The organism is Dyella humi, assembly GCF_044904605.1.
Taxonomy (GTDB): Bacteria; Pseudomonadota; Gammaproteobacteria; order Xanthomonadales; family Rhodanobacteraceae; genus Dyella_B; species Dyella_B humi.
In genome coordinates this window covers 1,250,952-1,481,637 of sequence record NZ_JADIKI010000023.1, presented here as the reverse complement: position 1 = coordinate 1,481,637, position 230,686 = coordinate 1,250,952, and the positions used below count along the sequence as shown (strand labels likewise).

Sequence of the window (230,686 nt, the reverse complement as noted above, 5' to 3'; positions counted from 1 at the left end):
AGGCGACGCAGGAACAAGGTACCGATGTGTTAGCCGAGCCATTCGCTGCGCTGTACGAAAACGAACGCGGCGACGTAAGCACGAACGTGCCTGCGCTGTTCTTCAATAGCACCACCGTGGGACAGGGTTGGCGCTTCGTGCAGCATCCGTTTCGGCCGTTCGCGCACAGCCCCTGGACGACTGCCTACGACGGCGCGCACTGGCTGGATCCGCGTATTCCCCTCAGCGAGGTGGTGCTCAACAGCGCGCGCTTCACCTACCTGAGCCCTGCAGGTACGTTGCAAACGGCAGCCAATGCTTCGCTTTCGCCGGCGACCTTCCAATTGGCGGATGGCGGTTATTTCGAGAATTCGGCTGCGACCACACTACTTGAATTGATGCAGCACCTGCGTGCGATCGCCGCAGCGCAGGGACAACCGATGCATTTCATCGTGCTGCACATCAGCAACGATCCCAGCCTGCACGATTTCGTCGATGCACACGATCCCGGCCGGCCGTTGCCCTTTTACTCGGTCGCCTGCCCGCGGACGCCCAGTCCCACCGAACAGCACAGTTATGGTGAGGCGACGGCGCCACTGGTCGCGTTGCTGGACACGCGCGATGCACGTGGCGAATACGCCCGATCGCAACTGCTGGCATCGCTGCAGGTCAACACGGCCGATCCCGGCAGTGGCGACGTGCTCTGGCATATGCGTCTTTGTCCCGGCAATTATCCGCTCCCGCTCGGCTGGACCATTTCTCCGCCAGTGTTCGAGGAAATGCATCGTCAGTTGGAACTCAACTATCCCCTGGCTGCCATGGGCGCGTGGTTGACGCAGCAGATCAAAGCGGCGAGACAACGTTAAGTGTCGCACCGGTTGAGATGGCCGCGGCGCATCATGGTGCGATGGCAGATTTTCCTCATGCATTCAAAGGTCGTGGTGCTGCGTCCAATCCGGAAGGGCGCTTCGAAAGCATCCGTCATCATGCCGAAGACGACGGCTGGCAGCATGCCGTGCTGGATGAAGAACGTCCGCGCCCGCGCACCGAGGTGACCGAAGAGCAAGCGCGCAGCGTCATCACGCGCAACGATTCGCCGGATCTGTCTTTCACGCAGGCGATGAATCCGTACCGCGGATGTGAACACGGCTGCATTTATTGCTTTGCGCGGCCCAGCCACAGTTATTTGAATCTATCGCCCGGCCTGGATTTCGAAACCAAGCTGCGCGCCAAGAGCAATCTCGCCGAGGTGCTGCGCGCGGAGCTGGCCAAGCCGAGTTATGTCGTCGACCCGATCAATATCGGCAGCAATACCGACCCTTATCAACCGATCGAGAAAAAGTGGCGCATTACGCGTGCTGCGCTGGAGGTGTTGGCCGAATGCCATCACCCTTGCACCATTGTCACCAAGAACGCGCTGGTGGAACGCGATCTCGATATTCTGGCGCCGATGGCGCGCGAACGGCTGGTGCAGGTGTTCGTCTCGGTGAATTCACTGGACAATCACCTGGCAGCGAAGCTTGAACCGCGTGCGAGTGCACCGCATCGCCGCCTGAAAGCCATTCGCGCGCTGGCCGAAGCCGGCGTGCCGGTGGGCGTATTGGTGGCACCGATTATTCCGGCCCTGAACGATCGCGACATGGAAGCCGTGCTCGAACAGGCCGCCGATGCCGGAGCAAGTTGTGCGGGCTATACCGTGCTTCGATTGCCCTACGAATTGAAAGCGCTGTTTCGCGAATGGCTTGAGCTGCATGCACCACAGCGCGCCGTGCATGTAATGAGCCTTGTGCAACAGCTCAATGGTGGCAGGGATTACGACAGCAACTTCGCCACACGTATGCGCGGCCAAGGTGTGTTTGCGCAACTGCTGCGCCGTCGTTTCGACGTGACCTGCCGTCGCCACAACTTTGGCCGAGCGCGCGAGTTGCAGTTGGATACATCGCGCTTTGTGCCGCCACGCAAACCATCACCGCAGGGTGAGTTGTTCTGACGCCGCTATGGTGCGGTAGGTGGGGTGAGCCCCGGATTTGATCCGGGCCGAACCCCAACCTATTGCGGCAGATATTTCTCGAACCAGTTCAAAGCACGCTGCAACACATCGCGCTGGTTCGCCGGGTTGTTAAAGTGATGTCCTTCGTTCGGATACACCACCAGTGATGTCGGCACGCCAAGCGTACGCAATGCGTGCCAGTATTCGAACGATTGCGGCGCAGGACATTCTGCATCGCGCTCGCCTACCACGATCAGCGTGGGTGTTTTCACCTTCTTGATGACGTTGATCGCCGAGCTCTTCGCATACACCGCGGGATCGTCGTACACGGATGCACCGAAGAACGGAATCATCCACTGGTCGATCAGGTTCTGGCCGTAATAGCTCTGCCAGTTGGCAATACCCGCGCCTGCCACCACTGCGCGGAAGCGCTGCGTCTGCGTGGGCGCGAACATGCTCATGAAGCCGCCATAGCTCCAGCCGGTGAGGCCGAGGCGGTGGTCGTCCACCGGAACTTTCTTTTCTACTGCATCCACACCGGCAAGCGTGTCGCGCAGGTCGCCGTAACCGAAATCCTTACGATTGGCCTGCACGAACGCTTCGCCCTGGCCATAACTGCCGCGCGGATTGGTCATGAATACGAAATAGCCGAGCGCAGAAAACGGCACCGCGCCGTAACCCACCGATGGCCAACGCGGCATCACCGCGGCGGAAGGGCCACCATGCACATTCACCACCATCGGGTAGCGCTTGCTGGGATCGTAGTTGGCCGGGTACACCAGCCATCCCTGCACGTGGAACCCTTCGTTGTTCCACTCGACCGATTCGGCTTTGCCCCAGCTCGGTTTCAGCTCCGCGTTGATGGCCGTAACGGCATGCGGCATGCCATCGCCAACCGGGCCGGCATAAACCTCGGGCGCTACGTCCAGGGAAGATTGCTCAAAGGCCACATAGCGATGATCGGCGGAGAATGAAAGTCCCAGCATGGCGCTGCCGTCGCCTCCATAGCCCGGTTCGGTGAACAGTACTCGCTGCTGTTGCGCGCGATCAGCCTGCACCGAGTACTCCGCCAGCTGCGCGCTGCCGTTGCTAACTTGGTTGACCAGCAGCGATTGCGGCGACGTCCAGGTGAACCACGACGGTGTGACGTGAATACCCGACGTAAGATTGACCGGCGCGCCGCCGGATGCGGACACGCTGTAGATATCGCCACCCGTGGAACCCTGATCGCTCATCAAGCCACCGATGAAAGCAATGCGCGAACCATCCGGTGACCAGCGCGGCAGCGCAATCTGCAAGCCATGCAACGGTCCGCTCACGGTGTTCGGATCTACCGCCGACTTGCGCGACGCATTCGGTTGCGCGCCCTGCACATAGAGCTGCGCGATCCACCAGTTGTTGTCGCCCGGCGTCGGTGCGGCGACATAGGCGACGCGCGCGCTATCCGGCGCCCAGGAAAATTCATAGACATAGCTGCCGCCTGGCGTGATTTGCTGCAAGGCCCCACCCTGTGCCGGCAGCGTGGCGATGCGCTGCACCTCAATGCCTTCCACACCGATTTCGCCGATCGAGGGTTTCGCCGCGGCCAATGCGCTGGCGCGGCGCGTGGCGCCTTCCACGTAAAGGAAGGCCAGCGTCTTGCCATCCGGGGACCAGCTCAGCGCATGCGCGTAGCCATTGAGACGGGACAAGTGGAACGGCTTGGCCTGCGCTTGCGTGTCGAGCATGTAGACATCCGGCTGCTTGCTGCCGCCCATGCCGGCGCGAGTGCTGGCGCAATTGGACAGAAATGCCAAGTGCTGCGAATCCGGTGCCCAGGCCACGCCGTACTCGCTGCATTCGCCAGGCTTGGTAGCCAGACCGACGCTGTGCGCCTGCTTGCCATCTGCATCCGCCAGCATGATGCCCGGTTTGCCCTGGGTCTCCACTACCCAGGCGAGCTGATGCCCATCCGGCGACAGCGCCACTTCATTGATGTCGCGCACTTTGCCCAACTGGGTGAGCAGCGCTTCGATACGCGGATCGGTGGCGTCGCGCGTATCGGCCAGTGCGACCGGGGCGATCAAGGCAGCCATGAGCGGCAACAGCAAACGGGAGGGTTTGAGCATGACGGTACGTTTCGCGGACACGGAAAAGCCCAAACCTAGCAGCTATCCCCCGCGTACCCATGTGCATGAAGGCACCCGTCCGAGGACGGACCGTCCGTACGCGTCAATTTCATCCCGTACAATCCCGCGCATGAAGATCGCCTCATGGAACGTGAACTCGCTGAAGGTGCGCATTCCGCACCTCACCCAGTGGCTGGCCGACGCGCGCCCGGACGTGGTGGCGCTGCAGGAAACCAAGCTGGAAGACACCAAGTTTCCGGTCGATGAACTGGCCGCCGCCGGCTACCAGGCGGTGTACGCCGGTCAGAAAACCTACAACGGCGTGGCGATCCTGGCCCGCAATGACACCGGGCTGGCGTTCGAGGACGTGGTTACCGATATCCCGGGCCTGGACGATCCGCAGCGGCGCATTCTTGCGGCCACCATCGGCGGCGTGCGCGTGGTCGATCTCTACGTAGTCAACGGCAAGGCCGTGGGCGATGAAAAATACGCCTACAAGCTCCACTGGCTGGAACGCGTAAAGGACTTTCTGGCGGAAGAAATCCAGCGCCACCCCAAGCTGGTGGTGTTGGGCGATTTCAACATCGCGCCGGACGACCGCGACGTCTACGACCCGGTGAGCTGGGGCGAGGAAGTGCTGTGTTCCCCGCCCGAGCGGGCGGCCCTCAAAGCCATCAAGGAGCTGGGCCTGCACGATAGCTTCCGGCTGTTTGAACAGGGTGACGGCCATTACAGTTGGTGGGACTACCGGCAGGGCGCGTTCCGGCGCAACATGGGCTTGCGCATCGACTTGATCCTGCTTGGCGATACCCTGAAATCCTCGGCTAGGGGCGCCGCCATCGACCGCGAACCGCGGCGCTGGGAGCGACCCTCCGATCACACTCCGGTCACGGTAGACCTGGACATTGATTGAATGACGATGAGCGATAGCGATACCAAGACCAACTGGCCCAGTTCCCTGGACGACCGCGAGCTCGATGAGCTGGACGCCTACCTACGCACGCACGCCCAGGAGAGCGAAGGCCATCTGCTGCTCGACGGGGTGCACGGCCTGCTCAGCGCGCTGGCCGTCGGGCCCACGCAAGTGCTGCCGGAGGAATGGCTGCCCGAAGTGCTGCACGAACCGTTCGCTGACGAAGCCGAAGGCAATCGTGTGCTCGCCCTGCTGGCCAAGCTCAACGATTCGATCAGTGCCGAGCTCGACGTGGACGCCTACGAACCGATCCTCGGCGAAGTGGATACCGAAGCCGGCCCGGTACTTTCCGCCGCCGGCTGGTGCGAAGGTTTCAGCCGCGGCATCGACCTGCGCGCGCTGCTGTGGGAAAAGCGCCTGGCCGACGATCCGTCGCTGATGGAATTGCTCGGCCCGGTGATGGCGCTGGCCGTGGACGAAGGCATCCTCAGCGCCGAGGCCGAGTTCGAGAAACTCACCGACGACGAATACGACGATTGCCTGGCGCAGCTGCCCGCCGTGCTGGCAACCGTGAACCATTACTGGTTCGAGCACCCGGCCACCGAAGCGGAACTCGATGCGCTCAGCCGCGCCGACCAGACCAAGAGTGAACCTCATGCGCCGCCGCGCCATCGCAGCGGGCATTGGGTGCATTGATGAAAGCTGGGAACGGGGAATAGGAAACGGGGAACATCAGCTTTGCGGTTTCGTGTCAAAGAGCCGAACGCTCAACTTGCATCGCACTACACGTTCCCTGTTCCTCGTTCCCTGTTCCTCGCCTGGAACAGTCCGTTCGCACCGCCCCACTTGGGCTGATGCTCCGGCGCAACCATCATGTGCGCCAGATCCTTCTCATCGGAGCAAGCCATGACCGAACGCAGCATTCTTCGCCGCATCCGCGGCACCGACACCTCCGACGGAGCGGGGGTGAAGCTCAAGCGCATCATCGGCCAGCCGGGGCTGGACATGCTCGATCCGTTCCTGCTGCTGGACGAATTCCGTTCCGATGAGGCGGGCGACTATATCGCCGGCTTTCCCGAGCATCCCCATCGCGGCTTCGAAACCGTCACGTACATGCTCGCGGGACACATGCAGCACGGCGACAACCACGGCAATCGCGGCGATCTCAAGCCCGGCAGCGTGCAATGGATGACCGCTGGCCGAGGCATCCTGCATTCGGAAATGCCGCAGCAGGAAAACGGTCTGATGTGGGGCTTCCAGCTATGGGTGAACCTGCCGGCCAAGGACAAGATGACCGCCCCGCGCTACCAGGACATCGATCCGGAGCGGATTCCGGTGGTACATCCGGCCGAAGGGGTGACGGTGAAGGTCATCGCGGGCCACCTGGGTGACGCTACGGGTCCAGTGTCAGGAATTGTCACCTCGCCTGTATACCTGGACATCGCGGTCGAGGCAGGTGCTGGCATCGAGATTCCGCTGCCGGAAGACCATCACGCATTCGCCTATGTCTTTGATGGCAGCGATGCGCAGGTGGCCGGCGACAAGCTTTCGCGCAGCGAGTTGGCGGTACTGTCCAAGGGCACCAGCGTGCGCATCGCCGGCCGCGAAACCCCAGCGCGTGTGCTGTTGGTGGCGGGTCAACCACTACAGGAGCCGGTAGCGCGCTACGGCCCGTTCGTGATGAACACGCCCGAACAGATCCACCAGGCCATTGCCGATTTCCGCGACGGCAAGTTCTAAACCGCAACAAGCACTTCAGCCACCCCGTCGCCCTGCCGATAGAGATATCGGCGGGGCGATGTGCGTTGGGTCACGGTACGAATCGAGGGGCGATTTTTCGTTGGCTCGCGGCATAGACGATGCATCTTCCCAGTGCCAGCAACCGTTAAGGATTTGCTGACGAAAGGGGTTGCGGAACTGAAATTCGTGTCGTTAAATTGACATTAATCCTGGCACCTTCATGTGCCTGTAGAATGATGCTCCGTAAAGTTTTTAGAAATCGTAGCTAACCACTTGTTTTAACAGACCATGACCGTCCTGACCCTCACCTTGATCGTCGTTTTCTCCCTCGCCGCAGTGGCGGTGAAGCGCGTGCCGGCGGGTCAGGTCTACAGTCTCTATCGCTACGGCAAGCAAGTGCGTCTGTTGCAGCCGGGTACCCACGTGGTGCTGCCGCTGCTGGATCGCGTAGGGCATCGCATCGACCTCGGCGGCCGTGTGCTGCGCTTCGACGCTTCCCTCGCCGAAACCGCACCGGTGCAAGGCACCGTTTACTGGCAGGTGCTGGAGCCCGAGCGCGCCGACGCGGTCATCGAGCAGGCCGACCAATTGATTCGCCACAGCGCGCTCGACGCGCTGCAAGCGGAGACGGAAGCCGATCAGCAAGAACGTCTCCAAATGGCTGCCCGCCTCAAGTCCAGCCTCAATCAGCAGCTGCGCGAGCGCGGCGTGATGGTCACTCGCGTGGAACTGGACGCCGCCGCCTAAACAAGAAGATCTGGCCAGGTCGCCCAAGAAGCACCGGCTCAGGGGAATCTGAGAAGTTCGACCCGCTGCGGCGGGTCTTCTTTTATCTGCAGCGCGTGGAGATACTGCGCGGCTGCGCTCCCAAGGAATCATGATGACCGACCGCTCTGCCCTGCAAATCCAGCTCGAACAGGGCATCGCCAAGCTCGGTCTGACCTTGCCGGCAAACGCCGTGCCGCGTCTGCTCGATTATCTCGCCTTGCTGGAGCGTTGGAACGCGGCCTACAACCTCACCGCCATTCGCGATCCGGCGGAAATGGTGACACGGCACTTGCTCGATTCGCTGGCGATCCTCCCCTACGTGCAGGGCCAGACGCTGGCGGACCTCGGCACCGGCCCGGGCCTACCGGGTATTCCACTGGCCATCGCCGCGCCGGGCCGGCAGGTGCTGCTGGTGGATTCCAACGGCAAGAAGGTCCGCTTCCTGCGCGAGGCGATTCGCGCGCTGAAGCTGGAAGGCGTGCGCGCCCTGCAAGCGCGCGTGGAAGAGGTGGAAGGCCAGTTCGATTGCATCACCGCGCGCGCCTTCGCCAGCTTGGCGGACATGTTCGCCTGGGGCGGCCACTTGCTGGCGCCGGGCGGCGTGTGGCTGGCGATGAAGGGCAAGCCGCCAGAGGATGAGCTGGCTGGCGTGCCGCAGGCATTCATCGTGCGCGGCATCCACACGCTGGCGGTGCCGGGGCTGGGGTCGGCGGAGCGGCATCTGGTGGTGCTTGAGCACGCAAGCCCTTGAATACAGCAGGCCGTTTCGCCCCCTTCCTGCTAATCTAGCCGCCTTTCGAACACACGCACGGTACCGGACGAGACATGGCCCGTATCATCGCTGTCGCCAACCAGAAAGGTGGCGTCGGCAAAACCACTACCGCTGTCAATCTCGCCGCCGCACTCGCTGCGGCGAAGCGCAAAGTGCTGCTGATCGATCTCGATCCGCAGGGCAACGCGACGATGGCATCCGGCGTGAACAAACACGAAGCCTCGCCGAGCGGTTGCGAAGTGCTACTCGCCGAGGCGCCGATCGAGCAAGCCATCGTCAGCACCGAAGCGCATTACGATCTCTTGCCTGGCAATGGCGATCTCACCGCTGCCGAACTCAAGCTGATGGACGCGCTCGCGCGCGAGAACCGGCTCAAGGAACAGCTCGCGAAAGTTGCCGGCAACTACGACATCATCCTGGTCGACTGCCCGCCCACGCTGCATCTGCTCACCGTGAACGCGCTCACTGCAGCGACTAGCCTATTGATTCCCGTGCAATGCGAATACTTCGCGCTGGAAGGTCTTTCCAGTCTGCTCGATACGGTGAAAGCCGTGCGCCAGCACTTGAATCCACAGTTGGAAATCGAAGGTCTGCTGCGCACCATGTACGACGTGCGCAACAACCTCGGCAATGAAGTGTCGGCGCAGCTTACCCAGCATTTCGGTGACAAAGTGTTGCGCTCGATCATTCCGCGCAACGTGCGCCTGGCCGAAGCACCCAGCCATGGCCAGCCGATTCATCTGTACGACCGCAGCTCGCGCGGCGCCATCGCCTACATCGGGCTCGCCGGTGAAATCATCCGCCGCGAACGCGGTTCGCAAGCGGCCATCGCGGCGTTGCATGCCATGCACGGCGACGCCCCCGAGGAGTCCTCGGTCGAAGCGTCGGCACATCTGGATCAGGAGTAAGCACTCAGCATGTCTGCCGCGAAGAAACGTGGATTGGGACGCGGGCTCGATGCCCTGCTCGGCGGCGGCGACACCGGCGCACCGTCGGTGATCGAACAGGAAGGCGAACTGCGCTCGCTGCCCATCCAATACATCCAGCCTGGCAAATACCAGCCGCGCCGCCATTGGAACGATGAAGCGCTGGACGAACTGGCCGCCTCGATTCGCGCCCAAGGTTTGATCCAGCCGGTGGTGGTGCGCGCCATCGGCAAGAACAGCTATGAGCTGATCGCTGGTGAACGACGCTGGCGCGCGGCGCAACGCGCGCAGCTCAGCGAGATTCCCGCGCTGGTGAAGGACGTGCCTGAAATGGCCGTGCCGGCAATGGCGCTGATCGAAAACATTCAGCGCCAGGATCTCACCCCGCTGGAAGAAGCCGACGCCATCAAGCGGCTGATCGACGATTTCGACCTCACGCACCAGCAGGCCGCCGACGCGGTAGGCCGCTCGCGTGCCGCGGTATCCAACATGCTGCGCCTGATCGATCTGCCCGCTTCCATCAAGCGGCTGCTCGACGACGGCAAACTGGAAATGGGTCACGCCCGCTGCCTGCTCACGCTGCCCGAATACCAGGCCGAAGCGCTGGCGTTGGAAGCGGCGCGCAACAGCTGGAGCGTACGCGAACTCGAAGATGCCGCGCGCAAAGCGCAGACCGCACCGAAGGGCAAGGCCAAGAGTGCGCCTGCGCGCGACCCGAACATCGATGCGCTGGAACGCGAACTGGCTGATCGCTTCGCCACCAAGGTGGAAGTCGCGCATGGCCGCGGTGGTCGCGGCAAGCTGGTGATCCATTACCACAGCAATGATGAGCTGGATGGGATTCTGGGCAAGCTGCGCTAATTAAAGTGCGCAGCGCAATTAACTCCCTCCCCTGCTTGCAGGGGAGGGTTGGGGTGGGGTCAGGCACTTGCCGCAAACTTTCCCGCAAGTGTTCACCCCCTCCCAACCTCCCCCTGCAAGCAGGGGGAGGGGCCTGATGGCTGCGGTTACTGGGCCATGGCGTAAAACAATTCAAAATTCGCATCAAAGGCTATCTCCATGCCGCAACTCTCCGTCGTCGTGCCCGTCTTCAACGAACGCGACAACATCCCGCCGCTGCTCGCCGAAATCGCCGCCACACTGCGCGGCAAGCTGGACTTCGAGATCGTCTACGTCGACGACGATTCCAGCGACGACAGCCGCGCGGTGCTGCAGGCCCAGAAGGCAAGCTATCCGGAACTGCGCGTGCTACACCACGTTACGCGCAGCGGACAGAGCACAGCAGTATGGAACGGCGTGCACGCAGCGCGCGCGCCATGGATCGCCACGCTGGACGGCGACGGCCAGAACAATCCGGCTGACATCCCCAACCTGCTCGCCGCGCGCGATGCGGCCAGTGCGGACGTAAAACTGCTCGCCGGCTGGCGCACCACGCGCCGCGACAGCTTCAACAAGCGCATCTCTTCCAAGATCGCCAACGCGGTGCGCTCGCGCATGTTGCGTGACGCCACGCCGGACACCGGTTGCGGCCTCAAGCTGTTCGAGCGCCAGGTTTTCTTGCGTCTGCCCTACTTCGATCACATGCACCGCTACTTGCCGGCGCTGGTGAAGCGCGCCGGATTCCACAGCCAGAGCGTGCCGGTGGGACATCGCCCGCGCACGGCCGGCACATCCAAGTACGGCATGCTCGATCGCCTGTGGGTGGGTATTGCCGACTTGCGTGGCGTAGCCTGGCTGATGCGTCGGGCTAAGGTAACTCGCGTCGAAGAACTTTAGAAAGCGATCACATCGCCTGGATGACGCAGGCGTATGCTTGACGACTGCTGCTCCTTTCCAGGAGGACGTCCGTGAGCATCGCCGTCAAACGCGTCTACGAACCGGTCGCCAAAGTAGATGGCTATCGCGTACTGGTGGATCGGGTCTGGCCACGTGGCTTGAAAAAGGAAGACGTGGCGCTCGATATATGGGCCAAGGAACTGGCCCCCAGCACTGCCTTGCGCAAATGGTTCGGCCACGATCCTGCGCGTTGGGAAGCCTTCCGTCATCGTTATGCGAGCGAACTGGACGCGCAAAAATCGTTCTGGCAACCGCTGATAACACGCGCCGAGCGTCATCGCGTAACCCTACTGTTTGGTGCGAAAGACGAAGAGCACAACCAGGCTGTTGCGTTGAAGATGTATCTGGATAATTGGATGAAGGCGAACGGCATGCGCTGATGCGCAGACGTCCCATCTCGGCACGTTACCGCGCCGACGGGCGCCACGATTCCAGCGCCGTCCGCGTCTTCTCGCGCCCTAATTCGATCAACTCGCGCGCGCGGTAAAACTCATACGCACTCGATACGTTGCGCGCCAGCTGCACCAGCAGATCCGGCTGATACGCGGCCAAACGCAGGCGCGAAAGATTGGCCTGCATCAGATCCATCGATTGTCCCAACAATTCCAATGCGCCGGGTTCGTGCGGTTTGCTGGCTTCTGCCGCGCGCATCTCGTTGCCCGGCAGAAACCGCCCCAATAGGCGGCCGATGCTGCCCTTGGATTTCGTGTCGCCCGCGGATATTTCGACTGGTAGATTGATTTCGGCCGGTCCATCGATGCTCACGGCGATGACGTAGTCGGCCTGTTCGCGAATCAACGGCGTTACTGGCACCGGATTGAGCAGGGCACCATCCACCAGCAGGCGTCCGTCGATGGCATGCGGACGGAACAGCGTGGGGATCGCGATCGACGCGCGGATCGCATCGAACAGCGAACCGCGCGTGAGCCACACTTCGCGTTCGCGTTCGATATCCGTGGCGACGGCGGTGAAGACAATCGGTAGATCTTCGATGTGCACGTCGCCGATCATTTCGAGCATGGTGCCGATGATTTTCTCGCCTTTGATCAGACCGCCGCCGGCGAAAGAAAACGACCAGTCCACCAGTTTCAATACGTCGAACTTGTCCAGCGAACAGACCCAGTCGCGGTAGATAGCCAGCTTGCCAGCCGCGTGAACGCCGCCGACCAGCGCGCCCATCGAACAGCCGGCAATGGCGACGATCTCGAAGCCCTGCGCTTCAAGTTCCTCGATGGCGCCGATATGCGCCAGCCCCTTCGCACCACCCGCGCCAAGGGCGAGGGCGACCGTGGGTTTGCGCGGGGTTTGCTCGTTGCGAACGTGCGGCCGAAGATCGGTGGACGGCGTGACCGGCATGGAGTGGGCTATTGATAGCCGGTAAGGGCGAGCTGCAGCATGATTTTCATTTCCTCGCGCAGCGGCAGGGGCGCGACGATCTCCGCATCCGGGCCGTACTTCAGCACGTCCATCAGCAGCTCGCGTGAATTGGAATACGGCAGCTGCAGTTCGTAGCGCCCGTCCGGCAGCCACGTGCCCTTCTGCTGCGAATGCCAGTGTTCGTCGGCCACCCAGCGCGCGGCGTGCGCGGAGAAGCGGATGGTGGCCCAGGCTTTCGGCTTGCCCGCGAAGATGCCGTAACTGGAGGCAAGCAGATCGTTCAATTCGTTTTCCGCCACGTCGATCGCGGCTTCTTCCAGCGCATGCGACTCGGCGATGCGATCCACTGCGAAGCTGCGCAAGGCTTCGCGATCGTGATCCCAGGCGTCGAGATACCAGTTGTCGCGATAATGCGTCAGACGCTGCGGCGATACGGTGCGCTTGCTTTCATTGTTGGTGGTGCGCGCGCGATAGAGAAAACGCAGCTGCTTGCGATCCAGTACCGCACCAGCAGTGATTCGGAATACCTGCTGGTCAAGCTTGCGCTCGCCCCAGGGAATCACGCGGATGCGCTCCACTGGCAAGGCCTTGCCGCTGGCGCGATCAGAAAGCAGATGCTCGATGCGTGCCTTGAACGGTGCCAAGGCGCCAGCCAGCACGCCCGGGCCGCTACGACCGATCAGCTCGTTGAGCGCCAGCAGGGCGGCCAGTTCGTCGGAGGTCAGCCACAAGCCGGGCAGTTCAAAACGCTGGCCCTCGGTGGCTTCGTAGCGGAACGCGGCGTGCTCGCCGCCGGCGCTCTCGATCGGCGCCCCCAGCGCATCGCGCAGGAAGGCGATATCCCGATACAGCGTGGCGCGCGAGCATTCGAGCTCGTCCATCAGCCGGGGCAGCGGCACCGGGTAATGCGCTGATTTCAGCAAGCGGTGCAGGGTGAGAATGCGCTCGTACCGATCCATGTCGACGTTCAGCTTGGGATTTTGTGTAGCATGGCCATGCTGCGTGACGCCCGCAAGCGTGCGACGAGCTTTCTTGGCTCCGATTCGGCGAATATGCCCCCGCGATCCCCGCTGATGGTTGCCCCATGCCCGATTTGTCTCAAACGGGCCATTAAGATCGCTCTAAATATTCACAAAGTATTCAAGCCGGGCCGTTAAAGTGGCCTGTCCCAACAGCTTTTTAACATTGGACGATCCAGCGATGAAAACCCTGCTGATGACCGGCTTGGCGCTTGCCACCCTGGCCACCTTCACCGCCCAGGCCGAGGACACGTCCTCCGGCACCCAGACCAGCTCCGGCAACTGGACGGGCTCGGGCGAACTGGGCTTTGCTTCGACCACCGGCAACTCCCGCTCCCAGAACGTGAACGCGAAGCTCAATCTGGCCCAGGAGACCGATCAGTGGAAGAACAGCTTCTTCGCCGACTGGTTGCGCTCCAAGGGCCAGGTCACGGTGACGAATGCCCAGGGCCAATCGGTCAAACAATTCGACACCACCGCCGACCGCTACGATTTCGGCGCCTCGGCCGGCTACAAGCTCGACCCACGCAGCTACATCGTGGCCGCCGGCCGCTATGACCACGACGACTTCGCCGCCTACCGTTGGCAAGGCACGGTCTCGATCGGCTATGGCTACATGGCGCTGAAGACCGACCGCACCCAGCTCTCCTTTGAACTCGGCCCCGGTTACACCGAATACCAGCCGTCCACCGGCACGCAGACCATCAACGGCGTGGTAGTGCCGCTCAAGGAACCACGCCAGAGCCAGGTCGTGGCGCGCGGACTGGTGAACTACAAATACCGTCTCACCGAGAACACCGCGTTCGACGATACCTTCCTGATGGAATCCGGTACCAAGAACACCTACCTGCAGAACGACATGGGTTTGGCCGTCAGCATGACCAGGAAGCTCTCGCTCAAGGTGGGCTTCCAGGTGCGCCACAACAGCGATGTGCTGTCGGGCATTCGCCATACCGACACGTTGACGACGACCAACATCGTTTACAACCTCTGATCGCGCTTCGCGCGTTTCGTACGCCTTAAACCCCTCCGTGTGCAAACACGGAGGGGTTTTGCTTTTCGCACTCTGGCAGGTGCCTCACACGTCGATGCGCTTCACGCTCGCCGCTGTCGGCGCAGGCGTACACATTTGCATGCCAACGTCCGCTAGTCCTTCAGCACTGCATCGCGAAAACTCGCCACTCGTCATTTTTTTGTAAAGCCGGCCGCACGCTCAACACGGCCGCGCATAAGCATTGGCAATAGGGAGTGGTGCGCAGATGAGATACAAGAACCGGATGGCGTCCGCGATTGCGGCGGCGCTCATGATTTGCGCGTGGAGCGTGGGAGCACAGGACGCCAACCAAGGCGCAAACGCTGATAAAGCCAAGCAACTCGATGTCATCACCGTGACTGGTTCGCACATCCGCAGCGTAGATGTGGAAACGTCACAGCCGGTGTTCACCATGGATCGCCAAGCCATCAAGTCGACGGGTCTGACCAACGTCAACGACATTCTGGCGCGCATGCCTTCCATCGGCACGCCGGATATCACGCCACAGGACACCTTGTCATCCGGCATGGACGTCGGCGGTCGCTATGTAAACATTCGCAACCTAGGCTCACAGCGCACGCTGGTGCTGGTCAATGGCCGTCGTTGGAGCACCAGCCTCAGTGGTCTGACGGATCTTTCAACTATTCCGGTTTCCCTCATCGACCGCATCGATATTCTTAAAGATGGCGCTTCCTCCGTGTATGGTTCCGACGCCATCGGTGGCGTGGTCAACATCATTACGCGCGAAAAGTTCGATGGCGCGGAATTCAACGCCTATTACGGCCAGAACGGAAAGGGCGATGGTCAGCAGAAGAATGCAGACTTCACCTGGGGTCACACGACGCAGAAATCGTCCTTCATCCTGAGCGCCTCCTATCAGGACGAGCAGCCGATATGGGATCGCAGCCGTGACATAACGGCTTATGCACAAGGTCCGCGTCATCCGGATGCCGGATTGGGAACGGGTTCCTATGGCCGCGTCTTTGATCCTAATACGGGGGTTGCGTATGTCATTAATCACGGCAGCACAAATAGCGCCGATTTAGCTAACTATCACCTCTACGATTCCTCCAGCACAGCGGACAAATACAACGCCAACCAGGACATGACCTTCCGCGCAGGTACCTCGCTGAAGAACCTGTTCTTGCAAGAACGCTACAAGGTGACCGACAGCATCACGCTGCGCGGCTCGGCCAGCTACAGCAGCCGCAACAGTTCCAGCCAGCTCGCGGGTTATCCGTTTTCGTGGACCCTCAATCCCGACGCGTATTACAACCCGTTCCCAGGCTATGAAACGGATTTCGTGCGTCGTACCTCCGAAATGCCGCGCATCACATGGACCAATTCGCGCCTGACGCATGTAGACGCAGGCATCGAAGGCTACTTCGACTTCCTCGGTCACGATTGGAACTGGGATGCTGGCTACACTTTCGCGCAAACGCGCATCCGCCAAATTTCCACGGGTAACTTATATTTACCCAATGCCGATAACGCGCTGAACGCGATTGCAGGGCCCGACGGTCAGCCCGTCTGTGCGAACCCGATGGGTGGGTGCGTTCCCTGGAATATCCTTGCCGGTCCTGGCAACACACCGAAGAGCGTATGGGACTACGTGAATTACGTCGGCACCGCGCGTCAAATGAGCCAGACCGACGATGTCACGGCAAATGTGAGCGGCGGTTTGTTCGACATTCCTCACGGCGGCACGTTCAGCGTGGCTGCTGGCATCGAGCATCGTCGCGAAAAAGGCTACTTCACGCCCGATCCTAACGATTCCGCCGGCCTCACCACCAATCTGGCCAGCGAGCCGACCAACGGTCGCTACAATGTCAATGAGGCTTACATCGAACTGGACGCACCATTGCTACGCGATCTACCGGGTGCGCAGGAGTTCGGCATCAACGTCGCCAGCCGCTACTCGCATTACAGCAGTTTCGGCAGCACGACGAACAACAAGTACAGCGTGCGTTGGCGGCCGATCCAGGATGTATTGGTACGTGGCACGTACGCACAAGGCTTCCGCGCGCCAACGCTTAGCGATCTCTACAGCGGCACGGGCCAGAGCTTCGAAACTTTCCTGGATCCATGCGATAGCGTGTACGGTGCCGCCGCCAGCAATCCTTCGGTTGCGGGGCGGTGTGCAGCAGCCGGCGTACCGGCCAATTACCGCCAGATCGATCAATCCGGTAGTGCGATCACCAGCGCAGCTGGTGGTCAGACACCTACTGCTTTTCTCGCTAGCTCCAATCCGAACCTGAAGCCGGAAAAATCCACGACACGCACCTTCGGTGTGGTCTACAGCCCGCACTATATCGACGGCCTCGATATCTCGCTGGACTACTACGACATCCATCTGAAGAACGCCATTACCAGTGTGGTCGCGGGCGGTATCCTGGATTATTGCTACGTACAAAACATTTCGAGCTTCTGCAACAGTTTCACGCGCGATAGCACGGGAGCCATCAGTAGCCTCACGGAAACCCTGTACAACTTGGGTTCGATAACAACCAACGGCTACGATCTGGGCATTCATTACCGTTTGCCGGAAACGCCGTTCGGGCGCTTCCGCATCTCGTCAGACAGCACCTATCTCGCCAAATATCAGCAAACTAGCGGCCCTGGCGCGGTCCCTCAAGATCTCGCCGGCTTCATGAACGGCGAGCAGGGCTTGTACCGCATTCGCTCCACCTTCCAGACGGATTGGGATTACAAGCAATTTGGCGCAAGTTGGACCATTCGGTATTACTCAGGCCTGAAAGACGCTTGCTATAGCAACAGCTATGGCAGCTCTCCGGGTACGCCGACGATCGAATGTGGCAATCCCATGTATACCAATCCTTGGATTGGCAGTTACGGCATCTCGCGGAAGGGTTCGGTAGCTTTCAATGACGCCCAGGTGCGTTACACCACCCCTTGGAAAGGCGTTGTTTCAGTAGGAGTGAACAACATCTTCAATAAGAAGGGGCCGTTTTACTACAGTGTGGTGCAGGCCGGTTCGGGTAGTCCGCCGTATGATCCGAACTTCGACGTCGATCGTTTCTTCTATCTGCAGTACAACCAGAAGTTCGATCTTTGAACTTTTGTATTGTTACTTTCAAAAAGCGGGCCCTCGGGCCCGCTTTTCTATTCAATGTCCAAGAAACGCCGCCGCCCCTTGCGCAAACAACGCCTGCGCGACTTCATTGCCGAGTTTGGTTGCATCACTACTGCTGCCACTCGCGGCTGCCTGCAGCAGGCGGCCGCTGGAAACATCGCCCACCATGCCACGCAAGTGCAAGCCATGTTCCGTTACCGTGCACCACGCACCTATCGGCACTGTGCAGCTGCCGCCGAGCGCTTGGTTCATCGCGCGCTCGGCGGTGACGGCCAATCGTGTATCGGCATCATCCAGCACGGCGAGGGCTTCGAGCACATTGGCTTGATCAGCGCGCGCTTCGATGGCGATGGCCGCCTGGCCGGGTGCAGGTAACCAGTTTGGGGCACTCATTCGACCGCGGATGCGTTCGTGTAATCCCAGCCGTTCCAGCCCGGCGCAGGCGAGGATGATCGCTTCGTAATGGCCGGCATCCAGTTTCTGGAGGCGCGTGCCGACGTTGCCGCGCAGATCGAGCAATGCCAGGTCGGGCCGCACGGCGCGTAGTTGCGCCTGGCGACGCAGGGACGATGTGCCGACGCGCGCACCATGCGGCAGTGCCGCCACATCGGCGTAGTCGTTGCTGACAAAGGCATCGGCTGCATCCGCGCGCGGCAGGATCGCGGGCAGGGTGAAACCGGGTTCCAGTTCCGCGGGTACGTCCTTGAGCGAATGCACGGCCAGGTCTGCGCGGCCTTCCAGCATCGCCACTTCCAGTTCCTTGAGGAACAATCCCTTGCCGCCGATCGTCGCTAGCGGCTTGTCGATAATCTCATCGCCGCGCGTGGTCAACGGCACCAGCTCCACGCGCAGGCCCGGGTGCGCGGCGCGCAGCAAGCCGGCTACGTGCTCGGCCTGCCACAGGGCGAGCGCGCTCTTGCGGGTGGCGATGCGTAGCAGGGTAGGCGACATGATGGCTCCGGAAACGACGGCAGCCACCATTGTCGCGCACTTAAGGATGCTCTGAACCATTCTGCGTAGGCGGCATGATGTCCAGAAGGCCCGCAGAGTGTGTTGCGCGGCGCCGGGAAGACTGGCCGTCTGTCAAACCGATGGACCGAAGGCATGCGGACAGACAGGGCCGGTGACGCCTATGCAGAATGGTTCAGAGCCCCTAACCCATGCGCAGCAGCTTGCGCAAAGTAGGCAGATTGCGTCGGCTTACTTCCGGACTGAAATCCGTACCGGCCAACCGTGCCAGCACGCGGCCGTCGGCGAGCGTTTTCAGGCCGATCAGGCGGTCCGCCGGCACCAGGCAGTTGCGATGCAGGCGAATCAGGTGATCCGGATAGGTTTCCTCGAGTTGCCGCAGCGAGTCGTCGAGCAGCAACTGATCACCTGCGCGATGCGCCACCACGTATTTCTCTTCCGCCAGCAAACAGATCACTTCATCCAGGGCGATGCGCACCGGTTCACCGCGCACACGCGCATGCAACCAGCCGACCGGTTCGCGCGGGTGTGATTCCAGCCGCTGCCGCACGCGTCGGAGCGCATCGCGCAGGCGTTCCACGCGCACCGGTTTCAACAGGTAATCGACGGCGCCGAGATCGAAGGCGTGCACGGCATGCGCTTCGTACGCCGTGCAGAACACCACCTGCGGACGCGTGCGGTTAGCCAATCGCGCGGCTAGAGCCTTGCCGTCCAGGCCCGGCATGTTGATGTCCAACAGCAGCAGGTCCGGCTGCTTCTCGGACAGCGCTGCCAGCGCCGCTTCGCCATCGCCCACGCTGCCGACGACGTCCACGTCCGCGCATTCCTTCAACATGGCATCAAGCCTTGCCCGCGCCAGCGGCTCGTCGTCAACGATCAGTACGCGCATGGCGTGTCTCTATCGGCAATTGGAGCTTCACCACAAAACGATTTTCCTGCGGTCCTGCCTCCATGCTTGCCCGCGGCCCGAAATGATAGGTCACGCGCTGGCGCACGTTGTTCAGGCCATGCCCGCTACCGCCGATCGTCGGGCGGTCGGCCAGCGGGTTGTCGATCTCGATCTGCAGCATAGACCCAGTGCGCCGGCCGCGTAGAACGATTTCCCCACCTTCGAGCAGCGGCTGGATGCCATGGCGCACGGCATTTTCCACCAGCGGTTGCAGTAGCAGCACCGGCATCGACGCGTCCATGGGCAGGTCGTCCAGCTCGCGCCGCACGCGCAAGCGCTCGCCCAGCCGCAGCTGCTCGATCGCCAGATAGCGGTCGACCAGTTGCAGTTCCTCGCCCAGCGTGTCGCTGTGCGTATCGTCCTGGCCTAGCGCGGCGCGGAACAGTTCGGAAAGATCTTCCACCGTGCGTTCGGCCGCTTCCGGATCCATCCGCACCAACGCCGCCACCGTGTTCATGCTGTTGAAAAGAAAGTGGGGACGAATGCGCGCCTGCAACGCCTCCACCTTTGCATGCGCCACCGCCGCCAATCGCTCCTGCCATTCGGCCAGCACGTAGAAATAGCGCAGCATCGCTGCGCCGAGCAGAGCGGCGATCAACGCGTTGTTGCGCACGAAGGTATTGGAGCCGATGGGAATCAACTGCATCTGCAGCATGCCGTCCATCCACTGCGCCAGCACGCTGCCCAGCGTCACGATCAACACCATCACCAGCCACACGCCCGCATACGGCAGCAGGCCTGGCAGGCGCAGCAGCCATGGGCGCAGTTTGCACAGCGCCACGCCGATCACCATGGCCACCCATTCCACAAACAACATGCCGACGCTGTAACCGCGCCAGCCGCGTGTGCTCTGCGGCGCCAGCCACGCCAACGTCACGCACAGCGCGCCGACGACCAGCAACGCGGAAATCACCGGCAGGCTGCAGAAATCCGGCAGCGGGCTGCGTGGCTGGGAGGATGGCTTGGTGGTAACCCCTGGCATGCGCGCAGTATGCCCGCACAGCCCGCCGTTTTTCAGCGCAGCCGCTCGCCGATCCAGCGGCGCAGGTCCGCAATTTCATCCGGGCACACCGCATGCGGCATCGGGTAGGTGTGCCATGCCACCTGGTAGCCGAGCGCCTCCAGCGCTGTGCGCGAATCCGCGCCGCGCTGCAGTGCCACCACCGGATCGTACGTGCCGTGTCCCCAGAAAATCGGTACCTGCGCATTGGCGACGCTGCGTTCGGCGGCAAGCGTGTGGGCGATCGGCAAATAGGTGGACAGCGCAATGATGCCCGCCAGCTTCTGCGGATGGCGCAAGCCGGCGGCCAGCGCAATAGCGCCGCCTTGCGAGAAACCCGCCAGCAGAATGCGCTCGCTGGGCACACCCCGTTCCTGTTCGCGGGCGATCAGCGCTTCCACCTGACCGATGGATTCACGCGTACCGGCTTCATCCTGCCGTGACACCAGATCGAAGCCGTAGATGTCGTACCAGGCGCGCATCGCCATGCCGTTGTTGATCGTCACCGGCCGCACTGGTGCATGCGGGAAAACGAAACGAATGGCGGGCCATTCCGGCGACACCAGCTCCGGCACGATCGGCGCGAAGTCGTGTCCGTCGGCGCCCAGGCCGTGCAGCCAGATGACGCTGTAGACGGGGTTGGCGGCGGTTTCGTTTTCGACGGTGGGGAGTAGGGACATGGCTTCAAGCAAGAAGGTGATCGGAGCGGCATGGTAACAGCCACTCCAACAACAGTTCCCTGTTCAATACCACGCCTTCCATGTATCGACGCGAGTTTCGTGGTTACGCGTAATCTTCATGGCCGTCATTCCCGCGGAGAGAGAAATGACGGCCATGTGGGTTACTGTGCCGGCAAGCCCAACTCATGCGCAAAGAACGTCAACATGATCGCTGTGTCCCCAACCCGCTGACTAAACGGCGCACCAATGCCATGACCGGCATTCATGCGCGTAAGCAACAGGATCGGCTGGTCCGATGTCGTGGCGTTCTGCAACGCAGCGGTGAACTTGCGTGATTGCCACGGCGCCACGCGTGGATCGTTCGCGCCGGTGGTCATCAGCACCGCGGGATACGCCGTGTGCGGTTTCACGTTCTGCAGCGGCGAATAGGCTAGCGTCGCCTTGAACTGGGCGGGATCGTTCACCGTGCCGGACTCGCTGACGTTGTACGGGCCGTTGGCGAAATGCGTTTCATGGCGGATCACATCGTAGATGCCGACCATCGACACCACTGCGCGGTAATCACCCGGATGCTGTACCAGCGACGCGCCCATCAACAGGCCGCCGTTGCTGGCGCCGAGAATCCCAAGATGTTCGCGATCAGTCCAATGTGCGTCGAACAGCGCGAGCGCAGCCGCGTAGAAATCGTCGAACACATTCTGCTTGTGCAGCATCTGGCCCTGCGTGTGCCAGTCCTCGCCATATTCGTTGCCGCCGCGGATGTTGGCGAAGGCGAGCACTCCTCCGCGTTCTAACCACGCCAGTTCCGGACCGATGAAATGCGGCGTGATCGGAATGTCGTAACCGCCGTAGCTGTAGAGAACGGTTGGACGCTGGCCGTTGGGCGTGATCCCGCGTAGCGCCAACACGATGACCGGTATCTTGGTGCCGTCCTTGGAAATGCCATCGATGCGGTGCACGTCCACCTTGCCGTAGTCGGCGGCGGCCTTCACGTCGAAAACGGTACGCACGCTGCCGGCTTTCGCGTCGTAGTCGACCCAGCGCGAGGGCAGTGTCCAGCCGCTGTAGGTGATCAGCGCGCGGTCCTGCCCTTGTTCGGAGGCGATGCCCTCGATGCTGATACCGTGCTGCGGCAACGGCAGGCGACGCAAGAAGTTGCCCTGTGCGTCGTACTGCTCCACCCACCAGTCCGGCCCCCAACTGCGCGTGACGAGAAAGCCGTCCGCGATGGGTGCGACATCCTGCAAGGCGCCATCGCGCTGCGGCACCACCGTGGCGACCTCGCCTTGCGCATCGATCGCGAGCAACTTGCCGCGCGGTGCGTCGGCGAAGCTGGTCACGAACAGGCGCTGGCCGACCCAGGCTGCTTCGCGCACATTCGCGTCGTAGCCCAGCACTTTCTTCCAGTTTGCGCCGTCGCGCAGATATACCTCGGCCGGACCGCCATCGCCGATGTTGGCGAGCACGGCCAGCTGCTTCGCGCCCGGCGAGGTGAGCAGGCGATACTCGGCAACTTTCGAATAGTCCTTGCCGAATACGCCTTGATCGGCCGTAGCGGCCTGATCGAGGGTGTGGTGCATCAGCACCGCATCGAACTGCTGCACCTCCGCGCCGGCAGGCGGCAGCGGAAAGCGCACGTAGACGAAGCCTTGTTCGTTTGCGTCCCAGGCCACGCCCTGCGGCGTGGTGCCGCCGCCGGCGTAAGGCAACGCATCGCTCAAGATCTTACCGGTGGTTACATCGAGCACATGCAACGTGGTCAATTCGCTGCCACCTTCCGCCGTGCCATAGGCCAGATAGCGTCCGCTAGGCGACGGCCAGTAGCCGGTAATCGCGGTGTTGCCGCCGACGACGTTGAGATCCACCAGCACGCGCGCCTTGCCCTCAGGCCACGTCTGCGCCATCAACTGCGGCTGCGGTTGTGGTGGTGTTTCCTGCATGTAGAACAGCGTGCCGCCCGCAAGCAGCGGCGAAGAACGCGTGGTGGAGGTGACAGCAAGCTGCTGCACGCGCGCGGTCATCGCCTTGCCGTCTGGCATTGCGGCCAGCACCGCTTCGGTGTGTTCGTTCTGCGCCTTGATCCAAGCTTGCACGGCCGGATCCTGTGGGTTTTCCAGCCAGCGATAAGGATCGTTCACCGTCTCACCATGCAAGGTGCTTGCGGCCGAACGCGTAGGCGAAGCAGGTGGTTTCGATGCATTGCCGGCATAGGCGACCAGCGACGCGGCCATGGCGAATGCGGGCAGACAGCGCAGAAAAGGGGACATGCCATGGTCCTGTGATTTGGCACCGCACGAATCTGCGGCGGACCCATCAGCCTATCGGCTGCATGCTCGCGACGAAACGGGACCCTTGGCGCTTGTCACGCCCGTGCGCTTGGCTATGCTGGCCGATTTTCCACCCACGGAGCGTTTCCCATGCGCCGACTGCTGCTCGCCGGCCTCATCGCCTTTACCGTACTGCCCGCGGCAGCAGAAACTGCGCAGAGCGCGCCAAAGCTCGATCTGGAAACCATCATGGCCAATCCGGATTGGATGGGCCAGGCAGTGGAAACCCCGTATTGGAGCGTGGACGGCCGCACGCTGTATTACCGCCTCAAGCGCGACGGCAGCCCGGTGCGCGATCTGTATCGCGTCGATCCTGCGAGCGGCGGTGGCGCCAAACTGGACGCGACGGCCACGGCGCAGGCGGAAGGCCCTGCCGTGTACGACCGCGCGCATCGCTACGCGGCCTATATCTTCCATGGCGACGTGTTTCTCGTGGACGTGAGCAACGGCCACCGCACGCAGGTGACGCGCAGCCCGCTGCCGGAATCTTCGCCACGATTTTCGGCAGATGGCCGTTCGCTGCAATTTCGCGAAAGCAACAATTGGTACGTCTACGACCTCGCCAGCGGCGTCACTTCGCCCGCCGCGGTGCTGAAATTCACTGACGATCCGCAAGACAAGAAACCCGACGCGCTCGGCCAGCAACAGCTCGATCTATTCAAGTCGCTGCGCGAAGACAAGGCGGACAAAGATGCGCTGCATGCCAACGATCAGCAGTTGGTCGCCGCCGATTCCACGCGCGCACCGCAGCCGTTCTATCTCGGCGACAAAACGCAGCTCGTCGATACCGAGCTTTCGCCGGACGGCCGCTGGATGCTGGTGGTGACGCAGCCGGCGCATCACGACGACGGCAAGGCGCCCGACGTCATCCACTTCGTCACCGATACCGGCTACACCGACACCGAAGCCGCACGCACGTATGTCGGCCGCAACGATCCCGCGCCGCAGTCGGTGTTGCTGCTCGATCTTTCCGCGCACAAATCCTATCCGCTCGGCACCGACAATCTGCCCGGAATCAAGGACGATCCGCTCAAAGCCATCCGCGCCAAGACCGTCGCCGCGCTACAGAAAGCCGGCAAGGACGACGAAGCCAAGGCGCTGAAAGCGCCCGACGTGCGTCCCGTCACGTTGTACAGCATGGATAGCGGCAGCGCCGGCATCGTGTGGAGTGACGACGGCCGCAATGCGGCGGTGGAATTCCTCGCCATCGACAACAAGGATCGCTGGATCGCCACGGTCGATTTTGCCCATCACGCGCTGGTGCCGCAGCATCGCTTGCACAACGATGCGTGGATCAACTGGATCTTCAACGACGTCGGCTGGCTGAAAGACAACTGCACGCTGTGGTTCCTAAGCGAGGAAAGCGGCTATTCGCAGCTCTACGTAAAGCCCGTGGACGGCGCGGCAAAAGCGCTGACGTCCGGCAAGTTCGAAGTAAGCCAGCCGCAATTGTCCAACGACGGTAAGTGGTTCTACGTGCTTGCCAACAAGCTGGCGCCGTACAGCTACGACGTCTATCGCGTGCCGTCGAACGGCGGCGAGCTCGGCCGCATCACGCAATACGGCGGCATGGATCAGTTCACGCTATCGCCGGACGACAAGCAGCTCGCCGTGCTGCATTCGTCCGCTTACGTATTGCCGCAGCTCGCTGTACAAAGCGCGGAAGGTGGCACGCCACGCGAACTCACCCACACCATGAAGCCCGGCTTCACCGCGCACCAGTGGATCGAACCGAAGTTCGTGGAAGTACCGTCCTCGCACGGTGCGGGCGTGATCTATGCGAAGTATTACGGCCCGACGGATGAAACCGATGCGTCGGCTTCGCGCCCAGCCGTGCTGTTCGTGCACGGAGCCGGCTATCTGCAGGATGTGAAGCAAGCCGCAACGTATTACCAGCACGAGCAGCTGTTCAACAACCTGCTGGTGCAGGAAGGTTACGTGGTGCTGGATATGGATTACCGCGCCTCCGAGGGCTACGGCAGCGCATGGCGCACGGCGATCTATCGCCAGATGGGCCATCCCGAGCTGGAAGATTTGCTCGACGGCAAGGCATGGCTGGTGAAGAACCATGGCGTCGATGCCAAACGTGTGGGCATCTACGGCGGCAGCTATGGTGGCTTCATGACCGAGATGGCGCTGTTGCGCGCGCCGGGTGAATTCGCCGCCGGTGCGGCGCAGCGTCCGCCTTCGGATTGGGTCACCTACAACGATTCGTATACCTCCGACATCCTCAACAATCCGCAGATCGATCCGGAGGCGTACAAGATCAGCTCGCCGATCACCTATGCGGACAACCTGCGCGATCCACTGCTGATCAACCACGGTTTGATCGACGACAACGTGCTGGCCAGCGATTCGATCCGGCTGTACCAGCGCTTCGTCGAACTGCATAAGAAGAATTTCTGGATCTCGCTGTATCCGCTGGAGCGCCACGAATTCGAGCATGCGGATGCGTGGTATGACGAGTATCGGCGAATCTATGAGTTGTTCGAGACGTGGGTGAAGCCGGCGACTGCACGCTAGCCGCGAACTAACCTGCCCGTCATTCCGGCCTTCGCCGGAATGACGAATGGCTTCGGATGAGATTTCCGACGCTGATCAATCTTCCTCGTCCTCACTTCCATCCACCTGCCAATACCCGGTCGCGCGAATCCACTCCTTCGGCACGCCGCGCTCTTCCGTCAGATACCGTCGCATCGCCCGCGCCCGGCGTGATTCCGTGGCGATCCAATAGAACGTATCGCCCGCTAGCTCCGGCAATTCGCGCAGGGCGCTTTCCAGCAATTCGCTGCTGGCGGCATCGACGCCATCGCGTTCCAGCCACGTCACTTCGAAGTCTGCCTGCGAGCCCAGCGGCTGTCGATCGGCGTTTTCGGGAATTTCCGCCAGCACCACCACGTGCGAGTCGGCTGGCATTTCATCCAGGCGACGGCCGATTGCGGGCAGAGCGGTTTCATCGCCGACCAGCACGTAATGGTCGAAGTCCGCGGCCACAACAAAGGAGCCGCGCGGTCCGGCTCCGCCGATGCGCTGCCCGGGCCTGGCCTTTTCCGCCCAGGTCGAGGCAGGCCCGTCGCCGTGCAGCACGAAATCGATGATCAATTCGTTACGTGCGCCATCGTGTTCGCGCGGCGTGTAGTCACGCATAGGCGAAGGTTTGGAACCCGGCGGAAATTCAGGACCGTTCGGCCCCGGTGTGGGAAAAATCAATTCGCCGTCCGCGTTGGGAAACAACAGCTTCACGTGATCGTCAGGCGAGGCGCTAACGAAACCGCGCAGCTGCTCACCCTTCAAGGTGATGCGCTGCATGTGCGGAGTCATCCGCTTCGTGCTCAAAACTTCCAGCGTGCGCATCGCGAGCTGATGACGAACCATGCGGTGTTCGTGCTTCGTCATGGCGACATCACTTGTCATCGTTTTTGCGTCCGGCTGCGATTTCAGTCGCGGCGCGCTCGAGAATCGTCGCCACGCGCTGTGCTTCGGCTTTCCAGTCGCCCCCGCGCATCAGTACCGCATGCTTGAGCGCATGCATTGCCTTGCGCACCGACATCGGTACCGACAATTTGGCGAACATGCGTGCGCTTTCACGTGTGCGTTCGATGATCGCTTCGACCGCTGTGCGGTTGGCATCCAGGTACGCACGGCCGTCATCGGTGATGACATACAGCTTGCGACCGCCCTGTTCGTTCTCCACCGAGGCGTAGCCGAGTTCTTCCAGCATGGTCAGCGTGGGATAGATGGCGCCGGGGCTGGGCGAGTACTGCCCGAGGAACATCTCCTCGATGGTGCGGATCAGCTCGTAACCGTGGCGAGGCTGCTGCTCGACCAGCGCCAGCAATAGCAGCTTTAAGTCGCCGTGGCCGAGCAAGCGCCCGCCGCCACGCCGGCCGCCGCCCTGCATATCGCCCCAATCGCCGAATGAGTCGCCGTGGTGCCCAAACTCGCCGTGCCGGCCGCGCCGGCCATGGAAGGCGTAGCCTTCGTCATCGGCGAACCCGCCGCCGGCTTCACGCCAGTCCCCACAGCCGCGGTCATGATGGCGGTGCATGAAGCGATGGAACATGAAATGCCTGTGCATGATGCAACTCCGATATATCTAATTGACGGTCGAAACGATATATCGAAGTTGTATCGGAATGCAAGTGACCCGCTCCCTCTCCTTTCCGGGGAGAGGGCTGAGGTGGGGGTCAGCCTCGCTAAATATCGGTCTCTCCTGAGGAAAAAGGGCAGCGCTCCAATGTCGATTTCCCGGATTGCTGTTCGTCACTCTGATATGAAGCAACCTGTCCGGAGGAGCGCAACCATGACCCAAAACCCCACTCTCGTTCCCGCTGCAGAACTGGTGAAGCGCAACGGCGCCACCCAGCTCAACGAAAGCACCGAATACCGCCGCGCACGCGACGAACTCCTGCGCGAGGAAATCGAATTGCGTCGCCATATCGAACGCGTCGCCGCCCTGCGCCGCAAACTGCCTCCCGGCGGTGAGGTGATCGGTGACTATCGCTTCGAGGGCGAAAGCGGCCCAACTGACTTTGCCGGCCTGTTTGGCGACAAGCAGACCCTGGTCGTCTACAGCTACATGTTCGGTCCACAGCGCGAGCGGCCCTGCTCGATGTGCACGTCCTTGCTGAGCGCATGGGAAGGCGAGGCGCGCGACATGCAGCAACGCATTGCACTGGCGGTGGTGGCGCGCTCGCCGATCGAGCGCTTGCTTGCGTTCAAGCGTGAACGCGGCTGGCGCGATCTGAAGCTCTATTCCGACCTCAACGGCAACTTCAGCCGCGACTATCACGCCATCGCACCGGATAACAGCGACATCCCCGAAATCAACGTGTTTACCCGCCGCGACGGCACCATTCGGCTTTTCTGGAGCGGCGAAATGGGTTCGGAAACCGTCGATCCCGGCCAGGACCCACGCGGCGCGCCCGACCCCATGCCAATCTGGACGGTACTCGACATGACGCCGGAGGGACGCGGCACGGATTGGTATCCGAAGCTCGATTATCCGGCCTGACCCGCGCGTCTATCGGCTCGTTCCTGTTCGCGCAGCCATGCCACGGAAGGCCAACACGGCCGCGATCAGTAACATACCCATCGCGATCCATGCGGAGCGATGCAAGCCGCGTACGACCAGTTCGTTGCTGTCGCCGGCGAGCGATCCGAACAGCGCCACACCCATCGCCCCCGCCGCCTGGCGTGCCGCATTGAGCACGCCGGAAGCGGTGCCTGCAGCGTGTTTTTCCACGGCGGAAAGTACGGTCGTGGTCATCGCCGGCACGCCCAGTCCCATGCCGCACGGCAATAGCGCAAAGGCCGGCAGCATCAGCAGGTACGGGCTGTTTGCGCCCAGCAGCAAAAACAATCCAAAGCCGATGCCGTCGATCAGCGCGCCCAGCACCATCGGCAGACGTGCGCCGATGCGGCCGACCAGCCAGCCACTGAAAACATTCACGCCGAAGAATGTGGCGGTTAACGGCAGATACGCCAGTCCGGTGCGCAACGCGCTGTAGCCGTGCACGCGTTGCAGGTACAGGCTGAGCAGGAACACGATGCCGTAATAGGTGAGATTGACGATGACGCCATACATCACCGCCACGCTGAAACCCGGCGCGCGAAAAAACTTCAGCGGCAGCATCGGCGCTGCACTGCGCGATTCCATCCACACGAACAACGGCGCCGTTACCACCGCCATCGCCGCGCAGCCGATTACCAGCGGATGCGTCCAGCCCAGCGGTTTGGCTTCAATCACCGCCATCGTCAGGCCAGTCAGCGCAAGGATGGCGAGCAGCTGGCCCCAGACGTCGAAACGACCGTCGCGCACCTTGCGTTCCGTTTCGGGCACGCGCAGCGTCAGCCAGGCACCCACCGCGCAGACTGGCACGTTGACGAAGAAAATGCTGCGCCAGCTGGTCACGCTCATCAGCAGGCCGCCGACAATTGGCCCCGCCGCAATCGCAATCGCACCGGCCGCCGTCCACCACCCGACAGCGCGCGCCCGCAAGGCATGTTCGTGGGCTGTGGCATGGCTGAGCAGCGCCAGCGAACAGGGCAGCATCGCCGCGGCACCCACGCCTTGCAGCGTGCGTCCGACGATCAGCATTACCGCGTTGGCCGAACAGCCGCAAAATATCGAAGCGAGCGCGAACAGCAGCATGCCACCGAGATACACCCGCCGCGCGCCCAGGCGATCGCCGAGATAACCCATGCTCAGCAGCAATACCGCGAAGGCGAGCGCGTAGGCATCCACCACCCATTGCAGCCCCGCGACGCCTGCATGCAGATCGTTAGCGATGCGCGGCAATGCCACGTTGACGATGGTGACATCCAACTGCACCAGCGCAAAGCCGAAGCTCGCCGCCGTGGTCACTCGTGCGATAGCGCGATGAAATGCGTGCTGATCCATGCCGGTTACTTGCTTATGAATGCAAGAACCTTATGGCATAGCAGCTATGGATGTTTCGTGGAAGAACGAAGCATCCGCTCTTGCGCAACACCTCATATGCACCATAAGGCCGTCATTCCCGCTTTCGCGAGAATGACGGCCTTGGGTATTTGCTAACGCTTTATCGCCAGATTGGTCCTTACCCCATCCCTCTCCCCGGATGGGGAGAGGGAGAGGCTCACTACATCGCGACGATTACGGCGCGCCTACGAACGACTTCCATGCCTTGAGCAGGTTGTTGGCATTCACCGAACCCAGACCGTTGGCGAAGCTCCAGCCGGGCTGCGCGGCAAAGGCCGCGGTAGTGGCGTTGTACTTCGATGTGCTGGTCGCAGTCAGGCCGACCAGCGTGGGGCCGTAGAACTGCTGGAAGTTCTGGATGGTGCCGTAGAAATAGCAATCCGGTGTGGTCTGCGCAAAGGCCGCCACCTGGATGCATTGCGTGGAATTGCCGCCGGCGGTGATGTTGTAGAACACGCACTTGCCGGTACCGCTGGTGCCGTTGTCGGAATTGCATCCCGCCAGCGTGGGGGGCGTCTTGCCCGTCGGACCGCCGTATTCGCTCCTGGCCAACTCATACAGCGTCGGTGCGGCGTTGCCTTGGTTCTTCGGCAGGCCGGCGTTGTACAGGCCCTGATCGATCAACGCCTGGATACCCGCGAACATCGGCGATGAGAGCGACGTGCCGGCTACCAGCTCCACCGGGGAGGTGAAGTTGGCCGTGCACGGATAAAAACCGGTGCACAGGATCACCCACGAATAACCGCCATACGAACCGCCAAACAACGACACATCCGGCAGATCGCGCGATTGGTCCTTGGCCGCGCCGCGTACGATGCGCTGCCATGAAGGCTTGGCGTCGATCGACGACGGACCGCCGCTGCCGCTCTCGGATGTCACGTAATAGCCGTAGGGATCATAGATCAGTGCGTTCTTGCAGAACTGCAGCGCTGACGTGTGCACCAGCTTGCTGGCCGCCTGCGTATTGCCGCACGACTGATTCCAGGTGATCTCCGGTACGTACGACTTCGCCGAGCCGTACACGGCGTTGAGCGTGCTGTTGAAGTACTTGTTGGTGGTACCGTCAAGCACGTCAGCGGTGTCCGTTCCGCCCACGGCCGTATCGTTGGGTGAGGTGGCAAACGAGTTCGCGTCGATGCCGACACCATTGATGATGCTGCCGTTGAAACTCGGGTTGGAACCCGAATCACCGCTGGATATGAACACCGAAATACCTTCGGCATCTCCCTGTGCCCACATCAGATCAATCGCCGCCTTGCTGGCGGCATCGGTGAAGCCTTCGCCGTAGCCGTAGCTTGCGCTGATCACGTTCGGCCGGCCGGTGGGATCGCTGTTGTTGATCAGGTTATCCGCCGCGGTAAACACGCCGCCGAAGAAGTTGGTGGAATCGGAATCGGCACACGTCGCCACCCAGATATTTGCGCCTGGCGCGATCGCTGTGGAGTATTCCGAATCCAGCACCGTTTCGATGCTTTCGCCACCTGGTGAGTTGCCGCCTGGATCAGTGCAGTTGCCAGTGGACGGTGTCAACTGCGGCTGGAATTGCGTGAACGTTCCGCCGTAGCTGCCGAGGCCGAACTGACTGACGAAATTGGCCCAATCAGGCGTATACATATCCACATCTTCCACCACCGCGATGGTGATGCCGGTACCGGTGACGCCGCTCGTGTACAAGCTAGTAACGTTGTAGATCGTCTGCATGTCATACGGCACGAAGCCGCGCACGCCGCCGGTAAAGTTCACCGCCGAATGGCCCGGTGTTCCCGCGGTCGAGTTGGACGGCTGCTTGATCTTGAAGTTGCTCTTGTTGCGATCGAACTGCGCCACCTGCGGTGCCACGTGCAAAGGTTGCGGCCGGAAGTCGTTGAGACCGGCCACGCCCACCACCACGTCGCGCAGCGCGGAAGGCACGCTGATATCGTTCGCGTTGGCGATATGCGTGACGTGATTGACGACGTAGCGGTTCTCCTGCGTGCGGAACGCCTGACGAACCAAACCGGCCGTGCCGCTGAAGTCGATCTGCAGCTTGTTCGGATATACGCCGTTGACAGTAAAGCCCTGCGAAATAAGCCATGACTTCACTGCAGCAATATCCGCATCGGTCACGCCGAACGTCGTGCCGAATTCCTCGGGCGTCAGCCATTGATGGAATTTGGATGAGCTCGGATCGTGTTGTGCGGTGATCAGCGCTTGCAGCGCCGACTCGCGCGAGGCGCTGCGTTGCAGAATCAGCTGCATATGGTTCATCGGCAGCGCATCATCCACGCGGCCGGCGGGTGTGGCGTTGGCCAGCAAGCTAAGATGAGTATGGCTTAGCGCCGATACCACGTTGTTGTTCACAGCCTGCGTAACGCGCGATGCTTCAGTCGTGTCGATCCCAGCGAGCGCCGGGTTGGAACTAGAAGCCTTGGTGATCGAAGGCAGCGTTGCGAAAGCGGCGGCTATCGACAACGCAATCATCACATGCTCGGTTTTCACGATTCTTTTCTCCTAAGGGTTGGATGAAAAAAACGAGTTCCCCTGTGATGAATCGGCTAAACCATGCATTCGTCGTGATTACCTCCTTGCAAAAGGGTGCGCGAAAAGTCAGCGGACCGCTGTGTGGGCCCGACGCAGCCACGCCGGCTGCGGTCGCGTTGACTACCCTTAAGGATGCTCTGAGTTAATCCAGGGCCGATCAGACCTACGCTGAATTAATCAGATCACCCCGATAGCGATTAACTCCCCAGCGAAATCCCGATAAACATCGGGCTTTTGATCCTGCGCCTGCGTAACGGTGTCGTCCAGTGCCTGGCGAACATTTAGGTGTTACATACGGTTTACACATATGCGGCCGCTTTGAGCGGTTTCACATTGAATATGAATTTTCATCGGGCCTGCACGTTACCGGGCATATGACGATCCTTTTGCATGTCGTCCGTCGGCGTCGGCGCCGCGACCAATTGGTTGCGTCCTTGCGCCTTGGCTTGATACAGCGCGGCGTCCGCGGCATTGAGCAGATCCAGCCAAGTAAGCACGGCGAGGTTGCCTTTCGCCACGCCGAAGCTTGCCGTCACGATCAGCGTCGAGACGCCGGGCGCGGCGATGTTGTCGCTGGAAATGGCGCGACGGATATCCTCGGCAAGCAGGCACAGGTCCTTCATCGACAAACCATTCGTCAGTACCGCGAATTCCTCTCCGCCATAACGGAAGGCCATATGCGGTTCCTTCACGAGTTGCCGGATACGTCCGCCCACCTCGCGCAGCACCAAGTCACCCACGATGTGCCCGTGCTCGTCGTTGATCGGCTTGAAGTAGTCGACGTCGATCAGGATCAAACCACGCCCCTTGGACAGCCGCACGGGTTCCGCCGACAGGTCGCCGGTAATCTCCTCCAACGCATGGCGGTTCAGCAGGCCGGTGAGGGCATCGGTATGCGCCTGCCGGCGCAGCGCCTTGCTTAATTCATCGCGTTCGATCGCCAGTTGCATGCTGCGCAAGTGCTGTTGCCGCAGCGTATCGATGGCATCGTGCAGGGCGCGCGCCTCCTCGCTGTTGCCGGCACGCGGCGCGCGACGCAGATCGCCGTTGGCGAGCGCCACGATCTCGTTCTTCGCCAACAGCAGTGGGCGAATCACCAGGCTTTCCGCCGCGCGCAGCATGGCCAGCAGAAACAGGAAGAATGCCAGCAGGAAGGCGCCGATCAGCAGCATGTGCACGCGCTCATGGCGCTGGGTAGCGGTGACGTGAGCGATAGCACGCTGCACGAACAGGTCTTCCAGCTTTTCCAGCGCCACCAGATCGGGCAGCGCCTGGCTGGTAAATGCTGCGGCACGAATGCCGTAATCCGTGCCTGAACGCGTGGTTAGCGTGTCGACCAGCGCAAGTGTGCGGCCGAAAAAGCCGCGCTCGACCTGCGTGCGCATGCGTTCGATAGCGTCGTCATGCTGATCGTCCGGGCCGGTGCGTGCCAGCATCAGCGCGCGCAGCTCGTCGATGCGACCGCGCAACGTGGCGATGATCACACGACGCGCCGGATCGATCGGCTCAGGCGTCGACAAGGGCACCACCAGCATCGAGCCGAGCCGACCGCCGTACTCGCGCAGGTCGCTAAGGATGCGCGCCATCTGCATGGTGCCGGCCTGATCGGGGGCAAGCTCCACGGCTTCGCGGTAAAAATCGGCAATCAGCGGGTCGAGCTGCTTGCGCGCAACGATCAAGATGTCGATGGCGGTCTGCAGATCCTGCGGCGAACGTTCAGAAGGGGCGTTGCGAGCCAGCGCGTCGTAATCGGCGCGTGCCTTCACCAGCGATTCCCTTGCACGTGCAAGCACGGGGGTTTCCGAGTCCGCCTCCGGGCGTGCACGGATCAGCCGGTCCAGCTGGTCGAGCGCGGCATCGGTGTGCTGGCGCGCATCGGCCACGTCCGCCCGGGTGGATGCGTAGGCCTGCGCGGCGCGCGGATCCAGCGTAAGCAGGATGTTGGATGGCGCGCGTTCGGCCGAGATCGCGTTGCCGGCTTTCAGCACCTGGTCGTAGGAGGTGAGGGCCTGCAGGTTGCGTGCGCCCTGCCGGTAACCTTGCGCGTAGCCTACGAACACATAAGCTGAAATACCCGCTGCCACCGCCAGCAAAAGCGCCGCCCCCACTTTTAGCTGTGCTTGAAGCTGCATCGACTGCCTGTTCCTGCCAACTTCCGACGGACGACCCTATTGGGGGCCACGACACGGCGGCGTCATCGGACAGGCCGTATCGGGATCATGGTCGAAACTTGGCTGAGAGTTTGCTGAATTCGTCCATCGCGTCATGGCGGACGGAGGCTCGGCCGACCCTATCGGCAGCCGCGCCGCAAACTTGAAAATTGCCCTTATACAGGCACCGCCTGGGACGTCTTGTCGCGAGCCATCACTACACTGGTGGTGAAACGCCGGAGGTTGGGATTGTCGAACAGCAGACGGCGGGTAAATGCCTCGAAATCATCCATGTCGCGGGCCGTCACGATCAGGATGAAATCGGCCACCCCGGTGACGTAGTAGCAATGTTGCACGTTGGGGTCGGCACACGCCGCGCGACGGAAGGTGTCGAGCATGTCCGCGCGTTCGCGTTCCATCTCCACGCCGATGATGAAGCTCATGGCTTGTCCGACTGCTTGCGGATCGACGATGGCGACCTCGGCGACGATCACGCCCAGTTGGCGCATGCGCTTGAGCCGGCGCTGCACGGCGGCGGCCGAAAGCCCAATGGCGGCGCCAATGTCCTCGCTGGTCATGCGGGCATCGCGCTGCACGTGGCGGAGAATTTCACGGTCGAAGGCGTCAAGGGCATCGTCGGTCATGCCGCAGAATTAACCCAAAAAAAGCGGGCATGCAACGCAAAAGGGGACAATAACGCGGCTAAGCCGCGCAGCAAGCTGGGAAACTGCTGCGGCCTCTCGAATCCTGCCTCCAATGAAACTCTTCTATCAGACCCATTCCCCCTACGCGCGCAAAGTACTGGTCATGGCTCACGAGGTGGGGCTCGCGCATCGCCTCGACGTCATCCATCACGAAACCAGCCCCACCGTCCGTAATGACACCGTATTCCGGGAAAATCCGCTCGGAAAGGTGCCTGTGCTCATTCTCGATGACGGGTTTGCGTTGTTCGACTCCGGCGCGATCTGCGACCACCTCGATTCGCTGCACGAATGCAAGCGCGTCATTCCAGCGCATGGGCGCGCAAGGCGAGTCAGCCTGCGGCTGCAGGCACTCGCGCAGGGATTGTGCGACGCAGGCATTGCCGTGCGCCATGAAACGGTGCGGCGTCCCGAAGCGCTTCGCTACCCCGCCATGCGCGACGGCCAGGTCGAAAAGCTGACGAGTTCCTACGACTTCCTGGAGCAGGAAGCGGACATGGATCCAAGCCACGCCGAAGCCGAGCACGTCGATATCGGGCGAATCGCGCTCGCTACGGCGCTGGACTGGCTGGCGTTTCGGCATCTGCCTGATTTTGAAATCGGACGGCCGCGATTGTCGGCATGGTATCGCCGGTTTCTGCAAAGGCCGTCCATGCAGGCGACGGTGTTCGCGGGCGAAACCGTCGACTGACATGGATATTTCGCTGAGTTCGCTCTGGTTGGATCTTCTATCTCTGCATGGCCATATCACGGACGGTAGATATGTGCAGTGGCGCTCACATGTACCTGATGCGCCCCGGGCAAACGAAACCCGCGACAAGCTGAGGGAACGTGCAGCAGGCGGCGAGCGTACGTCGCAATACCATCGTCTCTGCCTTGGCATCGGGGACGGCCTGATACGTCGGCAATGACATCGAACGCTTTCAGTCGATGCCGCGCCATCGCGCCACCATGCCGACCGACGCGATCAAAGCGCTGGACAGCAGACGCATGTCCACCGGCATGTGGCGGCGACGTACGTCCAGCAGCAGGGCGGCGCGCGGTTCGTCGCTGTGATTCCACACTTCATGCGGATACGTGTCGTCCCACAGCAAGTGCTCGGCGTTGCCGATGCGATGCTCCTGGTCGTTGAGCGATAGCACCGAGGCTGGGCGCCCTTGCGCGTCCACCGGTACCGACAGCCCCAGCTGATAACGCAGCACACCGCGAAAAGGGCCGCGATGTCGCGGAATGTGCTTATGCGGCGCGAGGAACGACAAGGTGGCCGAAACCACGTCCGGCGAGGCGGCGATGATGCGCGCCAGCGTCGGGCAGGCGGCCATGTTCTTGTCGATGTCCGTGCCGTACACCTTCAGCACGAACACACGCCAGTCCTTGCCGTCATTGGCGGAAATAGACATCTGCTCAGGCATGACCTCGTGGAAGCGCGGGATAGCCTGCGTGCGCGCAGCCACGGCAAGGGCTTCGTCGCGCAAGGTTTGCCACGCATCGACGAACTTCGCGGCACCCGGAAAATAGACCCCGGTGTCTAGCACCGGCGGCGTGTCGATGCGCGCATCGTAAAGTCGGCGCACTGCATTGGCTGACAGGTCGTACAACAAGCTCATGCCTTGTTATGCCTTGTCGCAGTTCAATTCCGTAGGATTCGGCCGCCTTTCGGCAGTGTAGCCCGCCGTCGCGGTCGTCGTATGCTCGGATGTCCGACCGCGGCGCGGCGTGAAGGTTGCCATCGTGAAAGAACGGACGACGGCCGCTGCTGTTGACGTGCCGGCTCGTGCCCGGTGCGCAAGAGCTTGCGTCGGACGATCGATATACAGCCGGCGTGGGCGGAAACGTCCTTGGTGTTATATCTTCGGCCGCTGCCTCGGCTCGCGGTTTCTTCGGTGCATTCCTTGAATCGGGTTACTTCATCCGCCCACGTGCCGGCCGGCCATTCGCGGCCACAGCGCGCCCTGATGGAAGCGATCGCGACACTGCTCGCGGCAATCGCCACGCTGCTTTGCGTGCTGGCGATCAGCCGGGAACCGGGCCCAGGCGTGCTGGCCGTGGTGCTGTGCCTCTCCTTGTCGCGCAGCCAACTCGATCGGGATCGTCGCGGCCGTATCGAAGCTGCCTTCGTCTTGCCCGCGGTGGGCCTTGCTGCAGCGGGCGTGGCGTTCCTGCTGCATCACCTTCCTGTCGTGGGCGCGCTCGTTTTCTCGGGCGGGATGTTCCTATCGATCTGGCTGCGTCGGTTCGGCGCGATGGCGCGCCGGATCGGCTCGCTGATCGCATTGCCGTTCGTCGCGCTGCTGACCATTCCGTACATACCGCCCCAAAGCCACGGCATGCTTCCCACCACGCTGCTGCCAGTGCTCATCGCGCTGTTGGCCTTGTTTTGGGTCAACGTCGTGCATGCGCTGGCGCAAGCACTTCAGCTGCTGCCGCCCGTCAGCGTGCCGGCTTTCGGCACTGCGCCACAGCCGGAAAGCTCGCTGCGACCCGTCGCCTCCACGCGTATGGCCATCCAGATGGCGGTGGCGTTGTTACTGTCGTTCGCTATCGGTCACATCTGCTTCCCGGAGCATTGGAAATGGGTCGTGCTGACGGCCTTTATCGTCAACAGCGGCAACCGCGGGCGGCTGGACGTGGTGCACAAGAGCATGCTGCGAATGTTGGGCGCAGCGGCCGGAACGATCGTTGCGCAGGTGCTTGGCGTTCACCTCGGCATACAGGGCAGCGCGAGCGTAGTACTGATTCTTACTGCGGTGTTTCTTGGCATGTGGCTGCGGCCGTTCGGCTACGGTTGGTGGGCGCTGTTCGTCACCGTGGCGCTTGCGTTGTTACAGGATTTCGCCGGTGTGCCTGCGGCGCGGATGCTGTGGCCACGGCTGGAGGAAATCGCCGTCGGCGCCGTGATCGGCGTGGCGGTCGCATGGTTCGTCTTGCCGGTGCGCTCCACCGCGGTCTTGCGGCGCCGCATTGCGGACGCGTTGGCTGCGCTTGCCTCATCGCTCGACCGGCAGCAGCCGACGCGAACGCCGGAGGCCTTCTTCGCCGCGCTCGATGCCATCGAACAGATTGCACCGGCCTTTCGCGCCACTCGTTACATTGCCCACCGCATTCGGCCGGAGCGGGCCGCCGATTGGATCGATGTTCTCCTCGGCTGTCGGGACCCGGGTCGACGGTTGATCGAACAAGGAGCGGCCCCGGCGAGCGTGCATCAGACGCTCACGCATACACGTCGCGTCATGCGCGAACCGGAAAAGATTCTTCCTGCTTTGCAGCAGTTGCACGCGAGTCTGCACGCAGCGTGCGCCATGCAAAGTCCTGCATCGGAAGCGCAGACGTAACGGCACACCAGGAACGGAGAGAAACCGTGCGGGTCGCAAAGCGACACTGCCGTCCGGCGTGTATTACGCGGCTGAAATCTTCACGCAATTGCGGCCGGCGCGTTTGGCGTCGTAAAGCGCGGCATCGGCGCGGCGCCGCGCGCCCATCATGTCGGGCTCGTCGGCGGTGGCAATGGCTGCGCCGATGGACACGGTGAGCGCATAAGACTGACCGGCGATGTGGAACTGTGTGCGTTCGACCGCGATGCGAATGCGCTCGGCCAGCGCGAGCAGATCCGCTTCTTTCACCGAAGGCGACAGCACGAGAAACTCCTCACCGCCCACCCGTCCCACCAGATCACTGGTGCGCAACATGCGCCGGATGTTGGCGACCAGTTCCAGCAGAACGCGATCGCCGTCATCATGGCCGAAGCGGTCATTGATGCTCTTGAAGTGATCGGCATCGATCAGCAACACACCGATCGACTCCCGTCTGGCGCGCGCTCGCGCAAGCAGGACTTCGGAAGCTTCCAGCAATCCCAAGCGATTGATCACGCCGGTGAGCGGATCGATGCGCGCCAGATCATGCAGATCGCGCTGCAGAATCTCGTTGTACAGCAGCAGAAAGCCCACGCTGGCCAGCAACGGCTGCAACCCCAACAGCAGAACGTAGATAGTGTTCACGGTGGACGGCACGCCAATACCTTGCGGCGGCGCGGAAAGCATCCACAACGAAACGTTGCGCCACACCATCAGCGCAATGGCCAGCACATACGTCCATAGCAATAAGCACTGCGCGCGCGTATCGCGCTTACGGCAGCCGCCCCACAACGCCGTGATATTGAGCAAGGCATTGCAAGTGAGGATGCAGGAACCCCACAGCACGCGCATCAAATAGTCCGGATGCACAATGCTGAAATACGTCACGCCAAGCCAAGCGGCAACACCGAGCACCAGCGCCTCGCGCCAGCGCAAGTTACGGTCCAGCACCATGCGCAGCGCCACGATCGTCAATGCCTGCGCGGAAAGGTTAAGCGTATTGCCCACAAGCAGCACCGCAAGCGGCGAAAGCTTGAAATCGAACGCCAGCACGAAATCAGCACCGGCCTCCAGCAGCAAAGCGGTGGCACGCAGCCGAAGACCTTTGACCGCAAGATTGCTGCCGTCGCGTGTGCCGAACCAAAGCATCAGCGCCAGCACCAGGGCCTGGCCGCCGTTGATCAGCGCTAGTGTTTCGACGTTCAGATGCATGACAGGTTTCCGGCAGCGACTAGCGCCGGCAAAATGAGTTTGCGGATGCGATCGAAGCGCTTGGCGCTATCGCACATGGGTGCTCGTTGCCGTCAACATGCTCTCCCTTCCGACAGGCGTTTGTCCGCGTCATCGGCAAGCGCATGTGCGCGCTGAACTGCAGCGCGTTCTTTGCCGGCCTTCAAGGGAGTGAGGCAAGGAACATGCCAGCGAAAAGTGCGGACATGTCGTTCAGCAATGTCACGAACGTAAGCGCTACGGTTTAGGTTCGTGAAGAACGCTTCAAGGGTTCCGTTCCGAACCGTGCGAATGCGATTAGATCGATATTTGTCGGCCTATATCGACCACTTGGCTGGCCGGAATGCGCAGATAATCCGTAACGCGGGCACCGTTGCGCAAGAACACGGCGAAGCATGCGCGGATCCAGCGCGGCACGCCGCGACCGTCTTCACGCGCAACGATTTTCTCCATGCCGACGAAATAGGTCAGTTCCTGCGGATGAATGGGACAACCATGCGTGGCGATCTGCGCCATCAGGGCGGGCATGTCCGGCCGTTCCATGAAACCGAAGGTGGCAGTGATGGACCAGAAATTGGGCCCGATTTCGGCCAGCGTCAGGCGATTCCTGGGCGCCACCCAAGGCGTGGACGCAATCTCCAGCGTCACTGCCAGCACGCGCTTGTGCAAGGCTTTGCTGTGCTTGACGTACCACTGCATCACCGGCGGCGTGGTGGCTTTCGCGCGGGTCAGGAACACCGCTGTGCCCGGCACCCGTGCGACCCCCGTTTGCGCAAGCTCATCCAGAAAGACGTCAACAGGCATCGGGTCTTCGCTGATGCGAGCGCCGACCGCCACGATACCGCGATGCCAGATGTACATCACCAGATACACCAACGCCGCAAGCAGTAATGGCACATAGCCGCCATCCAGCAGCTTCATCATGTTCGAGGCAAAGAACGAGCTGTCGACAACGAAAAACACACCGGCCACGGCCACGCTTGCCGCCATGCTCCACTTCCAGATTTCCCGCATGGCGATGAACAACAGCGCGGTGGTCATCAGCATGGTGGCCGATACCGCGATGCCGTAAGCGCCAGCGAGGTTGTCGGACTTGCGAAAGCCTAGCGCCAGCCCGATCGTCACCAGCATCAGCAGCCAGTTCACCGCGCCGACGTAGATTTGGCCGTAGCCTTCCTCGGAGGTCTGCGACACCTTCAGTCGCGGCATCCAGCCGAGCTGGATCGCCTGCCGTGTCATCGAAAACGCGCCGGTGATGATCGACTGACTGGCGATGATGGTGGCGATCGTCGACAACACGATCAGCGGCAAGGTCAGCGTGGCGGGACACAGCCGATAGAAAATATTGCCTTCCGTCGGCGCACCGGCCAGCACGATCGCGCCCTGGCCGGCATAGTTCAGCACCAGGCTGGGGAACACCAGCGCGGACCATGCCAGCTTGATCGGGCCGGCACCGAAATGCCCCATGTCGGCATACAGTGCTTCGGCGCCTGTTACGCAGAGAAACACGCCGCCCAGTACCAGGAATCCGCCGCTGCCACTATGCAGTAGATAGTGCAACGCGTAATACGGATTGAGTGCCCAGAGAATGCCCGGATGCTTGATGATGCCCCACACGCCGAGCACCGCCATGGTAAGAAACCACAACACCATGATCGGCCCGAAGGTGCGCCCGATGCGCGCCGTGCCCATCGGCTGCAATGCGAACAACGCCAGCAGGATCACCACCGTCAACGGCAGCACGTAGTGCTGCAAGGAAGGTGCCGCAATGTTTAGGCCTTCCAGCGCCGAAAGCACCGAAATCGCGGGTGTGATCGCGCCATCGCCGTAGATCAGCGCCGCGCCGAACAAACCGGCTGCAACGATCATCGGACGCTTGTGGCGCTTTACCCCGAGCAGCGCCATCAAGGCCAGGATGCCGCCTTCGCCGTCGTTGTCGATGCGCATGGCAAAGCCGGCGTACTTGACCGAGGTAACGATGATCAGCGTCCAGATCAGCAACGAAATGACACCGAGAATGGTCTGCGGTGTATTGCCGCCGGTTATGTCCAACACCGTCTTGAAGGTATACAGCGGGCTGGTGCCGATGTCGCCGAACACCACGCCAAGCGCGCCTACGCCGGCAGCGAGCAAGGCAGGTTTTTGCAATGGGTTGGCGGAAGCTTCCGTCATGGCAGGCATGGGCCTTTTCAAGTTGCCCCGCAGTCTAGCCGTGAAAGGTGACAAGGGCGTCATGAACGGCACCGCCAATGACCCATTTGGGCGGTTGCCTGCGCGGCCTCGCTGGCCTATGGTCACAGACCTGCTGCTACCAGCCGATCTCTCGTTCAACTACCCCCTGCCACGAGGAGAGAAACCGCCATGCCCAAAGCAAACAAGGCCGAAAAGGCCGCCAAGGCCAAGCAATTGCGCAAGGCCCCGCTGACAACCCCCAGTTCGCTCGGCGACAACGCGCGACGCGACATCTCTGCCGAATTGAATACGTTGCTGAGCGATGTGTTCGCGCTCTACCTGAAGACCAAGAACTTCCATTGGCACATGAGCGGCCCCCACTTCCGGGATTACCACCTGCTGCTGGACGAGCAATCCGACGAAATCTACGCCACCACCGATCCGATCGCCGAACGAGTGCGCAAGCTCGGCGGCACCACCCTGCGCTCCATCGGCGACATCGCCAGGCACCAACGCCTGTCCGACAACGATGCAGATTTCGTCACGCCTGCCGACATGCTGGCCGAACTGCGTGAAGACAATGCGCGCGTGGCCGAATACATGCGCAAGACGCATGATCTGTGCGACGAATACAACGACGTCGCTACCGCCAGCCTGCTCGAAAACTGGATCGATGAGGCGGAACGGCGCGTGTGGTTCTTGTTCGAGACGGGGCGCGCGGTCTAGTAAGCGCGTAATTGTGCGTACCTTCAGGGCCGTCATTCCCGCTTGCGCGGGAATGACGGCAGTACGATTACCGTGTCGCCAACTCGGCCACCCGATTCCGCGACCGGCTGAAAGAAAACCAAGGCACATCCCGATAAGACGCCGCGACAATCCACGCTGCTGCGGTAATCACCGTCGAAATCGCCAACCCAGTCCACACAAAGCGCTGCGACGGCGTAGCCATCACCGACGGAATCCACACGAAGACCGTAAAGATGCCCATCATCCACGCCTCCAGCGTGGCCGCCAGCCGCGGCAGCACGTCCAGTGCGATGGCCAAACCTGCTGCGATGTGCGCGATACCCGTCAAACACGCCCAACCCATGTGATAAGGCAGCCAGCCCGGCACCATCTCGGCGGTTTCCTTGGCATAGATGAGGTGCTCCAACCCGATCAACGGCAGCACCACCGCGAATGCGATCCGCGCGGCGCGCATGGCTTGCGGGCCGCTCAACGAAGCGAAATAGGGCTTGTCGTTCGATGTTACGGCGGAGGCGTACAACAGCCAGCTTGCGGCGACCAGCGTAACGATTTCCGCACAGCCACCCCAGGTGATTTCATGCAGCGGTCCCATGATCACGCGCGGCACATGCAGCGTCAGCAGCCACACAAGCGTGTACACCATCAGTGCGAATGAAGCCGGCACCAGCGTGCGCCGCAGCAACAATCCCGCGCCGCCCACCAGCATGACGGCGCCCGAAACCAGTGCAAGGAACGCGCGCGCCGGCACGCCTTCGGGTACCGGTTGCCACACGGAGGCAAAGTCGCGGGAGAAGAGGCTGAGCAGTCCCAAAGCTATGAACGCCAGGGCGAACATCACCCGGCCGGTGTCAGCGACGCGCATGCAAGCCTCCTCGAGTGATGGATAACCCCATTCAATCCGTCGCCGCCCGCGGTTCAAGAGCCAATTGCGCAGTGTGCCGGCAGGCCAATGCGCGGCGGGTCGCTGCCCCAGTTTCGCCTCAACTTTCGCCGTCCGAAGACCCGGCATGCCGCTAGCATCCGTGGCCCGCATGGCCCTTACAGGTAAACATCGCATGGAACGTCGTGATTTGCTCAAAAGCGTTGTGATCGGGGCTGCAGTGCTCGGCCTTCGTCCGTCGCTGCTCCTGGCGGGTGCGGAAGACATCAACGCTCGCCTGGCCGCACTGGAACGGCAATACGGCGGGCGCCTGGGCGTGGCGATACGCGATACCGGCAACGGACGTCGCGCGGGTTATCGTGCGGACGAACGTTTTCTTCTGTGCAGCACGTTCAAGATGCTGCTGGCAGCGGCAGTGTTGTCGCGTGTCGAGAAGGGCAAGGAACAGTTGGACCGTCGCCTCGTGTTCGGCAAGGATGCGCTGCTCGAATACGCGCCGGTGACCAGCCAGCATGTCGGCCCGCCGGGCATGACCATCGCGGAACTCTGCCAGGCCGCCGTCAGCCTGAGCGACAACACCGCCGCGAACGTATTGCTCGCCCATCTGGGCGGCCCATCCGTGGTCACGGATTTCGCGCGGCAACTCGGCGACACGATCACACGCCTTGACCACGTGGAGCCCGAACTCAATCGCCCCAGTCCTGATCACGTGAGCGATACCACCACGCCCAACGCGATGCTGGCCAATCTCGACAAACTGCTGCTCGGCAATGCGCTATCCGATGCTTCGTGCAAGCAGCTCACCACGTGGATGCTCGGCACGACTACCGGCAAAAAACTGGTGCGTGCGGGACTGCCGGCCGATTGGCGGGTCGGCGAGAAAACCGGCAGCGGCAACATGCAGAACAACGACGTCGCCATAATCTGGCCGCCAGCTCGCAAGCCGCTGCTGGTGAGCGTGTATTACGAGAACACGGCAAAGGACAGCGACGGCCGCAGCGTCGTGCTGGCGGCAGTGGGACGCATCGTTGCGACGATGTAACGCTTGCGTGTCTTGCAAACGTTCACCCTATCGAAGGGTTCGTCATTCCGGCCTTCGTCGGAATGACGGTGAGGCACGACCAAGCCATCAAGAACGCTTCGGGTCCTTAACTTGCATCGGCTTGCTCATCCGGTAATACAACCTGCCCATGTAGAACAACGCCAGGCATCGCCAGACGACATGCACCAGCAGCGCCTTGTTCGCCACGCTGCCCAATTCCGCATGGGAAAGCTGCAGCAAGTCATAGGGCAGCGCCAGCAATTGATAGACGGACAGCACGCACAACGCCACCTTGCCTGGCTTCAACCATAGCCACGTCAGTCCGATCAACAGCCAGAGGATGTCGATCATGTTCGCGTTGGCCACTTCGCGGGTCATCGTCATGCCAACCACGAACCACACCAGGTGTCCGCCCTGCACGCAGAACGGCGGGAGGATGAGCTGCTTCGGTTTGCTAAAGAGTTTCTTGCCCAGGAACCAGATAATCGCGGTGGCCAGTAATGGCACCAGCAGATTGAAACCGGCGTACATGCCCAGCGCCCAGCCGCCGATCGCCGCCGCGACGCTCGCCACCTTGGTAGAGGTGCCGATGGCATCGTCGCCTGCGGATGCGGACCGCTTGGTACGCAAGGATTCTTCAGGATTCATCAACGTCCCCTGTGCGCGCCGCGTTATCGGATCGGGCGGAAGAGATCGCGCGCGCCGTCGAAAGCTTAATGCCTTGGGAAGTTAAATAGATGTCTACAGCTTGCGGCGCACCCGAGGCATCCGCCAGCGCCACATAAGTATCCGGACGTATCAGATACAGCGCGTCTCGGGCGAAACCCGCGGCCTTGTGTTCCGGTTGCCAGTCGAAGACGTGCAGCGGCACGCCGTTGCCGGCACACCACTCGCGCAGCGCCGTGCTCGCGTTGCCGTACACGTGCACTTGCCACGCCATGGAAGCCAGGCCGGCAAAGTTATCGCCGCCATCGGTCGCCGCCCAAGGCAAACGATCGCCGCCATGCACCTCGCCGGCCTCGCCTTCGCTCAAGGGGCCGTGGCGATAGTTCAAGGTGATCTGTGACACAGTGCGGAACAGCAATTCGCGCGCGTTTTCGAAGCGCAGAATGGCCGGAAACAGCGCAGGTACCAGCCGTGTGCGCATGATGTCGGCGATGCGGCCTTCGGCGGTGGCGAGGGTGAACACGCGATCGGTGGTGGCAACCAATCGACGCGCGAACACGATGCGCTCGGCTTCGTAACTGTCAAGCAGACGGTCGGGCGCGAACCCGGCTAGCACGGCGGCAAGTTTCCAAGCCAGATTGATCGCATCACCGATGCCGGTGTTCATGCCTTGGCCGCCGGCGGGGCTGTGGATGTGCGCCGCATCGCCCAGCAGAAACGCCCGCCCTTGGCGAAAGCGCTCGGTGACGCGGTGATGCACGCGATAAGTGGAGAACCAGTGCACCTGCTTTACCGTCACATTCAAATGCTCGATAGCGCGGTCGCTCACGTCCTCGAAGTGCAGCGTTTCGGCGTGTTCCGCGCGTTCGTCGCGCACCGTGCCGATCAGGCGTGCGCGGCCTTCGCCGGCCAGTGGAAAAACCGCAAGGAAATCCGCTTCGTCCAGATCGATGTGCAGTTGCCCATCCAACGAGGGGCCGGAAGCGTCCACGTCGGCGACGTAGAACACCTGCTTGTACGTGCCGCCCGGAAAGCCGGTACCGATCGTCTCGCGCACTAGCGAACGCGCGCCATCGCAGCCGGCGAGGTAACGTGTTTCCCACGACTGCTCGCTGCCATCAGGGCCGCGCAGGCGCGCGACCACGCGTTCGCCTTCGTCGACGAAGCTGAGCAATTCGGTCTGCCGCTGCACGGTCACGCCCATGCGTTCGAGCCGTTCGATCAGCAGGCGCTCGTGCTCATCCTGCGGAAAGATGTTCAAGAACGGAAAAGGCGTGAGATCCGAGCCTAGCGATCCGAACGACACCTGCGCCTTTTTTTCACCTTTCACCCACAGGTTCACCGCGGGTACCCGGTGACCTTTCGCCACGACTGTCTCAGCGAGGTCGAGCTGGCGGTAAAGCTCCAGCGTGCGTGCCTGCACGGCGAGTGCACGCGAGGTAGTGCCCGGCGCGGCAGTCTTGTCGATGATGTGGACGCTTACACCCATCTTGGTGAGCCACAGTGCGAGCACCAGACCGGTCGGACCCGCGCCAATGATCAGTACATCACTGCGCATGCTGCACCTCGTGAGGATAGTTAACGCAAATCGCGTCGAATCGTCACTCGATTTCCAGCTTGTAGCCTACTCCATAGATCGACCGGATCGGATCCTGTCCCGGCGCCACCTGTTGCAATTTGCGACGCAGGTTCTTGATATGACTGTCGACGGTGCGATCTGTTACCACGCGATGATCCAGATACAGATTGTCGAGTAGATGATCGCGCGAGAACACACGCCCCGGATTGGCGGCCAGCGTTTTCAGCAGGCGAAATTCCACCGGCGTCAATTCCAGTGGTACGCCATGGAACATCGCACTGTGCGTGGCTTCGTCAATGCGCAGGGCGATGCCGCTGCCTTGCTCGCTGTTGCCGCGTGCACGTCGCAGGATCGCTTTGACGCGTGCCACCACTTCTCGCGGACTGAAGGGCTTGCAGATGTAATCGTCCGCGCCCAGTTCCAATCCGAGCAGGCGGTCGATCTCTTCCACGCGTGCGGTGAGCATGATGACCGGCACATCGCTGAAACTGCGCAATTCGCGGCAGATGTCCAGCCCGTCGCGGCCCGGCAGCATCAGGTCGAGCAGCACCAGATCCGGCTGGCGGCTCTTGATCGCGGGAATCGCCTCGCGGCCGTCCGCCACCCAACTCGAATCGTAGCCACCTGCACGCAGATAATCGCCCACCAGCGCGGCCAGCTTAGGTTCGTCTTCCACGATCAGGATGCGCGCGAGTGCCTGCGATGTGGTCTCCATGTCATGCATTCTCCAATGGCAGGCGCACCGTCAGCCACAGCCCGCCCAGCGGCGAGGGGTGAGCATCGATCGTGCCGTTGTGCGCCTCGACGATGGCGCGTGAGATGGCCAAGCCGAGTCCGGCGCCGCCGCTGGCGCGATTGCGCGAAGCCTCGGTGCGATAGAAGCGCTCGAACAGACGCGGCAGGTTGGCTGTTTCCACACCTGGCGCCGAATCCATCAAGTCGACGATGGCGCTATCGGCCAGAATTCGGCAGCTGACCCGCAGCATGCCGCCGGCATCCGTGTAGCGCGCGCTGTTTTCGAACAGATTCACGAACAGCTGCTGCAGACGGCCTTCGTCGGCAGTCACCAGCACAGGCGTAGCGGGCAGATTCAATTGCAGGTCCACTTCTACCCGGCGGAAACGCTCGCGGAAGGTGTCGGCGATGCCTTCAAGCAGTTTCGGCAGATCCACTTCCACCTTGCGGTAGAGCATCGTGCCCACGTCGGCGAGCGAAAGTTGGTACAGATCGTCGATCAGCTTGCTCAGCAAACCTACTTCGCTTTGCAAGGACGTGATGGCGTCCTTGTCGAAGTGGCGCACGCCGTCTTCCAGCGCTTCGAGTTCGCCGCGCATGATCGCCAGCGGCGTGCGCAGCTCGTGCGAAATGTCGGCCACAAACTGCCGCCGCACGCGCTGGTTTTTTTCCAGCACCACAGCGAGCTGGTTGAAGTCGCGAGCGAGCTGGCCCAGTTCATCGCGCGACGGCGTTTCCACCCGCGTGGCGTAATCGCCCTCGGCCAGCGCATGCGTGGCCTTGGCGATGCGGTGCACGGGCGTCAGCAGCGTGCGCGCCAGCCAGATCGCCAGCAGCGCGGCTAGCAGCAACGCCGTGATGCCGATGATCCAAGTGGCCCGGTATTGTCCAAGCTCGAAGCGCCGATCGCCGGTTTCGGTGACATCGCGGAAAGGCAGCACCGCCAGCGAGCCGACGGTGCTGCCGTTCACCACGATCGCCTGCTTCAGCGAATGCGCGGCGGTCACGGCGGCGGGATTACCGAACAACAATTGGTTCTGCGCATCCAGCAGTGCGAAGCGGAAATCAGTGCCGGTGAGTTCGGAGACGGAACTGAGTCCACCCATGCGACCCAGCATAGGCGGCGGCCCCTGGCGATCGGGCGGTGGACGATCATCCTGGCCGGGCGGTGATTGACCCGGAGGCGGCTGGTCTCCCGGCGCGTCGGGCGGCGGCCGATCGGGCGGTCCCAGGTCGACCAGATTGCGCGGCAGCGGCATGCCGGCGAAATGGCCCTGCCGCATGATGTCCATCCAGGCGTGCGGATTGTTGCGCAGGAAATCCCAACTGCCGTGTTCGCGGTATGACGTGGCGAGCGACGAGGCCACGCTTTGCATCCGCTCCGTTTCCTGTTCGGTGAGATAGCCGAGAAAACCACGATTGAAACTGAGTCGCGCAGCCACGCCCATCGCCACGACGGCGAACACGGCGACGGCGAGCATCGCAAGAAATAGCTTGACGGTGAGCCCAGGGCGCATGGCTTTAGCAAATTATTGTGGGTGTTGTCCTTATCGCCATTAGCGCTGGATGTCCGGACAGTTGCAAGCGCAACGGGTCGATTCCACAGAATCTCCAATTTTCCTGCACAGTCCTGCTCCAAGGTGGCCTTGTGCGGCGCCACAAGGGCGCCAGTGGACAAGCGCTCATGGCTACGGGCAAACGCAAGCTCGCCAACGAATTTCTGCATTTTCTGGCGGACATCTCCGATCCGGTCACCGGCGCCGTGTCCTGCATTCGCCTAGCCGGTTGGCTGGGCATGACCGAAGCCGCTTTGCGCAAACGCTGGATCCGTCGCGGCACGCGTGTGTCGTGGCAGCAATTCGTGGACGAACTGCTCAGCGTGCTGGACGCCGCACAAACGCAGCAACACGACCTGGAGCAGGCCATCGATTGGTACTTCAACACGCCGATCGAACAGTGCGGCCGCAAGACCGCCGACGAACTGGTGATGGCCGGCGAAGCCGACCAGCTCCTGCGCGAACTGGATGCGTACGGCGCATGGATGCATGCAGCGCTCGAACCGGCACGTCCGCGCCTTGCGCATGGACGTCAACGATAAGACTCAAAACACGATGCATTTTGTGGGGTGGCCGTATGCACAAGCTGTACAAAGAAGATGTCCACGTTGAATACGTCGTGGCCCTGTTGCAACTGCTCGAGCAACAAGGACATTCCCGCGAAAAGGCGCTGGCTGGTACCGGTATTCGCGCCGAACAGCTAGAAGATGCCGGCCGCCTGACCTCGCACCAGGACGCGCTGTTGCTCACCAATGCCGTGCGCCTCACCAACGATCCGGGCATCGGCTACCAGATCGGCCTGCACAGCACGCTCACCTGGCACGGCATGCTCGGCTACGGCTTGATGAGTTGCGCCACGCTGCGTGACGCGCTCGAGATGTGGGCGAATTTCCTGGATCTGCGTACCACCACGTTCAACATGCGCTTGACCGAACGTGACGGCTTTGCCGAGCTCATCGTGCACGACATGGCGCCGCGCGCGCCGATGCGTTTCTGCGCCGTCGATCGCCTGATGACCATGACCACGCGTCTATGCGAACAGCTTGCGCAGCGCGTGCTGCCGGGTCTGGAGATCTGGCATCGTGGTCCGGAACCTCTGCACTACGCGCGTTACCGCAAGCGTGTGGTGACGACGCGCTTCGAAACCAATCTGAGCCTGATCCGCTTCCCTGCCGCAGACCTGGATATTCCCCTGGCGAACGCCAACGCTTCCACGCTGCGCTACATCACATCCCAGTGCGAACGCGAGCGTGCGCGCCTGCGCCGTTCGGACGACTTGGTCGTGCGCGTCATGGACATGCTGCAAAGCCACGAACGCAGCGGCTATCCCAGCATCGAGGAAGCCGCCAAGATGCTGTGCATGTCCAGCCGCACGCTCAAGCGCAAACTACAGCGCCTGGGCCTGAACTTCCGCAGCCTGGTCGACGACGCGCGCAAGGATGCCGTGCTGCGCGACGTACTCAACCCAGTGCTGCGCATGGACGAAATCGCGATACGCATGGGCTATGCGGACCCGGCCAACCTCACGCGCGCGTTCCGTCGTTGGACGGGAGAATCTCCGAGCAGGTATCGGGCGCGGTTGCTGGCCACCGGGACTTGAGCCTTCTGCTCCCTCTCCCCTCCGGGGAGAGGGCTGGGGTGAGGGGCCAACCTCGCGCAATACCCCATCCCGTCATTCCGAAAGGCAAACATCTCGAGCAAAAAAAGAAGGCCGCATCCCGCGGCCTTTTTGCCATGAAAGCGTTGCGACTGTCGTAGCTACGGAGAACCTCAATCTCGCCGCCTCTACTCCCTCCCCTGCTTGCAGGGGAGGGTTGGGGTGGGGTGAGTACTTGCCGTGAACTTTCCCGCAAGTGTTCACCCCCTCCCGACCTCCCCCTGCAAGCAGGGGGAGGAGAAAGCAGCTGCTATGTACGGTAGAAAGTAAGCGAATCGCTTAAAAGTCATATTCCGCATTTAACTGCAGATACCGCGGCTCCTGATAACCCGTAGCCGTCAGATACGTCGTTGCGGTGTACAGCGACGCACCGCTGTTGGCATTCTGGTTCTCGTTCACCGTCAGCACCGTGTGCTTGTTGAACACGTTGAACACCGTGGCGCGCAAGGTCAGGCCCTTCATCCAGTGCGGATGGTAGGAACCGCTCAGGTCCAACTGCCACAGCGTTGGCGTGGTGCCAACCGAACCACGTGCCACATAGGTGCCGACGCCGTCGATATAGCAGTACAGATAGGGCGAACCGCCGGTGGAACCATAGCCGCTGATCTGCGAATCGATCGGTGCATCGCCGTAGCAGTTCTTCGGCCGGCCGGTCTGGCCAATCAAGTTGGCGCCGACCTGCCATTGGTCGGTGATGCGCCATGCGCCATAGGCCTTCAGCGTGTGGCGATGATCGTTGGTCTGGTTACCGTTGCTGCCGAGCATCAACTCCGGATAGTCGAACAGCTCAGAAGTGCCCGTATCCGCCTGACCGTTGTTGGAGTCCACCAAACCTTCGGTGTTGCCGTAGGAGCGGGCCAGCGTGTACGACATGTTGAGGTAGAACTTGTTGTTGAAGTTGCGCGCGGCGGTCAGCTCCAACGCGTAGTAGTTGCGCTTGTAGGCCGGCTCGCCGATGTCCGAACCGCTCAGCACTACCTTGTACAACTTGCTCGGGTTGTTCGGATCCAGCGGCAGATACAACGTGGCGCCGCTACCGGGGTTGTTGATGAAGCAGCCGTTGAGGGTGGAGGCCACCGCCGCGCCGCTGTTCAACGCCGGGCTCAGCGAGGTGGTGGAGTAATCGAAGCCATAAACCGAATCGGCGTACTTGGCGATCGGACGGAAATCGCACTCGTCGTCCAGGCCGGTGAGCACGTGGCGCACGATGCCCTTCACGCCCAGCGTCCAGTCATTCCACTGCTGCTGCGCGCCGAGAATGAACTCGCGCTGCTTGAATGGCTTCAAGCCTTGCGGCGCATACGAGGAAGCAGCCGGCGCCTGGCCGCCTTCGGCGTTAGCGTATTGCACCGGGCCGAGCGCGGTCAGGCCCTCCGGCGCGCCGGTGGTGGCATTCACGCTGGTGTAGCTGTAGGACTGATAGCTGTAGATCGAAGCCGCGGCGCCGCGAATGGCCACGCCCGCATCGATCGGCAACGAATAATCACCCGCACTACCGTAGATCTTCAACGACGAATCGCCATGCACGTCCCAGGCGAAGCCCAGGCGCGGCTGCAAGTTGTGATCCTGCCGCACGAACGTCTGGCCGGTCGCGTTCTTGTTGTTGAACTGATCGTTGCGCAGGCCGATGCGCGCCAGGAAGTTGTCGGTGATGTGCCAGTTGTCCTGCAGATATTCCGCGCGCTGCGTCACGCTGACCTTGGCGCCGGTGTTGAACACGACTTTCTCGACGTAGTTCTCGCTCGCGGCAGCGCCCGAGCTCGAGCTGTCCGGCAGGTATTCCCACAAGGCGCCGCCTTCATAGGCCTGGCCGTACGACGAGGTCGTCACGTCACGTGTCCAGCCGCCGGTGATGTCGTGATCGCCCAGCTTCCATTCCAGATCCAGACGGAACGACTTGCGGCTGTCCTGGCTGTTGTACGCCGTCAGCAGACTGCCAGGCACGAAATTGCAATGGCTGTAGGGCGAGGTGGTACCGGCGAGCACTGGGTTGCGATCGTCCACGATGACCGGGCAACCGGATGCTTCGTTGGTGATCGAACCATCGTAGCTTTCCACCGTGCCGTCCGCGGCAACGGCCGTGTTGTAACGCTTGTTCTTGTTTTCGCCGTACTGGGCGGTGAGCGTGAAGCTATCCGTGATGTAGCTGGTGTACTTGAGGATGTTGTTCTGGCCGCCGTACTTGGTGGTCACCTGACCCTGGTAACCGTAATGATACGGCGTGTTGTCGGCAGTGAAGCCCGAGTAGTAGACGTTGGTGCTGTAGTGCCGCGTATCGTTGAAGCCGGTGTATTCGAGAATGTTGCTGTCGTTGATGTTCCAATCCAGTTTCAGCAGCCAGTATGGATCCTTCTCATTCTGCTGCTGGTAGCCGCCGCTGCCCGACTGGGTGATCGGGTTGTAGTAATCCGATTCGGTCTTGGTCTGGCTGACCAGGGCGAAGACGAACAGCTTGTCCTGAATCAGCGGGCCGCCGACCCAGGCATTCCAGCGCGAGGTGAAGTCGATCGGGTTCCAGCTGCCGTTGTTGCCGATTGAGGCATTCTTGTTGCCGCGTGCGGAATACGACATGTTGCCGTTGTTCAAGTAGACGTTCGGCTCGCTGGCCATCGTCTCGGCGGGATTCCACGTGATATCCACACCGCCTTTCCATTCATTGGTACCGCGCTTGGTGGTCACCGACACCACGCCGCCGGTGGCGTTGCCGTATTCCGCGCCGTAGCCGCCGTCCTGCACCGACTCCTGGTCGATTGCTTCGAACGGCACTTGCGAGAAACTCAGCGAATCGAACTGGTTGGTGACGTTGAAGCCGTTCACGTAGTACGCGTTCTCAGCCACCGACGCGCCGCCGAATGACACGAGATTGCCGAACGCCGCATCGCCCTTCACAGCGCCCGGCGTGAGCAGGGCGACCGCCGATACGTTCTTGGCGATCGGTAGTGCCTTCATCTGCTCGGCAGTGAGCACCGTGTTGGTCTGCACTGACGACACATCGATCGACGGCATGGAGCTAGCCGTGACGCTGATTGTGCTGAGGTTCTTAGCCGCTGCCGCAGTAGCAAGATTCACGTTGGCGCCCTGGCCCGCCAGCACCACTACTTCTTGGCTGCTGGACTTGCCGTTCTCGCTCAAGTTGACCTGGTATTTGCCGGGCAGCAGCGAATTGAACTGATAGCGACCGTCACTGCCAACGGTGGTCGCGCGCGTCGATCCGTTGCCTTCGTTGACCACCGATACCTGCGCGCCCGAATCGGCCGTGCCGTAGATCGAACCCGATGTGCTCTGTGCGAGCACCGCGCCGCTTCCCGCGGCGAAGGCGAACGTGATCGCCCAAGCCATCTTCTTATAACGAAGATTTTTATCGTCACGACGATACATGTGTACTTCTCCCCAACAATGAGCAATAAAAGGCCGCGCCGGGCAGAGCCCAGCGGGACGTGCTGAAAAACGTTTCGTCAGTCGAATGTTTTTTTCACATTACCGCGCGTGATGACGCGTGGCGCTTCGCGTAATGCGTTTGGCCTGTGATCACAAATTGTTGGCCTGCGGTGACAATCTGCATTTCATCTCGCTTTGCGGATGCGCTGCGATTGCCCAAAAGAATGAAGCCCCGACAACCGGGGACTGGTTGTCGGGGCTTCAAGGGCCCGAATCCCTTCTTGGAGGGAGTGCAGGAAACAGACCCATGGGTGACATGCTGGGTTCATGTCACCTTGCATCGCCCCACATGCGATGCAAGACCTTAGTGTGGTTAGTTTGCTACGAAGTTCGCGCGGTAAAAGCCCACTGCGCTTCTATGGCCTCAAACATCAAGCAACTGGCCTGCGTCGACAATTTGGATGGCTAAATGCTTCGCAAGAACTACCTTTCTGCTTCGGCATAGCTATCTACATATCTTGAAGCCAAGCCTGGTATCGCCTCACCGTCATTCCGGCGAAGGCCTGAATCCAGTTCAAATATGCGTCCGAAGGACACAACGTCTTATGTTGAGTGCTTTGCACGCCGTATTGAAACTGGATTCAGGCCTTCGCCGGAATGACGTGGTTACGCGCATTCACATTGTGGAGAAAAAAAGAAAAAGCCCGGCACGACCGCGAATCGTACCGGGCTTACGCCACATCAACCTCTACACACACTCAACTCACAGCGCGATCACGTCGCTCGCCGCCTTGCCAAACGCTGGTGGGCGATCCTCCAACTTGGACCCGAACTGCATGTTCGGCGTCTCCGACATATGAAACTCCAACACGCCACCGGCAGCCAATTCCGCGTGGCTGATCCAGCTCTTCGTCCACGGCTTGCCATTCCACGTCACCGATTGGATGTAAGCGCGCTTCGGTCCATTGTTGAAGGTGCGGATCACCAGCTTGCGATCGCCGCCCAATGCAATCTCGGCGTGATCCAGCAACGGACTGCCGAACACATAGTTGGTGCTCACCGGATCAACCGCATACAGGCCCAGCGCGCTCATCACGTACCACGCACTCATCTGGCCGCAATCCTCGTTACCGGCGAGACCGTCGGGTTCCGGCGGATACATCGTCTCCATCAACATGCGCGCGCGCGACTGCGTCTTGTAGTGCGCGCCGGTGTACGCATAGAGATAGGCCATGTGATGGCCGGGTTCGTTGCCGTGCGAATATTGGCCCACCATGCCGGCGATATCCGGTGGAGCATCCGGCGGCAGCTTGGAGCTGGTAGTGAACAACTCATCCAGCTTGCGCTCGAACACGTCGGGGCCTCCAAACAGACCCATATAGGCGTACAGGTCGTGCTGGTTGAGGAAGGTGGCCTCCCAGGAATTGGACTCGGTGAAGTCGCGCCATTCCTTGGAGTGGCCCATGCCGCGCGGATCGAACGGTTCCAGCCATTCACCGTTTTCGCCACGCGGGCGCACGAAGTTCAACTTGGTATCGAACACGTGGCGGTAATTGCGCGAGCGGCGGCGCAGCGTCTCGGCCAGCTCCTTCTCGCCCGCTGCATCCGCCATGTGCGACACCGCCCAGTCGTCATACGAGTATTCCAGCGTCTTGCTGACCGCTTCGGGTTCTTTGTCGCTGGGGATGTAGCCGAGCTTGCGATAGTAGGGTAGGCCGCGGTAATCGTCGTCCATCGCGCGTTTGCGGTAGATCGGCCACGCACGCGCGTAATCGATGCCGGTAAAACCTTTCGCTTGCGCTTCGGCGAGCACCACCGCCGAGTGATAGCCAATCATGCAACCGGTTTCCACGCCTTGCAGCGGCCATACCGCGGGGCCTTGCGGGCTCTCCTCGGCCATGCGGACCAGACAATTGAGGAAATCCGGCACACGCTCGGACTGATACAGCGTATATAGCGGATGCAGCGCACGATAAGTGTCCCACAGCGAATACGTGCTGTAGTTGTTCTGCCCCTGCTGCAGCTGATGGATGGCCAGATCCATGCCGCGATAGCGCCCGTCCACGTCGCTAAACAGCGTAGGCGCCAACATGGTGTGGTACAGCGAGCTGTAGAACACGCGCAGCGTGCGTTCCGAAGACGATTCCACCTGGATGCGGCTCAGCTCGCGTTCCCATGCTTCAGCGGCGGCTTGTTGCGCCTGCTCGAAATCCCAGCCGGGAATTTCCGCATCGAGATTGCGCAGCGCGCCGTCGATATCCACACCCGAAATGCCCACCTTTACCAGCACGGGTTCTTTTGCAATGTCCTCAATGTGCAATGCAGCCTTAAGATGTGTACCGCTGATTTCGCCGGTGCCAGACGGTGCAGCGGCGTCTTCCGAATACAGCGTGGCTTGCGAGAACGGCCGCGACACCTTCATCGCGAAATAGATGTAGCGACCGTCTGCCCACTGGTGCACGCGTCGGGTGCCGACCAGCGTGTCGTTGCCAATCAGCTTGAGCTGCGCATCGGTCACCTTGCATGGAGTTTTGAAGTCGTCGTGGAAGCCATGCGCGAAATCCACCAGCAGATGTCCACTGCCGGCGCCGTGGAAGGTATAGCGGTGCAGGCCTGCGCGCATGGTCGCGGTGAGTTCCGCGCGAATATCATGATCGGTCAGATGCACGCTGTAATAACCGGGACGCGCATGCTCCGCGTTGTAGCGCGAGCGATATCCGTGGCCGGGGTGCGCTTTGCTGTGCTCCGTTAGCTGAGGTCCGGGTCCGGCTGCACCATCGAAGCGCGAGTGGTAATTCACATCAGGCAAACCGCGCTCGCCAGGTTGCAACAGCACCTCGCCTTGCGCCGGCATCACCAGCACATCGAGCATGTCCGCCGCTCCGGTACCGCTCAAATGCGTGTGCGAGAAACCCATGATCGAACCGTCGGCCTGGTGATAACCGGACGATGCATCCCACCCGGCGTCGTTCGTATCGGGGCTCAACTGCACCATCCCGAACGGCATCGACGCGCCTGGATACATATGCCCGTGACCGCCGGTACCGACGAACACGTCTACATAGCGCGACACGCCACCCGCCGCCTTCGTCGCCGCACCGCCAGCTGCCTTTTGGGTCGCACCGGAACCTTCCGCCAATCGCGCGAACGCAGGCAATGGACCACCCAACGCAGCCGCCGCACCCAAGCCCTGCAAGAACCTTCGACGTGACACCATGTCGCTACTCCCCGAACTTTCTAGTTGTCATGTAAACCAGAGGCGTCAGCGACAGGTTCGTAAAAGAGCAATCCAGCCGCGCGCAAGACGCACATCTCACCCAGTGGAGACTAGCGATAAGGCCACCGTCCACTGCACGACTGTAAACGAAAAATTTGTCTCGATCCAAATTTCTTTGGGGCGGCTATAACTTGTTTATTTATAAGCTAATTTCTTCGGGGAATTGAGCTGGACGTATATGTTGTCGTCGGCGTTGCTTAACCAAGTCGCTCGGTATGTAACCCTGTCGCAAGTACTTACCCTTCTCGAAGAGCCATCGAGCCTGGTGTTGCAGTCCAGCGTGTTCGAATGAAGCTAACCTCCGCAGGTCGCTTCGATAACCGGCCGGTATCCTGATTACAAAAACACAGTCGTATACCGGCATCTTTGCGGCAGTAGGCTTCCGAACCAAATCGGACATCGAAGCGAGAAGTTAGTCCCGATATCGATGACGTAAAAAGGAGGGTTTATGCTGCGATAGGTAAATCCACTTTCGACCGAAAGGAGCGAGCAAATGGCAGTTAGGCCGATCTTGGTGCTGTGCTTGGGATTTCTCTTGATGGCCAATCAGGGTGAAACCGCGGCTGCCGCGCCCGCCGGACACGTCACTGGCGTAGGCGGCGTGTTTTTCAAGGCGAAAGATCCGAAGGTGCTTGCGGCCTGGTATCGCGACGTATTGGGACTGCCGGTGGAAGCCTGGGGCGGTGCGGCGCTGCGCTACGACGCGCCAAAACACCCTCCGGTGCTGGCGTGGAATGCATTCCCTGCGTCAACGAGCTACTTCGCGCCATCGACCAGTGCGTTCATGATCAACTACGCAGTCGACGACATGGACGCTTTACTTGCGCGATTGCACGCAAAAGGCGTTGCAGTTCTGAAGCGCGATGACAACGACCCAAACGGCCGCTTCGCGTGGATCCTAGATCCCGAAGGCAACAAGATCGAGCTTTGGGAGCCGAAACGTTAGACGCCTTCGCATTGGCCGGCTGAAACCGGAACCCATAGCGGACGTGAGACAAACAGTAATAGGCACCATACTTCTCAGGGGGAATCATGATCGTCGCGGTACGAATTGTCGCGAATGCATTCGCGATAAGGATGGTGCGTTTGTGCTGTCTTGGTATCAGCGTTTTACTCGCAAGCCACGCTTGGGCTGACAGTTGCCAATTGATACGTTACGGCACCTTTCCGGTGGAAATGGAAAGCGGGCGTGCCACAACTGTGGTGAAGATCAACGGAGCCGATACGCGCTTTGCTCTCGATACAGGGTCTTTTTTCAACATCATGTCGAACGCCACCGCATCGTCGTTGGAACTCAAGTTGCGAGCTATGCCGTTTGGTTTTCACATTAACGGTATCGGAGGCGCTGCGGATGCCCAGTACGCGCGCGTGAAGGAATTTGGCATCCTCGGCACGACGCTCAAAAATATTGATTTCCTCGTCGGCGGTACCGATGCGGGTTATGGCCTGCTAGGCGCCAACCTGCTCGATTTCGCCGATCTGGAAATCGATATGGCACATGGCAAATTGACTCTGTTCAAGGTGGACGGCTGCGATAAGCATGTGCTGGCGTACTGGTCCACGGGCCGTGATTACTTCATGGCCGACCTCGACCCCTCCGATAACCGGCTCGACCGACGTACTTTTATCGACGTGACGATAAACGGCAAGAAAGTGCGGGCGCTGCTCGATTCGGGAGCCTATGCCACCTTGCTAACCCGTCATGCTGCTGAGCAAGTCGGTATCGACCTGAATGCGCCGGATGTGAAGAAGGGCAACACCGTCATGGGCTTTGGCGCCAAGTCAGTCAAGTCATGGATTGTGCGCATCGATTCATTCTCCGTCGGCACGGAAACCATCCAGCATAGCCAGATGCAGGTCTTTGATGGAACCCTTGGCGATGGCACCGACATGTTGCTGGGCCTGGATTACCTTCTTGCCCATCATATGTTTATCGCCAACAGCCAGAAAAAAGCTTATTTCACGTACAACGGCGGCCGTGTGTTTGCGTTGGCCGATGCACCTAGCGACGGCGATAAATCCGACGCCGCCACTGGTGCTGAGAACAACAGCGCAGCACCCAAGACCGCGCCCGATTACGCGCTGCGTGGCGAAGCCTATCTGTCTCGCGGCGAACCAAAGGCTGCCGTAGCCGATCTGAACGAGGCGATTCGCATGGCTCCAGATCAGGCTGATTATTACGTTGCCCGTGCGAGGGCACTTTGGGCGGATAAACAGTCCGATGCGGCGCTCACTGATCTCAACAAGTCCTTGAGCCTGGATCCGAAGAACCTTGAAGCGTTGCTGCTGCGCGCCAGACTCCACTTCATGCACAAAGACCGTACGAGTGCTGCAGCCGATGTGACGGCGGCAAGCGCCTTGGCGCCTGCGGGATCAGCGCAGGCACGTTCGGTTGCCACCATGTACATCCAACTCGATCAACCCGCCGCGGCGCTGCCAATGCTCGACGATTGGATTCGCCTTCATGACAATGACGCCAAGCTCGGGTCCGCGCTCAACGAGCGCTGCTGGGCGCGCGGCCTGAGCAATCAAATGCTCGACGATGCGTTACATGATTGCCGCAAGGCGATCAAACGCGATGGCGAAAACCCGGGCTATCTCGACAGTCTCGGTTTGGTGGAGTTGCGGCTGGGACATTATCCCGAATCGATCAAAGCCTACGAGCAGGCCATCGCGCAAATGCCGCGTTCCGCGTGGTCGCGCTACGGCCTTGGCTTAGCGGAAATCCGCAATGGCCAGACGGACGCGGGCAATGCCAATCTGGTCGCCGCGCGCGCGCTTGATCCAAAGATCGACGCACAGACTGCCAAGTACGGCTTGACCGCGGCACAGCCACCGAAATGAATGGCTTGACAGTAAATGAGTTCGAGTCACGAGAGGATGCTCGACGCTGGCTGATGGAAATTCAGCATAGTGTATTCAGCGGCTGAATCCGCAACCCGAAGTAGACCTTTTATTTTATCTGTTTCAGGTCACCTTCTCATCGCACAGGACGACTTTCTAAGGAGACAATGTGTCAGTAAATCGCAAATGGCGAAACGTGCTTCTGACTATCCCGGTTGCGTTGACGGTCAATGGGTGCGCCACCGTTGCACGTGACCAGCCCAATCTGTTCCATTCGAGTTCAAAACCTTGGTTATGCGAGGGCAAAATAGATGTGAGCCAATTGGGTAGCATGCCCAATACTAGGGAACTCACAGCACGCGCGGTTGTTCATCCTAGTGCAGATATAGAAGACCTTGAAGTGGATTTAACTCCGGTCCCTTCCCAGGCAAAGAAGCCTTGCGCAAATGGTGCCACTTGTAAAGTGGAGAACATTGGAGCCCGCACCCGAATTGTTATCTATCCGGCTAAACCAACTCACCCTTCGCCTCAGCAATCTCCCGGGATGATGGCTTACTCCGAAGGTATCGAGTTTGATCCAACTAAATCTCAACTCGCATTCAGCGGTGGCGGATTTGAATGGGGCTGGATCTTCACGGGTAAATGCATCATCAAGCCTTAACCGGCCACTTTCGATTGCGGACTCAACTGATCGTTGCAACACGCCTCCTGCTCACGCAGTCTATGGGTGTTTCATCGACCGGCTGAAGTCGCAACCCATGCCGCTGATCAGGCCCGCAGTTCGACATATTGAGCGCGCCAAGGAGGAGCGGCGAACGGATCGGCGAAGTATTGGGTTTCGTGCGACACCTTTCCATCCCTGAACTCCATGATGCTCACGGTGTAGGCGGGCTTGCCCTCGTAGGTAATCACATACTCGGTAACCCAGAGATTGCCTTCTCCTACGACACGCCGGACCACAAACCCCGATGGTTTACCTGGATGATGGCTACGAAGCGCTTGCAGGTTACGCCGGCCGTGAATGATCTCGCCTGACTGTGGGTACTCGCACACAGCATCATCGTGATAGATCTCATGCTCGACAACTTGATCACCCGCAGCGGATGCAGCCCAATGTCGATCAATGGCCATTCGGATGTTCTGCATTTCCATCATCGGCCTCCATTTTGAGCCGTGTGCTTACGGCACCAACTTGGTATGTATCTAACGCCTGAATCAAGGGGCATGCGATACGCGCATCCGCTTGGACGACTAGATAGGCTGCGCTTGGCCACGCTGGCATACAAGTGCTCGCGCCAGACCAACCCCAATCTTGAAGTACTCCACTGATTTCCCGTGGTGGGAAGGCCAACGCTAGTAGCACCGCTACAATGTCCGATTTCGACTGCGGACACGTGTAACGAGTAGATACCATCCCACCAAGATGTTCCGCATTTAGTCTTGGACGATGCCGATCGTCCGCAGCCATACCTCGACCAAACGAGGCCAGTCGGTAATAGGAAACTGCGTCCGTCGCAAGCCGAACGCATGCCCACCGTGTGCATACAGATGCATCTCAACCGGTACGTCGGCCTTCTTCAGCGCAGCGTAGTAAACCAGCGATTGGTTCACACCATCCACATTATCGTCTTCTGCCTGCGCTAAAAACGTAGGTGGTGTTTCATGGGAGACCGGAACATTGGGGTTCAACGTATCGTCATCGGTCGCGAGATGTCCGGGATAAATCGCTACGGCAAAATCTGGACGGCTGCTTTCTTTGTCGGCCATGTCTACCGGCGTATACAGGCGACGTTTAAAGCTCGTACTAACCTCCGCCACAAGATACCCGCCCGCTGAAAACCCGATCACTCCAATCTTGTGGGGATCGATGTGCCATTCCGTGGCATGAAAGCGCACCAACCTTAACGTTCTCTGGGCATCCTCCAACGACGGCACCGACGTCGCCAAATTGTGCGGACGGCAATCGCATTGCCAAACATAAGGCACACTCGGAACGCGATACTTCAACAATATGCAAGTAATGCCTCTGGATATCAGCCAATCGCAAACCTCAGTGCCTTCGAGATCGATGGCCAGAATCTGGAAGCCGCCGCCCGGAAACACGATGACCGCGGCACCGGTGTTCTCCCCCTTTGGGGCATAGACCGTCATCGTGGGCTGGGTCACGTTGGTCACCGCCCCCCGCGTTTCGGTTTCCGGCCCCGGAACGGGTTGCTCATCTGGCGCCACGCCTGGCCATATCGGTATCTGCGTGTGTCCGGCTGCGGGCTGCCAAATCATCGTCTTCGCATACACGCTTCCGCACATGGCCAGCAGACACATGGCAATGGTCCACAGCTTCATGACGCTCCTCCGTTTTTGGCGCACGGCCAGAGTTGTGCGATCAAGGCAAGAAATCAGATGGAGCCTTCAACTTTCCAATCCTGCACTCCGCATCGGCCTTGCCGCGGCGGCTTCCGGGGATTTTTTCGGGCAAGCTTGTTGCTAACGCCGTCGGCGCACGCGATCAGCGGCCGGTATCAGACCTGGTCCGAAGTGTTCAAAGTTATTCTGAAACGTGCTTGTTCTTGTGTCTGCTTTCGATCCGAAGCGAACGCTGTGCATACACGTCAATGGAGGCACCTATGTTTAAGCTCTCACTTTATGCTGCACTTTTGATGTTCGCCGCTTCCAGCAGCATCGCTGCGCCGGTTGCGCCGCCCTTGGAGTTACTGGTGCTGGGGTCCGGTGGCCCCGGAGCGACAGGCCGGGCCGGAGCAGGATATGTCGTGTTAGTCGATGGAGAACCTCGCATCGTGGTCGATGCAGGGCCTGGCACATTTGTACGCCTGGGTGAGGCAAAGCTCTCATTGGCGAAGATCGATATCATCCTGTTAACGCACTTGCATATCGATCACACGGGCGAATTGCCCGGGCTATTCAAAGCGCGTGCGATTTCAGGTGATGGCGCAGTCAATTTCAGGGTCTTTGGTCCCACAGGGCGCCGTGGCGAAGGCGAGGAGGCCACCTTCCCATCGACTAGCCACTTTATCGATCTGTTGTTCGGTCCTGATGGCGCATACAGCTATCTGCACGACTTTGCGGCCCCAATGACGATCAATGCGACGAATATCGACGCGTCCACGAATGCTCCCAAGACATCGAGGGTGATTTATTCAGAGCGCGGCCTGCATATCAGCGCGATAGCTGGCCATCATGGCGACGCACCTGCAGTAATCTATCGCATCGACTATCGTGACCAAAGTATCACCTTCAGCGGTGACATCGATGCCAACGGAATCGACAACCTGCGTCGCATTGCACGACATACCAGACTGCTGGTTTTCAATTGCGTCGTGCTTGATCCACCTGGATCTCGGCCCGTGCTCTATACCTTGCATACACCGCCTAAGACGATTGGCGTGGTGGCTGCCGAGAGCGAAACGGAAAAGCTGCTGCTCAGTCATTTGTCGCCCTCGATTGATCAACAGCAGGCCAGCGTCGAGGCATCTATTCGTGAGCACTACAAGGGACCGGTAGTGTTCGCCGAAGACGGTATGCGCTTGCAACCTTAGTTGGCCTCTCGGCATGTCCGCTTCCGATCCCAAGCGAACCTAGCTGGAATTTAGCTCTTGATCAAAACGAGGGAAAGACATCGCCGTCAACGCAAGAACAATAGGCTCAAAAAACGGCCATCAGTTCGTATTGTGGCACGGTCTGTTGGCGATGTTCGGATTGGCGCATTCAGTCAGAAGCGTGAAAACGGTGGCCGCAATAGAGACTGTCCGTTTCAAGGTTTTGCCCACGGCCTTGAATTTCCCGAGTACCCGTCTTGCCATGTGCAGTGCAGCAATAAGTTGAAACCCTGTTCGACATGTCGATTTGCCGGCTTCCCATTCGTCGTTCAGAAGTCACGGGTGACTGTTGGGTCGGACGTACCGTCGCGCCCAACGTTCCGTGTATGCCCGGATACCCGGTACCGAACGGAAATAGAGGAGCAAGGCAATGAATCAGACATTCCGTTGTTTCGGCCACTTGCTTGTGTTTTGCGTGCTTGCCGCGTTAATCGCCAGTGCCGGCGCCTGGGCCCAGCAGCCACGCCAAAGCTATCCGAGCATGGCGCCGCTTTCCCAATATCTGATCACCGACCGCGCCGCGGAAATAGCGTTAGCTCGGAGTGCTGCGCCCGCAGCGATTTCCGATCAAGCGACCGTGTTGGTGCTCCAATCGAAGGGCTACGTGACGGCGTCTGAAGGCAAGAATGGTTTCGTATGCGTGGTCGAGCGGTCATGGATGTCCCCATTCGATGCGCCGCAATTCTGGAATCCAAAATTACGCGGGCCTATCTGCTTCAACCCGGAGGCGGCCAGATCGATTCTGCCCATGACCTATAAGAGGACGGCCTTGGTGCTAGCTGGGCAATCCAGAGAAGAAATCAAAAAGAGCATCAAAGACGCGTTCGCGGCAAAGCAATTGCCATCGCTGGAGCCAGGAGCGATGTCTTACATGATGTCCAAGCAAGGGTATCTCGACGATCAGTATGGCCATTGGATGTCGCATCTGATGTTCTATACCGCTACCAACGTGGATTGGGGTGCCGATCAAGCGGGCTCGCCGGTCATGTTGAATCCACAATTCCACGGCGCACCCGAGCCGATAAACGTATTGATGATAGCGGCCGGCAAATGGTCGGACGGCACCGCCTCGCCGAGCATGTAAGCGTGTGATGTTGTCGATCGAGTCGGAGGTCGGTGAGCCGGTCGCATTCCTTTTGCGGAAAGTGACAAATGCACTGCGGCGAATTCCAACCTACGCGAAAATCAAAGTTCGCCGAGCAGCAGGGAGGGATATCTCTGCTGCACATCAATCATCAGCTCACCAAACAACGTATTTGCCCACGCAAACCAGCTGCGCGTGAAATGCGTCGGATCATCCTGATCGAAGGTTTCATGGATGAAACCGCTGCCCGCATCCGTATCGCGCAACCACTTCAGGCATTGCCGAACCTCGGCAACATCACCACTGGTCTGCGCATACATCATGATCGACATCGGCCAGATCATGCGTAGCCCCTCGTGCGGTCCACCGATGCCATTGGCCGCCTTGCCACGGAAAAAGTAGGGATTGCGCGGGCTCCATGCCAGCTCGCGCGTATGACGATAAAGCGGATCGTTGCGATCGCAGCAGCCCAGGTATGGCAAGCCGAGCAAGCTGGGCACGTTGGCATCGTCCATAAATAGCTGGTTGCCGAAGCCGTCGATCTCGTAAGCCCAGAACTCACGGCCGTCTTCGTCGCGCATACGGCCGTCCTTATGCACAGCCTGTTCCACTTCATTCGCCAGAGCCTCGCATTCGCCGGCGAAATCCGCATCCTTGTGCAAGGCGCGGCTCATCTGTGCGAGTTGGCGCAGGCTCAGCACGGCGAACAGGTTGGGCGGCACGAACAGCGGATACGTGCATGCATCATCGGACGGCCGGAACATGGAATGGATCATTCCGTTCGGCTGCGTGGGATTGCCGTAGCCGCCGAGCATCTGCGTTTCTGTCGGCACCTCGGAGGTGCGTTGGAAGTGATAGGACCCTTTGTCGTGCTTGCGCTGCTGTTCGCGGAAGGTCTTGAGCACCAGGTGCATGGCTTCACGCCAGTCGTCATCGAACGGCTCAGTGTCGCCGGTTGCCTGCCAGTAGCTGTGTGCAAGGCGGATCGGGTAGCACAGCGAATCGATCTCCCACTTGCGTTCGCCGACGCCGGGTTTCATGTCGGTCTGATCATGGCGCGCCCACACCAGCGGCTGCGCGTGCGGATCGGGCATGAAGGCGTTGGCATAGGGATCGATGCGGATGCAGCGCGCCTGGCGGCGGATCAGTCCGCGAAACAGACGTTGCAGCGCCTTGTCGTGCTTCGCCAACGGGACGTACGGCACGACCTGCGCCGAGGAATCGCGCATCCACATCGCATTGATGTCACCGGTGATCACAAAGGTGTCGGGCTTGCCGTCGAGCGTGCCGAGTTCCACAGTGGTGTCGAGCGTGTTGGGATAGCAGTTCTCGAACATCCAGGCGAGTTTTGGATCGGCGATGGATGCTTTGACGCTGGCGAGTTGGCGTTCGACGGCTTCGCTGACGAATTTGCGCTTGGCTAGGGGTGGGCGTTGGCTGGTGTAAGTTGAAGCGCTTTTCGCTAAGCCAGGCAACGTGATGCCAGTCATGCCCACTGCCGTGGCAGTGCCAATCAGTTTGAGAAAATTGCGGCGTGTGGGCATGGTGAGGAATCTCTTTCTTGTGAGGAACGGCTCCCTCCCCTGCTTGCAGGGGAGGGCTGGGGTGGGGTGAGTACTTGCCTCAGACTTTCCCGCAAGTGTTCACCCCCTCCCGACCTCCCCCTGCAAGCAGGGGGAGGAGAAGTACTGCGAGGCTAATGGGCGTTGGCCATCACACCCGCCAAATCCCGCACCTGTACCGCATGCTGCAACTTCTCCAACTCCAGCTTGCTATGCACCGTCAGCGTCACGCTTTGCCCAGGCAGCAGATCGAACGCGTTATCCGACACCTCCGCATCCAGATCGCCGAAGGAAATCCACACATTGCGTGCAAGCTTGTCGCTGCTCAGCGTCAAGGCGTAGCCGTCCGAGCCGGCTGCCAGCGAGGTATGGATTTGCGGCGTAGGCAGCGCAAGCGTCTTGGCCTCGTCGAAGAACACCAGGTTCCGCGATACCACCTTGTTGCCATCCAGCAACTCGAACACCGCGAACGTCGCGTGCGGATCGGCACCGTTGAGCAACTGCGCGTCGGTATACGTAGCCGCCTTGGTGCTGCTCAGCGCAGGCAACTCGGCTGCCTCCTCGTGCTCGCTCAGCACCTTGCCCGAGAAATCCATCGTGCGCATGCGCCAGCGCAGGGAGGTGGGCGAAGTGCTATCGGATACCAGCGAAACAGTAGTGTTTCCATCATTGCGCAACGCAGCGATCAACATCGGCGCATAGAACCGCCGCGCATGGAACTGCAGCGCCTTCCAGCGACCGAAGTAATCGATGCTCGCCCATGAAGCGCCGGGCCACACATCGTTGAGCTGCCAGTACATCGAACCCATCGCCTGCGGCCGTGATGCGCGCAGATGCTCGGCTGCAAGCTGGATGCCTTCGGCCTGCATCACCTGGCTCAGGTAAACGAAGGACGCGAAATCCTTCGGTTCACCGTAGCTGCGCGTGATGTACAGCAGTAAGCGCTTGTTGCCGTTGCCGCTGTCGAATTTCTGGTGCGCGCGCATCACCGGCGATTCGGGCTGCAGATCGCCTTGCTCGGCAAACGCGTGGATGGTGCGCATCTCCGGGAAGGACTGCAGGCCGTACTCGGACTGGAAGCGTGGCGTGATGTTGAGGTACTCGGTCACCGGCTTGGCTTCGCCGGACCACACGTTCCAGTAGTGATAGTCGCCATCATCCAGCACGTTCGCCGGGCCTTCGTAATCCGTGCTTGGCGTGCTGGCCCAGTACGGAACGCTGGGATCGTATTCAGTGACCACGTTGCGCAGCGTATTGCTGAAAAGATTCACCATACCGATTACCAGTTTCTCGCGCTCATCTGGCGAGATCGCTTTCTTCAGCGCCAGGCGATCGCCCCAGGAATCCCAGCCCGTCTGCACCTCGTTATTGCCGCACCACAGAATGATGCTGGGATGATCGCGCAGGCGCTTCACCTGCTCGATGGCTTCCTGCCGCGTGTTCTCGACGAAGGCGGTATCGCTGGGTGGAATCGCACCACCGAACATGAAGTCCTGCCATACCATCAGGCCGAGGCGGTCGGTCATCTCGTAGAACGCATCGGGCATGTAATAGCCGCCGCCCCAGATGCGCACCGCGTTCATGTTGGCGTCGCGCGCGGATTGCAGCACGCGTTCCATCTGCGCATCGCTCACGCGGGTGGGGAAGCTGTCGAACGGAATCATGTCCGCGCCTTTGGCGAACACCGGAATGCCGTTGATCACGAAGGCGAAGCTCTTGCCCCAGGCATCCTTCTCGCGTCGCAGTTCGACGGTGCGCAGGCCAGTGGCGCGCTGCGTGCTGTATACCTCGTTACCGCCGTCGCGCACGCTGGTCTTGAACGTGTACATATCCTGCGCGCCGTAGCCTGCCGGATACCAGCGCCTGGGATGTGCGATACGCAACGCAACGCTGACCGGATTGCTGCCCGGATCGACCGTCACGTCCTGCTCAATGTGTGCTGCTGTCTGCCCATCCGGACCGATCGCATCCACGCTTACCTGCAATGTCTTGCTGGTGTCGGCGATCACGTCGAACTGCGCCGCGACCTGTGCCGCGTTGCTGCTTACATAGTTCTGCCGCACGTGGAAATCATCCACGCGCACGGCATTCCAGCTATCCAGATGCACCGGCTGCCAGATGCCTTCGGTGACGATGCGCGGACCCCAATCCCAGCCGTACTGATAACCGGCCTTGCGCACGTAATTGGCCGTCTGCTTGCCTTTGGGTTCGTCGCCGAACGCCGAATCGAATTCACCCGGCAGCGCATACGGTTGTTTGAGCAGCCACGGCAGCAGGCGCTTGATCGGCGAATACAGCCTCACTTCCAGCGTGTTGCTGCCTTCATGTAGCGCGGTTTTCACCGGCACACGCCAGCGGCGGAACATGTTGTCCGCCGAGGCTAGTTTGTGGCCATTGAGATAGACGTCCGCAAACGTGTCCAGGCCGTCGAGCACTAGCTCCACGTGATCGCGTGCGAGCGTGGCCCTGTCTACGCTGAAGCGGGTCTCGTATTGCCAGTCGGACAGGCCGACCCACTGCACCTTGGCTTCGTTGTCGCGATAGAACGGATCGGGCAACAGCTTCGACGCCATCAGATCGGTTTGCACCGTGCCCGGCACCGTCGCCGTGTGCCAGCGCGTGGCGTCATGGTGGTCTTTTGCATGCGCATCGCCTTCGACCAGGCGGAAGCGCCAGCCGCTGTCCAAAGTTTGCGAGGTGGTCTGCGCCGCCACGCTGCCGGTTGCCAGCGGCAATAGCAGCAGCGAGAGCACGGCGATTTTCGGAAGACGCCGTACTGCGCTCATTCCGGACAAGCGGATTCGTTCAAGCATGCTTTTTATATCGATAGGCAGATGGATGGATGTTCGACCGCGCCGGGCGAGAAAACGCCGTGCGTCCCCGTTTCAATCGATCTATATCAGCTCACCCTATCAGTTGCCTAGGGGCCGTCGCATGGCGCAGCGCAATAGTGTGCTGCCTTACCCCACGTAGACGAGGCCCGTGTCGGGCATCAGATAGGCCACCAGCGGGGCACGGCAACACTCTGCAAGCCGGCGTCCATGCCATCCAGCACCTGCACGTTCGCCATGAAGAAACAAAACGCTTCCAGCGCTCGCTGGCCCGGAATGTCACGATGAAGTGTGTTGCGCATCAACGGCGCTTTCCTTCAATTGGGGCGGAAAGCCGTTTCGATGAATGCGTTGCGAAAGGTGCGGCGATTCGTCCAAGGCCTGTCACAAAAAGGTGTGGCGACTCTTCACATAGCCGCCATGCATAGCAGAGTAGAAAAACGTTGACCAGGAGGGTGCTCCATGAATGAGCGCGCAGGTCTTCAAAGTAACGGGCTGGAAACGCCGTTCCCCTCAACCGCTTCGGTAGACACGGCAACCCTGGCCAAGGGCATCGAGGCCAGCAGCGTCGGCATGATCGTCACCGAAGCCACGGGCGGCCACGCCATTCTTTACGCCAATGATGCGTTCTTGCGCATGACCGGCTATGCGCGCGAGGAAGTGCTCGGGCGCAGCTGTTGCTTTCTGCAGGGGCGCGACACCAACAAAGATGCCCTGCGGGAAATCGCCGAAGCCGTGCGGCAGGGTCGCGAGGTATCCGCCGAGCTGCTCAACTACCGCAAAGACGGCAGCAGCTTCTGGAACTTGCTATACGTCTGCCCGATCCGCGACGAATCGGGCCGCATCACTTATTTCTTCGGCTACCAGCGCGACATCTCGCAGCGTAAGGAAACCGAGGAAGCCTTGCAGCAGGCCTTGCGACTCGAAGCATTAGGCAAGCTCACGGGCGGCGTCGCGCACGACTACAACAACCTGCTGCAGGTAATCCAGACCTCGCTGGAGATGATCGAGTTGAGCGTCGCTGCCAACGAAGATATCGCCCGCCGCACCACGCGCACCATCGAGACTTGCCGCCACGCCATCGATCGTGCAAGCACGCTGACCAAGCAGTTGATGGTGTTTGCCAAACGCCAGTCGTACGCCTCCACGCCCATCGACATCAACGAATTGCTGGAACGGCTGCGCAGTGTCTTGACCAGTGCGTTGGGCGAGGAGATCAAGGTGCACCTGCATCTGGAGCCGCATCTGTGGCGCTGTACCGCCGATCTCGCACAGGCGGAAACGATCCTGGTAAACATCGCCATCAACTCGCGTGACGCGATGAAAGGCTCCGTCGATCAGCGGCTGGACATCAAGACCTTCAATCGCGAACTTTCCGAGCGCGAGGCCACGCTGCGCAGCGTCGAGCCGGGGCGTTACGTGGAGACCGTGATCGCGGACAACGGCCCCGGCATTCCACCCGATATTCTCAACCGCGTGCTCGATCCGTTCTTTACCACCAAGACCGAAGGCAAGGGCGTGGGCCTCGGCTTGTCCGTGGCATACGGCTTCACCCGCCAATCCGGCGGCACGCTGTATATCGAAAGCAAGGAAGGCGTTGGCACCTCGATCCACGTGCTGCTGCCCTATACGGATACGCCGTTGTCGGAGGGGCTCAAACGCGAGCAACTGGCCAACGCCGCGCAGCCACGCATCTTGCTGGTGGAAGATCGCAACGATGTCGCTACCACCACCACCCAAATGCTGGAGCTGCTCGGCTACCAGAGTGCGGTCGCGCACGACGCGGATTCGGCACTGCAACTGCTGGCACAGAACAGCGCCTACGAACTCCTGCTATCGGACGTGATCATGCCCGGCTCGATGGACGGCATTACCTTGGCGCGCACCGCAACCAAGCAATACCCATCTCTCAAGGTGCTGCTCGTCACCGGCTACGCGCAATTGAGTGAAAAAGAAGGCGTGGAATTTCCCGTGCTGTGCAAGCCCTATCGACATGCCGATTTGGCGCGCAAGTTGCGGGAGTTGTTGTATCGAAGGGCGTCGGAAATGTCTTAATGGGCATTCTCTCTACGCTACCGATTCGTAGTACCAGCATACCTTCATTCAACCATCGCGGCGAATACAAACCCCGCGATAACCACGTCGGTTGGGGACGTCGGTTGGGTTGTAAACTCCAACATTTCGCTTCCGAGCAATATATGCACGACCAGAATTCTCTGATGGCAAGTTGTCATTACCTGCTCGTTACTATCGTGTTGACCCGCCTGTGAGGAGAGTAAAATGAGCATTTTCGGCGACATCGTCAACAAGCTGTTTGGCAAGGCAAAACCCAGCGAGCCAGCTCCGGCTGAACCCACGCCCGACCCGGTGGCCACGCAGGCTGCGACCCCTGCCGCTCAACCTGCCCCCGCACCGCTGGCCGATGTGGACATTGCTGCGGTCATGGATCAGCTGGTTAGTGAAAGTGGTCAGACATTGAACTGGCGCACCTCGATCGTCGACACCATGAAGGCTCTGGGCATCGACAGCAGCCTCGCGCACCGCAAGGAGCTTGCGGGGGAGCTCAAGTACACCGGTGACACCAACGACTCAGCCACGATGAACATCTGGTTGCACAAACAACTGATGCAGGCACTGGCGGCGAACGGCGGCAAGCTACCGGCCGACCTAACCCAGTAAGTCGCGAACCGGAAGTTCTACAGTCGACGGAGCGAAGCGGATGGCGGGTGCCGCTTCGCTTTTTTATTCCAAGAATGTCTTGTGGCTGTATGTACGAGTACTTTCCAATTCGGAAATGAGCCTGTTCTTGTTTTTCTAGCCCTTCAATCAACGTCCACAATCGCTTGCAGAAACTCCCGCATATGTCGCCAATGCGAGCCTTCCCAGTACACGCGATGGCACTGATCACAAGTGACGAAGCTATTTTGACGTTCCAACACGGCCGTGGGCACGCGCCGAAGCAAGGATGTTTTGTCGATAGCACGCAGCGGAACGTTGCAGTCCAGGCATAGCGTGAACGGTTGCGCACTGGTACTCAAGTCCAGTCGCGTAATGACTTCCTGCAATTGCTGCGGCGATTTCAGTGCATGAACATAGCATCCATGCGTGACTTCGCGTCGCTTGAGAAGCTCTCTGTCGCGGGTAAGGATGATGCGTTCTTCCTGTAGCGATAGTTCCAGGATGCGGTCGTCTTGGAATTGATTGTCGTACAAGGTGTCGAAGCCGCACATGCGCAGCAAGTGAGCCAGGCCGCCCATGTGAGCATCGGCTACGAAGCGCGTTACGCGTAACGGCTGCTCGCGCACGTGCAGCAGTGGTGTGATGTCCAGCGCTTCGAATTTTGGGTACACCGCTACGCGATCGCCATCGTATAGAAGATGGTTGAAGCCGGTGGATTCGCCGTTGACGAGCACCAGTTCGACTTCGGTGTGCGGCACGCCAAGTGCTTCGATCATGTGCTTGGTGGTGGCTGCGCGCGCGCAGCGTCTTTGGAATTCCCGCCGGCGCAGTGCAGGGGCGAGGAAGTCGTTCAGTTCTTCATAAAAGCGAAAGGTTGCAGTGACCATTGTTCTTGCCGCTGAATAGCGGTCAGGTTCACTTGACTGCGATCATAAGCCGAATTCACCGGCAGTGAACCTGACCTTCTTCTAGCTCCATTCTGCCTTCAGTTCAGCGGCGATCTCTGTCTCACTCGCATCACACATGACGCCGCCTATGCCACGGCACCAGCATGGGAACGCGTTGGCGATATTTCCGATACTCCTCGCCGAAGTAGGTCACCATATCGCGCTCTTCGAATTGCAGCGCTATCAGAATGTAACCCGTCATGCCGGCGGCAAAAATAAGACGGCCAACCGTCATCACAGGCGCTGCCCAGAAGGAAATGATGAAGCCGAGCATAAGCGGATGGCGTACGAGCCTGTAGAAAAAGGGCTCGCGAAATCCAACAGGTGAGTAGTTGCGCTGCTTGAGATTCAAGTACACCTGCCGCAATCCGAACAGATCGAAGTGATCGATCAGGAACGTGCAGGACAACACCACGCCCCACCCCAATGCGAACATCACCCACAGCGCAGAGACGGCTACAGGCATACGGATATGCCACACCTCCTGTGTTATCGGCTTCCATAGCCAGAACATCAGAATCAGCGCCGCACTGGCGAACAGTACATAGCTGCTGCGCTCGATGGACGGAGGTATGAAGCGCTTCCACCATTGTTTGAAGCCAGGTCTGGCCATCACGCTGTGCTGAATGCCAAAAATGCCGATCAGCACCAAGTTAGTCGTTAGTGCTAGCGCGAATGACCCTGGAATTCCTGAGTCGATCGATTTCGGTACGACCAGGTTTCCGATAAAGCCAATCAGGTACAGAAACGTCGCGAGGAAAATCAGATAGCAGAGGACACCGTAGAGAAAGGCGAGCAAGCGAGTCATAGAAGCCTCCCGATGAAGAGCCATGACGCGTGCTAGTTCATCCAGAGCAGGCCGTGTCGTTGGACAACCCGGGCGCTTGGTGACCACCCTCCGGCTGTGCCCGGTGCCATGATTACTCTACACCCGGTGGCTTTTGGGTGGCGGTCTAATCTACGAGTGAAGATCGCGGCGATCGTTAAAAAATTGGGACGAAAACGCATGGATCGGCGGCAATGACGGCGATAAGGGAATGGTGCCTTTCATGGCAACTTTATCCATTCAGCCGGCTCGCCAATCGTAGTGCTCGACGCCTGTCGATTCTGCACTCCGCTGTTCGTCGGGAGATCAGGACACTCCATACGAAAGCCGGAGCGAGTCCTGACCACACCTCTTTCCCACAGATTCTGGAGCGCGTTATGAAACGATTTCTGGCGGTTTACATCGGCACCGAAGCATCGATGAACGAGTCCGGGTGGAACGCATTGAGTGACGCGGAGCGTCAAGAACGCGAGCGGGCAGGCATACATGCCTGGAAGAACTGGGTCGAAGCCAACCAAGCTTCGATTGTTGAAGTGGGCGCGCCGCTGGGCAAGACCTTGCGCACGTCCAAGCATGGCATCGAGAACATCAAGAATGAGCTGACTGGGTTTACCGTCGTACAGGCGGAGTCGCACGAAGACGCGGCGAAACTGTTTGAAGGCCATCCGCACTTCACGCTGTTTCCGGGCGATTCGATCGAAATCATGCCTTGCTTGGCGATGCCTGGATAGTTCTGCGAGCCGTCGGTGCGCTTGACGCGCCGACGGATTCTTTATATCCCGTGTTCTGCGAGCGTGCGCGAACCGTCATATTTCGTCGCTATGGTGCACGCCGGTTCTTATGATCGCACCGGGTGCAATGTATGGCTGAGACTTACGGCATAACGATGGGTGAAAATGCAGGGTCGTCGCCCGCGAACATACCTGCGGCCCAGGCGTTCGATCTGTTCCCTACACGCATCTGGCAGATTCCGCTTAGGCATCTGGCGCCGCATTTTGCCCAGTGGGCGCAAGCGATTCAGGCTATGCGAGCCGCGGCGCCGATGCCGGCGGGACGAACCAATCGTGGCGGTTGGAACAGTGTCGACAATGCGGTGATGCATCAGCCGATCTTCGCGGAGTTGCATCAGACCGTGCGGCATTACTGTGCGCAGGCATTTATGGAGATGGGAGTGGGTACGCCGGCATTCGAAGTGCAGTCATGGGCAAATATCCATGATCGCGGCGGTTTCAATTTCCAGCATATGCATGAAGGTGCGCTGCTAAGCGGCACGTTTTACCTGCAGGTGCCGGAGGGATCGGGGGCCTTGGTGTTCAAGGACCCGCGGCCTGGCGTGTTGAATGCCTATGCCAGAGGCAATGGGGCGAATGCGTACAAAGATATTCAGTTGAGGCCCTCGGCGGGCTTGCTGGTGCTGTTTCCGCATTGGTTGGAGCACTTCGTGGAGCCGCACGAGAACGATGTGCCGCGGATTTGTATTCCGTTCAACGCGTTGCGGCCTTCGACGGAATGATGGATGGACTTCGGCGAGCCATTTCACAAAACAGTCATAACGCATCCATACTCTCTGTCATCTTCTGGGTACCGTAGCCTATTTCGGCGGATGTGCTCGAAGGAGGCTCGATGCGTGAAAAGCATGGCACGTGGTCGGCGCTGTTCGCGGAAAAACGCGAGACGCTGAGCAGCTATTTTCTCCGGCGCGTGGCGCATCGATGGGATGCGCAGGATCTGGTGCAGGAAGTCTATTTGCGCCTGCTGCGCATCGAGCCGGCCGACGCGGCCAATATCCGCAGCCCCGAAGCCTACCTTTTCACGGTCGCCGCGAATCTCGTCAAGGAACACGCCGTGCTGCGCCAGCAGCAGCCGCTGGGTAGCGATGAGCTGGAGCAGGTGGTGGAGCAGCTTGTAGCGCCCATCAATCTGGAAGCGGACATGGACAGCGAATCGCGACAGCGGCGGCTGGGCGCGCTGATCGACCGCCTTTCGCCCAAGTGCAAGGCGGTGCTGATCATGCATTACCGCGATGAGTTGTCGTATCGCGAAATTGCCGAGCGCATGTCGATCTCGACCCATATGGTGAAGAAGTACGTCGTGAAAGGACTGGCAGCTTGCCGGCAGAGGATGGCCGAATATGAGTAACTCCACGCATTTCGACGCGGCACGGCAGGCTCGGCGCATCAGCGAACAGGCCGTGGCCTGGTACATCGAGCAGCAGGAGCCGCTGACCGAACGCCAGCGCGTGGCGTTCCTGGATTGGCTGCACGCTTCGCCCAAACACGTCGCCGAATACTTCGCCGTGGCGCAGATGCATGGCGATTTCAAAGTCGCCGCTTCGCTCAAGCAGCTTTCAGCAGACGAGCTGGTGGAGCAAGCCCGGCGCGAGAACCCGGTGGTGATGTTTCCGCTTATGGGAAGCGCCATGCCGCGGGAACGCGAAGCTCGGCCGAAGCGCGGTGCCCGCGCGAGGCGCCTGCTTGCCGGCATGGCTGGCGTGGCGGCATGTACAGCCATGGTCTTGCTGGGCGTGGCCCATTGGCGTACGCATGATGCGCCGCTCGCGCAGAACGTTGTTCAAAGCTACGCGGGCGATACCGGCGCCGTGCGTTCACTGAAGCTCGTTGACGGTACGCTGGTGCAGCTGGACCGCAACAGCGCCATCGATGTGCGCTTCGACAGCCATTCTCGGCACATCGACGTAATTCGCGGTCACGTGCTGTTCGACGTCGGCAAGGATTTGGCGCGGCCGATGCTGGTCAATGTTGGTGGCCATGTGTTGCAGGATATCGGCACCGTCTTCGACGTCAGGCGTGATGCGAGCGGCGACACCTTGACGGTGATCAGCGGCCGCGTGCGCGTCCTGGACAGCTCCGATGCATCCACGCTCGACAGCCATGCGGTGGCCGATCTGACGGCTGGACAACAGATCGAACTTGATGCGACGAGCACTGGCGTCGTGCACCCTGCGCAGATCGCGCAGACGACAGCATGGCTGCCTGATGAGATCCGCTTCCAACACGAAACCATCGGCGACGTGGCACGGCGTTTCAACGCCTACACCAGCAAGCCGCTGGTGATCGAGAACGACCATATTGCCGACAAGCGCATCAGCGGAGTCTTCCACGCGGACAATCCGCAGGCGTTCGTCGCGTATCTGTCGACCTTGCCGAACGTGCGGATCATTGACGCTGCCGATCGCATCCGCATCGTCGCTTCACATCAAACGGACGCAAAAGCGCGATAGGTTGTGGTGCAAACGCATGTCTGGCCGTCATTCCCGCGAAAGCGGGAATCCATCTTCGCCTTTGCATCAGAGCAAATGGATTCCCGCTTTCGCGGGAATGACGGCTTTTAGGGTTACGGAAGGTTGTAAGAAAAAATTCATGCAATGAGGGGTACCCGGTTTGCACGCTGGAGGACTCTTGAAAGGTATAGGCAGACGAAAAGCGCGCAACGCGATCGCCGTCTGCCTCACGTACATCCTCTCAAGGCTGCTTCCCACATGCGTAATCGATTGGCCCTTCATATCGCCCTGATTCTGGGCACGAGCGTTCCACTGGCGGTGTTCGCACAGGCTTCCACCACGGCGCATACCACCGCCATTGCCCCCATGCCGCTGGCCAAGGCGTTGGAGAATTTCTCCCACGAAGCGGGTTTGCAGGTCGTCTATGGCTCGGAAATCGCAGACAGCATCCGCAGCCCGGGTGCCGAAGCAGGTCTAACGCCGGAGCAGCAACTGCGCCAGCTGCTGGCGGGCACGGGCCTCAACTATCGCTTCGTAACGCCGAACACGGTGACGATCGTCCCGGGAAACGTGGCAACCAATGCGGGCAGTCCGGCCTCCGCTGCGGTAGCGACGGCCGGTAGTGCAGGCTCTGATGCGATCAACGGTGGTGCTGTACAGGCGAATAGCGACAAAAGCACCAAGGACCTGGAGCGCGTGGTGGTGACCGCGCGTTCCGGTGTGGAGACGCGCACTCGCGCGCAAACCAGCTATTCGATCACCACCATCGATGAAGACCGCCTGCGCATGCAAGCGCCCACCAGCGTGACCGAAGCGGTGAAATCCGTGCCGGGTTTCTGGGTGGAATCTTCCGGCGGCGAAGCGAGCGGCAATATTCGCGCGCGCGGCATTCCGGTCGACGGCTATGGTTCGGTGAACCTGCTCGAAGACGGTATTCCCGTGCAGCACGACCCCGCGCTGGGTTATCTCAATGCCGACCAGGCGTTTCGCCTGGACGAAACGATCGAACGCATCGAAGTGGTGCGCGGCGGCCCTTCGTCGATCTTCTATTCGAATGCGCCGGCTGGCGCCATCAACTTTATTCCTCGCCAAGTCGACGATACGGCTGAGGGCCTGGTCAAGTACACGGCCGGCAACTACGGCCTGGGCCGGCTGGATTTCTGGTACGGCACACCGATCGGCGACGGTTGGAAATTAAGCACCGGCGGCTTCTTCCGTATCGATCACAACATCCGCAATCCGGGTTTCAACAGCGACAACGGTGGACAACTGCGCGCCACGCTCTCCAAACAATTCGAGAACGGCAACTTCAGTTTCGACGTGAAGCGCATGGATGACCGGGTCGGCTTCGATCTCGGCATTCCCATGTATCGCAACCCGAGCGGTGACCTGGTCTCCGTGCCGGGCTTCAACGGCAACTACGGCACTGTGGCCGGTTCCGACACCGAGCATGTGATGCTGCAGCAGGGCAACGGAAGCTACTACAACTTCGACAACACGCTCGGTACCGATGTAAAGCGCACCCAGCTCACGGTGAAATTCGACTACAACCTGGGGGACGGCTGGAAGATAGCCGAGAACCTGCGCTACAGCGACACCAACTCGATACGCAACGGCGTGTACCCGAATGCGATCGAGACGCCAGCGGCGCTCTACGCCTCGGCAGCGGCGCGGCTGAAGCAGTACTACCCGAACGCCGCCGGCATGCAGCTGCAATACGTGGACTCGGGCGCGGTGTTCAGCCCCAACCAGAACGGCAACGGCCTGGTGATCCTCGGCGGCCTGCGCGGCATCACCATGCCAATGAACGAGCTGACCAGCGATACGCGCCTGATGCGCAAGTTCGAGTTCGGCGACCAGACGCACGACGTGACGCTTGGCTATTACCACGCGTATTTCAACCAGAGTTTCGACCGCTATTCCTCCACCGTGCTGCTGGATACCTCGGATAACGCCAAACTGCTGAACCTGGTAGCGGTGAACGCGGCCGGCCAGCCGGTTGGCACGCTCACCAGCAACGGCATCTACAACAATGGCTACGAGTGGGCGCATGCGCACGGCACGTCGGATACCGATGCGTTCTACCTGTCCGACGAATGGCAGGTGACCGACAAGCTGCGCATCGATGGCGGTGCGCGCTGGGAACGCGTGAACACGCGGGGCTGGACCGAGCTGTCGACCACGGCGAACCTTGGCACGCCGTGGAGTTCGGCAATCCTCACCGGCAACGGGCAGTACGCCAGCTACAACGATAGCTTCAACAAACTGGGCTGGACGCTGGGTGCGAACTACCAGTTCACCGATCACCAGGGCGTGTTCGCGCGCTATACGTCTACCTTCCGCCTACCTAATCTGAGTTCGTACATCACCACGCCGACCGCCACGCCGATCACGCAGACGATGATCCTGCCCGAGGTGGGCTACAAGTTCGCCAACCGCTGGATCGAAACCTACGAAACGTTCTTTTACACCCGATACAACAACGTCGGTTTCAGCAACTACGTGTTCAATCCGAACACCGGCGCATCCACGGCGCAAACTGGCTACGCGAACACCGAGACCTACGGCCTGGAACTGGAAGGCACGATTTATCCGTCGCAGCTGTTCGATCTGCAATACAGCGCGACGCTGCAAGATCCGCGCTACAAGGGTCTGCGTTACACCGTCATCCAGGCCGGCGCGCCGGTGCTACTCGACTACAATGACGACCAGCTCATTCGCGTGCCGCGCAAGAGCGTGCGGATCGTGCCCGGCCTGAACCTGTTGGACAACAAGCTGCGCCTGCAGTTGACCTACGAGTATGAAGGCAAGCGTTTCTCTGACACGGCCAACTCCGTGGTGCTGCCGCAGTACTACACGCTGGGCTTCAGCGCGCGCTACCAAGCTACGCCGAATCTGTCGCTCTTCTTGTATGCGGACAATCTCAACAACTCGCTGGGTTTGACCGAGGGCAATCCGCGCTCGGGTGAGTTGAAGAGCAGCGATGCGGGTGCGACGGTATTCATTGCGCGGCCGTTGCTGGGGCGGTCGTTCAGGGCATCCGTGATGTACCGGTTTTGATGTACCAGGCACATCACAGAATGCTTGAAATGACCTCATCGTCATTCCGGCGAAGGCAGGAATCCAGTGCAAACATGCTGTGCGAAGCACTCGACAGGAAGAACGTTATGGGTGTTTCGCACGACGTATTCAAACTGGAATCCTCGCCCCTCAAGGCCGAGCATATCCATGTGTTCTCCCTCCGAGCCGGCCTACCCCAGAATGACGATGACGCAAGCGCAAGTCATCTCGAATCAAAGGCGTCCGAATCCTGGGCTCCAGACAGCCAGGAGCTCATCCAAACCATGAAAGCTCTCTACCGACATTCGCTTTTCATGCTCGCCATGATGCTGCTGCTCCTGTGCCTGGCATGCACCGCGCATGCCTATGACAGCAAGCCGGACCTGGTGCTGAAGGGCGACATTCACAGTAGCGACAATCACACTTACCATCCGGTGTCCTTCACCGTGCCGCCTAACGTCAACCGCATCACTGTACAGTTCGACTACACCGGCCGCGACCAGCGCACCACGATCGATCTCGGTTTGCTCGGGCCGGACGGCTTCCACGGTCAGGACGGTTTTCGCGGATGGAGTGGTGGTAGCAAAAAGATCTTCACCCTCAGCGCAACGGACGCCACACCATCGTTCCTGCCCGGTGTGATCCGGCCCGGGCGCTGGACGTTGCTGCTGGGCATTCCCAACATCCGCCCGAACATCACGGCGCAGTACACCGCGAACATCTGGTTCGGGCATCCGGGCGATCCGGCGTGGCTGCCTGAAGTACTGAATCCGCCGCTGCGGCGCGAAGCGGGATGGTACCGCGGCGATCTGCACATGCACGGCGCGCACAGTGACGGCAGCTGTGTTAGCCAAAGCGGCAGCCAGCGTGTGCCGTGTCCGCTCTTTCTCACCATCGACGCGGCCATCCAGCGCGGGCTCGATTTCATTGCGCTCAGCGATCACAACTCAGTGTCGCAAGCGAACGACATGCGCGAACTGCAACCGTATTTCAATCGCCTGCTGCTGATGCCGGCGCGCGAGCTGACTACGTTCTACGGACATGCAAACCTGTTCGGCACGGATGAGCCGGTAGATTTCCGCGTCGGCAGCACTGCCGTGCCGGATTGGAACGCCTTGCTGCGTGAAGTAGCGAAGCTGCACGGGCTGATTTCGATCAACCACCCGATCCGCCCCGACGACGAAACCTGCATGGGCTGCGGCTGGGCACCAGAAAAGCCGGTTGACATGCATCTGGTGCAGGCGATCGAAGCGGTGAACGGCATAGATGCAATGCTCCCCGATACGGGCATCCCGTTCTGGCAACATCTACTCGATCAGGGTTATCGGCTCACGGCCGTGGGCGGCAGCGACAATCACGATGCGAAACTATCGCTCACCCAACCAGGCGGAGCGTTCATCGGCATACCTACGACCGTGGTGCATGCTAGCGAGTTGTCCATGCCGGCGATTCTTGCAGGCATTCGCGCGGGGCATGTGTTTATCGATGTTGCAGGCACGCGCGACCGGATGCTTGAACTCACCGCCAGTGCTGGGCAGCAGAACGCGGAAATGGGCGATGCGCTCATCGTGTCCACCGGAGAAAGTGCGCATTTCACGGTCAAGGTGTCGGCGCCGGATGGTGCCCGCGTGGAAATGCTTGTGGACGGCAAGCCGTGGCAGCCGAACGCCGATCTGGCTGTTCACGGGCCGCTGAACCGGTTGTTCGACTGGCCCAGTGACGGAAAGCGGCACTGGATCCGGGCCAATGTGCGTGGGGCGGCCGGGGAGTTGTTGCTGGTGGGGAATCCCATTTACGTCAATGTGGATGGAGGGCGGGCGAACGGGTAGGGCCTGGAAAAACGTCCCCTCCTCCCTTTGGGCGCTAGGTATCTAAAGTTCTCCAAGTCGCTCGAACTTGCCATGCCGTCATTCCGGCGAAGGCCGGAATCCAGTCTTAATACGTTGTGCGAAGCACTCAAAACTTATTTATGTTGAGTGCTCCGCACAGCATGTTTGTACTGGATTCCGGCCTTCGCCGGAATGACGGCTGGGCGATTTTGAGCCTCAAAATAGCGGTGTAGATACCTAACTTCGGCGAGAAAAAGCGACCATCAGGCAATCCCTTGGCAAGAGTCTTGCATCCATTCCCGCAAGTGGGTTCGCCCGCAACCGCGAAGGACTCAAGCCATCATGCTTGCCAGGCGCGCTCCGTATCAGCTGTGGCTGTTGCTTGCTGCCTTCGCGCTTTACGGCGGCCTTTCGTTCTACGCGCTGGCGCTGGCGAGGGCGAATCAAAGCCCGGTGGCGTTGTGGCTGGCCAACGGGGCGCTGATCGGCTGGCTGGTGCAGAAGCCGCTCGTTCGTACCTGGCCGCTGCTGATTACCGCATTTCTCGGCTCCCTCGTGGCCAGGTCGTGCCTGGGGGATCCGCTTCTGCCCGCCTTGTTGATCGGTCCGTGCAACGCGCTGGAAACGGTGATTGTCAGCGAAGCGATCCGCCGCCGTTTTCCGCAGCTCAGTTCGCGAACGCGTTTCATGAATCTGGCCCGCGTCGGCGTGGTGAGCGCGTTCATCGGCAGCACGCTATGCGCGCTGAGCATGATGAGCATCCTGCACTTGTGGTCGCATCCGGATGTGCTGGTGAGCTTGAACACACTGTTCCGCGCGCACTTCGTGGGCATGGTGATCGCTGGCAGCACCTCGCTGGTGATGGTCACGCCCAGTTTGCGGCGCATCGAGCCGGGCAGAACCTGGATACTGGTGCGCGATCTGCTGTTAATGACAGCCATTACGGTGGGCGTGTTCGGGGAATCGCGCGTGCCGATGGCCTTCCTGATCTATCCACCGTTGCTGCTGTTGGTATTCCGCCATCGCTTCCTCGGCATGGTGATCGGCATGGCGATCCTGGCTTTGGTGATCAGCCTCGCCACCACCTTGAACATCGGCCCGTTCAATCTGTGGCCGGGCGTCACGCCCGCGTTCCGCGTGGTGATGGCGCAGGTGTTCATCGGTGTGTCTTGTTTCGTGGCGCTGCCGATCGCGCTGGCGCTGTCCGATCAGGATCGCCTGCGCAATCGCATTCACGAAAGCGAGCTGCGCTACCGCATGTTGGCCGACCATAGCGGCGACCTAGTGATGCGCATTCGCGCCAACGGCGACCGCATGTATGTATCGCCCTCGGTGAAGGAACTGCTCGGCTGGGAAGTGGAGGATTTCCAGAGGCCGCGGCCGGATTTGATCCATCCGGACGATCGCGAGCGCATCACCGCCGAGGTAATGAAGCTGCGCGCTCTGGGCGGCACCACCACCGTCACCTATCGGCTGCAGCACAAGGATGGTCACTATCTATGGATCGAAGCGTTCGCGCGCCTGGTGCCCAGCCCCGAGAACGCCGGCAGCATGGACATCATCTACACCGGCCGCAACGTGACCGAGCGCGTACGCATCGAACAGGCACTGGTCGAAAGCCAGGCACAATTGCGCACCATCACCGACAACATGCCGGCCGTCATCGCGCGCATCGACTTGTCTTGGCACTACACCTACGTCAATCGTTTCGTCGAGCAGGTTTCCGGTAGAACGCCGGCGCAGATCATCGGCAAAAGCGTGTGCCAGGTGCATGGCAACGCGGTTTACGACCGCCTGAAGCATTACCTGGAACGCGCCTTTGCCGGCGAGTCCTTGCTGTTTGAATACGAAGCCATGCATTGCGACAAGCTGTCGCACTTCCAAGCGCATTACGTGCCGGACCGCGATGCCGAGGGCAAGGTGCGCGGTGTATACGAGCTCACTACCGAGATCACGCACATCAAGAACGTGGAGCGCGAACTGCTGCGTCTGGCACATCAGGATTCGCTAACAGGCTTGGCCAATCGACGCTATTTCAACGAACGCATCACAGGCATTCTCCAGCAGGCGCGGCAGCGCGATGTGCCCGTGCTGCTGGCATTGGTGGACATCGACAACTTCAAGACCATCAACGATACCTACGGCCACGCCACCGGCGACATCGTGCTGGCGGAAGTGGGGTGCTGCCTACAGAGGCTGGTGCGCGAGGGCGAAGTGGTCGCCCGCATCGGTGGCGACGAGTTCGTCGTGCTCAGCGACAACATCGGTAACTCGAAACAGGCCATGGCCTTCACCCAGTCGCTGTGGGAGCGGCTGCACATGACGGTCGACGCAGGCGGCGCGCAGGTGTCGGTGAAAATGAGCGTCGGCGCAGTGCTGTGCAAGGACGAAATCACCGGTGATCCGGTGATGAAGATGGCCGACGAAGCCTTGTACATGGCCAAGGACGCGGGCAGGGATACCTATCGCTTCGTTGTGCATGGCATGGAAGGCGGCCACGACAACAACAGCCAGGAGCGCAAGATCAGGCGCGCGTAATGGACGTCTACACGCCCTCCGCGCTGATCGCCCTCGGGCTGAGTCCGCTCGCTGCGAACGTCACCCACTGCGTCGGCGTTACGATGTGATCTGGGTATCGCTAGAACGTGCACGTCGCGTGAGATGGACAATCGCGGCGAACGGGCTGAACCTTTAGGGCGTACAGCAATATTGCGGTGTTCTTCACTTGATTTGCACCGCACTGTGCTACAGCGATGAGCATGATGTCTCCACTGTAGACAGTCGGAGGAAAGTAATGGACAAGAATCGCCTTGAAGGTACCAAGCACGAAATCAAAGGTGGCATGAAAGAAGCTGCCGGTAAAATGACCGGCAACCACGCGCGTGAGGCGGCCGGCAACCTTGAAAAGAACGCCGGCAAGATCCAGAAAGAAATTGGTAAGGCCAGCGACGAAGCGCGCAAACATCACGATCGGCACGATCGGTAATTGGGTGCTTAGCTGGGCTGCAGGTTTTAAAGGAGCGACGAAACGAAGTTGAAGCGACTTCGCAAGGGAATGAGCCAAAAGAGGGCGCATATGGCGCCCTCTTTATTTGTGTGACGTCCAGTTAATGCCCAATACGCACAGCCGTCATTCCGGCGAAGACCGGAATCCAGTTTGAATACGTTGTGCGAAGCACTCAAAACTATTTATGTTGAGTGCTTCGCACAGCATGTGTGTACTGGATTCCGGCCTTCGCCGGAATGACGGTGAGGCAAGACCACGCTTGGTTCCACGCGCAGCGGGGAAGAAGCCACGTAAAGGCAGTCCTACCCCATAGCCCCTAAGTCCAATTCACTGCATCCGACTTTGGTGCTCTCTTAAGGCAGCAACAACCGCTAGCGTTGCCGATGATCATCCGGCTTCCAGGGTGCCGGATGTGTACGGCTGCGCCATTCGAGCTGCTTACCTGATTTCGGGAGGGCTTCGTCATGTTGAGATTCGTCCGGTTCCTGCCACGCCTTGTACTGGTTGTCGTGGCGCTGCTGCTGTCGCCATGGGCGTGGGGCGCGTCCGCGCTGGGTTCTTACAACATCGCCGCGCATTCGGTGACGGTGGCCGGTATTTCGTCCGGCGGCTATATGGCTGTGCAACTGCAAGTGGCGTATTCAAGAGCGATCTACGGCACCGCGGTGATGGCCGGCGGTGCCTACTACTGTGCGCAGAACAACGAAGCGTACTGGGGAAGCGCGTGCGCTACCGGCTACGGTGTACCCGTGTCGTCACTGGTGAACTACACCAACCAGCAGGCCGCGGCTGGCACGATCGATCCCACCAGCAACATCGCCAGCAAGCCCATCTACATGTTCAGCGGCACGCTGGACACGGTGAACTACCAGGCCACGATGGACGATCTGTACAGCTACTACCAGAGCTTCACTTCCACCGGCAACATTACCTACAACAACGACACCGCGGCGGAGCATTCGTGGATCACGCCGGATTCGGTGGTGCCATGTTCGTACCTGGAAGCGCCGTACATGAACAACTGCGGCATCGATGCGGAAAAGACCTTTCTCACGATGTTCTACGGCACACTCAACGCGCGCAACAACGGTTCGCTCGGCGGCAGCTTCATTCAGTTCAACCAGAACGCGTTCTGCCCGAACAGCAACTGCGCAGCAATCTCCATGGGCAGCACGGGCTGGTTGTTCGTGCCGAAGAACTGCGCACAAAGACAAGCTTGTCGATTGCTGGTGGCGCTGCACGGTTGCTCGCAGAACCAGGAAACCATCGGCACTACCTTCGTGCAGTACGCCGGCATCAACGAGTGGGCGGACAGCAACAACATCATCGTTCTCTATCCGCAGACGATCAACGCGTCGGTGCCGTACAACCCGTACGGATGTTGGGACTGGTGGGGCTATACCAACGGTAATTACGCGCTGAAATCCGGGCCGCAAATGGCGGCGATCACGGCTGAGGTGAACAAGTTGGCGGGTGGAGCGTTGCAGCTTTGATGACAGAAGTATTTTTCTGTCGCTTGTGATGATGACTTGCGTGCAGTTTCCTGAGTGGTTCCTCCCCCTGCTTGTAGGGGGAGGTCAGGAGGGGGTGAATACTTGTGGGAAAGTCTGAGGCAAGTGTTCACCCCACCCCTGCCCTCCCCTGCAAGCAGGGGAGGGAGTCGACGTCTTGCACTTTGAATGTTCATGCGAGTTTGTTAGACAGCAATGGCACAGACCGGAATGACAGATCTGACGTTGCGCTTTACACAACAACCCCCAACACCGACGCCACCACACACCACACCACAATCGCCAACGCAGACCACCGCGCAGCGACCAGCAACACAAACGCGACCAGCGCAATCGCAAAATCCTTCCCATCGCGCACCGCACTCACCCACACCGGGTTGTACAGCGCGGCCGCCAGAATGCCGACCACTGCAGCATTCACGCCGGCCAGCATGCGCGCGGCGCTATCGCGCGCAGCCAAAGCGCGCCAAAACGGCAGGCAACCGGAAACGGCCAGCAAGCCCGGCAGAAAAATCGCCAGCAGACTGACAACGGCGCCTCGCACGCCACCTTGCGCGCCCGGAAGATGTTCGCCAAGGAACGCCGACAGCGTGAACATCGGTCCCGGCAGCGCCTGCGCCGCGCCGTAGCCAGTAAAAAAGGTGTCGTTGTCGATCCAGCCGGGATCGACGATCGCCTGCTTCAAAAGCGGCAGCACCACATGGCCACCACCGAACACCAGCGCGCCGGTGCGATAGAACGCCGCCGCGATCTGCCACAACCCGGCCAAATGCGTCGCGATCGTCAACGCGAACACGAGCAACACCGCATAGGCGCCGATCAACAGCGCACCGCTGCGCCGGCCGTACGGGAGCGAAAACGTTTCGCCCTGCCGCGCGACGACGCGACTGCAAATCCACGGCCCCAGCAACGCGCCGCCGACCACTACGCCAAGCTGCATCGCCGAGCTGGCGCTGATCGCAATCAAACCGGCTGCGGCGGCGGCCATCAAAGCGCGCGGCGCATCCGGCGTCAGGTTGCGCGCCATACCCAACACGCCTTGCGCCACCACGGCGACCGCCACCAGCTTCAAGCCATGCACCACGCCTTGTCCCCATGCACCGGCAAGGTGATGGCTCCATGCGCCGAATGCGAACATCAGCACCGCCGAGGGCAGGGTGAAGGCGACAAATGCAGCCAGCGCGCCAAGCCATCCCGCACGCAGCAAGCCGATGGAAAAACCGAGCTGGCTGCTCGCAGGCCCCGGCAGGAATTGACACAAGGCCAGTAACTGGCCGAAGTGTTCTTCATCCAGCCAGCGCCGGCGATCGACGAATTCGCGGCGGAAATAACCCAGGTGCGCAATCGGCCCGCCGAACGACATCAACCCGAGTTTTAGGAACGCGGCGCCAACTTCGCCGGCATGCCCTTGCGTGCGCGACGACGGCGTCATGCGCACTCGAACAGCGCCATGAAGCCGAAATCCATGTGCAGCTGCGAATGGCAATGGAATAACGAAAGCCCGCGCTGATCGGCGGTGAAGTCCACCTCCATCGTCTGATAGCCGCCCAACATCGCCACGTCCTTGCGCACGCCACCGGTCGGCTGTCCTGCAATGCGTGTGATCTCGAAAGTATGGCGATGCAGGTGGATCGGATGGATATCGTCGCTGGCGTTGTGCATGCGCAGCCGGTAGCGCTTGCCGTAGTGCAGCTGGAACATCGGTTTACGGCTCGCCATGTCGAACGCAATGTCGTTGATGGTCCAGCGGTTGAAGCCGTGGTCGGCCGCGTTTTGCTTGGCGAAGGTCATCTCGATGATCTCGTCCGGCGTGGCCGGCTTGGCATCGGGCAGGGCGAAGCGCCGGTAGTCCCAGGTGGATGGCTTCGGCTTGATCCACTGTGCCTCGCCGCCGTGACCCGCGTATTCCACCACGATGCCCATGCCATGGCCGCGATCATCGTCATCGACATCGCCGAGGATCCACGCACCCGGATGGTTCATTTCGACGATGGCGCTGACGCGCTCTGCCGTGCCGATCCACAGCACCGGCACCTCGGCTGGATGCGGCACCGCGTTGCCATCCAGCGCCACCACTTTGAACGCGTGGCCGGGTAGCGCCAGGCTGCGTATCTCGGTGGCGCTGCCGTTGAGCACGTGAAATAGCACGCGCTCGCCGGTTTTCACGCGGATCGGCTCGCCATGACCGAGCATGCGTCCGTTGATGGCGAACGCCTGGTAACCCACTTCGTAGCCGTGCGGATGCCCTTGTGCCAGCGATGCTTTCATTGTCGACTCACCGCGTTCTTCCAACGCCTGTTCGCGGTCGCGCGGCTGAAGAAAATCCATCGCCATGTCGCCGCCTTGGCTGAAGAACGGATCGAACTCCTTCAGCACCAGGAACACTTCGCGATCGTAATCGCCTGGTTCGTGATGCGGCTCGATGTACACCGGACCGACTTGACCGCTGTACTGCCCGCGCGTGAGATCGCCGCCCGGCACCACGTGCGAGTGATAGAAGCGAAACCCCGCTGGCCCTGGCACGAACGACAGCCGGCGCATGCCGCGCGCCGGAATGTAGGGCGTGCCCTCTTCGGCGGCACCATCGATATCCACCGGCAGGAACTGCCCGTGCCAATGCAGTTGTTCCGGCACGTCGGTGTCGTTGTAGACGTCCACCACCACGCGCTGCCCTTCCTTCAACCGGATCAGCGGACCGGGGAACTGCCCGTTGTACGTGGTAGTGGAGATGATGTGATCGGGCGCCAGTTCCACCAGGCTGCGCGCGATACGTAGCGTGTAATCGGCCTTGCTCGCCAGTAGGGAAGCCGGCGTTGACGCCGCACGCAACCATGTCGGTGCGCTGCTCGCCACAGCTGCCAGCCCACCGAGTTTCAGAAATTCACGGCGATCGATCGGCATGGACGGTTCTCCCGTTTCAGTCGCGTCGGCGCAGGCGCAGATACGTAAACGCCTGCGTGGATCCCCATGGTGTTACGTGCATGTCGCGTCCTGTCGCCACGCGCTCGAATTCGCTTCCAAATAGCGCCCACAGCGTATCGGCGTCGTAACGTGTTACTTGGAGACCGCTGCATCGATCGGGGCCGTCCGCCGCAAACGTGGCCACAATCACGGTACCGCCGGGCGCAAGGCTGCGCCGCACCGTCGCGATATAGTCGCCTCGAGCCGCAGCGTCCGTAAGAAAATGAAACACCGCGCGATCGTGCCACAGTGCATAGCTGCGAGAGGGCGCGAAGCGCGTGACATCTTCCGGTAGCCAATGCACTTGCCGCGCTTTCGAGGCACCGAGACGTGCCTGCGCCTGGAGCAGAGCAGGTGCGGAAATGTCGAGCACGGTGACGTTTGAGTAGCCCAGCTCCAGCAGGTGATCGACCAGCGTGGACGCGCCGCCGCCCACGTCAATGATCGGCGAGTCGAGTGCCAGCGCGCTATCGGCGATGAAGGCCAGCGACGTTGTTGGGTGCGCCTGGTACCAGCTCACCGCGTCAGCGGCCTTGCTTTGGTAGACCTGTTCCCAGTGCTGCCGGGTATCACTCATGGCCCGCGTACTCAGGTGGCGTGTTATCCCATTATCCACTTGCTTGCCGTAAACAGCGGACTGTGGCCGTGCATCAAATCGGTATTTCAAGAATCGCCTTTACCGTCCACTTATCGCTCGCGTCGTTCAAACCGCGCCCGATGCCGAAGTTGAAGGGAATAAGTCCGCGCGTGACATCCAGCGCGGCGAACAATTGCTGGTTCTGCTTACGCGCCGGATCGAAACTGCCGATGCGTCCAAAATCGTTGTAATACTCCAGGCCCAGGGCAGTACCGCTCCACACTGTTCTGGCTACTTTCAACGCCGGCGCGAAATCGGAACTGCTGTTGCCATAGCGCGGATGGAATGTGGCATCGACCACCGGATTGAAGGCGATCAACCACAGCGGACTGCGATAGCCGATGATCGGCCGCAATTCCACCGCGGGTCGTCCTTGTTCCAGGCGCTCGTTGACCGCCGACACTTCCACGTTCAAACCCAGGAATGGCCCCGAGCTGCCCTCCGCCGGCTTGATGGGAATCCATTTGAGGCGCACGCGCGGTCCAGCGAAATAGTTGGTGCCTGCAGCATCGTGCAAGAAAGGCAAATAAAGGCCGGCTTCCAGCGTATCGGTGATGCCGTACGACCACTCCATGGTGGTGCGAAAACCGTGATCGGGCGGAATTTCGCCGGGATAAGCAGGTATGGATCTGCCATCCGGCGTGGTATTCAAGTGCAGTTCCAGGCCCCACTGGCCCTGATGATTGATGCTGTCGTCGTACACCTGGATCTCATCGGTGAGATCGGCATGTGCAAGCGGCGCGATAAGGGATGCGGCTACTAACACGGCAAAAGGCAGAACACGTCGAAGTGGCATACGGGGAACCAGTGCGGGAAAGACGATACGAAGACATGAAGCACCGCAAGCGCCGCATCGTTTTACCCGACGGCGTTCAGGGGCTACCGAGAGAGCATTCATGCCTGACATGACAAGTATGTGATGACCAGGCATGGTTTTATCAGTGCATATCGTCGCGGTGCTTGCGCAGCGCAAATTTCACTCCGCACTAAGCGAAATCAAAGCCAGCGGGCTTAGGGTGATAGGCCGTTGTGAAGGTCCATTGCAAACGCGGATTTGCGTCGTGCGTGCATTGCGTTCCATGGCGGTCTGCTCCGTGGCGTGCTTGATGTCCGGGCACGCGCTCGCAGGTGGCGGTTTTCTCGGTATCGACCACCGAGTGGCTTACGACAATTCGGGCATATGGAATCGCAATATCCAAAGCGGCCTGCTGTACAGCTCGGTGGCTGGTGTGGCGCTCGGTGCGCTGGCATTCGGCGACCAGGACAAGTTCGGTGACACGCTGTGGCGTTCGGTGGATGCGATGGCGTTTACCGGGTTGAGCACGCAAGCGATGAAGTACGCTTTCCAGCGCGAGCGTCCCTCACAGACGTCTAATCCCAACTTGTTTTTCCGGGGCACGAGTGCCCAGAGTTTCCCCAGCGGTGAAGTGGCTGCAATTTCCGCCGCAGTGACACCCTTTATGGCGCGTTACGGTGACGATCACCCGGCGGTGTACGCGCTGGCGTTGTTGCCGGCCTACGACGCGGTGGCGCGCGTGAAGACGCGCGGACATTGGCAGAGCGATGTGTTGGTAGGCGCAGCGGTCGGCGTGGGCTTCGGCATCTACGCGTCGCGTCGCGATTCGCCGTTGATCATCAGCTGGTTGCCGGGTGGGTTCAAAGTTGGGTTTGTGCACTATTTCAAGTAGCTACTCTTCGGTATTTTGCCCAGCCGTCATTCCGGCCTTCGCCGAGGCGCTTTACAACGGCGAAGCTGGTCAATGACGATCAGGCAATTTCTGATTGGGTGCGCAAAGCCAAGTTCACGAGATAACGCTCGCCTGCAAATACCCGTCGCGCAGCGTCAATTCTAACTGCAACGATTGTGCACGTGCCGCCGAAACAGCCAACGCCAGTCCCAGGCCGGTATGCACGCCGGCTTCCTTGCCTTTGCGCCAGAAGCGCTGCTGCATGCGCGCGATATCCTCGTCGGTGAGGTCTGGCGCAGGATTGGTCACGGACCAGTCGCGCGCCATGCAGCGCAGTTCGACAGTGCTGCCGGAAGGCGCGTATGCGAAGGCGTTGTTCAACAAATTGCCGAGCACGACGTCGAGCAACGTGGAATCGGCCATCCATGTGATGCCGGGATCGATCTGCGCCACAAGATCCAATGCGCGTTCCTGTAAGCGGTGCCGATGCCGCTCGACCAAAGCCTGTGTAAGCGCGCTGACATCCACACGCTGCAACGACAATTGTTCGATGCCGGCCTCGATGCGCGTGAGCAGCAGCAGCGCCGTGACGATGTGTTCCATCTTCGCGCCGATCTGGCCGATGTCGGCGAGCAGTTCGTGTGCGTCGCGTCCGCTTGGGTAGCGCATTTCCACTTCGATGGCGGTGCGCAGTTCGGCCAGCGGCGTGCGCAATTCGTGCGCTACGCCGCTGGCGAACTGGCGTTCGCGCAGCAGGCCTTCTTCCATGCGCGACAGCACTTCGTTGAAACGGGCGATGAGCGGTGCCAGCTCGCGAATATTGGTGCTGGCCAGCCGCACGCTCGGCGTGTCGGGGCCGATCTTTTCCATCGCCTTGGCCAATCCGGACAGTGGAAGCAGGCTACGACTGACCAGCAGCGGCGTGAGCACCGCCACCACCAGAAATCCCAGCACCACGCAGCCGAATTCGATGCGATCCATCGATTGCTGGAAGTCCAGCACTTCGCTGCGGTCGACCGCGAGGCCGAGCATGCATTCCGGCGTTGCTGCGGCGTGGTCTTTCACGGGGCCGGGATCGACCGCGATGCTGGCGTCCGGCGAAAAACGCAGAGCGATGGCGCGCAGGTCCGTACCTTGGAGATCGGTCATGTCCGTGAGCGCGGTGGATTGTCCCGGCGCGGGCACCGGCCAGGCGAGCGCAGCAGCGGCATCGGATGACACCACCTGCTGACCGCGGCAGTCGATGCGGAAATACACAGTGCCATCGTCCCCCAGGAACGAGGGAATCCAATAGGAAGGAAAACGTTGCGGAGACGTGCTGATTTGCGTGGTGAAAATGTCCGCCAGCGCCTGCGCGCGCTCCAGCAGGTTGGTATCCGCCCGCTGTGCGACTTCGTTGTCCACGCGGATGTCGATCACGAGTGTGGCGGTGCCAAGGACCACCACGATCGCCGCAATCACCAGCAAGGTGGTGCGAAAACGCAGCGACATGGCCCGTTTCGTGAAAGCGGCTTGTGTCGCCATGCTCATCAGCTTTTGGGAATCAGGTAGCCGAAGCCGCGGCGTGTTTCCACCAGTTCACTCATACCGGCCAGCTGCAGCTTGCGCCGCAGGCCGAACACCAACACTTCCACGCTGCGGTCGGAGGCGTTGGATTCGCAGCCGGCCAGACGCTCGAGAATGTCGCTGCGCGAGAATGCCCGGCCGCGATGCCGCAACAGCAATTCGAGCAGCGAAAACTCGCGCGGTGAAAGTGCCACCGACTCGCCTTGCACGTGCACCATGCGCGCCACCGGATCGAGGCTGAGTCCGCCGACGGTCAGCTGTGGCGTCTGCGCATCTTTGGAGCGGCGCGACAGTGCATGCAGGCGCGCCACCAGTTCGTCGAACGAAAAAGGCTTGACCAGATAATCGTCCGCGCCGCGGTTGAGGGCGTCGATGCGGTCGGAGATCTGATCACGGGCCGACAGCACCAGCACGCGAGGGCGCGAGGTGCGTCCCTGGATATGACGTAGTACGGATAATCCATCCATGCCGGGCAAACCCAGATCCAGCACAACCAGCTCGTATTCGTAGGTATCCAGATGCTGGCAGGCGGCAATGCCGTTCGGCGCGCTGTCGACGGTAAATCCGGAGGCTCCCAGGCCGCGGCCGAGCGAGTCGCGCAAGCGTATGGAATCTTCAACAATAAGAACGTTCAGAGCAGTCTCCTCCGTTCGATGCGGCGACAGGCCAGATGCACGGCGCGCGAATCGCTTCGACAGCGCCTGCCTCGGCAAGTGCCGCGCTGACAGATTGCGGTGAACCTCCTTTCACGACCCTGACGGATTAACGCCCGGACGTTTCCCGCTAGGGTTAATATGTCAGCGGATGGTGCAAAGCAGCGTTCTTGAATGGGTTACAAAGCCGTAACGTATCGATAAGCCTGACCTAAGTCAGCCCCTCCACACTCTTCGTGTACGCCATCATGGGCGTGCTGCTGCGCGAGTTCTTGCGGAACGTTGAGCGCATTGACGATCATGCCGAACACGCTATCGAAGCAGTCAGTTTTTCAGGTATCTCCTTGAGCGCATCCACCATTCATCCTTCCACCCCCGGTATTCCCAGGCAGGGCATTCACCGCATTCTGGTATGTCGGCCGAATCATCGGCTGGGCAATATGCTGCTGATGACGCCGCTGATCGCCGAGCTGGAACGGCTGTACAAGGGCGCGGAAATCGACATCGTGGCGGAAGGTCCGCTCGCTGCCGATGTGTTCGCTACGTGCTTCAGCGTCAAGAACATCTATTGCCTGCCGCGGCGCGGATTCAAGCATCCGGTGGGGTTTCTCTCGCTGATCCAGCGCATCCGCAACGTGCATTACGACCTGGTGATCGATCCTTGCATGGGCTCCGGTTTCGCCCGCACGCTCGCGCGTATTTTTCGCGGACGCTACAAACTCGGTTTCGACGAACCGAACCCATCGCCCGGTCTCACGCACGTGGTGCCGCAGGCGATGGTGCCGCGGCACATGGCCTGGCGGCCCGTGGCGCTGGTGCGCTGGCACGCCTCGCCGGCGCAGGACGAAAGCCTTGCGTTTCCCGCCATGGACATCCGGCTTACCGACGACGAACGGGCCTCCGGCAAGGCTGCACTGCGCCAATTGCTGACAGAGCGGCCGTCGGCTCGCGTTGGCTGCACCATCGGCATTTTCGCTGATGCGACCGGGCAAAAGCGCTATCCACTGGAATGGTGGAACGAATTCATGGCTACGCTGCAGGCGCTTTCATCATCGTGCGATATCGTGGAGATCGTGCCGATGCACGGCCGCTCGATGCTCGGCGACCGCTGGCCCAGTTACTACTCCAGCAGCATCCGGCGCATGGGCGCGGTGATGGCCGCGACAGACCTGATGATCAGCGCCGACTGCGGCGTGATGCACCTGGCCGCGGCCTCGCAGGTGCCGACCATGGGCCTGTTCTGCACGACTGATCCAAAGGTGTACGGACCCTATGGCGCGCGCAACGATTCGCTGTCCACGCGTGACATGTCCGCGCAGGATGCGGCTCGGCATGTGATCGAGACGTTTCCCGATCTGTTCGGCGTACCGGCGGTGCCGTCGAAGGAGACGACAGCTCCGGTATTGGCCGATGCGTTGGCGGCGCGGTAGGGCGGGGCGCAAGCGGTCCTGGTCGTTGCCTGCCTAATCTGTTCGCTAGGGACGTGTTGTAGTACCCGGCTGTTGTTCCGGCTTTCACCCACTGCTGTCCGGGAAAAATCTGCACCGCTCCGCAGAAGTTAAAGCGAGGCATGAAACAAGCTCCTCCCCCTGCTTGCAGGGGGAGGTTGGGAGGGGGTGAACACTTGCGGGAAGGTTCGAGGCAAGTACTCACCCCACCCCAACCCTCCCCTACAAGTAGGGGAGGGAGCCGAACCCCAGCGGTAAAATCCGTCCGCCATCCCCGTCGCTTACAATCCACGCCCTGGGACCCGCGCCGCCTGAGCGCAGGTTGAGATCACCCCGCCGCCTCGCATGCCTGCACGCACCAACGGCAGATGGCGCGCTTTATCTGGATACCCCACATGCCGAACGACCGCATCATGGAGCAACGTCTGCGGCCTAGCGCCACGCACGCTACGCGATGGTCCCTGCTCTTCGTGATCGGCCTAGGGCTGCTGCTCGGCTTTGCCTTCCAGGGCACGCGCGGCCTGCTCAGCCCGGACGAAGGGCGCTACACCGTCGCGGCCTTGCAGATGCTCGACACCGGCAACTACATGGCGCCGGCGTATAGCCCCGACGAGGTCAATTTCTCCAAGCCGCCGACCACCTACTGGGTGATTGCCACGTCGATGAAGGTATTCGGTCGCAACACCTGGGCGGTGCGCGTTCCCTATGCGCTGGCGTTTTTGCTGACGCTGCTGGTGCTGCACGCGATGGGGCGCCTGCTTATTCCTGAAAAGCCCTGGCTGCCGAGCCTGGTGTACGGCTGCGCGCTTGCGCCATTCCTGGCCGGCAACATCGTCAGCACGGATGCCTTTCTCTCGTTGTGCGAAGCCCTGGCTATGCTGGGTTTTCTGCGCGCGGCGTTCGACGAAGAGGAACGCGGGCGCAAGCGTTATGTGATCCTGATGTGGGTGGGCTGGGGGCTGGCGTTCCTCACCAAGGGGCCGCCGGGCTTGATACCGCTGTTGGCGGCGATTCCCTTCATCGTGCGCCGCGACGGCTGGCGCGGGCTTAGGCGATTCTTCCCGCTGAGTGGCGTCGCGCTGTTTCTGTTGATCGGCCTGTCCTGGTACTTGGTGGTGGTGGTGCGCTATGCGGGCCTGCTGCATTACTTCCTGCAGCAGGAGGTCTACAACCGCATGTTCACTGCCGCCCATCGCCGCAATGCCGGCTGGTTCGGCTGGATCAAGGTGTACGTGCCGGTGCTGGCGCTCGGGTTGTTGCCGTGGTGGCCGGCGCTGGGACGCGTGCTGCGTCGCTGGGTGTCTGTCGAACGTTGGGGCAAGAAAAGCAGCCCTTCGGTGGAACAGTTCCTGGTGTTGTGGTTCCTAGTGCCGTTCGTAGTGTTCTGTTTGGTGCAGTCGCGGCTGCCGCTGTACATGCTGCCGTTGTTCGTACCGCTGACGCTGCTGCTGGCGTTGGAGCTACGCGATCGCATTGATTTGCAGCGCACCGGGCAGAAACTCCTGCTGGCGCTATGGGTGGTGATTCTGCTGGCGGTAAAGGGTGGTGCCGCCTACGCCTGGCATTCGGAAAACGACAACCGCCAGGCGGCCAGCGAGCTTGGCGCGATTGCGCCGGCCGAGCGCTACAAGGCGATCGTCTTCGTGGAGAACACCGCCGTGGGCTACACCATCGAGGAGGCCACCCCGTGGGGCCTGCGCCTGTACCTGAGCAGGACGGTGTACGGCATTCCCTGGCTGGCGCCGCAGGGCGGCGAGGCCCTGTGCCATGCCCTGCACAACGAGGGTCGGGTGCTGGTGGTGATCGATCCGGATTTGGGGTCGACGGCCGTCGATTCCGCGCTGGCGCGCTGCTCAACGAAGGTCGCAGACCTGGGCACCTGGCGGAAGAATGCGCTGAAGCTGGTTGACCTTTGAATGACACCCCTTTCTCTGGGGCACAGCAATTTTTAGGGTTCGTTGCCCCGGCAAACGCCGGGGCCCAGCGACTTTGAGGTGAAAAGTTGCAGGTTGGGGTGCAAACCCCAACATCGCCATGCAACCCGGCATCGACATATTGGGTTTTCACCCCAACCCAGGACCCGATCCATTCGGCAAGCTCGCCTCCTCCTCCATAGAGGGAGGCCGCTCGCTTCGTTGTAAGGGTCCGCATACCCCCCATCCATTACAATCTCGCGATTGGGGCGGTTATGCCCGGCGGAATCGATCAGAGCATCCTTACATGTGCGGAATTTGCGGAATCTTGAGTCGGGATGCAGGACATCCGCTGCCACATCTGGAGCACAAAGCGACGACGATGCTCGAGGCCCTGGCTCATCGTGGGCCGCATGGCGATGCGTTCATCTCGCGTCCCGGCCTCGCCATGGCCACCAATCGGCTGGCTATTCGCGGCGTGGATCAGCATCAGCCGCCGCTGCTGGAATACGAAGCCGGCGTGATCGTTGCCTGCAACGGCGAAATCGACAACCACCACGAACTGCGCCGTACGCTGGCCGACGCCGGGCACGACATCACGCTCAGCACCGACGTGGCCGTGCTGGCGCCGCTGTATCTGGAAAAAGGGCTGTCGTTTCTGGAACACGTGCAGGGCGTGTTCGCGCTGGCTTTGTGGGACAGTCGCCACCAGCGGCTGATCCTGGCTCGCGACCGCGCCGGCGAGCGGCATCTCTACTACGCCGTCATTGGTCAGACGGTGTACTTCGCTTCCGAGCTGGCCGCGCTGGTGAAAGCGTGCAAGCCGGACGTGCAGATCGACGCCGCGGGCCTCGCCCACTATCTGCGTTCGGGCTACTGTCCTGCGCCAAGCAGTCCGCTCAAGCACATCCACAAGGTGTGCCCCGGCGAGATGATCGTGATCGAGCCCAGCGGCATCCGCCATCTGCGCTACTGGGATTTTCCGACGGAAAAAGCCACCACCGCGCCTTCGCTGCGCGCCTTCGACCCGATCTTTCGCGAGGCGGTGCGGCGGCAGAGCGACATCGATGTGGACTACGGCGTGCTGCTGAGCGGCGGCATCGATTCCGCGTTGATGACAGCGGTGGCGCGCAGCGTGCGGCCGGAGAAAAACATCTCCGCCTACTGCATCCGCTTCGCGGAAGAATCCTTCGACGAAGGCCAGTACGCCGCGCAGCTCGCGCGCGAACTGGGCTGCAACTTCGTTGAAGTGAACGTTTCCGCGCAGGACGTGCCGCGCACATTGCGCGAACTGATCCGGGCCAACGGCGAACCGCTGGCCGATCCGGCATGGATTCCGCTGTCGCTGGTCACCAAGCGCGCATCGCAGGACGTGCGCCTGTTGCTGGCGGGCGAGGGCGCAGACGAATTGTTCGGCGGCTATCCCACCTACCTTGGCGCGCGCTGGGCCAGCCATTACGCCAACCTGCCGCCGCCGGTGAAGGCGCTGGCGCAGCGCGCAATCGAATCGCTGCCGACCAGCGACAAGAAGGTCACGCTTTCGTTTCTGTTGAAGCGCTTTATTCGCGGACAAGACCTGGACGGTCTGGCGCGGCATCTGCTGTGGACCGCGAACATTCCACCCGTGTGGCAGCAACGCCTCGGCATCGCCCCACCCACCGACGATACGCAGCACGATGCCTCGCGCCTGATCGACACCATACAACGCTACGACTTCAGCCATTCCCTGCCGGACGCTTTGATGGCCAAGGCCGATCGCGGCGCAATGCTGCATGGCGTGGAGATCCGCGCGCCGTTTTTGGATCAGACTGTGATCGAATTCGCTGCCACGCTACCGGTGGAAGCGCGCGTGCGTGGCCTCACCACCAAGGTGTTCCTGAAGAACTACGCGTTGAACTACGTGCCCAAGACGGTGGTGACACGCCGCAAGCGCGGTTTGTCGGTGCCGCTCGCTGCGTGGTTGCGCGGTCCGCTGCGCGAGTGGGCGCAGGCGCATCTGGCCAGCGGCGATCTCGCCGCGGCGGGTATCGATACGCGCGCGGCGCAGGCGTTGTTTGCCGAACATCAGGCGCGTGTCAGCGATCATGCGCGGGCAATCTGGACGCTGGTGGTGTTGAGCGAGTGGCTGCAGTGGCTCAATAGCGAGCGCGCTACGGTTTCGATGGCGCAGAAAAAGGCGCTGGTGCAACAGTCCTAATCAGGGACGGTTCGTACTCGCAAATAAGCTTATCTAGCAGCGCCGCCATTCCGGCCTTCGCCGGAATGACGAGCGCTTCGAATCATCCTTACGGGTTCGTTAGCGCCTGGAAGCTAAGTCCGGGCTGCGAAGCAATCAATGCCCCACCATCTCGCTCACGATCAATCCCGTAGCAACCGCCACGAGCACGAACTGCCCGTCGTCGCCGCGAATCCAGCGCTGGTCTGGCCGCGGTGCGTACAGGTGATAGCGCGCGTAATCGTCGATGTAATACTCACGTCCGCGATAACGCTCCGGTAGGTATTCGCCCCTACCGTAATGTCTGTCCCAGCCTTCGTGGCGGCCGTGGTCGTGACGATCGTCGTACCGGCCATGATCGTCGCGATCATGTCCATGGTCGTGATCATGACCATGATCATCCTGCCAACCGTGATCGTGATCGTGGTCTTGATCCTGCGCGACGGCAGCCGTGGTGGTCATCACCAGCGGCAGGGAAGAAAGCAAAGCTAGTGCGAGCAGATGTCGTTTCATGAGTTGTCTCCCTGTAAGCGCCTGTGGATGACGCGGCTAGTTGGTGTTGCCTGATTGCTTGTTAGCGAGACTAGCGCAATCAGCTGAACGGAATCCTGCTGCTTCCCCGCTGCCAATGCGATCGGTTTCGCAATCTTCAGACAGAAGCCCCGCCACGTTGGCGGGGCTTCATCTAGACAGCGAAGCATGAACGGATCAGAACAGATCGAACGGTGGTGTCAAACCGGTGAAGTCGCCGATCTGCTTGGCGTCATACGGGCCATTGAGCTGATTGAAACCATCGCCCGGCCTATTAAGGTCGCCCTGATCGAACACGATCTTCCCGGCCTTGGTGATTTCGAACACACGATCGTTGAACTGATCGCTGATCAGCGTATCGCCATTGTGCAAACGCACTGCGCGTGTGGGCAGCGGAGTAGGATTGCTGCCCGTCTGCATGTTGGTGAAGTACTGCCACACCACCTGATCGTCGCCGTTCACTTCCACGATGCGGTTGTTGTTGGAATCGGTAATCAAGGTATCGCCGTTCGGAAGGCGGCTTGCGAACGCCGCGCCGCTGACCGTGCCGCCAGCGGTGAACTGCTTGACGATCTGTCCGTTGGGTTTTATCTCGATTACGCGGTTGTTGTTTTCATCGGCGATGAGGATATGCCCGTTCTCCAGCACTTCCGCACTATTCGGATTATTGAGCTGGTTCGGTCCAATGCCGCTCACACCAGTGGTGCCGTATTGCCACTCAATCTGGTGATTGAGATTGACCAGAATGATGCGCTCATTGACCTGATCGGTGATCAGCACGTGCGGACCGTAATGGCGCGGAAAACTGATCAGGAACAACGACTGCACCGGTGTATTCAACTGATTCGGGCCGGACCCACCGACACCGGCCTGGCCGTATTGCCAGATGATGTTGCTGTTCGGATCCACGATAAACACGCGATTGTCCGGGCAACCATTGACCGTATCCGAGCACCCGGGTAAGCCGGGCGGTGTGCCGGTGCCGGAGATCAGGGTGAACGGTCCGAAGCGTTCGGCATCATTGGTGCCCACCACGCTGTGCGAGCCGGGCAGGTCCGAACCGTTGCCGAAATGCCACACCACCTGGTGCGTATGGCGATCGATTTCGATCACACGGTTGTTGAATTGATCCGCGATCAGCACATGATCGTCGTCATCCTGCGCAGCCGCGGCCTTGGAGTAGAGGACACCGGTGGCCACACCGGCCACGACCAGCGTCGCAACGATGGAATGAACGAGCTTTCTGTAGAGCAGAGTGCGTCTCATGTCAGATCCCTCCTTTTGGGATGAAAGATGATTTCGAAGGCAGAGGATGCTCTGATCCATTTTGCGTAGGCGGCATGATGTCCAGAAGGCCCGCAGGGTGTGTTGCGCGACGCAGGGAAGACTGGCCGTCTTTTCAAGTCGCGCGGCGCAGGCTGCGGGCCTTCTGGACATCACCCTTCGGGCCGGTCCTGTCTGTCCGCATACCTTCGGCCCATTGTCTTGACAGACGGCCAGTCTGCCTTCGCCAATGGTCCTGTGGTCTGCGAACAGACAGGAGCGGTGACGCCCACGCAAAATGGATCAGAGCATCCCTAAACCCCCGCTTCCCATAAAGCCCATGGGAAGTGCGTTGCGTGCGCCGTGGTAAATCATTCAGATCAGCGGGATAGCTACGCCCATAGCATCACCACGCGTACGAGATGCTGAGAACCCAGGCGTTGCGGCTCGTACCCGCAGCGGATGGATAACCAAGCACGGCATCGGGAGCGCCGTGCACCGTGGTCCAACTCAACTGGATGTCGCACGGCGCCAGGCTCAAACCGATGCCAGTGCGAAAATCGGAACGAAAACGGGTGACGTGATAATCCGCCACGTTGCCGCCGCGCCGCAGATAACCGGCGTGCGCGAACACATACCATTTCCCCGACAGCACATGGCTGTCGTTGAGTTCGGCATACCACGCCGGATAGCCGGCGTTGAAATAGCTGGGCGCGTAGTAAATGCGGCCAACAAGTTGTCGGTAAGCGAAGCCGGTATAGGCTTCCGCGTAGGCATAGGATTCGTGGCCAGTGAAGCGCGTATACCGTACGCCGGCTTCCCAGCTCAGTTCGGGACGTATGCGATGCACGTAGCCCGCGTAAGCGAGCAACTGCACCGCCTTTCGCGCATCCAACCGCACGTTGGACAGCATGCCACCCGCGTACCAGCCGCTGGCCGGCCAGTCGTAGTCGAGCGCCAGCTGCGCGGCCGGGCGGTCGTCGCTGAGGGATACGCCGCGAAAGCGGTAATCGGAAACGAACGTGGCGGTGCCCGTTACCTGCGCCCGGGCCTGCAGTGCGAACAAGGCGACAAGAACGGCCACGACGATTCGAAACACGAGGCGTACTCATCGGCGCGGCACCTCTACTGAAGCATGCGCCACCGCGCAGTCGCAGGTGCAACGATGACTCACCTGCGCCACGGCCGCGCATGCATCGATCGTCATAGGCCGCATTGAGGCCAAGCCTAGCGCAGTTCGTGCGTGCAAGACGTCATGCAGCTGCGTAAGCGTGATGTCAGGCGACAGCTCCCGGACCAGCGCCACCAATCCGCTGACTTCCGCCGCGGCGAAGGAGGATCCGTTGACCAGGTTCCAGCGCGCGCCGGGCTGAGTCGTGGGAATGTCTTCACCGGGTGCGAGCAATACGCCGTTACGTGTTACCGCGGCATGCTCGCCGGCTGCCGCTACGACGCCGGGATAGGAGGCGGGAAATCCGCCATCGGCCGCGGTGTCATCCACCGCGCCGACCACGGTGACGCGGCTTGCGATAGCTACGTCCAGCAGGCGTCGCAGCAGTCGATCGTCCGGCCCGGTCAGGCTTAGGTTGATGATCTGTGCATGTTTTTCCAGCGCATATTGCAACGCCTTGGCGAGCGTGAAACTGTCGCACGCCGCCGCGGCGCTATCCTGCGAAAGCTGCCAACAGGCACGTAATGCAAGCAGATGCGCTTGCGGCGCAACGCCCACAATACCCACGCCATTGCCTTCGCGCGCGACGATGATGCCGGCCACTTCGGTGCCATGCAGTTCGGCGCGATACGCGCCGTCATCCACGAAATTTCGTTGCTCCGTAATTTGTCCCGCCAGATCGGGGTTGACGTTGTCCACGCCGCTGTCCACTTCCGCAATCGCAATGTTTCGGCCCGTGCTCAGTGCATGCAGCTCGGCCAGATGCCATTGCGCGGCGGTGGGCTGCAGCGAATAGAGCGGATCCGGATCCTTGGACAACGTGTGGAACGCCTGCCTCGGCTGGGCCGATTCCACGCGCGTATCGTGCGAAAGCGCTTGCGTTATCTGGTCGGCAGACATGCCTGGTGCCATTCGCATGACGAAACAATCCAGGGCGAGCGCCGGCATCGGCCAGTTGTCGACCAGCTGCAGGCCATATTGATGGGCCAGTTCGCGCGCGATACGCAACCGTGCCGTTTCATCAGGCGCAGCGGTGTAGCCGAGTGCGTAGCCATCCGCCGCGCGCAGATGCGGCGCGGCGGCGCGAAGCATCACCAACACCTGCGATGGCGGCTGCGCTTGGGCCTGCACGGCAGCGCCAAAGTAGACTGCGCACAGCATCGCGAGCAGGAGCCAGCCACGCTTCATGGATTGCCGCCCGAGCTGAGGTCTTCGACCAGAGTGACTTGCGGCGAGTTGAGCAGCAGCTTCCGTGCGGCGGCTTCGTGCGTATCCGCTACGCGTAATACGTAAGCGCCCTCATCGGTGGGGCCGCCCGCGATGCGAGCTCCGCTGGCGCGCACCAGTTCGCGCAATTGCGACTCGCGCGTATGCGGATCGAACATCACCACCAGTAATGCACCTTTGCTGCCCGGTGCGCTCAGCGTGCGATAGTCGACGTGCTGCTGACGCAGCAGCACGCCGCCCAACGCAAGAATGATGACCGCCTGCAATGCGGCGAGCCAGGCAAGTTGCCGTTCGCGGTGTCTCCAGACGGAGGCTGCGGGCGCCCTTCGGCGACGCGATTCCATGCGGCGATGCAAGCGCCGCATCCTCGGCGATACGTCGTCCTTATCAGCCTGTTCGGCGAACTCCTCCTGCAACGTACGCAACCACGCCACTTCGCGCTGGCACTGCGTGCATTCGACCAGGTGCTGCTCCACCTGCGAGCGTGCGTCGTCCTCCAGCGTTCCATTCACGTACCAGGGCAGCAGCCGATCGGCCTCGGCGTGCAACGAACCTTCGAACTTGATGACTCGACCGTTCATATGGCCTCCCGCTGAGATGCCAGCGATGCCTTGAGCTTGCGCCGCGCATAGAACATGCGCGTTTTCACCGTGTCGACCGGACAACCCATGATCTGGGCGATTTCGCGACAGGCGTAACCGAAGTAATAAGTGAGTTCCATCACGGCGCGCTGCTCGGGCGAAAGCGTGCCGAGCGCATCGTCCAGATGCTTGCGCAGTTCCAGCAGTTGCAGGGCATCATCCGGGCCGGGTACCGAGACATCCGCGCGTTCGCCAGATTCGTCTTGCAGATGACCGAGGCGTTTGAGCGTCTTCAAGGATTGCCGATACGCAATCGCGAAAATCCACGTCGACACCTTCGAGCTGTGATTGAAGGTGTACGCCTTGCGCCACACCACCATCATGGTGTCGTCGAGAATCTCCTCTATCAGCGCCGGCTGCTTGGTCACGCCGCGCACGAACCGCTGCAGGCGAGGGCTGTAAAGCCGATATAGCGCTTCGAAGGCATCTGTTTCCTCCGCCGCCACACGACCCAGCAAGGCAGCCTCCTCGTCCACGGAGACGCCACCCTTTCCCCCTGCCGGATCCGCCCGCTCTCTGCGCATGGCTGCCTCCGAACCACGGTTTACATGCTTGTTCATACCGCGCGGAGGTGTTGCGGTTCAATCCGTCGTGGTTGAGACGAACGAGCATGTTTTTGAGGAAATAAGGCATTAAGCGGCTGACGCTTCCTTCTTACAGTGACGCCGTCCCCACTACGAAGGAATCAACCCATGTCTCGCATCCACACACCTGCACTCGATACGGCCACCGGCGCTACCGCCGAGGTCTATGCACAAATCCGGAAGGGCGCTGGCAGCGTTCCCAATACCTATGCCGCCATCGGCGCGCTCAACCCAGCCGCGCTGAAGGCCATGCTGCAGGCAGACAGCGTGCTCGCCGCCGGCACGCTGAGCAAACAGGATCAGGAAACCATCAGGCTTGCCGTCAGCGCCGCCACCGGCTGTGACTACTGCGAAGCCGCGCACAGCCTGCTCGCCAAGTTGGCCGGCCTCAAGCCTGACGCACTGAAGCAGATCCGCAAGGGCGAAGCCACCGGCGACGCCAAGCGCGACGCGCTGGTCCGCTTCGTGCGCAACTTGGTGAAGACCAGCGGGACGGTCAGCGACGAGGATTTCGCTGCGATCAAGAACGCCGGTTACACCGATACGCAACTCGTGGACATCAGCTTGGCTATTGCCGGGATCACGTTCACCAATATGTTCAATCGCATCAACGATACGACGTTGGATTTTCCGGCGGTTACTTGAGTGCGTCGATGTACGACAGTGCCTCCCGAGTGAGCCCCTCTCCCCTCGGGCGAGAGGTGCCAAGAGGCGGGTGAGGGTTCGGGCGGAGCGCGATGCGACTGACTTGCGCAAGTCGTTGGCCTCGCGCGCTGGCCGAACCTTCACCCAAACCCCTCTCCCGAAGGGAGAGGGGCAGCATCGGGGCTAGTACAAACCCCGCCGCCAATGCGCCGGCGTCACGCCCATATGCAGCTTGAAAGCACGCTGAAAAGCCGCCTCCGACTGATATCCCGCCCGCTCCGCAATCGCTCCCGTCGACGCCGATGATGTGCGTAATTCATTCGCCGCCATCGTCATGCGGATATCCGTCAACAGATCGCTGGCCGAACGCCCAAGCTTCTCCTGAAACAAACGCACGAACGTCGCGCGCGACATATTGCAGAGTTGCGCAAGCGCAGGCAGCGTCCACGGATGGCCGGGATCGTGAAACAGCGCTTCCAAGGCCGGCGCCAGGCGTGGATAACCCGCCAAAGCTAACAAGCCTGCAGGTGCTTCACCGGATTCGCTGGCAAAGCGCAGCGTCAACGCGAACAGCGCCGTCGACAACGCATTAAGCATGGCGCGGCCGCCCAGGCTGTCGCCGCTCGACTCCACGCGCATCAGCGTCAGCAAATTCGACAAGTGCAAGCCGGTTTTCGTCGCGTCACCGGTTTGGACGGCTGAATGCGCAATCAAGCGCGTCGGTAGATAGCCACGTAACAAACGTGCATGTGCGGGACTGAGCACAAACCGCCCACACAACATGTCCAGCTGCGCACCGCTGCCACTGTTCTCGCTGAAGACCAGGTTTGCCACGGCACGCTCGCGCGCTGCTTTCGCGCGCTTGCCGCTGCCGTCGTGCAGGGTATGCGCATCGCCATCGGCAAGCAGCACGATATCGCCCGCTGCCAACTGCCGCGGCGTCTTGCCGATCGGATCTTCCAGCACGGCGGAGCCGCCCAGCACGATGTGATACAGAATTTCGCCGGGCGCTGACGCGCTCTGATCGATGCGCCAAGGCGCGCCATACATGCAGCGCAAATCGAGTTGCCCACGCACCGGCGTGATCTCCAGCAGGCGGCTTAGCCAATCCAGCGGTGGCGACATGCGTGACCTCGGTGAGACGAATGGGCATGTATCTGAGCGATTGGAACATTAACCGGCTCAATACATCGCCGTAAAGTGGCGTCACTGCACGCCAACGAGGGAGTCGGCTTTCGCTCGCGATTCCCGCATCGGCGTGGTGCGCCGCTCATTCACTCACTCAGAGGATTGCATCATGAACTCGCTCATCCGCATCTTGGCCAATTCCGGATTGCTGAAGAAAGACCTCGATTACCACCTGCTTCGCGCTTCCATGGTGATCATCTTTTTGTTCTTCGGTTACCAGAAGTGGTTCGAATACGAAGCGCAGGTATTGATTCCCTTCATCAGCAACGGCCCGCTCATTTCCTGGATGTATCCGGTGTTCGGCATCCGCGGCGCAAGCTGGTTCCTGGGCATTTCCGAATGGACGTTCGGCGCGCTGATCCTGGCCGGTTTCTGGAACAAGCGCTTAGGCATACTCGGCGCGGCCGGCTCCGTCATCACCTTCGTCATGACCGTCACGATCATTCCCTTCATGCCGAACGGATGGGCCGCATCGGCCGGTGGTTTTCCGGCGATGGTCGGCAATGTGCCCTTCCTGATGAAGGACGTCGTGCTGCTCGCGGTGTCGATCTACCTGCTCAAGGAAGATGTCGTGCGAGTACGCGCGCTCCCTGTCAATGCATGAACTGTTACGAGCAGTGGCCGGAGCGTTCAAGAATGCTTCGGCCGCGTGAGTTGTAGGTCGGGGTGGAAATCCCAACACCGTCATGCACATCGTCACGTTGGGGCTCGCACCCGAGCTACGTCACTGCGCCAAAGGTGCGGCGAATGACGTAAGGCAGATCTAAGTGACTGGTTGTATATCCCTGAAGCGAAGGCTCGCACTCGTTCTGGAGATCGGCATGAAACACATCGTCAGTACCTTACTCACGACGCTTGTCATGGGTGTTCCCTGCATCGCTCTTGCAACCTCGGCGGATCTTGCCAAGCAGGCCAAAATCCAATTCCCGGAAGCCCGTGCCATCGCTATCAAGGCATTCCCCGGCACTATCGTCAAGGAAGAGCTGGAACAGGAAAAAGGCGGCAGTGGCCTGCGTTACTCCTTCGACATCTTCAGTGGCAAGCTCACGCATGAAGTAGGCGTGGATGCGAAAACGGGAAAAGTCCTGGAGAACGCTGTGGAAACAGCGGATAACGACTAGCAGGTAGCAAGTGTAGGTTAAGGCGAAAACCCCAACATAGCCGCACATGTTGCCACGTTGGGGTTCCCTCCGTGGCCGTACGTCAGTGATCCGCCGCATCCCGTCTTTTGTAATATCAAGCTCTAAGCTTTGCATCCGGGGTGCGGTATGAACAGCGAAAAACGCGTTACTGTGGCAGCTGTCGCCATAGCCCTTGGACTCGCCTCATCTTTTGGGATGGGAGCCACTGATGCATTAAAGCTCGAGAAGCAACGCCCGCATGACATCGTGGACGTCAGCAAGGCGGTCCCGCAAATGCAATTCGACATGCGGTACTTCTCCAGCCATAACTTCGTCGGGCGCCGAATCCATGGCTACGAACAGGACGCATGCCTGCTCACCGAGCCGGCCGCCGCCGCGCTGAAGAAAGTCGAAGAAAAGCTGCTTCCGATGGGGCTTACGCTCAAGGCCTACGACTGCTACCGCCCGCAAAGCGCTGTTGATGATTTTGTGCACTGGGCTGCCGATGCACACGCCGAGAAGATGAAGGCCGAGTTCTATCCATCCGTGCCGAAGGATCGATTGTTCGAAGAAGGCTATATCGCTGCGCACTCCGGACATAGCCGTGGAAGCACGCTCGACATCACCATCGTGCCGTTAGACAGCATCATCCCACGCGTGACGGAAAAAACGACACTGGCGAATTGCGCCGCACCGCAGTCTGCTCGTATTCCTGACAACAGCCTGGATTTCGGCACTGCATTCGACTGCTTCGGCTTGGTGTCTCATCCTTCCTATCAAGACATTCCGCCGCAGGCGAAAGCCAATCGGTTGCTATTGCAGTCGCTGATGACAGACGCCGGGTTCGTTCCGCTGGATACGGAATGGTGGCATTTCACGCTGAAGAACGAACCCTATCCCGATACGTATTTCGATTTTCCAGTCACGCACTTCTCGCCTTGATCGTCGCCGTCCTTCTGAATAAAAGCAGCGAGTCATTCAAGCAACATAATGAGTGTCATATTTAAAAATTATTCGTAAGCCTCGATACAGCACGTACTTAGCTTCGTGATGGCTGTGTGACCCTACAAAATAATGCGAAACGCGGCACAGAATGCTTCGCATCTCGCAGCCGACACTCGCGCTCGCCATGCCACGCTGCATGGGCGCCATTCCCTTTTACGCTGATTTATGGATTCGCTGCCACCGCGAAGGTGGTTCATGCCTTGCAGGAGGCAGTATGCGTACGCAGTCCGTATGGAAGTGGGCTTTGCTGGTGGTTGCCGTGCTATTCAACGCCACCGTTCATGCGCAAACCTATTATCTCGACTCGCATCAGGATGCCACCCGCACGCACTATCGCACCACGTCCGAAGCGTGCGTCACGGGTGAATTGGAATCGCGCATTCAAGGCTATCGCGCGCAAGAAACCAATCCCAGTGTGCAATATCGTATTGCGGCGTTCAGCATCGCCGGCGACGACGGCTTTGGCGAATTCGAATGCCAAGGCGATATCGAGCGCACCTATGCATCGATATGGGTCACGCTGGAAGTGGTCGACACGTTCGTATACGGGCCGTTTGGCAGCGCACAGAACTGCAACATTTCCGGCTATGCCGATCCCGATACCGGTCAATGCGGGTCGCCGAAATGCACGGTGGGCGGTGCGGCGTGCTGTGACGTGTGTGCCAATGGCACCAATCCCATCAACACCGCAAGCGGAAACAAATATGAAAAGGAAACGGATTACGTAGGCACCGGTCCGTTTCCACTGCGCTTCGAACGCACTTATTCCTACAACACCAGCGCCGCCAACACGCCGACGCCGATGGGCATAGGTTGGTCGCACAGCTATTCAAGCCACCTCGTGGCTTACGCGTCCGTACCGGGCAGCACTCTCGACCGCGTGCGCGCCTATCGCACGGATGGCCGCATGCTCACCTTCTCGCTCAACGGCAGCAGTTGGCAGGCCGATGCCGACGTCACCGAGCGCCTGGCCGTCTCCGGCACGGGCTGGCAACTCACCACGGCCGACGATGCTGTGGAAACCTATGATGACGAAGGCCGCTTGCTCTCCATCACCGCGCGCGGCGGTTATACGCAAACCCTAAGCTATATCGACGCCAGCAACCATCCAGCGAATCAGGTGCAAAAAGTTACCGATCCGCAGGGTCGCAGCCTTTCTTTTGGCTATGACGCCAATAACCGCTTGAGCACGGTAACGGATGCCAACGGTGCGGTTATCACGTACACCTACGACACCAGCAACAACCTGGCTACCGTCGTGTACCCGACCACCGGCGGCGGCAAGATAACGCGCACGTACAGTTACAACGAATCCGGCCAGACGTCCGGCGGCAGCTTGCCGAACGCGCTCACCGGCATCGTGGATGAAGATGCCAATCGCTATGCGAGTTGGGGTTACACCAGCGACGGCCGAGCCAATCTAAGCGTGCATGGTGCCTTTACGGGAGGCACCATCGATCGCACTTCGCTGGCGTTCAATAGTGCGGGCACCACCACCATCACTGATGCACTAGGCCAGGCGCGCACCTTTGGCTTCAGTGTCAGCTTTGGTGTGGCGCGTCAAGCCAGCCTGGATAACCCCTGCAACTATTGCGGCGCACCGGCAAAAACGCAGACCTACGACAGCAATGGCTTTCCCGCCAGTGCGACCGATTTCAATAGCGACATCACCCATTTCACGTACGACGCGCGTGGTCTGGAAGATCAGCGCGTGGAGGCGGTCGGACTCGCGCAACAGCGCACCATGGCTACGACATGGAACAGCGGCTTCCACGTACCCGTGTTAACGACCGTGGCCAATTCGGCCGGCACTGTGATCACAAAGACGGTTTGGGTGGATAACTCACGGGGACAGCCGCTGGTCCGCTGCGACATCGATCCCGCCCAGGCGCCAAGCTATACCTGCGCGGCCACCGGCACACCACCCGTCGGTGTGCGGCGCTGGACCTATACCTATTGCGATACGGTCAATAGCACGCAATGCCCCATCGTTGGTCTGCTGCTGAGCGCGACGGGTCCACGCACCGATCTCACCAGCACCACGCAATACAGCTACTACCTCACCACCGACGCGTCAGGCTGCGGAACAGTCGGCGGCTCGTGTCACCAAGCCGGCGATCTATACAAGATCACCGATGCGCTTGGGCATGTCACCACCGATGTCACCTACGACAAGAACGGCCGCGTCGTGCGTCAGAGCGACACCAATGGTGTGATCACTGACTTTACGTATCATCCGCGCGGCTGGCTGCTGAGCCGTACCGTGCGCGCGAATGCCAATGGCAGCGCCTCGGCGAACGACGCCATCACCCAGATCAGCTACGACGCCGTGGGCAACGTCACCAAGATCACCGATCCCGATGGCGTCTATACCACCTATACCTATGACATCGCCCATCGACTCACCGACATTACTGATACCCTGGGCAACCATATTCACTACACGCTCGATGCCCTCGGCAACCGCACCAAAGAGCAGACCTTCGACACCGGCAACACAGTGCATCGCACGCTGTCGCGCAGCTTCAACACGTTGAATCAACTCACTCAGGTGACCGATGGCTTAAGCCAGGCAGTATTCAACGCCAGCTACAGCGATAGCTACGACGGCAACGGCAACCTCGTGCACTCCGCCGATGCACTGAGCGTGCAGCGCAAGCTAAGCTACGACGGCCTCAACCGTCTCATCACCACGCTCGATAACTACAATGGCACCGACGCCAACACCAAGAACACCAGCACCGGCTTAAGCTACGACAGCCTGGATCGCCTCACGCAAGTGACGGATCCTAGCAATCTCAATACTACGTATGGCTATGACGGCCTCAGCAACGCCACAGGCCAAGTCAGTCCCGATACTGGATCGACCAGCCGCACGTTCGACGCTGCCGGCAATACGCTCACGCGCACAGATGCCAAGAAAATCACGGCAACGAACACCTACGACGCGCTCGACCGCGTGCTCAGCACGAGTTATTCCGACACCACGCAGAACATCACCTACCACTACGACGAAGCCAACAGCGTCACCGGCTGTGCGACTTCGTATCCGATAGGTCGCCTCACGCGTATCGTCGAGAATACGGTTACAACCGTCTACTGCTATGACAATCGCGGTAACGTAATTCAAAAGAAGCAGACCGTTGGCAGCCTGGCGGATACGACGGCATACACTGTGACGCTCGCAGACCGGCTCAGCGGCATCGTGTATCCCAGTGGCACGGTCGCGAGCTACACCCGTGACGGTGACGGACGCATCACGAGCATCAGCGTCACACCGTCCAAAGGGGCTGCCACCACAGCCGTCAGCAGCATCACTTACCAACCCTTCGGCCCTGTCAGCGGCTACAAGCTAGGCAACCAGCAAACCATCGTTCGCGCCTATGACGCGAACTATCGCCTGACCGACCTCACCAGCCCCGCCTTCAACCTGCACGTGGCAAGAGATGCGATGGGCGACATCACCGCCATCGGCAATGCACCCGGCGCCAATCCCGCCACAGAGAAATACGCATACGACCCGCTCTATCGCCTGACAACCATCACCGAAGCGAGCGGCTCCACGTTGGAAAGCGTCACCTACAACCCCACAGGTGACCGCCTCAGCAAGACCGGCAGCGGTCTGGCCACCGGCACCTACAGCTACAACCCGAACACCCATCAACTCGTTGCCACGGGCAATGCGGCGAGGAGTGTAGACGCCAACGGCAATACAACGGCCATCTCCCAAGCGGGCAGCAATTACGGCTTTGGCTATAGCGACCGCAATCGCATGACCGTGGCGCAGCTTGGTGGAAGTACAGTGGGTAGTTATACGTTCAATGCGCTGGAGCAGCGTGTTCAGAAGGTGGCCGGTAACGTCACGGAGCGTTACGACTACAACGAAGCGAGTCAGTTGCTTGGCGAATATGGCGCGAGCAACAGGGACTATGTGTGGCTAGACGGTATTCCCGTCGCCAACGTGGATACCTCGGGTAGTGCAAGCACGGTTGCCTATGTCACGGCGGATGGGCTGGGTACGCCTAGGGCGGTCAGTAACAGCAGCGGTACGGCCGAGTGGCAATGGGCATATCAGGGTAATTCGTGGGGTGAGGTGGCCCCGACATCTAGCGGGTATACCTACAATTCCCGATTCCCTGGGCAATACTATGATGCTGAGACGGGGCTCAACTACAACGTCCATCGTGACTATGACCCCAGCACGGGACGGTATACCGAGAGTGATCCGTTAGGGTTTTTCGGTGGTCAGGCTAGTACCTATGCCTATGTGGGTGGCAATCCGCTGAGCTACGTTGACCCGCTCGGGCTGGCAATGTCGCCATTGCGGGAGTGCGGAGGTAACTTGGCAGGCTGCGGTGACCTGCCGCCGCCACCCGATCCCTGCGACGATTACTGGCCCAGATATTGGGATAGCTATCGCAATTTCGTCTCCCAGTACGCAATAAATGTGGGCCCTGGGATTGCTGCTCTCGGTGTGGGAGTCATGCCAAAGGTGTGGGCTCCGGCAGGTGGTTTTCGTGGCCCGCTGCTTGGTTCAACAAATCCGCTGACGAGCGTTGTGCGAGGCACCACGGGTTATACGTCGCCAGCGGTTGAACTTGCCGCAGAAGGTGTAGCCTTGGCTGGGACATTCGTTGCGGCATATGACGCCACTATTGAGGTGGAGGGCTTTATGTATGCGCCAGGCGGAATGTCGCCTTCGCAACAGACCGATTCTTCATGTGGCTGCGGAAAGCACTAGCTATGTTCGGAATTATCATCTTTGGTGGGCTGATAGCGATGGGAGTCGTGGCTGCGCTTATTGGCCGATACTTGTCAGGCAATAATTTGAAGCAGCGACGACCACTTCTTTTGAGTGAAATTGTCAAAGGACTGCCCCCGGCAGTACCCCAAAAGGAAGCGTTCGAAGTCTTAACGAAAATGGGAGAATCGTTCGGCGTTCAGCCCGAGCTTCTTCGGCTTGACGATTCTATTTCTGCGTTGACTGGAATGGATTCTTGGAGATTGGGTGAAGGGCAGGAGATGTTCGAGACATGGTTGAGAGGTCGGGGCGTAGTTCGCTTACCGAATGACTTAAAAACCATAGGCGATTTGATTGCAGCAGTGGCATTGTCGCAGCGAAAAGGGGCCGGAGATAGTTAAAGCCGCGAAAAGGGGCCCGATACGATAAGGGGCCGGAGGTAGTTAAACACCTTAACTACATCCGGCCCCTTTTTCAGATCAGAGGGTCAGAGTGCACTTTCCAACACACGCTTGGTTTGCGCCGCTTCCGGGGCAACGATCGAAGCATTGTTGGCACGGCGCAAAGGATCACGATCACTTGTGGTTTGTGTTGAGAACCAAGCTGAGAAATTTTCTTGTGGCTACGAGATCTATGTTTTAGCGGCCCAGGTTTCTTAGGTACTTGCAGTGAGTGTGACGAAGCCGGCGGCCCTTTGTTACCGACTGTTATAACGTCACTCGCACTTCCAAAAATTCGGCGTAGAATGCGCGCATCCAAGGTCAAGCGACTGGCCAACATGATCCGCATCTTTCAGTGTCCTGCTTGTTTCGGCGCGCCGCGAAAGACAGCCATGCAACAGCGTCCGGTTTAGCAGGCGCATCTCCCCCGACCACTTCCCCATTCGAAGCGTGAACGACTCAGAGCGTGCGTTCGCTCCTGGTCATCGCCATGTGCATCCTATTTCTCGCGTTTTTCATGACTATCGGCGACCGACGATGTCGCCTGGTAACGGCTCGGCGCGCGTCCGCGTAGCGCAGATTCGATAGCGTAATCACCGAACACTTTCAGCCATTAGCCCAGACGCAAGTCAGGGCTGCGGCCAAGCTCGGCCTGAAACCCGTCATTCATCACGGCCCTGACTACATGTCAGGTTCTCTTCCAACAGGGACAAGCAACAATGATCATGCTTATTGCGTTAGCAGTAGCGGTAGTTGTATTGGTGGCGTTGACCTTCGTGTCCAATGCCATTGTCTACATCCCCAACGATCGCGTCGGCATCGTCGAGCGGCTTTGGGGTGCGCCTTCGCTGACTCGTGGCCTTATCGCCTTGAACGGCGAGGTCGGCTTTCAGCCGCAAGTGTTGCGCGGCGGTCTTCATTATTTCTTTCCGTTCCAGTTTCGCGTGCACAAGGTGGATCTTGTCACGATCCCGCAGGGCGAGATCGGCTACATCTTTGCGCGCGATGGTCGTGAACTGGTGGACGGCCAAACGCTTGGCGGTATCGTGGATGCCGGCATTGAAGATGTCTCGGCGTTTCTCAAGGCGGGCGGACAGAAGGGTCCGCAGCGCGCGATCCTGCGTGAAGGTACGCATGCCATCAACGTGGCGCAGTTTGCGATCATCACGGCGGCACGCGTGCATGGCCTGCTGCTGGCGGACGAAGAAAGGGACACCATCGATCGGATGGGTCGTGTGCTGGGCGAGCGCGGCGGTTTCATGCCCGTCGTGATTGGCGGCACCGCCTCGATGGCGGGCGTGATGGATAAATCTGAGCGCGCCGATGAAGATCCCAGGGACGTGCTCGGGGTGGTCACCATCCACGATGGCCCGGTGCTGCCGCCGGATGAGATCGTGGCGCCGCGCGTGGGCGAGGATCCTGCCAATCTCGCGACCTTCCACAACAACTTCCAGAACATCAACGCCTTCTTGCGCGCGGGCGGCCGCCGCGGTCGCCAGCATCAAGTGCTGGTGGAGGGCACGTATTACCTCAACCGTTTGTTCGCCACGGTCGAGTTCATCCGCAAAACCGTCGTGCCAGTGGGCAGCGTGGGCGTGGTGGTTTCGTATTTCGGTAAGGCAGGTGCAGACCGCTCCGGCGATGGCTACTCGCATGGCGAGTTGGTCGACAACGGCTGCCGCGGCGTGTGGAAGGAACCGCTGCTGCCGGGCAAATACGCCTTCAACACTTACGCGGGCAAGATCCAGTTGGTTCCGACCACCAACTTCATCCTGAAATGGTCGAAGGAAGTCACCAACGCGCACAAGTATGACGAGAACCTTTCCGAGGTCGCGCTGATTACCAAAGATGCGTTCGAGCCGCTGATGCCGCTGTCGGTGGTAGTGCACATCGATTACCGCAAGGCACCGCTGGTGGTGCAACGTTTCGGCGACATCAAGCGCCTGGTCGACCAGACGCTTGATCCGATGGTCTCTGCGTATTTCAAGAATACCGGGCAGACTAAAACGCTACTTGAGCTGCTGCAGGAACGCTCGGAGATTCAGGAGAAAGCGAGCATCGACATGAAGGGACGCTTCGCCGCCTACAACCTCGAATTGCAGGAAGTGCTGATCGGCACGCCGCATGGCAACACTGGCGACGCCTCGGGCCAGCGCATCGACACCATCCTCAACCAGTTGCGCGATCGTCAGGTGGCGAAGGAGCAGATGGACACCTACGACCAGCAGCAGCAAGCCGCGATCAAGGAGCGCACGCTGCGCGAGGCACAGGCTAGAACGCAGATCCAGACGGACCTCACCAAGTCCGAAATCAACGTCAAGATCAAAACCAACGAAGGCGATGCCGCGATTGCCGCAGCCACCAAGGAAGCGCAGGTGATCAACATCAATGCCGACGCCGAGCGCAAACGCCAGATCGCCGTGGGCGAAGGCAAGGCCGCTGCGACGGAATCTGTGGGCAAGGCCGAAGCCAACGCGATCCGGGCTAAGGCCGATGCGCTTACCGGCGAGGGCGCCCGCATGCAACTGATCAATGATCTCGGCAGACAGTTTGCCGATGCCTTGCGCGAAGGCCAGATCGCCATCGTGCCGAAGATTGCGCTGGGCACGGACGGTGGCAATGCGCTTTCCACCTTGGCGCAGTTGGCTAATGCCTTCATGGCGGAAAAACTTGAAGTGAGTAGCGTGGGTAAGGATGGGGGCACCGCAAGCACGCCTGGTGCGTAATCCTATTGATGTGGTCCCTCCCCTGCGCGCGCAGGGGAGGGACCACTTAATCCCACGCCTCTCCATGGCGTTTCGCAAACTCCCGCACCGCCCAATCCATGAAAACGCGCACACGCGGCGACAACTGGCGCGTACGCGGATAAAGCAGCGACACGGGAACGGAAGGTGGCGGCGTGTCTTTGAGAATCTCGATCAGCGTGCCATGGCGCAGATCATCCTCGACATGAAAGCGCGGCACCTGAGCCAGGCCCAGCCCGAGACGAATGCCGGCGAGATAACTTTCTGTGCCGGTAACCGTGAGCATGTTGGGTAACGTGACCGTGCGTAGCTTGTCGCCGCTGCCGAATTCCAGCGGTGTTACCACGCCGGTGGTGATCGAACGCAGGCTTACGGCGCGATGACCATCGAGATCGTCGACGCCGAACGGCGTGCCGAATGTCTCCAGGTACGCCGGTGTGGCGCAGGTGAGCCGTTCCAGCATCGCTACTTGTCGCGCCACCAGTTCGCTATCGCGCAGATGGCCGTAGCGCAGCACGCAATCCACACCTTCCTGCACCAGGTCCACCCAGCGGTCGCTTTCGCTCATCGACAACTCGATGCCGGGATAGCGCTCGAAGAAGGCGGGCAAGCCGGGAAACAGGAAATGCCGCGCTAGCGTGCCTTGTACTTCGACGCGAAGCAGGCCCTTGGCCTCGACGTCGCGAAAGGCACCTTCGGCGTCTTCGATGTCATCCAGGATGCGCAAGCAGCGCTGATAGAACGCTTCGCCGTCGAGTGTGGGCCGCACCACTCGCGTCGTCCGCTGCAGCAGGCGGGCGCCAAGTCGCGCTTCCATTTCCGCGATCACCTTAGTCGCGGTGGAACGGGGAATCTCCATATCGTTGGCGGCCACGGTGAAGCTGCGCCGCTCCACGATACGCACGAACAGCCGCATAGCGTCCACTCGGTCCATCACGACCCCTTCGCGCGATTGTTCGCACCGTAGAAACAGCACTGTGCATTTTAGCCAGATTATCTCCCGGGAACGAAAGACCATAGTTCCTCCGCACCGCAATTCGCGGCTTATCCCAGGAGAAAACCCATGAACACCCAAGCAAAAGTCGCCATCGTGACCGGCGCCTCGCGCGGTATCGGCGCCGCCATCGCCCAGCGTCTGGCCAGCGATGGTTTCACCGTCGTGATCAATTACGCCGGCAAGGCTGCCGAGGCCGAACAACTGGCCGGCGACATCGAAAAGGCCGGCGGCCGCGCCATCACCGCGCAGGCCGACGTGAGCGATCCCGCCGCGGTGGCGCGTCTGTTTGATGCTGCGGAAGCGGCGTACGGCGGCGTCGATGTGCTGGTCAACAACGCCGGCATCATGAAGCTGGCATCGCTGGCCGAAAGCGACGACGCGCTGTTCGACAGCCAGATCGCGGTCAACCTGAAAGGCACGTTCAACACCTTGCGCCAGGCCGCGCGCCGCCTGCGCAATGGCGGCCGCATTGTCAATCTTTCCACCAGCGTGGTCGGCTTGAAGCTGGAGAACTACGGCGTCTATGCCGCCACCAAGGCGGCGGTAGAAACGATGACTGCCATTCTCTCCAAAGAGCTGCGCGGCCGTTCGATCACCGTGAATGCCGTGGCGCCCGGGCCGACCGCGACGGATCTCTTTCTCGATGGCAAATCGCCGGAGCTGATCGAGCGCATGGCGAAGATGAATCCGCTCGAACGCCTCGGCACGCCAGCCGACATCGCCAATGCAGTTGCCTTTCTCGCAGGCCCTGACGGCGGCTGGATCAACGGCCAGGTGCTGCGCGCCAACGGCGGCATGGTTTGAACTTTATTAGCGAAGGAGCATTGTCATGAACAAGACCATCCTCATCACCGGCGCCTCCAGCGGCTTCGGCCGCCTCACCGCCGAAGCGCTGGCCAAGGCCGGCCACACGGTTTACGCCTCAATGCGCAACACGACCAGCCGGAACGCACCGGTGGTCGAACAGATGGCGACCTTCTCGAAAGACCATTGCGTGGACTTGCGCACCATCGAGATGGATGTGCAATCACAGACATCGGTGGATGCTGCCGTGGCGAAGATCATCGCCGACAACGGCCGTGTCGACGTGGTAATGCACAACGCTGGCCACATGATGTTCGGTCCCGCCGAAGCTTTCTCGTCCGAGCAATACGCACAGCTTTATGACGTGAATGTGTTGAGCACGCAGCGCGTAAATCGCGCGGTGCTGCCGCACTTGCGCCGCCAGCAGCAGGGCTTGCTGGTATGGGTATCCAGCAGTAGCGTAGCCGGCGGCACGCCACCCTATCTTGCGCCTTATTTCGGCGCCAAGGCTGCCATGGATGCGATCGCCATCCAGTACGCGCGCGAGCTGTCGCGTTGGGGCATCGAAACCTCGATCATCGTGCCCGGCGCTTTCACCCGCGGCACCAACCATTTCGCTCATGCCGGCCAGCCGGCCGATGAGGCCCGCGTGTCCGAATACGAGGCAGGCCCCTATGCGAATTTCGGCGAACAAGTGCAGAAGGCGTTCGCTGCCATCGTGCCGCCGGATGCCGATGCCAAGCTGGTGGCCGATGCCGTTGTGGATGTGGTGGATGCGCCGTTCGGCAAGCGGCCGTTCCGCGTACACATCGATCCCACCCAGGATGGCGCGGATGTGGGCTTCACGGTAACGGATCGACTGCGTGCCGAAATGTTGCATAGGGTGGGGCTTTCCGATTTGCTGCAGCCACGGATTGCCGAGTAGTCAGTGCGGCTGATCGCAAGCCTCGCAGTAGCGGGGTTTGCGATCGATCGGCATCGCTTCCATCGGTGAATGGGGACTACTCCAACGCATTGGCATAGATCGCCGACAAGTACGCTTCAAGCTGGTCTCCCCATCCTTTATCGAGAAGCTCGCACGGCTTGAGTCCGCCCAGCGCGACCAGCGCCTCGTTGTGCCACCAATCCAGCACGCGATCTTGATCAGGTTCGATAGCGCAGGCCAGCTGCCATATGCGATCGCACTGCCCATCGGAAGCGTTCATGCGTTGTTTGGCTAATGCGCCGAGAGGGGTTCGTAATGCCGCATCTCTTCGATCTGATTCACGTACGGCCTGATCACGGCGAAGAAGCGTTGAAACACATCGCTGTGACGGAATCCTTGCATGTGCCCGTCGATCGAATCCCACTCGATGCGAACGACGTAGCTGCCCGGTTCATCTACGCATCGTGAAAGCTCATAGCTCAGGCAGTGTTCCGACATGCCGAGGATATCTCCGGCAGTTGCGTAATCCTTTTCGAAAGTCTGCGCGTCGGTGGACGGAACTTTGTAGCGGATATACTCGACAACCATCACGGTCTCCCTTATCCAAAGCAAGCAGTCAGGTCGATCACCCGATGCAATCGCGCCGATTCTCGGCACGCTTGCCATGGCCGTCTATGCCAGGCGGCGACGAAACTGTTGTGAGCCATAGGAACAAATGAGCACCGCCAATCATGAGTCCATCGACCTCTTCAAGGTTCTGAGGTTGTTTACCACCGTATACGAGCTCGGCAGTTTTTCCGCCGCAGCGCGTCTGCTCAGTGTCACGCCCGGGGCCGTCAGCAAGCAGATCGGCGTGTTTGAGGATTCGCTCGGTTGCCGGCTCTTTCAGCGAACCACGCGTTCGCTCTCGGTGACCGAAGAAGGTCGGCGCCTGTACACACTTATCCAGCAACCCACGCAGCAGATCGAAGAGGCCGTTGCCAGCTTGGTATCGGAACAAGGACAACCCAGCGGTACTGTAAAGGTGTCGCTGCCGGTCGCGTTCAGCCGCACGATCGTGTTGCCCACCTTGCAACGATTTCGTGAACGCTTTCCTCAGGTCAGTCTCGATCTTCATTTCGAAAATCGCCATGTGGATCTCATTTCAGAGGGTTTCGACTGCGCCATCGGACAACGGCGCGATACCGATTCCAGCATCATTGCCCGGCCGCTGGCGCCGCTGGTGCTTATTCTCTGCGCTTCGCCGGCTTATCTCGATCAACATGGAAAAGGCCTGACGCTTGAAAATCTGGACCAACATCCGCTGATCGCGTTTCGATCGCCCACCAAAGGGAGAATCGAGGCGTGGACATTGCAAGGCGCAGGAAAGGAGATTGTCATCCAGCCGCGTTCCCAACTGATGGTGACGGATACCGAGGCACAGGCCGAGCTTGCGGTGGCCGGTTGCGGCATCACCTTGCTTGGCGCGCATCACGTGTTGCCCCTTATCGAGCAAGGCAAACTAAAGCGCGTGCTGTCTCCTTACTTCGCCAAGCGTGGCGACATCTGCATGTACTACCCCGCCAGAAAGAATCTGCCGCGCCGCGTGTCGAGCTTCGTGGAATTCGTCATCGACGAGGCCAGGCATAGCGGCGTCGTCAAGCAATTAAAAGCAATCGCCAGCAAGAAAATGGTCCACGCGGATTGAATGCAGGTTTTCCATCATTGCCTGATGGGCGATGGTTCACGACGGCATGCGTATGCAATGGGAGATTGGCATGAGAAAGCTTATCGTGCAGATGCAGATGTCGGTCGACGGCTATGTTTCCGCAGCGCGCTCCGGACTGGCGTGGCAGGTTTGGAACTGGGGCGACGATTGGACTTGGGATGAACGGCTCAAGGACGAATTCAACCGTATCCTGGCGTCCGTGGACTGCATCCTGTTAAGCAGGCCCATGATTCAGGAAGGCTATCTGGATCATTGGACGCGAATCGCACAACGCTTTCCAAGCGATCCGCACTACGCCTTCGCGCAGCGCATCGTCGACGTGTCCAAAGTCGTTCTTACCGACAAGTTGCAAAGCTCGCCGTGGGAGCGAACGACCATAGCCGGTGGCGGCATGGTCAGCGAGGTTCAAGCGCTGAAGCAACAGCCCGGCGGAAACATCATCACCTTCGGTGGCGCTGGGTTTGTTTCTGCATTGGTAGCGGCGGGATTGGTCGATGAATTCCAGTTCTTCGTCAATCCCGCCGTGGTGGGTGAAGGCAAGGGTCTATTCCATGACACGCATGGCACAAGACTTCGTCTGATCCGGTCGGACGCCTATGAGTGCGGCATCGTGGTGAACAGATACGCTCCCGTAGCGGGCGCCATAGACGCTTCGCTTCCTCGGCAATGACATCCGGAAACTCCCCCTGGGGTTGAGCCCTTCTCAGGAGGCTGGTCGATCGATAAAGAGTCGTCAGATTGCTTTCGTCAACTGTGTGCGCACCTGGGTTCAGTATTGATGCGCATATGAATACACCTGCCACGAACACCTTGGATAACGGCCTCCCAGCACACATAGAGAACCCGTAGCGACGGCAAGGACGGCCAAGCTCAATTCGCAAAGCCCTTGAGAGATAACGAATGCCACTGTTCGGTCAACATCAATTCGAAGGCCTTCGCCTCGAGCGCATGCGCGCTTCCAAGCAATTCGCGGGCGAGGGCTTCATCAACACCTATCCTGCGAGCACGCTGCGCGAGCTGGGAGAGCGGCCCACGCTGGTCGACTTTATGTTCGGCGGTAAGGAGCGCATGCCGACGCGTCCGCTGCCTTCGACCGATCCGCGCGCCGCTTGGACGCGTCGCGTGCAGTCTGGCTTGCGCGCGACCTGGCTGGGCCATTCCACGGTTCTTTTGGAAATCGATGGTCGGCGCGTGCTGACCGATCCCGTGTGGGGCAACCGCGCATCGCCTTTTCCCTTCATGGGGCCGAAACGCTTCCAGCCCGTGCCGGTCGCGATCGACGCGCTGCCTCCACTCGATGCGATCGTGATATCGCATGATCATTACGATCACCTGGATCGGATAAGCGTACGCGCATTGGCGGCACTAAACGTGCCGTTCGTAACATCGCTCGGCGTGGGCGCGCACCTGGAAGCATGGGGTGTGCCGCCGGAGCGCATCATCGAGCTCGACTGGTGGGAAAGCACGACGCTGGCCAATGGCCTGGTGATCACCGCTGCGCCGTCGCATCACTTTTCCGGGCGCGGATTGCACGATCGCAATACGACGCTGTGGTCATCCTTCGTGATTCGCGGCGAACGAAGCTCAGTGTTCTTCAGCGGTGACACCGGCCTTTCCCCGCACTTCGCAGAAATCGGCCAACGACTCGGACCGTTCGACCTGGTCATGCTGGAAGTCGGCGCATTCCATCCATCATGGGGAAGCATCCACCTCGGCCCTGACAACGCGTTGCGGGCATGGGAACAGATCGGCAGCGGACGCTTCCTGCCGATACATTGGGCCACCTTCAACCTTGCGACGCATCACTGGGCGGAACCGGCGGAAGTGCTGTTTGCAAAAGCGCCTGAAGGTTTGGTGATGCCGTTGCTGGGCGAGCCGATCGAACCTGCATACGTCGAAGCGGTGCAGCCATGGTGGCGCAAGCTTGTTGAGGAGCAGCGGAAGGATTCGCCATTGCAAATGGCAACGAGGCCTTCGCGATAATTATCGAAGGCATAGGTATCTACCTTGTTTTTGAGGCCGAAAATCGCCTCGCCGGAATGACGGTAAGGCAAGACCACGCCTGGCTCCGGGGTACTTAGATAATGCTCATGCCGTAGATCACGACCGGGATCTGACCAAATAACGCTGCCACACATAAATGGGTAATCCGGCCAGCAACAACACGGCGCCCCACAGCAGGGTTTCGGTACCGGTTCCAATCAAGGCCCACAGGCTGAAGGCGAGTGCGCCGAGCGCAACCAGTCGCCGCCATCGGTTGGCGGCGATATCGATTCGCCACCATGCCAGCACCGTGATCAGGTAGGGCAACAACGTCGCCGCCGTGGACAGCAGTATCGTGAAGGTGAAGAGCGCTACCAGCGTGCGGCTGTAGTTGGAGATGATCAAAGCGCTGGCGAGCACGCTGCTGATCAGCAGGCCGAACCACGGTGTGCCACGCTTGTCCATGCGTGCGAAAGCTTTTGGAAACAGACCGTCCAGCGCAGGAGCGAGCGTGGTCTGCGCTTGCAGCAGCACCCACCCGTTGAGCGCACCGAAGCACGAAATGGTAGCAATCACACCAATGCCGATACCCGCAGCATTACCCCATACGCGTCTTGCTGCCTCGGCCATCGGTGCCGCCGATGCGTGCAGTACGTCCGCCGGAAGCATGCCAACCACCACGGTGCAAGCGAGCATGGTGGCGAGCCCCGCGACGGTCATGCCGATCACCGTGGCACGGGGAACGGTGCGCTGCGGATCGCGAACGACGCCGGTCGGCACCGTGGCCGTTTCCAGGCCAAGAAACGCCCACAACGTCAGTGCCGCGACGGACGAGGCCACGCTCACCAACGGAAGGCCGCTGGCGTTGAAAGGGTGAAACGCGCTCGCATGCACCCAGCCCAACCCCAGCAGACCAAAGACGACCAACGGCACCAGCTTGAGCGAAGTCGTTACGATGGCCGTATAGCCTGCTTCACGCACGCCAGACAGACTGATGGATGTGCAGACCCATAACGCGCCTAATGCGCACAAGGCACCGCGTAAGGGCGTGGAAGTTGCCGCCGGCCACACGGAGCCGAGACTACCCGCAAACGCCACGGCGATCGCCGCGTTCGCCGACCACACGCAAACCCAATAGCTCCACGCCGCCACAAAGCCGACTCGATCGCCAAAGGCGCGCCGCGCATAGGCATACGCGCCGCCGTGATTAGGAACGATCTGTGCCAGCCACGCGTACACCAGCGCGAGCATCAATGCACCGCACAGGCTGATTCCCCAACCCAGCAGGCTTGCGGCACCGAACGGCGCCAGCGCCGCTGGCAACACGAATACGCCCGAGCCAATGATGTTGCCAATGACCAGCGCGATCAGCATCCATAAGCCGAGCGACCGACGGCCGCCGCTCATGCGCGGGCGAGCGAGTCGCGATAAGCACGGCGCACCATTTCATGGAAATGGTGCACGGCATTTTCCCGCAACGGATTCAGCCGTCCGGCCTCGTAAGAACCGGAAGCCAGTCCGCGCTGCACATCCTCGCAGATGGTGACATCTTCATCCTGCACTTCGTCGCTGAACTCGATATCTTTCGCACGCCGCGCTTGCGCTTCTGGACTGCTGTCCGGTGCGTAATAAAAATCGAACTCCACGCGGCAGCGATCCACGCCCATTGGCAACACGCGATTGGTCTGCAGACGGCCGGGCAGGATGTTGAGCATCGCATTTGGGTATAGGAAGTAATACAAGGCTTCGCCGCTGCCATAGAGGTCATCACCGCTTTCGAGCGGACTGAATTGGAACGAATACCATTCGGCCGTCTCGGTGATGTAGCTGCGGTAGTCGAGCAGGCTGTTCAAACCCGGATGAATATGCGGCACATGGTAGCCTTCGAGGTAGTTGTCGACGTAGACCTTCCAATTGCAAGCCACGTCGTAGCTGGCACGATGATGAAACTCGTAATCATGCAGCGCGCGATGCGGACCAAGGCGCGCATCGATGCCCGCGACGAATTCATCGAACGGCGGCGCCTCGCCGATGGCGACAAACACCAGACCTTGCCACACATGTACCCGAACCTCGGGAAGACGGATATCGGAAGGATTGAAATCCGGCGTGCGCCCCATTTCAGGTGCACCACGCAACACGCCATCCAATCCATACGTCCAACCGTGATAACGACAGCGCAGACTCTGCGCGCCACGTCCGTCGCAACTGGCGATCGGCCCCGCGCGATGCCTGCACACGTTATGAAAGGCGCGAATGCTGGATGCATCACTACGCACCACCAGCAACGGCAACCCCGCGATCTCCGTCACCACATGATCGCCCACACCCGCGAGTTGCGATTGATGGCACACCAGCTGCCAGCTCCGCGCGAAGATCGCCGAGGCATCCAACACGGGCATGCGTGCGTCGGTATAGAAACGGGCTGGCAGGGTCAGCGCATAATCGAGCTGTTGCGGAGCGAGCGCTTCTGGAGCAAGTAACTCAGCCATGGCAGGTACTTTGCGGCGGTGATGGCTGAGTATTTATCTAACTGCGGTGCAGCATCAACGCATGCTTGATCACAACGCGTATTTGCTGCGTCGGTTATCGGCGATATGGTTCACCACCCGATTTTGGGATGGTCTGAATAAATCGTCGCCGGGACGACGAATCCGGAATTGATCAGAGCATCCCTAGATCAGACTCAAGTGCACTTAATGTGCGCTGATGCCACCGAGTGCCTGACACATGCAGGTGGGTTTTACCGCCGATCTCGCCATCATGGTGTAACATGGCGTCGTAAGCACTTGCCTGTTTCGTGCGTTCCGCGTGGCCGCCCAGCGACTGCCCGCCTCGCTCCCCTTCACGTGTGACCCGCCTCGCAGGCGGGGTGACGCCCCTGGGAGCTCCCACATGCCAGGTTATTCCACCCGTAACGAATTGGTGCCCATTGGCGGGCACGTCTACCGTTTGCGGGTTCTTAGCGACAAGCAGCAGTTTTCCGATCCCGACGGTCATGGCGCGCGGCTTGGCATTTCTTCCGCGCAGTGGAGTCTGTTCGGTCAGGTGTGGCCGTCTGGGCGCTTGCTTGCGCATGCCATGCACCGCTTCGACATCGCCGGCAAACGCGTGCTGGAGTTGGGTTGCGGGATTGGGCTGGCCAGTCTCGTTCTGCAGCGTCGCGGTGCCGACATCGTCGCTTCGGACATGCACCCGCTGGCCGAACCGTTCCTTGCTTACAACGCTGCGCTCAACGCGCTGCCTGCCGTGCACTACCGCCAGTTGCGATGGGATGTTCCACTGCCGGCCCTCGGTCATTTCGATTTGATCATCGCCAGCGACGTGCTTTACGAGATCGATCAGGCGGAACTACTCGCCGGCGTCATCGATCGGCACGCATATCCAGACGCCGAGGTTTTGGTGACCGATCCCGGTCGCCGTCACAGTGGTCAGTTCAGCCGATTGTTGGCAGCTCGGGGTTTCACGGTGACGGAAGAGCGTTGCCTGATGAAAGATGACGATTTGCCGCCGTACCGAGGCCGTCTGCTGCACTACACCCGTATCGGGGAGAACACAGCGACATGAAGCAGCAAAATACTCACACTAGCGGCGCGGCCCACTGTTCTAAATGCGATGCCGTCTGCTGTCGCCTGATGGTTGTTCTGCAACCCGAGGATAAAATCCCGGCGCATCTCACCACGCATTTGTCGAATGGACTCCACGTGATGGCTCGCGATGAGGAGGGCTGGTGTGTGGCGATGGATGGCGCTCACATGAACTGCGGAATCTATGAGAGTCGCCCGGCTATATGCCGCCGATTCGTCATGAATGGCCCATACTGCAAGTCCGTTCGCGCCGAGTACGCCGAAAAACGTGCTTGCGGCGCTCAGCTCACTCCGCCGTAACAAGTCTTGCGTCTGCGATCATTACCCCTTTTCACTACTTGCGAGTAACTTTAATTGGCAAAGACCAACTACACATTCGAAAAGCGTCAGCGCGAAATTGCGAAGAAGAAAGAGCAAGACGAAAAGAAGGCGCGGAAAAAGGCTGTACGCGAAAGCGACAGCAATTCCAGCCCCAGCCCGAGTAGCACTGGCACGGGGCGAGAGCCTTCTTCCGGCTAGTCGTGAGTGCTGGATCGCTCTTGTGCGCAGAAGGCATCGCCGTGCGAGACACGGTGATCAGAGCGCGTGCGGCTCGTTTTGCAATGCGCGCACGTTAGCGACCGGTTTGATCTCTGGGTAGGCGCTGTCGAACGTCGAATAAAAAAAGCCCGGCTCAAGGCCGGGCTTTTTTCAACTGGCGGGAGGTACTCAGACCACCTGCACGTTGTCGGCTTGCAGGCCCTTCTGGCCCTTGCTCACCGTGAAGGTCACTTTTTGACCTTCCTGAAGGCTCTTGAAGCCCGAGGACTGGATCGCGCGGAAATGGACGAACACGTCATCCCCACTCTCGCGAGCGATAAAGCCAAAGCCCTTGGCGTCGTTGAACCACTTCACGGTACCGGTTTCGATCTGGGACATAGTTATTTCTCCTTGGAACGGATGAGGCCGCATGGCGGCGAAGAGCTGGTTGCAAGGAGGAAACGGGTACAACGGTGTAGTGGAACTTCTTCTACAGCATCGGGCCACAATTCACGGTGACCCTTGAAACTCAGCCCGCGCACAGTAAAGGTTGGCGAGCTAAAAAGCAAATAGATAATGAAACGTTTAAGCCTGATCGGGGGAGATAATGACAGGCGCCTCGTTGCACGACGACTTAAAAGCCGGTCGGCGAGATGTCCCTCCTAATGAGCGATCATGAACGCTAAGACGTTGATGCGATGAGTATTGTGGAGTTTTTGGGTCAACGACCTTGCGTTTGGATCAAATAAAATAGCTAGCTGAATCCACATTGAAATCAGCGCGTTTTGATTATCGACGTTGCTTGCATCAAGGGGCGAATGGCCCCTCTGCCATGCGCCTGATTAGCGTCGAATCTCAGCTTGCTGTGCTTTTTGCTCGTCGTCCCGGCGAAAGCTGGGATCCAGTGACTTGGAGTCGCCTGAAAGGCTCCGGACCCCGGCTTTCGCCGCGGCGACGATGAGGTGTAACCGAGATTCGACGCTAATCAGTGCCATGCGGAGGAGGCGCCCGGCTGCTAAATTGGAGTTCAGTTATGACAGGACCCCAAACCCCTCTTTTCATCGTCAGCACGGGCCGTTCCGGCTCGACGATGCTCTCCGAGCTTCTCTCGCTGCACCCGGATGTCCTCAGCCTCTCTGAGCTGTTTAACGCGCTCCACCCGCTTGGCTTTCAGAAGGATCCCGTCGACGGCCCGAACTTTTGGTCCGTATTGAGCGAGCCGCGCCCCCGCCATACGGCCTGGCTTCGACTCATGGAGCGCGGCCTCGCCATCGACGAGTTCCGCTACCCCGTGGCCTCCGCTTTGCGCTTCCGCGAGACAGGCATTCCGCCGCTGTTGGCGATGACGCTCCCGCTGCTCACCGAAGACCCCGACGGGCTCCACGAGGAGCTGCGCGTCTTCGTGCAATCGTTGCCGGAAGACCGGATCCACCAGCAGTACCTCCGGGTCTTTCAGTGGCTGTGTACGCGTCTCGGTCGCCGGTTCTGGTGCGAGCGCTCGGGTGCTTCGCTCGCCCTCGTCCATCCCTTGTCTCACTTCTTTCCGGAGGCGAAATTCATCCACGTCTTTCGTGATGGTCGAGAGTTCGCGGTCTCAGCGCGCCGGTTTCCTCTGATGCGGATGGGAATGATCGGCGCCATGTTCAAGCGGACGTTCGGCTCGGCCCCCTATCTCACGCCGACGTACCAGGTGCCTGAAGACCTGCCAGCGGCGTGGCGTGGACTCGTACCCGAAAGCTTCGACGTCGATGTGTTCCAGCGCTTCGAGCTCCCGATCGAGCCGATCGGCGCGGCTTGGTCGGAGATGATCGCCGTGGGTCTGAAGCTTCTGGAAGCGGTGCCCACCGAGCGGGTCCTTCACGTGCGCTACGAATCGATGCTCGACGAGCCTCAAGCTGAACTTCGGCGCATCGTTCTCTTCATGGACCCCAGCTTGGACAATCCTTCATGGCTCGCGCAGGCGGTTGCGCGTGTGCGGAAGAACCCGCCGAAGTGGGTGACCTTGGCCGCCGACGAGCGGGCACGCCTCGAGTCAGCTTGTGCGCCTGGCATGGAACTGCTTCGCCGCTTCTCGTGAATCATGCTGAAGAACGCAGTATCGCCTCGAACAAGTAGCTAACCATAACCCGCGAGTCGAACAGCTTCACTCGGCTGACGCGACAACGTTAGTTAGTACTGCCTCAATGTTTACTTCCAATTCAAAGCGAGAACTGTTCTACGGCTAGATTGACATGCGTTGGTCGTGACGAATACGTGAAGGCTTAGAAAGGGCTTTTAGCACTGTTTAGCGATGTCTGATCGTGAGACGGTATCGTCTCCATTGATGCAAAGGAGTGCTCGGATGATGGGTAACGCAAGCGAGGACACGCCTCAGGGCTCCTTCACGCACACCAAGGACAACGTCATGCCGTGTATTTCCCGCGCGCGCCATTGGCGCTTTTCGTCATGCCTTGCCGTCGCAGCCTGCGCCCTGACGCTCGGCAGCTTACCCAGCATCGCTGCACAGACCAACGGCCCGCCGACAGCGCGCACGGTCGACGTCGTCGATCACATCTTCGGCACCACTCTGCACGACCCTTATCGCTGGATGGAGGGTGAGCACAATGCAGAATTCCAACAATGGCTCGCCGCACAGGGTGACTACACGCGAGCCAAACTCGATGCGTTACCGACACTGAAGGCTTGGCAGCAAACCCTGCAAAAAGTCAGTAACACCGCCGTGGTCCACCGCGCCCAGCGCTATGTCGATGGGAGGCTGTTCTTCATTCGCGAGGCAGCGGAGGGCAATGGCGTCCTGATGGTGCGCGAGGTGGACGGCTCCGAGCGTGTGTTACTCGATCCGGCAACATTGAAGGGCGATGGCGGTAACGCCTCGATCACCGTGTTCACACCCTCGCCGGACGGTGGCAAGGTGGCGGTGAACATCGATCACGGTGGCAATGAAGTCACCCGCTTGGAAGTGCTCGACGTAAAGAGTGGCAAGCCCATCGGCGACGCGGTTGAACCGGTGTGGGGCGAGTTCGGAGCCCAGTGGCTGCCCGACGGCAGCGGTTTCGACTACACCCAGATGGCGCCGCCCGACCAGCGCACTGGCGGCGATCCGCTGCAGGATATGCGCTTGCGCTTTCACCGGCTTGGCACACCGACGGCACAGGACCCGATATTGCTGCGGGCGGGCACCGGGGAGGGCGCCAATCCTTCATTTGCGATTGCTGCCAATCGCTTTCCGGTCATCGAATTTCCCGCCGACTCGCGCTGGGCATTGGGCGAGGCGCTGGGGGCGCAGGTCGAACAGCGCTACTGTGTGACAGCGCAGTCCGATGCGGTAAAGCCCGGTGCGACCTGGCGCTGCATCGCCGACCTCAGCGATGAGGTACAGGATGCCGCCATTCATGGTGACACGCTCTATTTGGTCTCCAGCCACGGACGCTCCAACGGCGAGTTACTGGCGTTGGACCTGTCGCGACCGAATGCATCGATCAAGGATGCACGCTCCATCCTGCCGCTACAGGACGACGACATAATTGTCGGAGTCAGTGTCAGCGATACGCAGATGGTCGCGCCGGCGCGCGATGCCTTATACGTGAAAGTGTCGAGGAACGGCATCGACGGCATCCGCCGCATCGACTACGGCACCGGCAAGGTCGAAACGGTACCGATGCCGCTGGCAGGCGCAGCCTCGCTGTTTCATGCCAACGACAACCAAGACGGATTTCTGCTGGAACTGCGAGGGTGGACCACGCCGCCGAAGTCCTGGCGCTACGATCCGGCAAGCCGCGCCATGCACAGCCTCGGCCAAGACGAAGCGAGCCCGGCCGATTACAGCATGATCGAGGCGACCGAAACCGAGCTGGTCAGCAAGGATGGTACGCATGTGCCACTTACGATCCTGCACCGCAAAGATGTCGCACTGGATGGCAGTCATCGCGCGATCCTGTTCGCCTATGGTGGCTACGGAATGTCCATCGTGCCGTCGTTCAGGCCCAACCGGCTGGAATGGGTCAAGCACGGCAACATTTTCGCGTATGCGCACGTTCGCGGTGGCGGCGAGAAGGGCGAAGCGTGGCATCAGGCTGGCAGGGGACCGAACAAGCACAAAGGCGTGGAAGATTTTGTCGCCGGCGTGGCGCGACTGAGCGAACTGGGCTACAGCCACCCGGAACGCACCGCGCTGATATCCGGGAGTGCCGGTGGTCTGCTAATTGGCAACGCGGCGGTGGGTTATCCCGACCGTTTCGGTGCCGCCGTGTTTCTGGTCAGCATGCTCAATCCGGTGCGTCGGATGCAGGCTCCCAACGGTGCCAACCAGCTCGGCGAAATGGGCGACCCGCGCAAGGCGTCGGACTTTCCCTGGATCCTGGCGACAGACCCGTACCAACAGATCCGTCCACACACTGCTTACCCGGCGGTGATGTTGAGCGTGGGTCTCAACGACAGCCGCGTCGCTCCTTGGGAGACGGGCAAGTTCGCTGCGCGCTTGCGCGCTGCCGACACTAGCGGACGACCTGTCTGGATTCGTACTGATGCCCATGGGGGTCATGGCATCCAAGTCTCGCTCGGGGCCGAGGCAGCCGAATATGCCGACATCTTCGCTTTCTTGGATGCGCAACTGCCGGTGCGCTGAGTCGCACTCAGTGCTGCAGCCTCGTCTTTGGTCGCCTTCGAAGAGGCGATGCGTGACGTGGAATTCCAGGCGGATCTCGCTCGAGGCCGTCAGATCGAGGCGGCGGCCTTGTCGTTCATGCAGCACTGACAAAGCCGCTTGTCGTCAAGATGCTTCTATCTGTTAAGGACGAAGTGATTTGTCGTCTATCGATAGGCGTCTATGCGCCAACACATCGAAGCAAACGTGAAGATAGAAAAAATCTGCGCAGTGAAAATGCGCTGCATCGTGTGTTCATTCCACGAAATTTTTTTCGAAGCTTCACACGCCTCACCATAGCATCCCGCGTACAGGAAACTATGCCCACAGGGGATCACCGAGGTATTCCAGTATGAAAGGAACGCAGCTAATGCGTCGCTTGGTAGCAACGTCGTCTTTTATCGTCGCGGGTTTAAGCGCGGCCGTGTGCGCATCCGGCAGCCAAGCAGCCGAACAAGCGCCAAGCGGTTCGATTCTGTTCTCGCAAACTCACGTCGATGCTTTCGATAGCCCGGATGGCACCGCGCTGTATCGAGCACCGGCAGTCGGGGGCGCCGTCACAAAACTGGCGCCGTTAACCATTGGCACGCTGGATCTGGGCGCACGCTGGTCTCCGCTCGGCCACGCCGTTGTCTTTGAGCGCGTCGCCACGACGGATTGGTTCACGGAATCGGAGATCTACCGCATGGATCGCAATGCCGGAGAGCTTCGGCAAATCACTGTGGGCAAGAGCCGCCACCAACTTCCGGTGTGGGGGCCTAGCAATTGGATTGCTTACATAGATGGCGGTGTGGATACAAATCAATGCGTGGCCCTGGTCAGACCAAATGGCGATGATCAACACACGCTGTTTTGTCCAGGACCGACCGATGCGGTATTTCAGGCGCCGCAGTGGTCCCTCGATGGCAGCGAGCTATTTGTCGAGGTTCACTATTACGGCGTTGTGGGGGTCAATCCGCCTGCGTATTCGGATGTCTATAAAGTCGACGTCGCTACCGGCAAAGCTGCGCGAATCTCGCATCTGAACATCGGTGACGTCGCGCATCTGTCGATCTCGCCGGACGGCACCCACGGTGTCTATGCGTGGGATGCCACTTCTGCCATGGAAGTCGTCGACTTCACCACCGGCAAGTCGTTGGGTTCGGAGTTTGGCGACCTTTATGGCGCCTCGCCAAGCTGGTCGCGCGACGGCAGGTACATTGCATTCGCTCAGACCGTTAACGTTCCAGGCTCCAGTTATGGCACCTTTGGCGCCGTGTTCGCGATGTCCGCCGACGGCAGCCGCGTTCGCCAGATCACCACACATCCCGTTGCTTTCGACTACTACTACCCGGTGGAATGGTCTCAGGATGATTCACACATTTTGCTCAACCGTACGCGCTATATCATCCAGGGCGAGCATGCGGGCGCCTATTTTTCGGTGCATGTCCTTGATGTAGCGACACAAGCGATCTCCAATGTTACGGATAACGGCACGGCTGATGATGGGGCTTGGGGGCAGCTGTAGCCATGACGATGCTCCATCAAATTGAGCGAGGGAAAATTGTTCTGAGCGGCGATAAGAAAGCCTGAGCCGTCTTCGACAAGTTCGGAACCCAATGAGAGAGGAAACGCTAGCGGTGGAGCGCCGTCCATGGCGCAGCGCAAGCCTACATGCCAGTAGCCGCCAGCTTAGCCGCCGCCAAAGATCGCAAGCGCCTGCTCGTTAAAGCCATTGACGAAGCCATGTTCGTTCGGACCAACATTGGAACGGAACTGCTTGGCGCCTTCGACCAGGATCTCGTCCGAATCCGTGCCAAGAACCGCAATCGTTTCGGCAATAAACTGATCGAGCGGCATGGCTTGTTCAGCCTCTTGGCTGTTCATGAGTTCGGTGCGCACCCACGGTGGCGCGATCTCAAGTACGCGAACTCCCGTATTCCGGAGCATGAAGCGTTGCGAAAGAATGTACGAATGAAGCGCCGCCTTGGTCGACGAATAGATGGCAGTAACGGCCAACGGTACGAAGGCAAGAACGGAACTCGTGTACGCCACGACAGCGTTGTCCTTGCTCTTTAAGTGCTCGACCAGCGCCGACGTCATGCGAATCGGCCCTATCAGGTTCGTTGTAATGGTCGAGGTCAGCAACGCGTCGTCGATCTTTCCAGCAGCGGTATCGGGTTGCATGATGCCGGCGTTGTTGATCAGGACGTTGAGTTCGGGATGATCGACGATCAACTTTGCCGCTACGTTATCGATACTGGCTGGATCGGCGATGTCGAGTTCGACCGCTTCCATACCGGGATTGGCTGCGATCACCGCATTGAGATGACTACGCCGCCGGCCGGCGATGATGATCTTGTTGCCCAGCTTGTGCAGCGCTTCGGCAAGCCCGCGGCCGATACCTGAGCCGCCGCCAGTGATAAAGATAGTGTTGCCAGTGAGTTTCATGAGAGTTCTCCTTGGATGGGATTAAGCAGGAAAGCGGTCGCCGAACATCGGCAATCCACTCTTGGATTCGGCTTGCGTTGCTTCGTCTTGCAATACGTCCCAGTGCTCGGCGAGCTTGCCGTTTTCGATACGGACGACATCTGCGGCGATCCATGCCGCTGGACGGCCATGACCGGAGAAACGGCCGTGCACGATGACGTAATCGCCCTCGGCCAGGATCAGGCCACGCTCGTAACGCAACGCGCTGGGGACACTGCGAATCAGGTTGAACAGACCTTCGCGGCCCGGTTCGATATGCGCGCTATGCTGGATGTACTTGTCGGACCAAAAGCGCTCGGCGGCTTCGTAGTCACGCTTATTGAACAGCGTGTCGAATGCCTCGATGACAAGGGCCTTGTTCTGTTCGGGCGTAGTCGTTGACATGATCATTTCCTCTTCGATGGCTGATGGCTCAAGCGACGATGCGCTCGAGCGCGGGATAGTCGATGTAGCCGTGGGGACTTGATGCGTAGACGGAATCCCAGTCGATCTCCTTCAGTTCGCCCGGCCCCGGCACATCCATCGGCACATCCATCGGCACCTCCTTCAGACAGAGGACTTCCGGGCCACCCACCGCATGGATTCGGACATCACGCATAAACATGTCTCCTCAAGGCCCCAGCGCTGGACGTTTGGCCGCCTTGCGCTAGAATGGAATTACGATGGTGATCACCATCGACATGAGTTAGCATGGCGCCGCTTTCGGCAAATGTCAATGGTGATCATCATTGTGATTTGAGGCGAACCCGCGAATGGGTCGTCAAAGAGGAGTTGGTATATGGGCGTTTCAAAGCAGCAAGCTATTGAAAATAAACGCGCTATCGTCGCTGCTGCGGATAAGCTTTTCCGCGAGCGCGGGGTGGCTGCGGTGGGCTTGGCGGAGCTGACCAAGGCCGCGGGCTTCACTCAAGGCGGTTTCTACAACCACTTCAAGTCGAAGGACGCCTTGGTCGCCGCTGTCATGGACAAGGCTACGGAAGATGGCGCGGCCCAACTCGTCGCTGCCATCGAGGCGTACAAGGCGAAGGCGACCGATCCGATGAAGCGGTATACGGAGTGGTACCTCTCCTCCGGCCACCTGGCCGATATCGCGACGGGTTGTCCGTTGACGGTGTTTGCCGGCGATGTTCGGCGACTCGGCAAAGAAGCGCGGCAATCCTATGCCCGCGGACTGGCGTCGAATTTCGATCAGCTAGCGAGTGTGATCGGCGGCGAGAACCCGCAAGAGAAGAGAAAAAAGGCCATCGCACTTTTCAGTCAAATGGTCGGATCGCTGCAGCTTTCGCGCGCTGTCGTCGAGACGGATCCAGTCCTCGCCGATGAAATACTCGAGTACGGGCGTCAGCAGTTGCTGCAGGCCATCGACGTCTGAACAAAGCTAGTCCGAAGTAACTTTGAGAAGAGGGTGAACTCACGGTTGCTGCCTTGACGGTGAAGTCATGCCGGCTTATCCGAATTGCCGCCTATTGCCGCTCGAACTGCCGCAAATTGGCGCTCTGCGATCAGGTAGAGGAGTTCAACGCGATAGCTTTCCTCAATTCCCTCGAGAGCATCTTTCAATTTCACCCGTAAGCAAGGGCTCGATACGATGCCTGAGATGCTTGCTGCCAGCGAGCCATGATCGGCCAGCCAGGGAACTGCCATGATCGACTATCTCGCCCACTTCGAATCAACGCTGCACGCACTCAAGGACGAACGCCGTTACCGCGTGTTCGCCACGCTGGAACGTCAGGCAGGCCGATTTCCGCGCGCTACCTGGAATAGCCCACACGGTCCACGCGATATCGTGATCTGGTGTTCCAACGATTATTTGGGCATGGGTCAGCATCCCGCCGTGGTGGATGCCATGTGTGAGACAGCGCGCACGACGGGCGCCGGGGCAGGCGGGACCCGCAATATCTCTGGTACGCATCGCGCGATAATTGCGCTGGAAGACGAGCTGGCCGACTTGCACGGCAAAGAAGCGGCGCTGGTATTTACCTCAGGCTATGTCTCCAACCTGGCAGGTATCTCGACGATAGCGAAGCTGCTGCCCAATTGCCTGATCCTGTCTGATGCGCTCAACCACAACTCGATGATCGAAGGCGTGCGCACGGCGGGTCGCGACAAAGTCATTTGGAGGCATAACGACCTGGCGCATCTGGAGGAACTGCTGGCGCGAGCGGGCAGCCGCCCCAAACTAATCGTCTTCGAGAGCGTCTATTCCATGGATGGTGATGTGGCACCCATCGCGGGTATCTGCGATTTGGCCGAGCGCTACAACGCCATGACGTACATCGATGAAGTGCATGCTGTCGGCATGTACGGTCCGCGCGGCGCGGGTATCGCAGAACGCGAAGGTTTGATGGATCGCATCGATGTGATCGAAGGCACGCTCGCAAAGGCCTATGGCACGCTGGGTGGCTATATCGCCGGTAAGCGCATGGTGATCGATGCGGTGCGTTCGCATGCACCGGGCTTCATCTTTACCACGGCATTGCCGCCGGCTATCGCAGCGGCAGCCACCGCGTCGATTGCGCACTTAAAGGTATCGCAGGCCGAGCGCGCGGGTCAGCAAGTAGCGGTATCGGCCACGCGCGAGGCGCTGGTGGCGGCGGGCCTGCAGGTCATGGCCACCGACACGCACATCGTGCCGGTGGTGGTTGGTGACCCAGACCTCTGCAAACAGGCGAGCGATCTGTTGCTAGAACAGTACGGAATCTATATTCAGCCCATCAACTATCCAACCGTGCCCCGTGGCACAGAGCGGTTGCGAATCACGCCAGGTCCCTTTCACGACCAAGCGCTCGTGGATGAACTCGCCCGCGCCATGGTGTCGGTATGGCAGATTCTGGGCCTTCCGCTTGGCGATTCTGCAGACACGAACGCTGTGCCGTACAACTGGCCCATGGCGGGAGGCTAATCGACGCGATCAGACGCGAGATTGCCTTATTTTCTGACTGACTGCGGATAGCTATTTTCAAGGCCCTTTGTGAAAGGCCTTGTTTTTCGTGTCGTCGCGAAACGCCCTTGACCCGCATGCAGCACACATGCGGCGATTGCGTGTGTCCGTCTTCTGACTCTTGGCAAATAGATACATGGTCGTTTGCATTGAAAGAAGCTATGAGCGTGATGCGAACAATCGATTAGACATCCAAACACCTTATCAATGGAAATAGGTACGCCTTTTGGCATTACTTTCATCAAGGAGTCACCATGCCAGCGATAAGAAACTTCAAGGCGCGCTACGCCATGCTCGCCGTGTCGTTCTGTCTTGCACTCTCGGTGCAGGCCCAGGAAGTTCATCTCACCACGGATGCCGGCGCACCTGTCGGCGACAATCAGAACTCTCAAACTGCCGGGCCGAATGGGCCGGAATTGCTGCAGGATTCCCATCTCATCGAGAAGCTGCAGCGCTTCGATCGCGAGCGCATTCCTGAGCGCGTGGTTCATGCTCGTGGCACGGGCGCCTACGGTGTGTTCCAACCCACGGCCGATATCTCCGCGTTGAGCAAGGCCGTGGTCTTCACGCCCGGTAGCACTACGCCGGTATTCGTGCGCTTTTCCACGGTGATGGGCTATCGCGGGTCGCCCGAGCAGGCGCGCGATCCGCGCGGCTTTGCCACCAAGTTTTACACCCAGCAAGGAAACTGGGACATCGTAGGCATCAACTGGCCGATCTTCTTCATTCGCGACGCGATCAAGTTCCCCGACTTCGTTCATGCCAACAAGCCAAGCGCAATCACTGGTGTGCAGGATGCGAATCTTGCGTTTGATTTCTTCGCGCATACGCCCGAAGCGACCAACATGTTGACCCACCTGTACACCGATGAAGGCATGCCAGATTCCTACCGTCACATGGACGGCTTCGGCGTGCATGCGTTCAAACTGGTCAATGCCAAGGGCGACGTGCACTACGTGAAGTTCCACTGGAAGAGCGAGCAGGGCATCCATGGGCTACGTCCGCAGGAGATCGCGGCGTCCATCGGCAAGGACTGGAACCTCAACACCAACGACCTCTATGGCGCGATCAAGGCCGGCAACTATCCCAAGTGGGATCTGTACATCCAGGTGCTGGAACCCAACGATCTGGCCAAATTCGATTTCAATGCGCTGGATGACACCAAAATCTGGACCGGCGTGCCGGAACAGAAGATCGGCACCATGACGCTGAACCGCATTCCGGACAATTACTTCGAAAGCACCGAAGAATCGGCCTTTGCGCCGTCACGCATGGTGCCCGGCATCGAGGCTTCAGAAGATCGCATGCTGCAGGGGCGCCTGTTTGCCTATGCGGACACACAGATGTATCGCCTGGGCGCCAACTACCAAAATATCCCGGTGAACCGTCCGGTGGTGGCGGTGAACTCGGAAGACCAGGATGGTGCTATGAACACCAGCGGCCGTAAAGGTGATATCAACTTCGAGCCGTCGAGCGTGAACGAGATGTCGGAAGATCCGAGCGCCAAGCTGGTTCGCACGGAACTGAGCGGCACGACGCAGCAGCAGGCCATCGACAAGAAGCGTAACTTTCTGCAGGCCGGCGAGTACTACCGTTCACTCTCCGAGCAGGACAAGGCCGATCTGGTAACTGCGTTGAGTGCGGATCTCAATCACGTTAGCAACGATGGCAACAAGTACACGATGCTCTCGTATTTCTACAAAGCTGATGCCGATTACGGCACGCGTTTGGCGAAGGCAACTCATGCCGATCCCGCTCGCGTGAAGACGCTGGCCGATAAGCTCTCTGCGGACTGATTGCTCGCTGCCCTGTGCCTGCCGCGGTAGGCACAGGGCGACTTTCTCTTCCCGACTTAAGCAAGGCTTATTTGGTATGCGCCGTCGTTGGATGTTCATCGCCATAGCTTTCGCATTGATATTGGCTATGGGTGCTTATGTCTGTTTTCCCCAGTTGCGTTTGTGGGCTCACTCCAAGGCTTTGCAGCAAGTCTCTGCGGCGCGCTGGGTGGATGCGCATAGGTATGATCCAGAATGGTTTGATGCAGCAAGGGCTGGCCGGGTGGATATCCTGCAGGCGCTTTACGACGCCCATTACCCGGTCGACACGCAGAATGCCTCCGGCTACACCGCCGTGGTGCTTGCCGCTTACGACGAACAACCCGAGGCCTTGAATTACCTGCTGAGCGTCGGTGCCAACGCCTGCATCGCCGACCACAACGGCAACACCGCCTTGATGGGTGCGATCTACAAAGGCCATACAACGATTGCGCGGCGTCTATTGCAGACAAGCTGTCCCATTGATCAAGCCAACAAAGCCGGTGAAACCGCATTAGCCTTTGCTGTGCTTTTTGGCAGGAAGTCGCTGCTCAGCGAACTGGTTCGTCATGGTGCACGGCTCGATAGCCGCGATGTCAATGGCCAGACACCGATGGCGATTGCAGCAAAGCAGGGTGATAACGATATGGTGCAGATGCTGCGCGGCCTTGGGGGCTATGGATTAACGGGTTGGCCGTTATGAGCGCGCTGTCGATTACTTGCCGTACGCCTTGGCAACTTGACCAACGAGCACGGCCCACGGCATGTCCATAGCACCGTACACCGGACCCGCTTCTGGGCGTGCGTTGTCTTTGAGTATCTCGACCATAAGCGTGCCGTAATCGGAAAGGATCACACCCGCCTGCTGCATACGAAGAAGACCTGCCTGGCGCTTGGTTTCGCTGAACGTTCCGGATGCATCGACCGCCACATACGACTCGTAGCCTTTGCTAATAGCGGTCATCGCGGGAAACGCTGCACAAACTTCCAGCGAAATACCCGCAAAGATCAACTTCTTTCGCCCAGTCGCTTCGATGGCCGCGGCGACGCGATGGTCGTCCCACGCATTGACGGAAGATCGATCGATGATTTGGACGCCGGGCAATGCCTCGACGAGTTCCGGAAAGGTGGGTCCCCACATGCTGTCACGCGCGGTCGTCGTGACGACGATGGGAAGCTTCAAGATACTGGCCGCTTTCGCGAGCGCGACGACGTTGTGTTTCAGCTCGCCAGTAGAGTAGTCACGGACGCCGGTCATGAGGCCAACCTGATGATCGACGAGGACAAGGGCCGCGTTGTCCTGCGTGAGAGGGGTGTAAGGCATGAATGGATTGGACATGGCAGTTCTCGCTTTGGTCTTACGAGGTGATTGACCTACTGCGGCCACAATGGATGGCGCGGCTGCGACAGCAACTGCGGCCGTGCCGACACCGGCCTGCTGAAGAAACGAACGTCGATCCATAGTTGGCTCCATCGAGATAAGTCCCGCAGGCCACTGCGGCCTCGCGAATGGACAGCGACAGAGCGCCTCTCGACATGGTCAAAGCTAAGGCGCGTATCATCGTCTGAGAAGTTGTGAAAACTCGGAAGTATCATCCGGTAAGCCGAACGATGAGGCCACCATGCTGGACTTGAATGACTTCTACTACTTCGTCCAAGTCGTCGATCGCGGGGGCTTCACCTCCGCTGGACGGACACTGCGTGTACCTAAATCAACGCTCAGTGGCCGAATACAGCGGCTTGAGAATGACCTGGGGGTTCGCCTCCTGAATCGAACATCTCGCCGCTTCGGCGTGACCGACGCCGGCGAGGAGTTCTACCGACACGCCGTCGGAATGCTCCAACGTGCCGAGCAAGCTGAAAGTGTCATTCGCCAACGGCTGTCTGAGCCGTCGGGCACGGTCCGCTTCACCGCAGCAGTGATCACTGCACAGTTTGCGATGCGGAAGATGGTCAGCGATTTCATCGCGAAGTACCCAAAGGTCAACCTCGTCGAGCACGCTATCGATCGAAACGTTGACTTAGTTGGCGAGAATTTCGACGTGGCCATTCGCGCGCACTCGGTCCCGTTGCCGGATTCCAGCCTGGTTCAACGCACGCTTGCGCCAGCGCCTTGGTACCTGTTTGCCGGAACGGACTACCTCAGTCGCGTCGGCACTCCGAAGGCACCGCAAGACCTCGCCAAACATCCGTCGCTATTCTTGATGCGAAGCGGAGTCGCACCCGCGTGGCATCTCAGCCGCCCGGTGCGTGACGCGCGGGAAGAGCTGATACTTCCGCTCACTCCTCGCTTGCTCAGCGACGACATCATTTCCCTGAAGCAGGCCGCGCTCGACGGTTTGGGCATTGTTGCGCTGCCCGGATACACCTGCTGCGACGAGATCCGATCGGGCGAAATCACACGCGTACTCCCGGACTGGAAAGCGGGTGACTCAACCATCACTGCCTTGATTCCGGACCGCCATGGCCTTTTGCCAGCTGTCCGTGCCTTTGTAGATCACCTTGTGGCGGAATTTCCCAAGGCGATCACCCTCTAGACGTGAATCGACGCCGATAGAGTTCAGGTGCGAAGCCCTCGTCTTTCCCAAACCTGAGTAACCATCGGCTCATTCATGTAGCAGAAGAGGAATCTACCGATCGTGGACATCTCGATGTGTACGCTCTGCGGGCCGATTTTATAGGTGGGCATTAGATTTGCGCCCGGGAGATAGTGTCTCGACTTCCTCAGAGCTCCGCGCGGATAAGGCAATCGATAATGACGCAGACAAATACAGCAGAGCTTATTTTTAGGAAAAAACACAGCCGGCTGGCATTTTTAAAAGAATGTTTCCGTTGGCTTATGATTCAGCTGCTTCGCAGGCAATCAAGAAAACATATTTCCGAACATCGAAAGCAGCTTGTGGTTTTTTCCTTCGATTTTATTGCGCATAATATAAATCTAAATGGCGTATATGAAAAAGATGACTTGGATACGTTTTTTGAGTGGATCGAGTCAGTCGGTATAGACTTCAAAGAAGCCACGGCACTTGATATCGGGGCTAACATTGGAAATCACAGTCTCTATTTTTCCGATTACTTTAAACGCGTTGTCAGTTTCGAGCCACACCCACGCATATTTAAGGTTCTCTCTCTAAACGCAGAGCTGGTCAACAACGTTTCCTGCCACAATGTCGGCCTATCTGATAAGGATGGAAGCGCGGTTCTGTCCGGTCCTGAGACAAACTTTGGCCGCTCAACCATAAGCGAGTCGAGAGACTCTAAATCAGTAGACATAAAACTGGTAACGCTTGACTCCTTTTCCGAGTTCGAAAACGTCAAGTTATTGAAAATAGATGTGGAGGGCCATGAATGCAAAGCCCTAATGGGAGCCAAAAAAATAATACAAGAACACAGACCAATAATTCTATTTGAGCAGCACATTGATGACTTTGTAAATGGTGAATCACAAGTCTTGTCGTTATTAAAAGAATTTGGATATAAAGATTTTGCTATAGTTAGAAGATATCCCCTTCCGTTGCCGTCGTTTCTTAAGTTCGTACTCACCCCCTTGCTCCGCATATTATTGGGCGAACAAACAAAGATTGTCGTAACAAGCACAATTACGCCGGATTTTTACAGCTTCATCATCGCGCTTCCCAGCTGGGTTCAAAAAGATGCCTGATATTGCCGCTGGATGGCTTAGCCATATTTGACGAGATTGTGAATGGGCAACGGCCCGCCAGGGATTTCCGTCAGGCGTCCACCCACAGCGAGCGAGCCCAGATCGATGCCGAAGAAGCCTAGGGATTCGATGAGCGACGCCACGTCGCGTTTAGCCTGCATATCGTCACCGGAGAAGAAAAGTACCCGGCGTCCGCCTTCCGCTTGAGGATCGTCCGATACCAGCAACGCTGGCAGATGATTGAACGCTTTCACCACGCGCGCGCCGGGAACCAGATCGGCGAAGACCTCGCTCGATGTGCGCCCCTTCAAATTAGCGGGATGGAACGTAGGCGGTTCGATCGGGTTGTTGGCGTCGATGACGATGCGGCTGCGCAGATCGAGCCCCGCCATCGCATCAGGCAATTTCGACCAAGTCACCGCAACAAGGACGATGTCGGCCTTGGCCGCTTCCTCGCGTGTCCCCGCGCGAAGGGATGGGCCAACCTCACTGGCCAACGACTGCAAGGATGCCGGGCCGCGACTGTTGGCAATGACCGCAGGGATGTTGTGGCGGGCAAGTGCCCGAGCGAAAGCGGAGCCGATCTGCCCCGCCCCGATGATGCCGATACTGCGGGAGCCATCGATCACCGAAGTGGTTGAGTCAGCGCGCGACGCGGAAACAGGGTTGTTCATGACGAAATCTCCAAAAAGGCCCGATTGCCTGGACAGCACTATGGAATTTCGTCTCCTCCATCAGTAGTCTCAAATAGTTGGAATCATTTTCAACTGAAATTTGAAGGTGTCCATGGAAACGCTTGCCAACCTGGAATCCTTCGTTCGAAGTGCCGAGCTCGGTGGTTTTTCCGCCGCTGCCCGGCACATTGGCCTGACGCCGGCTGCCATCAGCCGCAACGTCGCGCTCTTGGAGCGAAACCTCGGCGTGCGCCTGTTTCACCGAAATACGCGCAAGCTCACCCTGACCGAAGCAGGTGAACGTTTCCTCCAATCCATTCGCGGCAATCTGGACGCGTTGCAGTCCGCCATTGCCGACACGAGTGCCGACCAAGGTGCACCCGCCGGAACATTGAAGGTCAGCGTCCCCATGTCGCTCGGGACGCGATACCTACTTCCCATGCTGCCCGCCTTTCTACATCGCTATCCCGATGTGCGAATCGACTGGCAGCTCGAAAGCCGCCAGGTCGATCTCGTTACCGAAGGGTTCGACGCTGCCATCGGCGGCGGTTTCGAGCTCTCGCCAGGTGTGGTGGCACGTCCCCTGGCTCCGGCGCATATCGTCGCCGTCGCGTCGCCTTCCTATGTGAAAGGAAGAAAGAAGCTTGTCTCGCCCGAAGACCTCGGCGAATGGGACGGTATCGTCATGCGCTCAAGCAATTCAGGTCGCATCCGTATCTGGACACTGCGCGATGCGCGCGGCAACGAAGCTCCGGCGCCGATCAAAGCGCGCGTAATCCTTAATGATCCGGGCCCGATGACCGAGGCGGCAGTTCAGGGTTTGGGGGTCGCCATGCTCGCGATGCCCGATGTTCTTCCGCACCTAGAAAGCGGTTCGCTCGTACGCCTATTGCCTCATTGGTATGCCGATGCCGGATCGATTTCGCTCTATTACTCCACACGCATGTCGCTACCGGCCAAGACTCGTGTCTTTATCGATTATGTGATCGAGGAGTTTCGGCACCACCGCTACGCCGAGCGCTTCGCTGGAAGCCCGGGTTGAGGCACGTTCGAATAGTATTTGGCGTGTCGGCTTTCGACCCAAAGCGGACGTTTTGAAATACTGCTAAGCGACTATGCAATCGAGGTTGGCATGAAGCTATATGGATACACGGCGGATGCTTACGACGAACACCGGCCAGCAATATTGAAGGAAGTAACCGTAGTGGCTAGTCCGGAAGAACTGCGAGTCATAGCCAAGCTTCTGGCTGACGTCGCGAATGAAATGGAGCGATCCGACTTTGATCATGTGCATCTGAACGATCGCATTTCTACCCTGCGGGATGATCCTCAGTTCATTGTCGCTAAGGCGACTTGAGTACGTCCCCAATCTCTGCCTCCGACCCGAAGCGAACCTAACAAAGATCGGTCTATGACCGCAGTAGATCTAGCCGATCACAGGCGAAATTGGACAGTTTTACTAGCCAAAATTTCCGTCTCATAGAGGCGCACAATGCAATCTTTGGCCTATTTTTCGGTGGCTGCGGTTCTTGCTGTTCGCCCAGATCATCAACTACTTGGCGAAGCGCCCCCTGATGAATCCGTGGCTATGGCTTGGGGCAAGCTACGTCGCGCTCTATGTCGTGGGCTTGATTATTGTTTTGCCCGTAACGTTCCAAACTTTGCATATTTAGCCGGTTACTACTTTCCGCCTAGCTAACGGCCTCCGCCCACATAATAGCGGCCGACGATCCCGTTCAACCTGACTAAGGGGATAGATTGCAATGACGCGACTTCGAATCACCTCCTGCGGCCTCGAATTCATCGCCGAGACCAACCCGGACGCACCGCAGACGGTGAGCGCCTTCTTGAAACTCCTGCCGTATCGCCAGAAGTTGATCCACGTCCGCTGGAGCGGCGAAGGTTGCTGGGTGCCGCTCGACGACTTTAAGCTGGAGAACGACGGCAAGGCAGTGGGCTTCGAAAATCACACAAGCCATCCGTCGGTAGGCGACATCCTGTTTTATCCCGGCGGTTATAGTGAAACGGAAATCATCCTTGCATATGGCTCCTGCTGCTTTGCGAGCAAGATGGGGCAACTGGCCGGCAATCACTTCCTGACTGTCATCGAAGGCAAGGAACGTCTGCGTGAGCTCGGCGTCAAGGTGCTCTGGGAAGGCGCGCAAGACGTGCTGTTCGAACAGATCTAGTCAGTGCGGTGCTACTGCTCTCTATTCGTCTGCCGTTGGTTCGCAGCACTGAAGAGCAGACGGGGAGAGGCCATCCGGGCCGGTGATCGGTGCAGTCGAGCTATGCGAATGGATGCATACCGATGCTATGGCGCGGATGTTCTCCGAGCTTTGTGAAGTCGGTACCCTCCGCGGTGCTTTTTTTTCTGCCTGTGCTCAAGCCACTGGCGCTTGATCAAAGGGAGGTCCCACGTGATCGGCTTACGTGGGACGAATAGTCGATCTTTTGTGGCTGGTCGATCATGTACCGGCTGTAGCAGCCGAGTACCATCAGTGAAGTGATTAATCTCTACTCTGGTTTGCCATCTTCAATACCTGCTCGATGGCTTGGATCACCGCATCCGGATGGTCGAGTTGGATGTAATGGTCCGAACCGGGGATCACAATATTGCGGCCGCGTGTCGAGCGGGAGGCAAGCTCATCGTGTCCACTCTTCCAAAGCTCGCTCATTGCTGAAATCTGTTTCGCGGGGAATCCCGCGTAATGCTTGTCACTGCTGGTCAAGACGATCAATGGAAGATCGCCCCAGTTGCGTCGGGCCGCATCCAATTCAGCGCCGTCGACGTCTCCGCCGGAAGAAAGCGGGTTGGAAGACCCGTCTTCGGATTGCAATGTGATCCAATGAGCCACGCTCATATCCCACTGGTCTTTGACGGCTTTTGCAGTTGCATCGTCGTGCGGGTCACGGTCGAGGCAATCCTGTATCCGCTTGGCATCAGTGGGCAGTTGCCCGGACTTCGCCACCGCAACGCATTCCGCATAATCTGGCGCGAACGCCGCAAACTTTTCCTTGACGCCGGGTATCGCATTGAACTTTACATCTTGATGCGCAAAAGCGGGATCGACGAGCACCATACCAGCCATCTGCTTTAGATACCTGTCGGCAAACAGCACGCCGTTCAATCCAGCCAAAGAATGGCCGACAAACACATAAGGCGGCTTCAAATGGGCCGCTATCAGTAATTGATGAAGGTCGGTCACTAACGCGGACGTATCGCGTGGCAACGGACCTGCCTCCGAAAAACCGTAGCCGGCTCGATCATAGGTGCAGGCGGTTGTCAGACGTCCGATAGCGGTCTGGATGTATTCCCACGCAGTCGGCGGCCCACCCCAGCCATAGTCGAATATGACCACCGGGCTGCCGGTCCCTACGCAATACAGATTAAGCTTACGGCCGGACGCTATTTCGACTAAACGATGAGCGTGGTAATAGGGCGCTGCGGCAGCGTCGAAGGCATGAGCCGGCTTTTCGATAGCCACCCCAAATAGCAAAACGCTGCATAGTGATACCAGCGATCGACGTAGCTGTGTTTTCATGATGGGAGAGACAATCCCTGATCTGTTGACAGATCATCGGAGCGTGCATGAAAGGCGGCAATATGCCAAATGGGGGACATTCCAGAGCGAACATGATCTGTTCAAGGTCAATGCGATGTAACAGGGACGTGGCTTTGGTGAAGGTTTCACTAGCACTTGTTTGGTCTGCTTTAGACCCAAAGCAGAGCTTATTGGGTGAAATGCGACAGGCTGCCGGAAGAGCCGGATGAAGCCATGCATTGATCTATGCGTGCGTCATCCACGTAGTGGCTACAGCAAACTATCGATGGGAAGTTGGCGCAGCAGGGTGACTTCCGTACGTCGCTTGGCGTTTGCACTGGGCTCGGTCTGATAGGTGACCGGTTTGCCATTCTCCTTCGCCTGCCAGACAAGTTGGTGGGTAGCCGGGTCGATCGTCACTTGGTACGCATTTAAAGGTTGCGTCGCGGTGTGGAAGAAATCGCTGATGGCGCGGGCCAACCCAGGCGAATCCACGATCACGCCCATTTCGGTGTTGAGCAGCTTGGAGCGCTGATCCATGTTGAGAGAGCCTATGAAGACCTCGCGATCGTCCACGACAATGGTCTTGGCGTGAAGGCTGATGCCCGACGATTTGCCAATGGATGTGGTTGGCTGACTCTGGCCCGATGTTGGTTTGAGTTCGTAGAGCTGCACGCCACCTTCTACCAGCGCTTTGCGATAGTGCACATACCCCGCATGCGCCGCCGTCTCGTCAGTCGACGCGAGTGAGTTCGTCAGTATCTTGATGGACACGCCACTCTGAGCCCGCGACACGAGACGCTTGGTGCCAGCATCGCCGGGTATGAAGTAGGGCGTCGTCGCAAGTATCTCGTGTTGTGCGCCGTCCAGCATAGTCTTGAGTCGCGGGCCGATGCGCAACGCGGGCACGTCGCCGTCGCTTTCGATTTTCTCCGGCTGATCGGCCACGAACTCGGCATTGCCCCAAAACCATGCCCCGCGCTTGTCGGCGGTTGGCCCATCGGGCAACTCGTCCATCACGGCCTGCGCATAGTCCGATTGCGCGAATTTGCGCACCTCTTTCTGGAGAATCAACCGTGCGGCAGCGAGACGTATGCCGGAATCATCTGTCTTCTTAAGCTGGTCGAGTGGATAAGCGGCATCGCAGTTCCAGTAGGCATCGAATGCATCGGAAGCCTGCTGTACAACCGGACCGATGGCCACCACGTCGAGGTCGCGAAAGTGCGTGTCGCTGCCTGCATCGAAGTAAGGGTCGCCAATGTTACGTCCACCGATGACGGCCACGTTGTTGTCGACGATGAACACCTTGTTATGCATGCGCCGATTGAGGCGTCGCCACTCCAGCATAAACTGGACGGCACGCGACACCAGCGTTGGGTTCCGTGTCCGGAATGGATTGAACAGACGAATTTCGATGTTCGGGTGCGAGTTGAGCGCTTCGAACAGACGATCCTTGTCATCGAAGTTGTCGTCGTCGATGAGCATCCGCACGCGCACGCCACGGTCGGCAGCAGCAAGGAGGTGCTGCATCATCAGGTGCCCGGTCATGTCGTTGGCGAAGATGTAGTACTGCAGGTCGATCGAGTGCGCGGCATGATCGATCAGCGCCACACGACTGAGCAGTGCGTTCGTGCTCAGTGTCAGCAAACGAAAGCCCGACTGGTGCGGATGCTTGTCCACCTCCGTGTGGGCGTATCGCGCCGATGGCGTATCGGCGGCTGCCGGCAGGTGATGCGTCTCCACCTTCGCCGTGCTGGGCGGAAGCGTGGAGCACGCCTGAAGGAAAAGACAAACGATTGTGAAGGCAAACGCGACGACCCAGCGATCTGTTCGCATGCTTACACCCTCAAGTTGGCCAGCCAGCCCGCTGCTCGCGGACCATTCCCGCTCCGGTTGATTGTTCATTTAGCATAACCAGCCGCTATCCCTGCTGACTGCCGGCGTGCGTCGGGCTTTGTTACATCCCGCGTCGCAACGCCCGTCGTACACTGTTCAGCAAAGCGACGATTCACCAACGTGGGTGAAGACCATTGGCAAATGTCCGCTTCTGACCCAACACGAGCAGTCTGATAGGAGAGGATGATGAATGACGAGGAGTTTGAACTGTCTGCTTCCGACCAAGGTGGACATTAAGATCTACGCACGGAATCCATTGGGGTACTCAAATCAGCGCGAGCCTCTGTTTCTCTGCCCCAATACAACTCTATAGTGGCTCTAGGTAGACCAAGCAGGCCGCTTATGACCGCACCTATCACCACCGCCACCCCGCCCTCGGACGAAGACAAAGCCCGCGCTCGGCACTTCCGTGATTTCATCGTGGATATGCTGGACCCTCTTTTGGTCGAGGGGTGCTTGCGTGATGGGATGGCGAACCGTGAGTCGGTCGAGGCGCTAATTGCACTGCATCGTGACGGGACGCTGGCAGGTCATCGCTGGGATGAGCACCATCCGTTTTTGGTTGTCCATCCAGGTCTAAAAATCTGGCAAACCAACAACCTTGCGTGCGCTCGCGCATTTGGCGAGGAGTTTACCGACGTCAATAAATGGTCCCCCGATGCGCACCACTATTTGTTCGTGGGCCGAGACAGACTCGCCTTGGTGGGTTTGGAGGCTCGCTGCAAGGATCTGAGGCAGCGCCTCACCTTGTGACCGCTAACGATAATGTTGTCGTCCAAACAAAGCGGCCGGGCATCGGCGACCGGAGATGTCCGCTTCCGATCCGAAGCAGGCACTACAAAAAAATGACAAAAGGAAGGATCGTGTAAATACATTGACGGACCTTGGTACGAACTCGCCGCGGACCGCCTGTTCATGCCTATGCTCCCCGAAGGCCGTATACAAGACTGCAACCACACTGCTTGCCTAATCCCGTTTTACTCGATCAGCTGCAATGGGAGTCCATGCATGAATAGTTAGGCAGCGCTTGGTCGCTCGCCATGACGTGCTTGCACTTGGTAGCACAGAGCCACCATACCGCTTTTGTAGGCTTTGACCTCAGTTAGATGCAACGGAATATCTCTGTCGAGCTTTTCAAAGAATGCAATGCCGTCGCCAATTAAGATAGGCAGAATTGAATAACGCACTTCGTCGGCTAGCCCGAGGCGGAGACACTCACCGGAAACCGAACCGCCTCCGGCAAACCAGATGGAACGGAATCTCGGGCGCAGGCGTTCATTCACTAGCTGTGCAAGATCACCTGTGTAGAACTCGATGGTATTTCGGGTTCGCGGTAGATCACGCGTGGTGAGGACAAAAGTGGGTTTGTCGCCATATGCCCACCCGAAGCCTTTGGCTTCAAAACCCAACGCAGTTTCATAAGTACGCGCCCCCATGACGTAACAATCGATTGTGCTAAGAAACGTTTTCACGAATTCCGGATCCATAGTGTCACCGCCCGCAAATTCGTCCGAAGTTTCGAGCCAATCAACGCGCCCATCCTTGCGCGCAATGAATCCGTCAAGGCTTGCCGCCATATGAATCGTTACGCGCGAATCGAGCTTTGTCATGGTTGGACCTGACGTATTTGAAGGAAGCCTAGCAAGCCGCCTAACGCTTGAGGTAAACGGTCGCTGTCGCGATGTCCAGCGTATAAATGCAACTTCTCAGCAGCGGTCCGCCTGATTGATCGAATGGATTTCTCCCGATTCGACAGATGGCTTTGAAGAGCCAGTCGGATCACACTGATCCGGACATGGGATCATGAGAGTGAGTCCGCCACGAATGCTACGCCTGACGCAACGAAGATTGCCATGGTGGCGAATGACCTGGCCGGTTCCGCTTTCGACCCTGAGCAGACCTTCCATCGCGCTTAAAATACTGCAGCGATATGACTCGGAGAAAGGCATACCATGAGTTTTCGCGTTTTGGTTGTCGGTGGTACCGGGCAAGTTGGGTCGGCACTGGTACGGGCTTTGCTCGCTGCCAGCTCGTGCACGGAAGTCGTGATGGTCAATCGCCGAACGATTCCTCTTGCGGCCGACGCGCGTCTGCGCCAAGTGATCATGGATACCGATGCGGCAAATTTTGCCAGTGCGATTACCGAACTTGCCCGGACCTGCAGTGCGCAGGGTGAACCGTTATATGCTGCGTCATGTATCGGCATCGGTAAAGGAAGTCAGCAATGGAGCGAAGAGGACATTAGGAAACTGGAAATTGGCTTGGTCGGCGCGTTTGCGCGTGGCTGCCTGGCGGCGGGAATCGAACGATTCGGGCTACTTTCGGCAGCCGGTAGTAGCGCTAAGAGCTGGATTCGTTATGCCCGCATCATGGGCGAAAAAGAAGATGCCGTGCGGAGCCTCGGATTTAAGCGTCTAGCAATTTTTCGTCCCGGCATCATTGCGGGTAATGCGCACACTCCAAGGTATCTTGCTTTGCTGGGGCGTTTCGTTCCGGGATCGTTTGGGACGATTGATCAGGACGATATTGGTCGGGCCTTTGTCGGTGAATTTCTCCACGGGCAAGACGGCACGACAATCTTGGAAAATGCCGCGATGAGGCAACGATCGCGGGCACATTAGAGGCGCTTGTTCGCAACGCGTACGCAAGCGCCCACCATCGCTTGGAAACGGAGTCTTCACGTCCAGCCTACAGCTGACCGCAGGCTCCGGATTGGGCCGAAGTCGCCAACTAAGCCTCCTCCGGAGGCGGCTGCAGCGTCGCAGCCAGTTCCTCAAGCGTGGCGATCTCCTCGTTCAGCGCATCGTGCAACTCGCTTTGGCGCGTCATCAACGTCTCGATCGGTCCGCCTTGCTTGAGCTTCTTCAACTCGCCGTCGAACAGTAGCCACTGCGCCGTCAGGGTTTCGACGTTGTTCTTCGCGTAGTGACGCATCTCTTTGAGTTGCGCAAGGACGTCGTTGACGTGTTCGAGCGGGGTCTTCGTATCCTCGGACATAGCGGCATCTCAAGTCTCATCCGTTTAAAGGATAGGCGCGCAAAGCTGGTTGCCACTGAAACGGGGAAACGCATGGGTGAACACCCTGTTTTTCTTCTCTCGAGTGACGCTGGCGAGGGTCTAAAGTCGACCTAACCTAGGCTGCTGGCGAACCGAAGATCCAATCGCTCGCTTTTGAAGGCGTTGACGACGAAATCGACAAAAACGCGCGTCTTGGCCGAAATGTGCGTTCGTGATGCGTAGTAGAGCGATATGGCGCCGGCATCCGCGTACCAGTTCGGAAGCAGTCGAATTAGATCGCCGCGCTCCAATTCGGGCAGTACATCGAACAGAGCGATCAATGACACACCCAGGCCAAGACGTGCAGCTTCGCGCATCGCGGCAGGATCATTCACGACGATGGTTTCGGTCAGCGTTCCAGCTACCTCGATCCCCTTCGCACTTCGGAACATCCACTGGCGAATTCGTCCCGTGTGCAGCGAGCGCATGACGATGCCGTTGAAGACAGCAAGTTCAGACGGATCGGTCGGTGGCGTACGGCCGGACATGTAGGCCGGTGAGGCCACGACGACGACGTGCACCGGGGCCAGCTTGCGCGACACGAGACCTGGAGTGAGATCGAAGGCACCACCGATGGCAGCATCGTAGTTCTCGGCGATCAGATCCACGGGCCGGTTCTCGAAGTGCCATTCCGGCTTGATTCGTGGGTACTTGGCCAGGAAGGGCGGCAGCAAAGGCAGGATATACGGGAGGCCAATCGATGGACTCATGCTGACTTTCAAGACACCTGCCGGCTCGCTGTTGTGGGCCGCTGCCTCGGCAATCGCAGCCTCCAGGGCGCGTATATGATTTTGGCGGCACGAGCACTGGGACTCGACTGCGGTCCTATGTCGGGCTTCGATAATGATGCCGTGGACAGGGAGTTCTTTGCAGGGACCCGGGTCAAATCCAATTTCATCTGCTCGATCGGTTACGGTTCCGGTGAAGTCATGTTCGCTCGCAATCCGCGCTTGACGTTCGAGGCATCTAGCCGCGAAGCCTAAGGGGCGCGCCAATACTCATGCACCGCGTCGAAACACACATTGAGATCGACATTTCCACCGAGCGAGTTACAACGCAGCGTCAAATGTATGTAAGGCGCAGTGCCTCTAACCACAGTTGGTGTTGCATCCACCTGCTGAATCCGCAACCCCAAGCGGACACCATCAGGCCCAACGCATAACAGACCTTGAAGAAGGTCAAAATCACTTTCTGCCGTGACCCGGTGGTTTCCACCCCATGAGTTTTTCTGCACTCCATTCCGCCGCAGTGAGTTTGGAGATGAAGAAGTCGGCCAGCGCGCTAACTTTCGCGGGTCGCGCGCGGGCAGTGGGTGTTACGAAATACAGACCACCTTCGGGCATGCGCCAATCGGTCAAAACGGGCTCAAGCTGTTTGTCTGGGAAATACTGTGTCGCCACAAACTCAGGAAGTTCGGTGATGGCAAGTCCAGCGAGGACTGTGGGCAGCAACGCTTCCACACTCGTTCCTCGCAACGCTCCGGTGGGTGTGACTGTGCATTCCTCACCATTTTTGTGAGTAAAGCGCCAGACGTCGCGCTTATTCCTGTTGACGTAGGTCAGACACTGGTGGGCGCCAAGATCATGCGGATGCTGGGGACGACCATAGCGAGACAGATAGGTTGGCGATGCCACGACAAACCGACGCACGGGCGCAATGAGACGCGCGACAAGTGACGAGTCTTCCATGATGGCGATGCGGAGAGCGGCATCAAAGCCATCGCCAATCAGATCGGCATGTGCGTCCGTGAGATGAAGATCGACGGAAATATCCGGATAGGTCCGAAAAAACTCGGGCAACAACGGCGCGACCCAGCGAGTGCCAAAGGAGAGTGGCGCCGCGAGCTTTACAAGACCACGCGGGCGGCTTGAAGTCTCGCGTGCGACATCCTCGGCCTCCTCCGCATCGGCATAAATTTTCGCCGCTCGCTCGGCAAGCGAGCGGCCATAGTCCGTGAGTGCAAGTCGCCGGGAGGTGCGGTTGAACAGTCGTCCTCCCAGCCGCTCTTCAAGGCGGGTCACCGCCCGGGAGACCGTGGCGACCGAGACACCCATCGCGGTTGCCGCCGCGGCGAACGAACCTTCTTCGGCGACCTTTCCGAACATCGCCAGCCCTTCGAAATCCGGTAGTTTCGACATAACAATCCTGCAACGGTAGTTTTCATTCATTGCTATTTCGAAAAGTAGCACGCAGCCGTAGATTTGTCTCGTCGCACCACATCACCTCATCCCGGAGACAAATCATGGTTCGCAAACTCGAAGGAAAAATTGCCGTCGTGACCGGCGGTACCACTGGAATCGGCCTCGCCACCGCCAAGCGTTTCGCCACCGAAGGCGCGCAGGTTTTTGTCACCGGCCGCCGCCAAGTAGAGCTCGATGCCGCCGTTACGGCAATCGGCCCGAAGGCCACGGGCGTCAAGGCGGATTCCTCCAATCTCAGCGATCTCAATCGCCTCTACGAGCGTGTGAAGACAGAGGCAGGTCGCATCGATGTGCTGTTCGTCAATGCCGGTGGCGGCTCGATGTTGCCTTTGGGGTCCATCACCGAAGAGCACTATGACGACACGTTCGGCCGCAACGTGAAGGGCGTGCTCTTTACGGTGCAGAAGGCACTGCCGCTGCTGGTCGACGGTGCCTCAGTGATTCTTACCGCTTCCAACGTCAGCATCAAAGGCACGCCCGCGTTCAGTGTCTACAGCGCCTCGAAGGCGGCCGTGCGCAACTTTGCGCGCAGCTGGACGCTTGATCTGAAGTCTCGCGGCATCCGCGTCAATGTCATTAGCCCGGGCCCGATCAAGACGTCTGGCCTCGTCGACCTCGCGGGCCCCGACGCCGCGCAACAACAGGGCCTGCTCGACTACATGGCCTCAACGATCCCGCTGGGGCGTGTGGGTAACCCCGAAGAAGTTGCAGGCGCTGCCGTCTTCCTCGCTTCCTCCGACTCGAGCTTCGTCGCCGGCACCGAACTCTTCGTCGACGGCGGACAAGCGCAGATCTAATGAAAACGCATTCAGTGACCGAACCGGCCACGCAGTTCGACACACCTCAAACGTCGCCATAGGCGATCAACCACCAAGGACATTCCCATGAACAACCAGACTTATGCAGAAACCACGGTCGTTCCCTCGGCCATTCCCAGCGCTGTCACCACGATCGTTCCGGCCGTAGGCCGCGTGCTGATCAGCACTCTTTTCCTTCTTGCCGGGCTTTCGAAACTCGCCGCGCCGGCGATGACGATCGGCTACATCCAGTCCGTCGGACTGCCGTTGCCGTCGGTGGCGTTCGGACTTGCCGCGTTTACCGAGATCGTCGGCGGCATCACGCTGCTGCTCGGCTACCGCACTCGCATCGTCGCGAGCGTGATGTTCGTGTTCACGCTGGCAACCGCCGCGTTCTTCCACAACCACTTCGGCGACCAGAACCAGTTCATCCATTTCTTCAAGAACGTCGCGATAGCGGGCGGTCTGCTGCACGTGATCGCTTTCGGTGGCGGCCGCGTGAGCCTCGATGGCCGTCGGTCCTGACATATCGGCTGGAGCGGCGAAGGTCGCTCCAGCCGTGACAAAAAGCCGTGACAAAAAAAGGAAATGACCATGTTTGAAGTTCTCGCATTCGCCACGCCCAACAGCGTCAAAGTTCCTATCGCGCTGGAAGAGATGGGACTCGATTACAAGCTCGTTCCAGTGAATTTGCGCCAGGGCGAGCAGAAGACCGAGGCGTTCAGGGCGCTGAATTCCAACGCGAAAGTCCCCGTTCTTATCGATCGTTCCTCCAAGCTCGCAGAAGGCGACGTGGTAATCAGCGAATCCGCTGCGATTCTTGTCTACCTTGCAGAGAAGACCGGGCAATTTCTACCGAAGGATGGCGCCCATCGCGGGAAGGTCTTCGAACAACTTTTCTTCCACGCGTCTGGCCTGAGTCCAGCATTTCTACAAGCATTCCTGGTCACGATGCAGTCGTCACCTCAACCCGAAGCCAAGGCACGCGCCTTAGCGGAGGTCGATCGCGTGCTCGGCGTACTCGAGCACGGCCTCAAGCATCACCGGTACGTGGCAGGTGACGCATACAGCATCGCGGACATTGCCCATTTCGGGTGGATGTGGCGCCACCAGGCGATCGGAGCATCCCTCGATAAGTTTCCGTCCGTCGCCCATTGGTATGACGACATCTCGGCACGCCCCGCCGTCGTCACCGCCATCGCCAAGACCCAGGCGCTCGTTCAATAGCACGAGCACCCCATCGACCATTTTCCTGACGCAGCTTCTGCTGGAAATGGACGTGCAAGAAATTTCCACACCATGCGACCGCCATCCGGTCCACAGTCAATGACTAAGGAGAAGTGTTATGAGTGACCGTATCCATGAACTGCTTCATCGCAATCTTCAAGAGGTTTTCGGCGAAGGTAACGCGACACGTCGTCGTGCAGCCATCGAGGAGCTCTATACTGAAGACTGTGCGGTTTACACACCACTGGGAGTACTCGGCGGGTACGACGCTCTCGACAAATTCGCCGGAGACCTTCGCGCGACACACCCGCACTTCGTCTACACACCGCATAGCAAACCGCAGGCTCTTCATAATGCCGGCCGCTTGGCGTGGGGTTCTGGTCCGCGCGGCGAGTCGCCCGACTACACAGGCTGGGATGTGATCATCGTTCGCGACGAGAGGATCGCAGCGCTTTATGTATTCCTCGATTCAAACCCGGCATGACATAACTAGGTGCTTTCGCTGGACTCGATCTGTTCGAATAGTCGATGTCCCTACGCGAATGCGAAATCGAACAAGTGAAAGGAGCGGCGAGCGCCGAGATCAGCGATGAACCTGAAGACGAACGACTTTGCATCGGTGCACCCGCTCGATCCGGACGATGCACCAATCGTGGCCAAGATGCGCATCATGGCGGCCCCCGCCAAGGGCGCCTTGCGCGGAGTTGAAGCCCGGGGACCGTTCGACGCCGTTATGGCGAGTGTCTCGGTGCCGAACAACGTGAGATCAGAAGTGGACACAATCGGCGGCGTGCCAGGAACGTGGGTACACCCCGCGAATGCACGGCCGGGATGTGCGCTTCTGCATCTGCACGGCGGCTGGTTCAACTTCGGATCTGCGGCGGCCTTCATCAACCTCGTTGGACAAATCGCGGCGCGTGTCGGAGTCAGTGCTTTCATTCCGGACTACCGGCTCGCCCCGGAGCATCCCTTTCCAGGTGCGACGGAGGACGTTTGGGCCTGCTACAAGGGGCTCGCGCAAAAGGGTTATCGCCGGCTTGTTCTTACAGGGGACTCTGCTGGCGGCAATCTCGCGCTTGGCCTAGCGGCTCGAACAGTGGACGCAGGTGGCTCGACCGACGCGGAGCTTGTCGGCGTTGCAGTCTTCTCGCCGGTCACCGATTTGACGCTGGCCGGCGAAACCTACGTGACGCGCGCGGACGCCGATCCTCTCTTCACCCGCGCCCAGGTCGTGCAACTCGTACAAGCGTACCTGCGGGATGCTGACCCGAGCAGCGCGTTGGCTTCGCCCCTAGCCGGGCCTGTTGCGGGGTTGCCATCCGTCCGTGTGCACGTGGGCGACGACGAAGTGTTGCTGGATGACTCTCGCCGATACGTTGCAAGAGCAATCGTCGCTGGCGTTGACGCTAAGTTGGACGTCTGGATGGGTATGCCGCATGGGTTCGTCGGACGCGTCGGCACGTTGAAGGCGGCCGATCAAGCGATGGACGCGGTCGGCGACTTCCTTGCTGAGAGGCTCGACGCCGCTCTCTGATGACCTAGCTGTCGCTGGGTCTTGGCAGAGAGGATTGGTTTTCAAGATGCCGTTCGGGGTGGCGATGACCATAGGCATTGCGCATGGAGTGTTCGCTGCTCTGGCACTCGTGAAGCCACTGCTGGTGATCTCCAAGGCCAGATCGCTTAGTTGATCGTGCGGTGTTTGAGGTTGGATGCAGGGCCGCTTTTTCCGGATAACAATCGACTTCTCGTATGTCCGCTTCGCTACCGTTTTTATGGCATCACTAAGCCAGCGTAGCGTGTCCGGAATTTATCGCGGACGCTTTCCATCTTTTGACGATCAAGCCGGCGTGAAATACCGCCGGTCGAACGCTGCGTTTTTGCGCCGCAGCGTGACACCTTGCGTCTTCAGGGTGTTTATTTGCCCTTAGGGGATTTTAGATCGATCCAAATCAACAGTGATTCAGATCATGTCGCGGCTGCGAACGGTCTGAATGGTTTGGCCTGGGGTGGAGAGGGCTATGGACGTGCGCGCTATGCACCGGCCGGCATGTCGCTGCTTCCCGCCAGACCGGTTGAGGGGAATGGGAAGTCGCCACATGAAATCAGAAGCCGTCAGCATTCCCGTCATGGCAGGCCAGCGCGCCGCATGCGTGCTCGCGTTCGCGACTTCGGCCTTATTCATTTGTCCGGCTCTGGCTGTGCCAGGGGAAGCGGCGACGTGCCGCTACGCCAGACCCGGGCCTTCGCTGCAGCGCATCTAGGGCTTTGAAACATCCATCGCTGACGAGCGGAGCGCCCGTTAGTTATCGAAATTTTGGATCGATCCAAATCGAAGGGAGAGGAGGACGCCTATAGCCATAAATCGCGTATCCGCAGCACGTGATCAAACAGGGGGATCACCGCGCCGAGTCCAGAAGGGCGCACCAAGTAAGGGAATCAAGAAAAATGACCTACCTGCCATACGTGTCTACACGCAAGCCGTTGTACGCCGCGCTCGCTTTGGCGACCTTGTCATTTGGCGGCTGTATGGGAGTACCCGCGATTGCCTTTGCCGCGCAGACGTCTCCGCCTTCTGCAAGTCCAACGACAGCACCCTCCACCGCACAACCGTCCGATAGCAAAAAGGCCAAGAAGGCCGATGAGAAAAAAACCGGGGACGCAAACAACCCCACGACCCTGCAGACGATTGTCGTCTCGAGCTTTCGCCAATCGATCGACCAGAACATGCTGGAGAAGCGCGATTCCAATTCCATTGTCGAGGTCATCAACGCGCAGAACATCTCGCAGTTTCCCGCCAAGAACATCGCCGACGCGCTTGCACATGTTCCGGGCGTGGTGATCAGTCGCGACGCCGGCGAGGGAAAAACGGTCAGCATCCGTGGCCTCGCGCCCGAGCTTACGTTGACCGAATTGAACGGCAATTACGTGGCTTCAGCCGATACCTCGGACTCGTTATCGCGCTCGTTCAACTACACGTTGATGCCGGCCAACATGTTCTCGGACATCAAGCTCTACAAAAGTCTTGAAGCGCGCCTGGACGAGGGTGGCATCGGTGGTGTGGTAGATCTGCACACGCGCCGTCCGTTGGAAATGTCCCCCAATGACGGCTTCATCTCCATAAATGGCGCAGGCTCCGACAACAGCAGCAAGGTCAAACCGCAGGTTTCGGCCTTGTGGTCGTGGCGCAACAAGGCTCAGACCTTCGGTGTACTGGTCGCGGGTTCGTATCAAGAACGCCAAGATACCGATTACCTCTCCAATGCTTCGAACTGGCATTGGTGGTCCAACAACTGCACCAGCTTTGCCACCTGCACGCAGCCGCCAGTGAACGTGCATGGCCAACAGTTCGGCAGTTCCGTAGAACCCAACATCAACCTTTGGCCCGGCGGCGGCGTGACCGACCAGGCCGGCAACAGCTATTCGGGCTACTGGATGCCGCAGCAGTTCAGCACCAGCATCAACAACCTGGATCTGAAGACCAAGGGCGCTCAGGTCACTCTGCAATTTAAGCCCACCAAGAATTTCCTGTTGACGGGTAACTACTTCCGCTTCCAGCGGCAGCAAGACCAGATCGAGAACACGGTGGAAATTCCCGAGTGGGGCCTACCCACCGGCAGCTATGCGGATCAGCAAGGCAATCTGCTTGCTCCCAATGGACTGACGTTCGATCCGTCGCACACGATCGTCACGGGCGCCAAATACGTCCTTCCGAACCAAGGCCAGGGGTGCAACTCGCTTACGAACCCCGTTACCGGTGCGCAACGTCAGGCGGTGGACGTCTGCTCTTCGCAGACACCATGGATAACAGGCAACTACTCCATCGAAAAGGCACTCTCGCAGTCCATCAACATCGAAGGTGAGTGGGAAGGCGAGGGCAACCTCAGCGCAACGTTCAACGTCGGCCGTACTTGGGCGACAGGTGGCCCGTCGGTGGAGCTCGGCATGGCGGCCAAGCCGCGCAATTTCGTCAATGGACAGTGGGTGGACGGCAGCCAGCTAAGCCAGTGGACCTTGAGCGGCACGCCCACCCTCACGGCTTCGCCGAATACGTTGCAAAACATGTTGGCCGGCGAGGGTCAGGTAGACCTCGGTTCCACCGGCTCCAACTACATCGATACCCAAACCTCGCAGAACTTCGCGCAGGTCGACTTCACGTATGCATTCGATTCCAGTTGGATGCAATCGCTGCAGTTCGGTTTGAAGTACCGCGACAACCACGCCCAGCAGGAGAACTACGAAATCCGCTGGTACTGTCCAGGTACCACGGAGCAGTTCCAGACCTGTGATCCGTATGCTGGCAATCTGCCAGCGAACTTCCTGGAGCCCTCTCTGCTTAACGGCAACACCAAGGCGTTCAACGACAACATCTTCCCGGCGATCAATTTCCCGGCCTATTACAACTACCTCAACCAGACCTACGACAGGGTGGTCTATCCTCACCCCGAAGATCGATCCGCCATCGGCGAACAGATCTCGGCGGCCTATGTCCAGGCGAACATCGACACGGGCACGATACGCGGCAATGTCGGTCTGCGCTTTGTGAGTACGCTGCAAAACCTCACCGTGGCCGACCTGATCACCACCAATAATGCGGTGTATTACCACTCACCGCAGGGTGCCATCCTGATCTGTCCGACCTCCGGCGTGAACATCGCGGGTGGACCGTGCGCGCCGGGCGATTTCGAATATCTCCCGCAGGAACAAGCGGTCGTGGAGTCCTTTACTAATGCCTCCCTGCGCAAGCGGTACAACAAGGCGCTTCCCAGCTTTAACTTTGCATGGAGCCTTCCCAATAACATCGTGCTGCGTGTTGCCGGCTCGCAAGCGTTGGCTCGCGCCAACTACACCGATCTGGCTCAGCTGGGCAGCCTTACCAATAACACCCAGGCTTATTACAACGACCGCAAGCAGTTCGGCGCGCCCCTGCCGGGCTGGTACGGCAGCGGCGCCAACATAGATCTCAAGCCTTTCACGGCCACACAATTCGACGTGGCTGGCGAGTGGTACTACGCGCCCGAATCGGTCGTCGGTGTGGATCTGTTCCAAAAGAAAGTGAAGAACTTCGTCGTGCCGGTCACCATCAACAACACGATCGTAGACGTCAACGGCACGCCGACGCCGTTCATGTCGTACAGCACCAACGCCAACGGCCGTTCGGGTACTTCCCGGGGCGTGGAGATCTACACGCAGCACACCTTCCCGATCGGCATTGGCTACATCGCCAACTACACGCTCAACAAAACCAACGAAACCGCCGTTACGTTGGGCAATACGCAGGTCGGAAAGTCGGAATTGATCGGCAGCGCCAAATACGCGGCGAACATTTCGTTGTTCTATGAAAAAAACGGACTTCTGCTGCGGGCCACCAGCAACTGGACGGGCCGGACCATGGAAGGGCTTTCGTCGGGTCTCCCCATGTATATGCAGCCTTATAACCAGATCGATCTGAACGGGGATTACGAGTTCACCAAGCACTTTATGGTGACCGCGTCGATCATCAATCTGACGCGCTCCACGTCTCGCGAGTATCTGGGTAGCGATACCGCGGACCGTCTCTACCAGCTCGAATATGCCGGGCGTCAGTATTACCTGGGCGTCACGTACAAGTTCGGAGATGGCGGTTGAAAAAGGACACGCGGGGTCGGGTTGCTTGCCTGACCCCGCGGCGTGCGCTTCTTCTTTTCGTCATTCCGGCCTCCGCCGAGATGACGATTCGCTTCGAAGGAGAAGCACGGCAGTGGACGCGCATTCATTTCCGCATAAGAGGAAACCATGAACTCATTGCTTGCACACCTTCGTCGTCGCGCTTCAACGCTATGCAAGCGGCACGCCGCTATAGCCATCGCGCTGACGATCTTTGCGCTCGGAAATATCTGCGTGGGCCGTGCCCAGAACAGCAACTCGCCATCACCCGCGGTGTCGGCCGTCGATGAAGCCAACCCGCTGGTTGGCACCGCGCCGCTGGACCAGCAGATACTGATCGGCAACGCGCCGCCTCCGGGCGAGCCGTTGTATTCGGGCATGACCTCGCCGGGCGCGAGCCTGCCGCAAAGCTCGACCGAGGCGGCACCGGTCAATGTCAACGCCGATCTCAGCTATCCCACCGGCGTCGCCGCGTCATACAACTATGGACGTCCGACAATGATTGGTTTCACCGGCGGCGGCTCGACCTACGGTGCTCGCGCCGCGCCGATGATCATGCCGGTGGTGGGCGACTGGACCATGCCGCCGGACTACGCGCAGTCGTATTACGACAAGGCGAGTGAGAAGGCGTCGCCCGGCTACTACGCGGTCGATCTCGCCGCGTTCCACACCCGCGTCGAACTGACGGCGACGCAGTGGACCAGCCTGATGCGCTTCACCTTTCCGGCGAGCCACCGCTCGAACGTCGTCGTCAACTTGCGCCGCGCCGGTGGCAACGTGGAGGTGATAGGCGACCGCACCATTCGCGGCGTCGCCGAGGGCGCACGCGCGGAGCGCGACTCGGACGGCTCCTGGTTCGTCGCCGAGTTCTCGCGACCGTTCGCCAGTTTCGGCACATTCCGCGCGAACCACGACGACAAGGGCGGAGGATTCGGCGACGAGGACGTGCAGACCGGACGGCGCACGGTGTCCGGCAGCTACGCGGGCGCTTACGTCACCTTCGACACACAGGCTGGCGAACAGGTGCTGGTGAGGGTCGCCCATGGTCACAGTGCTGACGAGGCCGAACAGCGACTGCGCGCCGAGGGTACTAACTGGGATTTCGAGCGCGTGCACGCGCAGGCGCGCGCAGCCTGGGCGAAGCTGTTCGACCGCGTCGAAGTCAACGGCGGCACACCGAAGCAGCGCATGCTGTTTTACTCGACGCTGTACCACTCCTTCGCCAGTCCACGGCTGGTCGCGCGCAAGGGCGCGCGCTTTGCCGACGCGGACGGCCGCGTCCAAGTTGCCGACTACGACCACTACGGACCGGTGCCTTTCTGGGACACCGGGCGCAACCAGATCACACTGTTGATGCTGCTCGAACCGAACGTGGTGCAGGACATCATGCGTTCCGAGCTGGACCGTGCGCGCGAACGCGGCTACATGTACACCTCGTTCCACGGCGACCACGCTGTGTTCCTCTATGACGGCGCGTGGCAGCGTGGTATCCCGTTCGACTACGCGGCCGTCTATACGTATTTGCGAAAAAATGCGACCGACCCAAGCGGTCCGCGCAACTACCTGGCCGAGTACATGAAGAACGGCTGGATCTCCGACATCGTCCCGCCGGAAAATCCCAGTCCGCCTTACGCTGGCGGCAAAGCGGGCGTCGCCACCACGCTCGAATACGCCTGGGACGATCACGCGCTCGCTGATGTCGCACGTCGACTCGGCAAGACAGAAGATGCCGAGATGTTTCTGCGTCGCGCCGCGAACTATCACAACGTGTTCGATCCGTCGGTGGGCTTCTTCCGCGGCCGCACCATGGACGGCAAGTGGATTTCGCCGTTCGATCCAGGCGAGCCCTACTACAACTTCATGATGAAGGAAGCCTCGGGCTGGTCCACGCTTTGGCTGGTGCCGCACGATGTGCAGGGGTTGATCGAACTGCTCGGCGGGCGCGCCGCGTTCAACGCCAAGCTCGACGCATTCTTCTCCACGCCCTATCTGGCCAAGGGCATCTGCCGCGATTGCACCGGCATGATCGGGGAATATGTACAGGGTAACCAGCCGGATCAGCAGGCGGCCTATCTCTACGCATGGAGTGGCCAGCCCTGGAAGACGCAAGCGCTGACGCGCCGCATCCTCGCCGACCTATACGGCAGCGACGCCAGCGGCTATGGCTTCCCTGGCATGGACGACCAAGGCTCGACCTCGTCCTGGTATGTGCTCAGTGCAATGGGCTTCTACCCGGTCGATCCCTCCAGCCCCGACTACATCCTCGGCAGTCCGATCTTCGATCGGGTCCGCCTGCATTTGGGCAACGGCAAGATCTTCGAGATCGTCGCGCGCAACAACTCGGCCCAGAACATGTACATCCAATCCGCAACGCTCAACGGCAAGCCATGGACCAAGCCTTGGTTCAGCCATGCCGACATCGCGAACGGTGCTACGTTGGTGCTCACGATGGGACCCGAGCCAAATAAGGCTTGGGGCGCCGACCCGAGGGATGCGCCGCCTTCGATGTCGGTGGACCGGCAGTGATTAGCAGGGAGCAGTGATGCGCCTCGCTTCGAAGAGCCTGCAAAGCCCTCTCCAGGGATGGAGCTGGCGCGCCAGTCAACGGCGAACGCGAAGATCGTGCGACCGACGACGGCAAGCATTTCAGAATGCGATGCGAACGACATCAATAGCGTAGTACAACAGAAATATCGTTTGCTGTTCGTCGGTTATCTACGTCCATTCCCTGCTACTCAGTAATGCAAAATGACATCGATCAAAGCAACGACCTGGTAGTTGCGTTTGCCTTTGTCATAGGCGGCTTCGTCATACGAATGGTCGTAGCGCAGCTCCGGGCGGATTTCGAGATCTTGGGATACCCAGTGCGTGAGTCCAAGCGTGTGTTCGCTGTAGCGCGTGGCATAACCTGTGCGCTGTCCCTTCTCATCGTTGTAGAACTCATTGCGGAACGACACCATGTTGCTGGTGTCCAGCTCAAAGTTCATATAGTTGACGACACCAAACTCGCCAGCCTTGCCAGGTAGAGGTGAAGACCCCGCCATCCCCGGCATGCCGCCTGGGCCATAGCCGGGAATGCCGCGGGCATACATCTCATAAGCCTCTGTAAGGGTGTGGAAGCGCTGGTTGAAACGGTGGCCCCATGTCATGGCATACATCTGGAGGTTGTCGTAGTTGTAGTCGCTGCCATTCACGCTGTTGATACACGGGTAGAGCATGTCGTCGTTGCTGGCCGATACCCAACGGACGCACGCTTGAAACGTGGGCCTCGCACTGTGATTCCAGACGGCAGTGTCGTCGCTGCCGTTGATTCCGACCTGCACAGTCCACTGCGCATTGATGCGCGTCGTCGTCAGCACGCCCATTTGCGTGTACGGATCAGCCGTATAGAGAATCGAATGGGTCACCAAGTAGTTGTTCGGCGAGAACTGCGCTTCGATGTCCGGCAGCGACAGCCAGCGGCCGAACCTGACCACCATGCCTTCGGCAACCCATGGCACGTAGATATCCACGTAGAACAGCATGGGATCAATGCCATAGATGTGGCCGGGAAGCTGTGCATTAGGCGGTGAATTGTTCAGCAGCTGATTGCTAAATACCCCTTTCATCGTTGTGAAGTGGTAGTCGTAGCCGTACAGCGTGGATATGTTGAACCCCCAATCAAGATGATCGGTCTGCACGGTGTCTACAATTCGCTGAATGTTCAAGACTGCCTGATCGAATTCGACGCGATTGGGGCGTACCTGATACGAAAGCGGAAAGTTGGTGAAATTCGAAGTGCTGATATTTCCTGATACGTTCACCCAGCCAAACATCTCAATGCGATGTTTCTGCATCCATTGCCCCAGCGCCGTGCAGCCAAGTGCTTTTTCGAGCGGATATTGCGAATTTTCGTCGGGTGCGCCAATGGGAAAGCTGACTCCACCAAGCTGCCACTCGGCCGACGGGAAGGCGGGCGAATCCAAAGGAGCATTCATGCCTCTTCGCGCTGGCACGGGGCTGTTTGGATCGGATGGTTGCGCGTCCTCACGATAGGCGGCGCTGAGGCGCTTGAAAATGTTTTGTGCGCAATCGCTGCTGCGCGCAGACACTGGCGTTGCCTGGCCGGTGTCAGCAGCACCGATCCATGCAGGTATGCCGTCTACCGATCCGGTTGACGCACCGGGCGCCATGCCAAAAGCGCTCGTCATCGCCCCAAGGCCCATCATTGCCACGACCAGCATCGCGCAACGCATCGTCGCTCCCGTCTCAGGTACACATCCCCGACGCTCATCGCGATGATGCCACAGAGGTACGACAAATTCGGGACCGCGCCGCCTTACGCGTTCCCAGTCATCCATCCCGCCTATTCGGTTACCTTCCTAATTCAGAGCCCGAAAGGGTAGTTCTTGGCAGAGAACAGAAAGTTCGCTTTCGACCCGTTGCGGACATCGCTATCAGCACGCATCCTTTCAGGCGTCTGCGGCAACTTATCCAAAGTCTGGCCCGTGCTTCCAAAGCTCGCTTGGCGGCTTACGCGTGCGGCCGCACACAAAGATATCGGGGTGATCCCGGCTTTCCTCATTGATTACGCCCAAAGCGTTGGTCGAATGACCAGCGAGACGGCAATCGATGAAGAGCTCATCGACGCGCTCCTGCGAATTTCCTAGCACGATAAATGTGGTGAGTGGCGTATGCGGATAGCCGCGTAGCCATCCGGAGTTAACGGTGGTGATCGGCACGGGCAGGTGGTACTGCGGGCCGAGAAGGGCGATAGCGCCATACTCGCCATAGTTTCCCACGGCAATGCCCAGGTTGGCTTGCTGTTCGGTAGGCAAGGCATCACGAATGGCAGCCACGTGCGCGACGAGTTCGTTCCAGCCGATTTCTTCTCGGAGGTCCCCATTGTTTCGAAGCGCAAAGTCTCGCAGCGGACCGCTTGATGCGATGGGTACGATGTTAAGCACCGCATAGGTGCCGATGGCGAAGACACCGGTAAACATCAGTGTGGTAATCCCAACACGCCATGCGGGACGCAGGGTGCGCAACCATTGTTCACCCACCACAGATCCCATGGCCAGAAGCATGGGGTAAGCGCCGCAGGTGTAGTAGCCGCGCCCCTGCGCAAACAGGAACAGCAGCAGCGGCACCACATACATCCAGGCAAGCATGCGATAGCGGCGGTCGTTGAAGTAGGCGAACAAACCCGCCAGCCAGACAGGTGCGGCGAACAGGTTGGCATTCAATAGGAACTGATCGCGCAGAAAGCCATCTGCGCGTCCCTGATGTACGTCGCGTGCGTGGATCGCTTGCAGAAAATGGTACGAAACGAAGTCGTGCCTGACGAGCCAAACGAGATTGGGGGCAAACAGTAGTAGCGCGATGGCACCGCCAGCCCAGAACCAGCTATTCGCAACATATCGCCGTGCGTCGGTGAGCAGCACCCCCACCAGCACGCCAGCGAGTTCGAACGCGATCGAATACTTGGTCTGCAGACCAAGCCCGGCGAGTAGGCCAATCGCCACCCACCAGCGTGGCTCATCGTCACGCATCAGACGAATCACACACCAGGCGATAAGCACCCACCACAATAGATCAAATGAGGAATACTGGAATTCCGTCGCTTCGAATATCGGCAATGGCGACAGCGCTACCGCGATGGCCGTAAAGCTCTGCGCCAGCCGTCCGCCCCCCAGATCGCGAGCCATAAGGCCGCCGGCGAGAATCACCAAGACCTGTGCGAGCACCGAAAAGAGTCGCAGGCCCACGAGTGACAGGCCGAACATCTTGAGGCCCAGGTGCTCCAGTGCAGCGGTCAGGGGTGGGTAAGGCACAAAGCCCCAATCCAGATGCTGCGCATCACTCAGGAATTGCCATTCGTCCCGGTGAAAACCGTACTGCCCGTTGGTCAACATGTGGGCTGCGCCGAAGAGCACGGCAATGACGAGCACCGGCATGACACTCCCCCGGTAGCCTCGCATAGCGCTCTGAGCTGGTACACCGATTGCAGTCATGGATGCGTCCTTGAAACAGGTCGACTGTTCGCCCGATGCCTATCCGGCTCCCCGGGCGATGATTCTTGTACTTCCCTAAGATAGCCAATGTCCGCTTCCGACCCAAAGCAATGCGGACCTTTTGATTTCAGGCACCCGAAAACGCGTTTGGATTCATCAAGCAGAGCGTCCAAGCACGCACGTGAACTTCAGGCGCCAATGCTCATCCATCACCGGAGATCGTCTGATCTTGTTGATGCCGGTCGTCGTCGCAAGCAAGGTTGCACGGCGACGACGCCGGGTTTGATATCGAGGCTTGCAACTAGCGCTGATTTAGCGGTTTTCAGACGCCTCGCAATGGTCGTTAGGGCAAGCAAAGTCGATTTCGGCGTTCTGACCAACGAGCAGCGTAACATTGTGCTGTGTATCGACCGTATTTCCGTCTTTTTCCAACGTCACGATGTAATCGCCTGTTGGCAACGGGCCGATCTTGTAGCGGCCCTGTTTATTCACGGTTCCATGGCGATGCAAACCTGTCGCATTACTTGCCGTCACAAGTTCCCCAGCCGGCGCGTGACCGAAGACGCTGGACGTTGTCGACTGCGCACGTGCGGTCGGCGGAGACAGCGAGCTGATGATACCCAGTGCAATTACAACGGTCGCGTTACTCATGGAAAGCGACCACCTGCCTTGATGGTTGCTGTCTTTGAAATGCTCGATCTTGTGCATGGAATCTCCTGTTTTACGAATGACACTTCGGACGCGTTGCGCTAACCACGTGCAGCCTTGATTGGCCGCCATTGGTGCACGCCATGCTTGCTGATAAATCAACGCCGGTTTTTGCTTCCTTGCATCGGCTGTTCGAATTACCGTTCTCCCTGTGCGCTGGGTACGTGTTCCCAGTCGTAATGGACCCACTCACCATAGGGCCATTTGAAAGGCCGTATCATTTACTATGGATAACGCCATCGTCAAATGCAGGGGTTTTGTCTTGATATTGGATAGACCATTCGATAGGTGGGCTAAATCACAGAATGCGATGGAGGAGGGAGTGGAATCGAACCACTGACATGCGGCTTTTCAAGCCAAATCTCGCATTCGGTCTCGCTTTTAAATTCAATTAATTGCGGCGCCTGCCATCGATGGATGTTGTACTTCAGAAGTACTTTGCGTCACCTTGTGAAAGGTCGGTTTTCGAAGCTAAGCAGGCATCTGAATGATGGTGATCTTCTACCGTCGACCGAGTTTGGAAACTCTGGGCCGGATTCACTTGTTAGGCGGCTGAATCGCATTGCCGCGCTGGTCATGGCAGTACACGTGTAACGTGTACTGCCATGACCAGAAACAATCTCGCTTTCTTCCACGCCGACATCGCCGGGCGCCAATATGAGCAACCTAGTCCATTCGGAGCGAGCGCCGACAGGGTGCAGTGAGAAGTACGGGCTAGGCATGGGAAACACACATGCCGCCCATCGATCGCTTCGCCTGTCTTAACGATCCCCTATAGAGTCGGCGTTGCCAGGAACGTGTGAACGTGATTGGCTGTGTCGGCCGCATTCACGTCTGTATCGTAGTAGTTCCCCATCAGCACACCTTTGTTGTTGATGGAGGCCAACGCCGTGGCGTACTCGCCCGGAATCGCGAAAGTGGTATAGACCCCATTCTTCAATATGAATCCCTGCAAGCCCTCACCACCCGTTTGGAGACATTGGTTGGTCGGGCAGTAGCTCCCGACGATCTCGTCGGCATCGTTGATCCCTGTGCTCGCGGTGTAGACCGCACCTGGGAAGTTGATCGACGTATAGGTTTCCCCGCGCCGCAAAAAACCATGGACGTTACCGTTTGCGTCGGCGTAGGAGCCGACAATGTGCCCTTCGCTATTGACTGAAAGATACAGCTGAATCTGGCCCCCGCCGGGATAGTCGAACGAGGTGTACGTATCTCCGATCAGCGTATATCCGTGCGAGTTTCCGGCGCTATCGGTCCATCCGCCGACAATCTCGCCCGTGTTGTTGATGGCTGGGGAGAAGGTGCTGACGGCATTGGCAAACGGCACATTTAGGGGTTTGAATGTATCGCCGTCCAGCTCATAGCTGTGAAAGACGTAAGAGCCTCCGATATCACCCATATAATAATCGCCGACAATCTGGCCGAAATCATTGATGCTATAGGGTTGTTGTACCAGCGAGCCCTGAGGGTCATTCAATAGATCGTAGGTCTCGCGGACGGACTTGGTTCCAAACACTCGAGCAAGAAAGCCCGTCTGGGATGCGCCGTCGGATGAAAACCACGCCCCGACGACTTTAATCTCTGGCCTAGCTGTTACGCTCTGGCCGTACAAGTCGCCATCAAGGGCATCGGGGTTGATACCAACACCCTGTGTGTCGAGAGTGCCGGGATAGCTGAGCAGAGTGTATGTATAGGTCGGTGAATCCGACATCCGTGTGCTCACCTGCGCTTTAGGCAGCGTCTTTCGCACACCTGGAAACCTCACCGCAGGCATAAATCCCTGCGCAAAGCTACTTGAGACGATCAGGGCTGCTCCCAACAGACCCAAGGCTATTCCAGAATTTTTCAAGACGTGATTCTTCACAAGACCTCCTTGATTTTGCCGGACCGGCAGCAGGTATAAATGGCGTTCGCACGTGAATCGAATGACTGTGGCAGGAACTTGTGCGAAGCCTAATGGCGCGCGCGATGACCAGAAGCTCCCGTTCGACGAGACCTGGTAATTTTGCGATGAACCGTGCATTCAGTACGCCCAAAGGGTGCAAGAACAGAGAGGCAGCCCATAGAATGGTGATATGCCTACTCCAGATATGCCGAGGCGTTTCGCATCTTTCTGGCCACTGCAGATCGGTGGCTGGGTGCTATATGCATTGACGACTGCAATCACGTTGGCCCCTTATAGTCACACGGGCGCTGAAGTGTTTGCGGTAATGGCGGAGCTTGGTAGTTCCTTTCTCGCCAGCTTTCTCTTGTATTTTCTTTGCCGGCATCTTTGGCGCAAGGGCGTGCCGCTATTTCGCGCCCTCTCCTGTTGCGTGATTGTCTCCTACGTGCTCGGCGTAGCGTGCACGATCGTTACGCGCCTCATGCAGATGCTCTGGACCAACCAGGTGTTGCCGTTCGACTGGAGTATCGCGTTGACTGAGGCCATCAGCGTCAGTTTGACCCTTGATGGATGGAGTGCGCTCTATTTCGGCGTAAAACACTATCAAACCGTCGAGCAACAAAGAGCAAAGCTGCTTTTGACGGAGGCGACAGCGCGAGATGCGCAGTTGTTGGCTCTGCACTATCAGCTTCAGCCACACTTCTTTTTCAATACACTCAACGCCATTTCCTCGTTAGTGGTCAGTAATCAGCCCCTATTGGCTACGGAAGTGATCGCAAGGCTGGCCGCACTTCTGCGAAATACGCTGAGCTTTCCTGACACGCACACGGTGACACTGCGAGATGAGCTCGCTGTGGTCGACGAATATCTGACTATTGAGCGAATACGCTTCGGTTCGCGACTTAAGGTATCTTTCGATGTAAGCGACGAGGCAAATGACGCGCAGGTGCCGCGCTTTTTGCTGCAGCCGCTCATCGAAAATGCCATCCGGCACGCGATCGCCCTGCGTCCCGCGGGCGGTGAAATCGCCATCAGCGCACGCTTGGCCGAGCAGAGATTGCAGATCGACGTTGCGAACGATACGAGTGAGCTCGAAGCGACGGGCTCCTATCAAAGCCATGGGGTGGGATTGGCGAACACGAGGGCTCGATTGGGACAGCTCTACGGTGCCCACGACGCTACCCTGGTACTGTCGGGGGAGACTGGACGATTTATGGTTTCACTTCGACTCCCGCTGATCACGGAGCCGATTGTGAGCTTGTCGATGGTTGGACGATGACGATCCGAGTCCTCATTGTCGATGACGAGCCGCTCGCGCGACTTGGCGTGATCATGCGCCTACGCGCGTACTCGGACATGATCGTCGTCGGCGAATGTGCCACGGGAGAGGAGGCGCAGCATTTGATTTCTCGTCTGACGCCAGACCTCGTTTTTCTCGATATCGAGATGCCGGGTATCAACGGCATTGAGCTGGTACGACTGCTACCTAAAGGCTACACGTCGCACTTCGTATTCCTGACGGCGCACGACGAGTATGCGTTAAATGCATTCGATATCGAGGCACTCGACTATTTGCTCAAGCCGATTGATAACGAACGGTTTGCCGCATGCATTGATCGCGTTAGGCGAACCGTTGTGCTACATCGGCAAGAGAGCCACTACGGCCTTCTGTATGAACGGTTAATTGCCAAACACGTTGGCACAGGTGACCAGCCGGTTCGTCGCTTTACAGTGCGCTGCGGCAACGATATTACTTTCGTCAAGGTAGACGACGTCGATTGGATAGAGGGCTTGTCGGATTACGCCGGTTTGCACGTACAGCGTAAGACCCACCTCATTCGCGAAACGCTCAGCTCTCTGGAATCGCATCTAGATAGCTCACAGTTCCTGCGCATCCATCGCTCCTCGATCGTCCAGGTAGATCGCATCGTTCGCGTGCAGGCGCTCGCCAATCGCGATGCACTCGTTACATTGCGAGATGGCCAGACGTTGCGAGCGAGCCGCAACTACAGCGCGGGCCTTCACGATCTGCTGCGAAATCGACGTTCCTCGCTTTGAGTAGTGATCGGCATTGGAGTCCGGTGGCTACCGTAGCGGCACTTTGTGCCTTACCCCCTCAAGACGAGATCTCCGCGAGCGCCATCACGGCGACGAAGACACCAAGAGGCACAAGGTGGGAAAATTCGCGGTGGCGTAAAACGGTCAAAACCGCAGCCACAATGATTGCCGCCCCAAGCGCTAGGCCAACAATGCGACTGGCAGGAAACGCAATCAGAACAGCGCTCATCATTTCCAGTCCACCGGTGAAACGGCTCCACCAACGTGGGTAACCCCACCGAGCGAAATCGCTTTGCGTCGCGGGTGTGCCGATCGCGTTAAAGAGGCCTGCGCCGAAGAAACCGGCAACAAGAAGCCAGATCGAAAAGGCATGAACCATCTCAGCGCACTCCCATGATCAAGGGAATGGCCGTCAAGACCATAACCACAGCCGTAACGGCGTGCATGCCGAAGGCGCTTCGGGTGGAGCCTTTCGCTGCAAGAACGAGCAGCATGTCGCCGACAGGGATGAAGGCTTCCGCCAGCAGCACGATGCCGACCCCGCGGGGGGTGCCCCAGGCCATCAACGCCAGTACGGTCAATCCCGACGCAATGTCGCGCACCCCCTTGAGGCGAAGCCACCAAGCGATGTTGGTGCCGTTTTCAGGAAGCGGCAGGCCGAAACTGCGCGTCGCGGCGGTGGGGCTCAAAATATATTGGGTGCCGATCGCGATGATCGCGAGAGCCAGGAGCAGTGCCAGTCCTATCAGAAGCCAATGCATCGCCATGTCCTACGGTCGTTAAGTAGCAACGTAATATAATCTAGCATTGATATATTATCAAGCTTCCGTATCATCACAAGACATGTCGGCCGTCTTGGTCTGGGAGATCGAAGGTTGAGTATCGCCGAGCGAAAAGGCAGGCACCGGGCGGAGCGCGAGTCCCGCATTATCGCGACCGCGCGCGCGATCGCTGAGCGCGAAGGATGGGATGCCGTAACCATCCGCCGCCTGGCCGAAGAGATCGAATATAGCCAGCCAGTCCTCTATTCACATTTCGAGAACAGGGATGCGATTGTTGCCGCGGTTGCAGTGGAGGGTTTCCAGGAGATCACAATAGCTCTCCAGGAAGCAGCGCACGGATCGACCGGACAACGAAACGCCCTAGAGAATGCCGCGATGGCTTATCTCGGCTTCGCATCACGTCAGCCTGCACTCTACGAGGCCATGTTTGTCCTTCCGACGGATCTGCGGTTCGCTGAAGCTGAAACCAGACCGGAACTGCGGGCTGCTTTCGAAGCTCTTGCATCGGTCGTAACGCCGTTCTGCGTCGATGTAGATGTCGCGACCGAGACTTTTTGGGCAGCCCTTCATGGGCTCGCCGAACTCGAGCGCTCAGGGCGAATTAGGCCCAGCGCGCGCGTTGAACGTATCGAATTTGTTGTTCGGGCACTCCTTAGTTTCCAAAAATAGCTCGCCCGACCGCAGCTCATGAGCCAAGAACGACAGCGTGCATGGGCGGCCTTGTTCCGCCTCGCTATCGCGCGCCAACGTCAGGCGTCCAAAGACGAGCCCGGTTTTCCTGGATACCCAAGCGACAAGAGCCAATTTTTTTCTGGGCAGCTTGTCGAATTCCAGTGTCGCCGTTCGTCGCTATAGTCAAAGTGGGCAACTGACCCGGCTGATGACCATATTAGGGGACGACAATGCCGCAATATCTGATCTCTACCTACATCCCCGACAACTTCGACCCGTCCCTCGTAACCGAAGAGACCATCGAAGCCATTCACGCACTCAACAGGGAAATGATGGCTGCTGGTGTCAGGAAGTTTGCGTGTGGCCTGAGCCCGAAGGCAGTGACAATTCGGTCGCAGCCCAACGGTGAGGTGGTCGTCACCGACGGGCCATATATCGAGGCGAAAGAGTACGTGGGCGGTCTTTCGATACTGGAAACCGAGAATCTGGACGAATTGTTGGCGTGGGTGCGCAAAGGTGCCAAGGCGCTCCCGGGTGTGGTTGAGGTGCGAGAGATTTTCTTTATGCCCGCCCCCGCGGAGAACTGAGCAGTACGGCAGCGGCGAACGGGTGCTGCGCAGAAGGGCGGGCGCATAACACGTTTCTGCGTGAAATGACCGGTTGTGAGGAGAGGACTATGCGCAAAAATAAGATTGGCGCAACGACAATCACGAGCTTCGCACTACTTGTTGGGCTCGGCACGATGCACCAGGTGATGGCGCAAGATGCCGCGTCAAACTATCCGAAGATGGCCCCGATCGACCAATACCTCATGGCGGATCGGAAAGCTGAAATCGCCTTAGCTCGAAGTGCAGCTCCCGATTCCATTTCCCGTGATGCGACGATCCTGGTTCTGGGACGCAAGGGCTACGAGACAGCGGTCGAAGGCAAGAACGGGTTTATCTGCGTGGTGGGTAGAAGTTGGTCGGGACCGTTTGACTGGCCCGAATTCTGGAACCCGAAAGTGAGGGCTGCAGATTGTCTGAACCCCCAAGCTGCACGTTCGATAGTGCCCATCTTTTATCTACGCGCCAAGATGGTGATGGCTGGTCGTTCCAAGGCGGAGATGCTGTCGGCACTCAAAGCCGCGTACGAAAATAAACAATTGCCGGACCTCGAAAGCGGCGCGATGGATTACATGATGTCGAAATCGTCGTATCTGACCGACGAAGGGGGCCACAACATGCCTCATCTCATGTTCGATACCCTGGTCAAAGACGGTAAAGATTGGGGTTCTGGCGCCGAGGGCTCACCGGTTATGTCCAGCCCCTATTGGTTCGTCTCTCCGGAAGAACAACCTCAAATAAAAGGGCTGCCGCCGATTCTTGTGTTTTTAGTCCCGGCCCCCAACTGGTCCGACGGAACGCCTGCGGACATGCATCATCACTGATACAAACGCGGTCTAGCGGTGAGAGGATCCTTGCGCGTTAGCAACCTTCTGCAGCCCTCGCGCCGCTATGGCCGCGCAATGCCGTCCCTGCGCCTCGCAAAAGCCTATCCTTCTGCGTGAGGTTGATCGGGGGATATCGATCCTCAGCAGTCTTGAGAGCACGGGAGGTTCGGTAGATGTCAATTTTTACCCGCAGCGGACATATCGCATCAACGCTCGTTCGATGGCAAATAGAGGAGAGCAACGATGAACAAGAATACGATTTGCCTGTGGTACGACCATGACGCTGAAGAGGCCGCGCGCTTTTACGCTCAAACGTTTCCCGATAGCGCGGTCGGCGCAGTGTGCCGGGCGCCATCCGATTTTCCAGATGGTAAAGCGGGCGACGTTTTGACCGTCGAGTTCACGGTGTGCGGCGTGCCGTGCTTTGGCCTCAACGGCGGGGACACGTTCAAACACAACGAGGCGTTCTCCTTTCAGATCGCTACAGACGACCAGGCGGAGACCGACCGTTATTGGAACGCGATCGTCGGCAACGGCGGTACGGAGAGTGCGTGCGGCTGGTGCAAGGACAAATGGGGCGTGTCCTGGCAGATCACACCGCGCGTCCTGACCGAGGCAATGGCGAGCGGTGGCGAGGTAGCGAAGCGCGCGTTCAAAGCGATGATGGAGATGCGGAAGATTGATGTTGCGAAGATCGAGGCGGCTGTGCGTGGTAACGCATGAGCCACCAGTTCTTCACGTAACCATCCGAAACGGACAGCTTATGTTTTAACGAACACAAGGGATGTGGCGGAAAGCATAATCTGGCCGTGCCCGGAAAGCATAATTTGGCCGCGCGATCTAATTACTTGAATTGAACCGATTTTGTCTCAAACAGGCGGCGCTGAGGCGTCAGTCAATGTGACCTATGGCGTATTCCAGACTCATTGGTAGCGCCCGCGTTGGGTCGGAAGCGGACGCCAAAGATTCAAACAATAGCGCTGCGCTCTCGAACTCCAGGCAACCGGAAGATCATTAGAGTTCGGTCGGGTCTTGTGAGAGAAGGACGGCCTCGGGGACTAATTCGGAACATTCGGCATTTAGGGATACCGCTTTATTTCCGTACTGAAAATTAGTCGTCATGCTACCGCCATCCAATGACGGAACTGGTCTCAGTTTCTTCCATCCGGCTCTTTCCAGAGCGCTTTCCATATCGTTAATTGATGGACACTGGATACCGGTCCAGGGTGCTTCCCGAAAGGCAGAAATGCGCAAATCAACTCTTAGTGTGGCATCTGTCACTTTATAAAGACGCTTAGGATGGATGCCCGGCACGAAGCGCGCCGGACCTTTATTTAGTGGATAGAATTCTTCATACACACCAACTCTAACCTTTAGGGTCGAAAGCGGACATCAAGTTTGCCAGACACCAAATCAGAGTGACGATAGCTCTCGCGCACGATCGTTCGTTGAACATTGGCCATGTCAATGGTGATCGTGTGCCCATTTAGGCAGTCCGCATTTCATGCATTTTCGCGAAAACCTATTTATAAGATGGATTTTACTTGTGAAGAAGGTTTTGTTGCATCGCGGACACAGGAAATACGTTATAACCAAATTCACGTAAGCATAGACGACGAACCAACATGGCACGATGTAGTTGATGTTTGCTTTAACGCCAAAGACAGTAAGCAGGACCGCGCCTATCGGGAAAAGAATAAGTAGCCCCCGCGATGCGTACGTCCATGTGCGTAGCTCGCGCCACCTTGCTGCGTACATAATTTCCCCTCGAAATCGCTAAGCTTTGATAGTCAATGACGCTTTCGATCATGCCCGTTATGGGTCGGAAGCGGACGTTTCCGTCAGCTTAAAGCCGTAAGTGCGTCCTGCGCGTAAGGATGCCCTGCTTTGAACTCCACCTGTACTAAATCTTGAAGCGAGAATGCGGTCTTGTCGAGCATTCGAATGGTCACCAACGCGCAATCGATAGGCATACCCAGGCGACGGTAAGGTACTCCGTTCTCGTTGATTGCCGATCCGTCGAGAATTGCTCGCAATAGTGGCAGGGCGGCTTCTCCATAGGATGCGAGTTCATGAGTGGCTTTCGCTCTCTCTCTAGGTGTTAGAAAGGCTTCCGGGAAATGGCGATTGCTAGGATCGACCAGACTCATTTAACGCCTCGATACCCTAAAGAAAATTTACAGCGATGTCCGCTTCGGGTCCAGGCTGTGTGAAAACGTTAGTCGCTCAACAACGGCGTGCCTCCTACGCGAAATCTGATCAACTTACTGATTCTGGTTGGTCAGAATCACCTCCACGCCGTCGATTTTGATCAAAAATTATGCGTCGAAAAATTCCGCTCTTCGTTTTCACACAGTCTCGGCCGGAAGCGGACCGTCAAAGCAGAGTAGTTCACCGCTCAAGTTAAATGAATGATCAGCCCTGAGTCGCCGGACGAATTGAAATTGCGTCAGCCGTAAGCCCCCACCGCACTAACGGCTCACTGCGATCTGAAAAGCTAACCGTGTAACCGCTTGGAACCGGCTTCACGAATGCCTCGGCAATCAGTCCGAATTCGGGACTGGAAAGCTCGGGCCGCTCGATCCATTTGGAGTGCGCGGAATCCCATTCCATGGCCCATTCGTCCCGAAATGACGTGAAGCGTATGACGTAGGGCCCCTCCGCACCGGCAAGCACGACGCACGTCAGAGCCAACTCCAGGCGTTGTGGATCGCGTTGTACGACCTGAAACCTGCTATTCAACGAGCGAATGGCTTCCAGCAAATCGTTGGATTCGTCCATACCCACCCCTGTGGTTGGTCTTACGGCTTAGGTCCGCCATGGGTCGAAAGCGGCCTCCCTGTAACTATGAGTATTCGACCGTCCCTGGCGGAAGCTTAATGCCACAGAGGTGCCGATATGCGACACCGGTTCCATAGGCAAGATGTCGGCCGGTTTCCATAGCGACATGCACAGAAGTCACTATCCTATCGATGGCCCTAGCGCATCCCGAAACTTCTGCAGATTGGACATGCTGTTTGTCAATTGCGTGGTGTCCAACGAACGATTCTGTTCAATGATCCTCAAATGCTGGAGGCACTCTTTGTACGTATCAATGATCCGATAGCAGACTTCGGGTACGTTGGGATCATCCTGGGAAGATGCAATCATAGGTTGCAATGTAAGAAAAAGTATCATCGAAAAACTGCTAATTTTGCGCATATTTCGACCCCCAAATTTTTCCTTTGAAACGGTAAGAAAGCGTGGCATCAAGGATATCTGGTCCGCGTCTGCTTTGCGTTGGAAGCGGACATCCCCTGATATGTCACCGAAAAAGCGCCTCTATCGCCAAGTTGTTCCAGCCATGTCCATCTTTCGACCAGTCCTGGGACGGACTTACCGGAGGGAATGCGCTGCGGCAATAGCCTTTTCGGTTCTCGAAATCGAAAACGGCATGTGGATGATTGTTGATCAGAAGCACGACTTTCCGGCCGTCGCTCGACCACCCGATCTTCACGGTCGAAGCTATCTCTCGGTCTGCGATTTGAGAGACGTTGTAGATGTGCATAGCATCCTGAATAGGGTTGCCGGCCGCGGCCATGTCAAGCGCGTAGAAGTAGCCTGTTTGGCCGTCATCTTCGAAAACGGCTACCAAGTTTCCCTTGGGCGATCCCCCTTCAATAACCACTGAAGACCCGACCATCAGATCATTTGTCGTGACGACTTCTATCGCCATAGTCCTCTTTGTCCTTGGCAAATCTGTCTGTTATGGGGCGGAAGCGAACCAAAAAAGTTTACGCACTAGTTAGTCCATTCGTCTCCGGAGACGATAGAGGGAGGAAGCTCAGCGAGCGCCTCAGCAGGCCCTTCTAGCTGCCAAATATGCACGCAACAGCCACATCCGAAATCCTCCGACACATGGGTTAGCGCTGGTCGCCACTTCGCGAACCACGCATCAACGGCGGCTACTTCGTCTCGATCATCCACAACTACCGTGATACTGGCTCTTGGCATCACCCTCATCCCGAGTCATTGGTTCTAAGGTCTACTTTGGGTCGAAAGCGGACATGCCAGTTAACCCGCTTCCCTCAGCACATCGGTAAGCAGACCGATGGCATCAGGCGCGGTGGACAGCGCCTGGTTGACGATGATCCATTCGCCGATATCGCGGCCCAAAGCGTATCGCTCAAATGCGTTATGGATCGCGTAGTAGGCAAACTCGGCGTCTTTCGGCAATACGACGTCCTCATCTTGCAGTGCGACCAGCGGCTCGCGATAGCGAGAGGCCACACTCGCGGTGTCCGCTCCGGCGTTGGCGGCAGCAAGCGCGTCCCGCGGGAGTTCGAGATCAAGCGTCTGAATCGACCCAGCAACCGTCTCTTGATAGCTCACCGTGCGATCTTCGGGAAAGCTCTTCTCCCACACATGCAGAGCATGCTCACACAGACGCAGGCAAGCCGCTTTCCTTTGGGTGGTCGGTAGTTCCGAAAACCGTTTGGCAGCTTCGTGCATTGCTCTCCCTCAAAGAGATACGTTGTAGCAGCAGTGTCAGCTTCGGGTCGAAAGCAGACTATAAGCTACGACCAATTACCTCACCGCTCTTTTCGCGACAAGCATCAACCGCAGTTTGAACCTTTTCACTGGAAAGGAACCCGACGAGCTGTCTTGACTCGAACTCGGCTGCCTTTCTCCTAACCGAATTGGCCAGCTGATCTATGTATTCACAACCGACTTGCCGGTAGTTCGCGACCTCGTTGCCTGCTAGTTCGAAATCGACGCTGAAGATACCGACTCCGCCACAAATGACGGACATATACAGCTTTCCTGCATCCTCAAAAAGCTGCCAACCCCAGTGCTGCTCGGCGATCACTTCCATCGGCACCACACCCTTTGCAATTGAGATAGTAACGTCCGCCTTGCGCTAGGCTTCGTTCCAGGCGCTACCAGACGCCGTAACCCGCACGGCTCGAAAGTGCGGACTAAGGCACCACTGAACTAGTCTGGAAGCATCCACGCCAGCGTCGTCCCCTTCCGTCATCACGGAAACACGAGGCCGAACTCGGATCATCATCCCAGAAGGCACGGTCCGATCAAGAGTTCGGAGGCCGTCGCCGAGCACCAATATTGGTCCGAGGTGGCGGATCTTGGAGCCGCCCGCGTACGTGCTGACATTTACTCGCACCGCGATATCAAACGCCCGGTCTTCGCTAGAAATACGAAGTACGTCAATCGCAGATTCCGACACGGCAAGCCGGAGCAGGGGCTCAAATTCATTCGTTTGCGGGACCATGGACCACCAAAAGGTCTGTCCTTCGACGCTGAAAGTGTTTGACATACCCCTCCTATGACTTACCGAGTTTATGGTCGTATATGGGTCGGAAGCGACATCAGCCGTCCTAGTCGAAGATCACATCAGGATTCATATCTTTAGGTGAAAACCAAGCAATGCCATAACGCTCAGCTAAGATTTTTTTCTGCATTGCCCAAACAACGTGGCTTCGCTCCCTGCCTTGATGACCCGCTAGGTCGGCCGCTCGGGTTGCCTCGTCTGCGGCCTCACGAACCTTTTCTGCTAGCAGCGAATCCGTCTCGATCGGATCGATCAGTAGCTTTCGGCTGCTCTTCTGCTTGACTGCCAACAGGACACGCTCTCGAAGATCAGGTGGCATTGCAGATAGCAACTCCTGCGCGCGGCCTAACGGGCACCCCGTAGCCGCGTGATAGTCCTGGATGTCACTAGCTGTCATGCAACCTCCTTTTCAAAAGGTTCGCTACGGGTCGGAAGCGGACCTTAGCAGCGTGCCTGCCGCTCGGCGATGCGGCACGTCGGATGCTAGGTCAGTTGCCAAAAAAAAACTGGATGACGCGAAGCGGCCATGGGCGGGCCTTTCTCCTCATTTCCCAATAAACGGGAAATCCACTTTCCATCCGATACTGCCACTCGGCTTCCCCCGCTGCAGCTGGGGATAGCTTGCAGAGAGGCGTGTCGTTGTTGATCCGATGCCCCGCTCCGCTGGCCTCACTGCCATATGGAATCCGAGGGAACAGCACGCCGTCGATGGAATAAGTTGCGATCTTTTGAGCAGCTTCTATCTGCTCTGGCGATCCAGCGACTACCTTGGTGCCGTTGTAATCGACGAGATCTGTGTCCATACATACTTCCATAGGTTGAAATCTAACTACCTAATAGACGGACGTGCAGGTCCGGCTATACATCTGCCCACATTCGCTGAATGCAGCCCCTAAAGCACCGAGCTCTTCAAACTTTACCACCCCACGTCCGGCTAACAATCCATCGCTAAGGCGGACGTCGATTACCGTCGCTGGAGGTCCGCTTCGGGTCAGAAGCAGCCGTTAGGGAGCCAGTTGCTCAGCCCGCTCCAAGAATAAGCTCTGCAAGTCCCCTGCAAGATTTCGCGCATCAAAGGTCAAGCGAAACTCGCCCTCAGCACCTTCTAACGTGCACGTTCCATCGATAACGCCCAGCACATTGGCGGTCGTATCGATCGCGACCTGACGCGTCAGCTCTATAAGCACGTCCCGCTGATCGGAGTTCAGATCACTGAAGACCGTTAGCACGCGCTTCCAATACGGTTCGGACGCCTCGCTGGGGTCGGTGTTCAATAAAAGGGCGCGATAGATGGCGTTGTTCTGCTCCACGACAGTAACGTTGAGTTTCGAAACAAAGCTCTCTGGTGTCATATCGGTTTCCCTCGCCGTATCGAGATCGTTGACCTTACATCTCACTAGTCTGCTTTGGGTCGGAAACGGTCATTCGAATCGGATCGTCACATGGCGAGACTCTGCGGCCAACCATTCCAGATCGATACAAAGTCGGCCACCATCAATAGCCCGCAGTTGATCAAAATTGACCAGTCGGAGCACACATTCCCCCGGCCATCCTGGGCCGCCTCCAAGGATGGCGTCACGGAATGCATCCAGGTTTCGACCAAAGTTTGCGGCACCCTCAGGTTTGGCCGCGTCCAAGTACGCCTGCCAGAACGACGCCTCGCTTGCGAGGCCAGCGCATTTAACAACGATGTCCACGCTCCCCTCACTCCTTCGGGCAGCCGCTTTGGGAAGCGGACATCACCCGGTAAGACGATGCATGCTCATACCACCTTGTAGCAGAGCCGACACTCGCCATCGACTGCCGTCGGGTGAATCATAGAATTCCGCGAACGCTTCGTCAGGCTTCAATTGATCAGAGCCAGCCCTTTTCATGTGCTGGCGAACTAGCCAAATTATCCGGTAGTAGTCAGAAATGACTATTTCATCTGCTGCAGGAGGTATCGCCGCATCGGCCACTCGCTTTTGGCGTTCGGCTAACCATGGTGGAGTTGTGCCAGTTTCAATCATTGAATAAAAGCCCAACCACCCCTCGGGCTCGGGCCAAGTCTGTTTGTATTGCCCGCGTGCGGCGGTACTTAATTCTCTGAACCAAGAAACCCATGCGTGCCAGTAGTCTTCCCCATGACCCATGCGCCACCCAATGCTCCCCCACGGGATAGTCGGGAAGGTAATCCAAACCGGCTTTCGCTCATCACTCATTGATTCCCCTCGTTACCGCACTTCCACCTACGGCATCTTTTCGGTAGATGCCAGTCGCCCTCTATCGGCGTGCTCCAGCCGACGGCGCCAAGCGCGCTTTTCCACGCTCCGAACGTTTGGTTGGCGAATGAGCTCCTCCAGGTACCGCTTGAGATAATGAAGCTCATCGTCCTCCAAGCTCCCTAGGTAAGGCGCCACCGTCACCAGATTCCCATAGCTTCGAGCATACTTCTCGGGGTTGTCATCCACCGCTATGACACGGCGCAAGTCGTAGCCACGACGCTTCACCTTATGCAACGACTTGGTGTGCTTTGTAGAGAGACTTTCAAAGCTAGTGTGTTGATTTCGCACGGGGCCTTTGACTGAGGCCAGCCAAGCTCTACCCGGATTCCAGTGCGACCGCATTATGCTTTCCAGGCAATCATAAGTTGGCCAAAACGGCCAACTTATGCTTTCAGCCACACAAGGTGTTCGTTAAAGCATAAGTTGGCCGCATCTTTAAAGCATAAGTTGGCCGCGACGCATGCCGAGATGGTCTGAGGCCAGAATGGAGAGATTCAGCGTTACTTGCTCCAGTGACCCTGCACCCATTCCCATGTGCGGGTACCGTATCCGTGACCCAGAGGTGCAGTATCCATCGGCAGAAACTTGTCCAACAGTGTCCGCATTGCGATGCCACGCAGACTAATGATTCTAGCCACGCAGAGCTTTATGAATGCTCGCAATGCTTTCAGAGCCTAGCGATATCGAAGGTCGATGGCACGTTTGCCCCGAAACCTGCATTTGGGGAGGCGCAGGCCGAACACCTGATTAAGAATATTGGCAGCCTTGGGAAGACCGCCGTTCTACCGTTGCAGCGCTTTCTGGCAAGCATAGATGCCGACCTAAACAGAGTTTCGGAAGAACTCGGCGACATCTTTCATAATCGAAGCGTACCAGCACGTCCACAGCTGGCGTCGCTTATAGCGATAGCTGTGTACTTTGACATTGATGTCGTGGATCTAATCACTGCGCCGGAAAAAGCTGCTACTCAGGCAGGCTTCTCATTTAAAAAGAATCTTCCACTCAAGCAGGAACGTCCATTTTCACTTAGGCGAAAGGAGCGTTCAAAGTGGTTTGAGAAGCGGCTGCGCGATATTTTGAGCGGGCCAGGTCCATACCCGTCTACCAAAGCCTTTTGCAGGGAATGCGATTTCTCTTTGGATGGTGCGCGTAAAAGTTTCTCTGAGCTGACTAAGCAGCTGTCGGCAAAGCATGTGGAATGGAAGAAGCAGCAAGCAAGTATCCTGCGACGAAGAGCTATCGCCTCTATTCGGCGACTTCATGAACAGCGCCGATACATGACTGATCGAGAGTTCGTCCGAAGGGTGGCGCAGAACTCTGGCGCCCCGATACACGTGGTCAGAAAGCTGGTTCAGATTGGGAGTTCCCTTTACTGATCAACGCTGACAACCAGGTGTGAGACCCGAAATAGTTGCCCTACATTAGCCACCCGGATTGGCTCCAAAGTGGTCAGTTTATGCTTCCGATGAAATCAAAAGATGGCCAGAACGGCCATCTTTTGCTTAAACGAACACAAGGGATGCTGTGAGATGGAGAGTTGGTGGCCCACCATCATTCAAATACCTTTCATAAGTAATTGAATTAAAGCCTTTATGCGAGCGCCTTCTGGCCGCCTTACTCACAATCTTACTCACTTTTCGAGGATTGCCCAGGAAGGTCCGTTATCCAGTCGGAAGCGGATATCTGGCCGAAGCGACCTAACGGTTTAATCGGTGCGTTCGTCTGCGCACGATCTGCCTCTCCCGGCCAGAGCCAGGATGCTCTGCAAGCTTAACGCGGAGCTCTTCTACGGATGGCAACCAATTTTCCTGGCTGAGAATCCACGCTAATCAGGAAGTAAGAAGGCCTCGCGTCGTGATGATGCGAGGCCTTCCTGCTTTGTATGCGTCCCACCAACCAACAGTGATCAATCAAGCCAGTCGTTCACTGCTCAAATCACTTCGCGGACAGATATGGACGGCCTTGGACAACCACTCAAGCAACGATCAAAGGCACGCAACTGCAGTCAGTGACGAACCGCTTTACATCTGACAAGCTGCGATGCAATATCGAATTGAAATCATTCTGGCGGAGAAGAAAACTTTTCAATTATTTGAACTTCAAATCGCGAAGCTCGTGATCTCGCGATGTCCGATATAAGCGGGCACCTGCCTGGCAGCGCAAGCAGGCAGTAAAAGACGGCAGTCCCCGGTGCACGGTCCGGGACTTCTACCACCGAAATTTCTCCAGTCGAGCTCGGAGACTCTCGACACAAGAAATTCATCGCAACGATACTCCAGCCCACTACAACCCGGGCTGTCGAGTTCCCCAAAGCCATCCGTCGCATGGCGAATCCGGCAAGCGCAGCCGTGAGAGATCAATTTCACTCACACCTTACCTGACCAGCCTTTGGTCTAAGGATTTGTATGCGTTCGTCCCATTCTCCTGAAGGCGTTACACGCCTATCTGCCAGGGCTGATGAGTCCTTGGTTACGGTACATGCCGCCGTCCCCGGCGACATCACGCTGAACGATATCCACCATCTCCTCACGGAGCTGCTCGAGAAGATCGCCACTCACAAAGCCAAGAAGGCGATCAGTGTCCGCGACGTCATGAAGATGACTGGCTTCAGCCGTAGTCACCTCTACGCCATGGGCAATCCCAAGTGCGATTCGTTCCAGCCAGCGTTCCCGCGCGCTTTCCGCACGGGCAATGTCACGCGCTATTTCGAGCATGAAATCTCGGCATGGCTAGAAGCGCAAGCGTCCGTCTCTCGCGAAACTCACTGAAGGGGAGCACAGATGAAGCTCGAGGATCATCTGCTCCCGCAGACGGATGCTGGCGAAGGCGAAATTCTGGAAATGGATATCGCCCTCATGCTCAGTGCACTCCCGCCAAGCGAGCGGGCCTTGAAATTGCAGCTTTTCCAGAAATGCTTCGCCGATATCGAAGATGCACTTAAGCGCGAAGTACCAAAGGGCAAGATCCTTGCGGGTCTCGCTGCAATGGGATTGAAACTCTCGCCCAATACGTTCGCCAAGATGCTCAAGGCTGAGCGTAGCCGCCGCACCAATTTGCATCAAACAAACACGACGACTGGCAGCAATATGCCGGAAGCGAGCGACAATAACAGCAAGGAGGCTCGCCATGATTGACTATGTCGTCTCTGGTTCTAGTAACCCTGTCTATATCGACTGGTCGGCAACCCTCCAGTCGCATCTCTCGGACTTCTGGCGCAATGCTCTTCTGGAATCCCCGGCGCAAGCCGGGATTCCCCATGCGTTGTGCTTCGTCTCTCAACTCGGTATCGCTGCTCCCGTGGTCGCGCCACACTCAAGTGTGAAGCACCCGATCAGCGGTGAAGAAACCCCACTGTCACTTTTCATCTGGGGGATTGCCGAGTCGGGTGTCGGCAAGACGCCGGCCTACAACGCCTTCGTGAAGCCCATGCTGGAGGTCTTCGCTCGTGAAGAATCTCAGAGCGGTGCTACGTCCGATCAGTTCAAAAGCAAGTATCGCCTCTGGGAGCTCAAGCGCAAAGGTCTCGACAAGGCGATCGTCAAAGCCGCGCAAGCATGTGAACCTGACGATCACCTCCAGGCAGCCATGCGCAAGCATGAGAACGACATGCCCACGGATGATCGTGTGCTGTATCAGGTGATGTCTTTCTCCGCTTTCGCCAAAGCGTCTCGCACCAAACACAAGCGCATCATTATCGCCAGCGACGAAGCGCACCCCATCTTGAAGTCTGGCGTAATGAGCCACCCCGCTGTCCTTTGTACTGCATGGCAAGGCGGGAATCAGGCCTTCATTCTGGACGGTGCGCACACAGAGTGTTCATTCAACGACATGATCCTCAATTCCGTACTATTCGTGCAGCCAAAATTCTTCGATCAGCTTCTAACGAAGAACGACGAGGCCGCGCGCGAGTCGGGGCTGATGGCACGCTCGCTGATCGTCCGCTGCTGGTCACATCAAGACTACGACCTCCCCAGCAACGAGGTCATGGATCAAGGTCACCTCCGTGCATTCCTTGCGCGGTTGGAACAACTCGTGGTCGAAGCCTTCAAGCACCGCCGTGTGGGGGATTACTCCCGGACCATTCTTACCTTTTCGGCCGATGCCGTTGCCCTCTGGAAGAAAGAGCGTGACGCCATCAACGAGCAAGTGAAGCCCGGCGGCAAGCTGGAGAACATCAGCGACTTCGCGGCCAAATACATGGACAACGCCAGTCGCATCGCCGGTATCTTCCACGTCGTTGATGGGCTCGAAGGCGAGATCAACAGCACGACGCTATCTCGTGCCATCGCCGTCATGCGCATGTTCCTCGCCGAGTTCAAGCGCATGTTCGACCCGACCGACGACACGCCGAAGTCAATCAAGGATGCGTGGCGTGTGGCCCGCTACCTCTACGAGCACAACTGGGTGCCCAACATCTTGCCAGCGTCGTACAACGACGTGCTTCAGGGCCGTGCCGTTCGCGAGGGTGGTTCTGATTACGACGCAGCAGTCAACCATCTCATCAACGTCGGCTACGTGACGATGGAGAAGCCCGAGCACAAGAAGTTCCTCCGCCTTAACCCTACCGCCTTCTGTCAGCTCACCGCGAAGTCGTTCAAGGGACCGATTCCGGAAGCGTTCTACCGTGCTCCGATTCATTGCTACAACGACCCTCGTCGCCAAGGTCCCTTGCCGTTTGCGGGAGGCTTGTACAGCAGTCAGGCCCACCATCAGCATACGGATGGGCGCCGCTAGCCCGCCAGCACGAGTACCATCGAAGTCAGTGGTACTTTTTCTTCAAAAACCGCCAAATCCGCGACTTTCTATCGCAGATTTCCCGGTTTTCAGAAAAAACTTGATCTCATTCATTCGGCCCCGAACTGCGGGGCCGTTTTTTTTGCGTGTGCGCAGACGTGCGTTTGCCAATGACTTCCCGGCCGACTCGCCAGACCGCCCACCATGCATTCGGCCCGCTACCCGGCCACCATGCGCTCGATGGTCGTCTACCCAAGTGATGTTTGCGAGACTCAGCCGTGGTTGGTGTTTGGCGCGAATGCGATTGGCATCGACCACGCATAGCTGATGGTCATCTATATGCCACTCTGTAAATTTTTACGCCCGACTACCCTATGTTATGTCGACGACCTCACCCTCCGTCGGCCGGGTGCCATAAGGCAGGGGGGCTTTTGCTGTTGATTTACGTGGGTGTGTCGAAGACAAACACCCACTAGAGATACAGCGTACGCGATGCTGAAAGCGAGCCGTACGCTTTGATCAGACCGCCGTAGGCAAGGGCTGACAAATAACCCGAGTCGTCAGCCGAAGAGCTGGCGACGACCGGGTTTTATGCTGGCAAGAAAAAGTTTGAGGGGGAGAGATATCTAACAGACGTTCATTCGTTAAAGCGGAGTTTTTCAATAGAACCGACCCAAGGCAGTCGTTAAGCACTGTGTCAGTGCAACTGCTACCAACTAGAAGATGCTCGGGCTCTCGTTTGACGCCGACGGCGTTCCAACTGCAATACCTGTTGCGCTGCTATCAAACCTCCTCCTATTGATGACACATCAAGTAGGCCAATCCAGGTAGGTGGACAGATCGCTGCAGGATCGCTACAGAAAGGGCGGAAAATCTTCATTCTGCAAGTAGTCCATGAAGTTGGCGTCTGCCACCGTGGCGGCATAGAAAATGTGATCCCATACATTCGCACCAGAGAGTGCCGTGCTATCCCTGAAGGAAGTCAACACCACGCGCACGTCCTGATGAGAACGCCTAAGCGCATCGACTTGCCTAAGCAGACGTCGGTGCTGTTCGACAAAGTAGTTGCCGAAGCGTCTGTCGATGTCTAGTTCGCGAACGTGGCATTCAACTAGCGCTCGCTGCGGCGCTGTCAGGCCCGCCCGCGAGCCCAACCTGAAGGTTGGCGTGTCGTAGGGCGCCTGAACAGCGAGCTCGATGACCTGGTTGGCAACGAACACGTCGAAATAGGGGTGAATAAAAAACCGAGGATTAGCTGCGTCGCCGGTCTTGGTGTCCTTCAAATCCTGGCAGGCGTCGCACATTGGGAATAGGTTCAACGGCGTCACGCAGAAGTGTGGATACAACGCCTTCGGTAGGTAGTGATCCAGCGTGTTTGGAGTGCCTGGCTCGCCACACGCCGGGCAGTAGTTCAGTCGATGGCTGCGGCGCATCTCGGCTAGGACGACGCCCTGTGCAGAACCGGCAGTGGGATGGAGGTACAGGTTGAGGAATGACTTTCTTTTCGGCTCGATCGCGGGCCACAGCGGGACGTACTCTGGTGATCCCGAGTGCGCGATGTAGTCTTGGACACGCTGGCGCCACTCCGGGGCAATGCCGGTGAAGTACACAGCATTCTTTCCGTTCTGCCGTTCCGCGACGACGTCAGTCACCAGCTGAAGGCTGCACGCTATCGGAGCCATCAAGCGCATTACCATGCTTGGCGATCCATCGCGCGAATCTGAATAACCAGTTCTTCGTTGACTTGGTCGCCAAGCTGTTCCAGTAGAGCTTCGCCCGAACCCAGCTCTTCGATTCGGTCCTTTATCCACTGCTCGAAGGGCTTGGTGGCAGTGTTGTCGCCGAAGACATACGACGAAATGCGCTGCACGTCGCCGCCGAACGTCTGGAACGGTGGATGTTTGATGATCAACCCATCATTCGTTTTCTCGAACACGTGCACGCAGCGCGCTGGGATCTCGCGAACCGTCACCTCCGAGTGTGTGGCGAGCAAGGCCTTGGAGTTGAATTTGGTCAGGATACGCTTCAGCAGGTCGACAAACTGAATCTCCAGCGTGGGATGCAGAAACAACTCGGGCTCGTCGACGAGGATCAAGCTGTTTCGGCGAATGGCGCCGAGAATGTTGATCACGACATACGCAAACAGGCGCTGGCCGGAACTCAGTCGCACGGGCCTGCCCTGTCGAAAGAAGGTGACACCATCTTCGAGGCGCACCCGTTGACGCAGCTTCTGGTCATCGAGCTCCTCGATCCGATCTGATGCGATCGGGATATAGCGATGCTTGATGTTTCCTTCTTCGATATCGATGCTAGCCGGATCGACTTCGGAGCTATCACTGTAAAGGGATTGGGCACGCCTGGATGGGTCGATCTGGACGGCCGCAAAGTCGAATGCGAACGCCAGGCGCAGCGTTGTCTCAACCGTCTTTACCTTCTTTGCCCAGCCTCGGATCGACCCGTAACGCTTGTCGTCCGTCAGGCACTCGATCAGTGCGGAGGCCGAATTGCGCTTGGGAAAAGTGTGTGACAAACGGATGCGTCCCTTGCTGGACGGAGCCCTGGATTCGGCCCGGCCACGAAATCCGTAATAGCGATAAGCATCCTTGTCCTGCACGTTCCTGCCTTCCATGTCGACGGGAAATTGCTCAAACGGACTGTACGAAACAACCACGACCTGGCTCAGATTGGGCTTCTTAGTAAAACCGCGTCCTCCGTCTTTCGACGGACTAGTCCAGTCCTCGACGATTTGATGGAGGACTCGAGACTTGCCGACGCCATTGGGTCCAATCAAAGCGTTGACATCGTGCGGTAGCAGGCCATCGCCTTGGTATTTCAGATTGAGCGTGGATTGGCCTCCGCAGACGTCATCAAACGCGAAGCCGAGATCCAGTACTGCCGTCGCCTGACTATCGAGAATCTTCCATCCATCAGAGAATGCTTTCTGGCTTCCGCGCTCACGCTGCAGGGAGTCTCGAAATCCCCTGCTGTCGACTAGACCGATTGCGGCGGGGTTAATTGCTGTGTGTACGAGATAGCTTGCATCCCGTAGAAGCTTGGCGACCCGGATCGTCTTGGTCGTCCGCAACACCCCCATCAATTGCTCGTAGAACGCGATCTCAGCTGGTACCGAGACGTAGTTGACTCCAGGAATCGGAAACTCGCCGTTCCACCCACGCTTTCTCAAGTCATTCAGATGAGCGCTGGAGTTGTGCTCGCCGTCGATTAGCAGTCGAAGCAGCCCCAGTTCGACGGACTTCCCCTTGACCCGACAGGTGGTCGGGAAGCTTGTCTTGAATCCGTAGTCATCCCAATCATTGGCGAGCAGTTCCAAAACGTCGCCATCGCCTTCTGGAACCGGATTGGTTCGACGACTAGCACGGCCCGTGTATATGACTTTCACTGCTTCTCCTCCACGCAATGTTCAGAGCCGCACACGAAGAGATCGTGCCAGCAAGTTGATATGTCCGCTACGGGTCGACCTCAGCGCTTCGCAGCTAGCGCGGCCGTCGACAGGAAGGTAAGGGCATCCGTCGGCCACAAGCTGCCGGAAGCCAGTATCGGCTTTACGATAGGCTACAAGTGCAGGATCAGAACGGAGGCGCGTTATGGCGCGACGATTGAACATCGAGGCCCTGAAGGCCACTTCCCAAGCGCCAGCCACCGGTGAAGCGGAGTGCCATTGCCGGCAGTCATGGCGATGACCGAACATGGGCCTGGGGAGTGTGCGATCGGATATTTTCAGTCTGGCCAAGCTGAAGACAATTCCGCGGCGCGCTTACTGGAATAGCAAGATGAGCTGACCCCGACAACAGGACTGAAAATCTCCCAACGTTGCGCCCTCGGAAAACCATTGCTCCAGATCGTCAAAGCTGCACGCGGGATGGACGCACTCACTCGCGTCGTCCGCATAATCATCCTTACGCGGCGTCCCCGATCGATCACGACCTAGGCTGAACCCATCACAGTCTTCGCTTGTACCTCCGCCTCGTCATGGACGTTCTTATACGTTCGTGTTGTCACGCCAACAATGTTGAGCATACCGATTGCGGATTGCATCTCGGTGCGTCCTTGGGGCGTCATTTGGACATAGACGCCTTCACCCCAGCTAACGCTTTCATCGATGTCAATCGGGCCACCATCGCGCCACCAGATGAATTGCGCGACGACGTCGCCAGCGCGGTTTACGTAGGTCCCTAGGAGGTCGGGATGAACCGACCAGTGCAACCTTTTCAACCAGTGTGAACAAATGGCGAGTGGGTAATGCGGCACGTCCCAGGCCCAGCTGTAGGACAAGCGACGCACTACCGTGGAGGAAGCGACGTTCGTCAGATCGGTAACCTTGTCGAGCCAGATAGCTTTTGGCAGGAGCCCAACCGCGTCCTCGAAATTTTCCACATTGTGTAGGTTTAAGGAGGGCGCGCGGACTCGCTTTAAGGTGTATTCGGCCTGGCGAGCTTTGCGTATCCAGAACTGCGAAATTTCGGCTAACACATGTCCGCTCGGAGACTTTAGGGGTCGTAGATCACCTTCGGCATCTCGCAGCCATTGCTCACCTACTTCCTTGTCCATCCAGCCCTTCTTATCGAGAGCGGGCCGCGCCATGAAGGGCGGGCGGCAAACTGGCGTGATCGGAGACGCCGTGAAACCGGGGTAACCCATCAAGTGCCGCAGGAACGGCACGTCCCGCTCCGTCAGGAGACCCGCCGATCGAAGCTCTCCCGCCACATGACGCAGGGCTCTTAGCGCCACCATGACGTGCGGCCGACGATAGGTGATTTTCATCTTCCAACGGCGCAGCGTAGCCTGCAATCGGTCGGTGCCTGCCTGACCATAGGCAGCTAGCCCGCCCCATTGCTGGATGAACATTGCGCAGCGAAGCCGTATCTGTGTTGGCGTGATCGCGCCTCGGGCGAGCGCATCGACCAGAGTTGGAAACATCGCAGTCCATGCCTCGGCGTCCAGGATGCGCATAGCCCCCGACTCGTTGTCGGCCAAGGCGGGTGCTTCGTAGCGATCGTCGTGATCGTCAAGAACGAGTGAATAAAATGCAGGGAGAGGGCTATGTGTCCGCGACGCAGGCGTTCCCCATTGCCTCAACAGTGTTGTCGCCATTTCTGCTACGGCAAAATCCGCGTGATTGACCAGGGCATGCACCTGTTCGCGCAAGAGGTCTGGCACCGCGTTATGTGAGCTGCGTAACAGGATCTGCAGGGCCTCGACGGGCTCATCCTCCTTTCCCTCCAAAAGCAACTGGACCAATCGCGCGACAATGCCCTGCTGCGACGACGTCGATGCCAATCGTGTCGCACCGAGCTGAGCGTGCCGCTGAACTTCAGCAATGGGAGTAGCCGCAGCCAATTGAAACAGGCGCGCGATGACTTCTTCGTCGGTCGCTTGGGTGTCATCGAGCGAAAAGGGCTTTCCCAGGGCATGCTCGCGCGTGGTGGCCAGTTGTTCGGCGAGCAACTCCCACGACGAAACCCAATCGGGCGATGGATCCAACACCGGCAAGATGTCTTCGATTTCCATCAGCACCGCCATAAGAAATTCGCGGCCGGCGGCAAGCGCTCCCACAAAGTGTTCGTAGGCCAGCGTGTGCGCCGCTGGCCCTTCCAATCGAACACGTGCGCGAAAGTAGCGAAGAGCCCCGCCCCCCATCCATGGTGCCCATGTTGCAGACCGATCGTCCTTCACGTTGTAATCGCTAACAATCTTTCGCGCGTAATCAAGATCGCCAGCGTCGATGGCCATATCTACCAGAAGAAATCTCGACCGTGAATCACTTTGCAATACCTTCGCGCGCTCAAACACGTCGCGAGCGACCTCAAAGTTCGTTGATCGAACGAGTCGGGTAAAGGCGCTCGGTGCTTCGAAATTAAGTTGATCGAGGCCCTCTTCTTCGAAGGTAGCTTTGAGCGCGACAAAATCTTCGATTTCGTCGTATTTCCCGGGCGTCCCGGTATAGCGCTCGAACGGTGCTTCCGCCGTCCATCGCTGCATGGCTACGGTCAGATTCGCCGTTACATGTCCTCGCTTAAGCGCGACGCTGTGCAGCTTCTCCATCAGCAGGCCTCGTAGCGTGAACAAGCTATCCGTCTCGATGGCACGTTGAAAAGTCTCCACCAAGGACGGAACGTCGCACGCCGGCGCTAGATTCATGGCTTCGTCCAGAAATTCTCCCGAACGACTTTCGCGATAGTACGGCTCCGCGTAAAAAGGCAGCGATAGCGACATCCACGCAATCGCGCACGGCACCGTGAAGCCAGGGCTGCGCTTGACGATGCCTAGCAGGATCGCATCGACCACATTGGGCCAACCGATCAGTCCATCATCCATCAGCGCCATGGCGACCGTGAGTCCGGCGCCTGCGTCGCGCATTGCGGCTTGGACGATTAATGTATGGGTCATGCGATGTGCGGCCGAACTTCCCTCCGTTTGGGCCATGCCATGAGCCTGTTGCATCAACAGTGCGATCCGCTCGCCCCGGCGCAATGGATCGACGCCGTTAGCGCGTGCAAGCAGCTCAATCCACGTGGCGTATTGGGGGTCTTTCTTGGGCGCCAGGGCATAACCGAGCGTGTGGGCTGGCACCTCCTTGAGCAATTCGTGTGCGCGCTGGCTATTGCCCACGGCGGCAAAAGCAATCGCCAGCTCGGCTACGCCATTCACCTGAGCACTCGGCGTGTCGTCCTGATACGCCAGCAACGGCTCTAGTCGGCGCGAGGCTTCGGTGGTGTTTCCCGTCGCCGCATAAATCGCCAGGGCAACGTGTCGTCGCAGATTAAGGCGTATACCGCTTTGTGGGTCCGCTGCGGCAAAGGCGCGGTCAAATACCCCGAGTACATCCCGAAACTCTTGGTCGCCACGCAGCGCTGCGGCTTCTATGAATGCGCGCCCTAAGACGGGGGCAGCGGCCACAGTGCGGCGCAGGGCAAAAAAATCGTCACCGCTATGGGCGCGGCTCTGCGACAGAAACGCGAGAGCCGTTTGTGTGGCGTGATACACCTCACCCTGGGCGACCCCATGACCTTGCGCGTGCAATCTCCCGAGAAGCTTGCCCGCCACGATGGCATGGACCTGAAGGGCGCGCAGCACCGCGTGTTCAGACAGGGTTGCCTCCTCGATCGGGCGCGCGAGTACGGTGGCCAGTTTGGTGTGTTCGATGATCGCTTGCGTCAGATGCTCAGGCGCGCCTTCATCGGCTTCCTTGTCAAGCATCGCCATGGCGGGCGCTACGAGCCCCGCAAAAATCGTGTGCGCCGTTGTCACCTCGCCCGCACGCACCATGATCCATGCCATTTGGCGGCGCCAGGCATTTGGTAGATCCAGAAATTCCGTGTCGGCAATGACGGAGTGGAGCAACGCGAGCGCGTGTTTCGTGGCCCCTGCACCGTGCGCCGATAAGCCCGCTTGCGCGCGCAGCATGAGCATTCGATCCGCCGGGACCCGTAGCCGCTCAGCCGTCGCGATAATAGCCACCCCGTCGCGAGACTCTAAGATGGCAAGTGCTGCGGCGTAACTGAGATTGTGGGCCAGCTCCAACCCTTCGGTTTCCTGCTCCTCCTGAGACAAAGGGCTGGCGCTAGCGGCGGCGTTGGCCAGCCGCTGGATGGCTTTGTTGATGAACTCCAGATCCCTGAAATGGATGGCTCGTCGGGCCCATCCAAACAATCTGGGCGCATTATCGCGAAGTCTCTGCGCATCCATGCGTCCTGTCAGCAATTGCTGCAACGGTTCCAGTTTTTCGAACAATTCCCTTGCTCGGCTGAAGGCTCCGCGCGCGAGGAATGCATCAACAATCTCGTAGCCGTAGTGGCCGTACTCTTCGGCCAGGGCCTGGGCAGTATCGATGTCGCCAGCGGCCAGGAAGGCTTCTGTGAGATCTGTGGCGCCCTCCAACGTAGTCGCGCGACGGCCGATTTCGTCTTCGGCCAGAAGTAAGCGTACGACGGTTGTGGGGTTGTGCTTCTTCAGTGCTGCGGTATACGCCAGCCGGATATCGCTTTGTATGTCGCTGACCCTACGTCCCTGTGCCAGTTGCTCCCGAAACCGCTTGGCCTGGGCAAGTTGAAGGACGTCGTCGTCATCACCCGCGCGTGCCAAATAACGAAGCTCAAGCCAGCGCTGTGCAGTAGCGGCCGGAGCCGTGCGCGCGAGTGTCGCCAATTGGCGATAAACCTGTATCGAGTACGTAGGGTCGATTTCACCGAGGCGAAGATGCGGCTTTCCCAAGATGAAGAGGCGAAAGCTATTGTGAAAAACGCTCCACCCCTTCGAGCTTTTGATGAGCAAATGCTTGGTCGAGGTAAGTGCACGCTCAATCGCTGCTTCGGAAACGATTGTCGCAAGCAAAGGCAGCGGTACGGCGCCCTCGGCCCTCGCAAGATAGCCCAGCACATTACTCGCCTCCGGATCGCTCTCGATGCCACGCCACGCCGATTCGTAGACAGCTTCAATGTCGCCTTCGAACTTCATGGATCCGGCGAGAATCTCTGTGCGCCCGTTCTCATCGGCGTTGCGAAGTGCTTCGATGATGTATCGCGTCACCAACGGATGACCGTGCGAAAGACTGAACACCTGATCGCGCGCGATGGTGTCATCCAGCTCCAGCTGATCGGCCATCCGATGGACCGCTTCCCGAGTGAGAGGCGCGACGTCGACTTGACGACCGACCGCGCTGGCCTGGCTGCGGACAGCCGGCTTTAAATCCGTGAGGTCGAGGCGCTGCGTACCTAGAACAAACAGCACTCCCTCGGGAACGGCGTCGGGAAGTGGTAGTTCCGCCAACAACGAGCGTTCGGGACGTTCTTCGCGTGGGACATGGTCCAGCCCGTCGACCACAATGAGCGTGCGGAGTTTGTCTTTCTTGTAGCGCTGCCCTGCTTGCTTGAGGAGCATGGCAAAATGCTCTCGTCGCTCCGAAAGCGTTTCATTGTGATAACGCAATCCTAATAAACCGCTGTCCTTAAGCTGGGCGGCGACATCATCGAGAAAATCGTCTGCCTCACCGCGTCCTACGCCTTGCCCGATACCTGGGACGTAGGCTAGGTAACGCACCACCAGCAGTCCGGCTTCGGTGGCGAGAGATGTCTGCAGCAACGTGGATTTGCCAGCACCCGGTGGGCCGACCAACGCCACATAACCGCTCAACACGTCGTGGATAGCTTCGCGCAGCGCGTGCTCAGTGATCGCGTTGCGCTGCACGTGGGCGCCGATGGGAAAGTAATGATGATGCCTAGTCGTGGAGCTGTCGCGCCAATTCAGTGCATCAAGTAGCTCTTCCCGGCTCCAGCGATCTTTGTCTCGCGGATCGGCTACCAATTTAGGGAGCACCTTCGAAATTTCCGACGCAAGCCGCGCGCCTTCAGTCGAAAGCCGGTGCAATTGGACAAAATCCGCACTCGATCCGTAAATCAGCTTAAATCCCCAGAAAAATTCCTCGAACGACTCTTCGTCTAGACCCGAGGCTTGTAACAACTTGTCAATGAATACTTGCCATGGACCGGCGCGCCACTCGCTCAATGTGCGGTCGCGATGCTGATCCCACTCAATGAGAAAAGCAGCACTGTGGCTCCCCGATGACTCAGCGAGTGAGTCGTCGTTGGCGGGAAAGTCATTGGTGACTAAGTGAATGTTGACGACATGCCCGGGGTTGTCCTGTTTCAACGCCGTCCACGCCTCGGCGAGCGGTTGCCAGAGTCCGTTGGTACCTATGAGCAGTGTGCTGACCCTAAATTTATCTGGGTACTTCGATGTTTTGAACTGGTGAGCGACGATCCGATCCGGAAAGCCAAGGACAACATCGTCCGCGATACCCGCCGATCGATCAGCTAGACCCACCCACAGTAGATCGGCCCGATCCAACGCTGCATAGATGGCGGCAGCTGCCGACTCGTACTGGCTCCCATACCCGCGTTGAGCACGACGCTCACCCTCTCCCGGAGCAACCTTATTCGGAGACATGGATAACTTAGCCCTATGGATTTTCCCTGAGATTAAAGCCCAGCTTGCCCTATCCTCGGTAACCGACCCTAATCAACCGACATCCGCCCGCTACTGAAAGCGGGTAGGGGCGTCGGTCCTTTGTCCTCAACATATCGTACAGACATAGTACGGTCTCCAATCCATCCGGAACCCCGACGACCAGGCAACGATCGGCGATCAGGACTGAGATCTGCGAGTCAACAGCATCCTGAAGCTTGCATTAGAGGCGAGGACAAATCCCGCGATGCGATGGCGGCGCGCCGAGGTGCTTGGCAGCGGCTTTGAACCGGCAAAAAAGTTCGCGCTCAGGATCACTGGAGGGGGCTGATGCCCCTCCAGTGTATGCCGCTGAGCTGCCTGCATATCGGAGTCGTTGCCCCGGTCTTATAGAAACCGCACCAGCACGTACAGGGCAATGCCGTACACCACTACGCCACTCACGACTCCGGACATCACCGACACATCCGCTACTAGAGCAGCTTCTTGTATCAGCCAGCCTTACGGCTGCGCTTTGCCTGCTCATCGGTCTCCTCAGGGCCTAAAAGGCCCGACCCATGCACATGCATCAGCGAGGCGTTGGTGAGCGTTCAAGGTGTGTGTGGCTCCGTACGAACTGGCGCGGTAGTAGATGTCCCAACCGCGTTCTTGCAGGCGTTTGGCGTGGACGAGGACTTTCAGCGTGTAATGGACATCGCCTTCGTCCAGAGTGCTGTCGTCCTCAATGATGAAATGCTTGCCGGCGCTCTGCGGATTGTCATCGACCTGATTGAGCTGTTCTTCCAGTTTGGTCAGAACTTCCGAGGAAACAGAGGCAGGTCGGCAGTCGTCATGTCCTTCCTGCACGTTGTTGACGAACCACTGGTGCAGCGGATCAAACTTGCGCCAGTAGCCGACGCGTACCGATACGCCGGTCACTTCCAGCAAGGTTGAATCGTTGTCGGGCTTTTCCGCTGGCGGGACATACCCAATGGCCTTACCGATCGCCGCGCGGATCGACGCCAAGGCTTCGTCGTAGGGAGGCAGATAGAGCCGTGCTTCCAGATACATATCCAGGCCCATAACACCCTCCTTCAGGCGACTAGCTTTATCAGCTCGTTACATGCGCGCCGCTTGATCTGCGCGCCCTGGCCGAACCACGCGGCATCGCGGCGGTGATCCTGGCTGCGCGCGCGCCGGTGGTGGTCCACGAACTCGGTCACGCTGTTGAGAAGCCCCCATGCCGTGCCGCGACTGGAGGCCATCTGCGCGCCTTGACCGCCGCCTTCGTACAAGGCGCGCACCGCGGCGACCGCATGCTCGTTAACCACCGTGACGTTGTTGTGCTGCCCTTGGTAGGTGAGGACTCGGCGCAGAAGGCCTTCCACGGAATCGGGATCGACCGGGTGATCCACCAGCGCCTTCATGCGTACGACAAAGCCGTCCCACGAGGACACGGTGATGCCAAGTTGACGCTTGACCGCATCGGGATCGAACACGCTGCGGTGGGGCACCTTGATCGCTCCATTGGCTTGACCCAACGCAATCTGCAAGGTGTTGTTGCATACCACGCGGACGCTGGTGAATTGCGCAGTAGTCGCCAGCGTGCCATCGCAGGCGGTCGCCAGCAGCAGGTAGCCATCGATCTTATCGCGGCCCTTCAATGTAGTGCTCTGGCCGGTACGCGCCAGCGCCCAAAACTTCCTCCCTTCGCGCAACACGCCCGCCGTTTCTAGTTCAAAGCCGTTGCAGGCGGTCAGGTCACGGTAGAACTCCAGGATCTCGCCTGGTTGGACGACCTGGAAGCGCTTGCTCACCACCGCCAGCGGTGCCTTGGTGTCGGAGCGATACAGCACCTTCTGTTCCGGGAAGGCGTTAATGACGCCCATGTTGTTCTTGCCGCTGATGTAGCGAACTTCGGACTCCTCGATCTGCCAGTCCATGCCGGCGTTGATCTTCCAGACATCAATCGGTTGCCGGGCTTCGAGCTTCTTGCCCAGGCCATGCCACGGCTTCTCGCCGGCATAGGCCATCGTTTCGACCAGGTGCATGTGTGTTTCCTCAAGAGGAGATGGCATAAACGCTAAGCGCCCGGCTGAGGCCGGACGCTTGGTCTATGCATGGGTTGTTGGGATGACGGGCGAACTGCCGCGTCAGGCAGGCTTACTGCCGAAGGTGTGTCCGCAGTCAGCGCAGCGGTACTTGTCGAGCACGTTGTCGTCCACCACTTCACCAAAGGCAGCGCCCGCGGCACATCCGGTCGCGCCGCCGATCAGCATGGCCAACACGCCACCGGTGAGCGCACCCACCGCCGACCCGACCGGTCCCGCCACAACGCCTGCGACGGCCCCTACTTCCGCACCGGACAGCACCAGTGCGATGCCACTGGTAGCACCTGCCACCGCACCGATGGTGCCGCCGACTTTCTTTCCATACCGGCGGGTTTCAATGCGTATCGAACGACAGACGGGGCAAGCAGGAGCCCCGGGAATCAATCCAGACGACGGCGAGGATTCATCCCGCGTGAACGGGATCATTGAGGTTTGATCTTGCATCACCAACGCTCCATGACAAAGGAACACCCGCGCATCGATTTGCGTGGATGAAGCAGCGGAGGTATCCCTGCTCGCATGGGTGATATATGGCTGAGGGCTTTCTCATTGGGCGCGTGCAATCTAGTCGGCCAACTGTCGCGTATGCGTCATCCTAAATACAGATCGCTCGCCATGAAGGCAGCAACGAACATTGGCGTTACACTCGCGACAGGTACTGCACTAACCATTCGAACTCTGGCGCTGCCTTTTCGTCTGCTCTTTCTCGACGAGAAGGCGTAGCGCTTTATGCTGGCGTTCCCAGTAGTCCAAGTGATCGAAGCCGAAATATGCTGCCGCGGCTGTTGAGGCCATCAGCATTTGCTCAATGGCGCATATCAGGAGCCCGGCGCATGCTTTCAGATACGGGTCGTTGGTCAAGGCTGCAATTTCCCCGTTGCCGTCGACGAGGATGTACTCAGTTAGGTCGCGCACTGTGGTGTGCACCGATGCACTGAACATGGCATATACGCCAAGGTACCAATCGTGTAGCCCCGCCGCCTTGGCGATATCCGCTGTCGTGAGATCTCGGGCGTTCGTTTCCGCGATGTCGGCCTCTATCTGTGCCAGCGTGTCTTTCGTGAGGACTCCATCGACATCGGGTATGACGCCCCTCTGTACTAGTTGCTCTGCTTTCCGGAAGTGCTTCTTTCTCTTCACCGCGTCGGTAGCGACGAGTCGCTCGCAAAACTCACCATCAAGGCAGGCGCGAAGACCGAACAGCGATTCCATGGCTGCTCGAAGTACCACTTTCGCTTGTGAGGAAAGGCCACGCTCGATGAGAATGACGGAAGCCTGGATGCTGTTGATGGTGCGCGAAAAAAAGGTGGCAACTACAAGCCCCTGCATGTCTTCCGGCGCGACTACAACTCTTCGCTGGATAGAGAGCGCATGATCGTTGATGCGGATTCCAGTCGGGTTGAACACCGATTCCGGTGGGTATTGAGCAGGCTGCTGGTACTGAACAGGTCACCAACGACTGGTCAGATGGTGGGGCTGCATCAATCTGTCGACGCCGCTGGTCTGAGGTATCGCTCCCGCTGATCCGGGTTCCTTCGCCGGTACTGTGCGCGGTGCTGGTACTTTGGATGATTGCGGTTCTGTCGGAGGAGCTGGAGCTGTCGCGGCTTTTGTAGGGGCTACGGCATTGCGAACGCTGCTGGGCTTCGAATGTGGCCAGGCCTTCAGAGTTACCGCTCTGCGCGAGCGACTCCCTGCCTCTACTTTTTTCAGGAAGGTCGCCGGGGCCGATTTGCCCGAAGCAGACCTTGGCGCCGATCGCGCCTGCAAGCCTGTACCTAATCTATGGTGCGCTTTCTTCTGGCGTTACTACCCGTATCGGCCGCGTCCCAATCCTTGCCCCGGTGACCTCGTCGATAGCCACGGCCTTGATCTCGGTGCCGGATTCCGCGTCGAGGAACCGCGTCAGCTCGCCACCGGCACGATGTTGACGTCCCCATGTCCCGATCATGAAGAGGATCGGTAGGAAATCGCGGCCAGCCGCCGTTAGCCGATATTCCTCGCGCGGCGGGTGATCGGAGTAGCGGTGTTTCTCGAGCATCCCCTCGTCAGTCAGCGTCGCCAACCGCTTGGTCAAGATCGTCGGTGCGATCCCCAGGCTTTTGCGGAACTGGTCGAATCGCGTGAGCCCCGCATGAGCGTCCCGCAGGATGAGAAGGCTCCACGCGTCTCCCGCGACCGCCAGGCTGCGGGCGATCGGACAGGGTTCATTACAGAGAGTTTCGCTGTTCATATCATTTCGATAGTGACTTTCTTCTATGTCGGCAGTATAGTCCATATCGAATCGATAGTAACTATCAGCCACGAACCGCCCTCGTGCCCAGCGGAACTTTGAATCATGAGCAAGCAAGGTAAAGGTGTCGCCCTAGTTACAGGGGCGTCTTCAGGCATCGGCGAAGCTACCGCCGACCGACTCGCCCGCGCGGGGTATACCGTCTTCGGCACCAGCAGACGTCCGGCGTCCACAGGACGACTGTTTGAGATGCTGACCCTGGATGTCACGCGTGACGAATCCGTTGACGCAGTCGTCAAGGACATCATGCGACAGGCCGGCCGTATCGACCTGCTCGTCAATAACGCCGGCTTCGGCGTGGCTCCGGCGGCTGCGGAAGAAAGCTCCATCGAACAGGCTAAAGCGATCTTCGATACCAACTTCATGGGGGTCGTCCGGATGACGCGCGCCGTCGTTCCCCACATGCGACTACAGCGCAGTGGCCGCATCATCAACATCGGCTCCGTACTTGGCTTCCTGCCCATGCCCTACATGGCGTTGTACTCAGCCACCAAGCACGCCGTCGCAGGTTATTCGGAGGCACTCGACCATGAACTGCGCACGTTGGGCATCCATGTCTCCGTGGTCGAGCCTGCCTACATCAACACACCGTTCGAAGCGAATGTGATGAAGCCTGATGCTCCCCTGGACGTCTATCGCGAAGTTCGCGCGGGTGTAGAGCGGCGAGTCAAAGAAGTACTCGTCGGCGCCGATGGGCCTGAGGTTGTCGCCGAGGTCGTACTGAAGGCAGCCGCGGCCAACCATCCGAAGATCCGCTATGCGCCGGGGCTAGCCAGCCGCATGCGATGGCTACGCCGATTTGCGCCCGCCGGTGTGCTGGATGCCGGGGTTCGGAAAGATCTGCGACTGGAAGCCTAAGTGGCTCCTTACCCGATACATTCACGAGAGAAAAGCAAATGAAAGCATTCTTCATTGATCGGTACAGCAAGAAAGAGCCGATGCGACAAGGCGAGGTGCCAACGCCGGAGCTTCGGGACAACGAGGTGCTGATCGAGGTACACGCCGCGGGCGTGAACCTGCTGGATTCCAAAATCAAAAGCGGTGAGTTCAAGCTGATCCTACCCTACCGGCTGCCTCTGGTACTGGGCCATGACGTGGCCGGTGTCGTAACACGCGTCGGATCACAGGTACGGCAAGTCAAGGTCGGCGATGAAGTCTATGCGCGACCGGCCGACCATCGTATTGGCACGTTCGCGCAGTTCGTTGCTGTGAACGAAAACGACGTCGCGCCCAAGCCTTCGAATCTCACCATGGAGGAAGCGGCATCGCTCCCGCTTGTTGGCTTGACAGCATGGCAAGCGCTTGTTGAGCACGCTCATCTCAAAAAGGGCCAGAAGGTCTTTATCCAGGCCGGCTCGGGTGGCGTCGGTTCCTTCGCCATCCAGTTGGCCAAGCACATTGGTGCGACGGTCGCCACCACGACGAGCAACGCCAACATCACCCTGGTGAAGAATCTCGGCGCGGACATCGTCATCGACTACAGGAAAGATGATTTCGAGAGGGTGCTCCAAAACTACGACGTGGTCCTGCATAGCCAGGACGCGGCGGCGCTCACGAAATCCCTGCGCGTGCTGCGTCCGGGGGGCGCACTCATCTCGATTTCAGGGCCGCCGGATCCCACGTTCGCCAAAGGCATCGGTGCACCGTGGTTCGTTCGCCTCATCATCCGTCTGCTAAGCGCGAAGGTCAGGAAGGAAGCGATCCGCCGCGACCTGAAGTACGCGTTCCTGTTCATGCGTGCCAATGGACTGCAGCTGCGCCAACTCACTCGGCTTGTCGAGGACGGTGTGATCCGTCCCGTGATGGATCGTGTCTTCTCCTTTGAGCAGACCAATGAGGCCGTGAGCTATGTCGAAACCGGTCGCGCTAAGGGAAAAGTCGTCGTCAAGATCAAATAAGCCCCTATTTTCTGGATACCACACATGAAGATTGAAAACGCTGTTGTCCTGGTCACGGGTGCCAATCGCGGCATAGGTCTAGCCTTTACGCGCGAGCTGCTCGCGCGTGAGGCTCGCAAGGTCTACGCCGGTGCGCGCGATCCCGCAGCAGTCACGCTAGCGGGCGTCGAGCCCCTGCGCCTCGACGTCACCAGCCCGGACGATGTGACGGCCGCTGTCGAGCGGGCGTCGGATGTGACGCTCGTGATCAACAATGCCGGCATCGCCCAACCCGGCGGTTTCTTTGCGCCGGACAGCGAAGACGTCGCGCGACGCCTTTTCGAAACCAATTTTTTCGCCATGTTGCGTGTGAGCAAGGCCTTCGCACCGATCCTCAAGGCCAACGGTGGTGGCGCGCTGCTCAATGTGTTGTCGGTCGCCTCATGGGTGAACGGTGGCGAATTGGCCGCCTATTCGGCCAGCAAGTCCGCCGCCTGGTCGCTCACCAATGCCTTGCGCAACGAACTGGCGGCGCAGAAGACCCAGGTGCTGGCACTGCACATGGCCTACGTGGACACCGACCTTACACGCGGTTTCGATGTCCCGAAGTCCAGCCCCGAGGATATCGTCAGACGCGCGCTCGACGGACTCGAAGGGGGCCTTCATGAGGTGCTCGCCGATGAGCTCACCCAGCAGGTCAAGCAGGGACTGACGGCGGCCACGCCCAGTTACCTGCCGCCGACCTCCTGACACCCATTCTCCAATACTCCACACGCACTCGAGGACTCTCATGCTTTTCGACCCTCTCGATACCGCTTCGATTCAGCTCGCCAATCGTGCCGTCATGGCACCCATGACGCGCAGCCGTGCCGTCGATGCCAACACCCCCAATGCACTGATGGCTGAGTACTACGGGCAGCGCGCATCGGCAGGCCTGATCGTCACTGAAGGCACCTCGCCATCGCCCAACGGCCTGGGATACCCGCGCATCCCCGGGCTCTTCAATGACGCGCAGGTACGCGGATGGAAAGCTGTCACCGAGGCGGTCCACGCCAAGGGCGGCAAGATCGTGGTGCAACTCATGCACACGGGGCGCGTGACCCAGGCGGCCAACCTGCCGACAGGCGCGGAGGTGCTCGGGCCCACGGCGGATGTGTGCCCGGGTGAGATGTACACGGACGCACAGGGCATGCGGCCGCACAGCGTGCCACGAGCGATGACCGCGGCCGACATCGCCCATACGGTCAATGAATATGCGCAGTCAGCGCGGCTTGCGATGGAAGCAGGGTTTGACGGTGTCGAATTGCATGCCGCAAACGGCTATTTGATCGAGCAGTTCCTCAATGCCAATGTGAATCAGCGCACCGACAGCTATGGCGGCAGCATTGAGGGTCGCAATCGTTTCGCGCTCGACATCGCCCGCGCCACAGCCGACGCCATCGGTGCCCACCGCATCGGAATCCGGCTGTCACCCTACGGTGTATTCAATAGCACGGGGGCCTTCCCTGATGTCGAGAGTCAGTACCTGGCGCTCATACAGCAACTGTCGGAACTGGGTTTGCAGTACGTCCACCTGCTCGATCATTCAGCGATGGGGGCGCCGCCGGTACCGGCGGAGTTGAAATCCCGGCTTCGTGAAGCTTTCAAGGGCGTGTTCATCCTGGCCGGCGGCTTCGATCGGGCCAGCGCCGAGGCAGCCCTCAAGGCGGGCCAGGCCGATCTCATCGCCTTCGCCCGTTCATTCCTCGCCAATCCCGACTTGGTGGAGCGCATGCGGGCCGATGCGGCGTTGAATGCTGTGGACATGGCGACGCTCTACACACCTGGCCCCGAAGGTTACATCGACTATCCGGCGCTTGCGGCCTGACACGCCTCAGCGCTCGCGCTCCTCTGAGTACTGCGAAGGTAGAGCAACATGAACGTATTGCAGACATCCAAAGTCACCTGGAAGGATGTTCCTACGCAGACGATCACTGCGGGTGACGTGAAGTTCGCGTATCGGGAGCTCGGGGTGGACAACCCCGGTACGCCGGTGGTGTTTCTCATCCACCTCGCAGCCGTCCTCGACAATTGGGATCCTCGGGTCATCGACGGATTTTCAGCAACACATCGCGTTATCACTTTCGACAATAGGGGCGTGGGTGCGTCGAGCGGGGCCCCGGCTTCATCCATGGAGGAGATGGCCAAAGACGCCATCTCCTTCATTAAGGCCATGGGTCTTGATCAGGTGGATCTCTTCGGGTTTTCGATGGGTGGCATGATCGCCCAAGAGATCGCGCTGATGGAGCCACGACTCGTCCGCAAGATGATCATTACCGGGACAGGCCCCGCCGGCGGTGAGGGCATTAGCAAGGTCGCTCGCGTGACGTACCTGGACATGATCCGGGGCTGGCTTACCTTCCAGGATCCGAAGCAGTTTCTGTTCTTCACCCGGACACCAGCTGGCATCCGTGCAGGCAAGGAGTTTCTGCAGCGCTTGAAAGAACGCTCGGAGAATCGCGATGACGCCATTACCGTCGCCGCGCTGCAGGCCCAGTTGAAAGCACTGCGCAAGTGGGGTGCGAAGTCACCCGCGGATCTGTCCAGGATTTACCAACCCGTACTTGTCGCGAATGGCGATGGAGATCGCATGGTCCCAAGCTCCAATACTTACGATCTGGCCAAGCGCCTTCCCAACTGCGAACTCGTCATCTATCCCGACTCCGGGCACGGTGCAGTTTTTCAGTTCCATACCGACTTCGTGCCCAAGGCCCTCGAATTTCTCTCACGAGAACCGATGTCCGAACGGAATGCGTGAGCTGTGCCGCCGTTCCCGCGAAGGCCTCCACGCACCGGCCCCTTCATCGAACTCGATCACGGCGTAGTCGCGAGCACAGGTTTCCGGCGAACATCATCAGCCAAGGACCTCACCACATCATTGAATGACTTGATCGCATCAGACAATGGTGCGAGTGCATGCCTGTACTCTTCTCGAAACTGCGGATTGAGGTCCGACACCTTCGGTAGCTCAGTGGAAATTTCTCTAGCTTCGACGCGCTCCAATAGGAGTTAGACTTTTTTCTTGTGGTCTACCAGATCCTTCGAAAAATGCGCACCAAGCAAGGCCAACCTGTCTTGAGTGACCGTGTTTCCGCAAAATTCACATGAACCAGGTTGCGCGTGGAGTTCCAGGCCCGTTTCGATCCATCGCTCTACTGCAGGATTCTCTTCAAGATGCTTCAGAGTGCTCGTAAAAGTAGGCCTCGCTGCGAGCAACGAAGTGGCCTCCTCGTGCAGCGACATGATTGATGAAAGGATCTGAATCTTTTCAACCGTGCTTGGCTTCTTGCTGTCCGGGGTCAGAGCTAGCTCCAAGCTCTCAGATAGAACTTTTTCCGGCAAGAGCTGTGATTGCATCGCCCCAACGCTCTGGACGTCGGCCACCAGGTGTGTGGCCGTATATGGGTCGATCTTGATGAGTTGGCGAATATGCTTGGCAGCGTCCGTTGCGTCATTCACCGGACGAGGCGATCAACTCGAACGGAATCCGCAATCGTTGACGCGGGACAGTTGATCGAACAACTCCTTGTTCTCCTCCCGAACCTGCTCCACAACACACTGAATCTCACTTGAGAGAAATCCACCACTTCACATGGCCCGCTCCGCAAGAATAGCCTCACATGCACCTACTTTATCTCGACGCGAATCAGCGCCGCGCCCCCTGAGCGTGACGGGGCGCCCTGCTTGTTTCAGGGGGAGTAATGCGGGCTGGTTACTGCGCGGCTGCCGGCGCACGCCCGATGACGTTGTCCTTGCCGTCATTGCAGATGTACTGACCACAGGTAATGCCGCCCTGACCAACGTCGGTTGGATTCACTGGGAACATCTCCTTCGCAATATCGGCGACCGTTCCTAACGGCGTACCTATACCGCCGACGCACTGACCATTGGACTCACACTCGACTTGGTATTCGGGATAGCCCGAGGGTGCCATTTCAAGGACGGTCAACTCAGAATGGATCGAGACCAACGCATCCCCGATAGCGTCCAGCGGCGACTTACCCGGATAGAACGAGGCCACCACGTTGCCGTAGGTGCTCGGTGTCACCTTCGAGCTGCCGCCCTGCGTTTGGGCTGCCATGTCTTGCTGGACGGCCTGTTGCATCGCTTGTTGGCTTGGGGTCTGCGCTGGCTGTTGCACCTGAGCAACTTGCGGTGCCGATTCGCTGGCCGCGGTCGACCCGGAGGCATGGGTATCACCGTCCGAATCACCCAGCGCGCCCGAAAGTGTCGATGTGGTGTCGCTACTGGCAGGACTGTTGTCTGGGGCGCTTCCGACGTAGTTATCGAGCGGATGCGAGCGGATATAGAGATAGCCAAGGAACGCCGCGGTGGCGCAGACCACGATGACGATCAGGAGCACCCACGTCCCGTTGCCCATGTAACCTTTCCCCGAAGGGAGAGGTGGCGCTTGGAGAACTGTTGTTTGCGGTGCCTGTGACTGCTCTACGGCGGGAGCGTGGCCCTGGGCCGCCTCCGCTTGAATAATCAGCTGCCTGCTTGCTGCTAGAGGGGATTGTAGCGACGTCGCCTGGGCGATCTGTAGCTTGGCCCGTTTGTACCCAAGAACGAACACGATCAAACGAACGAACACCAGAAAGCCCACGAACATCTGGCCCGCAAAGTTGAACAGCAGCATGATCGCAAACATGATCGCGACTTGAATCCAGTATCGCTGGAGTGGCTTCTGGGTGTTTCGCCATCCTTGGAGCCAACCGACATGTCTTGCTCGCACATTCGGCTGGGGAAACTTGTCGCCGTAGGCCTTCATCACCAACATCGACAGGTTGAAGGCTGTCAGCAGCGTCAAAATCAATGTCACAGCGTCCATCTATTCCTCTATTTGCTGGTTGATTGCAACGACATGCATAAGCCTGGATCGCTCCTTACGGAGCGATCCAGGCTTATGGGTTGGTTTGATATGTTGCTACAGAGCAGCCTGCTTCCCTTGCTGGCAATCATCTTGCCACTCGCTCAGCTGATCGTTGGAGATTGACGCGTCCTCTCCCTGCTCCTTATGGAAGGCATCGATCCATTTATTGACGCACCCGTCACTGCCTGGTGCAGACCGAGGGGCTGTTTGTGGAGCCGCCTGCGACGTAGATTCCGCTCCGCTCTCCGACACCTCTCGACCATCCTGCTGGTGAATAGTCACGATTTGACCCGAACTAGGATCATGAAATAGGACATCGCCTACTAACTGTCCGTTCTCAATTTCAAATTCAACAACTGGACTACCCGACGTGGCGAAGCACTCAACCTTGCCCGCGATATGGCCTTGTGACCAATGTGACTCATACGAATGACAATCCTTAAAGACGCTCTTTGTGTCGCCATTCGTCATTTTGTAAGGGGGAAAGTTATATAAAACTTGCGGCAAGCCACCTTGAAAGCTAGATGTAATGGCGTTCACGATGCCACCTACGTGACCATCCTTCCACACACCAGACCGATTCCCGTTGTCGTATTCACCGGAAGAGATGGATGTGGATGGCGGTGATGTTGAATCATCTTCTGCGTAAAAAATTGCTTTGCCACTCTTCTGGCCGTTGGCGTAACTGATAACCGATTCTACCGTGATGATCTTTACGCCATTTGGTTCGGCTCCTATTTTCCATTTAGCAAAATCCCCGCTTTCTGGATTTCCGTTATCCCACTTGCCATCGGCGATAACGTTACCGGATTCATCCTTTACGACCTCTCGACCGTCCTTGTGTCCATCAGACAAATGAATCTCGTCAATGACGGTGCTCCCGTCATCGCCATATGTTTTCTGATCCCCATCAAGGGTTCCGGATTTCCAATTTAGCTCAGCGTATTTCTTCGTTGCGTCCAGTGGCGAATAGATAACGGCCGATCCATCGAATAAAGACTTCTCATTGACCGAAAAGGACGCCATCTTGTCGCCGCTGTCATCCTTGCATTCGGCATCGCCATTCATGGCTCCCTTCACGTAGTGGAAAGAGCACGTAAAGTTGCGCTGAACATTATTATTTTCCGCAGCGGTGTATCCAGACATTGGAGCATAGCCATACAGCTTTCCAACGATGCCTGGCGTGTCGTGAACAAACGTCACAACACCGGTAAACGGGTCTTGGTGGTTAACCTGAAAAGCCAGCCCATCGTTGAATTCAATGTCTCTCGAGTCGACTGCGTTAGAACCACAACCAGCCAGGCTGATTGCCAAAGGCGTGAGCGCAAGAAGCATCCAAACCTGTGCATTCCTCTTCATACTTCCCCCTTGTTTATCAAAATTTGTTGTGGGTGTTACGGGGCGACAATTTGGCGGTTGAGCTGGTTGTATGGCTTCCGTATGAGGGCGAGCCACGTAAATATTTGCGCGGCGTCGCCTCTGTATCGGTCTCGCTCTCAACTCCTCCGTCAAGCCCCGCCTTTCGCGCTGCGCCCATCCCCAGCCAAGCCTGCAGCGCGCGGCAGGGCTGCCAGGCCGGGGCCCGATGGCCATCTTGCATTTGAAACATGAATAACGAGTGAGCATATGGCTTAAAAAAGCCAATTTTACTGAAATGCACTCGAAAAACGAGTTTTTCGTCGGGAGGCATATTGTTTGGGACCGCGCAAACCAGGGCGGTCCATGGCACCCAGACCCAAAAACAAGTCCATTGATAAGCGGGAGTACGAGGTTGTCCTCACTCTGCTCAGGGCTATTCGTGTGAAGGCCAACTTGACCCAGCAAGCGCTGGGCGAGGCCATGGGGCGCGACCAGGCCTTTGTATCAGCTTGTGAGGTGGGGTCCCGACGATTGGACCCGCTCCAGGTTCACACGTGGTGTGCCGCTTGTGGCACGACCTACCAGGATTTTGGACGGCGCGTGGATGAGGCCCTGGAACTCTTCCCCAAGATGCTGGCTGTCAAGCCCAAGCCCCGGCATAAGAAGTAAAACGCCGCCCGTGTAGGGGCGGCGGTCGGGCGTCGGCTTCCTTGCTGTGAGGGGCCCCTCACGGACGCCAAGGACATCCCGGCGGCCCATTCATTGCATGCCCCGAACGATCGTGCAAGCACACAGGAACTCGTTTTTCAAGTGTTCACGAACAAGACTAGGGTCTCCGCTCGTAGGTCAGGGGGGGATATGACGACCATCAATGCCAAACGCTAATTTCAGGCAGACTGGCGCTCAAGTTGAATCACTTTGGCACCAACGCGAAGGCTGTCCAAAAAGTCCGCCCACGCCTGCATCATTTTTCGGCGCGCGGGCAAGTGCGAAGTTCGGTTATAAGCGCGACCATTGGCGTCTTTGACAGCATGGGCTAGCTGGTGTTCGATGTGATCCACGGGGAAGCCCAGCTCCTCGTCCAGCACCGTCCTGGCCATCGCACGGAAGCCGTGCCCAGTCATCGTGTCGCTGTCGTAGCCCATGTAACGCAGAGCCGCATTAACCGTGTTCTCGCTTATAGGTCGGCGCATGCTACGCACACCGGGGAACACATATTTTCCACCGCCAGTCAGCAAGTGCAGCTCGTGCAAAATTGACACAGCTTGATCGGATAGTGGGACTAGGTGTGGCTGCTTCATTTTCATCTTTTCGGCAGGGATATCCCACACGGCCTTGTCCAAGTTGATTTCAGACCACTCGGCATACCGCAGTTCACCCGGTCGTACGAATACCATTGGCGCCAGCTTGAGCGCCGCTATCGTCACGAGCGAGCCTTGGTAGTTGTAGATGGAACGCAGCAGCTCGCCGATCTTCGATGGAAGGATGATGCTGGCAAAGTGCTTGGTTTTTGGGCGTTCAAGCGCACCAATCAGATCAGCCGCAGGATTGCGTTCGGCACGTCCCGTGGCGATGGCGTAACGGAATACCTGACCAGCCAAGCCGCGTGCACGATGTGCCGATTCCACGATGCCGCGCTTCTCCATCTTGCGAAGAGCCGCCAGCAATATCGTTGCAGACACTTCAGCCACTGGTAGGTTGCAGATACTTGCGAGGTCCTTTTCGATCAGGCGACGGCCACGCTCCACGCTGTCCATCCCCATGCCTTCCTTCTCGCGCTTAGCTAGGAACTCCAGGGCCACCGAGGCAAAGGTGTTGCTTGCACGCTCCATCCGTGCGGCGCGTTCGGCTTTGGCAACGTGCGCAAGATTCAATCCCTCTTTCACTTGTGCCCGTGCTTGGTCGCGCTCGCTGCGTGCTTCGGCAAGCGACATTGTGGGGTATTCACCTAAGGCAGCCATGCTTGGCTTGCCCGCATGTCGATAGCGATAGCGCCACAGCTTCGCGCCGGTGGGGCGTACTTCGATACACAGCCCATTGGCATCGGCTACGCGATACACCTTCTCGCGGGGTTTCAACGTTCGCAACTTGGTATCAGTGAGCATGTGAGTAACGCTTTTGTGAGTAAGGCAAGATTTGAGCCGGCCACTTACTCACAACCTTACTCACTTTTTCATTGGATGCAACAGGACATTTCGGGACTATTCTGGGCATAAGACGACAAAAAACCCCGCTTTTAGCGGGGTTTCTTTAGATTCTTTGGACTTGTTTGGACGTCGCCGGACAGATGTTTGGTGGGCCCACCAGGATTCGAACCTGGAACCAAGGGATTCGCGTGTTCCAAAGGTTTCCCTCTGGCGCGGACTATCTCTTCACCCTCCGACGTTTCCGTGCGGGTGGGGTGCGGGACGCTCGAGCCTGTTATGAAGGACGCTGAAGTCCTCAGGTAGTCTCTGCACCTTCCGGCGGTGTACCGCCGGCTTGGCTCAGGGTTGCCGCCGATCCGCTGACGCGTCGCTGCGGGTTCCCTGAATTCATCCCGTTCCCGTTCGCGCATTACTGCGCGACGGCACCTTTCGATGAGTCCCCTGCTCTAACCGTTGAGCTATAGGCCCTATCTCGTCGGCCATGATACCAGCACGGCAGCGGAAGCGGGTGTCGCTGCATGCCGCAAAAATCTGCTGGGCGCAGCGTCGTCGCGTGCTCGATATCTTAACGTTGCGGGGCTTAGATTATTTGTTCCTATCTTTCGCGGAGGTGGGTTATGAGCACTGCAACGGTTGCCAATCGCCTGGTTACTTTGTGCCGTGAGGGCAAGTACGAAGAGGCGCAGCGGGAGCTTTATGCCAAGGATGCGGTTAGCGTCGAGCCCCAAGAGATGGCGAATGGCCCGATGGGAAATGCGAAGGGATTGAAGGCGATTCTCGAGAAGGGACATCAGTTCCAAGAGGCGGTGGAGAAGATCCACAAGAACGAAGTGAGCGATCCGGTGATTGCGGATGGCTGGTTCAGCGTAGCGATGCATCTGGATGCCACGATGAAGGGACGCGGGCGTGCGGATATGCGCGAGATTTGCGTGTATCACGTGAAGAACGACAAGATCGTGCAGGAGCAGTTTTTCTATGACGTGCATTGAGCCTGGCCGAGGGCTCAATTTATGTTGTGTGCTACGCACGCCATGTTTGGACTGGATGATTCGCTTCGCTCACCCCTACGGGGTCGTCCTTCGGACGTTCTCCGCGCGTCGCGCTCCGTCCGGCCTTCGCCGGGATGACGTTCGCTTCGGTTGAGGTGTACAGCCTGTAGTGTGGTTCTCTTCCTTACTAAGAAGGAAGCAAACAAAAGCCCCGCTTTCGCGGGGCTTTTGTTGTGTAGCTACTGGGCTATTAGCTCAGTCGATATCAAGGAACGAACGCAGCTGTTCCGAACGACTGGGATGACGCAGCTTGCGCAGGGCCTTGGCTTCGATCTGGCGGATGCGTTCACGCGTGACGTCGAACTGCTTGCCGACTTCTTCCAGGGTGTGATCGGTGTTCATGTCGATGCCGAAGCGCATGCGCAGCACCTTCGCTTCGCGCGGGGTGAGGCCGGCGAGCACGTCGCGCACGGTTTCCACCAGGCCGGTTTCGGTGGCCGAGTCGATTGGTGAGCTGGCGTTGGTGTCTTCGATGAAGTCGCCCAAGTGCGAATCTTCGTCGTCGCCGATCGGGGTTTCCATCGAGATCGGTTCTTTGGCGATCTTCAGCACCTTGCGGATCTTGTCCTCGGGCATGTCCATTTCCTTGGACAGCTCTTCCGGCGTCGGCTCGCGACCGAACTGCTGCAGCATCTGACGCGAGATGCGGTTGAGCTTGTTGATCGTTTCGATCATGTGCACCGGAATGCGGATGGTGCGCGCCTGGTCGGCGATCGAACGCGTAATGGCCTGGCGGATCCACCATGTGGCGTAGGTGGAGAACTTGTAGCCGCGGCGGTACTCGAACTTGTCTACCGCCTTCATCAGGCCGATGTTGCCTTCCTGGATGAGGTCGAGGAACTGCAGGCCGCGGTTGGTGTATTTCTTGGCGATGGAGATCACCAGGCGCAGGTTGGCCTCCACCATTTCCTTCTTGGCGCGGCGTGCCTTGGCTTCGCCCACCGACATGCTGCGGTTGATTTCTTTGATGTCGGTCAGCGGCAGGAACAGTTTCTTCTCGATGTCCTGCAGCTTCTGCTGCTCGGCATCGATCTGCTCGCGGTAGTGCTTGATGTTGGGCGACCACTTCTGGCGCTTGCGGCCGAGCTCTTCCGCCCAGGCGAGGTTGCCCTCGTTGCTGGGGAAGGCTTTGAGGAATTCGGCCTTGGGCATTTTCACGTGCTTGACGAAGACGTCCATCAGCATGCGCTCGTGATGGCGAATATTGCCCACCACTTCACGCAGGCGGCGCACGAAGCTGTCGATCAGCGCGGACGGCAGCTTGAGCTTGAGGAACTCCTCGGCCATCTGGTCACGCAGCTTGGTCACCTTCTTGTCGTTGATGTCGGTGGCTTTGGCGGCGGCTTTCTGGAACTTGCCGTAGTAGTCGCGCAGCAGTTCCATGCGGCGCTTTACTTCTTCCGGATCGGGGCCGGTGGGGCCGGCTTCTTCGTCTTCGGTGCCGGCGGCTTCTTCTTCTTCGTCTTCCAGGTCGGCATCGGCTTCGGCCTCGGCCAGCTCGGCTTCGGCCAGGGCGGCGTCGGCGGCCTGTTCCAGGTCGGCGAAGCCAGCCAGGATCTCGCTGAGGCGGCGCTTGCCGTCCAGATGCTGGTCGTATTCTTCCAGCAGCAGTTCGATGGTCAGCGGGAAGCTGGCCAGCGCGGTCTGCACCTGGGTGAGGCCTTCCTCGATGCGCTTGGCGATGGCGATTTCGCCTTCGCGGGTGAGCAGTTCCACCGTGCCCATCTCGCGCATGTACATGCGCACCGGGTCGGTGGTGCGGCCCACCTCGGAATCCACGGCGGAGAGCAACGCGACTGCTTCTTCGGCGGCGGTTTCGTCGTCGGTGGCGGCGCCGGGGGCGTTGTCGGCCAGCGGGTCGGCATCGGGGGCGGCGTCGTGCACGTCGATGCCCACACCCTTGAGCACCGCCATGATGTCTTCGATCTGCTCCGGATCGACGATGTCGTCAGGGAGGTGATCGTTGATCTCGGCGTAAGTCAGATAACCTTGCTCTAGACCCTTGGAAATAAGGGCCTTGATTTCCGACTGCTGCTCGTGGGCTTTGTTATTCATGCTAACCGCCGCGGGATAGGAACCAATCAGTATAGCGATGTGATGCTTTTTTGACCAGTTTTCAAGTGAAAAATTCGCTGTCATCGGCACGCAAAAATCGCGCCAAATCGCGGGTTTCGACGGGAATGACAGCGTTCGTAGGCTTGCTCGTCTGCCTGGGCACCTAACGCACCTCGAGCCAAAAGGTGACAGGGCCATCGTTGACCAGATGTACCTCCATATGGGCGCCAAAGCGTCCAATTTCCACCCTTGGATGCGCCGCGCGTGCCAGTTCCACCAGGCGCTCGAACCAGATTCGGCCATGCTCGGGTGAGGCGGCGCTGGTGAAGCTCGGACGCATGCCCGATCGGGTGTCGGCAGCCAGGGTGAATTGGCTCACCAGCAGCAGGTCGCCGCCGGTATCGGCTAGCGAACGATTCATCTTGCCGGCCTCGTCGCAAAACACGCGGTAGCCGAGCAATCGTTCCAGCATGCGCTTGGCCTGTGCTTCGCCGTCGTCCGGCTGGACGGCTACCAGCGCCAGTAGCCCGGGGCCGATGGCGCCCACGGTTTCGTTGTCAACGTCGACGCGGGCGGAGAGCACGCGCTGGATAAGAGCAATCATGAGCGGTCGAGGTGGTGCAAGGAGAGGCGATAACTCTGCAGGGCGCTGCGGGCTGGGTAAAGGGGCGAAAGGCGAGCAGTCAGGACGTGAGTTCCGTTGCGCACGGAGGGTGGTTGCCGTTGCTGTGATCAACGGCAGATAGCGCGGATGCTTGAGGGTTTCGATCACGGGTATGCATTCAAGTCAGTGCCATTCGTGTCTAGCCCCTATACCCTTACGCGTTCGCCCGCTGCACACGTCAACCTCGATGCGTCCTGATATCTACCTCGTCTACCTGCTGCTGCGCCTTTTGGGGCTGCTGCCGTTGCGCTGGCTGCAGGTAATCGGCGCAGGCTTGGGGCGACTGGCGCAGCGTCGCGGCGGCAAGATGGCGCGCTATACGGCGGTGAACATCGGCATCGTGAAGCCGGAGTTCCATGAGGCGGCACGCACCATGCTGGTGCGCGAAGCGATGATCGAAGGGGGCAAGTCGATTACCGAGATCGTGAAGATCTGGGGCGCGGGCGCAGAGCGCGCGCTGGGCCTGGTGCGAGAAGTGCGTGGCGAGGCGCTGTTCGATGCAGCGCTGGCGTCCGGCAAAGGCGTGATCATTGCGGCGCCGCATCTGGGTTGCTGGGAATTGCTCAATTACTGGCTGTGTCGCAAGACGCCGATGGCGATCCTGTACCGGCCGCCGCGCATTGCCGCGGTGGAGGCGTTGCTGCGCAAAGTGCGCGGCGCGCTGGCGCCGGAGCAGGTGCGTGCGGAAGGCGCTGGGGTGCGTACCTTGTACAAGCGACTGGCGGCTGGCGGCACAGTGGGCATCCTGCCGGATCAGAAGCCGCGCGCGGGTGAGGGTGAGTTCGCACCGTTCTTCGGCCGCGAGGCGATGACGATGGTGCTGTTGCCGCGCCTTGCCGCGCGTACCGGCGCCACCGTGCTGTTTGCCTTTGCGGAGCGCTTGCCACGCGGCGAGGGATATCGCATCCACTTTCTGCCGGCGCCGGAAGGCCTGGACGATGCGGACTTGCCGCGCGCGTGCGCGGCGCTCAACCGTGGCGTGGAGAACTGCGTGAATCTGGCTTTTGCGCAGTATCAGTGGCATTACAAGCGGTATTCGGCGGATAACCGACCGAGTCCGTATTGAGGGACGTTGCGTCCCTTTATTTACTTTTCGACAACGGTTTTAGTGCCTCACCGTCATTCCGGCGAAGGCCGGAATCCAGTCTAAATGTGCGTCCGAAGGACACGACATTTTTTAATGTTGAGTGCTACGCACAACGTATTTGAACTAGATTCCGGCCTTCGCCGGAATGACGACTGGGCAAGGTTCGCCTTTATCGAGAACGTATGCCGGTAGCAGAACGAAAACAGATCATCCCTGCTCAATCCTGCGCAAAAACACCGTCATTTCCTTTTCCGCCTGCTTATCTCCCCGGTGCTGCGCCACGGCAATACCTCGTCGCCACGCGTCCACCGCGCCGGTTTTGTCATCCGCCGCCAAGCAAGCTTTGCCGAGCAGCTTCCATGCAGCGGAATAATCCTGATCAAACGCCACCGCCTGTCGAAACTCCTCGATCGCGGCTACATGATCACCCGCACTGAGCAACGCGTTGCCCAGCGAAAACCGCAGCAGCGCCCCGTCGCGGGGACCGCCACATTGCGCGCGCAGGCTGTCGATCAGGGCGGTGTTCACGACTGCGGCATGGATTGCGAAGGAATGGGAACAGGGAAGACGCGCGGTGGCTGCGCCGGTTCAGGCGGCGTGCGGCCCGCGCGCAGTGCGGCGATCGTTGGCGCCGACCACACCACCACCCACGAAGAACGGAACGGCTGCGCCAGCAGGGCGTAGCGCAGGGCCGAGGCGTCGATGTTGTCGGGGTGGGTGATGATCAGACCGTCGGGATGTTCCTTGGCGAACGCCTGCAAAGCCATCCCGTCGCGTAGCTCATTGATCGACTCAGTCAATCGGCCGGCGAAATGGAACTGGCCTTCGTAATTGCCCTCATAGGCGACCGAGTGACCATCGGCCTGCGCGGAGGAAATCAACGTGGTGGTCGGGCTCAGGTCGTACTTGTGCCATAGCGTCAGCGTGAACAGCGCATTGAGCGCGAGCGCACCGAACAGGCCAGCCACGGCCAGGCGGCGCATTTCGCCGCGCCCGCGCAGCAGCAACAGGCCGCCGAGCAGCAGGAATGCCACGCTGAAGCTACGACTGTACGGCGCCGCGCCTTCGATCCAGTCATTGTGAAACGCGTGACTCATCGCCAGGTACGGCAGTGCGAACAGCACACCGGCGAACAGGATGCCGCCCACGCCAAGCACCCAACTGCCCAGCCAGTAGTTCTCGGCCAGTGCCGTGTGCCGCTCACGCAGTACGGCGATGGCTCCGGCGAGCAGCAGCATCCAGCCGCCGAACTCCGGTAACAGGTAGTACCACTGCTTGCCGCTGATCACCGAGAACAGCACGAACGACGGAACGAGCCAGCACAGCGCAAAGCGCAGCCCGCCTTCGAGTGGCTTGCGCAACGTACCCAGGGCCACCCACGCGCGCGGCCAGGCGGTGAACGGGAACAGCAGCATCGGCAGCCAAACTAAATACCAACCGAACCAGTGCGGATGGCTTTGCAGCGATTGCGCTTGCTGCGTACCGTTCACCACGCGCCCGGCCGTCTGGGTGAAGAACAGCCGCTGCCGATAGGCGTCGCCACCGGAAAAGCCGGCTGGAATGGCCCACGCTATCAACATCGCAAAGCCGAGCAGCAGGGCCAGCACGCCGCGTCCGTACCAACGTGCGCGATGCACGCGCGCCCAATCGTTCCATAGCGGTCCAAGCAGCCACGGAAACACGATGTGCAGCAACATCACCGGCCCCTTGCTGAGCAAGCCGGCGCCGATCAGGAGGCCGAACAGCAGCCAGCGCGGCTCGGCGCGGCGCAACGTGGGCGTCAGGCACAGCAGCGCGCCAAGCACGCAGTCGGCCAGCAGCACTTCGTACATGATCTGCAGGCCGAACAGGAACGCGTACGACAAAGCCAGCAGCATCCACGGCGCGGCCTTCGCCACCCACGGACGATCAGGGAACAGGCGGCGCGCCAGGATCGACAACTGCACCAGCTGCACGCAACCGAAGATCACTTCCAGCACGCGCGGCCATAGATCATTGACGCCGAACACGAACCAGCCGGCGTGGATCAGCCAGAACAGCAGCGGCACTTTCTCACTGTAGGGTTCACCATTGATGTGCGGCACCAGCCAGTGATGCTCACGCCACATCTCCCACGCTACCGCGAGGGTGCGAGTGGAGAACAGCGGCATCGGACCGTGTGAGAAGATCGCCACCAGCGCCACCACGGTCCATAACGGCAGCCAGGGCCACAGGCTGCGAAGGACTTCGGAGCGGCGATAGGTGTTGGTGGTCGGCACGGGCAGCGGCTTTGTGTGGGAGTGGGCGGGATTCTAGCCGGTGCGGCGCATATCACCGTTATTGTTTGAATCTTGCGCGAACAAGTCCCTCTCCTTATCGGGAGGGGTGGGGGTGAGGGTGCGATCAACGCGCGATGAAAGAGACTTGCGCAAGAAGCCGGCATTGCGCTCCGCTCGAACCCTCACCCGCCTATCGGCACCCTCTCCCGGAGGGAGAGGGGAAAAGCTGCATTACGCCGGTCCCCAATAGCCAATGCGCTTGCGCAACTTCAACTTGCGCCACCAGTTACCTGGCTTCCGCTTGCGATTGCGCCCGCCCGCGGCGATGAAGGCGTCGATGGCATCCAGCACGCGTTCGCTAGAGTGTCCATCGGGATACGGGTGGATCGCCTCGCCGAAATCCTTGATCGCCTGCATCAGCTCCGGCGGACGTGACAGCGCGCGTTCGATCGCCGGTTCAAATTGCGCGGCATCATCGATATCGATCAGCTGCGGACCCGGCGCGCGGTTCTTGAATGTCACCACTGGCTTGCCGGTCAGCAGGAATTCGCTGAGAGCGGAAGACGTATCCGAGCACATCATGTCGACCTGCGGGAACAGCTCCAGGATGTTGTCGTTCTCGGCAAACGTCAGGTACTCGTTCTGCAGCGCTTTGTACTTTGCCACCGTGTCCGGACTCATCTTGGGATGGAAGGACACGATCCAGTGCCAGCGACCGTCGCGCGAAAGACGCTTCACTTCGTCGTACAAAGTTTCCGCCGCGCTCCACGAGGGCGAAAAGGTGGAGTGATACAGGATCACTGGCGGCGTGCGCACCGGCGGCAGCGGGCCGGCGATTTCCTTCATGAAGGGATCGAGCTTGGGCCAGCCGGTTTCGGTCACGGTGAAATGCCCGAGCTTCTGCGCCAGCGCACCGAATTGCGTGGTATCGCGCGGGCCGGTGGTGCAGTACAGATCGAAAAAGCCGCGGATATACACATGCCTGGGCTTGCCGGCGTTGAAGCCGTGAAACACTTCCACTTTCACGCCGGGGAAAAAATGTGGCAGGTGATTGCCTGGTGTAATCACCGCAATCGGCTTCCACTTGCGCACTTCTTGCACCGTGAACAATCGCTCACCTTCAACCAGATCTTCCGCGCCAGGGCCGTCGAAGAACCAGGCAGCTTCATCACCACGCGCGCGGATCGCTTCCTGCAGCGGGCGCAGGATAGCCAAGGCATAGCGTTCCGATCCGTAGAGCAGGTAGTGCTTGGGCATTTCAGTGATCCAGACCGCTGCGGGTCAACGCAGCCGCGGCGGTGTCGCGGGAAGCGGGATTCAGGCGCATCTCGTAATAGCGCATGCGTTTGTAGGCCGCGTAGCTAGCGGCCGTCTGCGCGATCGCGTAGCCGCGCCAACCGTCGAGAAAGCCCAGGCGCAGCACGTAATCCTTGAAAAAGGCCAGCGCAAACACGAACGGCATTTGCCACATGCGTGCGGGCTTGTTCTTGTCCAGCCAATCGCGGCACTTGAGCTCCGAATACAAGAGCACCTTGAGCTGCTTCTCCACCAGGCTAGGGTTGTTGTCGTGCAGGAACGGCGCCTTGAACGTGACGGCTGCGCCCTTGTACTGCAGCGACTCGTGCACGCGCACATCGTTCCAGCGGGCGCGAGCGCGATGGTAGAAGCGCGCCATCTTCTCGCCCACCGCTGGGCGGTACCAGTGCATGGGACTGCCCATGTAGATGAGATGCCGGCGCAGGATCGCCGCCGCCGTGTCGCCGGCCATCAGCGCGGGCAGCTGGCGTTGCAGTTCCTCGGCAAGTTCTGGCGTGAGGTGTTCATCTGCATCCAGCGCAAGAATCCACGGATGGCTGCACTGCGTCGCGGCGAAGTTACGCTGCGGGCCGAAGCCAAGCCAATCCTGATGCACCACGCGTGCGCCGTGGGCACGGGCAATGGCCACCGTGTCGTCGGTGCTGCCGCTGTCCACCACCAGTTTTTCGGCGGCGAACGGCACGCTGTCCAGGCAGCGCGCGATTTTTTGCGCCTCGTTGCGGGTGATCACAACGAGCGTGAACGGAAGAAGGGACGCCATGCGTGCATTCTAGCGGGCATCCACGTGGCCCTGGGCAGGGATGTGCACCGTGTCGCGGCTACCGCGTTCACATATTCCGGACACATTCCGTTCCGGTGCGGCAGGGTACGTTAAGATGCGCGCCACCCGAGCGGCGGGCCGAACTTGGCCCGTCGTGCGCTCGAAACCTGCCGGGCCGCATGGCGAAATGATGCATCGGCGTTCGTGATTCTTACTGGAAACTGTAGATCGTCATGCCCAAGTCAGCCGTGGCCAGCGTTACCGTCATGGTCTCCACCTATAACTGGAAGGAGGCCCTGGCACTCTCGCTGCGCAGCTTGTCCGGGCAAAGCCGTTTGCCGGATGAAGTGATCGTGGCCGACGACGGCTCGCGCGAAGATACCGCCGAGCTGCTGCGCGACATCGCCAGAACTTTCCCCGTGCCGCTCAAGCACGTATGGCAGCCGGACGAGGGTTTTCGCAAGGCGCGCATCCTCAACCGAGCTATCGCTGCCACGCGGAGCGAGTACATCATCCAGTTCGACGGCGACATGCTCGCGCATCCGCGCTTCGTGGAGGATCACCTGAGCCTGGCTCAGGCAGGGAGGTTCCTGCAGGGCACGCGCATCCGCACCACGGTGGCCGAGACAGCGCGCCTGCTTGCCGACGGCACGCCGCGCTTCGGCTGGTTCGTGGACGCTTATTTCCGTGACGAAAACGACCGCGGCACCTGGCACTTCGGTCGTCGGCACCACACTTTGCGCTTGCCGTGGCTGGCGAAGATCAAGTCGCGCTCCACCGGGCATCCGATGGGCTGCAACGTCAGCTTCTGGCGCGAAGATCTGCTGCGTGTCAACGGCTATGACGAGCGCATGCACGGCTACGGCAGCGAGGACCTGGAAATCGACATCCGCCTGCGCAACGGGGGCCTGCGCCGTTCGCAGATCAAGTTTGCGGCGCTGGCGCTGCATCTTGAGCACAAGTCGGTGTCCTCGCAGGACCCGGCCGATCCCGAACTACCCAATAACAAGCTTTTGTTCGCCAGCAAGGAACAGCATCTCGTGCGCAGTGAATTCGGTCTGGATGCCCATCTTGCGGACTTCGTGCAGTCGCCTGCCGTCGATCTTCGGAGCCAGCGCGCATGACCGTGTCCGCACGCAATCCGGTATGGCTGGAAGCGTGGTCCGAGCAGCAGGACACCACCGTGACGAGCTGGATTCGGCGCTTGCTGGTCGTGGGCATGGCCTGGCTGATCATCGGCATGGCAGTGATGCCGGCCGGCGCCTCCTACAACCCCAGCAAGGCGTACCAAGCCGTGCTGGCGCTGACGATGTGGCTACCGGTGATAGTGCTTATCGTCATGCGCCCGCAGCGCTTGGCCGAATTCTGCAAGCTGCCGCTGATGCCTTGGGTGATCATCTTGCTGGTCTGGGGCTGGGTATCGCTGGCATGGAGTCACGCGCCGCATCGCGGCGATGAAGCGGCGCGCAATCTCAGCGTGCTGTTGTTTCTCATCACTAGCCAATGGGTCTTCGGCAGCAGTGAGCAGCGCACGCGTTGGCTGCTGATCGGTTGCGGTTTGGTACTGGCCGCGGTGGCCGTGATCGACATGGTGGACTTCGCGCTGCATCCGCCTGCCGACGGACGCCTGACCGGCATCGGCGTGATGGCCAACGCCAATCTCGCCGCCGCGGGCATGGGCGCCGCACTGATCTGGCTGTGGCCGTGGCGCTTCGAGCATTGGGGCTGGATCGTCGTCAAGTGGATGGCGATCAGTGTGCTGGCTCTGTTCGTGCTGCTTACCTTTACACGCAGCGCGTGGGCGGCCTTGTTCGTGGCGCTGATGGCGATGGTGCTGTGCCGCGGCGGCCGGCGCGCCTGGCTCTTTGCCGGGGTGATCTGCCTGCTGGGCGCGCTCGGCGTTGCGCTGGGTTTCGAAATGCTGATGGAACGCGGCTGGTCATTGCGGCCACAGATCTTCGCCAAGTCGCTGGAACTGTTCCTGCAACATCCCTTGCTGGGATTGGGACAAGGCACCGCGTTCACCATCCAGGCCGGTGACGAAACGCTCGATCACGCGCACAACATGTTCGCGCAGCTCTCGATCGAACTGGGTTTGCCGGCGGTGCTGTTGTGGGCCGGCATCTGGCTTGCGCTGGGCTGGCGCGCGTGGCGACACAGGCATGAAGCGGCGGGGCTGCTGGTGTTCGGCTTGTGGGTGTTTGGTACCGTCGCCGTGCAGTTCGATCTGCCGCACCTGCTCGATAGCCCGCGTCCCGGCTGGTTGATCACCTGGCTGCCGCTGGCGTTGAGTACTACGTTCGGCCGGCGAGCCGCGCGTAACGCATGAAAGTTTCGCTGATCATCATCACCTACAACTGGCCGACGGCCCTTGCGCGCGTGCTGGAAAGCGTGGCCGCGCAAACGCGTCTGCCGGACGAGGTGCTGATTGCCGATGACGGCTCCGGGCCCGAAACCGCGGCAGTCATCGCCAAGGCGCGCGAGCATTTTCCGGTGCTCTTAAAGCACATCTGGCAGGAAGACTTAGGATTCCGCGCAGCCCGTGCGCGCAACCGCGGCATTGCGGCGAGCAAGGGCGATTACATTGTGCTGCTCGACGGCGACATGCTGATCCATCCTGATTACATCGCCGATCATTTGATGCTGGCCAAGCAGGGTTATTTCCTGCAGGGCGGGCGCCTGAAGGCGAACTACGCGGAAAGCCAGCGCCTGCTTGCAGGAGGCAAGCCGGTCTACGCGCCGTGGGTGAAAGCCAATTTCCACGAGTTCGACGGTACCAAGCGGCTCTATGCCTTTCGCGCTCCGCTGCTGGCGCGCTGGAAGGCACGCTCGCGCAGCGGCGGCCGCGTCATGAGCTGCAATATGAGCTTCTGGCGCGAAGATCTGCTGCGCGTCAACGGCTTCGACGAGCGTATGGAAGGTTATGGCGCGGAAGATCGCGAACTGGTCGTGCGGCTGGAGAATGCTGGGTTACGGCGCCGTGCATTGAAGTGGTGCGCGTTGGCGATGCATCTGGAACACAGCTCGCGAGCGCAGGATGACGTGAACAATCCGAGCTTGCCGAACAATCAGTTGTTGCAGGAGAGCATCGAGAAGCATCGGGTGCGGTGCGAGCTGGGTATTGATCGGCATCTGGCGGAATTTGCTGGGTGCTGACGCGCATGAGGTTCTTATCCCTCAAGGCCGTCATTCCCGCGAAAGCGGGAATCCATCTTGCTGTTGGATCAAAGGCCAAAGTGGATTCCCGCTTTCGCGGGAATGACGGCCTTGGGGATATACATGGCTTACGAGGCGCGTAGCGCCTCCAATAAACGCTGTGGAAATCCTGCATGATTGCGTTCGTGCCAAGTCCGCGCAGCCTCACCCATACGCTCGGTCGTCGGAAGATCCATGCTCAAGCAACGCTCAATCCCCTCTTCCATCGCCGCTTCCGTAAAGCCGTAACACGTCGCCAAATCCTGCATGCCGATCGCCTGCGCCGGTACCAGCACGCCACGTTCAGCAGTCACCAGCTCATTCATCGGCTCGGCATCGAGCGTCACCACCACGGCGCGGCAACTCATCGCTTCGACGAGGTAATGGCCAAAACCTTCTGTTTGCGACGGACAGATGTGGAAGCGATGCTCATTCTGCAAACGACGATAGTCGGCATCGCTCAGATGATCACGGATCAGCGTAACGTTCGCCGGCAGCGCTTCGATCTCCACGCGCTTGCGGCGCCACGCAACCGTGAGCATTGGCCATTCCGGATGTTTGCGCCACAACGCCAGCAAAGCCTGCGTACCTTTGTTGCCGCTGCGTCCGGGGCCGTGGAAAAAGGCTTGTTTGCGCAGAATACTTGCATCAAATCGATCTGCGCTGGTGAAGCCGATATAGCGCGTGTTGGCGCCAAGCGCCTGGAATAGCCGTTCGGCGTGCCACGTCTTCACCCACACGGCGTCCATCATCGGCAGCGCGATTTTGTCTTGTGACCGAAAATATTCCGGATTGGGAATCAGCACGCTACGCTGCGCCGCGCGCAGAAACTCAGGACGGATGCGCTCCAGCATCACGTTTACATCGAAGGTCGGCCGTTTGCGCGCTAGCGAGAGGCGCGTCAGCCATTCGGTGAAGCGGCCGCGGTGCGGCAAGCCGGTGATCTGCGTCGAGCATCCGGCGCGCTGCAACGCATCGGCCAGAAGCGGCAGGTCGCGGCTGAGGCCCGCGCCGTTGTCGCGTGCGATGAGCTGGCAGCGATCAGGATGCGGCATCGTCTGGCTCCGGTGCTTCGTCGCTGTTCTTCGGCATGCAGCCGGGAATCACCGCATCGGCCTTGAACAGCCACCAATCGCGGCGATTCGCATGGCCCACGTCGATGGCCTTGCTGCGATCTACACAATGACCCATGGCAGGTTCCTGCGCGAACAGCCAGCGCGCGGCTGGCGCAGCGGCCTGCCATTGCGCGCCGCGCACGAACTGCTGCGAGGTTGGTGCGCTGAAGCCGAAATCCATGGCGTGGCGATCGAGCATCAGCATGTTCTGTTCCTTCCAATCGATCAGACCGATTTCGTTCTGCGGGCCGAGATGCGTGCTGACGCGATGCATCAGGCCGACCGAGGAACTGCTGTCGTTAAGCAGGGGATACGCCCACAAGCCCCATACCATCCACAGCGCCAGCATGCCGCCAGCCACGGCGTAGTGCGCGCGGTGCAAGCGGAAGATCGCCAATGCCAGCCATTGCGCGGCGCCGATGACGATGCACATCCACCACAGGCTGTCCGCGGGTCCTTCGAAGCCGCGATCGTAGGCGAGCTTGGTCGCGAAGGCCGGATGCGCGCCCAATGCATAGATGCCCAGCCCCAGCATGCACCCGCCGATGAGCAGCAGGAAGATTGCGCCCAGCGCGCGCAACCAGCGCTTTGCGAGCATGTCTTGAAGATACGGTGCGGTAATCAACGCCAGCATCGGCACGATCGGCAGAATGTACACGTCGCGCTTGCCGCCCGATGCGCTGAAGAACAGAAACACCAGCACAATCCAGCCCAGCGGCAGCAGGATGCGCGCATCCTTCGCTTTCAGCGCTTGCCACCAACGCGGCAGTGTACCGGGATAGGTGAGCGATAGCGGCAGCCAGTTGTAGATCATCAACGGCAGATAGAACAGCGGCCCATGGATGTGATGCCAGGCGTTTGCATAGCGATGCGCCGTTTGCTTGAACAGAATGTTGTTGACGTACGTCGTATAGACAGGATCGCCGGCATGCGCACGCGCGGCCAACAGCATGGGAACCAGCCACAACGCAATCGCGGCCAGCGTAGCGACCAGGCCCAGCAACCAGCGCCACCACGTAGCGTTATCGATCGCGGCGATTCCGTCCCAGCGGCGAACAGCTGCCCACGCGTAAGGTAGCAGCATCAGCAGGGCGAGAAATCCAACACCCTTGGTGATCACGCCAAGGCCCGCGCAGAAGCAACCGAACCAATACAGTCGCCAATTTGGCCCGCACAACAGATGACGCAGCAGACCCCAGTTGGCGGCGGTGATGAAGAACACCACCAGCGGATCGATTTGCGCGCGCTTGGCCTGGAACACGAACTGGATGCACATCAGCGCGGTCATCGCCGCATACATACCGATCTTGCGATTCCACAAGCGTCGGCCGAGGTCGTAGATCAACCACAACGTGCCCAGCGCGGCGAGGAACGAAGGCAGCATGAAGGCAATGCGCCAGTTGCGGACTAGCTCGAAGCTGGCCGCTTCCAGCCACATCAGCATCGGCGGCTTGTCTGCGTACAGCTCCACGCCGCGATGCGGGAACAGCCAGTCGCCGCTTTCCACCATCTGCTTGGCGGCGAGCGTGTAGCGCGGTTCGTCGGAGGGCCACGGATCGCGCAGGCCGATGCCAACGGCGAGGATCAGGATGGCGAAGAAGGCGAGGAGCCAGAATTGGCGGTGTTCCGAGAACAGCTCCCTCTCCCCTTCGGGGAGAGGGTTGGGGTGAGGGGCAGTGCTTGCCATAAATCCCAATGATTCCGCGTTTGTTTCTTCTAAAGCTGCTTAGAGACTATGACGTCTCATCGCAAGATTGGCCCCTCACCCCAACCCTCTCCCCGGAGGGGAGAGGGAGCAGAGCTAGCGGCGTTCAAGCACGGCATAGTACATGCCGTCGAGATCACCATCGCCGGGCAAGATCTGCCAGCCAACGGACGCAGCTTGTCCGATCGGTAGTTGCATCGGCATGACGCGCGCGTCGTCGCGAGCAGCAAGGAAGTGTTCGATCACAGCTTCGTTCTCGGCCCGTAACAACGAGCAAGTGACGTAAACGAGGCGTCCGCCCGGTGCGAGCAACGGCCATAGCCCGGCGAGAATGCGTTGCTGCTGTGCGACCAACGCAGCGATATCGCTGGCGCGGCGATGCAGGCGCACGTCGGGGCGGCGGCGCAGCACGCCGGTGGCGGAACAGGGGGCATCGATCAGGATGCAGTCATAGGGTTTGCCGTCCCACCACGCGGAAGGATCGCCCGCATCGCCGATGCGCAGATCCGCCTGCAGGCCGAGCCGCTCCAGGTTCTGGTGAATGCGTGCAACGCGCGTGGCGTCGAACTCCACCGCGGTCAGCGTGATGTCCGCGCGTTCCAGCAGATGACAGGCTTTGCCGCCGGGTGCGGCGCAGGCATCCAGCACGTGCTGACCGTCGCGTACGTCGAGCAGATCGGCCGACACCTGCGCAGCGCCATCTTGCACGGCGAACAGACCCTGCGTGAAGCCGGGCATGCGGGTGACGTCGCTGCTGTGCGGCAGCACGACGCCGTCGGCCAGCCAGGGATGTGGATCGACGGTGTAGCCGCCGGTGCGCAACTGCTCGATCAGGGCCTCGCGCGATGTGCGTCGACGATTCGCACGCAACATCAGTGGTGGTTCGCGATTGCAGTCGGCGAATACAGCGTCGGCGTGCGAAGGCCAATCGGTGGTGATCGTTTTCACTAGCCACGCAGGCATGGCGTAACGTGTTTGCGGCTGCGCATCCAGTTCCGTCAGCAGCGCGGTTCGCTCACGCTGCCAGCGGCGTAGCACGGCGTTCACCAGGCCGGCCAGGCGCGGGCGGTTCAAGGCACGCGCGGCTTCCACGGTGGCGGCGACGGCGGCGTAGTCCTGTAGTTCGAGAATGTCCAGTTGCACCAGCCCGAGCACCAGCAGCGCGTGCACTTCCGGTTCTTTGCGGCGCAGTGACTTGTCCAGCAGGCGATCGAGCACGGCGTCGAAGCGCAGCCACCAGCGCGCACCGTCGCTCAACAAGGCCATCAGCAGTGCACGATCGCGCGGATCGCGCAGTTTCGGCGCACGTTGCTCCATCGCTTCGCGCAATGACATGCCGTGCAGAGCGATATCCGCCAGCGCCTGCGCGGCGAGAGCACGCGTGTCGTTCATCGTGCGCTGCGCAGTTCGGGACGGGCGTTGAGATAGTCGGCAGCGGTGATGCGCTTGCCGCCGGCGCGTTGCAAGGCAGTAACGCGCAGCACGTCTTCGCCGCAGGCGATGTCGATGCCGTCGCGCTGGGCGGCGATCACGCTGCCTGGCGCAGTGTGGTGCGGCTGATCGATGGCGTGCGCGGCCCAGATGCGCACGGGCTCGCCAGCGATGTCGCCCTCGGCCACCGGCCACGGATCAAAGGCGCGCACCTGGCGTTCGAGCGCCATGGCCGGACGTGAGAAATCGAGCCGCGCTTCCGACTTCTCAAGCTTATGCGCGTACACCACGCTTGCCTCGGATTGCGGTGTCGCTTCAAGCGGCGCGCCCGAGAGCGTGCGGCGCAGGCCTTCAGCGAGCACACCGGCGCCGAGCGCGGAAAGCCGGTCGTGCAGCGTGCCGCCCGTGTCGTCGCGGGTGATCGGCGTGCGACGTTCCAACAGCACAGGACCGGTATCGAGACCGGCTTCCATCTGCATCAGATCGACGCCGGTTTCGGTGTCGCCGGCAAGAATCGCGCGTTGAATCGGCGCGGCGCCGCGCCAGCGCGGCAAGATGCTTGCGTGCACGTTCCAGCAACCGAGATGCGGAATCGCCAACACCTTGCGCGAGAGAATCAGGCCGTAGGCGACCACCACCATCAGGTCGGGGCGATAGGCTTCCAGCGTGGCGCGCACTTCCGCAGCTTTCAGCGTTTCAGGCTGTTCCACCGGAATGTTCGCCGCGAGCGCGGCCTGCTTCACGGGGCTCGGCGTGAGCTTGCGTCCACGACCGGCGGGGCGATCGGGTTGCGTATAGACAGCCACGACCTGCGCGCCGCTGGCGCGGCAGGCTTCGAGGCAAGGTACAGAGAATTCCGGGGTTCCGGCGAAAACGATTCTCAAGCTGTCGCCGCCTGCTTGCGCTGTTTCTCCATGCGCTTGAGCAGGATCGAGCGCTTCAGCGGCGACAGGTAGTCGACGAACACCTTGCCAGCCAGGTGATCCATCTCATGCTGGATGCACACGGCGAGCGGGCCTTCCACTTCGAGTTCGAAGGTTTTGCCTTCGATATCTTGCGAGCGCACCTTCACCTTCAGCGCGCGGGTGACGTCGGCAAAGATGCCGGGAAAGGACAGGCAGCCTTCCTGGTACACCTGCGTGCCTTCCTTCTCCAGGATCTCCGGATTGATCAGCGCGAGCGGCTGGTTGCGTTCCTCGCTCATGTCCGCCACCAGCACGCGCTGGTGCACGTTCACCTGTGTGGCAGCAAGTCCTACACCATTGGCGGCATACATCGTCTCGAACATGTCATCGATGAGCTGCTTCAATGTAGCGTCGAACGCGGTCACCGGCGCAGCCTTCGTGCGCAGCCGCGGGTCGGGAAACTCAAGAATTGTCAGGATAGACATGGGTACGTGCCTCAGACGCCGGAAATGCGGGCGAATTGGTAAAAAGCCACCCCG

General features: G+C 59.4%; 199 protein-coding genes and 1 pseudogene (1 of these 200 running past the window's edge). 98 read left to right on the top strand and 102 right to left on the bottom strand.

Annotated elements, in window-relative coordinates; genetic code table 11:
• Together ISP18_RS17890 and ISP18_RS17885 are read left to right on the top strand one after the other, a co-directional pair.
• On the top strand, positions 1–845 hold the final stretch of the coding sequence (locus ISP18_RS17890; RefSeq protein WP_380015233.1) for a hypothetical protein. It extends 1,345 nt beyond the left edge of the window; 845 of the gene's 2,190 nt are visible here — the last part of the coding sequence; its start codon lies beyond the left edge, outside the window; its stop codon occupies positions 843–845.
• Positions 846–886: 41 nt separating this feature from the next.
• Entirely contained in the window at positions 887–1,969 is a 1,083-nt protein-coding gene (locus ISP18_RS17885; protein WP_380015230.1) for a PA0069 family radical SAM protein, read from the top strand.
• Positions 1,970–2,028: 59 nt separating this feature from the next.
• Here ISP18_RS17885 and ISP18_RS17880 read toward each other — a convergent pair whose 3' ends face one another.
• Positions 2,029–4,077: a prolyl oligopeptidase family serine peptidase gene (locus tag ISP18_RS17880; RefSeq protein ID WP_380015227.1), complete on the bottom strand. Its 2,049-nt coding sequence runs from the start codon at positions 4,075–4,077 to the stop codon at positions 2,029–2,031.
• A 130-nt stretch (positions 4,078–4,207) separates the two neighbouring features.
• On the opposite strand from ISP18_RS17880, the gene xth reads away from it, so the two are divergent.
• The 9 genes from xth (at position 4,208) to ISP18_RS17835 (ending at position 11,412) form a co-directional block, all read left to right on the top strand.
• A complete protein-coding gene (gene xth / locus ISP18_RS17875; protein WP_380015224.1) occupies positions 4,208–4,990 on the top strand; it encodes an exodeoxyribonuclease III in 783 nt (260 codons plus the stop codon).
• A gap of 6 nt (positions 4,991–4,996) precedes the next feature.
• On the top strand, positions 4,997–5,686 hold the full coding sequence (locus ISP18_RS17870) for a YecA/YgfB family protein (RefSeq protein ID WP_380015221.1): 690 nt from the start codon (positions 4,997–4,999) through the stop codon (positions 5,684–5,686).
• A 210-nt stretch (positions 5,687–5,896) separates the two neighbouring features.
• Complete coding sequence (locus tag ISP18_RS17865) at positions 5,897–6,730, top strand: pirin family protein (RefSeq protein ID WP_380015218.1); 834 nt, start codon at positions 5,897–5,899, stop codon at positions 6,728–6,730.
• 288 nt (positions 6,731–7,018) lie between these two features.
• Complete coding sequence (locus ISP18_RS17860) at positions 7,019–7,477, top strand: SPFH domain-containing protein (protein WP_380015215.1); 459 nt, start codon at positions 7,019–7,021, stop codon at positions 7,475–7,477.
• A 133-nt stretch (positions 7,478–7,610) separates the two neighbouring features.
• A complete protein-coding gene (gene rsmG / locus ISP18_RS17855; protein ID WP_380015891.1) occupies positions 7,611–8,249 on the top strand; it encodes a 16S rRNA (guanine(527)-N(7))-methyltransferase RsmG in 639 nt (212 codons plus the stop codon).
• 74 nt (positions 8,250–8,323) lie between these two features.
• Entirely contained in the window at positions 8,324–9,178 is an 855-nt protein-coding gene (locus tag ISP18_RS17850) for a ParA family protein (RefSeq protein ID WP_380015212.1), read from the top strand.
• A 9-nt stretch (positions 9,179–9,187) separates the two neighbouring features.
• Positions 9,188–10,057 (top strand): ParB/RepB/Spo0J family partition protein, encoded by an 870-nt coding sequence (locus ISP18_RS17845; RefSeq protein WP_380015210.1) that lies wholly within the window; start codon positions 9,188–9,190, stop codon positions 10,055–10,057.
• A 192-nt stretch (positions 10,058–10,249) separates the two neighbouring features.
• A complete protein-coding gene (locus ISP18_RS17840) occupies positions 10,250–10,972 on the top strand; it encodes a glycosyltransferase (protein ID WP_380015889.1) in 723 nt (240 codons plus the stop codon).
• Positions 10,973–11,043: 71 nt separating this feature from the next.
• The gene (locus tag ISP18_RS17835) at positions 11,044–11,412 is read left to right on the top strand and encodes a DUF488 domain-containing protein (RefSeq protein WP_380015207.1); all 369 of its coding nucleotides are present in this window, start codon (positions 11,044–11,046) and stop codon (positions 11,410–11,412) included.
• Between the two features lie 25 nt (positions 11,413–11,437).
• On the opposite strand, the gene ISP18_RS17830 is transcribed toward ISP18_RS17835, so the two are convergent.
• Positions 11,438–12,388, bottom strand: coding sequence for a patatin-like phospholipase family protein (locus ISP18_RS17830; protein WP_380015204.1), 951 nt, complete (start codon positions 12,386–12,388; stop codon positions 11,438–11,440).
• Between the two features lie 8 nt (positions 12,389–12,396).
• Positions 12,397–13,368: a helix-turn-helix transcriptional regulator gene (locus ISP18_RS17825; RefSeq protein WP_380015201.1), complete on the bottom strand. Its 972-nt coding sequence runs from the start codon at positions 13,366–13,368 to the stop codon at positions 12,397–12,399.
• 241 nt (positions 13,369–13,609) lie between these two features.
• Between ISP18_RS17825 and ISP18_RS17820 the strand changes: the two genes are divergently transcribed.
• Complete coding sequence (locus ISP18_RS17820; RefSeq protein ID WP_380015198.1) at positions 13,610–14,422, top strand: DUF481 domain-containing protein; 813 nt, start codon at positions 13,610–13,612, stop codon at positions 14,420–14,422.
• A 265-nt stretch (positions 14,423–14,687) separates the two neighbouring features.
• On the top strand, positions 14,688–17,537 hold the full coding sequence (locus ISP18_RS17815; protein WP_380015195.1) for a TonB-dependent receptor plug domain-containing protein: 2,850 nt from the start codon (positions 14,688–14,690) through the stop codon (positions 17,535–17,537).
• Positions 17,538–17,588: 51 nt separating this feature from the next.
• Here ISP18_RS17815 and hemC read toward each other — a convergent pair whose 3' ends face one another.
• From hemC to ISP18_RS17790, 5 genes are all read right to left on the bottom strand, one after another.
• A complete protein-coding gene (gene hemC, locus ISP18_RS17810) occupies positions 17,589–18,506 on the bottom strand; it encodes a hydroxymethylbilane synthase (protein WP_380015192.1) in 918 nt (305 codons plus the stop codon).
• Positions 18,507–18,708: 202 nt separating this feature from the next.
• Positions 18,709–19,413, bottom strand: coding sequence for a LytR/AlgR family response regulator transcription factor (locus tag ISP18_RS17805; protein ID WP_380015189.1), 705 nt, complete (start codon positions 19,411–19,413; stop codon positions 18,709–18,711).
• Positions 19,394–20,455: a sensor histidine kinase gene (locus ISP18_RS17800; RefSeq protein ID WP_380015186.1), complete on the bottom strand. Its 1,062-nt coding sequence runs from the start codon at positions 20,453–20,455 to the stop codon at positions 19,394–19,396. The genes ISP18_RS17805 and ISP18_RS17800 overlap by 20 nt, the downstream gene beginning before the upstream one ends.
• Positions 20,456–20,487: 32 nt before the next feature.
• Positions 20,488–21,153: an alpha/beta hydrolase gene (locus ISP18_RS17795; protein ID WP_380015183.1), complete on the bottom strand. Its 666-nt coding sequence runs from the start codon at positions 21,151–21,153 to the stop codon at positions 20,488–20,490.
• 161 nt (positions 21,154–21,314) lie between these two features.
• A complete protein-coding gene (locus tag ISP18_RS17790) occupies positions 21,315–23,420 on the bottom strand; it encodes a prolyl oligopeptidase family serine peptidase (RefSeq protein WP_380015180.1) in 2,106 nt (701 codons plus the stop codon).
• A gap of 150 nt (positions 23,421–23,570) precedes the next feature.
• Here ISP18_RS17790 and ISP18_RS17785 point away from each other — a divergent pair, with 150 nt between their 5' ends.
• The gene (locus ISP18_RS17785; protein ID WP_380015177.1) at positions 23,571–26,003 is read left to right on the top strand and encodes a prolyl oligopeptidase family serine peptidase; all 2,433 of its coding nucleotides are present in this window, start codon (positions 23,571–23,573) and stop codon (positions 26,001–26,003) included.
• Between the two features lie 75 nt (positions 26,004–26,078).
• Here ISP18_RS17785 and ISP18_RS17780 read toward each other — a convergent pair whose 3' ends face one another.
• On the bottom strand, positions 26,079–26,876 hold the full coding sequence (locus tag ISP18_RS17780; protein WP_380015174.1) for a siderophore-interacting protein: 798 nt from the start codon (positions 26,874–26,876) through the stop codon (positions 26,079–26,081).
• 7 nt (positions 26,877–26,883) lie between these two features.
• Positions 26,884–27,558, bottom strand: coding sequence for a PadR family transcriptional regulator (locus ISP18_RS17775; protein ID WP_380015171.1), 675 nt, complete (start codon positions 27,556–27,558; stop codon positions 26,884–26,886).
• Between the two features lie 225 nt (positions 27,559–27,783).
• Between ISP18_RS17775 and ISP18_RS17770 the strand changes: the two genes are divergently transcribed.
• Positions 27,784–28,494 (top strand): DUF899 family protein, encoded by a 711-nt coding sequence (locus ISP18_RS17770; RefSeq protein WP_380015168.1) that lies wholly within the window; start codon positions 27,784–27,786, stop codon positions 28,492–28,494.
• A 9-nt stretch (positions 28,495–28,503) separates the two neighbouring features.
• Here the strand turns inward: ISP18_RS17770 and ISP18_RS17765 are convergent, their stop codons facing one another.
• The 4 genes from ISP18_RS17765 to ISP18_RS17750 form a co-directional block, all read right to left on the bottom strand.
• Positions 28,504–29,883 (bottom strand): MFS transporter, encoded by a 1,380-nt coding sequence (locus tag ISP18_RS17765; protein WP_380015165.1) that lies wholly within the window; start codon positions 29,881–29,883, stop codon positions 28,504–28,506.
• Between the two features lie 234 nt (positions 29,884–30,117).
• Positions 30,118–32,421 carry a S53 family peptidase gene (locus tag ISP18_RS17760; RefSeq protein ID WP_380015162.1) on the bottom strand — a complete coding sequence of 768 codons (2,304 nt, stop codon included), beginning with the start codon at positions 32,419–32,421 and terminating at the stop codon, positions 30,118–30,120.
• 389 nt (positions 32,422–32,810) lie between these two features.
• Complete coding sequence (locus ISP18_RS17755; protein ID WP_380015159.1) at positions 32,811–34,595, bottom strand: GGDEF domain-containing protein; 1,785 nt, start codon at positions 34,593–34,595, stop codon at positions 32,811–32,813.
• 194 nt (positions 34,596–34,789) lie between these two features.
• Positions 34,790–35,257, bottom strand: a complete 468-nt coding sequence (locus tag ISP18_RS17750) for an Lrp/AsnC family transcriptional regulator (protein WP_380015156.1) — start codon at positions 35,255–35,257, stop codon at positions 34,790–34,792.
• A 112-nt stretch (positions 35,258–35,369) separates the two neighbouring features.
• Between ISP18_RS17750 and ISP18_RS17745 the strand changes: the two genes are divergently transcribed.
• Positions 35,370–36,005 (top strand): glutathione S-transferase family protein, encoded by a 636-nt coding sequence (locus ISP18_RS17745; protein ID WP_380015153.1) that lies wholly within the window; start codon positions 35,370–35,372, stop codon positions 36,003–36,005.
• Between the two features lie 232 nt (positions 36,006–36,237).
• On the opposite strand, the gene ISP18_RS17740 is transcribed toward ISP18_RS17745, so the two are convergent.
• Positions 36,238–36,921: an aspartyl/asparaginyl beta-hydroxylase domain-containing protein gene (locus ISP18_RS17740; protein WP_380015150.1), complete on the bottom strand. Its 684-nt coding sequence runs from the start codon at positions 36,919–36,921 to the stop codon at positions 36,238–36,240.
• 285 nt (positions 36,922–37,206) lie between these two features.
• On the opposite strand from ISP18_RS17740, the gene ISP18_RS17735 reads away from it, so the two are divergent.
• Positions 37,207–38,646, top strand: a complete 1,440-nt coding sequence (locus ISP18_RS17735) for an FUSC family protein (RefSeq protein WP_380015147.1) — start codon at positions 37,207–37,209, stop codon at positions 38,644–38,646.
• A 63-nt stretch (positions 38,647–38,709) separates the two neighbouring features.
• On the opposite strand, the gene ISP18_RS17730 is transcribed toward ISP18_RS17735, so the two are convergent.
• Both ISP18_RS17730 and ISP18_RS17725 read right to left on the bottom strand, forming a co-directional pair.
• Positions 38,710–39,876, bottom strand: coding sequence for a GGDEF domain-containing protein (locus ISP18_RS17730; protein ID WP_380015144.1), 1,167 nt, complete (start codon positions 39,874–39,876; stop codon positions 38,710–38,712).
• A gap of 315 nt (positions 39,877–40,191) precedes the next feature.
• A complete protein-coding gene (locus ISP18_RS17725; protein WP_380015141.1) occupies positions 40,192–42,075 on the bottom strand; it encodes a potassium transporter Kup in 1,884 nt (627 codons plus the stop codon).
• A 180-nt stretch (positions 42,076–42,255) separates the two neighbouring features.
• Here ISP18_RS17725 and ISP18_RS17720 point away from each other — a divergent pair, with 180 nt between their 5' ends.
• Positions 42,256–42,792, top strand: coding sequence for a Dps family protein (locus ISP18_RS17720; RefSeq protein WP_380015138.1), 537 nt, complete (start codon positions 42,256–42,258; stop codon positions 42,790–42,792).
• 67 nt (positions 42,793–42,859) lie between these two features.
• Here the strand turns inward: ISP18_RS17720 and ISP18_RS17715 are convergent, their stop codons facing one another.
• Positions 42,860–43,675: a DoxX family membrane protein gene (locus ISP18_RS17715; RefSeq protein ID WP_380015135.1), complete on the bottom strand. Its 816-nt coding sequence runs from the start codon at positions 43,673–43,675 to the stop codon at positions 42,860–42,862.
• A gap of 169 nt (positions 43,676–43,844) precedes the next feature.
• Here ISP18_RS17715 and bla point away from each other — a divergent pair, with 169 nt between their 5' ends.
• Positions 43,845–44,735, top strand: coding sequence for a class A beta-lactamase (gene bla / locus ISP18_RS17710; protein ID WP_380015887.1), 891 nt, complete (start codon positions 43,845–43,847; stop codon positions 44,733–44,735).
• An 87-nt stretch (positions 44,736–44,822) separates the two neighbouring features.
• Here bla and ISP18_RS17705 read toward each other — a convergent pair whose 3' ends face one another.
• The 4 genes from ISP18_RS17705 to baeS are packed head-to-tail and all read right to left on the bottom strand — an operon-like array spanning position 44,823 to position 49,232.
• A complete protein-coding gene (locus tag ISP18_RS17705; protein WP_380015133.1) occupies positions 44,823–45,383 on the bottom strand; it encodes a hypothetical protein in 561 nt (186 codons plus the stop codon).
• Positions 45,373–46,959, bottom strand: coding sequence for an FAD-dependent oxidoreductase (locus ISP18_RS17700; protein ID WP_380015131.1), 1,587 nt, complete (start codon positions 46,957–46,959; stop codon positions 45,373–45,375). Before ISP18_RS17700 ends, ISP18_RS17705 begins: the two co-directional genes overlap by 11 nt.
• A 43-nt stretch (positions 46,960–47,002) precedes the next feature.
• A complete protein-coding gene (locus ISP18_RS17695) occupies positions 47,003–47,695 on the bottom strand; it encodes a response regulator (protein WP_380015128.1) in 693 nt (230 codons plus the stop codon).
• Position 47,696: 1 nt separating this feature from the next.
• Entirely contained in the window at positions 47,697–49,232 is a 1,536-nt protein-coding gene (gene baeS, locus ISP18_RS17690; protein ID WP_380015125.1) for a sensor histidine kinase efflux regulator BaeS, read from the bottom strand.
• 167 nt (positions 49,233–49,399) lie between these two features.
• Here baeS and ISP18_RS17685 point away from each other — a divergent pair, with 167 nt between their 5' ends.
• On the top strand, positions 49,400–49,813 hold the full coding sequence (locus tag ISP18_RS17685; protein ID WP_380015122.1) for a hypothetical protein: 414 nt from the start codon (positions 49,400–49,402) through the stop codon (positions 49,811–49,813).
• Between the two features lie 35 nt (positions 49,814–49,848).
• Positions 49,849–50,871, top strand: coding sequence for an AraC family transcriptional regulator (locus ISP18_RS17680; RefSeq protein WP_380015119.1), 1,023 nt, complete (start codon positions 49,849–49,851; stop codon positions 50,869–50,871).
• Positions 50,872–51,207: 336 nt separating this feature from the next.
• Here the strand turns inward: ISP18_RS17680 and ISP18_RS17675 are convergent, their stop codons facing one another.
• Entirely contained in the window at positions 51,208–54,306 is a 3,099-nt protein-coding gene (locus ISP18_RS17675) for a TonB-dependent receptor (protein WP_380015116.1), read from the bottom strand.
• A 763-nt stretch (positions 54,307–55,069) separates the two neighbouring features.
• Positions 55,070–57,523: a GH92 family glycosyl hydrolase gene (locus tag ISP18_RS17670; protein WP_380015113.1), complete on the bottom strand. Its 2,454-nt coding sequence runs from the start codon at positions 57,521–57,523 to the stop codon at positions 55,070–55,072.
• Positions 57,524–58,076: 553 nt separating this feature from the next.
• On the opposite strand from ISP18_RS17670, the gene ISP18_RS17665 reads away from it, so the two are divergent.
• From ISP18_RS17665 to ISP18_RS17655, 3 genes are all read left to right on the top strand, one after another.
• Complete coding sequence (locus ISP18_RS17665; RefSeq protein ID WP_380015110.1) at positions 58,077–58,529, top strand: VOC family protein; 453 nt, start codon at positions 58,077–58,079, stop codon at positions 58,527–58,529.
• Between the two features lie 86 nt (positions 58,530–58,615).
• Complete coding sequence (locus ISP18_RS17660) at positions 58,616–60,427, top strand: aspartyl protease family protein (RefSeq protein WP_380015107.1); 1,812 nt, start codon at positions 58,616–58,618, stop codon at positions 60,425–60,427.
• Between the two features lie 169 nt (positions 60,428–60,596).
• Complete coding sequence (locus tag ISP18_RS17655) at positions 60,597–61,088, top strand: hypothetical protein (RefSeq protein ID WP_380015104.1); 492 nt, start codon at positions 60,597–60,599, stop codon at positions 61,086–61,088.
• Between the two features lie 107 nt (positions 61,089–61,195).
• Here ISP18_RS17655 and ISP18_RS17650 read toward each other — a convergent pair whose 3' ends face one another.
• The gene (locus ISP18_RS17650; protein WP_380015101.1) at positions 61,196–61,582 is read right to left on the bottom strand and encodes a nuclear transport factor 2 family protein; all 387 of its coding nucleotides are present in this window, start codon (positions 61,580–61,582) and stop codon (positions 61,196–61,198) included.
• 279 nt (positions 61,583–61,861) lie between these two features.
• The gene (locus ISP18_RS17645) at positions 61,862–62,770 is read right to left on the bottom strand and encodes an alpha/beta hydrolase (protein WP_380015098.1); all 909 of its coding nucleotides are present in this window, start codon (positions 62,768–62,770) and stop codon (positions 61,862–61,864) included.
• Between the two features lie 281 nt (positions 62,771–63,051).
• On the opposite strand from ISP18_RS17645, the gene ISP18_RS17640 reads away from it, so the two are divergent.
• Together ISP18_RS17640 and ISP18_RS17635 are read left to right on the top strand one after the other, a co-directional pair.
• Positions 63,052–63,981 (top strand): MBL fold metallo-hydrolase, encoded by a 930-nt coding sequence (locus ISP18_RS17640; RefSeq protein WP_380015095.1) that lies wholly within the window; start codon positions 63,052–63,054, stop codon positions 63,979–63,981.
• A gap of 475 nt (positions 63,982–64,456) precedes the next feature.
• On the top strand, positions 64,457–65,125 hold the full coding sequence (locus ISP18_RS17635; protein WP_404559532.1) for a hypothetical protein: 669 nt from the start codon (positions 64,457–64,459) through the stop codon (positions 65,123–65,125).
• 101 nt (positions 65,126–65,226) lie between these two features.
• On the opposite strand, the gene ISP18_RS17630 is transcribed toward ISP18_RS17635, so the two are convergent.
• The 3 genes from ISP18_RS17630 to ISP18_RS17620 form a co-directional block, all read right to left on the bottom strand.
• Positions 65,227–66,669, bottom strand: coding sequence for a glycoside hydrolase family 125 protein (locus ISP18_RS17630; protein WP_380015089.1), 1,443 nt, complete (start codon positions 66,667–66,669; stop codon positions 65,227–65,229).
• A gap of 152 nt (positions 66,670–66,821) precedes the next feature.
• Positions 66,822–69,500, bottom strand: coding sequence for a beta-mannosidase (locus ISP18_RS17625; protein ID WP_380015086.1), 2,679 nt, complete (start codon positions 69,498–69,500; stop codon positions 66,822–66,824).
• 179 nt (positions 69,501–69,679) lie between these two features.
• Positions 69,680–69,820, bottom strand: a complete 141-nt coding sequence (locus tag ISP18_RS17620; RefSeq protein WP_380015083.1) for a hypothetical protein — start codon at positions 69,818–69,820, stop codon at positions 69,680–69,682.
• 160 nt (positions 69,821–69,980) lie between these two features.
• On the opposite strand from ISP18_RS17620, the gene ISP18_RS17615 reads away from it, so the two are divergent.
• Positions 69,981–71,573 carry a PAS domain-containing protein gene (locus ISP18_RS17615; protein WP_380015080.1) on the top strand — a complete coding sequence of 531 codons (1,593 nt, stop codon included), beginning with the start codon at positions 69,981–69,983 and terminating at the stop codon, positions 71,571–71,573.
• A gap of 225 nt (positions 71,574–71,798) precedes the next feature.
• On the top strand, positions 71,799–72,197 hold the full coding sequence (locus ISP18_RS17610) for a DUF3597 domain-containing protein (RefSeq protein ID WP_380015077.1): 399 nt from the start codon (positions 71,799–71,801) through the stop codon (positions 72,195–72,197).
• Between the two features lie 143 nt (positions 72,198–72,340).
• Here the strand turns inward: ISP18_RS17610 and ISP18_RS17605 are convergent, their stop codons facing one another.
• Positions 72,341–73,084, bottom strand: coding sequence for a Mut7-C RNAse domain-containing protein (locus tag ISP18_RS17605; RefSeq protein ID WP_380015074.1), 744 nt, complete (start codon positions 73,082–73,084; stop codon positions 72,341–72,343).
• 130 nt (positions 73,085–73,214) lie between these two features.
• On the bottom strand, positions 73,215–73,976 hold the full coding sequence (gene mddA, locus ISP18_RS17600; protein WP_380015071.1) for a methanethiol S-methyltransferase: 762 nt from the start codon (positions 73,974–73,976) through the stop codon (positions 73,215–73,217).
• A gap of 371 nt (positions 73,977–74,347) precedes the next feature.
• On the opposite strand from mddA, the gene ISP18_RS17595 reads away from it, so the two are divergent.
• The 9 genes from ISP18_RS17595 to ISP18_RS17555 all read left to right on the top strand — a co-directional run bounded on the left by ISP18_RS17595 (position 74,348) and on the right by ISP18_RS17555 (position 86,600).
• A complete protein-coding gene (locus ISP18_RS17595) occupies positions 74,348–74,701 on the top strand; it encodes a hypothetical protein (protein ID WP_380015068.1) in 354 nt (117 codons plus the stop codon).
• A gap of 131 nt (positions 74,702–74,832) precedes the next feature.
• Positions 74,833–75,483 carry a TIGR02466 family protein gene (locus tag ISP18_RS17590; RefSeq protein WP_380015065.1) on the top strand — a complete coding sequence of 217 codons (651 nt, stop codon included), beginning with the start codon at positions 74,833–74,835 and terminating at the stop codon, positions 75,481–75,483.
• 110 nt (positions 75,484–75,593) lie between these two features.
• A complete protein-coding gene (locus ISP18_RS17585; protein WP_380015062.1) occupies positions 75,594–76,109 on the top strand; it encodes an RNA polymerase sigma factor in 516 nt (171 codons plus the stop codon).
• Entirely contained in the window at positions 76,102–77,211 is a 1,110-nt protein-coding gene (locus ISP18_RS17580) for a FecR family protein (RefSeq protein ID WP_380015059.1), read from the top strand. The genes ISP18_RS17585 and ISP18_RS17580 overlap by 8 nt, the downstream gene beginning before the upstream one ends.
• Positions 77,212–77,469: 258 nt before the next feature.
• Positions 77,470–80,271 (top strand): TonB-dependent receptor domain-containing protein, encoded by a 2,802-nt coding sequence (locus tag ISP18_RS17575; protein WP_380015056.1) that lies wholly within the window; start codon positions 77,470–77,472, stop codon positions 80,269–80,271.
• Positions 80,272–80,555: 284 nt separating this feature from the next.
• The gene (locus tag ISP18_RS17570; RefSeq protein WP_380015053.1) at positions 80,556–82,100 is read left to right on the top strand and encodes a CehA/McbA family metallohydrolase; all 1,545 of its coding nucleotides are present in this window, start codon (positions 80,556–80,558) and stop codon (positions 82,098–82,100) included.
• 342 nt (positions 82,101–82,442) lie between these two features.
• Positions 82,443–84,638: a sensor domain-containing diguanylate cyclase gene (locus ISP18_RS17565; RefSeq protein WP_380015049.1), complete on the top strand. Its 2,196-nt coding sequence runs from the start codon at positions 82,443–82,445 to the stop codon at positions 84,636–84,638.
• 256 nt (positions 84,639–84,894) lie between these two features.
• On the top strand, positions 84,895–85,086 hold the full coding sequence (locus ISP18_RS17560; protein ID WP_380015046.1) for a CsbD family protein: 192 nt from the start codon (positions 84,895–84,897) through the stop codon (positions 85,084–85,086).
• A gap of 485 nt (positions 85,087–85,571) precedes the next feature.
• Positions 85,572–86,600: an extracellular catalytic domain type 2 short-chain-length polyhydroxyalkanoate depolymerase gene (locus ISP18_RS17555; RefSeq protein WP_380015043.1), complete on the top strand. Its 1,029-nt coding sequence runs from the start codon at positions 85,572–85,574 to the stop codon at positions 86,598–86,600.
• A gap of 250 nt (positions 86,601–86,850) precedes the next feature.
• Here the strand turns inward: ISP18_RS17555 and chrA are convergent, their stop codons facing one another.
• The 4 genes from chrA to ISP18_RS17535 all read right to left on the bottom strand — a co-directional run bounded on the left by chrA (position 86,851) and on the right by ISP18_RS17535 (position 91,012).
• A complete protein-coding gene (chrA, locus tag ISP18_RS17550) occupies positions 86,851–88,050 on the bottom strand; it encodes a chromate efflux transporter (RefSeq protein WP_380015040.1) in 1,200 nt (399 codons plus the stop codon).
• The gene (locus tag ISP18_RS17545; protein ID WP_380015037.1) at positions 88,047–89,519 is read right to left on the bottom strand and encodes a multicopper oxidase family protein; all 1,473 of its coding nucleotides are present in this window, start codon (positions 89,517–89,519) and stop codon (positions 88,047–88,049) included. Before ISP18_RS17545 ends, chrA begins: the two co-directional genes overlap by 4 nt.
• A 16-nt stretch (positions 89,520–89,535) precedes the next feature.
• Entirely contained in the window at positions 89,536–90,156 is a 621-nt protein-coding gene (locus ISP18_RS17540; RefSeq protein ID WP_380015034.1) for a class I SAM-dependent methyltransferase, read from the bottom strand.
• Between the two features lie 73 nt (positions 90,157–90,229).
• The gene (locus ISP18_RS17535; RefSeq protein WP_380015031.1) at positions 90,230–91,012 is read right to left on the bottom strand and encodes a hypothetical protein; all 783 of its coding nucleotides are present in this window, start codon (positions 91,010–91,012) and stop codon (positions 90,230–90,232) included.
• Positions 91,013–91,277: 265 nt separating this feature from the next.
• Between ISP18_RS17535 and ISP18_RS17530 the strand changes: the two genes are divergently transcribed.
• A complete protein-coding gene (locus ISP18_RS17530; RefSeq protein WP_380015028.1) occupies positions 91,278–91,904 on the top strand; it encodes a phosphatase PAP2 family protein in 627 nt (208 codons plus the stop codon).
• A gap of 114 nt (positions 91,905–92,018) precedes the next feature.
• On the opposite strand, the gene ISP18_RS17525 is transcribed toward ISP18_RS17530, so the two are convergent.
• Both ISP18_RS17525 and ISP18_RS17520 read right to left on the bottom strand, forming a co-directional pair.
• Complete coding sequence (locus tag ISP18_RS17525) at positions 92,019–93,395, bottom strand: sensor histidine kinase (protein ID WP_380015025.1); 1,377 nt, start codon at positions 93,393–93,395, stop codon at positions 92,019–92,021.
• A gap of 38 nt (positions 93,396–93,433) precedes the next feature.
• Positions 93,434–94,093, bottom strand: a complete 660-nt coding sequence (locus tag ISP18_RS17520; protein ID WP_380015885.1) for a response regulator transcription factor — start codon at positions 94,091–94,093, stop codon at positions 93,434–93,436.
• A 266-nt stretch (positions 94,094–94,359) separates the two neighbouring features.
• On the opposite strand from ISP18_RS17520, the gene ISP18_RS17515 reads away from it, so the two are divergent.
• The 3 genes from ISP18_RS17515 (at position 94,360) to asnB (ending at position 99,681) form a co-directional block, all read left to right on the top strand.
• A complete protein-coding gene (locus ISP18_RS17515; RefSeq protein ID WP_380015022.1) occupies positions 94,360–95,553 on the top strand; it encodes a glycosyltransferase family 9 protein in 1,194 nt (397 codons plus the stop codon).
• Between the two features lie 413 nt (positions 95,554–95,966).
• The gene (locus ISP18_RS17510) at positions 95,967–97,487 is read left to right on the top strand and encodes an ArnT family glycosyltransferase (protein ID WP_380015019.1); all 1,521 of its coding nucleotides are present in this window, start codon (positions 95,967–95,969) and stop codon (positions 97,485–97,487) included.
• A 118-nt stretch (positions 97,488–97,605) separates the two neighbouring features.
• Positions 97,606–99,681 carry an asparagine synthase (glutamine-hydrolyzing) gene (gene asnB / locus ISP18_RS17505; RefSeq protein ID WP_380015016.1) on the top strand — a complete coding sequence of 692 codons (2,076 nt, stop codon included), beginning with the start codon at positions 97,606–97,608 and terminating at the stop codon, positions 99,679–99,681.
• A 135-nt stretch (positions 99,682–99,816) separates the two neighbouring features.
• Here asnB and ISP18_RS17500 read toward each other — a convergent pair whose 3' ends face one another.
• From ISP18_RS17500 to ISP18_RS17475, 6 genes are all read right to left on the bottom strand, one after another.
• The gene (locus ISP18_RS17500; RefSeq protein ID WP_380015013.1) at positions 99,817–100,212 is read right to left on the bottom strand and encodes an RcnB family protein; all 396 of its coding nucleotides are present in this window, start codon (positions 100,210–100,212) and stop codon (positions 99,817–99,819) included.
• 195 nt (positions 100,213–100,407) lie between these two features.
• Entirely contained in the window at positions 100,408–101,496 is a 1,089-nt protein-coding gene (locus tag ISP18_RS17495) for an NHL repeat-containing protein (protein WP_380015010.1), read from the bottom strand.
• Positions 101,497–101,899: 403 nt separating this feature from the next.
• Positions 101,900–102,592, bottom strand: a complete 693-nt coding sequence (locus ISP18_RS17490) for a TorF family putative porin (RefSeq protein WP_380015007.1) — start codon at positions 102,590–102,592, stop codon at positions 101,900–101,902.
• 9 nt (positions 102,593–102,601) lie between these two features.
• The gene (locus tag ISP18_RS17485; RefSeq protein WP_380015004.1) at positions 102,602–103,852 is read right to left on the bottom strand and encodes a S8 family peptidase; all 1,251 of its coding nucleotides are present in this window, start codon (positions 103,850–103,852) and stop codon (positions 102,602–102,604) included.
• On the bottom strand, positions 103,849–104,472 hold the full coding sequence (locus tag ISP18_RS17480) for a zf-HC2 domain-containing protein (RefSeq protein WP_380015001.1): 624 nt from the start codon (positions 104,470–104,472) through the stop codon (positions 103,849–103,851). The genes ISP18_RS17485 and ISP18_RS17480 overlap by 4 nt, the downstream gene beginning before the upstream one ends.
• Entirely contained in the window at positions 104,469–105,056 is a 588-nt protein-coding gene (locus ISP18_RS17475) for an RNA polymerase sigma factor (protein ID WP_380014998.1), read from the bottom strand. The genes ISP18_RS17480 and ISP18_RS17475 overlap by 4 nt, the downstream gene beginning before the upstream one ends.
• Before the next feature lie 168 nt (positions 105,057–105,224).
• On the opposite strand from ISP18_RS17475, the gene ISP18_RS17470 reads away from it, so the two are divergent.
• On the top strand, positions 105,225–105,761 hold the full coding sequence (locus ISP18_RS17470) for a carboxymuconolactone decarboxylase family protein (protein WP_380014995.1): 537 nt from the start codon (positions 105,225–105,227) through the stop codon (positions 105,759–105,761).
• Positions 105,762–105,944: 183 nt separating this feature from the next.
• Here the strand turns inward: ISP18_RS17470 and ISP18_RS17465 are convergent, their stop codons facing one another.
• Complete coding sequence (locus tag ISP18_RS17465) at positions 105,945–106,886, bottom strand: AraC family transcriptional regulator (RefSeq protein WP_380014992.1); 942 nt, start codon at positions 106,884–106,886, stop codon at positions 105,945–105,947.
• A gap of 172 nt (positions 106,887–107,058) precedes the next feature.
• Here ISP18_RS17465 and ISP18_RS17460 point away from each other — a divergent pair, with 172 nt between their 5' ends.
• From ISP18_RS17460 to ISP18_RS17435, 6 genes are all read left to right on the top strand, one after another.
• Positions 107,059–107,553, top strand: coding sequence for a YkgB family protein (locus ISP18_RS17460; protein ID WP_380014989.1), 495 nt, complete (start codon positions 107,059–107,061; stop codon positions 107,551–107,553).
• Positions 107,554–107,770: 217 nt separating this feature from the next.
• Positions 107,771–108,070 carry a PepSY domain-containing protein gene (locus ISP18_RS17455; protein WP_380014986.1) on the top strand — a complete coding sequence of 100 codons (300 nt, stop codon included), beginning with the start codon at positions 107,771–107,773 and terminating at the stop codon, positions 108,068–108,070.
• Between the two features lie 147 nt (positions 108,071–108,217).
• Positions 108,218–109,012, top strand: a complete 795-nt coding sequence (locus ISP18_RS17450; protein ID WP_380014983.1) for a M15 family metallopeptidase — start codon at positions 108,218–108,220, stop codon at positions 109,010–109,012.
• A 277-nt stretch (positions 109,013–109,289) separates the two neighbouring features.
• Positions 109,290–113,816 (top strand): RHS repeat-associated core domain-containing protein, encoded by a 4,527-nt coding sequence (locus ISP18_RS17445; RefSeq protein ID WP_380014980.1) that lies wholly within the window; start codon positions 109,290–109,292, stop codon positions 113,814–113,816.
• A gap of 2 nt (positions 113,817–113,818) precedes the next feature.
• Positions 113,819–114,217, top strand: coding sequence for a hypothetical protein (locus ISP18_RS17440; RefSeq protein ID WP_380014977.1), 399 nt, complete (start codon positions 113,819–113,821; stop codon positions 114,215–114,217).
• A gap of 764 nt (positions 114,218–114,981) precedes the next feature.
• Positions 114,982–116,982, top strand: a complete 2,001-nt coding sequence (locus tag ISP18_RS17435) for an SPFH domain-containing protein (protein ID WP_380014974.1) — start codon at positions 114,982–114,984, stop codon at positions 116,980–116,982.
• A gap of 46 nt (positions 116,983–117,028) precedes the next feature.
• On the opposite strand, the gene ISP18_RS17430 is transcribed toward ISP18_RS17435, so the two are convergent.
• A complete protein-coding gene (locus tag ISP18_RS17430) occupies positions 117,029–117,934 on the bottom strand; it encodes a LysR family transcriptional regulator (protein ID WP_380014971.1) in 906 nt (301 codons plus the stop codon).
• Positions 117,935–118,063: 129 nt separating this feature from the next.
• On the opposite strand from ISP18_RS17430, the gene ISP18_RS17425 reads away from it, so the two are divergent.
• Positions 118,064–118,801 (top strand): SDR family oxidoreductase, encoded by a 738-nt coding sequence (locus ISP18_RS17425; protein WP_380014968.1) that lies wholly within the window; start codon positions 118,064–118,066, stop codon positions 118,799–118,801.
• Positions 118,802–118,826: 25 nt separating this feature from the next.
• Positions 118,827–119,726 (top strand): SDR family oxidoreductase, encoded by a 900-nt coding sequence (locus ISP18_RS17420; protein WP_380014965.1) that lies wholly within the window; start codon positions 118,827–118,829, stop codon positions 119,724–119,726.
• Positions 119,727–119,802: 76 nt separating this feature from the next.
• On the opposite strand, the gene ISP18_RS17415 is transcribed toward ISP18_RS17420, so the two are convergent.
• Positions 119,803–120,006, bottom strand: coding sequence for a hypothetical protein (locus ISP18_RS17415; RefSeq protein WP_380014962.1), 204 nt, complete (start codon positions 120,004–120,006; stop codon positions 119,803–119,805).
• Positions 120,007–120,017: 11 nt separating this feature from the next.
• Positions 120,018–120,392, bottom strand: a complete 375-nt coding sequence (locus tag ISP18_RS17410; RefSeq protein WP_380014959.1) for an antibiotic biosynthesis monooxygenase family protein — start codon at positions 120,390–120,392, stop codon at positions 120,018–120,020.
• A 49-nt stretch (positions 120,393–120,441) separates the two neighbouring features.
• On the opposite strand from ISP18_RS17410, the gene ISP18_RS17405 reads away from it, so the two are divergent.
• From ISP18_RS17405 to ISP18_RS17395, 3 genes are all read left to right on the top strand, one after another.
• Complete coding sequence (locus ISP18_RS17405; RefSeq protein ID WP_380014956.1) at positions 120,442–121,413, top strand: LysR family transcriptional regulator; 972 nt, start codon at positions 120,442–120,444, stop codon at positions 121,411–121,413.
• A gap of 31 nt (positions 121,414–121,444) precedes the next feature.
• The gene (locus ISP18_RS17400) at positions 121,445–122,104 is read left to right on the top strand and encodes a dihydrofolate reductase family protein (RefSeq protein WP_380014953.1); all 660 of its coding nucleotides are present in this window, start codon (positions 121,445–121,447) and stop codon (positions 122,102–122,104) included.
• A 230-nt stretch (positions 122,105–122,334) separates the two neighbouring features.
• Positions 122,335–123,417, top strand: coding sequence for an MBL fold metallo-hydrolase (locus ISP18_RS17395; RefSeq protein ID WP_380014950.1), 1,083 nt, complete (start codon positions 122,335–122,337; stop codon positions 123,415–123,417).
• Positions 123,418–123,534: 117 nt separating this feature from the next.
• Here the strand turns inward: ISP18_RS17395 and ISP18_RS17390 are convergent, their stop codons facing one another.
• On the bottom strand, positions 123,535–124,824 hold the full coding sequence (locus tag ISP18_RS17390; RefSeq protein ID WP_380014947.1) for an amino acid permease: 1,290 nt from the start codon (positions 124,822–124,824) through the stop codon (positions 123,535–123,537).
• The gene (locus ISP18_RS17385) at positions 124,821–125,909 is read right to left on the bottom strand and encodes an aromatic ring-hydroxylating oxygenase subunit alpha (protein ID WP_380014944.1); all 1,089 of its coding nucleotides are present in this window, start codon (positions 125,907–125,909) and stop codon (positions 124,821–124,823) included. Before ISP18_RS17385 ends, ISP18_RS17390 begins: the two co-directional genes overlap by 4 nt.
• 403 nt (positions 125,910–126,312) lie before the next feature.
• On the opposite strand from ISP18_RS17385, the gene ISP18_RS17380 reads away from it, so the two are divergent.
• Together ISP18_RS17380 and ISP18_RS17375 are read left to right on the top strand one after the other, a co-directional pair.
• Positions 126,313–126,984, top strand: a complete 672-nt coding sequence (locus ISP18_RS17380) for a class I SAM-dependent methyltransferase (RefSeq protein WP_380014941.1) — start codon at positions 126,313–126,315, stop codon at positions 126,982–126,984.
• On the top strand, positions 126,981–127,304 hold the full coding sequence (locus ISP18_RS17375) for a YkgJ family cysteine cluster protein (protein ID WP_380014938.1): 324 nt from the start codon (positions 126,981–126,983) through the stop codon (positions 127,302–127,304). The genes ISP18_RS17380 and ISP18_RS17375 overlap by 4 nt, the downstream gene beginning before the upstream one ends.
• 408 nt (positions 127,305–127,712) lie before the next feature.
• On the opposite strand, the gene ISP18_RS17370 is transcribed toward ISP18_RS17375, so the two are convergent.
• Positions 127,713–127,922 carry a cold-shock protein gene (locus tag ISP18_RS17370; protein ID WP_380014935.1) on the bottom strand — a complete coding sequence of 70 codons (210 nt, stop codon included), beginning with the start codon at positions 127,920–127,922 and terminating at the stop codon, positions 127,713–127,715.
• Between the two features lie 634 nt (positions 127,923–128,556).
• On the opposite strand from ISP18_RS17370, the gene ISP18_RS17365 reads away from it, so the two are divergent.
• From ISP18_RS17365 to ISP18_RS17355, 3 genes are all read left to right on the top strand, one after another.
• Positions 128,557–129,600: a sulfotransferase gene (locus ISP18_RS17365; RefSeq protein WP_380014932.1), complete on the top strand. Its 1,044-nt coding sequence runs from the start codon at positions 128,557–128,559 to the stop codon at positions 129,598–129,600.
• A gap of 264 nt (positions 129,601–129,864) precedes the next feature.
• Positions 129,865–132,147, top strand: a complete 2,283-nt coding sequence (locus ISP18_RS17360) for a prolyl oligopeptidase family serine peptidase (RefSeq protein ID WP_380014929.1) — start codon at positions 129,865–129,867, stop codon at positions 132,145–132,147.
• 388 nt (positions 132,148–132,535) lie between these two features.
• Positions 132,536–133,672, top strand: a complete 1,137-nt coding sequence (locus ISP18_RS17355; RefSeq protein ID WP_380014926.1) for a TolB family protein — start codon at positions 132,536–132,538, stop codon at positions 133,670–133,672.
• Between the two features lie 164 nt (positions 133,673–133,836).
• On the opposite strand, the gene ISP18_RS17350 is transcribed toward ISP18_RS17355, so the two are convergent.
• From ISP18_RS17350 to ISP18_RS17340, 3 genes are read right to left on the bottom strand one after another with little or no spacing between them, the layout of a single operon-like run.
• A complete protein-coding gene (locus ISP18_RS17350) occupies positions 133,837–134,595 on the bottom strand; it encodes an SDR family oxidoreductase (RefSeq protein WP_380014923.1) in 759 nt (252 codons plus the stop codon).
• Positions 134,596–134,616: 21 nt separating this feature from the next.
• Positions 134,617–135,018, bottom strand: a complete 402-nt coding sequence (locus ISP18_RS17345) for a nuclear transport factor 2 family protein (protein WP_380014920.1) — start codon at positions 135,016–135,018, stop codon at positions 134,617–134,619.
• Positions 135,019–135,046: 28 nt separating this feature from the next.
• On the bottom strand, positions 135,047–135,232 hold the full coding sequence (locus tag ISP18_RS17340) for a hypothetical protein (protein ID WP_380014917.1): 186 nt from the start codon (positions 135,230–135,232) through the stop codon (positions 135,047–135,049).
• Between the two features lie 180 nt (positions 135,233–135,412).
• Between ISP18_RS17340 and ISP18_RS17335 the strand changes: the two genes are divergently transcribed.
• Positions 135,413–136,006 (top strand): TetR/AcrR family transcriptional regulator, encoded by a 594-nt coding sequence (locus ISP18_RS17335; RefSeq protein ID WP_380014914.1) that lies wholly within the window; start codon positions 135,413–135,415, stop codon positions 136,004–136,006.
• 65 nt (positions 136,007–136,071) lie between these two features.
• Here the strand turns inward: ISP18_RS17335 and ISP18_RS17330 are convergent, their stop codons facing one another.
• Positions 136,072–136,278: a hypothetical protein gene (locus ISP18_RS17330; RefSeq protein WP_380014911.1), complete on the bottom strand. Its 207-nt coding sequence runs from the start codon at positions 136,276–136,278 to the stop codon at positions 136,072–136,074.
• Between ISP18_RS17330 and hemA the strand changes: the two genes are divergently transcribed.
• The 3 genes from hemA to ISP18_RS17315 all read left to right on the top strand — a co-directional run bounded on the left by hemA (position 136,277) and on the right by ISP18_RS17315 (position 140,092).
• The gene (gene hemA, locus ISP18_RS17325; protein ID WP_380014908.1) at positions 136,277–137,536 is read left to right on the top strand and encodes a 5-aminolevulinate synthase; all 1,260 of its coding nucleotides are present in this window, start codon (positions 136,277–136,279) and stop codon (positions 137,534–137,536) included. The genes ISP18_RS17330 and hemA overlap by 2 nt on opposite strands.
• Positions 137,537–137,829: 293 nt before the next feature.
• Positions 137,830–139,371 carry a catalase gene (locus ISP18_RS17320; RefSeq protein ID WP_380014905.1) on the top strand — a complete coding sequence of 514 codons (1,542 nt, stop codon included), beginning with the start codon at positions 137,830–137,832 and terminating at the stop codon, positions 139,369–139,371.
• Between the two features lie 76 nt (positions 139,372–139,447).
• Positions 139,448–140,092: an ankyrin repeat domain-containing protein gene (locus ISP18_RS17315; protein WP_380014902.1), complete on the top strand. Its 645-nt coding sequence runs from the start codon at positions 139,448–139,450 to the stop codon at positions 140,090–140,092.
• A 12-nt stretch (positions 140,093–140,104) separates the two neighbouring features.
• Here ISP18_RS17315 and ISP18_RS17310 read toward each other — a convergent pair whose 3' ends face one another.
• Positions 140,105–140,851, bottom strand: a complete 747-nt coding sequence (locus ISP18_RS17310; protein ID WP_380014899.1) for an isochorismatase family protein — start codon at positions 140,849–140,851, stop codon at positions 140,105–140,107.
• A gap of 160 nt (positions 140,852–141,011) precedes the next feature.
• On the opposite strand from ISP18_RS17310, the gene ISP18_RS17305 reads away from it, so the two are divergent.
• Together ISP18_RS17305 and ISP18_RS17300 are read left to right on the top strand one after the other, a co-directional pair.
• Positions 141,012–141,926, top strand: coding sequence for a LysR substrate-binding domain-containing protein (locus ISP18_RS17305; protein ID WP_380014896.1), 915 nt, complete (start codon positions 141,012–141,014; stop codon positions 141,924–141,926).
• A 218-nt stretch (positions 141,927–142,144) separates the two neighbouring features.
• A complete protein-coding gene (locus ISP18_RS17300; RefSeq protein WP_380014893.1) occupies positions 142,145–143,050 on the top strand; it encodes an FkbM family methyltransferase in 906 nt (301 codons plus the stop codon).
• 17 nt (positions 143,051–143,067) lie between these two features.
• Here ISP18_RS17300 and ISP18_RS17295 read toward each other — a convergent pair whose 3' ends face one another.
• A complete protein-coding gene (locus ISP18_RS17295) occupies positions 143,068–143,724 on the bottom strand; it encodes an NADPH-dependent F420 reductase (protein ID WP_380014890.1) in 657 nt (218 codons plus the stop codon).
• A 112-nt stretch (positions 143,725–143,836) separates the two neighbouring features.
• Here ISP18_RS17295 and ISP18_RS17290 point away from each other — a divergent pair, with 112 nt between their 5' ends.
• The 3 genes from ISP18_RS17290 to ISP18_RS17280 all read left to right on the top strand — a co-directional run bounded on the left by ISP18_RS17290 (position 143,837) and on the right by ISP18_RS17280 (position 145,913).
• Positions 143,837–144,766: a LysR family transcriptional regulator gene (locus ISP18_RS17290; RefSeq protein WP_380014887.1), complete on the top strand. Its 930-nt coding sequence runs from the start codon at positions 143,837–143,839 to the stop codon at positions 144,764–144,766.
• Between the two features lie 90 nt (positions 144,767–144,856).
• Positions 144,857–145,081 carry an Imm32 family immunity protein gene (locus ISP18_RS17285; RefSeq protein ID WP_380014884.1) on the top strand — a complete coding sequence of 75 codons (225 nt, stop codon included), beginning with the start codon at positions 144,857–144,859 and terminating at the stop codon, positions 145,079–145,081.
• Positions 145,082–145,487: 406 nt separating this feature from the next.
• On the top strand, positions 145,488–145,913 hold the full coding sequence (locus ISP18_RS17280) for a DUF3830 family protein (protein ID WP_380014881.1): 426 nt from the start codon (positions 145,488–145,490) through the stop codon (positions 145,911–145,913).
• Between the two features lie 321 nt (positions 145,914–146,234).
• Here ISP18_RS17280 and ISP18_RS17275 read toward each other — a convergent pair whose 3' ends face one another.
• Positions 146,235–147,269, bottom strand: coding sequence for an alpha/beta hydrolase (locus ISP18_RS17275; protein ID WP_380014878.1), 1,035 nt, complete (start codon positions 147,267–147,269; stop codon positions 146,235–146,237).
• 270 nt (positions 147,270–147,539) lie between these two features.
• Positions 147,540–149,105 carry a phospholipase D-like domain-containing protein gene (locus ISP18_RS17270; protein ID WP_380014875.1) on the bottom strand — a complete coding sequence of 522 codons (1,566 nt, stop codon included), beginning with the start codon at positions 149,103–149,105 and terminating at the stop codon, positions 147,540–147,542.
• A gap of 402 nt (positions 149,106–149,507) precedes the next feature.
• Between ISP18_RS17270 and ISP18_RS17265 the strand changes: the two genes are divergently transcribed.
• Complete coding sequence (locus ISP18_RS17265) at positions 149,508–149,918, top strand: hypothetical protein (protein WP_380014872.1); 411 nt, start codon at positions 149,508–149,510, stop codon at positions 149,916–149,918.
• A gap of 263 nt (positions 149,919–150,181) precedes the next feature.
• Here ISP18_RS17265 and ISP18_RS17260 read toward each other — a convergent pair whose 3' ends face one another.
• Positions 150,182–150,775 (bottom strand): dihydrofolate reductase family protein, encoded by a 594-nt coding sequence (locus ISP18_RS17260; RefSeq protein WP_380014869.1) that lies wholly within the window; start codon positions 150,773–150,775, stop codon positions 150,182–150,184.
• Between the two features lie 342 nt (positions 150,776–151,117).
• Between ISP18_RS17260 and ISP18_RS17255 the strand changes: the two genes are divergently transcribed.
• A complete protein-coding gene (locus ISP18_RS17255) occupies positions 151,118–151,786 on the top strand; it encodes an NAD-dependent epimerase/dehydratase family protein (protein WP_380014866.1) in 669 nt (222 codons plus the stop codon).
• A 109-nt stretch (positions 151,787–151,895) separates the two neighbouring features.
• Here the strand turns inward: ISP18_RS17255 and ISP18_RS17250 are convergent, their stop codons facing one another.
• Together ISP18_RS17250 and ISP18_RS17245 are read right to left on the bottom strand one after the other, a co-directional pair.
• On the bottom strand, positions 151,896–152,162 hold the full coding sequence (locus ISP18_RS17250; protein WP_380014863.1) for a hypothetical protein: 267 nt from the start codon (positions 152,160–152,162) through the stop codon (positions 151,896–151,898).
• A gap of 131 nt (positions 152,163–152,293) precedes the next feature.
• The gene (locus tag ISP18_RS17245; protein ID WP_380015883.1) at positions 152,294–152,986 is read right to left on the bottom strand and encodes a substrate binding domain-containing protein; all 693 of its coding nucleotides are present in this window, start codon (positions 152,984–152,986) and stop codon (positions 152,294–152,296) included.
• Between ISP18_RS17245 and ISP18_RS17240 the strand changes: the two are divergent.
• Positions 152,984–153,205: pseudogene (locus tag ISP18_RS17240) on the top strand (malonic semialdehyde reductase); the annotation flags it as partial. The gene ISP18_RS17245 and the pseudogene ISP18_RS17240 overlap by 3 nt on opposite strands.
• A gap of 201 nt (positions 153,206–153,406) precedes the next feature.
• Here the strand turns inward: ISP18_RS17240 and ISP18_RS17235 are convergent.
• On the bottom strand, positions 153,407–154,390 hold the full coding sequence (locus ISP18_RS17235; RefSeq protein ID WP_380014860.1) for a LysR family transcriptional regulator: 984 nt from the start codon (positions 154,388–154,390) through the stop codon (positions 153,407–153,409).
• A 74-nt stretch (positions 154,391–154,464) separates the two neighbouring features.
• On the opposite strand from ISP18_RS17235, the gene ISP18_RS17230 reads away from it, so the two are divergent.
• The 7 genes from ISP18_RS17230 to ISP18_RS17200 all read left to right on the top strand — a co-directional run bounded on the left by ISP18_RS17230 (position 154,465) and on the right by ISP18_RS17200 (position 164,616).
• Positions 154,465–155,220 (top strand): SDR family oxidoreductase, encoded by a 756-nt coding sequence (locus tag ISP18_RS17230; protein WP_380014857.1) that lies wholly within the window; start codon positions 154,465–154,467, stop codon positions 155,218–155,220.
• 87 nt (positions 155,221–155,307) lie between these two features.
• Positions 155,308–155,745 carry a DoxX family protein gene (locus ISP18_RS17225; protein ID WP_380014854.1) on the top strand — a complete coding sequence of 146 codons (438 nt, stop codon included), beginning with the start codon at positions 155,308–155,310 and terminating at the stop codon, positions 155,743–155,745.
• Between the two features lie 69 nt (positions 155,746–155,814).
• Positions 155,815–156,447 (top strand): glutathione S-transferase family protein, encoded by a 633-nt coding sequence (locus ISP18_RS17220; protein ID WP_380014851.1) that lies wholly within the window; start codon positions 155,815–155,817, stop codon positions 156,445–156,447.
• Positions 156,448–156,565: 118 nt separating this feature from the next.
• Entirely contained in the window at positions 156,566–156,931 is a 366-nt protein-coding gene (locus tag ISP18_RS17215) for a nuclear transport factor 2 family protein (RefSeq protein WP_380014848.1), read from the top strand.
• A gap of 105 nt (positions 156,932–157,036) precedes the next feature.
• Positions 157,037–157,981: an alpha/beta hydrolase gene (locus ISP18_RS17210; RefSeq protein ID WP_380014845.1), complete on the top strand. Its 945-nt coding sequence runs from the start codon at positions 157,037–157,039 to the stop codon at positions 157,979–157,981.
• A gap of 911 nt (positions 157,982–158,892) precedes the next feature.
• A complete protein-coding gene (locus tag ISP18_RS17205; protein ID WP_380014842.1) occupies positions 158,893–162,072 on the top strand; it encodes a TonB-dependent receptor in 3,180 nt (1,059 codons plus the stop codon).
• A 147-nt stretch (positions 162,073–162,219) separates the two neighbouring features.
• A complete protein-coding gene (locus ISP18_RS17200) occupies positions 162,220–164,616 on the top strand; it encodes a GH92 family glycosyl hydrolase (RefSeq protein ID WP_380014839.1) in 2,397 nt (798 codons plus the stop codon).
• A 209-nt stretch (positions 164,617–164,825) separates the two neighbouring features.
• On the opposite strand, the gene ISP18_RS17195 is transcribed toward ISP18_RS17200, so the two are convergent.
• From ISP18_RS17195 to ISP18_RS17180, 4 genes are all read right to left on the bottom strand, one after another.
• The gene (locus ISP18_RS17195; RefSeq protein WP_380014836.1) at positions 164,826–166,325 is read right to left on the bottom strand and encodes an outer membrane beta-barrel protein; all 1,500 of its coding nucleotides are present in this window, start codon (positions 166,323–166,325) and stop codon (positions 164,826–164,828) included.
• 234 nt (positions 166,326–166,559) lie between these two features.
• The gene (locus ISP18_RS17190) at positions 166,560–168,026 is read right to left on the bottom strand and encodes a glycosyltransferase family 39 protein (protein ID WP_380014833.1); all 1,467 of its coding nucleotides are present in this window, start codon (positions 168,024–168,026) and stop codon (positions 166,560–166,562) included.
• Between the two features lie 369 nt (positions 168,027–168,395).
• Complete coding sequence (locus tag ISP18_RS17185; protein ID WP_380014830.1) at positions 168,396–168,791, bottom strand: carboxypeptidase-like regulatory domain-containing protein; 396 nt, start codon at positions 168,789–168,791, stop codon at positions 168,396–168,398.
• Positions 168,792–169,563: 772 nt separating this feature from the next.
• Complete coding sequence (locus ISP18_RS17180; protein WP_380014827.1) at positions 169,564–170,655, bottom strand: hypothetical protein; 1,092 nt, start codon at positions 170,653–170,655, stop codon at positions 169,564–169,566.
• 211 nt (positions 170,656–170,866) lie between these two features.
• On the opposite strand from ISP18_RS17180, the gene ISP18_RS17175 reads away from it, so the two are divergent.
• Together ISP18_RS17175 and ISP18_RS17170 are read left to right on the top strand one after the other, a co-directional pair.
• Entirely contained in the window at positions 170,867–171,955 is a 1,089-nt protein-coding gene (locus ISP18_RS17175) for a sensor histidine kinase (RefSeq protein ID WP_380014824.1), read from the top strand.
• Complete coding sequence (locus ISP18_RS17170) at positions 171,952–172,734, top strand: LytR/AlgR family response regulator transcription factor (RefSeq protein ID WP_380014821.1); 783 nt, start codon at positions 171,952–171,954, stop codon at positions 172,732–172,734. The genes ISP18_RS17175 and ISP18_RS17170 overlap by 4 nt, the downstream gene beginning before the upstream one ends.
• A 58-nt stretch (positions 172,735–172,792) precedes the next feature.
• Here the strand turns inward: ISP18_RS17170 and ISP18_RS17165 are convergent, their stop codons facing one another.
• Together ISP18_RS17165 and ISP18_RS17160 are read right to left on the bottom strand one after the other, a co-directional pair.
• Positions 172,793–173,113: a DoxX family protein gene (locus tag ISP18_RS17165; RefSeq protein ID WP_380014818.1), complete on the bottom strand. Its 321-nt coding sequence runs from the start codon at positions 173,111–173,113 to the stop codon at positions 172,793–172,795.
• A gap of 1 nt (position 173,114) precedes the next feature.
• A complete protein-coding gene (locus tag ISP18_RS17160; protein WP_380014815.1) occupies positions 173,115–173,501 on the bottom strand; it encodes a DUF4267 domain-containing protein in 387 nt (128 codons plus the stop codon).
• Positions 173,502–173,609: 108 nt separating this feature from the next.
• On the opposite strand from ISP18_RS17160, the gene ISP18_RS17155 reads away from it, so the two are divergent.
• From ISP18_RS17155 to ISP18_RS17140, 4 genes are all read left to right on the top strand, one after another.
• Complete coding sequence (locus ISP18_RS17155) at positions 173,610–174,185, top strand: TetR/AcrR family transcriptional regulator (protein ID WP_380014812.1); 576 nt, start codon at positions 173,610–173,612, stop codon at positions 174,183–174,185.
• Positions 174,186–174,418: 233 nt separating this feature from the next.
• Entirely contained in the window at positions 174,419–174,775 is a 357-nt protein-coding gene (locus tag ISP18_RS17150; RefSeq protein WP_380014809.1) for a YciI family protein, read from the top strand.
• A gap of 89 nt (positions 174,776–174,864) precedes the next feature.
• Positions 174,865–175,617 (top strand): hypothetical protein, encoded by a 753-nt coding sequence (locus tag ISP18_RS17145; protein ID WP_380014806.1) that lies wholly within the window; start codon positions 174,865–174,867, stop codon positions 175,615–175,617.
• Between the two features lie 246 nt (positions 175,618–175,863).
• Positions 175,864–176,343, top strand: coding sequence for a VOC family protein (locus ISP18_RS17140; RefSeq protein WP_380014803.1), 480 nt, complete (start codon positions 175,864–175,866; stop codon positions 176,341–176,343).
• A 291-nt stretch (positions 176,344–176,634) separates the two neighbouring features.
• Here the strand turns inward: ISP18_RS17140 and ISP18_RS17135 are convergent, their stop codons facing one another.
• From ISP18_RS17135 to ISP18_RS17085, 11 genes are all read right to left on the bottom strand, one after another.
• Complete coding sequence (locus tag ISP18_RS17135; protein WP_380014800.1) at positions 176,635–176,979, bottom strand: hypothetical protein; 345 nt, start codon at positions 176,977–176,979, stop codon at positions 176,635–176,637.
• A gap of 482 nt (positions 176,980–177,461) precedes the next feature.
• Positions 177,462–177,770 carry a hypothetical protein gene (locus ISP18_RS17130; RefSeq protein ID WP_380014797.1) on the bottom strand — a complete coding sequence of 103 codons (309 nt, stop codon included), beginning with the start codon at positions 177,768–177,770 and terminating at the stop codon, positions 177,462–177,464.
• Between the two features lie 265 nt (positions 177,771–178,035).
• Positions 178,036–178,401 (bottom strand): hypothetical protein, encoded by a 366-nt coding sequence (locus ISP18_RS17125; RefSeq protein WP_380014794.1) that lies wholly within the window; start codon positions 178,399–178,401, stop codon positions 178,036–178,038.
• 523 nt (positions 178,402–178,924) lie between these two features.
• Positions 178,925–179,335, bottom strand: coding sequence for a DUF2251 domain-containing protein (locus tag ISP18_RS17120; RefSeq protein ID WP_380014791.1), 411 nt, complete (start codon positions 179,333–179,335; stop codon positions 178,925–178,927).
• 338 nt (positions 179,336–179,673) lie between these two features.
• Positions 179,674–180,111, bottom strand: coding sequence for a hypothetical protein (locus ISP18_RS17115; RefSeq protein ID WP_380014788.1), 438 nt, complete (start codon positions 180,109–180,111; stop codon positions 179,674–179,676).
• A gap of 58 nt (positions 180,112–180,169) precedes the next feature.
• Positions 180,170–180,475 (bottom strand): hypothetical protein, encoded by a 306-nt coding sequence (locus tag ISP18_RS17110; RefSeq protein WP_380014785.1) that lies wholly within the window; start codon positions 180,473–180,475, stop codon positions 180,170–180,172.
• Positions 180,476–180,995: 520 nt separating this feature from the next.
• On the bottom strand, positions 180,996–181,346 hold the full coding sequence (locus ISP18_RS17105) for a hypothetical protein (RefSeq protein ID WP_380014782.1): 351 nt from the start codon (positions 181,344–181,346) through the stop codon (positions 180,996–180,998).
• A gap of 91 nt (positions 181,347–181,437) precedes the next feature.
• Positions 181,438–181,752, bottom strand: coding sequence for a hypothetical protein (locus ISP18_RS17100; protein WP_380014779.1), 315 nt, complete (start codon positions 181,750–181,752; stop codon positions 181,438–181,440).
• A gap of 201 nt (positions 181,753–181,953) precedes the next feature.
• Positions 181,954–182,301: a hypothetical protein gene (locus tag ISP18_RS17095; RefSeq protein ID WP_380014776.1), complete on the bottom strand. Its 348-nt coding sequence runs from the start codon at positions 182,299–182,301 to the stop codon at positions 181,954–181,956.
• 69 nt (positions 182,302–182,370) lie between these two features.
• Positions 182,371–182,646 carry a barstar family protein gene (locus tag ISP18_RS17090; RefSeq protein WP_380014773.1) on the bottom strand — a complete coding sequence of 92 codons (276 nt, stop codon included), beginning with the start codon at positions 182,644–182,646 and terminating at the stop codon, positions 182,371–182,373.
• Between the two features lie 531 nt (positions 182,647–183,177).
• Positions 183,178–183,555, bottom strand: coding sequence for an NIF family HAD-type phosphatase (locus ISP18_RS17085; RefSeq protein ID WP_380014770.1), 378 nt, complete (start codon positions 183,553–183,555; stop codon positions 183,178–183,180).
• A gap of 209 nt (positions 183,556–183,764) precedes the next feature.
• Between ISP18_RS17085 and ISP18_RS17080 the strand changes: the two genes are divergently transcribed.
• From ISP18_RS17080 to ISP18_RS17065, 4 genes are all read left to right on the top strand, one after another.
• Positions 183,765–184,589 carry a hypothetical protein gene (locus tag ISP18_RS17080; RefSeq protein ID WP_380014767.1) on the top strand — a complete coding sequence of 275 codons (825 nt, stop codon included), beginning with the start codon at positions 183,765–183,767 and terminating at the stop codon, positions 184,587–184,589.
• Positions 184,590–185,618: 1,029 nt separating this feature from the next.
• The gene (locus ISP18_RS17075; protein ID WP_380014764.1) at positions 185,619–185,981 is read left to right on the top strand and encodes a helix-turn-helix transcriptional regulator; all 363 of its coding nucleotides are present in this window, start codon (positions 185,619–185,621) and stop codon (positions 185,979–185,981) included.
• 12 nt (positions 185,982–185,993) lie between these two features.
• Positions 185,994–186,347, top strand: coding sequence for a hypothetical protein (locus ISP18_RS17070; protein ID WP_380014761.1), 354 nt, complete (start codon positions 185,994–185,996; stop codon positions 186,345–186,347).
• Positions 186,340–187,947 (top strand): DUF3987 domain-containing protein, encoded by a 1,608-nt coding sequence (locus ISP18_RS17065; protein ID WP_380014758.1) that lies wholly within the window; start codon positions 186,340–186,342, stop codon positions 187,945–187,947. The genes ISP18_RS17070 and ISP18_RS17065 overlap by 8 nt, the downstream gene beginning before the upstream one ends.
• 854 nt (positions 187,948–188,801) lie before the next feature.
• Here ISP18_RS17065 and ISP18_RS17060 read toward each other — a convergent pair.
• The 8 genes from ISP18_RS17060 to ISP18_RS17025 form a co-directional block, all read right to left on the bottom strand.
• Complete coding sequence (locus ISP18_RS17060) at positions 188,802–189,599, bottom strand: hypothetical protein (RefSeq protein ID WP_380014755.1); 798 nt, start codon at positions 189,597–189,599, stop codon at positions 188,802–188,804.
• A 38-nt stretch (positions 189,600–189,637) separates the two neighbouring features.
• Entirely contained in the window at positions 189,638–191,347 is a 1,710-nt protein-coding gene (locus ISP18_RS17055; RefSeq protein WP_380014752.1) for an ATP-binding protein, read from the bottom strand.
• A 545-nt stretch (positions 191,348–191,892) separates the two neighbouring features.
• Positions 191,893–197,910: an ATP-binding protein gene (locus tag ISP18_RS17050; protein ID WP_380014749.1), complete on the bottom strand. Its 6,018-nt coding sequence runs from the start codon at positions 197,908–197,910 to the stop codon at positions 191,893–191,895.
• Between the two features lie 552 nt (positions 197,911–198,462).
• Entirely contained in the window at positions 198,463–198,990 is a 528-nt protein-coding gene (locus ISP18_RS17045) for a hypothetical protein (RefSeq protein ID WP_380014746.1), read from the bottom strand.
• A gap of 11 nt (positions 198,991–199,001) precedes the next feature.
• Entirely contained in the window at positions 199,002–199,958 is a 957-nt protein-coding gene (locus ISP18_RS17040) for a DUF932 domain-containing protein (RefSeq protein WP_380014743.1), read from the bottom strand.
• 102 nt (positions 199,959–200,060) lie between these two features.
• Positions 200,061–200,462, bottom strand: coding sequence for a hypothetical protein (locus ISP18_RS17035; protein WP_380014740.1), 402 nt, complete (start codon positions 200,460–200,462; stop codon positions 200,061–200,063).
• Positions 200,463–200,681: 219 nt separating this feature from the next.
• A complete protein-coding gene (locus ISP18_RS17030; protein WP_380014737.1) occupies positions 200,682–201,425 on the bottom strand; it encodes a DUF5677 domain-containing protein in 744 nt (247 codons plus the stop codon).
• 376 nt (positions 201,426–201,801) lie between these two features.
• Positions 201,802–202,251: a winged helix-turn-helix transcriptional regulator gene (locus ISP18_RS17025; RefSeq protein ID WP_380014734.1), complete on the bottom strand. Its 450-nt coding sequence runs from the start codon at positions 202,249–202,251 to the stop codon at positions 201,802–201,804.
• Positions 202,252–202,356: 105 nt separating this feature from the next.
• Between ISP18_RS17025 and ISP18_RS17020 the strand changes: the two genes are divergently transcribed.
• From ISP18_RS17020 to ISP18_RS17000, 5 genes are read left to right on the top strand one after another with little or no spacing between them, the layout of a single operon-like run.
• Complete coding sequence (locus ISP18_RS17020) at positions 202,357–203,169, top strand: oxidoreductase (protein ID WP_380014731.1); 813 nt, start codon at positions 202,357–202,359, stop codon at positions 203,167–203,169.
• Positions 203,170–203,207: 38 nt separating this feature from the next.
• Positions 203,208–204,209, top strand: a complete 1,002-nt coding sequence (locus ISP18_RS17015; protein WP_380014728.1) for an NADP-dependent oxidoreductase — start codon at positions 203,208–203,210, stop codon at positions 204,207–204,209.
• 24 nt (positions 204,210–204,233) lie between these two features.
• On the top strand, positions 204,234–204,938 hold the full coding sequence (locus ISP18_RS17010) for an SDR family oxidoreductase (RefSeq protein ID WP_380014725.1): 705 nt from the start codon (positions 204,234–204,236) through the stop codon (positions 204,936–204,938).
• 40 nt (positions 204,939–204,978) lie between these two features.
• Positions 204,979–206,055: an alkene reductase gene (locus tag ISP18_RS17005; RefSeq protein WP_380014722.1), complete on the top strand. Its 1,077-nt coding sequence runs from the start codon at positions 204,979–204,981 to the stop codon at positions 206,053–206,055.
• 48 nt (positions 206,056–206,103) lie between these two features.
• On the top strand, positions 206,104–206,985 hold the full coding sequence (locus tag ISP18_RS17000; protein ID WP_380014719.1) for an alpha/beta fold hydrolase: 882 nt from the start codon (positions 206,104–206,106) through the stop codon (positions 206,983–206,985).
• 251 nt (positions 206,986–207,236) lie between these two features.
• Here the strand turns inward: ISP18_RS17000 and ISP18_RS16995 are convergent, their stop codons facing one another.
• The 3 genes from ISP18_RS16995 to ISP18_RS16985 all read right to left on the bottom strand — a co-directional run bounded on the left by ISP18_RS16995 (position 207,237) and on the right by ISP18_RS16985 (position 210,459).
• The gene (locus tag ISP18_RS16995) at positions 207,237–207,686 is read right to left on the bottom strand and encodes an AAA family ATPase (protein ID WP_380014716.1); all 450 of its coding nucleotides are present in this window, start codon (positions 207,684–207,686) and stop codon (positions 207,237–207,239) included.
• Positions 207,687–207,939: 253 nt separating this feature from the next.
• Positions 207,940–209,058, bottom strand: coding sequence for a hypothetical protein (locus tag ISP18_RS16990; protein WP_380014713.1), 1,119 nt, complete (start codon positions 209,056–209,058; stop codon positions 207,940–207,942).
• 96 nt (positions 209,059–209,154) lie between these two features.
• Positions 209,155–210,459 (bottom strand): toxin-antitoxin system YwqK family antitoxin, encoded by a 1,305-nt coding sequence (locus tag ISP18_RS16985; RefSeq protein WP_380014710.1) that lies wholly within the window; start codon positions 210,457–210,459, stop codon positions 209,155–209,157.
• A 363-nt stretch (positions 210,460–210,822) separates the two neighbouring features.
• Between ISP18_RS16985 and ISP18_RS16980 the strand changes: the two genes are divergently transcribed.
• Positions 210,823–211,128 carry a helix-turn-helix domain-containing protein gene (locus ISP18_RS16980; protein ID WP_380014707.1) on the top strand — a complete coding sequence of 102 codons (306 nt, stop codon included), beginning with the start codon at positions 210,823–210,825 and terminating at the stop codon, positions 211,126–211,128.
• A 218-nt stretch (positions 211,129–211,346) separates the two neighbouring features.
• On the opposite strand, the gene ISP18_RS16975 is transcribed toward ISP18_RS16980, so the two are convergent.
• A complete protein-coding gene (locus tag ISP18_RS16975; RefSeq protein ID WP_380014704.1) occupies positions 211,347–212,564 on the bottom strand; it encodes a tyrosine-type recombinase/integrase in 1,218 nt (405 codons plus the stop codon).
• Between the two features lie 659 nt (positions 212,565–213,223).
• Here ISP18_RS16975 and ISP18_RS16970 point away from each other — a divergent pair.
• Positions 213,224–213,595, top strand: coding sequence for a SnoaL-like domain-containing protein (locus tag ISP18_RS16970; RefSeq protein WP_380014701.1), 372 nt, complete (start codon positions 213,224–213,226; stop codon positions 213,593–213,595).
• Between the two features lie 255 nt (positions 213,596–213,850).
• On the opposite strand, the gene rpoD is transcribed toward ISP18_RS16970, so the two are convergent.
• Positions 213,851–215,710, bottom strand: a complete 1,860-nt coding sequence (gene rpoD / locus ISP18_RS16965) for an RNA polymerase sigma factor RpoD (protein WP_380014698.1) — start codon at positions 215,708–215,710, stop codon at positions 213,851–213,853.
• A 163-nt stretch (positions 215,711–215,873) separates the two neighbouring features.
• A complete protein-coding gene (dtd, locus tag ISP18_RS16960) occupies positions 215,874–216,314 on the bottom strand; it encodes a D-aminoacyl-tRNA deacylase (RefSeq protein WP_380014695.1) in 441 nt (146 codons plus the stop codon).
• A gap of 247 nt (positions 216,315–216,561) precedes the next feature.
• On the opposite strand from dtd, the gene ISP18_RS16955 reads away from it, so the two are divergent.
• Positions 216,562–217,440, top strand: coding sequence for an LpxL/LpxP family acyltransferase (locus ISP18_RS16955; RefSeq protein ID WP_380014692.1), 879 nt, complete (start codon positions 216,562–216,564; stop codon positions 217,438–217,440).
• A gap of 228 nt (positions 217,441–217,668) precedes the next feature.
• Here ISP18_RS16955 and ISP18_RS16950 read toward each other — a convergent pair whose 3' ends face one another.
• The 4 genes from ISP18_RS16950 to ISP18_RS16935 all read right to left on the bottom strand — a co-directional run bounded on the left by ISP18_RS16950 (position 217,669) and on the right by ISP18_RS16935 (position 221,796).
• Positions 217,669–217,989 carry a tetratricopeptide repeat protein gene (locus ISP18_RS16950; RefSeq protein WP_380014689.1) on the bottom strand — a complete coding sequence of 107 codons (321 nt, stop codon included), beginning with the start codon at positions 217,987–217,989 and terminating at the stop codon, positions 217,669–217,671.
• Positions 217,986–219,719, bottom strand: coding sequence for an ArnT family glycosyltransferase (locus ISP18_RS16945; RefSeq protein ID WP_380014686.1), 1,734 nt, complete (start codon positions 219,717–219,719; stop codon positions 217,986–217,988). Before ISP18_RS16945 ends, ISP18_RS16950 begins: the two co-directional genes overlap by 4 nt.
• Positions 219,720–219,950: 231 nt before the next feature.
• A complete protein-coding gene (locus ISP18_RS16940; protein WP_380014683.1) occupies positions 219,951–220,976 on the bottom strand; it encodes a CDP-glycerol glycerophosphotransferase family protein in 1,026 nt (341 codons plus the stop codon).
• A gap of 1 nt (position 220,977) precedes the next feature.
• Positions 220,978–221,796, bottom strand: a complete 819-nt coding sequence (locus ISP18_RS16935) for a glycosyltransferase family 2 protein (RefSeq protein ID WP_380014680.1) — start codon at positions 221,794–221,796, stop codon at positions 220,978–220,980.
• Positions 221,797–222,029: 233 nt separating this feature from the next.
• Between ISP18_RS16935 and ISP18_RS16930 the strand changes: the two genes are divergently transcribed.
• The 3 genes from ISP18_RS16930 to ISP18_RS16920 are packed head-to-tail and all read left to right on the top strand — an operon-like array spanning position 222,030 to position 224,952.
• On the top strand, positions 222,030–222,920 hold the full coding sequence (locus ISP18_RS16930) for a glycosyltransferase family 2 protein (RefSeq protein ID WP_380014677.1): 891 nt from the start codon (positions 222,030–222,032) through the stop codon (positions 222,918–222,920).
• Positions 222,917–224,125, top strand: coding sequence for an O-antigen ligase family protein (locus ISP18_RS16925; RefSeq protein WP_380014674.1), 1,209 nt, complete (start codon positions 222,917–222,919; stop codon positions 224,123–224,125). Before ISP18_RS16930 ends, ISP18_RS16925 begins: the two co-directional genes overlap by 4 nt.
• Positions 224,122–224,952 carry a glycosyltransferase family 2 protein gene (locus ISP18_RS16920; RefSeq protein WP_380014671.1) on the top strand — a complete coding sequence of 277 codons (831 nt, stop codon included), beginning with the start codon at positions 224,122–224,124 and terminating at the stop codon, positions 224,950–224,952. The genes ISP18_RS16925 and ISP18_RS16920 overlap by 4 nt, the downstream gene beginning before the upstream one ends.
• Before the next feature lie 128 nt (positions 224,953–225,080).
• Here ISP18_RS16920 and ISP18_RS16915 read toward each other — a convergent pair whose 3' ends face one another.
• The 5 genes from ISP18_RS16915 to def form a co-directional block, all read right to left on the bottom strand.
• Entirely contained in the window at positions 225,081–226,046 is a 966-nt protein-coding gene (locus tag ISP18_RS16915; RefSeq protein WP_380014668.1) for a glycosyltransferase, read from the bottom strand.
• Positions 226,033–227,793: an ArnT family glycosyltransferase gene (locus tag ISP18_RS16910; protein WP_380014665.1), complete on the bottom strand. Its 1,761-nt coding sequence runs from the start codon at positions 227,791–227,793 to the stop codon at positions 226,033–226,035. The genes ISP18_RS16915 and ISP18_RS16910 overlap by 14 nt, the downstream gene beginning before the upstream one ends.
• Before the next feature lie 114 nt (positions 227,794–227,907).
• Positions 227,908–229,203 carry a 16S rRNA (cytosine(967)-C(5))-methyltransferase RsmB gene (rsmB, locus tag ISP18_RS16905; RefSeq protein ID WP_380014662.1) on the bottom strand — a complete coding sequence of 432 codons (1,296 nt, stop codon included), beginning with the start codon at positions 229,201–229,203 and terminating at the stop codon, positions 227,908–227,910.
• Positions 229,200–230,126 carry a methionyl-tRNA formyltransferase gene (gene fmt, locus ISP18_RS16900; RefSeq protein ID WP_380014659.1) on the bottom strand — a complete coding sequence of 309 codons (927 nt, stop codon included), beginning with the start codon at positions 230,124–230,126 and terminating at the stop codon, positions 229,200–229,202. Before fmt ends, rsmB begins: the two co-directional genes overlap by 4 nt.
• On the bottom strand, positions 230,123–230,632 hold the full coding sequence (def, locus tag ISP18_RS16895; RefSeq protein ID WP_380014656.1) for a peptide deformylase: 510 nt from the start codon (positions 230,630–230,632) through the stop codon (positions 230,123–230,125). Before def ends, fmt begins: the two co-directional genes overlap by 4 nt.
• Between the last annotated feature and the right edge of the window lie 54 nt (positions 230,633–230,686).

Coding starts and splice junctions, on each gene's coding strand:
- ISP18_RS17540 (WP_380015034.1), bottom strand. CDS start 90,156: ATGAGTGATACCCGGCAGCACTGGGAACAGGTCTACCAAAGCAAGGCC.
- ISP18_RS17385 (WP_380014944.1), bottom strand. CDS start 125,909: ATGGCTGAGTTACTTGCTCCAGAAGCGCTCGCTCCGCAACAGCTCGAT.
- ISP18_RS17465 (WP_380014992.1), bottom strand. CDS start 106,886: ATGTCGCCACCGCTGGATTGGCTAAGCCGCCTGCTGGAGATCACGCCG.
- ISP18_RS17665 (WP_380015110.1), top strand. CDS start 58,077: ATGGCAGTTAGGCCGATCTTGGTGCTGTGCTTGGGATTTCTCTTGATG.
- ISP18_RS17360 (WP_380014929.1), top strand. CDS start 129,865: ATGATGGGTAACGCAAGCGAGGACACGCCTCAGGGCTCCTTCACGCAC.
- ISP18_RS17365 (WP_380014932.1), top strand. CDS start 128,557: ATGACAGGACCCCAAACCCCTCTTTTCATCGTCAGCACGGGCCGTTCC.
- ISP18_RS16930 (WP_380014677.1), top strand. CDS start 222,030: ATGCCCAAGTCAGCCGTGGCCAGCGTTACCGTCATGGTCTCCACCTAT.
- ISP18_RS17645 (WP_380015098.1), bottom strand. CDS start 62,770: ATGAAGCTGTGGACCATTGCCATGTGTCTGCTGGCCATGTGCGGAAGC.
- ISP18_RS17870 (WP_380015221.1), top strand. CDS start 4,997: ATGAGCGATAGCGATACCAAGACCAACTGGCCCAGTTCCCTGGACGAC.
- ISP18_RS16970 (WP_380014701.1), top strand. CDS start 213,224: ATGAGCACTGCAACGGTTGCCAATCGCCTGGTTACTTTGTGCCGTGAG.
- ISP18_RS17605 (WP_380015074.1), bottom strand. CDS start 73,084: ATGGTCACTGCAACCTTTCGCTTTTATGAAGAACTGAACGACTTCCTC.
- ISP18_RS17170 (WP_380014821.1), top strand. CDS start 171,952: ATGACGATCCGAGTCCTCATTGTCGATGACGAGCCGCTCGCGCGACTT.
- ISP18_RS17765 (WP_380015165.1), bottom strand. CDS start 29,883: ATGGATCAGCACGCATTTCATCGCGCTATCGCACGAGTGACCACGGCG.
- ISP18_RS17695 (WP_380015128.1), bottom strand. CDS start 47,695: ATGGAGACCACATCGCAGGCACTCGCGCGCATCCTGATCGTGGAAGAC.
- ISP18_RS17255 (WP_380014866.1), top strand. CDS start 151,118: ATGAGTTTTCGCGTTTTGGTTGTCGGTGGTACCGGGCAAGTTGGGTCG.
- ISP18_RS17560 (WP_380015046.1), top strand. CDS start 84,895: ATGGACAAGAATCGCCTTGAAGGTACCAAGCACGAAATCAAAGGTGGC.
- ISP18_RS17845 (WP_380015210.1), top strand. CDS start 9,188: ATGTCTGCCGCGAAGAAACGTGGATTGGGACGCGGGCTCGATGCCCTG.
- ISP18_RS17330 (WP_380014911.1), bottom strand. CDS start 136,278: ATGGCAGTTCCCTGGCTGGCCGATCATGGCTCGCTGGCAGCAAGCATC.
- ISP18_RS17275 (WP_380014878.1), bottom strand. CDS start 147,269: ATGAAAACACAGCTACGTCGATCGCTGGTATCACTATGCAGCGTTTTG.
- ISP18_RS17825 (WP_380015201.1), bottom strand. CDS start 13,368: ATGGATCGGTACGAGCGCATTCTCACCCTGCACCGCTTGCTGAAATCA.
- ISP18_RS17160 (WP_380014815.1), bottom strand. CDS start 173,501: ATGGCGATGCATTGGCTTCTGATAGGACTGGCACTGCTCCTGGCTCTC.
- ISP18_RS17295 (WP_380014890.1), bottom strand. CDS start 143,724: ATGAACAACCCTGTTTCCGCGTCGCGCGCTGACTCAACCACTTCGGTG.
- ISP18_RS17025 (WP_380014734.1), bottom strand. CDS start 202,251: ATGAACAGCGAAACTCTCTGTAATGAACCCTGTCCGATCGCCCGCAGC.
- ISP18_RS17215 (WP_380014848.1), top strand. CDS start 156,566: ATGAGTGACCGTATCCATGAACTGCTTCATCGCAATCTTCAAGAGGTT.
- ISP18_RS17815 (WP_380015195.1), top strand. CDS start 14,688: ATGAGATACAAGAACCGGATGGCGTCCGCGATTGCGGCGGCGCTCATG.
- ISP18_RS17405 (WP_380014956.1), top strand. CDS start 120,442: ATGAGCACCGCCAATCATGAGTCCATCGACCTCTTCAAGGTTCTGAGG.
- mddA (WP_380015071.1), bottom strand. CDS start 73,976: ATGGCTCTTCATCGGGAGGCTTCTATGACTCGCTTGCTCGCCTTTCTC.
- ISP18_RS17730 (WP_380015144.1), bottom strand. CDS start 39,876: ATGCATCTGAACGTCGAAACACTAGCGCTGATCAACGGCGGCCAGGCC.
- ISP18_RS17005 (WP_380014722.1), top strand. CDS start 204,979: ATGCTTTTCGACCCTCTCGATACCGCTTCGATTCAGCTCGCCAATCGT.
- ISP18_RS17715 (WP_380015135.1), bottom strand. CDS start 43,675: ATGCGCGTCGCTGACACCGGCCGGGTGATGTTCGCCCTGGCGTTCATA.
- ISP18_RS17630 (WP_380015089.1), bottom strand. CDS start 66,669: ATGCCCACACGCCGCAATTTTCTCAAACTGATTGGCACTGCCACGGCA.
- ISP18_RS17315 (WP_380014902.1), top strand. CDS start 139,448: ATGCGCCGTCGTTGGATGTTCATCGCCATAGCTTTCGCATTGATATTG.
- ISP18_RS17045 (WP_380014746.1), bottom strand. CDS start 198,990: ATGGGCCTGGATATGTATCTGGAAGCACGGCTCTATCTGCCTCCCTAC.
- ISP18_RS17210 (WP_380014845.1), top strand. CDS start 157,037: ATGAACCTGAAGACGAACGACTTTGCATCGGTGCACCCGCTCGATCCG.
- ISP18_RS17755 (WP_380015159.1), bottom strand. CDS start 34,595: ATGCAGCTTCAAGCACAGCTAAAAGTGGGGGCGGCGCTTTTGCTGGCG.
- ISP18_RS17125 (WP_380014794.1), bottom strand. CDS start 178,401: ATGGACGAATCCAACGATTTGCTGGAAGCCATTCGCTCGTTGAATAGC.
- ISP18_RS17750 (WP_380015156.1), bottom strand. CDS start 35,257: ATGACCGACGATGCCCTTGACGCCTTCGACCGTGAAATTCTCCGCCAC.
- chrA (WP_380015040.1), bottom strand. CDS start 88,050: ATGACGCCGTCGTCGCGCACGCAAGGGCATGCCGGCGAAGTTGGCGCC.
- ISP18_RS17445 (WP_380014980.1), top strand. CDS start 109,290: ATGCGTACGCAGTCCGTATGGAAGTGGGCTTTGCTGGTGGTTGCCGTG.
- ISP18_RS17260 (WP_380014869.1), bottom strand. CDS start 150,775: ATGACAAAGCTCGATTCGCGCGTAACGATTCATATGGCGGCAAGCCTT.
- ISP18_RS17740 (WP_380015150.1), bottom strand. CDS start 36,921: ATGAGCTTGTTGTACGACCTGTCAGCCAATGCAGTGCGCCGACTTTAC.
- ISP18_RS17640 (WP_380015095.1), top strand. CDS start 63,052: ATGTTTAAGCTCTCACTTTATGCTGCACTTTTGATGTTCGCCGCTTCC.
- ISP18_RS17460 (WP_380014989.1), top strand. CDS start 107,059: ATGAACTCGCTCATCCGCATCTTGGCCAATTCCGGATTGCTGAAGAAA.
- ISP18_RS17485 (WP_380015004.1), bottom strand. CDS start 103,852: ATGAAGCGTGGCTGGCTCCTGCTCGCGATGCTGTGCGCAGTCTACTTT.
- ISP18_RS17650 (WP_380015101.1), bottom strand. CDS start 61,582: ATGATGGAAATGCAGAACATCCGAATGGCCATTGATCGACATTGGGCT.
- ISP18_RS17040 (WP_380014743.1), bottom strand. CDS start 199,958: ATGCACCTGGTCGAAACGATGGCCTATGCCGGCGAGAAGCCGTGGCAT.
- ISP18_RS17480 (WP_380015001.1), bottom strand. CDS start 104,472: ATGAACGGTCGAGTCATCAAGTTCGAAGGTTCGTTGCACGCCGAGGCC.
- ISP18_RS17790 (WP_380015180.1), bottom strand. CDS start 23,420: ATGTCCCCTTTTCTGCGCTGTCTGCCCGCATTCGCCATGGCCGCGTCG.
- ISP18_RS17320 (WP_380014905.1), top strand. CDS start 137,830: ATGCCAGCGATAAGAAACTTCAAGGCGCGCTACGCCATGCTCGCCGTG.
- ISP18_RS17820 (WP_380015198.1), top strand. CDS start 13,610: ATGAAAACCCTGCTGATGACCGGCTTGGCGCTTGCCACCCTGGCCACC.
- ISP18_RS16925 (WP_380014674.1), top strand. CDS start 222,917: ATGACCGTGTCCGCACGCAATCCGGTATGGCTGGAAGCGTGGTCCGAG.
- ISP18_RS17395 (WP_380014950.1), top strand. CDS start 122,335: ATGCCACTGTTCGGTCAACATCAATTCGAAGGCCTTCGCCTCGAGCGC.
- ISP18_RS17745 (WP_380015153.1), top strand. CDS start 35,370: ATGAAACTCTTCTATCAGACCCATTCCCCCTACGCGCGCAAAGTACTG.
- ISP18_RS17535 (WP_380015031.1), bottom strand. CDS start 91,012: ATGCCACTTCGACGTGTTCTGCCTTTTGCCGTGTTAGTAGCCGCATCC.
- ISP18_RS16910 (WP_380014665.1), bottom strand. CDS start 227,793: ATGGCAAGCACTGCCCCTCACCCCAACCCTCTCCCCGAAGGGGAGAGG.
- ISP18_RS17580 (WP_380015059.1), top strand. CDS start 76,102: ATGAGTAACTCCACGCATTTCGACGCGGCACGGCAGGCTCGGCGCATC.
- ISP18_RS17335 (WP_380014914.1), top strand. CDS start 135,413: ATGGGCGTTTCAAAGCAGCAAGCTATTGAAAATAAACGCGCTATCGTC.
- ISP18_RS17555 (WP_380015043.1), top strand. CDS start 85,572: ATGTTGAGATTCGTCCGGTTCCTGCCACGCCTTGTACTGGTTGTCGTG.
- ISP18_RS17185 (WP_380014830.1), bottom strand. CDS start 168,791: ATGCACAAGATCGAGCATTTCAAAGACAGCAACCATCAAGGCAGGTGG.
- ISP18_RS16940 (WP_380014683.1), bottom strand. CDS start 220,976: ATGCCCAAGCACTACCTGCTCTACGGATCGGAACGCTATGCCTTGGCT.
- ISP18_RS17145 (WP_380014806.1), top strand. CDS start 174,865: ATGCGCAAAAATAAGATTGGCGCAACGACAATCACGAGCTTCGCACTA.
- ISP18_RS17120 (WP_380014791.1), bottom strand. CDS start 179,335: ATGGCGATAGAAGTCGTCACGACAAATGATCTGATGGTCGGGTCTTCA.
- ISP18_RS17660 (WP_380015107.1), top strand. CDS start 58,616: ATGATCGTCGCGGTACGAATTGTCGCGAATGCATTCGCGATAAGGATG.
- ISP18_RS17850 (WP_380015212.1), top strand. CDS start 8,324: ATGGCCCGTATCATCGCTGTCGCCAACCAGAAAGGTGGCGTCGGCAAA.
- ISP18_RS17095 (WP_380014776.1), bottom strand. CDS start 182,301: ATGACACCAGAGAGCTTTGTTTCGAAACTCAACGTTACTGTCGTGGAG.
- dtd (WP_380014695.1), bottom strand. CDS start 216,314: ATGATTGCTCTTATCCAGCGCGTGCTCTCCGCCCGCGTCGACGTTGAC.
- ISP18_RS17250 (WP_380014863.1), bottom strand. CDS start 152,162: ATGTCCGAGGATACGAAGACCCCGCTCGAACACGTCAACGACGTCCTT.
- baeS (WP_380015125.1), bottom strand. CDS start 49,232: ATGCGCCCTGGGCTCACCGTCAAGCTATTTCTTGCGATGCTCGCCGTC.
- ISP18_RS17795 (WP_380015183.1), bottom strand. CDS start 21,153: ATGTCCCTACTCCCCACCGTCGAAAACGAAACCGCCGCCAACCCCGTC.
- ISP18_RS17075 (WP_380014764.1), top strand. CDS start 185,619: ATGCGTTCGTCCCATTCTCCTGAAGGCGTTACACGCCTATCTGCCAGG.
- ISP18_RS17455 (WP_380014986.1), top strand. CDS start 107,771: ATGAAACACATCGTCAGTACCTTACTCACGACGCTTGTCATGGGTGTT.
- ISP18_RS17425 (WP_380014968.1), top strand. CDS start 118,064: ATGAACACCCAAGCAAAAGTCGCCATCGTGACCGGCGCCTCGCGCGGT.
- ISP18_RS17775 (WP_380015171.1), bottom strand. CDS start 27,558: ATGCACAGGCATTTCATGTTCCATCGCTTCATGCACCGCCATCATGAC.
- ISP18_RS17800 (WP_380015186.1), bottom strand. CDS start 20,455: ATGCCAGGGGTTACCACCAAGCCATCCTCCCAGCCACGCAGCCCGCTG.
- ISP18_RS17290 (WP_380014887.1), top strand. CDS start 143,837: ATGGAAACGCTTGCCAACCTGGAATCCTTCGTTCGAAGTGCCGAGCTC.
- ISP18_RS17340 (WP_380014917.1), bottom strand. CDS start 135,232: ATGCGTGATGTCCGAATCCATGCGGTGGGTGGCCCGGAAGTCCTCTGT.
- ISP18_RS17270 (WP_380014875.1), bottom strand. CDS start 149,105: ATGCGAACAGATCGCTGGGTCGTCGCGTTTGCCTTCACAATCGTTTGT.
- ISP18_RS17015 (WP_380014728.1), top strand. CDS start 203,208: ATGAAAGCATTCTTCATTGATCGGTACAGCAAGAAAGAGCCGATGCGA.
- ISP18_RS17685 (WP_380015122.1), top strand. CDS start 49,400: ATGGCTACGGGCAAACGCAAGCTCGCCAACGAATTTCTGCATTTTCTG.
- ISP18_RS17345 (WP_380014920.1), bottom strand. CDS start 135,018: ATGTCAACGACTACGCCCGAACAGAACAAGGCCCTTGTCATCGAGGCA.
- ISP18_RS17880 (WP_380015227.1), bottom strand. CDS start 4,077: ATGCTCAAACCCTCCCGTTTGCTGTTGCCGCTCATGGCTGCCTTGATC.
- ISP18_RS17415 (WP_380014962.1), bottom strand. CDS start 120,006: ATGAACGCTTCCGATGGGCAGTGCGATCGCATATGGCAGCTGGCCTGC.
- ISP18_RS17020 (WP_380014731.1), top strand. CDS start 202,357: ATGAGCAAGCAAGGTAAAGGTGTCGCCCTAGTTACAGGGGCGTCTTCA.
- ISP18_RS17140 (WP_380014803.1), top strand. CDS start 175,864: ATGAACAAGAATACGATTTGCCTGTGGTACGACCATGACGCTGAAGAG.
- ISP18_RS17190 (WP_380014833.1), bottom strand. CDS start 168,026: ATGCCGGTGCTCGTCATTGCCGTGCTCTTCGGCGCAGCCCACATGTTG.
- ISP18_RS16980 (WP_380014707.1), top strand. CDS start 210,823: ATGGCACCCAGACCCAAAAACAAGTCCATTGATAAGCGGGAGTACGAG.
- ISP18_RS17770 (WP_380015168.1), top strand. CDS start 27,784: ATGACCCAAAACCCCACTCTCGTTCCCGCTGCAGAACTGGTGAAGCGC.
- ISP18_RS17355 (WP_380014926.1), top strand. CDS start 132,536: ATGCGTCGCTTGGTAGCAACGTCGTCTTTTATCGTCGCGGGTTTAAGC.
- ISP18_RS16990 (WP_380014713.1), bottom strand. CDS start 209,058: ATGGACGCTGTGACATTGATTTTGACGCTGCTGACAGCCTTCAACCTG.
- ISP18_RS17430 (WP_380014971.1), bottom strand. CDS start 117,934: ATGGACCGAGTGGACGCTATGCGGCTGTTCGTGCGTATCGTGGAGCGG.
- ISP18_RS17610 (WP_380015077.1), top strand. CDS start 71,799: ATGAGCATTTTCGGCGACATCGTCAACAAGCTGTTTGGCAAGGCAAAA.
- bla (WP_380015887.1), top strand. CDS start 43,845: ATGGCCCTTACAGGTAAACATCGCATGGAACGTCGTGATTTGCTCAAA.
- ISP18_RS16915 (WP_380014668.1), bottom strand. CDS start 226,046: ATGCCGCATCCTGATCGCTGCCAGCTCATCGCACGCGACAACGGCGCG.
- ISP18_RS17235 (WP_380014860.1), bottom strand. CDS start 154,390: ATGAATGAAAACTACCGTTGCAGGATTGTTATGTCGAAACTACCGGAT.
- ISP18_RS17785 (WP_380015177.1), top strand. CDS start 23,571: ATGCGCCGACTGCTGCTCGCCGGCCTCATCGCCTTTACCGTACTGCCC.
- ISP18_RS17065 (WP_380014758.1), top strand. CDS start 186,340: ATGATTGACTATGTCGTCTCTGGTTCTAGTAACCCTGTCTATATCGAC.
- ISP18_RS17150 (WP_380014809.1), top strand. CDS start 174,419: ATGCCGCAATATCTGATCTCTACCTACATCCCCGACAACTTCGACCCG.
- ISP18_RS17310 (WP_380014899.1), bottom strand. CDS start 140,851: ATGGATCGACGTTCGTTTCTTCAGCAGGCCGGTGTCGGCACGGCCGCA.
- ISP18_RS17375 (WP_380014938.1), top strand. CDS start 126,981: ATGAAGCAGCAAAATACTCACACTAGCGGCGCGGCCCACTGTTCTAAA.
- rpoD (WP_380014698.1), bottom strand. CDS start 215,710: ATGAATAACAAAGCCCACGAGCAGCAGTCGGAAATCAAGGCCCTTATT.
- rsmG (WP_380015891.1), top strand. CDS start 7,611: ATGACCGACCGCTCTGCCCTGCAAATCCAGCTCGAACAGGGCATCGCC.
- ISP18_RS17050 (WP_380014749.1), bottom strand. CDS start 197,910: ATGTCTCCGAATAAGGTTGCTCCGGGAGAGGGTGAGCGTCGTGCTCAA.
- def (WP_380014656.1), bottom strand. CDS start 230,632: ATGTCTATCCTGACAATTCTTGAGTTTCCCGACCCGCGGCTGCGCACG.
- ISP18_RS17440 (WP_380014977.1), top strand. CDS start 113,819: ATGTTCGGAATTATCATCTTTGGTGGGCTGATAGCGATGGGAGTCGTG.
- asnB (WP_380015016.1), top strand. CDS start 97,606: ATGCAACCCGGCATCGACATATTGGGTTTTCACCCCAACCCAGGACCC.
- ISP18_RS17390 (WP_380014947.1), bottom strand. CDS start 124,824: ATGAGCGGCGGCCGTCGGTCGCTCGGCTTATGGATGCTGATCGCGCTG.
- hemA (WP_380014908.1), top strand. CDS start 136,277: ATGATCGACTATCTCGCCCACTTCGAATCAACGCTGCACGCACTCAAG.
- ISP18_RS16920 (WP_380014671.1), top strand. CDS start 224,122: ATGAAAGTTTCGCTGATCATCATCACCTACAACTGGCCGACGGCCCTT.
- ISP18_RS17070 (WP_380014761.1), top strand. CDS start 185,994: ATGAAGCTCGAGGATCATCTGCTCCCGCAGACGGATGCTGGCGAAGGC.
- ISP18_RS17475 (WP_380014998.1), bottom strand. CDS start 105,056: ATGCGCAGAGAGCGGGCGGATCCGGCAGGGGGAAAGGGTGGCGTCTCC.
- ISP18_RS17115 (WP_380014788.1), bottom strand. CDS start 180,111: ATGCACGAAGCTGCCAAACGGTTTTCGGAACTACCGACCACCCAAAGG.
- ISP18_RS17525 (WP_380015025.1), bottom strand. CDS start 93,395: ATGTCGCTGCGTTTTCGCACCACCTTGCTGGTGATTGCGGCGATCGTG.
- ISP18_RS17000 (WP_380014719.1), top strand. CDS start 206,104: ATGAACGTATTGCAGACATCCAAAGTCACCTGGAAGGATGTTCCTACG.
- ISP18_RS17720 (WP_380015138.1), top strand. CDS start 42,256: ATGCCCAAAGCAAACAAGGCCGAAAAGGCCGCCAAGGCCAAGCAATTG.
- ISP18_RS17590 (WP_380015065.1), top strand. CDS start 74,833: ATGGCTGAGACTTACGGCATAACGATGGGTGAAAATGCAGGGTCGTCG.
- ISP18_RS17680 (WP_380015119.1), top strand. CDS start 49,849: ATGCACAAGCTGTACAAAGAAGATGTCCACGTTGAATACGTCGTGGCC.
- ISP18_RS17545 (WP_380015037.1), bottom strand. CDS start 89,519: ATGCCGATCGATCGCCGTGAATTTCTGAAACTCGGTGGGCTGGCAGCT.
- ISP18_RS17435 (WP_380014974.1), top strand. CDS start 114,982: ATGCTTATTGCGTTAGCAGTAGCGGTAGTTGTATTGGTGGCGTTGACC.
- xth (WP_380015224.1), top strand. CDS start 4,208: ATGAAGATCGCCTCATGGAACGTGAACTCGCTGAAGGTGCGCATTCCG.
- ISP18_RS17105 (WP_380014782.1), bottom strand. CDS start 181,346: ATGACAGCTAGTGACATCCAGGACTATCACGCGGCTACGGGGTGCCCG.
- ISP18_RS17225 (WP_380014854.1), top strand. CDS start 155,308: ATGAACAACCAGACTTATGCAGAAACCACGGTCGTTCCCTCGGCCATT.
- ISP18_RS17595 (WP_380015068.1), top strand. CDS start 74,348: ATGAAACGATTTCTGGCGGTTTACATCGGCACCGAAGCATCGATGAAC.
- ISP18_RS17470 (WP_380014995.1), top strand. CDS start 105,225: ATGTCTCGCATCCACACACCTGCACTCGATACGGCCACCGGCGCTACC.
- ISP18_RS17130 (WP_380014797.1), bottom strand. CDS start 177,770: ATGAGTCTGGTCGATCCTAGCAATCGCCATTTCCCGGAAGCCTTTCTA.
- ISP18_RS17370 (WP_380014935.1), bottom strand. CDS start 127,922: ATGTCCCAGATCGAAACCGGTACCGTGAAGTGGTTCAACGACGCCAAG.
- ISP18_RS17175 (WP_380014824.1), top strand. CDS start 170,867: ATGCCTACTCCAGATATGCCGAGGCGTTTCGCATCTTTCTGGCCACTG.
- ISP18_RS17830 (WP_380015204.1), bottom strand. CDS start 12,388: ATGCCGGTCACGCCGTCCACCGATCTTCGGCCGCACGTTCGCAACGAG.
- ISP18_RS17010 (WP_380014725.1), top strand. CDS start 204,234: ATGAAGATTGAAAACGCTGTTGTCCTGGTCACGGGTGCCAATCGCGGC.
- ISP18_RS17380 (WP_380014941.1), top strand. CDS start 126,313: ATGCCAGGTTATTCCACCCGTAACGAATTGGTGCCCATTGGCGGGCAC.
- rsmB (WP_380014662.1), bottom strand. CDS start 229,203: ATGAACGACACGCGTGCTCTCGCCGCGCAGGCGCTGGCGGATATCGCT.
- ISP18_RS16985 (WP_380014710.1), bottom strand. CDS start 210,459: ATGAAGAGGAATGCACAGGTTTGGATGCTTCTTGCGCTCACGCCTTTG.
- ISP18_RS17110 (WP_380014785.1), bottom strand. CDS start 180,475: ATGGAAGTGATCGCCGAGCAGCACTGGGGTTGGCAGCTTTTTGAGGAT.
- ISP18_RS17565 (WP_380015049.1), top strand. CDS start 82,443: ATGCTTGCCAGGCGCGCTCCGTATCAGCTGTGGCTGTTGCTTGCTGCC.
- ISP18_RS17300 (WP_380014893.1), top strand. CDS start 142,145: ATGACGCAGACAAATACAGCAGAGCTTATTTTTAGGAAAAAACACAGC.
- ISP18_RS16955 (WP_380014692.1), top strand. CDS start 216,562: ATGCGTCCTGATATCTACCTCGTCTACCTGCTGCTGCGCCTTTTGGGG.
- ISP18_RS17100 (WP_380014779.1), bottom strand. CDS start 181,752: ATGGACACAGATCTCGTCGATTACAACGGCACCAAGGTAGTCGCTGGA.
- ISP18_RS17420 (WP_380014965.1), top strand. CDS start 118,827: ATGAACAAGACCATCCTCATCACCGGCGCCTCCAGCGGCTTCGGCCGC.
- ISP18_RS17675 (WP_380015116.1), bottom strand. CDS start 54,306: ATGTATCGTCGTGACGATAAAAATCTTCGTTATAAGAAGATGGCTTGG.
- ISP18_RS16935 (WP_380014680.1), bottom strand. CDS start 221,796: ATGGCGTCCCTTCTTCCGTTCACGCTCGTTGTGATCACCCGCAACGAG.
- ISP18_RS17805 (WP_380015189.1), bottom strand. CDS start 19,413: ATGCGCGTACTGATCGTTGACGACGAGCCGCTGGCGCGGGCAAGGCTT.
- ISP18_RS17780 (WP_380015174.1), bottom strand. CDS start 26,876: ATGACGAAGCACGAACACCGCATGGTTCGTCATCAGCTCGCGATGCGC.
- ISP18_RS17865 (WP_380015218.1), top strand. CDS start 5,897: ATGACCGAACGCAGCATTCTTCGCCGCATCCGCGGCACCGACACCTCC.
- ISP18_RS17570 (WP_380015053.1), top strand. CDS start 80,556: ATGAAAGCTCTCTACCGACATTCGCTTTTCATGCTCGCCATGATGCTG.
- ISP18_RS17410 (WP_380014959.1), bottom strand. CDS start 120,392: ATGGCAAGCGTGCCGAGAATCGGCGCGATTGCATCGGGTGATCGACCT.
- ISP18_RS17265 (WP_380014872.1), top strand. CDS start 149,508: ATGACCGCACCTATCACCACCGCCACCCCGCCCTCGGACGAAGACAAA.
- hemC (WP_380015192.1), bottom strand. CDS start 18,506: ATGTCGCCTACCCTGCTACGCATCGCCACCCGCAAGAGCGCGCTCGCC.
- ISP18_RS17705 (WP_380015133.1), bottom strand. CDS start 45,383: ATGAATCCTGAAGAATCCTTGCGTACCAAGCGGTCCGCATCCGCAGGC.
- ISP18_RS17195 (WP_380014836.1), bottom strand. CDS start 166,325: ATGCGTTGCGCGATGCTGGTCGTGGCAATGATGGGCCTTGGGGCGATG.
- ISP18_RS17885 (WP_380015230.1), top strand. CDS start 887: ATGGCAGATTTTCCTCATGCATTCAAAGGTCGTGGTGCTGCGTCCAAT.
- ISP18_RS17220 (WP_380014851.1), top strand. CDS start 155,815: ATGTTTGAAGTTCTCGCATTCGCCACGCCCAACAGCGTCAAAGTTCCT.
- ISP18_RS17670 (WP_380015113.1), bottom strand. CDS start 57,523: ATGGTGTCACGTCGAAGGTTCTTGCAGGGCTTGGGTGCGGCGGCTGCG.
- ISP18_RS17400 (WP_380014953.1), top strand. CDS start 121,445: ATGGTTCACGACGGCATGCGTATGCAATGGGAGATTGGCATGAGAAAG.
- ISP18_RS17035 (WP_380014740.1), bottom strand. CDS start 200,462: ATGCAAGATCAAACCTCAATGATCCCGTTCACGCGGGATGAATCCTCG.
- ISP18_RS17165 (WP_380014818.1), bottom strand. CDS start 173,113: ATGGTTCATGCCTTTTCGATCTGGCTTCTTGTTGCCGGTTTCTTCGGC.
- ISP18_RS17725 (WP_380015141.1), bottom strand. CDS start 42,075: ATGCCTGCCATGACGGAAGCTTCCGCCAACCCATTGCAAAAACCTGCC.
- ISP18_RS17620 (WP_380015083.1), bottom strand. CDS start 69,820: ATGCGCAACACACTTCATCGTGACATTCCGGGCCAGCGAGCGCTGGAA.
- ISP18_RS17510 (WP_380015019.1), top strand. CDS start 95,967: ATGCCGAACGACCGCATCATGGAGCAACGTCTGCGGCCTAGCGCCACG.
- ISP18_RS17500 (WP_380015013.1), bottom strand. CDS start 100,212: ATGAAACGACATCTGCTCGCACTAGCTTTGCTTTCTTCCCTGCCGCTG.
- ISP18_RS17280 (WP_380014881.1), top strand. CDS start 145,488: ATGACGCGACTTCGAATCACCTCCTGCGGCCTCGAATTCATCGCCGAG.
- ISP18_RS17350 (WP_380014923.1), bottom strand. CDS start 134,595: ATGAAACTCACTGGCAACACTATCTTTATCACTGGCGGCGGCTCAGGT.
- ISP18_RS17625 (WP_380015086.1), bottom strand. CDS start 69,500: ATGCTTGAACGAATCCGCTTGTCCGGAATGAGCGCAGTACGGCGTCTT.
- ISP18_RS17585 (WP_380015062.1), top strand. CDS start 75,594: ATGCGTGAAAAGCATGGCACGTGGTCGGCGCTGTTCGCGGAAAAACGC.
- ISP18_RS17205 (WP_380014842.1), top strand. CDS start 158,893: ATGACCTACCTGCCATACGTGTCTACACGCAAGCCGTTGTACGCCGCG.
- ISP18_RS17495 (WP_380015010.1), bottom strand. CDS start 101,496: ATGAGACGCACTCTGCTCTACAGAAAGCTCGTTCATTCCATCGTTGCG.
- ISP18_RS17860 (WP_380015215.1), top strand. CDS start 7,019: ATGACCGTCCTGACCCTCACCTTGATCGTCGTTTTCTCCCTCGCCGCA.
- ISP18_RS17285 (WP_380014884.1), top strand. CDS start 144,857: ATGAAGCTATATGGATACACGGCGGATGCTTACGACGAACACCGGCCA.
- ISP18_RS17575 (WP_380015056.1), top strand. CDS start 77,470: ATGCGTAATCGATTGGCCCTTCATATCGCCCTGATTCTGGGCACGAGC.
- ISP18_RS17615 (WP_380015080.1), top strand. CDS start 69,981: ATGAATGAGCGCGCAGGTCTTCAAAGTAACGGGCTGGAAACGCCGTTC.
- ISP18_RS16975 (WP_380014704.1), bottom strand. CDS start 212,564: ATGCTCACTGATACCAAGTTGCGAACGTTGAAACCCCGCGAGAAGGTG.
- ISP18_RS17200 (WP_380014839.1), top strand. CDS start 162,220: ATGAACTCATTGCTTGCACACCTTCGTCGTCGCGCTTCAACGCTATGC.
- ISP18_RS17305 (WP_380014896.1), top strand. CDS start 141,012: ATGCTGGACTTGAATGACTTCTACTACTTCGTCCAAGTCGTCGATCGC.
- ISP18_RS17700 (WP_380015131.1), bottom strand. CDS start 46,959: ATGCGCAGTGATGTACTGATCATTGGCGCGGGTCCGACCGGTCTGGTG.
- ISP18_RS17450 (WP_380014983.1), top strand. CDS start 108,218: ATGAACAGCGAAAAACGCGTTACTGTGGCAGCTGTCGCCATAGCCCTT.
- ISP18_RS17230 (WP_380014857.1), top strand. CDS start 154,465: ATGGTTCGCAAACTCGAAGGAAAAATTGCCGTCGTGACCGGCGGTACC.
- ISP18_RS17085 (WP_380014770.1), bottom strand. CDS start 183,555: ATGCGGTCGCACTGGAATCCGGGTAGAGCTTGGCTGGCCTCAGTCAAA.